Genomic DNA, 162,308 nt, shown 5'->3' with positions numbered 1-162,308 from the left:
ACGCCGGCAAACCACCCAAACTCGTCAACGTCGCCGTCATGCGAAAGCTCATCGAGGCTGCAAACCTCGTCCTGAAACGCCAAACACCATGGCAATCAGAAATGCAAACGACATAGTTGCTTCTCCCGCGAGGGGAGAAGGAGGAGGTCAACGCTCAATGGAAACTCCCTCTCCCCTTGCGGGAGAGGGTGGCGCGCATGCGCCGGGTGAGGGGGCGGCCCGAAGGGCCAAACCCAAAACCTACTCCACCACCGCCAGCAAATCCTTGGCATCGACCTGCGTTCCGGCCTTTACCGCCAGCCGCTTCACCGTGCCCGCCTGCGCGGCCGTGATCGAGGTTTCCATCTTCATGGCCTCTAGCGTCATCAGCACATCGCCGGCCTTCACCGTCTGACCCTCACTGGCGACCAGGGTCGCGATCAGGCCGGGCATGGGGGCGGGGACATGGGCCGGGTTGGCGGCGTCGGCCTTTTCATTCGCCTCCACCGTTGATGCCACGGAGCGGTCATCGACGCGGATCACGCGCGGCTGGCCATTGAGTTCAAAGAAGACCTCGCGGCAGCCCTGATCATCGGCCTCGCCGATCGTCATCAGACGGATATTCAGCGTCTTGCCCTTGTCGATATCGACGGAGATCTCGCCGCCTGGCTCCATGCCGTAGAAGAAGACTGGCGTGGGCAGCTTGTCGACGCGGCCATATTGCGCGCGGTGCTTTTCGTAATCGGCGAAGACCTTGGGATACATCACCGCCGAGGCGACATCATTCTCGTTCACGTCGCGTCCGGCATGGCCCTTGATCGTCTCGCGCACGGCGTCGAAATCGGTCGGCGGCAGATGCTTGCCCGGCCGGTCGGTGGAGGCTTTTTCACCTTTCAGCGCCTTGGCCTGGAGGTCTTTCGGCCAGCCGCCCGGCGGTTGACCCAGATCGCCCCGCAACAAGCCGATCACACTGTCCGGGAAGGTGATGTCCGTGTCCGGGTCGAGCACATCCTCCACACTCAGCCCGGAGGAGACCATGTAGAGCGCCATGTCGCCGACGACCTTGGAGGAGGGCGTCACCTTCACGATATCGCCGAACATCTGGTTGACGTCCGCATACATCTTGGCGACCGCGTGCCAGCGTTCCGCCAGCCCGACGGCGCGGGCCTGTTCCTTCAGATTGGTGAACTGGCCGCCCGGCATTTCGTGCAGATAGACCTCCGACGCGCCGGAGCGCAGGTCGGATTCAAACGCGGCATACTGGGTGCGGACGTCTTCCCAATAATCCGAGAAGCGCCGGATCGTGGCCGGCGAGAGCCCGCTGTCGCGCGTCGTGTCGCCCAGTGCTGTGACGATCGAGCCCAGATTGGCCTGGGAGGTCAGTCCGGAGAAACTGTCCATCGCCGCATCCACCGCATCGGCGCCCGCTTCGCAGGCGGCCAATACGGTCGCAGCCGCAATGCCGGACGTGTCGTGCGTGTGATAATGAATCGGCAGGCCGGTCTCGTCCTTGAGCGCCTTGACGAGGGTGCGGATCTGCGCCGGTCGGGCCAGACCGGCCATGTCCTTGATACCCAGAATGTGCGCCCCGGCCCCCTTCAGCTCGCGCGCCAGTTCCAGATAATAGTCCAGCTGGTATTTCGGCCGGTCCGGATTGCCCAGATCGCCGGTGTAGCAGATCGCTGCCTCGCAGAGCCGGTCCGTCTTGAGGACGCTCTCCATGGCGACCTTCATGTTCTCCGCCCAGTTCAGACTGTCGAAGACGCGGAACACATCAATTCCGGTCTCCGCCGCCTGATGGACGAAATGGTCCACGGCATTGTCCGGGTAATTCGTGTAGCCGACCGCATTGGAGGCCCGCAGCAGCATTTGCAGCATCACATTGGGCACGCGCTCGCGCAGATCGGCCAGCCGGTCCCAGCTGTCCTCCTTCAGGAAGCGCAGGGCGACGTCGAAGGTCGCCCCGCCCCAGCACTCGATCGAGAAGAGGTCGTGCAGGTGTTCCGCATAGGCATCCGCCACCGCGACCATGTCGAAGGAGCGCATGCGGGTGGCCAGCAGGGACTGGTGCGCATCGCGCATCGTCGTGTCGGTGATCAGGACGCGGTTCTGGTCCAGCATCCAGTCGCGCAGGCCTTCCGGCCCGTGCTGGTCGAGGATCTGTTTCGTGCCCTCCTGCAGGGCGGCCCCGGACACGGCCGGCGGCACCGGGGTGGGCGCATGGGCGGGCGGTTTCGGCCGGCCCTTCACCTCCGGATTCCCGTTCACCGAGACGTCGGCGATATAGGTCAGGAGCCGGGTCGCCCGGTCGCGCCGTTTGGGGAAATCAAAGAGTTCCGGCGTCGTGTCGATGAAGCGCGTCGTGATGTCGCCGGAGACGAAGTCCGGGTGATTGATGACGTTTTCCAGGAAGGCGATATTGGTCGACACGCCGCGGATTCGGAATTCGCGCAGCGCCCGGTCCATCCGGCGCACGGCCTCTTCCGGCGTTGCCGCCCAGGCCGTCACCTTTTCCAGCAGGCTGTCGAAATAGCGGGTGATCACCGCGCCGGAATAGGCGGTGCCGCCATCCAGGCGGATGCCGAACCCGGTGGCGCCGCGATAGGCGGTGATGCGGCCATAATCCGGGGTGAAACTGTTCTGCGGGTCTTCCGTGGTGACCCGGCATTGCAGGGCATGGCCGTGCAGTTTGATGTCGTCCTGGACGGGCACACCGGTCTCTGTCTCAACGCTGATATGGCCGCCGCGGGCGATCTGGATCTGGGCGCGGACGATATCGATCCCGGTGACTTCCTCGGTCACCGTATGCTCCACCTGGACACGCGGATTGACCTCGATGAAGTAGAATTTCCGCGTCTCCGCATCGAGCAGGAATTCCACCGTGCCCGCGCCGCAATAACCCGCATGCCGGGTCAGGCGCAGGGCCGCCTCGCAGATCGCTTCGCGGGTCTCGGCATCCATGTCCGGGGCCGGCGCGCGTTCGACCACTTTCTGGTTCCGCCGCTGCACCGTGCAGTCGCGCTCATAGAGATGCACCAGATTGCCATGGCTGTCGCCGAGGATCTGGACCTCGATATGCCGCGCCTTGCGGATCAGTTTTTCCAGATAGACCTCGCCATTGCCGAAGGCGCTTTCCGCCTCGCGTCGGCCGGCCTCGACCTGGTTCTTCAGCTCGTCCTCGTTTTCCACCACGCGCATGCCGCGGCCGCCACCGCCCCAGCTCGCCTTCAGCATCAGCGGATAGCCGACCTCACCGGCCAGTTTCGCCCAGTCGGCCGGATCCTCCGAGAGCGGGCCCGTGGCCGGCACGACCGGCACTTCGGCGTCCACGGCCATATTGCGCGCGGCGACCTTGTTGCCGAGGGATTTCATGACATCGGGGGAGGGGCCGACAAAAGTCAGGCCTGCCGCGGCACAAGCCTCGGCGAAATCCGGGTTTTCCGACAGGAAGCCATAACCGGGATGGATCAGGGTCGCGCCGCACTTCTTGGCGATGGCGATGATGCCGTCGATATCCAGATAGGCTTTCACCGGACCCAGTCCGGCACCGACCCGGTAACTCTCATCCGCCTTGAACCGGTGCAGCGCCAGCTTGTCCTCTTCGGCATAGATGGCGACGGTTTTCAGCCCCAGCTCCGTGGCCGCCCGCATGATGCGGATGGCGATTTCGGAGCGGTTGGCGACAAGCAGTTTTTCGGGCGTCTGGCGGTCGGGCAAGGCGAACCTCTTCTCGGCGGCGTCAGGAATGATGGAAATGATACCGATACCATGAAACGCGGTTTGGGGCGTCATGGGAAGCGAATTATTGCGATTGCGAACAGCCGGGACGGGGTGTTGCTAGAGGCCGGCAGGAAACGGGTTCATCCGCTAACGCCTTGTATATCAAGAAATAGACCCGATCCCAAATTCCCGATTGACAAAACGCCGCCGCCAATAGGTAATGTATATGTTACATGTTTGCGGTGAGGCGGCGATGACCCCGGACTCGATGGATGCGGTGTTTCAGGCCCTGGGCAATGCCCAGCGCCGGCGCATGCTCGATTTCGTGATGAACCATCCCGGCTGTTCCGTGGGCGAGGTGGCGGCCGGTTTCGATGTCAGCCGCATTGCCGTGATGCGGCACCTGACCGTGCTGGAAGAGGCGGGTCTGCTGATCTCGCAGAAACGCGGCCGGGTCCGCCATCTCTACATGAATGTCGTGCCGATCCAGATGATCCATGACCGCTGGTCCAGCGAGTATTCCGCCCTGTGGGCCGGCAAGCTGCTGGACATCAAATACAGGGCCGAACAGCGCGCCGCCGAGACCGGTGCCGCCGCGCCGGAACCGGCATCCGTGACACCGATCCAGGCATCCAAAAGGGGGACAAAAACATGAATACGGCGACGCAAGCTGCACCAACCGGCGAGGTGAGGACCTCCATTTACCGGGTCATCATCCAGGCCTCGATCGAAACCGTCTGGTCCGAACTGGTCCGCACGGACCGGCCCTCGCCCTTCTTCTTCGGCGGCCAGTACGATACGCCGGGACTGGAAAGCGGGGCGCCCTTTGCCATGCGCAGTCCGGACGGCAAGTACACGATGGCCATTGGTGAAGTGCTCGAATTCTCGCCGCCGCACCGCTATGCGCACACCTTCCGCTTCACCACGTCCGATGACCCGGCCTCGGTGGTTCGTTACGAGCTGGAAGAGGTTGAGGGCGGCACGCAATTCACCTTGATAAATGAACACGCGGCCAGTGATCCGGTCACGAATTCCGAGAAGCAGATGGCCCAGGGTGCCAAATTCATCTGCGAAAACCTCAAGGCCGTCGTGGAGACCGGAAAGGCGACGTTCGGCGGCCGCATGATGCTTTTCATGTTCTCGCTGATGGCCCCGATGACACCCAAGGCGGCCAAATCGGAAAACTGGCCGCTTGACCGGATCAAGGGGCAATAGGGGAGATCAACATGGCCAAATCACCGGAAGAGATGCGCGACAGCATGGTCGCCAACATGCCGGAAAAGACCGGCAAACCGCTGCAGGACTGGATCACCATCATCCAGGCCAGCGGGCTGGAAAAGCATGGCGAGATGATCAAGCTGCTCAAGACCGAGCACGGCATGACCCATGGTTTTGCCAATCTTGTCGCCCATGAGGCCCGCAATGGCGTGATTTCCGCACCGGCCGCCGAGGGCGACCTGGTCGCGGCCCAGTATGCCGGCGGAAAGGCGGCGCTGAAGCCGATCCATGATGCCCTGATTGACGCCGTCCAGGGCTTTGGCAGCGATGTCGAGCTGGCGCCCAAGAAGGCCTATGTCTCCCTTCGCCGGGCCAAGCAGTTCGGCCTCATCCAGCCGTCCACCAAGACCCGCGTCGATGTCGGCATCAATCTCAAGGGCCATGAACCGCGGGGCCGGCTGGAAGCGTCCGGCTCCTTCAACGCCATGGTCAGCCATCGCGTGAAACTGGCCTCGGTGGACGAGGTGGACGCGGAGCTGATCGCCTGGCTCAAGGCGGCCTATGACGCGGCCGGCTAGGGGGGCGGCCGGGTCCTGGCAGGGTTGTGCGCGTCCGGGATCATTAATCATGCAACTGCGCAAGTTTTGCGCTCTGGCACTGGACTCTTTGAAAAACCGTCGCCATCTTGTCATTTGAAACACAGGAGAACCGGCATGCGCCAGCGCGCCAAAGCCATTGCGATTGCCAAGCGGATTGACGAGGACCGGGCCGAGCGCGCGCGTCTCCTCATGACGGCCGGTCTCATTACCATTTCGATCATTATTGGAGCCGCCCTGCTGGGAGCGCTGCCGACACCCGTTTGACATCCACCAGGATGACCGCACGGAAAACAGGCCTCGCTCCAAAAGGAGCGGGGCTTTTTCGTGTGCGGTCATACCGGAGACCCGCATGCCCCATACTGCGTTGAAAACCGAAACTCCGTTCGCTCCGGATCTCACCGGCGCCTTCGCCTTTGTTGAATCCCTCCACGCACAGGGCATGGGCGGGATTCTCAATTCGCCCTGCTTGCCATCACCGGCCCTGTCCAAGGCGCTGGATTGCGAGGTCGTGGTCAAGCTGGAAAATCTCCAGGCCACCGGCTCCTTCAAGGAGCGCGGCGCCTTTGCCCGCCTGTCCGCCCTGACGGAGGAGGAGCGCAAGCGCGGTGTCGTGGCAGCCTCGGCCGGCAATCACGCCCAGGGCGTGGCACGCCATGCCGTGGCCATGGGCATCAAGGCGACCATCGTGATGCCGGAAGGCACGCCGATGGTGAAAGTGCACCAGACCAGGGCCCTGGGGGCCGAGGTCGACATCGTCGGCGCCGATTTCGATGCGGCCAAAGCGCATGCCGCCTCTCTCAGCGAGGCGACCGGTGCGGTCTTCGTCCATCCCTTCGATGATCCGGTCGTGCTGGCCGGGCAGGGCACGCTGGCGATGGAAATGCTGGCCCAATATCCCGATCTGGACACGCTCGTCCTGCCGATCGGCGGGGGTGGCCTGGCGGCCGGTTGCGGCCTGGCGGCCCGACGCATCAATCCGGAAATCGAACTGGTCGGCGTCCAGTCCGACCTCTTTCCCTCCTTCGCCAATCTCTATCACGGGACAAACCGGCCGATCGGCGGCTTCACCCTGGCCGAGGGCATCGCCGTGCGCGATCCGGGCGAGGCGACCCGCGCCATCCTCATGGATCTGCTGGATGAGGTCCTGCTGGTTGATGAGCGCCAGATCGAGCGCGCGCTCAACCTTTTCATCTCCCATCTTCGCGTCCTGCCCGAGGGCGCCGGTGCAGCGGGGCTCGCCGGTCTTCTGGCGGATCCGGACCGGTTCCGCGGCAAGAAGGTTGGTCTCGTCCTCACCGGCGGCAATGTCGACACCCGCCTCCTGTCCTCGCTCCTCCTGCGCGATCTGGCCCGCTCACGCCGTCTGGCGCGCCTGCGCATCGAATTGGTCGATGTGCCCGGCCAGCTCTCAAAGGTCTCCGAGGTGATCTCCCGCGCCGAGGGTAATGTCACCGATGTGGCCTATCACAAGACCTTCTCGGACCTGCCCGCCAAGGTGACCTATATCGACATCTCCCTGGAGGCGCAGGACGCCGCCCATATGGACCGGATCGAGGCCGCACTGCGCGAGGCGGGTTTCCGGGTCGAGCCGGCAGGATATTGATCATGGCCGTGCTCGAAACGGCGGCTGCTGACGGCCGCGCCGATTATTCCCGGAGACAGCCCGACATGATCGTCCGCCACGCCACACCGCTGGATGTTCCCGCCATCGAGGCCCTGGTCGAACACTCGATTGCCGCGCTTCTGCCCGCCGATCTCGACGACGCCGAAGTCGCGGCCTCGCGCCACATCATGGGCGTGGATCGCGAGCTCGTCGGGGATGGCACCTATCTCACCGTCTGGTCCGGTGACACGCTGGTTGCCTGTGGCGGCTGGTCCCGCCGGGCCACCCTGTTCGGTGGCGATGCCACCGCCGGCCGCAATTCCCGTCCGCTCGATCCGAAGACGGAACCGGCCCGCGTGCGCGCCATGTACACCCATCCCGACTTCACCCGTCAGGGCCTCGGCCGGCTCATCCTCACCCGCTGTGAAGCCGAAGCCGCCGCCGCCGGCTTCACCACCGTCGAACTCGCCGCCACCCGCTCCGGCGCCCACCTCTACAAGGCCGCCGGCTACGAACCGGTGGAGGACTGGTATGAACCGACACCGGATGGTGTGGGCGTGCCCCTGACCCGCATGCGGAAATCGGTGGGGTAGGGGGATATGGCGAAAGCGCGACGCGCTTTCTGGTCTTTGCAAGTCACCCACTCCACCGCTTCGCGGTCCCCCTCGCCCATCAAGGGCGAGGAGGGCGGGTGCGATCTGCATCACGCTGCAACCGGCCCCATTGTGCTTGGATCAGGGCATGAGGAGCCCGCTGACATCCCAAGCCAAAGCATTGCGTCGTCGGCTGACCAAGCACGAAGCCAAGGTCTGGCTTCATCTTCGTGAATGGCGCTCGTCCGGGATCAAGTTCCGGCGGCAAGTCCCGCTGGGTCCCTTTATCGTCGATTTTGCCTGCTTCCATCCCAAACTGATTGTGGAGATCGATGGAGGCCAACACACGCTCGATGGTCATGCACGACGCGATGCACAGCGCGATGCGTGGCTGAAAAGCCAGGGCTTCACCGTCTTTCGTGCCTGGAACCACGAAGTCCACAACGACATCTCCGCCGTGATGGACGGGATCATGACACTGATCGAGGACATGACAGGCCCTCCTTCCCCTTGATGGGGAAGGTGCCCGCGAAGCGGGCGGAAGGGGTGAAACGCGAAGCGTTCCGATGCCAACTCGGTCAGGATTGCGCCCCCTCAAGGCGCCCCACGCACGCCACCCAGCCAGGCCTCCCAGTCCGCCTCCAGCGCGTCGACACTGCCGGGCAACCCATGCGCCGCTCCCGCGTCGGCAAGCCATTCATCCAGCGTTTGGCCCGATTGCAGGGCCTGGGTCAGGGGGATCAGGGGCGCACGGCCGGCGCGGTCGGTCAGATAATCCAGAAATCCGCGAGCCTGGATGTAGTAGCTCGACGGGTCGGTCGCGGCACCATTGAGGAGGCGTTCGGCGTCTTCCCCGCTCAGACGGATCACCCGGGCCTGTCCTTCACCGATCTCGCCTTGATGCTGTTCCGCGGCCGCGGCGGCCAGAACGGCCAGTGGGTGGGGCATGGCGAGAAAGTCCGACAGGGGCGGATAGGGACCGCGTTGCGGATCGCGCAGCGCGGCCCGGCGCTGGTCCAGCAAGTCGCCGGTTTCCATCGCGACCCCGGCGATCTCGTCCAGCCAGTCCGGGGCCGGGCCACCATAGTGCGACTCCGTGCCGGCCTCTGCCGTCCAGAAGGTCCGGATATACCAGAGATGACCCAGTTCATGGGCAATGGCAGCCGTATCGAGAGCGATGTCACGCGGGGTGGGCTCCTCCGGGGCCGGCAGGGCCCGGGCCACCAGCGCATCGATCCGGTCGTCCGGCAGGTCGGGCAGCTGGCCGGCGACCTGGGCTCGGATGCGCTCGGCAAGCTGGGCCCGTTCCTCGGCCGGATCCAGCCAGGGCAGCACCACGGAATACCCCTCATGAATCAGTCTCGGCGCCAGTTCGGCCCGGGCGGTATTGCCCTGGACGATGGCGACTCGCTGCTGCGGTGCGGATCCGTAGTGGACGCTGAACTGGGACCGGGCTGTTTCAATGGCGGTCGCGAACCTGTGTGCGGTTTCCACATCCCGGGCTACGGCAATTCCGGCCTCTGTCTCCACACATTCATACGCCCCGTGGTCCGGAGCACTCAATGCCAGCAGGGCGCTGGCCAGGGCTTCACACGCAAACATTCAATCATCCTGGATTTGTCGGATCAGGCGCGTAGCGCCGATGCTGCGGCATAGGAAACAACCCGCCGGATTTCCAAACCAATGTCGTGACCAGCCAGAATTTGCCACGAACAACCTGCACAGCCCCGCTTGGCATCCCATCGTCACACACGCATGCTAGGCGCACGTGCAATCAGGCTCACCGGAGCCTGGTGCGTGTCCTGACGGGAGATGAGACATGAAATTCTTCGTAGATACCGCCGACATCGTCGATATCCGTGAACTGGACGAAGCGGGCCTCGTGGATGGTGTGACCACCAACCCGTCCCTGATCGCCAAATCGGGCCGCGATTTCATTGAGGTGACGAAGGAAATCTGTGCGCTCGTCTCCGGCCCGGTCAGCGCCGAGGTCACCGCGCTCGACGCCCCCACCATGCTGGAAGAGGGCCGCAAACTGGCCGCCCTGGCCGACAATGTCGTGGTGAAACTGCCCCTGACGTTTGAAGGCCTGAAAGCCTGCCAGGGACTCACCGCTGACGGCATCAAGACCAATGTCACCCTGTGCTTCTCGGCCAATCAGGGCCTGCTCGCCGCCAAGGCCGGGGCCACCTATATCTCGCCCTTCATCGGCCGACTGGACGATCTCGGCGTCGACGGGATGGAGTTGATCGAGAATTTGCGGATCATCTACGACAATTACGGCTTCGAGACGCAGATCCTCGCCGCCTCGATCCGTTCCGCCGACCATGTCCAGCAATGCGCCCTGGCCGGTGCCGATGTCGCCACCGTGCCGCCCTCCGTGCTCAAGGGCCTGGTCAAGCACAAGCTCACCGATGCCGGCCTGGAAGCCTTCATGGCCGATTGGGAAAAGACCGGCCAGAGCATTCTCTGACCGGTCTCGTCATCCTCTAATTCTGCACGTAGAGCGCCGCCTTGGCCGGGACCTCGCCCTTGATCAGGGCGTCATAGGTTTCCTGGCAGCCGTCGGCGCCCGGATAGGCCTGAAAGTCGAACAGGTTTGAAGCCGCGTTGGCGAAATTCGTCCAGGCGCTTTTGTAGACCCGGTCAAACTCGTCCTGGCCCCATTCCTTGATCAGCGTGCGGGCCGCATCCGGCGCAAAGAAGAATTGCGGTTTGGGCGGCGGCAAATCCTTGGGCGGGGCACTGTTTTCCCAGTGCGCTCCGCCGACGCGGATATTCGCCTCCAGCTGGCCGGCCAGTGTTTCGTGCAGGGCCTTGTTGAGTTTCGAGTCGCCCGCGAAATCCACGATCACAGCGCCGTCCATTCCGGTCAGCCCGTCCAGGTCATCATAGGTCGTCACCCCGTCATAGAGGTCCAGGCCTTTGACGAAGTCCGCATTGCGGGGCGAGGTCAGGGCGTGGGCCGGCTTGCCGGCGGCCTTGAGCAGGAAGGCGAGGGCGATCGCCGTCTTGGAGGAGGCACTGGTCAGCAGGACCGGGCCGTCCGCCTTGTCGCGCAGGTGGAAGTCCAGCAGAAAAGCCGTGATGAAGAGCGGCTGCAGCACCATCTGCGCCGGCTCCATCGCCTGCGACCAGGCCGGATCCGCGGCGCAGCGGGTATAGGTGTTGTAGGCGGGCGCCAGTTCGGCCCGGTGTTCGGCCATGTCGAAGAATCGCTGATCCTCGATCCGGCCCGGTTTGACGATGAGTTCGGACCCGGCCGGGAAATAGCCATAGATCCGCTCGCCGACCGACAGGCCCTCGACCGTGTTTTCCACAATTTCCGCGAACCCCCAGACCGGGAGCCGGCCGCGGCCATCCTCACCCGGGAAGAAATCCCAGTACCGCATCGCATGACCGAAGGCCGCATAGGTGATGTTATTGGCCGTCAGGGCAAAGCGATCCACGCGCAGGCGGGTCTCGCCATCCTGCAGCGGGGTTTCATTAAATTGCGCGATCTTGGCGTCATTGATCGACGTCTTGTCGATGGACAGGGACCAACCCATTCTTTCCTCCCATATTTTTATACGTGTGTGCGGGAAGGGGGACGTTTGTTCAAGTGGTGACATGCGACCGGTCGTGTGCTCCACTGCCCGTCAAGGATGTGGCGCAGAACCCTTTCGTCGCACGCGACAAATTGCCATAGAGTTTTTGCGGAATTCTGCGCTACACCGGGGCCAATAACAGCCATCCGGGGGCGCAAATGACGATCGCTCAAGGGCTTCGTCGGGCCGGGAACGATCCCAGCACGGCAGCCGTCTTTCTCATCACAATTCTTGGGGCTTTGTGGTCGCTCTTCGCGGCTGCCTATGCACCCGACGCCGCCATGCGGGGTCAGTCCTGGCTGATCCTGGGCGGTTTCCTGACCGGCATCATCATGCTCGTCGGCACCATGGCCGGCGGTGGCGTGATCAATGACGAGCGGGAATACAATGAAAACCTGATCAAGGCCGGCGTCATCGCCACCATGTTCTGGGGCATTGCCGGCTTGCTGGTCGGGGTGATCATCGCCCTGCAGCTGGCCTTCCCGGTGCTCAATATCGAGGCTTTCGGCTTCACCAATTTCGGCCGTCTGCGCCCGCTGCACACCTCGGCGGTGATCTTCGCCTTTGGCGGTAACGCCTTGCTGGCCACCTCCTTCTACGTGGTCCAGCGCACTTGCCGCACCCGGATTGCCGGCGGGATCTGGCCCTGGTTCGTGTTCTGGGGATACCAGTTCTTCATCGTCATCGCGGCCTCCGGCTATATCATCGGCATCACCCAGTCGAAGGAATATGCCGAGCCGGAATGGTATGCTGATATCTGGCTGACCCTGGTCTGGGTCGTCTATCTCCTCGTCTTCCTGGGCACGCTCTGGAAGCGCAAGGAGCCGCATATCTATGTGGCGAACTGGTTCTACCTGGCCTTCATCGTGACCATTGCCGTCCTGCACGTGGTCAACAATCTGGCCATGCCGGTCGATTTCTTCGGTTCGCGCAGCTACTCGCTGTTCGCCGGGGTGCAGGATGCGCTGACGCAGTGGTGGTACGGCCACAATGCGGTGGGCTTCTTCCTGACGGCCGGCTTCCTGGGGATCATGTACTACTTCATCCCCAAACGCGTGCAACGTCCGGTCTATTCCTACCGCCTGTCGATCATCCACTTCTGGTCGCTGATCTTCATCTATATCTGGGCCGGTCCGCACCACCTGCACTACACGGCCCTGCCGGAATGGGCGCAGACGCTGGGCATGACCTTCTCGATCATGCTGTGGATGCCGTCCTGGGGCGGGATGATCAACGGCCTGATGACCCTGTCGGGGGCGTGGGACAAGCTGCGCACCGACCCGGTCGTGCGGATGCTGGTCCTCTCGGTCGCCTTCTACGGCATGTCGACCTTTGAAGGTCCCGTCATGTCGATCCGCGCCGTGAACGCGCTCTCGCACTATACCGACTGGACCATTGGTCACGTGCACTCCGGTGCCCTGGGCTGGGTCGGCTTCATCTCCTTCGGTGCCATGTACTGCCTGGTTCCCTGGCTGTGGAAGCGCAAGGGCATGCACTCCAAGGCGCTGGTCGACTGGCACTTCTGGATCGCGACCTTCGGCATCCTGCTCTACATCACCTCGATGTGGGTCGCCGGGATCATGCAGGGTCTGATGTGGCGGGCCTATAACGAGCTCGGCTTCCTGGAATTCTCCTTCGTGGAGACCGTGGAAGCGATGCACATCCAGTACATCATCCGGGCCGTCGGTGGTCTGCTCTACCTCGGTGGGGCGCTGATCATGGCCTACAATGTCTACCGCACCATCAAGGGCGACGTGACTGAGGAAGACGAGAATGTCGTGCCTCAAACCGCCGCCATTCCGGCACAGTAAGGGAGCGTCTGATGGCACAGTCTAAAAGCCGCTGGAGCAAGCTCCACAACAAGCTGTTCGAGCAGAACTCCCTGATCCTCACGGTTGGCGTCCTCGTCACCGTGTCGATCGGCGGGATCGTCGAGATCGCACCGCTCTTCTATCTGGACTCCACGATCGAGGAAGTGGAGGGCGTGCGCCCCTACACCCCGCTCGAGCAGATCGGCCGCGACATCTACATCCGTGAGGGCTGCTATAACTGCCACTCGCAGATGGTCCGCCCGCTGCGCGACGAGGTCGAGCGCTACGGCCACTACTCGCTTGCGGCCGAGAGCATGTATGATCACCCCTTCCAGTGGGGCTCCAAACGGACGGGGCCGGACCTCGCCCGCGTCGGGGGCAAGTATTCGGACGAATGGCACCGTGACCACCTGACCAATCCTCAGTCCGTGGTGCCGGAATCCATCATGCCGGACTATCCCTTCCTGGCCGAGAGCGAGCTCGATTTCGAGAATGTCGCCGCCAATCTCCGGGCCCTGCGCCGGGTGGGCGTGCCTTACTCGGACGAGATGATCGAGATGGCCGTGTCCGACGTGACCACCCAGCTCGACCCGTACGCCATGGATTATGACGGCTTCCAGGAACGCTATCCGGACGCCCTCATGCGGGACTTCGACGGCGACCCGTCGCGGGTCACAGAGATGGACGCGCTGGTGGCCTATCTCCAGGTGCTCGGCACCATGGTGGACTTCTCCACCTATGAAGCCGAAGCCGACGAAAATCTGAGGTAGGGCGATGTACGAGACACTCTCCACCTTCGCCCAGACCGGGGGGCTCCTGATCTTCATGATCCTGTTTGCGGGTGTGCTGGCCTATGCGCTCTGGCCCCGCAACCAGGCGAAGTTCGACGCCGCGGCGAATGCGCCCCTCACGGAATCCGATGCACCGGAAACGTCCGGACAGAATGAGGACGAAATCCATGTCCGATAATGAGCACGACGTCGAACACGACGCCCACTCGGGCACCCAGACCACGGGCCACACCTGGGACGGGATCAAGGAACTCGACACGCCCCTGCCGCGCTGGTGGCTGTGGATCTTCTACGCGACCTGCGCTTGGGCGGTGGTCTACTGGGTCCTGATGCCGGCCTGGCCGGCCCTGCCGGGCCTGGCGGGTGAAACCGACCACACCCGCGGTCTGCGTGATCACTCCGAACGCGCCAATGTCGCGGCTGCGGTGGAAGAGCTCCAGGCCCAGCGGGCCAGTGGCTTTGCCGCTCTGGAAGGCGCCTCGATCGATCAGATCGAGAATGATCCCCAACTGCTCGGCTTTGTCCGCGCGGCCGGTGAATCGGCCTTCGGCGATAATTGCGCCACTTGTCACGGGGCCGGGGCCCAAGGCTTCGTGGGCTATCCCAACCTGAATGACGATGTCTGGCTGTGGGGCGGCTCCTATGACGAAATCCGCACCACGATCCGCTTCGGCATTCGCGCCGAGCATCCCGACACGCACTTCTCGCAAATGCCGTCCTTCGGCCGCGATGAATTGTTGAGCCGCAGCGAGATTGCCGATGTCGCCGACTATGTCCTCTCCCTGTCGGGTCATGAGGCTTCGGCCGAGGCGCTGGAGAATGGTGAGACCATTTACCAGGCCCAGTGTGCCAGCTGCCACATGCCGGACGGGACAGGTGACCGCCTGCAGGGGGCTCCGAACCTGACGGACCGTGACTGGCTGTATGGCGGTGAGCGGTCGCAGGTGATCGATGTCATTTATCGCGGCCCCTACGGCGTCATGCCGGCCTGGGAAGGCCGTCTGGACGATGCCACGATCGATGCCCTGGCTGCCTATGTCTATCTGCTGGGCGGCGGTGAAGCGGAGACTGCGACCAACGGTCCCACGGGGCGCTAGGTCGCATCGTCTGCAAGCTGGAGACACGTTAGAGCGTCGTCATGAGCGAACAACAAAAACACGCCATGGCGGCGCCTGGCATCCGGCAATCCAAGGCCGAGGCTGTCAACGCCGCGGATACGCGCGAACTCTACAAGAAGCGCGAGCAAATCTACCCCAAGCTGGCGCACGGCAAGTTCCGGTCCCTGAAATGGCTGGTCATGGCCGTGACCCTGGGCATCTACTATCTCGTGCCCTTCCTGCGCTGGGACCGCGGTCCTGACGCGCCGGACCAGGCGGTCCTGGTCGATTTCGCCGGCCGCCGTTTCTACTTCTTCTTCATCGAGATCTGGCCGCAGGAAGTCTATTACATTACCGGCCTGCTCATTCTGGCGGCCCTGGCCCTGTTTCTCGCCACGGCGCTGTTCGGCCGGGTCTGGTGTGGCTATGCCTGCCCGCAGACCGTCTGGACCGACCTCTTCATCTGGGTCGAGCGCCTGTTCGAGGGCGACCGCAATGCCCGCATGCGCCTGGACAAGGCGAAATGGTCTTTCAACAAGGCCTGGCGGAAGCTCGGCAAGCACACGGTCTGGCTCCTGATCGCCCTGGCCACGGGCGGGGCGTGGATTCTCTATTTCCACGATGCCTATGACACGCTGGCCAATTTCTTCACCGGCCAGGCAGAACCGTCCTCCTATCTGTTCGCCGGTGTCCTGACCTTCACCACCTATACGCTGGCCGGCACCATGCGTGAGCAGGTGTGCACCTATATGTGCCCGTGGCCGCGCATCCAGGCGGCAATGACGGACCGTGAAGCCCTCAATGTCACCTATCGCTTCGACCGGGGCGAGCCGCGCGGCGCGCACAAGAAGTCGGAAAGCTGGGAGGGCCGGGGCGATTGCATCGACTGCAAGCAATGCGTCGCGGTCTGCCCGATGGGCGTGGATATCCGCGAGGGCTCGCAGCTGGAATGCATCCAGTGCGCCCTGTGCATCGATGCCTGCGACGACATCATGAAGAAGGTCGGACGTCCGACAGGGCTCATCACCTACGAGACCGATGACAATGTCGACCGGTTCGAACGGGGCGAGAAGCCGCGCTACCGCTTCTTCCGCGCCCGCACCATGGTCTATGCCGTGGCCTTCGTACTCGTTGCCGCCGTCATGCTCGCCGGCCTGGTCACCCGGACGACGCTCGAGCTCAATTCCCAGCGCGACCGCAATCCCAACTATGTCATCCTGTCCGACGGATCGGTGCGCAATGGCTACACGCTCAAAGTGGTCAACAAGGCCAATGAGCCGCGCATCATGGACCTGGCCGTGGAAGGGGATCCGTCCATCCAGGTGCGGGTGCTCGGTGCGCCGGAAGAGGATCCGATGCGGCTGGACATCGATGCCGACCGGACCCGGGACTTTGTGCTATACTTGACGCTTCCCGCTGATGCGATCGAAGGGCCGCGCGAGGAATTGCGGTTCCGCGTGACGGATCGCACCACCGGCGAATCGGCGACAACACCCACCATGATCATTACGGGAGCAGGAGAATGAAGGGGTTCTTGAATCCGGTCCGGGGCTGGCATGTCCTGGTGATGATCCTGCTCTTCTTCGGCGTCACGATCGGCGTGAATGCGACCTTCATCACCATGGCGGTGCGCACCCATCCGGGTGAGGACGTGCCGCGTTCCTATTATCAGGGGCTCAATTACAATGAGACGCTCAACCGGCGTCATGCCCAGGCCGAGCTGGGCTGGACGGCCCATGTGAATGTGGTCGACACGCGGCTGCTCGTCGAAGTGCTCGATGCCGCCGGGACGCCCGTCTCCGGTCTGGCCCTTGCCGGCTCGCTCCACCATCCCACCAATACCGACCGGGATTGCGAGCTGGCCTTCCGGGAAGCCCGCACCGGCGTCTATGAAGTGCCGCTGGATTGCGCCGGTTCCGGCAACTGGCATCTGCACGCCGTCAATGAAGGGGACGCCCCCTTCGAGATGGAGCATGAGCTGTGGCTGCCCTAGACACCACGCATCTGGACACCGGCAATTCCGTTGATCCCCAGGCCTTTGTCCGCATCGCGGACGGCCAGTCGCGCCTTGACCTTCTGGTGCGTGGCGCGGTCTGCGCCGGCTGTATCGCCCGCATCGAATCCGGTCTGCGCGAGGATCCCCGGGTCGAGAATGCCCGGCTGAACCTGTCGACCGGCCGCTTGGCCCTGTCCTGGCGTGGCGACCCGGCCCTGGCGGCGGAATATGTCGGGAAGTTGCGCTCCATCGGCTATCCCGCCACGCCCTACGAACCGGAGAGCGAAGCCGACCCGCAAAAGGAAGAGGAGCGCAAACTCCTGCGCGCCATGGCGGTGGCCGGTTTCGCGATGGCCAATGTCATGCTGCTCTCCATTTCCGTCTGGGCAGGCGGAATGGAAATGACCGAGACCATGCAGTCTCTGATGCACCGCATCTCGGCGCTCATCGTCCTGCCCGCCGCGGCCTATGCCGGCCAGCCCTTCTTCCGCTCGGCCTGGACGGCGCTGCGCAATGGCCATGTGAACATGGATGTGCCGATTTCCCTGGCGGTCTTCTTGGCCTGCGGCCTGTCGATCTGGGAAACCTTCATCGGTCACGGCCATACCTATTACGACGCAGCCGTCATGCTGCTCTTCTTCCTGCTGATCGGGCGCTTCCTGGACATGCGTCTGCGGGCCCGGGCCGGAGAGGCGGCGCGCGGGCTGGCGGCGATGCAGGCGGCCACCGCCAATCGCCTGCGCCCGGATGGCCGGGTCGAGGCGATCCCGGCCCGCGAGGTGAAGTCCGGCGACCATCTGGTTCTCGCTGCGGGGGACCGCGTGCCGGTCGATGCCGTCATCATCGAAGGGCAGGGCGCACTGGACGGCTCTCTGGTCACCGGCGAGACCCAGCCCGTGGAAGCGCGGCCCGGGACGGAGATATTCTCCGGCATGCTCAATCTGGATGCCAAACTGGTTCTGGAAGCGACCGCCGACCGCGACAATTCCCTGCTCGCCGAGATCACCCGCATGGTCGAGGCTGGCGAGCAATCGCGCTCGCGCTATGTGAAGCTCGCGGACCGGGCGGCCAAGCTCTATGTCCCCGTGGTCCACACCCTGGCGGCCCTGACCCTGGTCGGCTGGTTCATCATCGGCGGCGAGCCGCGTCCGGCCATCATCAATGCGATTGCGGTTCTGATCATCACCTGTCCCTGTGCGCTGGGACTGGCGGTTCCGGCGGTCCAGGTCGTGGCCTCCGGGCGGCTCTACCGCGAAGGCGTGCTGGTGAAATCCGGTGATGCCATGGAACGCCTGGCCGGGATCGACACGGCCGTGTTCGACAAGACCGGGACGTTGACCGAAGGCCGGCCGCGCCTGATCAATCGTGACGAGATTGCCGAGGACGCCTTCCAGACCGCGGCGCGTCTGGCACGGACCAGCCGCCATCCCCTGTCCCGCGCCGTGGCCGATGCCGCCGGCATGGGCGAGGTGGCGTCTCAGGTGAAAGAGGTCTCCGGCGGCGGTATCGAAGCCGTGGAAGATGGGGTCTCCATCCGTTTCGGCTCGGCCCGCTGGATGGGTATCGAGACCCGTGACGCCGCCTATACGGAAGCCTGGCTTCAGGTGGGTGAAGCCGAGCCGGTCTGTTTCCGATTCCAGGACCAGCTGCGGGCGGATGCCCGGGCGACGATCGAAGCGCTGCATGCACGCGGCTGCCAGATCGAACTCCTGTCCGGCGATCGCAGCGGTCCGGTCGCGGCCATTGCCCGCGAACTGGGACTGGATGACTGGCAGGCCGAGCTGAAGCCCCAGGACAAGATTGCCCGGCTCGAGGCGCTCAAGGCCGAGGGGCGGACCGTTGCCATGATCGGGGACGGGATCAATGACGCGCCGGCCCTGGCGGCGGCCGACGTTTCGATCTCGCTGGCCTCGGCGGCGGAGATATCCCAGGCCGCCGCGGATTTTGTCTTGCAGGCGGACAAGCTGGACAGTGCCGTTGTGGCGCTGGATGTCTCGCGCGGGGCCAAGCGCCGCGTGCTGGAGAATTTCGGCCTCGCCGTCATCTACAACATGATCGCCGTACCGCTCGCCGTGTTCGGCTTCGTGACCCCGCTCGTGGCCGCCATCGCCATGTCGGGCTCGTCCATCCTGGTCACCCTCAATGCCTTGAGACTGTCGCGCTGATGTCTGTTCTGATCTGGCTTATTCCCGTTGCCCTCGGCATGGGCGCGCTCGGCCTTCTGGCTTTCATGTGGAGCCTGAAATCCGGGCAGTTCGATGATCTGGACGGGGCGGCCCATCGCATCCTGATGGATGACGACAAGCCGATCCCGCCTTCAGACGATGAGAATGATCAGGCCGGTGCGGACGCTGACGGCGTGGGCGCAAAGTCCCGGTAGGCGTGCCAGGTCGCCAGGGCGATCCAGGGGAAGGTCACGGCCAGGCCGATCAGGAAGACCACCGATCCTGCCACCACCATGAAGGCGATCAGCCAGGCCCAGGTCAGCATGACGAAAGGCTGGGCGAAGACCGCCTTGAAGCTGGCCACCATCGCCGTCACCGCATCCACATCCTGGTCGATCAGCATGGGGAAGGAGAGGGCGGACATGGCGAAGGCCACGGCAGCCAGGAAGCCGCCGATCAGCGTCCCGACCACGATCAGGGTCAGGCCCGTCGTGTCCGAGATTGCGAATTCCGCGAACGCATCGGGGGTGAGCGGACTGTCCGGGGCGATGGCCACGAGCAGGAATTGTGCGGCCCGCACCCACAGCATCAGGAGCAGGGCGAGCAGGATGCTCAGAAAACCGATCTGCGAAATGCGCGACGGGAAGCGCGAGATGATGACCCGGAAACGCGGCTTCTCGCCCCGTTCGAAAGCCCGCGAGACCTGGTAGATGCCGGTCGCCAGGGCCGGTCCGATCAGGGCGAACCCGCTCAGAAAGACCGGAACCACGGCGGACATGTTCAGCAGGTGCAGCGCCAGGGAGATCAGCCCGCCGGCACCGACGAAGATCAGCCCATAGCTCAGCGCGACCCGCGGGGCGCGGATCAGGTCCGCCCATCCGGCTTTCAGCCAGGCCCAGGGTGCGTCGCGGCGTACGCGCTTCAATTCAACCATGATCTCCTCCACCCTCTTGTTATAGTCCCGACAGCTTTGGCTGTTTTGCGTCATTACGCCACAGTTTTCTTGTGGGAATGTCCGGGCAAAGACAGGGCCTGTTCTCGAGGTGGTCATGACGCCAGCCACATTTTCCGATCTGAGCTTTGTTGGCGGTTTTCTGGCCGGTTTTGCGTCCAGCCTGCACTGCATCGGCATGTGCGGTGGCATCGCCACCAGCCTGACCCTCTCCCTGGGGGGCGCGGATGCCGGCCCCGGCCGCCAGGCGCGCATTCTCCTGCTCGCCCAGCTCGGCCGGATCCTCGCCTATATCATGGCGGGTGGTCTGCTCGCGGCGCTGGGATCCACCGTCTATATCGGGTTCGACCAGACCGGCCTGCATCTTATCCTGCGCTGGGCGGCGGCCGTCGTGCTCGTCTATATCGGCCTGTCGGTCGCCGGTTGGGCGCCGTCGCTGGCCGGGTTTGACCGGGTGGGACACCATATCGTCACCTGGACGCAGAAGCCCTTCGCCGGGGCGCTTTCATCGGCCAGTCCGCTGGTCGCCGGCTTCGTCTGGGGCTTCCTGCCCTGCGGCATGGTCTATGCGATGCTCTTCTACGCGATGCTGACCGGGCATGTGGGGACCGGGATGCTGATCATGGCCGGATTCGGGTTGGGAACGGTTCCGGCGGTAATCCTGTCCGTGTTCGGTTTTGTCCGCCTTTTGGGGCGTCTTCGATCCCCTCGCACGCGCATCATGACCGGTTTGCTGATCATTCTTGTCGCTGTTGCGTCGGCGGCCTTGCCCTGGCGCACCATCGCCGCCCTGTGCGGTATTCCGGTGGATTGAGACCGGGAAACTTGATCGGTGGCCAATTTCCCCGGTGCTATTTTGTTAACAATGTCTTATGCTTGCCCTCTTCGGGAAGGGGAGTGTCGGCATGATGAATTGGCGCAGCGGACTGGCAGCGTGCATCCTGGGCTTGGGCTTGGCGGCCTGTTCGCCCTCCCAGCCGGAGGATACAGGGCCTGAACTGAATGCCCGTCCGGCCGATGCGCCGCGTGCCGAAACCGAGGTCGCGACCCAATTTTCCTTCTTGCGTTACGAGGTTAGCGTTGATGGCGACGCGCCGGGACTGTGCCTGGGCTTCACGCAGCCGCTCGATCCGGCCGTGGATTACGCCTCCTATGTCACTGTCACCCCGCAACGCCCCATCGCCCTGTCCGTGAGTGGACAAACCCTGTGCGTGGGTGGTCTGGGTTTCGGGGATGGCCAGGAGATTGTCCTGCGCACAGGCCTGCCCGCCGCTGACGGACAGACCCTGCCGGTAGACGAAACCATCCCGGTCGATTTCGGGGACCGCCCCGCCTATGTCGGGCTTGCCGGCGACGGGGTCATCCTTCCGCGCCGGGATGCGGACGGTCTGGCCATCGAAACCGTCAATGTCGACACGGTCGCCATCGAGCTGTGGCGCGTCACGGACCGGGCCCTGGCCTTCCGCTCCATCACCCAGGGCTTCAACGGCGCTGAAGGCGATTACAACTGGACGCCGCCGGAAGAGCGCGCCTCCGATGTCGGCGAACCAATCTGGTCGGGCGAGATGGATACGGCTGGGGCGCTCAACACGCCGGTCACCACTGTCTTTCCCCTGGCCGAAGCCATCGGCACCCTGACGCCCGGCGCTTATTTCATTGCCCTTCGCGATGCGGCCGAGGCCGATGACGGCTACCGCAATCCCGCCCGCGCCACACGCTGGCTGGTCATCACCGATCTGGCCCTGACCGCCTATCGCAGCCAGGACGGGATCGATTTCACGGTGCGTTCGCTGCAATCCGCGCAGCCGGTGGAGGATGTGCGCGTTCAACTGATCGCCGCGTCCAACGAGATCCTGGCCAGCGAGGCAACGAATGCCGACGGCCATGCCCGTTTTGCCGCGCCACTGGTGCGGGGCGAGGGCGCCATGGCGCCGCGCCTCCTGCTGGCCTACGGACCCGACAATGATTTCGCCGTGCTCGACTTCCGCCGCAATCCGGTCGACCTGTCCGGCCAGGGCATTGGAGGCCGTCAGCGTCCCGACGGTGCGGATGGATATCTCTGGTTGGACCGGGGGATATACCGTCCGGGCGAGACCGTCCGCATCGGGGCCATGGTGCGGGATAGCGAAGCTGTCGCCATTTCCGACCGCCCCGTCACCCTGACCGCCTTCGGCCCCAATGGCATCGAGATTGCCAATGTCCGCTACGAAATGGCCGAACAAGCCGGATCGGTCTTCTGGGACTATGATCTGCCGGTCGCGGCTGCCCGTGGCGAATGGCGGATTGTCGCCGAGATGGACGGCTATGGCCGGGTCGCGAGTACGCGCTTTTCGGTCGAGGATTTTGTCCCGCAACGCGTCGGCCTGGACCTTGAAGCCGATACGCAAACCCCGGTCCTGGCAGGCGAAACTCGTAGTGTGGAGGCGCGTGTCCGCTTCCTTTATGGCGCGCCCGGCGCGGGATTGCCGGTCGAGGGGCGGCTCCGGATCGAAGTGGACCCCAGCCCGTTCGAGGACTGGTCCGGTTATGAATTCGGCCGTCACGACACCCCGTTCCGCGAGCGCTCGCTCGACCTGCCATCCACCTTCGCCGATGGTGCCGGTATTGCGGTGCAAACCCTTGATCCGCAAGGTCTCGGCGAGGATGCCACCCAGCCGCTGCGCATCCGGGGCGTGATTTCCGCCATTGAACCCGGTGGCCGTGCCGTCGCCGATGATGTGCGCATTCCCTATCGTCCGGCCCCGATCTATCTGGGTCTGCAGCCGCAATTCGAGGGACGGGCTGCGCGCAATCGCGAGACCGGTTTCAGTCTTGTGGCCCTCGACAGTCAGGGCGAATTGGCCCGGGTGGAACTGGGCTGGCAACTGGTCCGGATCGACTGGGATTATGACTGGTACCGGACCGATGGCGGCCGTTGGCAGTGGCGCCGTACCCGTCACGTCGTCCCCATCGAAACCGGCGTGATCGGCCTGGATGGCAGCGAGGCCGCCAGCCTGACCCTGCCGGGTCTGGATTGGGGGAATTACCAGCTCATCCTCACCGACAACGCCACCGGTGTGACAGCCAGCACCGGTTTCTGGGTCGGTTGGGGCGGTGACGGCGAGCCGGGCACCCAGGCGCCCGACCAGGTTGCCGTGTCCGGTCCCGATCAGCCTGTCGCCGTGGGGGATCGCGCCAGCCTCACCATCCTGCCGCCCTATGCCGGGGAGGCCGAGGTCGTGATCGCGAGCGACCGCGTGCTGGAGACCCGTACGATCAGCCTGCCGGAAGGTGGCGCCGAGATCGATTTCCGTGTCACGGAGGATTGGGGCGCCGGTGTCTATGCCATGGTCACGGTCTACACGCCGCGCGACCCCGTGGATCGCCCGGCACCGCGCCGCGCCGTCGGGGTCAGCTATCTGCCCGTCGACATGTCGGATCGGACCCTCTCGGTAAGCTTTGACGCGCCGGACCGGATCGAGCCGCGTCAGACTGTCTCGTTGGACCTTCAGATCGAAGGCCCCGTACGGTCGGGGGCCTATGTCTCCGTCGCCGCTGTGGATGAGGGCATTCTCGCCCTGACCCGTTTTGCCTCGCCGGACCCGCAGGCCTGGTATTTCGGCCAGGCGCGGCTGGATGTGGATCTCTATGATGATTACGGGCGCCTGCTCGACCCCAATCAAGGAGCCGCCGCTCCCGTGCGGCAGGGCGGTGACCAGATTGGTGGTGCCGGCCTGACGGTGGTTCCGACGCGGACCGTGGCGCTTTATTCTGGTCCCGTGGAAGTGGGCCGTGATGGCCGTGCGCAGGTCGAATTGGACATCCCCGACTTCAATGGCGAGCTTCGCCTCATGGCGGTGGCCTGGACCGGCCGGGCCGTCGGCCAGGCCGCACGGCCGCTGACGGTGCGTGATGATGTGCCGGCGGAGCTCATCCTGCCGCGCTTCCTGGCACCGGGTGATGTCTCGACCGCCACACTCACCGTGGACAATGTTGATGGCGAGGCCGGGGGCTACACAGCCTCACTCAACGGCTCGGGTCCGGTGGGCCTTGAAGCCTCCGACACGCTTCAGCTGGCCTCCGGCGAACGCGTCGACCGGCGTTATTCGCTCACCGGCATCGGTTCCGGTATCGGCGAAGTGGGGCTCACCCTCGACGGGCCGGGCGATTTCAATGTCTCGCGGGCCTATCCGATCCAGGTGCGGCCGGCCTGGCTGGCCTCCTCCGACGTGTCGCGCGGACGGGTCATGCCGGGGGATCGCTGGTCCGTCCCGGCGGATGTGCTGTCTACCTATCTGGACGGGTCTGCCAGCCTCTCGCTCGGTTTCTCGCCGACACCGCTGGATGAGGCGGGGTTGTTGCGATCACTGAACCGCTACCCCTATGGCTGCGGTGAGCAGATCGCCAGCCGGGCCATGCCGCTCCTGCACGCCCTACCGCTGGCCAGCGCCGCCGGTCTGGACGGGCCGGACGGGGCGCGGGCCGAGGTGCAGGCGGCGATCGGCACCCTCCTGTCGCGTCAGGGAAGTGATGGCGTGTTCGGCCTGTGGCGCGTTGGCGACCGCGCGGCGCGGCCCTGGATCGGCGTCTACATGACCGACTTTCTCGCGCGGGCCAAGGCGGCGGGCTATGCCGTACCGGATGCCGCGATGGAACGCGCCTATGCGGCGCTGGAGCATGTCGCCGCTGGCGAGATGTGGCGCGTGTCCGGCTATGACACCTCCATCTACCGCTGGCAGGGCCAGACCGACACGGCGGAGCGCCTGAGTGACCGGTCGGCCGCTTACGCGCTCTATGTCCTGGCCCGGGCCGGCCGTGTCGACCGGTCCCGCCTGCGCTACATGCATGATGAACGCCTGACCCAGATCGAAAGCCCGCTCGCCCGGGCCCAGCTGGCCGCCGCGCTCTATCTGATCGGCGACCAGGCGCGGACAGTCTCGGCGCTGGATGCCGCCGAAGCCGCGCTCGGTTTCGAAAATCCGGGGAATTACTACCAGTCCGCCCGCCGGGACCTAGCGGGCGTGCTCGCCCTGGCCGCCGAAGTGGGCGATGCGGAGCGTGTCGCCCGGCTGGCCGACCGTGTTCAAGCGGATCTGCCGGAACCGGAACGTCTCAATACTCAGGAAAAGGCCTTCCTCCTGTCTGCTGCCCACGCCCTGTCGGGGGATGAGGGCGTGCAGGTCGCCGCGCCGGATGGCTTCATCGCGACGGGGCCGGGCCAGTTCGAATGGACGGGCGAGGCTCTGGCGGGGCCGGCCGGTTTCGCCGTGGAGAGCGACAACCCGGTCTGGGTGACCCAGATCGCCCATGGCCAGTCGATCACGCCGCCGGATGCGGCCCGTGAAGGGGTGGCGGTACAGAAGCGGGTGCGTCGTCTCGATGGATCACCGGTGGACCTGGCCAGCCTGGTCCAGGGCGACCGGCTGATGATCGACATCACGGTCGCGCCGCAATCGCGCCGTCTGATCCCGGTGATTGTGGAAGACCTTCTGCCGCCCGGGTTCGAGATCGAAGCCGTGGTCGAACCGGAAGATGCCCGGCAGAACGGGCTCTATGCCTGGCTGGGCCGGATCAATGCACCCAGCGTGGCTGAAAGCCGGGATGACCGTTTCGTCGCGGCGCTCGATCTGCGCAATCAGCGGGCCGAGCGGGTGGCCTATATCGTCCGGGCCGTCACGCCGGGTGAGTACACCCTGCCGGGTGTGGTGGTGCAGGACATGTATGCCGCTGACACCTTCGCGCGGTCCGAGACAGGCCGGGTCGTGATCGCGCCACGCGGCTGATCATGCTGGGTCTGCACCGGATATACTGGGCCACCGTTCTCGGTCTGGGATTGCTGGTCGGACTGCTGGCCCTCGACCGGCGGTTCCCGCCGCCGCTGGATGCCGCCCTGCAGGAAGTCTCCACCGTGGTCCGCGACCGCGAGGGGCGGGTCTTGCGCGCCTTTCCGGTGACCGAGGGACGCTGGCGTCTGGCCGCGGATCTGGACAGCATCGATCCGGACTTCATCGAAGCCTTGCTGGCCTATGAGGATTCCCGCTTCTACAGCCATGCCGGTGTGGATCCGCTGGCCCTGGTCCGGGCCAGCCGGGACAGTCTTCTGGCAGGCCGGATCGTGTCCGGTGGCTCCACCATCACCATGCAGCTGGCCCGGTTGCTGGAGCCGCGGGAGCGCACGCTGGCCGCCAAGGCCTTCCAGATGCTGCGCGCCCTGCAGCTGGAGCTTCGCTATTCCAAACAGGAGATCCTGGAAGCCTATCTGACCCTCGCCCCCTATGGCGGCAATCTGGAAGGGGTGCGGTCCGCCAGCTGGGCCTATTTCGGCCGCGAGCCCGATGATCTGGCGATCGAGGAAATCGCGCTCCTGCTGGCCTTGCCGCAATCGCCGGAGGCGCGGCGGCCGGATCTGCGGCCGGAGACAGCGCGGCAGGCCCGCGGCCACGTCCTGGACCGTCTGGCCGAGGTCGGCCTGGCCCGCTCCGGCGCCGCCGCGGATGCGGCGCACGACCCGGTGCCCGGCCGCCAGGCCTTCCCCGCCGATGCCTGGCATGCCGCGGCCGATTTGCGCCAGGCCCGGCCCGACGCGGCCGATATCGTGTCCACGCTGGATATCGCTTTGCAGCGCATGCTGCAGGACGAGCTCTCCCTGGCGGCTTCGGAGACGCCGGAAGCGGTGCAGTTTGCCGCCCTTCTGGTGGAGACCGATACCCGTTCGGTGCGGGCGCTGGCGGGATCGGCCAGCCGCAGCCGGCCGGGGGGATGGATCGACCTGACGGATCGTCCGCGCTCGCCGGGCTCGACGCTGAAACCCTTCATCTACGGCATGGCCTTTGACGATGGTCTGGCCGCAGGCGGGACGCGGATTGCCGATCTTCCGCGCCGGTTTTCAGGTTATCAGCCGGACAATTTCGATCGCCGCTTTCGCGGTGACGTCACCATTGCCGAAGCGCTTCAGCATTCGCTCAACGTGCCGGCCGTGACGGCTTTGGACGGGGTGGGGGGCCGACGGTTCAATGCCGTGCTCGGCTTTGCCGGCGCGCAACCGCAAAGACCGCGTTCGGCAGGCCAGGACAGCGGGCTTGCCGTGGCCCTGGGCGGAGCGGGGCTGACCGTCCGCCAGATCGCCGTGCTCTATGCCGCGCTGGGCGATGGCGGAGCGGCCCGGTCGCTGCGCTGGTTCGAGGACGAGACCCGGCCGGGCGCCGCGCATCCCGTGGTCACCGGGGAATCAGCGGCGGAGATTCTGGAAATCCTGCGCCGGGCTCCCCATCCGGGCGGGCGCATGCCGGCAGCACTGGCGCACAATGCCCCGGATATCGCTTTCAAGACCGGCACGTCCTACGGATTTCGCGATGCCTGGGCGGCCGGGGTGGTGGGAGATTATACCCTGGTGGTCTGGACCGGCCGGGCCGATGGCGCGCCGCGCGAAGGCGTGACGGGACGGGAAGGGGCCCTCCCACTGCTCTTCCGCCTCGCGGACGGGATCGGCCGGATCGATCCGGACGGGTTGGCCGGTGCCGGGGATCGCGACGCCCTGCCGGAGACACCGGACACGCTGGCGAACTTCCAGGCGGACCCGGCGCCGCACATCCTGTTTCCGCCGGACGGGGCCGAAGTCTGGGCCGACCGGGCCGGGCGCGGCTTCATCCTGTCGGCGCAGGCCGATGGCGAATTGTCCTGGTATGCCGACGGGGCGCGCGTGGAGCGCAATGCGGTGGGTGAGCCGGTCTGGTATCCGCCGGGCCCGGGTTTCTACTCCGTCACGGCCATTGACCGTCAGGGCCGGCTGGCCCGGTCGCGGGTCCGCATTCTGTCCGAGGGTTGATCGCCGGCGGGCCGGACAGCGTCCCGGGCTTGCACCCCGTCCGCTGACAGGGAAGTCTTCAGGCGAACCAATTGGGGAGTTGTCATCATGTTGCGCCAGATTCTGCCCGCGGCCTGTGCCGTGCTTTTGTCGACCTCTGCTGCCCTGGCGGATGAGCCGGGTGAGTGGGCTCTGGTGATTCATGGCGGTGCAGGCGTGATTGAACGTGGCGCCATGACACCGGAAACCGACGCTGCCTACCGGGCGGCCATGCAGGCGGCGTTGGACCGCGGTGAAGCCGTGCTGGATGAGGGGGGCTCCTCTCTCGACGCCGTGGTCGCCGTGATCCAGGGCCTGGAAGACGACCCGCTGTTCAATTCCGGACGGGGCGCAGTCTTCACGGCTGCCGGGCGCAATGAGCTGGATGCCTCCATCATGGATGGGGAGACGCTGAATGCCGGCGCGATTGCCGGCGTGACGCAAGTCCGTCACCCGATTTCCCTGGCCCGCCAAGTCATGGAGAATTCCCGCCATGTCATGCTCCAGGGTGAGGGTGCGGAGACTTTTGCGCGCGAGCAGGGTCTGGAAATCGTCGAACCGGCCTGGTTCTTCACCGAGCGCCGCTGGGCCTCCATGGAACGCGCCCTGATCAGCCAGGGGCTGCCGGTGCCGCCGCGCCCGGAAGGCGCGCCGGAGCCGGAACCTGTCGATCATGGGGCGCTGGAACGCGATGCGCGTGAGCACCGCTTCGGAACCGTCGGCGTCGTGGCACTGGACCGGGACGGCAATATCGCAGCCGGAACCTCGACGGGCGGAACGACTGCCAAGCGCTGGGGCCGGGTCGGTGACAGCCCGATCATCGGTGCCGGCACCTATGCCAATAATGAAAGCTGCGGCGTGTCGTCGACGGGGACGGGCGAGTATTTCATCCGCCTGACCGTCGCCAGCCGCATCTGCATGCTGGTCGAACTGCAGGGCCTGTCCCTGCAGGACGCGGCGGACCAGGTCATCCAGGATGAGCTGACTGCCATGGAAGGCGATGGCGGGATCGTGGCCCTGTCCGCTGACGGGGATATCGCCTGGAGCTTTAACACGCCCGGCATGTACCGCGCGCGACAGAGCGAAGGCGGCGAACCGGTCGTGTCGATCTATGGGGATGAGGAATAGGCATGTCCGCGTCCGAGCCGCAGATCACGGTCAACCGGCTGTTCTTCACACCGGTTATCGAAGTCCGCCTGCCGCAGGCCGATGCGCTGGTGCCGGCCTTGCGTGAGGTGATCATGGCGCAGCGCGCCCGCTCTCCCGGCGTGCGCCGCTCGAACATCCATGGCTGGCATTCCGATATCGAAATGCTGAACTGGGGCGGTGAACCGGCCATGACCCTGGCGCGTGAAACCCTGCAATTATGCGGCCGCTTCACCAGCGATCTCAATGGTGTGCAGGGCCAGTCGCGCTATGAAATGGGCATGGAGATGTGGGCCAATGTCTCGCCCGCCGGGGCCTCCAACCAGATGCACGCCCATCCCGGTTCCTTCTGGTCGGCCAGCTTCTATATCGATGATGGCGGCGACCAGACCGAGGGCGCATTCGTGGCCCAGGACCCCCGCTTTCCCATGGTGCGGATGGTCGCACCGGACCTCGTCTTCAAGGACGAAACCGGTGAACAGCAGCTCTCGCAATTCCGGGTCCATCCGGAGCCGGGGAAGCTGGTGCTTTTCCCGTCCTGGATGATGCATGCCGTTCGGCCGCATAACGGGCCGCGCGAGCGCATTTCCATCGCCATGAACATCCTCGCCCTGCCGGCACCGCCGCCGGAACAGGGTTGATCAGGCCTAGAGGATGGAGCTCTCGCCGCGCGTGAAATAGGCGCTATCGGCCTGCATCTGGGCAATGATGTGGTCAAAGGCCGCCCGGACCCGCCCGCTCTTGCGGACGGTTTCGTGTGCCACCACCCAGAGGTCCAGCGAGGTCGTGAATTCCGGCAGGATCCGTTCGACATTCTCGCAATGCCGCGCCAGCCGGTGTGAGGTCACGCCGACCCCGAAGCCGGCTTCGATTCCCTTGAGGTGACTGGCGGGGCTGTTGGCCTTGAAGGAGATGTTCTTGGGAACGACTGCCGAACCCGAGACCGAGGACGGCCAGCCGAAGAAATCGCCGACTGTCCAGCCGACACAGGCATGGTCCGCCAGATCTTCCACCTTCTCCGGGCGTCCGTATTCTTCCAGATAGTCCCGGGAGGCGTAGAGGCCGGCACCGACCGTGGCGCCGCGGCGCCCGATCAGGCTTTGCTGCGTGCCCGGTCCGTTCCAGCGCAAGGCGATGTCCGCTTCCCGGTCGGCCAGGTTGGCCGAGTGATTCTTGATCGCGATCTCGATACCGATCTGCGGATTGGCCCGCTGGAAGGAGGCGAGGGCGCGAGGCAACCAGTCGGCACCCAGTCCTTCGGAGGCTGACACCACGACCAGGCCGGACAGGGACTGGTCCTGAGCGATCACCGCCCGCTCGATGGCGGAGGCCTCTTCGCGCATGCGCTTGGCGTGGGCCACCACTTTCTGGCCCAGGGTCGTCAGGCGCGACTGTCCCTGGTCCCGGTCGAAGACCGGTTCACCGAAGCGTTGCTCCAGGGCCTGAAGGCGCCGGGTCACAGTGGGTTGGCTGACGCCGAGCTGTTGAGCCGCGGCGGTCAGGCTGCCTGCCTCGGCCACAGCCAGGCAGACCAGATAGTCGGACCAATCATCCATGCGTTTTTGTATTCGCGGCATCCTGAATCGTCAATTTCATTCGCAGAACTCAGTTCTAAAACTAAACACTGTTCACATTGGAGGCTTCGAGATGCGCGCTCTCACTGCTGCGGTCGCCCTGGCGGCCGTGTTTTCGTCTGTGGGTTACACCCAGTCCTGCGACACGACTCCGGAATTTGCCGGTCATCGCACCGCCAATGGCGTTGTGCGGGCTCAGTATAATGCTGTGAGCCGGGGGGAATGGTCCGATGTCATTCACTTTGGTGAGGACATTCTGGAATCCAACGGCGCGCCCGGCCACAAAGTGGCCGCTCTGACCAATCTGTGTGCCGCCTATGCCGCCACCGGTGAGTACACGATGGCGATCGAGTCCTGCGACGCCGCGCTGGAAATGCGTGATGGTGCCTGGCGTGCGCTGAACAATCGGGGCGTCGCCCTGTGGCTCAGCGGCGAGCAGGAAGCCGCCATCGCATCCTTCCAGGCCGCTGAAGCCTCGTCCTCGGGCGAAGATGAAGTGACGGCGAACCTGGCTCTGTCTCAGTGCGTTGCGGCCGGCTGATCCTCCCAGACTGCTATAGCCTACTCGCACTTTCCTGAAGGCCGGGGCGTTCGCGCCCCGGCCTTTTTTCATGTCTGGTGCGCCGGGCGGGTGCGCCGCCGGGCTTTCCGTCGGTTTCGAATGCCACTAGAACCGCTGGCATCTGGCCTTTCGCCGCGGCCCGCTTTCACGGCCGTGACAGGAGACTTGCATGCCCGCTCTTCCCCCAGAAACCCTCCATGATGGCTATAAGCGCTTCAAGGGAGGCCGCTTTCGTGTCGAGCAAAAGCACTATGCCGATCTCGCCGAGGGGCAGACGCCACACACGCTGGTCATCGCCTGTTCCGACAGCCGGGTGGACCCGGCCGCGATCTTTGATGCCGCGCCCGGTGAACTTTTCGTGGTGCGCAATGTGGCCAATCTGGTACCGCCGAAGGATCAGGGCGGCGGGCTTCACGGTGTTTCGGCCGCCCTGGAATTCGCGGTCAAAGTGCTCAAGGTCAAAGGCGTCCTGGTTCTGGGACACGGCGATTGCGGCGGTGTGAAAGCCTGCGCCAGCGGCCTGGCAGGCGTGCCCAGCGACTATCTCGGCCCCTGGCTGAAAACCATGGACCCGGCGCGTGATGAGGCTGCGGCCGAGGTTGGCTCCTCCGAGACTGCGACCCTGGCCCCGCATCTGGAACTGGTCTCCATCAAGCACTCGCTGGAACGTCTCAAGCAGTTCGGCTTTGTCCAGTCGGCCATCGAGGAACGCGGGCTGGAACTGCATGGTGCCCGCTTCTCCATTCATGACGGTGTGCTGGAATGGCTGGGCTCTGACGGCCAGTTCGCGCCTGTCTAGACCGGAGGTCCTGGATGAGCGCGCAAAAGATCTGGTTCGCCGACGCGCTGGACGCGCAAAACCAGGTCGTGCGCCTTTGCGAGGTTGACCGGGCCGCCCTGGCCGAAACACCCTTCCTGGACGAGCGCTGGGACCGGACCGGCTGCGCCACGCGCCCGGTGCGCCTGGCCGACATGCCGGAAACGGCCCCGGAGGCCCGTCCGGTCTTCATCTGGCATACCGCCTTTTGCTGCTCGACCCTGTTGGCGCGATGCCTCGACAAGCCGGGCACCAATCTGGGCCTGCGCGAACCGGCTGCCCTGATGGAAATCTCCAACATCAAGCGACGCGAAGGCGCGGGCGCCAGTGATCGGTGGATCCAGCGCGTCATGCCGGCCCTGTGCCAACCCGTGGAAGGCGAGGGCTTCGTCACGCTCAAGCCGACCAATACGGTCAACAATCTCATTGGCGACATGGCGCGCCTCTATCCGCAGGCCCGCCATGTCCTGCTGACCTCGCAATTGCGGGCTTTCCTGATCTCCATCGCCAAAAAGGGCGAAGCCGGACGGTCCTTTGCGCGGCGCCTGTTCACGATCTTCGCCATGGACGGGCATCCGATTGCCCGGACCGATCCGCGCCAGCTCATGCAGATGTCCGACCTGCAGATTGCGGCCCTGGTCTGGCAGATGCAGGTGGCGGCCATGCTGGACGCCTTCAACAAGGGACCGCGCGAGAATTTCGCCTCCCTGGATGGCGACCGTTTCGTGGCGGATCCCGAACCGGCCCTGAGGGCTGTCGACGATTTCTTCGGCCTGGAACTGGGCGCGGACCATGTCGCTACTACGGCCAAGGGGCCGCTGTTCAAGCGCGATGCCAAGGATGCCTCGCAGAGCTTCGGTCCGGACCGCCGCAAGGCCGAGGCCGACCGCATTGCCGAACAACTGGGCCCGGAACTCGACGCGATCATCGCGTGGAGCTACGGCCTGTTTCCCCAATCTCCGCGTGACGGCGTCTTGCCCAACGCTCTGATATAACCCCAAGAGGCCGGTAATGTCCGGTCAGCAATGTCCGCCGACCAAAGGAAGACAGACATGAAACTCGCAACGCTCAAATCCGATACCCGCGATGGCCGCCTGGTCGTTGTTTCCAAGGATCTGGCCTGGTGTGCCGATGCCACGCGCATTGCGCCGACCCTGCAGGCGGCCCTGGATGATTGGGAGCGATGCGAGCCGGAGCTGCAGACCCTGTCCTCCGAGTTGGAGCGCGAGACCATTCCGCGTGAGCGCTTCCATGAGCGTGACGCCCTGTCGCCGCTGCCGCGGGCCTATCAGTGGGCGGATGGTTCGGCCTACGTCAATCACGTCGAACTGGTCCGCAAGGCCCGCAATGCGGAAATGCCGGAGACTTTCTGGACCGATCCGCTGATGTATCAGGGCGGCTCCGATGCCTTCCTGGCCCCGCGGGCCGATATCCCGTTGGGCGATACGGCCTGGGGCTGTGACATGGAAGGCGAGGTCGCCGTGGTGACCGGTGATGCGCCGATGGGCTGCTCCACCGAAGAGGCCGCGAAATCCATCCGCCTGGTCATGCTGGTCAATGATGTCTCCCTGAGGGGTCTGATCCCGGGTGAGCTGGCCAAGGGTTTCGGCTTCTTCCAGGCCAAGCCGCCGAGTGCCTTCTCGCCGGTCGCCGTGACGCCGGACGAGCTGGGCGAGGCCTGGGATGGGGCCAAACTGCATCTGCCGCTGCTGGTGAAATACAATGGCGAAGCCTTCGGCAAGGCCGAGTGCGGCATCGACATGACCTTCGATTTCCCGCAGCTGATCGCCCATCTGGCCAAGACCCGTCCGGTGACCGCCGGCACGATTGTCGGCTCCGGCACGGTCTCCAACAAGCTGGATGACGGTCCGGGCAAGCCGATCAGCGAAGGGGGCGTGGGTTATTCCTGCATTGCCGAAATCCGCATGATCGAGACCATCAATGACGGTGCGCCCAAGACGCCCTTCATGAACTATGGCGACACGGTTCGGATCGAGATGAAGGACAAGGACGGCAAGTCCATCTTCGGCGCCATCGAACAGGAAGTGGTCAAGGTCTAGGACCTGACCCGGCCGCTTCCATACCGGGGGCGGCAGCGCTAATCTCCCGATCAAGAATAACAGGAGGCGAGGGCATACCTCGCCTCCTAAACTTGAAGGGGAGAGGGTTTTGGACCCGATCAAGGCCTATGCCGAACAGCCATTCGGCACATTTCCCGAATTCGTCCGTCTGCAGGCCAAGGCCCGGCCGGACCAGATCGCCATCATCTGCGGTGACCGATCGATCACCTATGCCGGCCTCGACGCCCGGGCAGACCGGATTGCGGCGGCGCTGCAGCGGGATGGGGTCCGCCCCGGCGGTGTGGTGTCGGTCTGTGCGGCCTCCTCGATCGACTATATGGCCATCTTCATCGGGACATTGAGAACCGGTGCAGCCATTGCGCCGCTTTCACCCTCGGCAACGCCGGACCAGCTGGTCGCCATGATCGCCGATTGCGGCGCGTCGCATCTGGCCACGGACGCCGCTGTCTCCGCGCATCTCTCCGAGGCCACCGGTCCGGTTGAGGCGCATCGCCTCGCCCTGGAGGACGGCGCTGACGGGACGGCTTTGGACGATTGGATGGCACCGGAAGGCAGCCGGCCGGAGATGATCGAGATCACGCCGGAGATGGCGTTCAACATCATCTATTCCTCCGGTACGACCGGTGTGCCCAAGGGCATCGTCCAGAGTTTCAAGATGCGCTGGCCCCACAATCATCTGGGCGAGACGGTCGGCTTCGGGCCGGAGGCTGTCGCCCTGGTCTCGACGCCGCTCTATTCCAACACCACGCTGGTGCATGTCCTGCCGACCCTGGCCGGTGGTGGCACGCTCGTCCTGATGCCAAAATTCAACGCTCACGCCTATCTGACCCTCGCGCAGCAGCATCACGCCACGCACACCATGCTTGTGCCAGTGCAGTATCAGCGCATCCTGGCAGAACCGGATTTCGACCAGTTCGACCTGAGCGCCTTCAAACTGAAATTCTGTACTTCCGCGCCCTTCTCGGCCGAGCTGAAGGCCGAGGTTCTGGCGCGCTGGCCCGGCGGGCTGATCGAATATTACGGGATGACGGAAGGCGGCGGCACCTGCGCCCTGCTGGCGCATCAGCACCCGGACAAGCTCCACACGGTCGGCCAGCCCATGCCGGGTCATGATATCCGCGTGATCGGTCCGGACGGAACGCAATTGCCGCCGGGTGAAATCGGCGAAGTCGTGGGCCGGTCCGGCGCGATGATGACCGGCTATCACGGCCGTTCCGACAAGACGCGTGAGGCCGAATGGTTTTCTCCGGAGGGCGATCGTTTCATCCGCACCGGCGATCTGGCCAGTGTCGATGAGGACGGCTTTTTCACGATTGTCGGCCGGGCCAAGGACATGATCATTTCCGGCGGGATGAATATCTATCCGGCCGATCTGGAAGCCATCCTGATGGAGAATCCGGCCGTGGCCGATGCCTCCGTGGTCGGCGTGCCCTCCAAGGAATGGGGCGAGACTCCGGTGGCCTTTGTCTGCCTGACCGAACCGGGCGCGGCGGCGCCCGCCGAGATTCTCGCCACGGCCAATGCCCAGCTAGGCAAGATGCAGCGCCTGTCCGACATTCGCGTCATCGACACCCTGCCGCGCAGTGCGATCGGCAAGGTGCTCAAGCGGGAGCTCCAGGAGGTCTATGCGGCGGGCTAGTGGGCCCCGTCGGGGCCTTCGCGCAGCGTATAGCGCTGGCCGTCGAAATCCTCGAAGGCTTCGGGAATTTGCGGATGACCGACCGGGCCGTTTTCGGCGTCGGGCAGAAGATTGCCCTCGGAGACATAGGCGCCGTAATAGCTGTCCTCATTCTCCGCCAGCAAATGGTAGAAGGGCTGGTCCTTGCGCGGCCGGATATCTTCGGGAATGGCCTCATACCATTCCTCGGTATTGGCGAATTCCGGGTCCACATCCACCACGACACCCCGGAAGGGGAAGAGGCGGTGACGAACCACATCGCCGAGACCGAATTTGGCGTGCCGGATATCCATGTCCATGACTCTAACGCGTTTCTGTTTTGATGTCCTCAACCCCCTATATGGGGTGATTTGAGCAACAAGCTACGAAAACAGGTGCTTTCCGTCACGCATCCTTGCAGAGGGAGGTCAGGCGGGTATTCTGGACAAGACACTGTTTCATGGTCGATTCGAGACGCGCCGTGGCCTTCGGGCCGCTGGAGCGCGCCGGTCGGCAAGAGGGAATATCATGGCGGAGACCAAGCCCGGTTCACCGGGCGGCCCGACCGCCGGACGCAAACGGGGAGGTCGCAAGCGCGCACCCGCCCCGGTGTACGGCGCAATCGATCTGGGCACGAATAATTGCCGGATGCTGCTGGCCCAACGTACGGGCAGCGGATTTCAGGTGGTGGATGCCTTCTCTCGCGTCGTGCGGCTCGGGGAAGGTGTGGCCAGCGAGGGCAATCTCTCCCAGGACGCGATGGATCGTGCGGTCGAGGCGCTGAAAATCTGCGCCAGCAAGATCCGCCGGCACAATGTCGTCAAGCATCGCTCCATCGCCACCCAGGCCTGCCGCATGGCGGGCAATGGCGAAGCCTTCCTGGAACGGGTGCGGACGGAAACCGGCCTGGAATTCGACCTGATCTCCCCGGAGGAAGAGGCCCGCCTGGCCGTGCATGGCTGTGTCGACCTGCTCGACCCGGACAAGGATGCGGCCCTGGTGATCGATATCGGCGGCGGATCGACGGAATTGTCCTGGGTGGACCTGGCCGAATGGCGCCGCCGCGGCGGACCCGAAAGCGGCGGCCGTCCGCCGATGAAGTCCTGGACCTCGGCACCGGTCGGCGTGGTGACCCTGTCGGAACGCTTTCCCGAGCGCGAGGATCGCGAGGCCTGGTATGAGGACATGAAGGCCTATGCCCGGCGTCAGATCAAGACGCCGCGCGGCGCCAAGGCCATGCGCGGCCTGTTCGATGAGGGGCGCGGCCACCTCGTGGGGACGAGCGGCACCGTCACATCCATGGCCGGCGTCCATCTTCGTCTGCCCCGCTATGACCGGTCGAAAGTCGATGGATTGTGGATGAGCGGGGAGGAGGCCCTGGCCGCCTGTGCCCGGCTTCGCAACCTGGATATCGAGGGGCGGGCCCAGGAGCCGACCATCGGGTCGGACCGCGCCGAGCTTGTCTTGGCGGGCTGTGCGATTTACGAGGCGGTGGCAGAAGCCTGGCCGGCCGACCGTTTGCGGGTCGGGGACCGGGGGCTGCGCGAGGGCATGCTGCTCAATCTGATGCGGCGGACCAAGAAGCGACGTCGCCGGCGGAAACGGTCCGGCGCACCGTCCGGAGCCGAGACATGAGTGACGAGAACGACAAGCCGGAAAATGAAGAGGGCGGCGAGAAGCGCCGGCGCCGGCGCTCGGGCCCTGTCACCAAGGGCGGAGATGCCCGTGCGGCCAAGCAGATGTTCGAACGGGTGAAAACCGCCCGGGGCCGCAAATCCTCGTCGACGCGCTGGCTGCAGCGCCAGCTGAACGATCCCTATGTGAAGAAGGCCCAGATGGAGGGCTATCGCTCCCGAGCGGCCTACAAACTCCTGCAGCTGGACGAGCGCTTCAAACTCTTCCGGCCGGGCATGCGGGTGGTCGATCTGGGCTCGGCGCCGGGGGGGTGGGTCCAGGTGGCACTGAAGGCCAAGGCCTCCGAAGTGGTCGGGATCGACCTGCTGGAGATCGACCCGATCCCGGGCGCGACCCTGTTGCAGCATGATTTCAGCGAGGATGATGCGCCGGACCTGGTGAAGGCGGAAATGGGCGGTGCCGCCGATGCCGTCATCTCCGACCTGGCGCCCTGGACGACCGGCCACAAGAAAACCGACCATCTGCGCATTGTGGCACTGGTCGAACTGGCCGCGCACTTCGCACTGGAGACCCTGAAGCCCGGCGGGTTCTTTGTCGCCAAGGTTTTCCAGGGCGGATCCGACGGCGACCTGCTGGACCTGTTGAAGCACAATTTCGAGAAGGTCCGGCACTTCAAACCGGATGCGAGCCGGTCGGAAAGTGCCGAAACCTTCGTGGTGGCCATGGGCTTCAAGGGCAAGTCGGACGACTAGTCCGCGTCGCGGGATCGCTGGATCGAGACGGGCACGCCATTGGCGCCCATTTCATCCCAGATCTGGATGATGACGCCATGTTCGGCCTCGTCATAAACCTCCAGAAGAACAGCGCTTTCCGGCTCCTCGGAGCGGAAGCGATTGACCGCGGCCAGCACCCGGTCGACATCGGTGCGGGTGCCGTTGACGAAGACCTGGTTCTCATTGTCGACCTGGACCACGATCGGCGGCGGGCCCCTGCCGCAAGCCTCACCGGTACAGTCCGGCGGCGGTCGCATATCGACCCCTTCCTCACTCAGGAAGGTGGCCGTAACAATGAAGAAAATCAGCAAGATAAAGACGATATCCAGCATCGGGGTCATATTGACCTCGGCGCTCTCATCCCGTTTGCGGCGGTGTTTGCGCATGCAAGCCTCCCCATCGGCTCAAACCGGGTGCTGTCCCTGTGGCACCCGGCCAGATTGCAGGCGCAGAGAAGGGCAAGAGCGGGCCGGAAACGCGTCAGAAACGCGACGATCCGGGGGTCAATCGGAGGCGTAAATTAATGAAACAAGCGCCGGGTCGGCCTCGATCAGGCGTCTTTGCGCGTCCAGCTCGCGCTCGATCCGCGCGGCCAGGGCGGGCCAGGCCGCCGATTGCGCGACGGGGGCCAGGGCGGGCGAGGTCTCGATCCAGCCGGCATCGCGCCAGCCCAGATCGATCGCCGTTCCGACCAGTTCCAGGGCGCGGCCGGTGCGACCGGCCCGGGCTTCGACACCGGCCAGCCGGATCCGCAAATCGGGCCAGCTGGCCCCCTCGCTCATGGCGTCATTGAGCCAGTCCTGGGTGGACAGCGCGCTGTGTCCGTCACGGGCGTTGAGCGCCGCCAGTTCGGGCTGGGCGGCGTCGCCGGCGCGTTCGAACACGCGGCGGGCCCGGTCGGTCTCGCCCAATTGCCAATAGGCCAGGCCGGCGAGGCTCTGCAGGCGCGGCGTGACCTGAAGACCCGGGGCGCTGGCCTGATAGCGGTCCAGCGCATTGGCCGGTCGTCCGGCCCGCAAATCCGCCATCATCCGTTCCGCCAGAATGACGGACGTGCCGGCGCCTTCGGTCAGGGCCCGTTCCCACCAGATCTCGGCGGCGGGATGGTGGATCAGTTCCAGGCAGACCGCGATCTGGAGCGGGCCGTAGAGCGTCGGCGGTCCGGCCTCCAGCGCCCGGGCTTCCAGGACCAGGGCGGCGTGGATCTGACCGCGGACCCGCAGGAGATAGGCCGCCGAGGACAGGGCCGCGGCATCTCCGGGATTGAGCGTGAAGGCCTGGGTATAGGCGCTCAGCGCCTCGTCGATCTGGCCCCGGGCATCCAGCGCATAGGCCAGGGCATGCCAGGCCGAGCCGTCACGGGCATTGTCGGCCAGCAGGCTGCGGGCCAGGGCCTCGGCGCGGCTGACATCCCCGGCCTGCGCCGTGAATTTCGTGGCCCGCGTGGTCAGGCCGAAGCTGAGCGAAAGACGGGCGCCGGCATGGTCGGGATGATCGTCCAGAATGCCTTCGAGCAGGCTGATCGCCGTGTCCGTATCCTCCGGCCGGTGCAGTTCCAGCAGATTGCGGGCGCGCTGCAGGGGAAGGGTGGTGTCGATGCTGTCGGCCTGGCGTGCGGTTGGTGTCGGGGGATCGACCCGCTCGGTCCAGCGCGGCAGCAGGCTTGCAGCGCCCAGGGCCAGGATGAGGGCAGCCCCGGCCAGGCTGAACGCCTTTACCAGACGGCCCTGCAGCGGAATGGCCGGACCGGCCGCAACCGGCGGGATCCAAGCATAGCCGGAATTGCGGACCGTGCGGACATAGCGCGGCTGGCGCGCTTCATCGCCCAGCGCCTTGCGCAGGAGGGCGACGCGCTGGGCAATCGTCTCCTCGCTCACCGAGGCCTGGTTCCAGACCTGGCGCGCCATGGCGTGCATGTCCATCGCCCGGCCGGGCTGGCGGGCCAGGGCGACCAGAAGGTCGAAGCTGAGATCGCTGATCTCCAGCGGCATGTTTCCGCGCCAGACGATCCGGCGCTCCAGATCGATGCGCAGATCACCGCTTTTGAGACTGCCGGTGAGGGGCGGAACGGGGCCGGTTTCCGCGGTGTCCGGGGAGGCTGTCATGTCACTTCAGACCCATTCAGAATTCTTCAAGTGATCCCGGACACGCGATGCGGCTAGGGCGGAAGCCTTGGCTCCCTTTCGAAGTGACGAGGAAACCCCTGCTCATGTCCATGATCAAGTCTGTTGTTTTGACCCCGGTGCTATTCGCACTCTCCCTGGCGCCGGCCTTAGGCCAGTCGCTGACCCTGTCCGATGACGAGGCCGCTGCCCTGACAGCCCGCATCGAGGATGACACCTATGGCAGTGTCACCAGTGTCCTGATCCTGTCAGACGGTCAGCCCGTCTATGAAAACTACTTTGCCGGCGCCGATGCGGACACGCTGCACGACACGCGGTCGGTCACCAAGACGGTGACCTCCATGGCGGTCGGAGCGGCGATTGCCGACGGAAGGCTGAGTCTCGACACCCCAGTCGCCCGCTATTTCCCGGAACTCATGCCCTTTGACCGTCCGGATGCGCGCAAGCTCGCCATCACGGTGGAAGACCTGCTTACCATGAGCAGTCCCCTGGAATGCAATGACTGGAACGAGTTCTCCCGCGGCAATGAGGAGCGCATGTATCTGGTCGAGGACTGGAGCGAATTCTTCTGGGATCTGCCGGTCCGCGGCTTCCCGTCCTGGCAGACCCCGCCGGCCGACAGCCCCTATGGGCGCGCCTTCTCCTATTGCACGGCCGGCGTCCAATTGCTGGGTGAAGTGGTCGGACGGGCCACCGGCGAAGCCTTCACCGATTATGCGGAGCGCCGCATCCTGACCCCGCTGGGCATCGAGGATCTGGCCTGGGCCATGAACGGGCAGGGCCAGGCGCATATGGGCGGCGGACTGCGTCTGTCCGCCCGGTCACTGGGCGCTCTCGGCGAGCTTTACCGGACCGGAAGCCCCGACCTCCTGCCGGACAGCTGGATCGCGGCCTCGCTGGATCATCATGCCAGCATTCCCGACACGCCGGGCTGGGAATACGGCTATCTGTGGTGGCTGATGCCCTATGAGGTGGCGGGCGAGACCTATTGGTCTGCCGCCATGACCGGCAATGGCGGCAATCGGGTGATGATCCTGCCCGATTTCGGCGTGACCCTGGTCTTCACCAATACCGATTACAATACCCGCCAGATGCACCAGAACGCGCAGGCCTTCTTCGAGACCGAAGTGGTGGCGCGTCTGCAGGAGAGCGCTGACTGACGATCCGGGGCCGGGACGAGATTGCTTGTTCCGGCCCGCACTTCGCGCTGTAATTGCCGGGAGCGGATTACCGGAGGCTCGGGTGAGCGGGATGGATGAGACGGGGCTGGCCCTGATGGACGGGCCGACCGTGACCGGGATGGGCGGATTTGTCTTCCCGACCCGGATGGTGGTCATCCGTCTGGCCGATGGCCATCTCTGGGTCTGGTCGCCGATAGCCCTGACCGAGACGGTGAAGCGGGAGATCGATGCGCTGGGCCTGGTGTCGGACATCATCGCTCCCAATTCGCTGCACGACCTCGCCCTGAGTGACTGGCACGCGGCCTGGCCGGCGGCCCGGCTGCACGCTGCGCCGGGGTTGGCGGAAAAGCGGCCGGATCTCGAGTTCGCGACCACCCTGACCGACACGCCCGACCCGGCCTGGGCTGGCGAGATTGATCAGGTCGTCGTGTCGGGCAATGCCATCACCACGGAAGTGGTCTTTTTCCACCGCGCCAGCGGCACGGTGGTTTTCACCGACCTGCTGCAACACTTCCGGCCGGACTGGTTCACCGGCTGGCGCCGCTGGGTTGCGCGGATGGACGGGATGACCCGCAACACCCTGTCCGTCCCCAACAAATTCCGCCTCGCCTTCACCGACAAGCCTGCCGCCCGCCCGGCCATCGCCCGCATCCGGGACTGGCCGTGCCAACAGCTGGTCGTGGCCCATGGCCCGATCGTGCGCGAGAACGCGCAGGCGGTTATGGACGGGGCTTTTGCGTGGTTGGGGTAGGGGGGTGATGCGCCCCCCAAGCGTGACAATTCCACCCAGCTCCGCGGGAACCCCTTGCGCGTTATTCGAATCCATTCTATTGCCGCGCCGCAAGCAGCAGAGAGGAGTCTCCCATGGAGATTCGTGAAGGTCTCACCTTCGATGATGTGCTCTTGCAACCGGGCCCGTCCGAAGTTCTTCCCGCAGACGCCATTGTGTCCACGCGTGTGGCCCCGGATGTCGGATTGAACATTCCCATCATGGCCGCCGCCATGGATACCGTGTCGGAAGCACCGATGGCGATTGCCATGGCGCAGGCTGGTGGCCTGGCCGTCATCCACCGCAATCTCACCATCGCCGAACAGGCCGAGGAAGTGCGGCGGGTGAAGCGGTTCGAGAGCGGCATGGTGGTCAATCCGGTGACGATCTCGCCGGACGCGACCCTGGCCGAGCTTCGCGCCCTGATCGAACAGCACAGGATTTCCGGCATTCCGGTCGTGGAAGGCGCCACGCCGGCCCGTCCTGGCAAGCTGGTGGGTATCATCACCAATCGCGATGTCCGCTTTGCCGACGACCCGAATGAGAAGGTCGGCAATCTGATGACGCGCGATGTGGTCACGGTGCGCGAGGGCGCGCCGGCCGAGGAAGCCCGTGCCAAACTGCACAAGCACCGGATCGAACGCGTCCTGGTGGTGGATGAGGATGACCGCTGCATCGGCCTCATCACCGTGAAGGACATGGAAAAGGCCCAGGCCCATCCGATGGCCGCCAAGGACAGCCAGGGCCGCCTGCGCTGCGCTGCGGCGTCGACGGTCGGTGATAGCGGGTTCGAGCGCGCCGAAGCGCTGATGGATGCCGGGGCCGACGTGATCGTCATTGACACCGCCCACGGCCAGTCCCAGTCCGTGCTGGACCAGGTCACCCGGGTGAAGAAGTCCTCCAGCGCCGCCCGCGTCGTGGCCGGCAATGTGGCGACCTATGAAGGCGCCAAGGCGCTGATCGATGCCGGGGCGGATTGCGTGAAAGTGGGGATCGGGCCGGGCTCGATCTGCACCACGCGCGTGGTCGCCGGTGTCGGCGTGCCGCAGCTGACCGCCATCATGGATGCCCGCCGCGCCGCGGAAGGCTCGGATGCCTGCATCATCGCCGATGGCGGCATCAAATTCTCCGGTGACATGGCCAAGGCCATCGCGGCGGGAGCTGACTGCATCATGGTCGGCTCGCTGCTGGCCGGTACGGAAGAAGCCCCGGGCGAGGTCTTCCTCTACCAGGGTCGCTCCTACAAATCCTATCGCGGCATGGGCTCGCTGGGTGCCATGGCGGCCGGCTCCGCCGACCGTTATTTCCAGAAGGACACCGAGCGCATGAAGCTGGTGCCGGAAGGGATTGAGGGCCAGGTGCCGTACAAAGGACCGGTCGGACCGATCCTGCACCAGATGGTCGGCGGTCTGCGCGCGGCCATGGGCTATACCGGCTCCAAGACGATCGCCGATTTGCACCAGCGCGCGCGCTTTGTCCGCATCACCAATGCGGGCCTGCGCGAGAGCCATGTGCATGATGTGAAGATCACGCGGGAAGCGCCGAACTACCCGACCACCAGCTAGAAACGCCGCCGGGACAAGCCTCTATCCGCGTATGGAGGCCATGTCCCGGCGTCGTCTTGCACGGCGGGGGGTGATTTCTAGTCTCGCGGGCTTTCCCAACGGAGTGTGTGATGTCTGAAGCTCTTCTCTACCCGGTCCTGGCGCAGATCGCGCTGACCTTCGCCCTTCTCTTCACCACGGCGGGCCTGCGCTTTTCCGCGGTCTCCTCCGGCACGGTGAAGGTCCAGGATATCGTGCTCGGCCAGAAGGCCTGGCCGGAAAAGGTCCAGCAATACTCCAACGCTTTCCAGAACCAGCTGGAAACGCCGATCCTCTTCTATGCCGGCGTGCTGTTCGCCATGGTGCTGAATGCGGCCGGTCCGATCCTGATGATGCTGGCCTGGACCTGGTTCGGCCTGCGCGTCGTGCATGCGGGCATCCACATCACCTCCAACAATCTGCAGGTCCGCTTCATGGCCTTCGGGGCCAGCGTGATTGCACTTCTGGCCTTCTGGGTCGTGCTGGCGGTTGAGGTGGTCAGCCGATGATGAATGAACAGCCCGCCCTCGACACGGACCAGGACATCCTCTTCCTGCTGACCGGCCAGTGGGATGATGCCGATGGCGGTCCCTGGCTGTGCGCCGATTGCTGCACGATGGAGGGCGCACTGGAGGTCAATCCGCACTGGAGCAAGTCCGTGCGTGTGGTGCGGATCGAGGCGGCGCGTCCGCGTCCGGAGATCGTCGCCCTGCTGGACGAGGACCACCAGAACGCCCCGACCCTGATCCTGGCTGCCGACACAGTCGCGCACCAGGATCCGGAGGCCGAAGTGAACGGTCTGCGGATCTATACCGATCCCAAGACCATTTGCCGCCAGCTCGCCGCCTGCTATGGCGGAGCCCAGCCGAAATAGGTGTTTTCCTCCCCACGGGAGTGGGGAGGGGGACCGCGCAGCGGTGGAGGGGCGCGCGAAGCGCGTGTTTCATGCTATCGCCTGCCGAAATCATTCGCCGCTGACGCGGCGCCCCATCGACCCGGCGCTCCGCGCCGGCCCACTTCCCCGCGGAGCGGGGAAGAAAGAGGACCCCGCATCATGAGAGACGGCGCCCGCATTGCTGCAGCCATCGAGATTCTCGACACACTGACCCGCCAGAACCAGCCAGTGAAGGATGCCGTGCGCGATTGGGGCAAGGCGCACCGTTTTGCCGGATCGGGCGACCGGGCCTGGATCGGCGGCCTCGTGCTGGACGCGCTGCGGCATCAATCCTCCACCGCCTTCGCCATGGACGATGACAGCGCCCGCGCCCTGGCGCTGGGGACGGTCGGCCGCGTCTGGGGAATGGACGCCGATGCGATCGACGCCCTGTTCGAGGGTGATGATCACGCCCCGGAAAAGCTCACCGACGCGGAGCGGGCAGGGCTGGCGCGGGACATGTCCGATGCGCCCCTGCATATCCGCGCCGACGTGCCGGAATGGCTGGAAGCGAGCCTGTTGCGCGCTTTCGGCGAGGCGGCGGCAGACGAGGGCCGGGCCCTCTCATCACGGGCTCCGGTAGATCTCAGGGTGAATGAAGCCAAGGTCGATTTCGACAAGGCTTTCAAAGAGGTAAGCTCAAAACTGAAAGCGGCCGAAAAAAGCCGACTTGTCAGCTCGGGTATTCGGATTCCGCAGCGCGATCCGCGCGGCAAGGCGGCTGCCGCCGAGGCCATTCCCGCCTATGGCAAGGGCTGGGTCGAGGTGCAGGACATCGGATCCCAGCTCGCCGCGCTCGCGTCGGGCGTGGTTCCGGGCCAGCAAGTGCTTGATTATTGTGCCGGAGCGGGCGGCAAGACGCTCGCCCTGTCAGCCCTTCTGGTGAATACCGGACAGGTCCATGCCTGGGATATCGACTGGCGTCGCCTGCGCGCCATCTGGCCCCGCCTCAAGCGCGCCGATGCACGCAATGTCCAGGTCAAGGATGGCAATGAAGACAAGGCCTTGTCTGACCTTGTTGAGAAAATGGATGTGGTCTTCTGCGACGCGCCCTGCACCGGAACCGGCACCTGGCGCCGCCGTCCGGACGCCAAATGGCGCCTCAAGCCCGGTGCGCTGGCCAAGCGGATCGAGGAACAGAACACCGTGCTCGAGCGCGCCCAGCACTATGTGAAGCCGGGCGGGCGTCTGGTCTATGTCACCTGTTCGGTCCTGCCGGAGGAGAATGAGGACCGGGTCGGCGACTTCCTGGCGAAGTCCGCCGCGTTCAAATCCGTCCCCGCCCTCGACGTGATCGAGGCCACCGGCCAGCTGCCCGAGGGCGGCCGCGAAATCCTGGAAAACTGCGTCGGCCTCCACGGCGCCCTCCAGCTCTCCCCGGGCCGCACCGATACGGACGGGTTCTACATCTGCGTGATGGAGCGGGTGGGGTAGATGATCACAATCTGGGTCTACGGCGGAGCCCTTCTGCCGTTTTTGATCGTTTGGGGGTTTTGCCAGGTTTGGAATTGGCCCGCCGGAATTGGTTTCCCGTCCGATGATGACTGGCAAGTCGCGAAGCCAATGCTTGGACTTCAAGTGCTTGTGGCGGGGGCTTTTGTCCTGTTGGCAGGGCTCTCCGGCTTAATGGCTTTTCAGAGTCATTCGATTGGCGATTTGATACTCACGGTTTGCCTGACTGCACCGCTCCTGATCCCACTCTGCTGGTTTCTGGTCGGCATTTGGGGGCGGCGTGTACGATGGAATAAGCATGGCATTGAGGATTGCAGACTGTTTGGTCGTTGCCACGTGACAGCCTGGTCGGAAGTGAAAGAAGCTGGGGTTCCTGTAATGGGGGCAAGCATCTATTGGTCCAGCCTGAGTGGGAGCCAAAAGATGAGTTTGGTGTTTCGCCCCAGCCGCGAATTCTATCTCGCTTGCAAACATCACCTGGGCAACAGATTCAGGGATCAAGGCGAAGCGTATCGGTTCCTGGGTCTGCCCAAAAACTAACGCTGGATCACGCTCCGCAGCCGTTTCCGCCGCTCTGACGGCGTCTCCGGCGCGCCATAGCCCAGCATGCCGAGCAATTGCCGCGTTGGCGGGGTCACGGCCCCGTCCAGATCCTGGCCCAGGCCGATGCGGCGCTGGGTCAGCGGTTTGTTGATCAGGGGCAGGCTGTCGCGTTCCAGGCCTTTCAGCTCGATCGGATAGCCGGCGAAGTGGATCAGGGCGCGTTCATAGTCCAGGTCCAGGAATTCGCAGACGGCGGACAGCGTCGCCTTGGGGCGGCGTACCAATTCCTCATAGGGCACGCGCAAGACGCGGCCCGGCAGGGCGCGTTCGGCCTTCAGGCCCAGCGTGACCAGATCGCTCCAGTATTTCAGCGCGGCATCGGGCCGGGTGACATGGGGGAAGGGCGTGCCTGCGGCATCGGCCCAGTCGCGGTCGAGCAGGGAGTGGGCGACATCGCGGCCATCGCGCACGACATGGATGAAGCGGGCCTCCGGCAGCATCCGGCCCAATTGTTCGAACACGGCGACATTGAGGGCGGTCTTCTCGATCAGGACATGATCGGGAAAGCGCGTCAGCGGGGTTTCGAACAGGCCGGTCAGCAGGGAAGCCATGGCCTGGCGCATGTCTTCGGCATGGAGGTCGAAATCGCGCGCGTGCAATTCACCCAATTGCTGGGAGAAGGCCTGCCACTGCATCGCGATGGAGGGGGCGAGCCCGGTATCCGGTCCGCACTCGATCCGGGAATGCGGGCTGAGCATGCGCCGCAACAGGGTCAGGCCCGAGCGCGGACAGCCGCCAGCAAAGACCAGACGGGACCCGGATGTGTCCGTGGCGGGCGGCAGAGGCGCGTCCGGCGCCTCAGGCATAGTCCAGCGCCTTCAGCGTCGGACCGGCAATACGGTCGATTTGGCGGATCTGGTCGGCGCTGAGATCGCGCTGCCAACGGCCAATCGCCTGCGTGTCGATCGGCTGGGCGACGCGTCCGGCACTGCTTTCGGCCTCACCGGCGCCCTGATCGAAATGGCGGACATGGTCGAGCGCGCGGGCGAGGGCGGCCTCATCCTCGCCCAGACGGTCAAAGAGACGGCCGATTTCGGCTTTCGGATCCCGGGCCAGGTCTTCATAGCGCAGCTCGGTGAAGCCGGGATCCTGGGCCAGCTTGCGGCCGGCTTCGACGCTCTGCACCCAAAGCCGGGCCGCGGCCCCGGCATCGCGGGTGATGGCCATGGGCTGGCCCGTGCGCGCATCCGTCCAGTCCATCGAGAGGAGGGAGGCCACGACATCGCGGCCATCGCGAACGACCGCGATCAGCGGACTGTCCGGGAACAGACGGCGCAGGCGCGAGAAGTGGAGGATGTTCGCCGGCGTTTTCTCAGCGACACGGGCGCCGGTCTTCTGGTGCAGCGGGGCGAGCATCCGGTCGATCGTGCGGGCGAAGCGGTCGTGCAGGGCCTGGGCGTCGAGCCCGTAATTGGCCTCGAGCACATCCAGGTGACCATCCTCGATCTGCTGGTTGAGATGACAGAGCGCCGGGATGACCCGCATTTCCGGCCCGCACACGATATTGCGGCTGGCATTGACGAGGGCGCGCAGCAGGGTGGTCCCTGAGCGCGGCGCGCCGCCGATGAAAATGGGCGATTTTCCAACCGCGTAATGCATGTGCGCATCCCCTCGCTGACAAGCAGGATGCGCGCTCTACACTGTCTTGGGCGTGAGCCTGAAGTTAAACAATTTCAATATTTTATGGAATTTTCATGCAGGCGTAACTTGCGATCACAATCTCGCCGCAATGTGACTCAGTCGCGCTGGAAGACCAGTGTGGCCGTGACCGGTACGGCGGGCGTGATCGAGGGCAGGCCGGCCAGCTCCTGCAGCGTGTCGAGCCCGGCCTGCAGGTTGAAATCCTCGGCATGGATCATCACCGGCCCTTGGGTGGAGACGATGACGCGCGATCCGTTGAGGTCGGACACCAGCACATCGGCGGAAATCGGCAACTGCACCCCGTGCAGGTCCAGCACGCCGTCCAGCGTCAGCTCGGTCTGGTCACCGGGGGCCAGGTCGTACAGGGCGGCCAGGTCGATCTCGGCCGTCAGCCGCGCCTGCGGATAGGTGTCCGTCTGGAACAGGTGCTCCCGCATGCGCTCATTGCGGATCACGATCCCGGTTTCCACCGTGGCCAGGTCGATCACCAGTTCTGCCGTACCATCTTCGGAGACAGACCCGCTCAGGCCGGAGAAATGGTGCACTTCGGCGATATCGCCTGACTTGATCGACACGAAATTGAGCTGAGACGCCTCGGCATCCAGTGTCCAGTCACCCTGGGCCGCCGGCTGGGAACAGGCCGTGGCCACAGCCAGGACCGGAAGAAGGGCGAGGGCGGAAAGACGGCGGATCATGGCAGGCTCCTTGGTGTGCGCTGATGGCAAAGGTGAGCCGGTGAGCCGCGCGGTTCAAGAGGCGAAGCCGGAGAGGCTGCGGTTTTCCTTGATAAAATGATGTGGAACTCTTGATGGCCGCTTGCGCGGCCGCCCCTCACCCGGCGCATGCGCGCCACCCTCTCCCGCAAGGGGAGAGGGAGTTTCCACTGAGCTCTGACGACCATCTTTCCTCTCCCCGGGGAGAAGGAGGCCGTCGGGGCTTGGGGCGACAAAAATCCCCCGCCAATGCCGCTCGGCACTAGCCTTGCCGCCCGTTCCGCGCTATCGGGCCGCATGCTGATGAACGACTCGGCCAACCCCTCACAATTTGACCTTCGGGAGACCCGCGCCTGCGGGTCAGTGCGCGCATGACTGATGACCTGATTTCCGAGAACCATGAAAAACTGCTGATCATCGATTTCGGCAGCCAGGTGACGCAGTTGATCGCCCGCCGCGTCCGCGAGAGCGGCGTGTATTGCGAGGTGCATCCCTATAATCGCGCCGACGCCGCCTTCATCGACGATTTTGATCCCAAGGCGATCATCCTGTCCGGTTCGCCGCACTCCACGCATTGGGACAATTCCCCGCGCGCCGATGACAGCGTCTTCACCCGCGGCCTGCCGGTCCTGGGCATCTGCTATGGCGAGCAGACCATGTGCGCCCAGTTGGGCGGGGCGGTGGAAGCCTCGGATGATCGCGAGTTCGGCCGCGCCGACATCACTCTGGTCGAGGACAGCCCGCTGTTCGAGGGCTTCGGTCCGATCGGTCATGAAGAGCGCGTCTGGATGAGCCATGGCGACCGCGTCTCGGCCCTGCCGCCGGGCTTCAAGGTGATTGCCAAGTCCGGCCATGCGCCCTTCGCCGCGATCGCCGACGAGGCGCGCCGCTTCTACGGTGTGCAATTCCACCCGGAAGTCGTGCACACGCCGCGCGGTGCGGCCCTGCTGAAGAATTTCACCCACACGATTGCCGGTCTGGCCGGTGACTGGTCGATGAAGTCCTTCAAGGACGAGGCGATCATGAAGATCCGCGCCCAGGTCGGCGACGGGAAGGTGATCTGCGGCCTGTCCGGCGGTGTCGACAGTTCGGTCGTGGCCGTGCTGCTGCACGAAGCCATTGGCGACCAGCTGACCTGTGTCTTCGTGGATACCGGCCTGATGCGCCTGGGCGAGGCGGACGAGGTCGTGACCCTGTTCCGCGAGCACTACAATATCCCGCTCGTCCATGCCGACGAGGAAAAGCTCTTCCTGGATGCGCTGGAAGGCGTCGATGATCCGGAGAAGAAGCGCAAGACGATCGGCAAGCTCTTCATCGATGTCTTCGAGGCCAAGGCCAAGGAAGCCGGCGGCGCCGATTTCCTCGCCCAGGGCACGCTCTATCCGGATGTGATCGAAAGCGTCAGCTTTGATGGCGGGCCCTCGGTGACGATCAAATCGCACCATAATGTCGGCGGCCTGCCGGAACGCATGAACATGAAACTGGTCGAGCCGCTGCGCGAACTGTTCAAGGACGAGGTCCGCGCCCTGGGCCGCGAACTGGGCCTGCCGGAAGCCTTTGTCGGCCGCCACCCCTTCCCGGGACCGGGCCTGGCCATCCGCATCCCCGGCGCCGTCTCCAAGGAAAAGGCCGACATTTTGCGCAAGGCCGACAGCATCTATATCGACGAGATCCGCAAGGAAGGCCTCTACGACAAGATCTGGCAGGCCTTCTCCGTCCTCCTGCCGGTCCGCACGGTCGGCGTGATGGGCGATGAACGCACCTATGACCACGTCCTGGCCCTGCGCGCCGTCACCTCCGTCGACGGCATGACCGCCGACTACTACCCCTTCGAACACGACTTCCTCGGCCGCGTGGCGACGCGGATCATCAATGAATGCCGCGGCGTGAACCGGGTGGTCTATGACGTGACGTCCAAGCCGCCGGGGACGATTGAGTGGGAGTAGGGTTTTAGGTCCTCGCCCTTGATGGGCGAGGGGGACCGCGCAGATGCGCGGTGGAGTGGGTGACCTTCCAAGATTTGGAACGCCGCGCGTTTCACCCCTTCCGGCCCTTCGGGCCGTCGTCACGTCGGACAGTCCCCCGGACTGTCCTTGGGCTCCTCCGTCCCCATCAAGGGGAAGGAGGGCGTATATTCCCTTCAGTGCATAGCTTGTCATCCCGGCCGAATGGCCTGCGAAAGCAGGCCGCAGAGCCGGGACCCATACGCGCGGAACAAACCCGAAAGCAGTCTCGGTGTCCGTAGCTGGCCAAACTCGAACCGGGATTATGGGGCCCGGACTGGAGTTTATCCCTGCGAAGGCAGGGGACCGGCCTGCGCCGGGCATCCATCCGGGATGACAAGGCGTGGGGTTCCGATAATCTCCCCCCATGACCCAAACCCCCACCATCCGCCCCATGACCCGCGATGAAGCCTTTGCCCATATCAGGCTGGCAGACGCGGAAGGCTGGTTCCCGGGTTATCATGACGACGAGGCCTTTTGGGCCTGTGATCCGGAGGCCTTCATTGCGGCCGAGCTGGAGGGCGAGATCATCGGGGGCGGGGCGATCACGGCCTATGGGGATGCGTACGGTTTCATGGGGCTGTTCATCATGCAGCCGGAGATCCGGCGCCAGGGGCTGGGCACGCAGCTCTGGCAGGCGCGGCGGGACCGGCTGATCGCGCGGCTGAAACCGGGCGCGGTGATCGGCATGGATGGCGTGTTCGAGATGGCGGACTGGTATGCCAGGGGCGGCTTCGTCTTCTCCCATCGCAATCTGCGCTATGAGCGCGCCTGGCCGGCGGATTTCACGGTGGCGCCAACCGCCGAACAGGTCGTGCCTCTGGCGGATGTGCCGTTCGAGGCGCTGACCGAATACGACCGCACCTGTTTCCCCGGCCCGCGCGAGGCCTTCCTGAAGGCCTGGATCTCCCTGCCGGAGCGCAAGGCGGTCGGGCTGGTGCGGGACGGCCGGCTGGCCGGCTATGGCGTGATCCGGCGTTGCGGCAAGGGCTGCAAGATCGGGCCGCTCTTTGCCGATGATGCGGAAGGGGCCGAGGCCGTGTTCCAGTCGCTGGCGGAATTCGCCGCCGGTGACACGCTGATCCTTGATGCCCCGGAGAACCAGTCCGGCGCCCAGGCCCTGGTGAAACGGCATGGCCTGAGCGAGACATTCGGCTGTGCCCGCATGTATCTGGGTGGCGTCCCGGACATGGCTCATGAGCGCGTGTTTGGCGTCACGACTTTCGAACTGGGCTAGTCCGCGAACTGTCCTGCCTTGCTTTCAACACAGTTCCGGCCCATAAAGACGTCACTCGATCTTGAATGCCGAATCTTCCGGCCACGGCCTTGCGCCGTCGCTCTGACGCTCTTCCTTCCAAAATCGACACTCGGGCTCCCTCGGCACTCGGCCGCTTGGGCCCACATTCACGTGACTGATTGAAAGGATCTCGTCATGGCTACTGGTACCGTTAAATTCTTCAATACCACCAAAGGCTTCGGTTTCATCGCTCCGGATGATGGCGGCACGGACGTTTTTGTCCACGCCACCGCAGTCGAGCGCGCCGGCATGCTGCCGCTGACCGAAGGCCAGAAGCTCAGCTTCGAAGTGGTCCAGGACAAGCGCAGCGGCAAGAGCGCTGCTGACCAGCTGGAAGCCGTCTAGGCTGACAGCGCATTTGCGCGCCGGATGCCGGCCGCGCAGATCAGAGACGATGAAGGGGCCGGGCATCAGTCCGGCCCCTTTTCTTTTATCTCCCAGGAGAGGAGGACCGAGCATGGTCCGCAAGATCGAAGACGATGTCTTCAAGCTGAAAACTGGCCCGGTGAAGAACAAGGCGGAAATGACCGATCAGGTCGTCCGGGATATTCGCCAGGCTGAAACCGATGAGCGTACCGCGCTCACCCGCAAACTCCGCGAGGCCCGTCTGGCCCGCGAGGCAGCCGAACCCGCGCCCGAGCCGGCCAAGAAGACCGTTCCGCAGCGCCCCCGCTTTCGCGTTTACTGACCGGTCGGGGCCCGGGCCCCTGGCCCCGGGCCTTGCGCTCAGGCCTCGGCCATCTCCCGTTCCAGCGTCCGCTTTGCTGCCGGCCGGTCGGCACAGCGTGCCACCCAGTCCCGGATGCGCGGATTGTCGGGCAAGAGGTCGCTGAACCATTGGAACGGGCTGGAGCAGAGCAGGTCGGCGGCCGAATAGCGCTCGCCCAGCAGATAGGGGCGCGTTTCCAGCGCGTCTGACAGACGGGCCAGCATGGCCTCCATGTCGCGCAGGCTGGCCGACACCATCGGATGGCTCAGCCCGGCCGCATGCAGGATGAAGACCGGCTCCATCACACCCTGATAATAGAACAGCCAGGACAGGTATTCGCCGCGCTGCGGACTGCCCTCGATCGGGCCCAGACCGGCTTCCGGGTACTGGTCCGTGAGATAGAGGACGATGGCGCCGCGTTCCCGGACCGTATCCGTGCCATCGACCAGGAAGGGGACTTTTCCCTCGGGATGGGGATTGGCCGGGTCGGTCTGGCCACTGCCGTCCTGGCGGGGAATCGAGACCTGGCGGATGTCCACATCGGCACCGAGCTCATCGATCAGGGTGACAATGCCCGAGGAGCGGCTCATCGGGGCGTGGAAGAGGGTGGGCATGGCGTTTCTCCTTTGTGATCCCAGGGCCGTGTCCTAAACCCTGCCTGCTGACAGATTGCGGCAGGAGAAAAGCGTGGCCCGCACAGATCGTCTGATGCGCCTTCTGGATTTGATGCGCCGCCTGCCGGCGCCGGTGACCGCGGCCCGGCTGGCCGAGGAGACCGATGTTTCCCTGCGCCAGCTCTATCGCGACATCGCCACGCTGCGGGCGGGTGGAGCCCTGATCGATGGGGCGGCCGGGGTCGGCTATACGCTGACCGAGGATCCGGCCCTGCCGCCACAGAGCTTCTCCCGTCTGGAAATCGAGGCGCTGAGCCTGGCCATCAGCTCGCTGGAGCGTATCGGGGATGACAGCCTGACCCGGGCCGGCCAGGACGCGCTGGCGCGGATCATTGCGACCCTGCCGGATACACAGTCACAACAGGCCCTGCACTCGGCCATGCGGGCCTGGTACCCGACGGATACGCGGCCGGAGGTTCGCATCGATCTCGATCTCTTGCGCCAGGCCTGCTGGGACGAGACCAGCTTGGTGATGCGCTATCGGGATCTCAAGGACCAGGTGTCCGAACGGGAGATCTGGCCGCTGGGCCTGTCCTATGGTGAGGGCACGCTGATGCTGCTGGCCCATTGCCGTTTGCGGCGGGATTACCGGGTATTCCATGTCGCCCGTATCGAAACGCTGGCTCCGGGGACGGAAAACTTCCGGCCGCGCCGCGTTGGCCTGCTGCGCGACTATGTGGCCCTTCGGCGGAGGCAGGCGAAATCGCGCTGAGCTAGCAGGCCAAAGCCGTCAGGCGTTCGCGCAGGCGGGTTTTGGCGAAATCCAGGAAGACCCGCATCTTGGTGGGCAATGTACCGCGCGCCGCATGCAGGAGATGCACGGGCAGACGAGCCGGTTCATGGTCGTCCAGCAGGATCCGCAATTGGCCGGTCTGCACGGCCTCGGCGCATTGATAGCTCAGCACCCGGGTGACACCGACACCGTCGCAGGCGGCCTGGATGGCCGGAGCCGCTGCGGACACGGTCAGGCGCGGCTGCGGGCTCACGTCCCGGGTCTTGCCGTCAGCCCCGGTGAAGGACCAGCGCCCGCCCGGTGAGAGAATGTCGAAATGCACGCCGGGCAGGGCGGACAGGGCGTCGGGGGTTTTCGGCGTGCCGTGGGCCGCCAGCAGGTCGGGCGCGGCGACCACGACGGTGCGTACCTCCCCGATCTTCGTTGCGATCAGCCCGCTGTCCGGCAGGGGGCCGATCCGCACGGCCATGTCGATATGGTCATCCATCAGGTGGAGATTGCGGTCGGACAGGGTCAGCCGGACATTGATCTGTGGGTAGGCGGCCAGGAATTCCTCCACCACGGGCAGGGTGTGGAGATGGCCGAAACAGACCGGGGCGGTGACGGACAACTCACCGCGCGGCGTGTGGAACTCACCCGAGGCCGCCTGCTCGGCCTCCTCGACCTGGTCCAGGATGCGGCGGGCCGAGGCCAGATAGGCCTGCCCGGCATCGGTCAGGGCGAGGGTGCGCGTCGTCCGGTTGAGCAGGCGGGTGCCCAGATGGGCTTCCAGCTCGGTCACCTGACGGCTGACCGTGGCGAGCGGGATGCCGAGATCGCGGCCGGCTGCCGAGAAACTGCCCGTTTCCACCACCCGCACCAGGATCGACATGGCTTTGAGACGGTCCATGATAATTCCGATAATTGGAAAAGTGATTTCCGATTGTGCGGTATTATAATCAAAAATGAAATCTCTATTTCTCCCCGGCAAGACGCGGTCCAACCGGATCGCCCCGACCTTCAAGGAGAAAACGAATGTCCCGTCTGCCCATCCCCGATCTCGACAATGCCCCGGAAGCCTCCAAGCCGATCCTGGATGCCGTCCACAAACAGCTCGGCGTGGTGCCGAACATGTTCCGTCTCGTCTCGTCCAGCCCGGCTGTTCTGGAAGGCTTTATCGGCAATAACGGCGCCCTGGCCCGGACCCTGGACGTGAAGACCCGTGAGCGGATCGCGCTGGCTGTGGCACAGATCAATGGCTGTGAGTACTGCCTGTCGGCCCATACCTATCTGGGGCTCAACCTGGCCAAGCTGACGCCGGAAGAGATTGCCCGCAACCGGGCCGGCAGTTCCGGCGATGCCAAGGTCGCGCTGGCCGTCGGCTTTGCCGCGAAAGTCGTTCGTGAGCGTGGCCAGGTCAGCGATGCCGATATCGCGGCGGTTCGTGAGGCCGGCTATTCCGACAGCCAGATCATCGAGATCATCGCGCTGGCGGCCGAGAACGTCTTCACCAACCTGATCAACAATGTCGCCCGGACCGATATCGACTTCCCCGTCGTGTCGGTCACGGAAGCGGCCTGATCCCCTGCGGGCGGACCGGTCTCCGGTCCGCCCGTCTTCTTTGCCAGGTGATACGGACAGGAGGCTCGCCATGAGCTACGGATTTCTCGACATCGCCCGGACACCCAGCGTCCGGGCCGTGCAGGCGGAAATGGGCAGCGCCCATGTCTTCGACCATTTCCAGGGTGACCGCGCCTTTGATGCCTTCACCCGCCATGAGATGGATTTCATTGCCGCGCGCGACAGCTTTTACATGGCCAGCGTGTCGGAAACCGGCTGGCCCTATGTCCAGCACCGGGGTGGTCCGGCGGGATTTCTCACCATCCTGGACGAGCGCACCCTGGCCTTCGCCGATTATCGGGGGAACCGCCAATACATCTCGACGGGCAATCTGCGCGCCAATGACCGGGTGGCCCTGATCCTTATGGATTACACCCGGCAGATGCGGCTGAAGATCTATGCGCGGGTGGAGTTCCTGCCCGTTGAGGCGGAGAGCGCCCTGGCGGGTGAGGTCCTGTCTGCGGACTACCGCGCCCGGCCGGAACGCATCGTCCTGCTGCGTCTGGCCGCTTTCGACTGGAACTGTCCGCAGCACATCACCCCGCGTTTCACCGAAGACGAGATCATCGAAAGCCTGCGGGGTGTCCGGGAGCGGCTGACCGGGCTGGAGGACGAGAATGCCCGCTTGCGGGCCGAACTGGCACTGGCCCGTCGGGACAATGCGGAGGACCGGACATGACCCGCGCCATCCGTCCGCCCCTGCCGCCCTTCGAGACACGGGAGGCGGCGGCCCGCAAGGTGCGCCTGGCCGAGGATGCCTGGAATTCCCGCGATCCGGAGGCCGTGGCGCTGGCCTATACGCCGGACAGTGAGTGGCGCAATCGCGACACTTTCCTGACCGGGCGGGCGGCGATCGTCGACTTCCTCACCCGCAAATGGGCCCGCGAACTGGACTATCGCCTGATCAAGGAAATCTGGGCCTGGCGCGACAACCGGATTGCGGTGCGTTTCGCCTATGAATGGCGCGATGCGGCGGGCCGGTGCTTCCGCGCGCACGGCAATGAGAACTGGGAATTCGCCCCGGACGGGCTGATGCGATGGCGCGTGGCCAGCATCAATGACCAGGCCATCGCGGACGCGGACCGGCTCTTCCACTGGCCCCAGGGCCGCCGGCCCGATGACCATCCCGGCCTGACGGAGTTGGGCCTGTGAGGCGGCGCCGGTCCGTGTGGGAATTGCGGATCACGCTGGCCCTGACCGTGCTGATCTGGTTGCCCGTCCTGGCCTGGCCGTCCGGCGAGGATGGCGGTGCGATGAACGCGCCGGCGGACCGGGGTCTTGCGGACGGACCGGTCAGTTCAGGACGGCCGTGACCGGGACCGTCCGGGGGGCCGGAAGGGCATCCGCCTCGGTCCCGACCAGGCTGGAAATGTCGTAGCGCTGGACGATCACGGGGCTGAGCCCGCTCACAACCGAGGAAATCGGATTGAACTGGGCGGGCTCATAGACCGTGATCAGATCCATCATCTGCCAGCGCAAAACCACGAAGTCTTCCGTCGTGTCGTTGGAGACCGTCTCGGATGAATAGGCGGTGCTTTCCTCTTCCACCGTGACCTGCTGGAAGTGGCTGGACTGGGCATTCAGGCTGCCGGACAGGCCCGCCGAGACCGGTCCCCAGCCGATCTGTCCGTTGACGCCGATGGAGGCCGCCACGGATTCTTCGCTGGAAGAGGTCGATTGCCGGCCCGAAGCGGTCGAATAGCTCACGGTCCGCGATTCCCCGACCACCAGGCTGTAACTGTCACCCTGAAGGTTCCAGTACTGCTCACGGGTGATGATATTCCCATTGGGCAGGAGGTTGGTCCCGACCATGACCAGGGGCGAGTTCACGGGCACCAGGATCTCGGTCGTCGGTTGCGGAATCGGGCCGATATCATTGGGCGGTGTCAGCACGGATGGGGCGACGGCGATATTGCTCACGGAGCCCGAAAGGGTGAATGAGCAGATGAAGCTGCCCGACATCAGACAGGTGACGATGATCGCGTCGCCTTCCGTGCCGGTAATCGTGGCGCCATTGTCATGTCCGATGGTCTGCACGAATTGCCGGGACCCGGTGCTGGTGGTGGCGTAGAGATTGATGCTGAAGGCCAGATTGTTGGAGAGCTGGACACTGACAGTGGTGTCGCTTTCCACCGAGGCAAGCGTGCCGGAAACCGCCTGCTTGTAGATCGTTCTCATCGCCATCTTCCCCGATTGTCATTGTGAAACCGGACGCTAGCAGTCGCTGAATTGCGGTGCAATCTGGAATGGAGTGAGAAAATCAGGCACGCTCAAGCCGTATGGTATTTGGGTTTGGCGGTGCAGGTCCGTCACAAGGCGATTCAGGGGAGGGCGCATGCCCGTACGCGGTGTGGACTTTCTTTCAGTGGGCTTCTGGAACGTCGAGAAGCACACCTCTGTGACGCTGGATGAGAATGCTCCGCTGGGCTATCGGGCCCCGGCCTCCACCCAGTACCTGATCGACCAGATCATGGATTGGTACCGGCTGTCCAAGTTTGACATTCTCATCATGGCGGAAGTGCCTGACGCGAAAGGCAAGGGCGATGCCTTCGCCCAGACGATCGCCAACCGCATCAATACGATCGGATATCCCAGGCCCGGCATGCGTGGCGGTTTTCGCTGGTCCGAAACCCGGGAACAGAGAAAGAGTGTCTGCAATTTCGCCTATGTCTGGGATGAAGAGGTCGATGGGCTGACCGGGCTGGGAGACCGGACGGATTTCGTCTGGTTGCCCGACCACGCGCGTCCGATGATCGAAATGGATGCCGGGCGCGCTGTCATCGGCGGGATCCATGCCAAGGCGGCCAATCACGAGGCGGCGATGCGCCAGATCGTGGACTGCTGTGGGGAACTCGAAGGCTGGAAGAAGCCGGCCGCCCTGATCGGTGACATGAATGTCGGGTTCAAGAGCATTCCCGCGCACGACAAAATGATCCTGAATTCAATGGGATGGGAAGCCGTGCCACCGGGGCTGGCAGAGACGCACAGGTCCCGCAATCCGCGATACAAGCCCAAGGTTCTGGACTATATCTGGCGCGGTGACCTGGCGGGCACGGTTGAGGCCACGCCGCCCTTCGACCCGTACATGTGGTGGCAGGAGAATGATCACGCGCCCATTCAATACACCATTGCCTTTGGCGCGCAGGATGACCCGATGGAGCTCTAGCCGCCTGGTCGGGCCCGTGCGCTAGAGCAGCGCCTCGATCTCGCTGCGGATCTTTTCCGGCGTGTCCTGCGGGCCGAAGCGTTTGACGACCTGTCCCTCGCGATCGACCAGGAATTTGGTGAAATTCCACTTGATGGATTTGGAGCCCATCAGGCCCTTCGCTTCCGCTTTCAGGTATTCATAGAGCGGATGGGCGCTGGGGCCGTTGACGTCGATCTTCGCAAACATGGGGAAGGTGACGTCATAGGTCAGCTTGCAGAAATTGGCGATTTCCTCGGCATCGCCCGGTTCCTGCTTGCCGAACTGGTTGCAGGGAAAGCCCAGCACCTTGAACCCCTTGTGCGCCAGATCGGCATGCAGGGTTTCCAGACCTTCATACTGGGGCGTGAACCCGCATTTGGAGGCTGTGTTCACGATCAGGAGCACATCGCCCTTGAACTCAGACAGCGGGACGTCCTCGCCGGACAGTTTGGCGGCATTGAAATCATAGATGGATGCCATCGGGGTTCTCCGCAGGCTTGAGCAAGACTTCCCGGAAATATGGGCAGATTCGCCCGCTTTCGCGCGAGGCGGGAATTCCCGGACAGCACATCCATAGAAATAATTCATGGACGGGTTAGATGTAATTGATTTGACGTATGGAGCGCCCGGGTCCACCGTGGGCACACACGGAGGAAATCCCAACACAAGATCGGAGCGATCATGGACGACAGCAGCAAATGCCCCGTCATGCACGGCGGCCTCACCGAAAGCGGCAAATCGGTTGTGGATTGGTGGCCCAAGACCCTCAATCTCGACATTCTCCACCAGCACGACACCAAGACGAACCCGCTGGGTGAAGACTTCGATTATCACGAGGCGCTCAAATCGCTCGATTTCGACGCGCTCAAGAAGGACATGCACGCCCTGCTGACCGACAGCCAGGACTGGTGGCCGGCCGATTATGGCCATTATGGCGGCCTGATGATCCGTCTGGCCTGGCACTCCGCCGGTTCCTACCGCCTGGCTGATGGCCGCGGGGGTGGCGGCACGGGCAATATCCGCTTCGCACCGCTGAACTCCTGGCCGGACAATGGCAATCTGGACAAGGCGCGGCGCCTGCTCTGGCCGCTCAAGAAGAAGTACGGCAACAAGGTCTCCTGGGCCGACCTCATCCTGCTGGCCGGCACGGTCGCCTATGAAAACATGGGCCTGAAGACCTATGGCTTCTCCTTCGGCCGTGAGGACATCTGGGCTCCGGAGAAGGACACCTATTGGGGCGCCGAGCGCGAATGGTTGCCGCCGTCGGATACGCGTTATGAAGACGTGATGCGTCCGGAAACCATGGAAAACCCGCTCGCTGCCGTGCAGATGGGCCTGATCTATGTGAACCCGGAAGGCGTCAACGGCAAACCCGATCCGCTCAAGACCGCCGCCCAGGTCCGCGAGACCTTTGCCCGCATGGCGATGAATGACGAGGAAACCGCGGCCCTGACCTGTGGTGGCCACACGGTCGGCAAGGCGCACGGCAATGGTGATGCCGACGCGCTGGGGCCGGAGCCGGAAGCCGGTGATGTCCAGGACCAGGGCTTTGGCTGGCTGAACCCGAACATGGACGGCAAGGCGGCCAATGCGGTCACCTCCGGCCTGGAAGGCGCCTGGACGACCAATCCGACGAAGTTCGACATGGGCTATTTCGAGCTCCTGTTCGGCTATGAGTGGGAACTCAAGAAGAGCCCGGCCGGTGCCAATCAGTGGCAGCCCGTCGACATCAAGGAAGAGCACATGCCGGTGGATGCGACGGACCCGTCCGTGCGCCGCATGCCGATCATGACCGATGCCGACATGGCCATGAAGATGGACCCGGACTATCGCGCCATCTGCGAGAAGTTCATGGCGGATCCGGACTACTTCAAGGACACGTTTGCCCGCGCCTGGTTCAAGCTGACCCACCGCGATATGGGTCCGCGGACCCGCTATATCGGCCCGGATGCGCCGAAAGAGGATCTGGTCTGGCAGGACCCGATTCCGGAAGGCAACAAGAAGATCAATGTCGACGCCATCAAGAAGGACATCGCCAATGCCGGCCTGTCCGTGGCCGAACTGGTCTCCACCGCCTGGGACAGCGCCCGGACCTTCCGCGGCTCGGATCTGCGTGGCGGGGCCAATGGGGCCCGTATCCGCCTGGCGCCGCAGAAGGACTGGGACGGCAATGAGCCGGACCGTCTGGCCAAGGTGCTCGGCGTGCTCGAGCCGATCGCCAGCAAGCACAAGGCGTCCATCGCCGATGTCATCGTCCTGGCCGGCAATGTCGGTCTGGAACAGGCCATCAAGGCGGCGGGCTACAAGGTGGCCGTGCCCTTCGAGCCGGGCCGTGGCGATGCCACGGACGAGCAGACCGATGCGGACAGCTTCTCCGTCCTGGAGCCGCTCGCCGACGGGTTCCGCAACTGGCAGAAGGCCGACTATGTCGTCGAAGCCGAGGAAATGCTGCTCGACCGGGCCCAGCTGATGGGGCTGACGGCGCACGAAATGACCTGCCTGATCGGCGGCATGCGTGTGCTGGGCACGAACCATGGCGGCACCAAGCATGGCGTGTTCACGGATCGCGAAGGCGCCCTGACGACCGACTTCTTCGTCAACCTCACGGACATGGCGAACAAGTGGGTGCCGTCCAAGGATGGTCTCTACGAAATCCAGGACCGCAAGACCGGCGCCACCAAGTGGACGGCGTCGCGTGTGGACCTGGTCTTCGGCTCGAACTCCATCCTGCGCGCCTATGCCGAGGTCTATGCCCAGGATGACAGTGGCGAGAAGTTCGTAAAGGACTTCGTGGCCGCCTGGACCAAGGTGATGAATGCCGACCGGTTCGATTTGCACTGACCGGTTCATCAACCCACAACTTTATGACAGGGCGGGGCTTCGGCTCCGCCCTTTTCATGTGTAAGACACCTGCGCAGGCCTCTGGCCTCGCCTCCGGGCCGGCCTTAGAAACCGCGTCCGAATTTGGAGACCCGCATGTCCGACAAGACGCTTGAGCGTATCGAAGCCCTGGAAGCGCACCTGGCGCATACCGAAAAGGAAATCGAGGACATGAATTCCGTCATCCTGGTCCAGCGTGAGGAAATCACACGGATCACGCGTCGTCTGGACAAGCTGATGGGCCGTGTCGAGACGCTGGAAGACCTGGCGCCGGGGCCGGAAGCCCACAAACCGCCGCACTATTGAGGCGATCGTCTCAGCCCTTGGGCTGGGCCAGGCCGAGGGTCGGCATTTCTTCCCAGGGATCGGTCGCATCGGACCCCTGATAGCGGCTGGAATTGACCTTCGGGTCCACCGCCCATTCCTGCAATACATCCTCGTCGGCCGGTGAGAGCAGGGCCTCAGAGCCCGTTTCCACCCAGGCCTGCATGTCGTCGGGCTCCAGGATGACCGGCATGCGGTCATGGAAGTGCGACATGAAGCGATTGGCGGCGCAGGTCAGGATCACCGTACTGGTCGTGATCTCGCCGGTCTCCGCATCCGTGTGGTCTTCATAGAGACCGGCCAGGAAGAGCGGCTTGCCGTCCTGGCGCGTGAAATAATGCGGTTTGCGCTCGCCCTTCTTGCCGGTCCACTCATAGAACCCGCTCACCGGGATGATGCAGCGGCGCTGTTTGAAGGCGCTCCGGAAGAAGGGGCGTTCGGCGGCGCTTTCACTGCGGGCATTGAAGGCGCTGGGCAGGTCCTTGAACGGCTTCTTCCACCAGGCCGGCACCAGGCCCCAACGGGCGCGGGTCAGTTTCAGCCCGTCATTCTCCGGCATCAGGGCCCAGATCTCGCGCGTCGGGGCGATATTGTATTCCGGCTCGAAATTCGAGGCGCCGGGCATGAACATCGAGAAATAGCCTTGGAGTTCTGCCCAGGTCCAAAGCTGTGTAAAGCGTCCGCACATGGTCCGGCTCCTGATCGCCCCGCCAGTCTTGGCCGCAGCGGCGGGACTGGCAAGGGCGGGCAGGCAGGTGGCCTCGCCGCTGTGTCAGGCGAGGGGAAGGTAGATGTCCGAGCGCCATTCCTCTGGCGGGCGGGTCTCCGGATCATCGACATAGTTCACGAAGAGCGGCCGGTCGCCCAGAACCTCCTCGGCCTCGATCATTCGGGCATAGAGACGGTCGATACTGTCGTGCAGGCTGTCATAATCACCGACATGACGCAGGCGCGCATGGCGCCCGCCATCGACGGCCAGGATATCGACCCCGTCCGGTGCGGGCCTGTCGCCGACATCGATGGCGCAGTCGAACGCCAGACGCTCCGGCGCGGCAAAGCGCGGATCCTGGTGCCACACGCCCCAAATGCCGCGCAGCGCATCCATCGGCATGGTTTCGAAGACCCGGCCGAACAGGGCTTCATAGGTTTCGTTGAGTTCCGCATAGGCGCCGATATTGCGGATCGCCAGGAGCCGCAGAGGATCGGTCGAGACGATCTCCACCGGCATGGCAGTCCCGTCCGGCGTTTCCGGCTTGAGCAGGCGCGCCATCAGGGCCGGATCGCGGCGCAACTGGCTGGCCGTGCCGCCGGTCGCCGACCGGACGGCGCGGGCATAGCTCTGCGAGGTGGAATAGCCGGCGGCACCGGCGGCCCGGGTGATGCTGGCCGTTTCGTCGCCCAGCTCCGGCAGGGTGCGCGCCAGACGGACCCGGCGCAGCGTCTCGGTCAGGGTTTCCCCGGTCATCAGGCGGAAAACGCGGTGGAAATGGAAGGAGGAGAGAGCGGCAATACCGGCCAGCTCCTCCAGGTCCAGGCTCTCGGGCGCGCCCGATGTTTCGATGTGCGCCAGAACGCGGTCGATGCGATCGGCATAGCGGGCGCGGTTATCGGGTCTCATGGAAGGATCCTCCTGTGGGTCAGTCTAGATCATTCCACCCGGTCCGCACCCGCCTGGCGTTCCCGTTCTTGCGGTATTGGGAGTCAGAACGGCAATTGTGTGAAGTCCGGCAGGTCGACCGTGATGTCATGCACCATGACCGGCTCTGCGCGCATGAAGGTGTGGATCACATCATGGACCTCCGGTGAGCTCATGAAGAGATTGTGGCCGGCATTGTGGACCAGGACCTGCGTGGCCTGGCTGAGCCCGGCGACCGCCTCGGCCTGGCCTTCCGGATAGGTCCGTCCGTCCAGCGTGCCGGTCAGAAGAAGGACAGGCGTGTCGCCGGTCGGCGGTGTGCGGAACGCATCACCCAGATCGAACCCGTCCCAGGCGCCGCGGATCTGCGGCATGGGGAAGTTGAGATAGGCGCCGAGCAGGCTGTCCCGGGCCTGGGCCTCGACCGTGGCGAGGCGGGCGTCACCGATTCCGGACGCCAGATCCATGGCCGTGGGCATGGCGCGCAGGGTGATCGGTTCGCCCGGCGTGTGGAAGCGTTGCAGCAGGCCGATGGCGAGGCCGGGTTCGCCCGCATCCAGGCTGGCATAGAGGGCCAGCATGATCCGCGCCCAGTTCGGGTCGGAAATCAGGCCGGCGGCATATTCCTGCAAATGGTGACGCTGCAGCAGGAAGGGCGCCATCGATCCGTCCGCTTGCGGGATTTCCAGCGGCATGGGGTTCGCCTCCAGCCGGGCATGGACCCGGCGCATCAGGCCGGCAATGTCCGGATAGGCGGCACGGGCGGCGGGCTGGCTGTCCACCGCAGCCTGGAGGCGCGCGATATAGGCATCCGTGCGGGCGGGGAGTTTCACGGTCTGGTCCAGGCCTTCGGCGCTGGCGATGACCACGCGGCCGATCTCGTCGGGTATCTCGTCGAGCGCGGCGAGGGCGAGGTGACTGCCATAGGAAATCCCCCACAGATCAATCTGCTCGGCACCCAGATGCGCCCGCAGGTCCGACAGGTCGGCGACGCTGTCGCTTGTGGTATAGCCGGTCAGGTCCACACCTTCTCCCTGCCAGAAGGCCCCGCATTCCTCGACCGCTGCACGATAGGCCGATGCGATCTCGTCATCCGTGGCCGGTTGGGTGTCGGCGATCACCACCGAGGACGTGCAGGCCGGCAGTTCGGTACTGTCGCCCGTGCCACGCTGGTCAAAGGCGATGACATCACCGTGCTGGCGCATCTGCATGAAAAGCTCGAACCGGTGGGCGCGGGCCGTGGCACTGCCGGATCCGCCGGGGCCGCCGGCGAGATAGACGATGGGATGACCCGGCGTGTCGGTCGTGGCCGGGAAGCGGACATAGCTCACCCGGATCATGCGGCTGTCCGGATCGGCCCGGTTCTCCGGCACGTCGAGATGACCCTGGAAGGCGGCCACACTGTCGCCGGACTGGGCGGTGAACTGGATCGGGGTCTCTTCGGCCAGGGTGACCGGGGCTGCGAGCGCGGTCCCGGCGAGCGACAGGGCGAGGCAGACGGGTTTGATCAGGGACATGGGTTTCCTCTCAATGGGGCTGGCCCCCAAACTGGAAAATGCCCGCGTGAAATCACGGTCCGATCTGTCAGCGGCTGTGACAAACCGGTCAGCGGCATCGGCGTTCGGTGAACGGCGCGCTATTCTGGGTGGATGAAATCGCTTTTCGTGTCGGCGCTTGGCGCCATGCTCCTGTTTGCCGGTCTGTCCGGCAGTCCGGCTGATGCCCAGCCGCCAGCCGCCCATGGCGGGCTGGTTCTCACTGTCTGCCCGCCCGGTCCCGATGGCGGCCGGCCTGACCGGTTCGACGGTCCGGACTGCGAGCAGACCGGTCTGTATTCACTCGACACCCAGAATCGCGAGCTCTGGGTCGAGACCGTCCTGCCGGTTCGTGACACAGACCTGGCCGGCCGTACCCCGTTGGGCCTGGTCCTGTCCGGCAAGGCGGCATCGGAAGTCTGGCTCAACGGGCACGCCCTGGGGCGCAATGGCCAGCCCGGCGCCAGCGCCCGGGAGGAGATCCCGGGGCGGATGGACGCGATCTTCTATGTCCCGCGGGCCTGGCTCCAGCCGGAGGGCAATCGCGTTGTCCTGCACCTGTCCGGCCATCACAGCCATGTCCGGCTGAATGCGCCCATGCATGCACTCGGACTGATCCCCTATACGCAGCTGACCGATCTGATCGCCATGCATTACTGGCCGGCCCTGGTGACGCTGGGCTTCTTTGTTCTGGGCCTGGTCTTCTTCGGTGTGATGGCGTGGCGGGGCGAGGCGCGGGAAAGCTCGGTCATCCTGGCCCTGGCCTCTTTCTGTGCCGGGGGACAGCTCGTCTGGGAAGTCTCGCGCGGCGTGTTCGCCTATCCCTATCCCGTGCATGACATCCGCCTCATGGCGATTGTCGCCTTCGCCTTTGCCTTCGGGCTGTGCCTCAACGCCTATTTGTTCAAGACCCTGTCCGGCTATTCGGCCCGCATGCGCAGCCTGATCCTCGCCGGTCTGGCCTTGGTCATGCTGGCCATTGTCGCGACGGCAAGCGGGTTTGACGGCAAGACGGGGTTCGCCCTGCTCGCCGCCCTGGTGCACGGGGCGGGCTGGAGCCTGTGGTGGGCCCTGCGCGGCAAGGCCGGCGCCTTCAGTCATTTTGCCGTGTTTGCCGGCCTGGCCGTGCTGATCCCGATCTTCGGCGGCCGCTTCCTGGATCTCTATCTCTATGTCGGCAGCGCCGGCATCCTGCTCTTCCTGTTTTACCGGCAGGCACAGGCCCTGGTGCGGGCGCGCCGGGAGCGGCTGGCGGAACAGACCCGGGCCAGCCGGCTGGAAACCGCCCTGGCCGAAGCGCGCCAGCGGGCCGCACCGGCCCAGCTGCAGCTCGTCAGTTCCGGGCGGGTGGAATATGTCTCCACGGACCGGATCGTGCAGCTCAAGGGCGCGGGCGATTATGTCGAGTTGCACTATGCCGACGGCCGCACGGCCCTGTTCAACGGCACGCTGGCCGGGCTGGAGGCCGAACTGCCGGAAACCTTCCTGCGCGTGCACCGCTCCCATATCGTGAATACCGCTTTTGTCAGTGCGCTGGAGCGGGATGCCGGCGGGGTGGGGCGCCTGACCCTGTCCCAGGGCGAGGAGGTGCCGGTCAGCCGTCGCATCATGCCGAAAGTCCGCACGGCGCTGGCCGCGCCCGCTGCGGGCGGATGATCACTGGCCCGACCCGGCGCACCCCGCTAGTCTGCGCCACGGAGACAGGGGGAGCCCATGCATCGATATGTCATCGCCGCCGTGCTGGGCGGACTGGTCTGGATGAGTGCGGCGCCCGCAGACGCCCAGGCCGCGCCGCCGCTCTACCGGGTGGTGAATGTCGACGCGCATGACACGCTGAACATCCGGGCCACGCCCAGCCCGACATCGGCGATCATCGGGCAATTGGCGCCGACTGCCCGCTCCGTCGAGGTGCTGGAAACCCGGCATGGCTGGGGCCGCATCCTCAGCGGGGAAGGGTCCGGCTGGATCAGCCTGGCCTATCTGGACGGGATGGAACGGCCGAGTGTGGCCGGGTTCGACGCACCGGCCGGCCTGCACTGCGCCGGGACGGAACCCTTCTGGGGTGTCGCAATCAATCCGGATGGATCGGCGGTCTATCATGACATGATGACGCTGGGCGAAGACCGGGCGGTGGCGATCACCGACGCCCGGACGGCGCGCGGCCGGTTTGCGCCCTTCATCTATCATTTCGACGGTGAGCTGACGGGCATGGCCCTGATCCGGCCCGCCCAGTGCTCCGACGGGATGAGTGAGCGCGACTATGGCTGGGAAGCCATGATCGACATGCGCGACGAAACCGGTGCGCGCCTCATGGAAGGCTGTTGCTGGACCCCGGTCGAGACCGGCTGAACCGGCGGCTGCATAAAAACCGGTCTTTGTGCATCCAGACCGGCATCCGGCGGCAACTCAGGGACAAAGGGCGCAATCAGGCGCTTCAAGACTGCGAGGACGACATGGATTTCCTGTTTCATTATTGGTGGCTGCTGTTTCCGCTGGGCTGGTTCGTGGCTGCGGGCTGGGGCAGTTTCATGCGTTACAAGCGCCACCAGTCCAAGATCGACCTGATCAAGACCTACACCGCCGCCGGCAAGGAGCCGCCGTCCGAACTCCTGGCCTCGCTCGACAAGCCCGACGATGGCCGCCACGACTGGCATGAGGAAGACGGGGGCAGCGGCGATGGCAGCTCGTCCAACGCCTTCCTGGTCATCCTGTTTGCCGGTCTGGCCGGCGTGTTCGCCTATGCCGGCTATGCCGGCCTGCTGGGCGATGTCCGGGAGGAATTGTACTTCGTTGCCATGATCCTGGGCGTGCTGTCGCTGGCCTTCCTGGTCGGCGGCCTGTTCAAGGGCAAGCGTCGCCGGCACGACTGATGACCGGGCAGCCCACGGACGCTGCGCTGGTCGCGGCGGCCCGGTCGGGCTCGGACGCAGCCTTCGCGCGGATCGTCGACCGTTACCAGTCGCCGGTCCGCAGCTTCTTGCGGCGGATCTGCGTCTATGAGTCCGATGCCGACGACATCGCCCAGGAGGTCTTTCTGACCGCCTGGACCCGGCTGCGCCTGCTGGATGATGGCCGCAAGCTGAAATCCTGGTTGTTCGGGATTGCCTGGCGGCAGTCGAAGATGACGGCCCGCTCCATGGCGCGCCGCCGCAATCGGGACCAGGCCTGGCATGACGTTCAGGATCAGGCCGAGAGCCCGGATCGTGACATGCATCTGGCCATGCAGCAGGCCCTGACCCGGCTGCCCGAAGACCAGCGCGCCGCCGTGGCCCTGTGTCTGGCGGGCGGCTGGACCCATGCCGACGCGGCCCAAGTCTTGGAAATGCCGCTGGGTACGGTAAAATCCCATGTCAGCCGGGGACGCACCCGGCTGATGGAGATCCTTGGAGTGAGCGGATGACACGCGAACCCGAACAGCAAACCGATCCACTCGCCGCCTTCTTCCAGGCGGGAGAGGTGCCGTCCGTCGACCCGGCTTTCCGGATCGAGGTGATGGAGGCTGTTGCCCGCCGCCGTTTCCGCATCGGCCTGGCCGTCCGCGCCGCTGTTCTGGCGGGTCTCGTTGTGCTGGCCGGCCTGCTCATGCCGGTCATCGACCAGCTGGCCGTTTCGCTGGGGGCGCCCTTGCTGGAGCTGCTGGTGGTGCTGCTGGTCACCGGCTTGGTGGCCTATGCCGGCCAGGCCTGGCTGCGCCGCAATCCTGACAGGCCGCTCCTGCGCTGGCGCCGTTTCCGGATTTTCTGAGCCGGAGCCGCCGGACGTTTTGTCCGTCATGCCGGAATGAATCGTCTATAGTCAGGACAAAATGGAGGGGAGGCGTCCATGCTGGTCCTGATTGCCGGGCTTGTCCTGTTTCTTGGCGTGCATTTTCTGCGTGTGATCCCGGGGGCGCGCAGCGGCCTCCAGGCGCAGCTCGGGGAAACCCCCTACAAGCTGGTCTATACCGCGCTGTCCCTGGTCGGCTTCGGCCTGATCATCTACGGCAAGATCCTGGCCCACCCCAGTGAGGTGGTCTGGGTACCGCCGGCCTGGACCCGGCATCTCGCTTTCACACTCGTGCCCATCGGCCTGATCCTGATCGTGTCCTCCTACGCGCCGGGCCATATCCGCCGCTGGGTGCGTCACCCCATGCTGGCCGGTGTCGTCCTGTGGTCCGGGGCCCATTTCCTGGCCAATGGCGAGCTGGCCGCCCTGATCCTGTTCGGCAGCTTCCTGGCCTGGTCGGCGATCACCTTCGTTGCAGCCTGTCTGCGCGAGACGCCGCCGCCGGTCGTGAAAGGCTGGGGCGGGGATCTGACTGCGATTGTCCTGGGCGTTCTTGTCTCGCTTATCCTCATGAATTTGCACATGTATCTGTTTGGTGTCGCGATTATCGGCTAAATCGCTGCATCCAATTCCTGAACCCCGTGCATCTAGGGGACAAAGGCCGCATGGTGCGGTCGGTAACGGAGGTTGAAATGGGAGTAGAAGTTCTCGTCCCGACGGGCCTGTTCGCGATGGTCGTCCTGATCGTCTTCATCGCCGTCAATGGCGGTATTCAAAAGCGCAAGGCGATCCTGGCCACGGTTCAGGAGGCAATCCGCGCCGGTCAGCAAATGACCCCGGAAACGATCCGCGCGCTGGGCATGCCGCAAAAGAATTCCAACGGCGATCTGAAGTCCGGCGGTATCCTGATTGCGGTCGCCCTGGCCATGATCGTGTTTGGCTGGACCATCGGTACGATGGCGGGCGAAGAAGAGGCCTTCCAGGTCTTCCTGGGCATGTCGGCTTTCCCGGGCTTCATCGGTCTCGTCCTGCTGGGCTTCGGCCTGCTGGGCAACAAGAAGTCCGACTAGGTCGAGCCGGGGAGGGGATCGGTCCATGCAGGCGCCGGACGAAGAATTGGTTGCTCTGGTTGTCGCCACGAAAAATCCGGCGGCCTTCGGAGAGCTTGTCCGGCGCCATCAGGGCATCGTGCGAGGAATGCTGCAGCGCATGTGCCGCAACCATGCCCTCGCGGATGACCTGGCGCAGGACACCTTCATCCGCGCCTATGAGAAGATCGGGAGCTTCAAGGGAACCGGCTCCTTCAAGTCCTGGATGTGTTCCATCGCCTATACCGAGTTCCTGAAGTCGGCGCGCAAGCGCAAATCGACCGAACGGGTGATGGAGAAGTTCCAGACCGGTGTTGAAGACACCGAAGCGCCCCGCGATATGGGGAGTGTGGTTGATCTGGATCGCGGACTGGCCACATTGAAAGAAGAGGAACGCACGCTGGTTGTGATGTGTTACTCTTGTGGAATGTCACACTCCGAAGCGGCCGAAGCCACCGGCATGCCGCTGGGAACGGTGAAGTCGCATGTGAACCGCGGAAGGGCCAAATTGCAGGCCTACTTCCAGGAAGCAGAGGTAATGGCGTCATGACGATGGATGATGCATTCGATCAGAGGCTGAAGGCGGCCTTTGCCGACGCCACAGCCCCGCTGGAGCGCGAGAGCGAGGCGGACCGCTTCACCAAGACGGTGATGGACCGCCTGTCCAATCCGGACCGCAAGCGCGTCCTGATCCTCGGCGGTGCCGGCTCCACGGGCTCCGCCATCGCCGGCACCCAGCTGGAAGGCCTGTTCGGCAATGTGAACCTGCCCACGGAGGGCCTCCTGGCCAATGCGGCTTTCCTCATGTCCCCGGAAGTCATGGCCGCCGCCGCCATGGCCGTCGCCGTCGGCATGGTCGCCGTGGTTCTGCCCCGCCGTCTGACCTAGGGCTTTTCTTTCTATCATCGGCTTTGGCAAACCTTCTCCCCCACCGGGGAGAAGGTGGCGCGCATGCGCCGGATGAGGCGCGCGATGTGGGCTCGACCGACGAGCATCACGTTCCGTCATCCCACGGTGACGGCAAGGCCGGCATCCGGGGGACCTGAGCTCACCCGCCGGCCGGTTGGTCGAGGTCCCCCGGACAAGCCGGGGGATGACGTCTGGAAAGGAATGAATCTTGGTGCCGAGGGACATGTCCCGCAGGACGCACACCCAATAACCAGGCCGGAATTCAGGCTCGCCTGATCCAAACCTAAGCCTTGTGAGTGCCACTCAGTAGACGCAGCACAGATGGTGTGTGGCCTGTTCCCTCCTTCTCCCGCAAGGGGAGAAGAAGGACGTAGGGCTTGATCCTACTCCCTCTCCCCTTGCGGGAGAGGGTGGCGCGCAGCCCCGGGTGAGGGGCGGCCGCGCAAGCGGCCCACCAAAACTTATCCCCACCCTCCAAACCTGTGAGAGACTCCTTCTCGACTTCCGGGAAGAGAGGCGCGAGCTCAGTCCCTTGTGCCCGGAAGTGTGCGGAGCCTGTCCGCGCGAGGGGGTGACATCCCAAGCTCCGGCAGGGCCATCGCCCGGGCCACACGGCACAAGGTCACGACCGTGCTGGCACCCAGGCGGTTTCGGTGCGTCGCCCGCAAGGGAAGACGATCAAACCTCCGCGTGCGGGAGACCTGTCAGGTCACTCACACTCATAGCTAAATCCGACCCGTCAGGTCTCCCGCACACCTCTCATCCCTCCAAGGTGAAAACCTGTGGAGCTGAACCTGCATCCCCAGCCCCGTATTCACGCCATGCAGCAAAGCGCTTTTGCGCTGCAGCATGCTGGGATAGGCTCCCGCCACCCAAATGGAGTGAGTGCCATGTCCGCCCAGACCCAGACCCGCCGTATCACCGCGTCCGACATCCGTGCCCGCAAGGGCGGCGAGCCGCTGGTTTGCCTGACCGCCTATGACGCGCCGATGGCCCGCATTCTCGATCCGCATTGCGACCTGCTTCTGGTCGGCGACAGTGTCGGCATGGTCGTGCACGGGCTGGACTCCACGATCGGCGTGACGCTGGACATGATGATCATGCATGGCCAGGCCGTGATGCGCGGCGCCAAGCGGGCGCTGGTCGCCGTGGACATGCCCTTTGGCAGTTATGAAAGCTCGCCGCAGCAGGCCTTCGAGAATGCCGCGCGCATCATGTCGGAGACGGGCTGCCAGGCGATCAAGATCGAGAGCGGCACCTATGCGGCCGAGACGATCGATTTCATGGCGCAGCGCTCCATTCCGGTGATCGGCCATATCGGTCTGCGTCCGCAGGCGGCGCTCGCCGATGGCGGGTTCAAGGCCAAGGGACGCAATGATATTGAACGCCACCGCGTGATCGAGGAGGCCGTCGCCACCGCCCAGGCCGGCGCCTTTGCCATCGTCATCGAAGGCGTGGCGGAGGATCTGGCCCGCGAGATCACGGCCCAGGTGAAAGTGCCGACCATCGGCATTGGCGCGTCGGCCGCCTGTGACGGCCAGATCCTGGTCACCCAGGACATGCTGGGCGTGTTCGACTGGACGCCGAAATTCGTCAAACGCTACGACAATATGGCCGAGCGGACCGATGCTGCCGTGGCGCAATATGCCGCCGATGTGCGCAGCCGGGTCTTCCCCTCCGATAATGAGGTCTACACGCTGCGGCGCATCGACGGTTGAGCTTGGTTGCCGCTGCGCGCCTTCAAGGCTAGGGTCCCGCCAACACCTTTTGGGCATTAGCGTTTAAGACACGGAGCCGCATCGACGTGGTCGATATTTTCGAAGAAGTCGACGAAGAACTTCGCAAAGACAAGTATCAGGAACTGCTGAGGAAATATGGTCCGTGGGCGCTGGGTGGCGCGATCGGAATCATTGCCGTGGCAGCGGGTTATCAATGGTTCCAGGCCAGCAGTCTGGGCCAGCGCGAAGCCTCTTCGGATGCGATGATCAGCGCGATCCGCGCGACCGAGGAGAATCAGCTCGCCCTTGCAGCGACCGGATTCGAGACGCTCGCCGAGACCGGCGTGGCCGGCTACCCGGCTCTGGCGCTTCTGCAGCGCGGGTCCGTGGCCCTGGAACAGGGTGACATGGCCGCGGCTGCGGATTTCTTCGAACAGGCTGCGGCTGCCACGTCCGAACCGGTTGTTCGTGACATGGCCGAGATCCGGGCCGTCTGGGCCCGCTGGGACAGTCTGAGCGCGGCGGATGTCGAAATCCGCCTGCAGCCGCTGACCGGCGATACCTCGCCCTACCGCTTCCTCGCCCGCGAAACGATCGGGGCCGCGGCCCTGCGTGATGGCGACCTGGTGCGGGCCCGCTCCGCCTACCAGTTCATCAGCTTCGCCTTCGAAGCTCCGGACGGCGTTCGCCGCCGGGCCCAGGAAGCCCTGGCCATCATCGAACGCGATGAAGCGCTCGCTGCGCCGGCCGCGTCCGAGGCAGAGACCGAAGCCGCGCCGGCCGACACGCCGGACGCGACCCATGAGGACACCAGCGCCGGGGATTCAGGCGATGATTGATGTAACGCGTATCCGTTCCTTCCTGCTCGCGGCGGCCCTGGCCCCGCTGGCGGCCTGTTCTTCCATCCCCAACCCGATCGATGCGATCCCGGGTTTCGGGGGCGACGACCAGGACGAGCTGAACGGCACCGCGCCGGATGATGGCCGGATCTCGATCATGAGTTTCGAGCAGGGCCTGCAACTGGACGGCGATGTGGAGTCGGTGCAGCTGCCGACGGCCTATGCCAATCTGGTCTGGTCGCAGCCGGGGGGCTATCCCACCCACGCCCTGCAGCACACCCAGGCCAGCGGGCCGCTGGATGTGGCCTGGCGTCAGAGCTTCGGTCAGGGGTCGGACAATGACCGCCGTCTGATCGGCCGTCCGGTGATCGCCGACGAACGCATTTTCGCGATCGATGCCAACGGCACCGTGACCGCCCATTCCGCCAGCGATGGCAGCCGTCTCTGGTCGCACCGCCTGGAAGGCCCGACCCGTCGTGACCGCATGTCCTTCGGTGGTGCCGTGGCCTATGAAAACGGCCGCATCTTCGCCCATGCCGGCTACAATTATTTCGTCGCCCTGGATGCCGATACCGGGTCTGAAATCTGGCGTACCGAGACGCTTGTGCCGTTCCACGGCGCGCCGACTGTCGCTGAAGGCCGCGTCTTCGTGACCTCGGACGACAATGAACTCATCGCCATCGAGGCCGATACCGGCACGGTGATGTGGACCTATCAGGGCATTGTCGAGACCGCCCGCCTGCTGACCGCGCCGAGCCCGGCCGTGTTGGGGGATCTGGTTGTAGCGCCGTTCGCCTCGGGCGAGCTGATTGCCCTGCGCGTGCAGAACGGCAACCCGATCTGGTCGGACAGCCTCAGCGGCTCCACCGGCCTGACGGCCCTGTCGGACATCAATGATGTGGCCGGCAGCCCGGTCATCATGAATGACACCGTCTATGCCATGAGCCATTCCGGTCTTCTCGCCGCGATCTCGCTGCGCACCGGGGAACGCCTCTGGACGCAGCCGGCCGGCGGGGCGCACGCCCCCTGGGTCGCGGGTGATTATCTCTTCATCACCACGAATGAAGCCGAGATCGCCTGTCTCAACCGTCACACCGGCGACGTGCTCTGGATCACCGAGCTGGACTTGTTCGAGGATCCGAACAAGCGTCGCCGCCGCATCGCCTGGACCGGTCCTCTGCTGGCCGGTGGCCGGGTCTTCGTGGCCGCCAGCAATGGCGAAGCGCGGGTCCTGAATGCCTATGATGGCGAGGTGATCCGGGAGATGGATTTGCGTGATGATGTGTTCATTGGTCCTGTCATTGCCAATGAAACCGTGTATGTGCTCACCGACGAGGCGCGGCTGATCGCTCTTCGCTAGCGACCGCCGGCGCCTTGATGAGAAAATTTTGACCTCCCCGCGTGATTTGGTAATCACGCCGGGAGGGCTCCAAGGCGCAAACATATGACTGCACACCTGCCCCGCATCGCCGTCGTGGGACGGCCCAATGTGGGAAAATCCACCTTGTTCAACCGGCTGGCCGGCAAACCGCTGGCCATTGTCGACGACCGCCCGGGCGTGACGCGCGACCGGCGCGAGGCGCGTGGCCGGCTGGGCGACATGAATCTCCTCCTGATCGACACCGCGGGCTATGATGATGCCGAGAAGGACGGTCTGGACTTCGAGATGCGCACCCAGACGGAGATGGCACTCGAACATGCCGATCTCTGCCTTTTCATGATCGATGCCCGCGCCGGCGTGACGCCGCTCGACCAGAGCTTCGCCGATGTCATCCGCCGCTCTGGCCGTCCGGTCGTACTGGTCGCCAATAAGTGCGAAGGCAAGTTCGGTGATAGCGGCCTGATGGACGCGTTCGAACTCGGCCTGGGCGAACCGGTTCCCGTCTCGGCTGCCCATGGCGGCGGGATTGGCGAGCTGTATGACGCAGTGGAAGAGGGGCTGGGCCCGCTCGCCAAACAGGCCCGCAAGCGCCAGGCCGCCGAAGACAATCCGCCCCTGCGCATCGCCGTGATCGGCCGTCCGAATGCGGGCAAGTCGACCCTGATCAATGCCCTGATCGGTGAGGAACGCCTGATCACCGGTCCGGAGGCGGGCATTACCCGGGATGCGATCGCCGTGGACTGGATGTGGGATGGTCACAGGGTCCGGCTGCACGACACGGCCGGGCTGCGCAAGCGCGGCAAGGTCAGTGACCGGCTGGAACGCATGTCCGCCGCCGACACGCTGCGCGCGGTGAAATTTGCCGAGGTCGTGCTGTTAATGATGGATGCCGGTCACCCGCTGGAGAAGCAGGACCTGACCCTGGCCGACATGGCCTACAAGGAAGGCCGGGCCGTCGCGATCGCCGTGTCCAAGATGGATCTGGTGCAGAACCGCGAGGCTTTCATCAAGGACATCCAGGTCGAGTTCGAACGGCTCCTGCCGCAGATGAGCGGCGCGCCGATCATTCCGATCTCCGCGGTGAAGAACAAGGGTCTGGACAAGATCATGCCGACCCTGGCCAAGCTGCATGCCGACTGGGATGCCAAGGTGAAGACCCGCGATCTCAATGACTGGCTGCACGAAATGATCGAGCGCCACCCGCCGCCCTCGATCAATGGCCGCCGCGTCAAGCCGCGCTACATCACCCAGACCAAGGGCCGCCCACCGACCTTCGTCATGATGTGCTCGCGCGCCTCCGAACTCCCGGAAAGCTACAAGCGCTATCTGGTCAATGGATTGCGCGAGGCGTTCGAACTGCCGGGCGTTCCGATCCGCCTGATCGTGAAAGCGGGCAAGAACCCCTACGCCGAAGGCGATCGGGGTGGTTCCGGTGCGGACGCCAAGAAACCGGGTGCCGGAAAGCGTCCGGTGCCCCGGAAGGCCACACCGAAAAAGGCCACGGCAGGCAAGGCGACCTCCAAGAAGCCGGCCCGGATGAAGCCGACAGGCCGCGGCTAACGGCGTTCTGCACGCGCGCCCGGAAGGCTTGCCAAACCCGCCATGAACAAGGCAAGGCCTGTGCCGACCAGCCAATGGCTGGCCGGGACTACGGCATTTTCGCTGCCGCCCAGCCAGGCGGCGGGCAGGAATACGGCCATCACGGGCAGAAGGGCCATCCGGTAGCGGCTGCGCGTCTGAACGAGGCTGAATACGGCGGCCATGGTCACGATGACAAGGCCGGCTGTCGGATCCAGTATTGGCCATGACACGATCAGGGCGAGGCCGAGGGCCAGGAAATGATAGCGGATGATCAGCCGGGCCAAGCGACTGGATCGGATCCGGCTGTTCGTCCGGTAGCCTGGCGCATTCGCGGCCAGAAGACCTTGCGAGCAAAAGGTTTCGGCTCCGATCAATGTTTGAACTCTTCTGATCAGGCGAAGACCGATGCGCGGCAGAAGCATGTGTGCACCAATCCTGCGATGACCAGTATCTGACAGGCTATTTCGTCCGGCGGCGGCGGCCCCCATCAGTGTTGCAATCGGCGTTTCTGGCGGTGCGCCCAACTCGATTCGGGCCACACGCAGATTGAACGCCAGCGTGGTGTCCGGCGCCCAGACTGACCAGCGCAGACCATTGTGCAGCGTCGTAACCAGCAGGACCGTGACCGGTGGCCCCAACAGACCGGCAAGGCTGGCCATCTCCAGCGAGGGCGAAGCGAGGATCAAGCCGGTGCCCGTCAGCACCAGGGCGGTGAAGTCGATCCGGATCAACACCGCCAGAGCGATCACGCTGCCGGCCAGGGCCCAGTCGCCCGGTGTCTCGGCCTGGCCGAGGATCGCCGCCAGCAAGAGCAAAACCCCACCCATCAGCGTGTCGGGCCAGACATGGCAGGAGAGCAGGGCTCTTTCGAGACTGGAGCAGAGCAGGACGGCTGTGACGGCTGCGGCGAGAGGTCCGGCCAGATGACCGGAATAGATCACGGCCGCACCACAGACCAGCGCGTTCAGCCCGGACATGAAGAGGCGGGGAGAAAGCGGGCTGACCCGGACGGGCCACAGGATGGCTCGAAACAGGGGAACCCGGATCCACAATCCGTCCGCCCGTTGGCCAAGGCTCACGGCCAAGTATTCGGATTCATCGCCGACAAGGCGTGCGGGGGCGAGATCCCGGAGAAGATAGCCCTGAACCGTCCAGGCGAGCAGGGTCGCGACCACTCCTTCAAGCCAGATGATGATCCGCTCCCCCAGCCGGCCGGGGGCTAGCCCCTTTTCCCTGTCCACCTGAGGCTTAGGATGATTTTCCCGGGGCGTCGAGGCAGGCGTGCGGGCTGCCGGTGTCAGTCAGGCAGGTCGAGGCGGAATTTGCGGAAGACATGACCGCCATGCTCGGTGTCGCCAAGGGCGACCGCTCCCAGGCGCGACAGGGCGCCCAGATGTCGTCGCGACGGCGGCAGGAGGAATGTGATCGCGTCCAGCCGGGCGTTGTCGCGGGCGAAGGCGAGGGCCTTGCGCGTGATGGCGAGGCCGAGACCGAAATGGTCCGGATGCAGGACCAGGCCGAAATCCCAGTCCTCTCCCTCTTTCTGGAAACCGCCCCAGCCGACATAGGTCCCGCCGGCCATGAAGGCCCAATGGCCCAGCCCGTCCCGCGCCCAGCAGGCCTCCTTGGCCTCGACCAGGGCCTGGCACTGGTCCAGATCCCAACGGCCGGTGAGCAAGGGCATGTGTTCGGCCAGACGCGGATGACGCATATGGGCCTGGATGTCGGACAGGGGCATGTCACGCAGACGCGCGAACCGGATCGGGGCAGGCTTTCGCATGCCGGAGCGATAGCACTCCGTCGCTCCCGCGTCCGCTCACGCCTGTGTCAGAGGGCAGTGAAGCCTAGCCTTCGTATTTCACAATCTCGCCATGGCGCGTGCAATCCGGGCTGACCAGTTCGGAGATCAGCGGCCACAGCACGGACGGGTGCGGCAGCGTCTTGGGATCTTCGCCCGGGAAGGCCTTGGCGCGCATGATGGTCCGCATGACGCCGGGATAGACCACATTCGCCTTCAGCTTGCCCTGGGTCTCATGCTCCTTGGCCCAGGACTGCACCAGCGCATCCAGACCGGCCTTGGACGCCGCATAGGGCGCCCAGAAGGCCCGGCGCGACTCGGCAGCCCCGGAGGAGATGAAGACGGCCCGGCCGGCATCGGAGGCCAGGAGCGGGCCTTCGAAGGCGCGGATCATGCGGGCCGGGGCAATCAGGTTCACACCGACCACGGTCTGCCATTGCTTGGCCTTGACCTGGGCTGCCGGTGTCAGCTCGCCCAGCGCGCCGGCATTCGCCAGCAGAATGTCCAGCTTGCCCCAACGCTCATTGATGATCTGGCCGAGCTGTTCGATCCCGTCTTCCGACAGGAGGTCCATCGGCACCAGGGTGGCGGTGCCACCGGCGGCCTTGATCTTGTCGTCCAGCTCTTCCAGACCGCCCTGGGTCCGGGCGGTGGCGATCACATGGGCTCCGGCCTTGGCCAGCTCCAGCGCCATGGCATAGCCAATACCCCGCGAGGCCCCGCTGACGAGAGCGAGGCGGCCTTTCAGATCAATGTCGGTCATGCGTCCACCAGAAGCGAGAGCTGGAATTCCTTGGCCGACAGATCCCGATCGTGGTCGACCAGAAGAGTCGGATATTCACCGGTGAAGTAATGGTCGGCCAGCTGCGGGTCGGCGTCATTGCGAGGCTCGCCGATCACGGCCTGGTAAAGACCGTCCACGGTCAGGAAGCCGAGGCTGTCGGCTTCCAGCTTGTCCGTCATCTCCGACAGATCCATACAGGCTGCGATCAACTCTTTCTGGCCGGCCATGTCGATGCCGTAAAAGTCCGGGAAGCGGATCGGCGGGCAGGCGGAGCGGAAATGGACTTCCTTGGCGCCGGCTTCGCGCATCATGCGGACAATCTTCAGAGAGGTCGTGCCGCGCACGATGGAATCATCGATCAGAAGGACGCGCTTGCCGCGAACGGCCGCGGCATTGGCAGAGTGCTTGCGGCGCACCGAGAGGTCGCGCCGGTCCTGGGTCGGCTGGATGAAGGTCCGGCCGACAAAGTGCGAGCGGATGATACCCAGCTCGAAGGGCACGCCGGAGGCTTCCGAATAGCCGATCGCTGCAGGCACACCACTGTCGGGCACCGGAATGACGACATCGACTTCGGCCGGGCTTTCCAGCGCCAGCTGACGGCCCATTTCCTTACGGGCCTCATAGACGCTGCGGCCACCGATCACCGAGTCCGGACGCGCAAAGTAGATATATTCGAAAGCGCAGACCTTAGCCTTGTGTTCTGGCGCAAAGCGTTCCGACCGGATACCGTCCTCATTGACGACGACAGCTTCACCCGGCTCGATCTCGCGTTCAAACGTGGCACCGACCATGTCGAGGGCGCAGGTCTCCGAGGCGAAGATATAGGCATCGCCCAGCTTGCCCATCACCAGCGGACGAATGCCGAACGGGTCACGCGCGGCGATCAGTCGGTCATTGACGAGGGCCACAAAAGCAAACGCGCCCTGGACCTGTTTGAGAGCCTGAAGGACGCGATTGGTCAGTTTGGTCTTTTTCGACTGGGCCGCGAGGTGCAGCACCACTTCACTGTCCGAGGTCGACTGGAAGATGGCGCCCTGATTGACCAATTCCTCGCGCAAGACGCGGGCATTGGTCAGATTGCCGTTATGGGCCAGGGCGATACCGCCGCCGCGCACATCACAATAAAGCGGTTGCACATTGCGCAGCACCGAGGCGCCCTGGGTGGAATAGCGCGCATGGCCGATGGCGACATTGCCCGGCAGGCGTTCCGGCATGTCCGGCGAGGTGAAGTTTTCACCGACCAGGCCGAGATAGCGCTCAATGTGAAAACGCGACCCGTCATGGGTCGCGATTCCGCAGGCTTCCTGTCCGCGATGCTGCAGGGCGTGAAGCCCGAGCGCGGTCAGGATGCCGGCATCCTTGGTGCCGTAAACGGCGAAAACGCCGCATTCTTCCTGGGGGCGATCCGTCGAAGGATCATAGGTGAGCGTGGCAGGAAAGGCGTGCGTGGAGCTCATCCGTCGTCGTCCTGGTCATCCGTGGTCGAACCGATGAGGTCATCTAGTCGGTTTCGATCGCGACGGCCATAGGAGCTGTCATTATTTCTTATTGTTTCTGCAATCGGGTCGTCCGTGCCACCGGGCAGGGGCGGCGTTTCGGCCAGGCGTGAGGTTTCAGGCGCGAGAGTCTGCAATGCCCGGGCTGTGGCATTCACCAGAGGATAGATGCGGGCTTCGGTCACGAAACGGGGCGGGCGACCATCCTCACCCAGCATGGCGGCCATGAAGAGGACGGACAATCCCAGCAGAACCAGGCCGCGGACCAGACCGAAGGCGAAGCCGAGCGTCCGGTCGACCACATTTACATCCTCGCCCTTGGCCAGGCCCTTGGAGAGAGAGGAGGTCACGAAGGTGACCGCCAGATAGATCAACAGGAAGACCGAACCGGCCACCAGAAGCGGGGCCAGCCAGTCCGGGTCGATGATGTCACGGGCCGGACCGATGAAGGCGGGCAGGGACCAGAGCGTGGCCAGGGAGGCGGCGACTGCGGCGGTCATCGACAGGGCTTCACGAACAAAACCCCGTGTCAGGGCCAAGAGTCCGGAGGCCAGCAATACTGCCAGTCCGATCCCGTCAAATACGCTCAGCGTCCCGTCCATGGGTATCGCTCCCTACTCGCCAGCCAAGGCGTTCAAAGTCTGCACCAGTTCGAGGGCAGTGGCCAAGCCCCGGACCTTGATCGGTGCGGTATCATCGGCGCAGGCAGCGGGGGCAATGGCTTCCGTGAAGCCCAGCTTGGCTGCTTCCTTGAGACGCGAATCACTGCGGCCGACCGGACGAATATCACCGGAAAGACTGATTTCTCCGTAAACAACACCCTTGCCCGGTAGTGCCACGTCCAGGGCGGAGGACACAATGGCGGCGGCGACGGCCAGGTCAGCGGCCGGTTCAGCGATTTTCAGTCCGCCGGCCACATTGAGGAAGATGTCCCGGTTGGAGATGTTGAAACCGCAGCGCGCTTCCAGCACGGCCAGCACCATGGCGAGACGTCCGGAATCCCAGCCGACCACGGCCCGGCGCGGTGTGCCGAAGGCAGCCGGCGCGACCAGGGCCTGGATTTCGCTGAGCACCGGGCGGGTGCCCTCCATGCCGGCAAAGACGACGGCACCCGGATTGGCTTCGCCGCGCCCGTCCAGGAAGAGGGAGGACGGGTTAGCCACTTCGCCCAGTCCCTTGTCGCCCATTTCGAACACGCCGATCTCGTCGGTCGGGCCGAAACGGTTCTTCACGGCGCGCAGGATGCGGAACTGGTGCGAGCGCTCGCCCTCGAAATACAGGACCGCATCGACCATGTGTTCGACGACGCGGGGACCGGCGATCTGGCCGTCCTTGGTGACATGACCCACCAGGATCATGGTGCAATTGCGCTTCTTGGCGAAGCGGACCAGTTCCTGGGCGCAGGCGCGCACCTGCGCCACCGTCCCCGGTGCGGCGGCCAGCTGGTCGGACCAGAGGGTCTGGATGGAGTCGATGACGACAATGTCCGGCTTTTCCGCCTTCAGCCCGTCGAGAATGTCGTTGAGCGAGGTCTCCGAGGCCAGCGCGACCGGGCTGTCGGCGAGGCCCAGCCGCTTGGCGCGGCGGCGGACCTGGTCGATGGCTTCCTCGCCGGAGATGTAGATGGCCTTCGTGTCCGCACCGGCCACCTGGGCCATGAGCTGCAGCAGGAGTGTTGATTTGCCGATGCCGGGATCGCCGCCGACCAGAATGGCGGAACCCGGTACCAGACCGCCGCCGGCGACCCGATCAAGCTCGGCAATGCCGGAAATCAGGCGCGGGGTTTCCGGGGTCTCGGCGCCGAGGTCCACCAGTTCCAGACGGGCTGACTTGCTGCGCCGCTTGGCCGCGCTCGCCTGGGTGCCCAGCGGGGCGGACGGGGTCTCCTCGACCAGCGTGTTCCACTCACCGCAATCGCTGCACCGGCCGGCCCATTTGGAATGGGTCGAGCCACAGGATTGGCAGACATAAATGCTATCGGCACGGGCCATGGTGTTCGTCTCCTTCTAGCCCCGTGCGTTCTAATCGGGCAGGGCGACAAAAAGAGTCCTTACCCTGCGTCGCCTCCGGAAAACAGGGGGGATGCAGCCCCGATCCGGCACGGAGACTTGAGCGGGCAGCGTGTCTTCTGGCTCGCGCCTCAGGCGCTGAACATTCCCCGGGCGCCGTGTTTCGCCTAAACAGGACCTATCAGGGTTCTGGGCAAGGACACCATGACGCGAAACGACAAACGGGTGACAGGTAAACCGTCGCCGGACGCATGGAGCATCTGGGCACGGCGGGCGATCTTCGTCTGTCTGGGTCTGGTTTTCCTGCAGGCTTCGGCCTGGCAGATCGCCGGATTGCTGGTCAAGCTCGGCCGGGCCGACTTCGCCATGTTCGGGACGGACGCCAGCATGGTCATTGAATCCATGCCGGCCTTCACCATGGGGTTCGTCGCCGGTGTGTTTAAAGCCCTGATCCTGACTGTTCTGGTGCTGTTGGCGCTGGGTCGCAAGCGGGCCCGGACCGTCCTGCTGGTCGCTGTCGGACTGCATCTGATGATCTGGGTCCGTGTCGCGTTCAATCCGTATGTGCCGGCTTGGCCCGGCCTGGTGATCTTCACCTTGGAAATGATTGCCCTGGTCCTGTTGAGCATGCTGTCGAACCGCCGCCAATTGCGCTGACGCGGCCTAGCGCTTGGTCTTGCCCGGCTTGTAGATGCGGTGAAAGCGCAGTCCCAGACGGACCAGGAATTCATAGGAAATCGTCGCGGCGCTGTCGGCCATGTCCTCGATGTCATGACCGAGGAAGCAGACCGGATCGCCCGGCTTCACATCACCGGCCTCGGTGACGTCCACGCCGATCAGGTCCATCGAGACCCGGCCGGTGATCGGCACGCGGTGGTCATGGATGCGGCCATAGCCGCCATTGCCGAAGGCGCGTAGCAATCCGTCGGCATAGCCGGCAGCCACGGTGGCGATCCGGCGCGGTTCATTCGCCGTGTAGGTCGCGCCATAGCCGATCGTGTCCCCGGGTTTGAGATCGCGGATCTGCAGAATGGGCGCGTCGATCTCCACGGCCGGCTCGAAGGGCGAGGGATGGCCGGGCGCGGGCACGCCGCCGAACAGGGCCAGGCCCGGTCGGATCACGTCAAAATGATAGTCCGGGCCCAGAAGGAGACCGGCGGAATTGGACAGGCTGGCGGGAATGCCCGGGAAGGCCGCGCGGATGCGGGCGAACCGGTCCCGTTGCTGCGCGTTGAGCGGATGCTCCGGATCATCGCCGCAGGCCAGATGGCTCATGATCTGGCGCACATCGATGGCATCCAGACGGGAGGGTTCCCGGATCAGCAATTCGGTCTCGTCGGCGCCCAGTCCCAACCGGTTCATGCCGGTGTCGAAATGGATCGCGCAGGGCAGATCCGGCGCGAGCTCACGCAGGGCTTCCAACTGGGCCAGTTCATTGATGACCGGAAACAGTTCGGACTGGCGCAGGGCCGGAAGTTCGGACGCCCAGAACCCGTTGAAGACGTAGATGTTGGCGGGGCGTCCGGCGAGCGCCTGGCGGGCTTCGCGGCCTTCGGTCGTGTGCGCCACATAGAAATTGCGGCAGCCCGCATCGGCCAGGGCGGGGATGATCTCGGTCGCGCCCAGGCCATAGCCATTGGCTTTGACGACGGCACCGGCCTCGGCATTGGGCGCCAGTTCGCGGACCTTGGCGTAGTTCTGCTGGATGACCGCCAGATCAATGATCAGGCGCGGTGCGGGCTCGGTGGCTGTGTCAGTTGGGCTCGTCGTCATACCGGGTTTCCAGATCGGTGAACTTGGTCAGCATGCCATCAAAGGCGAGCTTTGCCGATCCGATCGGGCCGTGACGCTGTTTGCCGATGATGACTTCAGCGACTTTCTCAATCCGGCGGAACTCTTCTTCCCAGGCGAGATATTCCGGCGTGTCCTCACGCGGCTTTTCGCGTTCCTTGTAATAGGCTTCGCGATACACGAACAGCACGACGTCAGCATCCTGCTCGATCGAGCCGGATTCACGCAGGTCGGACAATTGCGGCTTCTTGTCGTCACGGTTTTCCACCTGACGCGAAAGCTGGGACAGGGCGATGATGGGAACATTGAGTTCCTTGGCCAGCGCCTTGAGGTTCTGCGTCACCTCGGAGACCTCTTCCACACGGCTGGCGCCGGCGCGGGCACGCGAGGAGGTGATCAGCTGCAGGTAGTCGACGATGATGATGTCGAGCCCGTGGGTCCGCTTCAGGCGGCGGGCGCGGGCGGCGAGGGCGGAAATCGGCAGACCACCCGTATCGTCGATGAAGAGCGGCAGGGCCTGGATCTCCAGCACACCGTCCCGGATCTCCTCATACTGGGCCGCGTCGATCGTGCCCTGGCGGATCATGTAGCCCGGAATGGAAGTATGGTCGGCGATCAGACGGGTGGCCAGCTGCTCGGCCGACATTTCCAGCGAGTAGAAGCCGACCACGCCACCGCGCACCGTTTTCTTCGAACCGTCGGGCTGTTCCTCGTACTGGTAGGCCTTGGCGATGTTGAAGGCGATATTGGTCGCCAGCGAGGTCTTACCCATGGACGGGCGACCGGCGAGGATGATCAGGTCCGACGGGTGCAGCCCGCCCAGCTTGCGGTCCAGCTCGTTGAGGCCGGAGGAAATCCCGGCCAGGCCACCATCGCGCTCATAGGCGGCCGAGGCGGATTCCACGGACTCCGCCAACGCCTGCTTGAAGCTGACGAAACCGCGGGAGGCGGAGCCTTCCTCGGCCAGATTGTAGAGCTGTTGCTCGATATCCTGGATCAGGGAGCGGGCCTGGATTTCCGCATCCTGGCTGGCGGCATTGGCCAGGTCATGGCCGATCCGGATCAGCTCGCGGCGCAGGGCCAGTTCATAGATGATCTTGGCATATTCGATGGCGGCATTGCCGCTGACCGCGCCTTCCATCAGGACGGCGAGATAGGTCGTGCCGCCGATCTCGCGCAGGCCGTCATCCTTGTCGAACTGGGTCTTCAGCACGACGGCATCGGCCAGCGAGCCCCGGCCGATCAGGTCGGAGGCCGTGTCGAAGATGCGGCCATGGACCGGATCGTAGAAATGCTCCGGCTTCAGCCAGTCGGCGACGCGGTGGAAGAGCTCGTTATCGTACAGGAGGGCGCCCAGAAAGGCCTGTTCGGCGTCCAGATTGTGCGGCGCCGTTTCGACATCAGCAATTTGGGAGTCGTTCTCGATGAACGGCTGCAAAGCGGTAGTCATGAATCTGGTCCCCTGATCTCCGCACGCACCGGCGCGGAGAAGACAGGTTGAATACCGGCAGGCCGATGGGAAGGCCACACCTGAATCCGGCCAGAATCAGTTGATTCCTGCCATTTGAGAAATCGTGTTGAGACGTGTGGAAAACCGGGCGAGACGGTGCTGCCTCAATTGGTTAACCCGCCTGTCCGGAAATTGTCAGTACCCGGAAAACAAGGCCTTGCCGGACTTGCCTTATCCACAACTGCCCCCTCAGCGGCCGGGCGGGCCAAACCATTTTCCGCCCTGGGTGCGCACCAGGATGACCAGCACGGAAAGCTGGAAAATCGTGGTCACGGCCCCCACAGGAGATCCGTCATAATTGGCCAGGAAGGCGGACATGATCCAGCCGATCTTCGCACCGGTGAAATAGATGATATGGGCCGGAATGGACCAGCGGGAATCCAGGACCTGAAGGATCAAGGAGGCGATCACACTGATGCCGGAAACAATGAGGGCACTCACATGCAAGGGGCTGATCATCGGACGGACGTCGTCAAACCGCGTGGTCCGGTCCAGATCGACAATGTGCTCGATCGGAATGCCGGCCACGCCGAGAGCATAATAGACGGCAACCGGGGTCAGTCCCGCGGTGACCAGAATGCCGGTCCAGCGTTCGATCCGGCGTCGCGTCTGCCGATCTGCGGAAAGCGGGCTCGTAATCATCACGTCTTCTGTTGGCGCGGATCGTCATAATCCGCCAGTCTGCCTCAACACTAGGGAGCAATTACGAACGTAACGTAATGAATTGTCATAGTATTTAACTATGAAAGCCGGAATTCCGCCGAATGTGGGTGCTTGGGCAGGCTAGGCGGCCAGACGCAGCCATTTGTGTCCCTGGGTCCGGAAGACCAGGAACAGGACCAGCAACTGGATCAGGGTCAGCACTGCGCCCGTGGCCCCGCCATCATAATTGGGCAGGAAGGACGACATGACCCAGGACAGTTTCGCGGTGACGAAATAGGCCAGCAGGACCGGCAGGCTCCAGCGCGAATTGATCAGTTGAAGCAGAGTGGCGATGGCACACAGCACGGCGGTTGCGACCAGCACGCTGAACAGGGCCGGGCCGACCACGGGCTGGACGTCCTCGAAAACGATATCGTCCTGCAGGTTCACATACTCCTCGACCGGTGCTGATAGCAGGCCGAGCACGAAATAGCTCGCAGCCAGGGTCAGGAAGAGCGAGATCGCAAAGGCGATCCAGCGTTCGACGTGGCGTTTTTCAGGATCCGTCCTGGACGACATCAGGCGCTCGCTTCCTGCGGGGTTGATCGCAGACTAGACGATATTCCGGTTGGTTATGGCAACCAAAAGAAAAAGGGCAGCCCGAAAGCTGCCCTTTTCCCGATTAGCTTGAAGAGAAACAGACTTACTGTTCGGTCTCTTCCGTTTCGCCGTCTTCGGCCGGAGCCTCTTCGGCAGCCTGCTGGGCGGCCAGTTCCTGGCCTTCTTCGCTGGCTTCGAACAGTTCGGCAGCCTGGGCTTCGGCGATGGCGCGATCTTCGTCCGCCTGGGAGGCGATCACGTCTTCACCGGCAGCCTGGCGTTCGGCTTCGTCTTCGGAACGGGCGATGTTGATCGTCACGGTCACGGAGACATCGGCGTGCAGCTTGATCTTCAGCTCGTGCAGACCCAGCGTCTTGATCGGTGCGTTCAGGGCAACCTGGGAGCGCACGACCTTGGTGCCGCTTTCGGACACGATGTCGGCAATGTCACGCGAGGTGACAGAACCGTAGAGCTGACCGCTTTCACCGGCCTGGCGGATCATGACGAAGCTTTCGCCATCGATCGACTTGCCGGCTTCAGCCGCTTCCGCTGCCCGTTCGGCATTGCGCTTCTCGAGCACTTCGCGCTCGGCTTCGAAACGCGCCATGTTGGCTTCGGTCGCGCGCAGGGCCTTGCCTTGCGGCAGAAGGAAGTTGCGGGCGAAACCCGGACGGACGGAGACGACGTCGCCGATCACACCCAGGTTTTCAATGCGTTCAAGGAGAACCAGTTTCATTGTTCAGTCCTCCCTCAATCGACCACATACGGCAGCAGGGCCAGCTGGCGGGCGCGCTTGATCGCACGGGCCAGTTCACGCTGCTTCTTGGCCGACACCGCGGTGATGCGGGACGGGACGATCTTGCCACGCTCGGACATGTAGCGAAGCAGGAGCTTGGGGTCCTTGTAGTCGATCTTCGGCGCATTTTCGCCGGAGAACGGGCAGACCTTGCGGCGACGCATGAACGGACGGCGTGCCGGGAGATTGGAAATGTTTCCGGAAGACATCTGGGCGTCCTTTCCTAGTTACGGTCGCGACGCGGGCCGCGGCGATCGTCTTTTTTGGACAGGATCGCGGTGGGCTCTTCGGTGTGCTCTTCAACGCGGACCGTCATGTGACGGATCACGTCTTCGGAGAGACGCTGAAGACGATCCAGCTCGGCGACAACATCAGCCGGGGCATCGATGTCGATCAGGCCGTAATGACCCTTGCGCGACTTGTTGATGCGGTAGGCCAAATTGCGCAGACCCCAGTATTCGGTCTTGCCGGTCTTGCCGCCCTTCTCTTCGATCAGGGCTTTCGTCTCTTCCAGGAGAGACTCCATCTGCGCCGGGGAAATGTCCGGACGCGCAATGAAAATATGCTCGTAAAGTGCCATTTCGGCTCCCTTCAGTGCGATTGCGGCGCAGACCATGCCGAAGGGTCGGGCAAGTCCGCGGTGGCTCCCGCTTCCAGCCTCGTGCACCTTGCACGGGACCTGGTGGAAGAAGGACCGCAACCAAGCGAAGCGCGGGCATTAGCGGAAAAGCCTGAGCCGTGCAAGTCGCAAGCGCCCTTGCGCTGCGGGTCTTTGACGGTCTATCGAGCGGTCAGCCGAAATTCACCGGAGAGAATCTCAAATGAAATTCGCTTTTGTCTTTCCCGGTCAGGGAAGCCAGGCCGTCGGTATGGGCCAGGACTTGGCCAAGGACTTTGCGGCCGCCAAGGCCGTCTTCGACGAAGTGGACGCGGCGCTGGGCCAGGACCTGAGCGGGTTGATGGCCAACGGCCCGATCGAAGACCTCACGCTGACCGAGAATGCCCAGCCGGCCCTGATGGCCGCCAGCCTCGCCGTGATGAAAGTTCTCGAGAGCGAGTTTGACGTAAAGGTCAATGCCGCCGAATTCGTTGCCGGTCACAGTCTTGGTGAGTATTCAGCCCTGGCCGCTGCCGGTGCGCTCTCCGTCACCGACGCTGCCAAACTGCTGAAACTGCGCGGCCAGGCCATGCAGAAAGCCGTGCCGGTGGGCGAGGGGACGATGGCAGCCCTGCTGGGCGCCGACGAGGATCTCGCCGCCCAGGCTGTCGCCGCCGGTGCTGAAGCCGGTGTCTGCGCCATCGCGAATGACAATGCCCCGGGCCAGATCGTGATCTCCGGTTCCACCGCCGCCATCGACGCCGCCATCGCCAAGGCGGGCGAGCTGGGCCTGAAGAAGGCGATGAAACTGCCAGTGTCTGCGCCCTTCCACTGTCCGATGATGCAGGCCGCGGCCGATGCCATGGCCGAGGCGCTGGCCTCCGCCACCATCAATGCCCCGGCCGTTCCGGTCGTTGCCAATGTCACCGCCCGTCCGACCGATGATGTCGAGACGATCCGCAAACAGCTGGTTGAACAGGTCACTGGCCGGGTCCGCTGGCGCGAGAGCGTGTTGTGGATGGTCGAAGAGGCGGGCATCACCACGCTGGCCGAAGCCGGTTCGGGCAAGGTGCTCACCACCATGCTCAAGCGCACCACCAAGGAGGCTTCAGGCGTCGCGCTCAACAGCGCGGCCGATCTGGAAGCCTTCGCGGCTAGCCTGAAGGCTTAGGGCTGTTTTGGGGAGATCAGTCTGCGCGAGATGAACTACTCGAGCAACATCGACTACTTGCTGCCAGCAATCGTCTATCTGGGTGCAAACCAGCATTGGTGGGCACGTTCTTCAGACGAACTCGCCAATGAACTCTCATTGGACAGGCAAAAGTTGGAAGCCGTGTTCGAGGGGTTTCCGAGCCTATTCCGTCGGAAAGATAGAGCCGAGGGTGGTCCCGTCTATTCGCTGCAGGCGCGCTATGCCCGCCGATTGGTGCAGGATGTAAAGCCAAAGTCCGGGGAGATACCTCCTCTGTCTGAATCTGAACTGAGCATGTTGCTAACATTCGTATCGACATTGGCCGATAACGAAATTCGACAGCGGCAAAACATGGTTTCGGTTGTGGCGGCGATTGTTGCGGCGTTGGCCGCTATAGTTGCAGCTGTGCTACCGGGATTTCTGAATTAACCTCCGGAGGGAGAGGAAACCGAATGTTTGACCTGACTGGCAAGAATGCCCTCGTGACCGGTGCGACCGGCGGCCTCGGCAATGCGATTGCCCGCAAGCTGCATGCCCAGGGCGCTACTGTTGCCCTGTCCGGTACGCGCGAAGCCGTGCTGCAGGAACTGGCCGACGATCTGGGCGAGCGTGCCCATGTCCTGCCGTGCAACCTGTCCGATGCTGAAGCCGTTGACGCGCTGCCCAAGCAGGCCGCCGAAGCCATGGGCTCGCTGGACATCCTGGTTGCCAATGCCGGCATCACCAAGGACCAGCTCCTCATGCGCATGAAGGATGAGGACTGGGACCAGGTCATCCGCATCAATCTGGAAAGCTATTTCCGCCTGTCCCGCGCGGCCCTGCGCGGCATGATGAAGTCCCGTTGGGGCCGCATCATCGGCATCACCTCCGTGGTGGGGGTGACCGGCAATCCGGGCCAGACCAATTACTGCGCCTCCAAGGCCGGCATGATCGGTTTCTCCAAATCCCTGGCCCAGGAAGTGGCGGCGCGCGGTGTCACCGTGAACTGTGTCGCCCCGGGCTTCATTGCCTCACCGATGACGGATGTCCTCACCGACGACCAGAAATCCGCCATCCTCTCGAAAATTCCGGCCGGCGATCTCGGCTCGGGCGATGACATCGCCGGGGCTGTTGTGTATCTCGCCAGCCAGGAAGCCAACTACATGACCGGCCAGACACTGCATGTGAATGGCGGCATGGCCATGATCTGATGGCATAAATCCGCTTGCGGGCATTGTGCGACATTCTGGCCTGACGGAATGAAACATGTTAACTGCCCGCGCATCTTGGGAATTGGGTTGTATTTGGGCCCTTCCCGTCTTCTCCTGCGCCGCTATAGTTCCGCGGTGAATCATTATGAGGGTCTGAAATGTCTGACGTTCTCGAGCGCGTTACGAAAATTGTTATCGAGCATCTTGATGTGGATGCGGAAAAGGTCACCGAGAAGGCGTCCTTCATTGATGATCTGGGCGCTGACAGCCTGGACAATGTCGAACTCGTCATGGCGTTCGAAGAAGAATTCGACATCGAGATTCCGGATGATGCCGCCGAGCACATCCAGACGGTCGGTGACGCCGTGAAGTTCATCTCCGAGAAGGTGGGCTAACGACCCCTTCATGCGTCGCGTCGTTGTCACGGGAATCGGCCTCGTCACGCCACTGGGTTGCGGGCGGGAAGTCGTTTGGGAACGCCTTCTCGCCGGTCGTTCAGGGCTGGGGAAGATCGAGCATTTCGAAACCGATGATCTTGCCTGCAAGATCGCCGGACTGGTTCCCCGCACCGATGGACGAGGTGGCGGGCGCGAAGGCGATGCCGGGGTGTTCGACCCTGACAGCGTGATGAGCGCCCGGGACCGCCGCCGGGTGGATGATTTCATCCTCTACGGAATTGCGGCGGCCGACGAAGCGCTGGCGGATTCGGGCTGGGAACCCCAGACCGAAGAGGACAAGCACCGTGCCGGCGTCATGATCGGATCAGGCATTGGCGGTCTGGAAACGACCTACAATGCCTCGGTCGATCTGCACGAGAAGGGGCCGCGTCGCCTCTCTCCCTTCATCATTCCCGCCATGCTGATCAATCTGGTCTCCGGCCAGGTCTCGATCCGTCATGGCCTGAAAGGCCCCAACCACGCTGTGGTGACGGCCTGCTCCACCGGGGCCCATGCCATTGGCGATGCGGCGCGTCTCGTGTCGCGCGGGGATGCCGATGTGATGGTGGCCGGCGGCGCCGAAGCCACGGTCTGCCGTCTGGGCATTGCCGGTTTCATCGCCTGCAAGGCCCTCTCCACCGGTTTCAACGACACGCCGGAAGCGGCCTCGCGCCCCTATGACAAGGACCGCGACGGTTTCGTCATGGGCGAGGGCGCCGGCATTGTCGTCCTGGAAGAATACGAGCACGCCAAGGCGCGCGGCGCGAAGATATACGCCGAGGTGAAGGGCTATGGCCTGTCCGGCGACGCCTATCACATCACGGCCCCGGCCGAGGATGGCGATGGCGGTTTCCGCTCCATGTCGGCCGCGCTCAAGGATGCCGGGCTGCAGCCGGGCGATATCGATTATGTCAACGCGCACGGCACTTCCACCCCGCTGGGCGACGAGATCGAGCTGCGCGCCGTGGAGCGCCTGTTCGGCAACCATGCCGACGGGCTGGTCATGTCCTCCACCAAATCTGCCGTGGGCCATCTGCTGGGCGCCGCCGGGGCGATCGAGGGTATCTTCTCGATCCTGGCGATCCGCGACGGCGTCTGCCCGCCGACCCTGAATCTCGACAATCCGTCCGTCGAGACCGACATCAATCTGGCGCCCAAGGCGGCTGTGAAAAAGCCGGTGAAAGCGGCCCTGTCGAACTCGTTTGGATTCGGCGGGACGAATGCCTCCGTGGTATTTGTTGCGGCTGAATAGCTGTTGATCGGGGATTCCCAGCATGAGTGAGGCGGAGATGTCCAAGCCCAAATCCGGCGGGCTGGCGAAATTCCTTCTGATATCGGTGATGGTCCTGGCCGTGCTCGTCCTCGGCGCCCTGGGGGCGCTCTATGGCGGCTATAAATGGCTGGAGGCCCAGTTCGCGGCGCCGGGACCGACGGTCGAGGATACGGTGGTCATGCTGCCGCGTGGCTCCGGTCTGATCCGCATTGCCGCCCAGCTGGAAAATGAAGGCGTCATCACCGATCAGCGCATTTTCCGGGCGGCGGTGACCCTGGACCAGGGCGACCGCTCCCTGCGGGCCGGCGAGTACAGCATCCCGGCGGGCGCCTCCATGGCGCAGGTCTATGAGCTGTTGCGCTCCGGTCAGACGATCCAGCACTCGGTCACGTTCGCCGAAGGCCTGACCAGCGCCATGATCGTGGCCGTGCTGAACGAGTCAGATGTGCTGACCGGCGAGATCACCGAAGTTCCGGCCGAGGGCACGCTCCTGCCGGAGACCTATCACGTCACCCGCGGCACATCCCGCCAGGACCTGCTGGACCGCATGGCGCGCGACCAGCGCGAACTTCTGGACGAGCTCTGGCCGAACCGGGCGCCCAACCTGCCGATCGAGACCCGCGAGGAAGCCATCATCCTGGCCTCGGTCGTGGAGAAGGAGACCGGTGTGGCCTCGGAGCGTCCGGAAGTGGCGGCCGTCTTCATCAACCGTCTGCGCCGCGGCATGCGTCTGGAGAGCGATCCGACCATCATTTACGGCATCAGCCAGGGCGAACCGCTGGGCCGCGGTCTGCGCCGGTCGGAAATCGACAATGAAGACAATGCCTGGAACACCTACCAGATCCCGCGCCTGCCCCCGACGCCGATCGCCAATCCGGGCCGGGAATCGCTGGCTGCGGTGCTGAACCCGGCGGAGACCACGGCGCTCTTCTTCGTCGCGGACGGCACGGGCGGGCATGTTTTTGCCGACACTTACGCCCAGCACCAGCGCAATGTCGCCCAATGGCGTCGCATTGAACGCCAGCGCCGCGCCGGAGGGGGCCAATAATGGCGGTTCTGTCCGGCATGACCGGTTTTGCGCGCCAGGACGGCACGCATGAGGACTGGCGTTGGGCCTGGGAAGTGCGCAGCGTGAACGGCAAGGGGCTGGAAGCGCGATTCCGCCTGCCGACGGGGTTTGACCGGCTCGACATCAAGGCCCGGGAGCTGGCCAAGAACCGGTTCAACCGGGGCAGCCTCCAGGCCTCTCTCTCCCTGAAGCGCGACGGTGCGGCCTCCGCGGTCGTGATCGACCAGGAGCGGCTGGCCGCCCTGTTGAAGGCCAGCCAGCCCTATATCGAGGCCGGCAGCGTGTCGCGGCCCGGTTTTGGCGATCTCCTGCAGATCCCGGGCGTCCTCGGCAGCGAGGATCTGACGGCCCCGGATGACGCGCTCGACCGGGCGCTTCTGGACGGTCTGGATGCGGCCCTGACCGCCCTCGAGGCCGCGCGGCAGGATGAGGGCCGCGCCCTCGCTCCCGTACTCGGGGGTCATATCGACGAGATCGAGCGCCTGACGACCGAAGCGGCGGCCTGTTCTGCGGTCCGCATCGAGAGCATCCGGGACCGGTACAAGGCCAAGTTCGCCGAACTCATCCAGGGCGATCTGCCCGAAGACCGGCTGACCCAGGAAGCCGCCGCCATGGCCGTGAAAATGGATGTCCGTGAGGAGATCGACCGTCTGAACGCGCATATCGCGTCGGCCCGCGAACTGCTGACCGGCGGCTCGCCGGTGGGCCGCAAACTGGACTTCCTGTGCCAGGAGTTTAATCGCGAGGCGAACACTCTATGCTCGAAGTCCTCCGATTCTTCACTCACCCAGATCGGTCTTGCGCTCAAGAACACGATCGACCAGTTCAGGGAGCAGGTACAGAATGTCGAGTGACGGCCATTCCGGACCGATTTTTCGTGGACGCCGCCGCGGTGTCCTGCTGGCCCTGTCCAGCCCGTCCGGTGCCGGCAAGACGACTCTGTCCAAGCGCCTGCTGAGCCAGAATCCCGATGTGATCCTGTCCGTCTCCGCCACCACGCGCCAGCCGCGTCCGGGCGAGGTGGATGGCCAGGACTACCACTTCCTCTCCGTCGAGGACTTCAAGGACAAGATCGAGGCCGGAGAGTTCTTCGAATGGGCCGAGGTGTTCGGCCGCTATTACGGCACGCCGAAATCCCCGGTCATGGAAGCCGTCGAGGAAGGCCGCGACGTGGTCTTTGACATTGACTGGCAGGGCGCCCAGGCGCTCGCCGAACAGGCGCCGGAAGACACGGTCCGTATCTTCATCCTGCCGCCCTCTCTGGAGCTGCTGGAAGACCGGCTGCGCAAGCGCGGTCAGGACACGCCGGACGTCATCAAGGGGCGGATGGAACGCGCCAAGGACGAGATCTCGCACTGGCACGAGTATGATTATGTCATCGTCAATGATGACTTCGCCCGCGCCCTGGAAAAGCTGAACCAGATCCTCCACGCCGAACGCCTCAAACGCATGCGTCATCCCTGGCTGGAAGATTTTGTCGGCGCGATCATGGAGCAGTAGGGCCCAAGCCCTGCGCGATCAGCGCGCCTTGCGCCACTCGGTGGCCAGGCGCTGGAAGCCGTCCACATCAATCACTTCGGCCCGGGCGCCCGGATCGATCCCGGCAGCATTGAGCAGGTCCTCGGCACTGGCTTTCGTCTGTCCGGCCGCCTGGGCAAGGCTGCGGCGCAAGGTCTTGCGGCGCTGTCCGAAAGCCGAAGCTGTCACAATGCCCAGGGCTTGCACATCAGCGAAGCGCTTGGCTTCCGGCAGAAGGTCGAGCACCACGACAGCGCTTTCCACCTTGGGCGGCGGGGTGAAGGCGCGGGCCGGGACTTTCAGCCCCATGCGCACATCACAGCGCGATTGGGAGATCACGGCGAGCCGGCCATAGGCCTTGCTGCCCGGCTGGGCGACGACGCGGTCGGCGACTTCGCGCTGGAACATCAGGACCGCGCGGGTCCACCAGGCCGGGTCCGCTTCCAGCCATTTGATCAGCAAGAGCGTGCCGACATTATAGGGCAGGTTGGACAGGATGATGCGCGGCGCGTCAGACGGCAGGAGCGCGTCTTCGTCCACATCCAGCGCATCGGCCTGGTGAACGGTGAGACGGCCGCCCGAGGCCTGGTTGATATCGTCCAGCGCGCCCAGGAAGCGGGCATCCTTTTCCACCACAGTCAGGCTTTTGGCGCCGGCCTCCAGGATGCCGCGCGTCAGGCCGCCCGGACCGGGGCCGATTTCAATGGCATGGGCCTGGCTGAGATCCCCGGCGAGGCGGGCGATCTTGCCGGTCAGGTTGAGGTCCAGCAGGAAGTGCTGCCCGAACGCCTTCTTGGCGCCGAGATCATGCTGCGCGATGACATCCCGCAGCGGCGGAAGGGAATCGAGGCTCATGTCCGGTGGCTCGCAATGGCCTTGGCCTCGCGGATCGCGGCCAGGAGGCTGTCAGCCCGGGCCTGGCCCGTGCCGGCGATGTCGAAGGCGGTGCCGTGATCCGGCGAGGTGCGGATGATCGGCAGACCGAGTGTCACATTCACCCCGCCATGGAAGTCCAGCGTCTTTACCGGGATCAGGCCCTGATCATGATACATGCAGACAACCGCGTCATAGGTCCGGTGGGCGTCTTCGTGGAACAGCGTGTCTGGCGAGCGCGCATCGCTGATCCCGATCCCCTCGGCGCGGAGCTTCGCCGCCGCCGGATTGAGGATGCGAATCTCTTCATCGCCCAGTGAGCCGTCTTCACCGGCATGCGGATTGAGACCGGCCAGGGCCAGGCGTGGGCGGGCGATGCCATAGTCGCGCTGGAGCGCGTGATGGGTGAGGCGGGCGATATGGCGGATGCGGTCTTTATCGATCAGCGCAATGGCCCGCTGCAGCGGCTCATGGATGGTCACCAGCACGACGCGCAGTCCGCCGCCGGTCAGCATCATGGCCGGCCCTCTGGGGCCGTCCTGCGGCACATGGGCCGTCAGCCCTGCGAGGAATTCGGTATGCCCGGGGAAGGTGAAACCGGCCTCATACATGACCGATTTAGCAATCGGGGCGGTGACCAGCGCGCTGGCCTCACCGTTGAGGCAATAGCGCACCCCGGCCTCAATGGCGGCCTTGGTCGCGGCGGCATGGGCGGGATTGGGCTGGCCTGGCACGACCGGTTCGCTCAGCGCCGCCTCTGTCCCCAGCACCGGCAGGCATTCGGCAAAATGCTCGAGCGCCTGTGCTGGCGTGTCGACCGGGATGGGCGCGGCCAGGCCGAGCGCCTCGGCGCTGCGAGCGAAGAGATCGAACTCACCGATTACCGCGAACGCCATCGGATGATGGCGCAGCTGATGCCAGGCTTTCAGGATGATCTCGGGGCCGACGCCGGCCGGATCACCCATCGACACGACGATGGGTGCCGGAGTCGTCATTACTCGCGAATCTCGATGGTCGACTCGCGGCGCAGATCCCGCAGCCAGCGACGGGCCTGCAAGGAGAGTTGCTGGCCGCGCAGCTGGTTTTCCAGATCATCGCGCGAGGGCACGCCCGGACCGGCAATCTGGCGGTCGCAGACGATCAGGGCCTGCAGGCCGGAGGCATTCTCGATCAGGCCGGTATTCTGGTCGCGTGTCAGCGGCTCCAGGGCCTCGCGGATCTGCGGCAGGACGGCATCGGCGCTGATGCTGCCCAGATCGGTCAGGATGGCCCCTTCGATCTCGCCGATGCGGTTTTCGGCGATGGTGCAGGTCGGCTCCTGGTCGAGCAGGCGCTGGAAGGCTTCGCGGCTGTCCTCGTTGACGGCACTGTTGGGCAGGGAGATCTGCACCAGGTCATATTGCAGCGTGGTCGTGCCATCGCGCACCGAGACCAGGGCAATCACCATGTAGCCGCCCGGTACCTGGACCGGGTTCGACAGGGCGCCACGGCCACCCGACTGTTCATACTGGCGGCGCATCATCGGCATGATGGCGGCGACTTCCGGCTGCAGCTGGGATTCGGTGATCCAGCCGATATCGCCACCGGAGGCCGCGGACGGCGCGTCGGAGAACTGGCGGGCCAGTTCTGGGAAGGCAGCGCCTTGCTGGAGCTGGTTCATCACGGCGACCACGCGTTGCACCGTGGCATCTTCCTGACCCGGGGCCGGCACTTCGAAATACATCTCGAAAATGCGGTATTGGGGCTGGGACGCGCTGGCGGCGAGGCGTTCCAGGGCCAGCTCGATCTGTTGTTCGGAAATCCGCACCCGCGAACCGTAGCGGCCGTTCACCAGGATGCGCCAGGCAATTTCGGCTTCCAGCTGGTGGCGCAGGGTGGAGACGTCGACGCCGGAATTCTGCAGGTCGGCGATGATGGCGTCGATCGTGGTGTTGTTGCGTTGTGCGAGATCGAGCAGGGAGGCGGTGATTTCCTCGTCCTCGACCTGAATCTCGTAGTCACGGGCGGCCTGCAATTGCAGATGCTCGTCGACCAGACCGCGAACCGCCTGGTCCTGGATCCGGGCGAGGGTGGCCTCATCAACCTGGGCCATGCCGGTGGAGGCGATGATCAAGCGCATCCGGTTGCGCACATCCACCGTGGTGATCGGCTCGTCATTGACCAGCGCGGCGATGCCTTCGGTGGACTGGGCATGGGCCGAAACCGGGCCGGACATGGCCAGCGCGGCAAACAGGAAAGAAACAAGAAATCTGGCGCAGGTCATAAGCAATCGCATATCGGTTCGGCGCGAACATTACTCAAACTCGGCAGGGGTGCAATCACCGGACACTGTTAGCTGTCGGGATCGAGGCTGCCGAGCGTGAAGAGGGTAATACGAAACTGGATGGATTCCGACGGGCCCAGATCAGCAATTCCGATATCCTCGCGCTGATAGAGAATTTCGAACTGGGAACATTCATCCTGGTACAGGAAGCCCGTCTCCGAGCGGCGGGTGGTCTCGGCGTCGAGGTCGAGCGTGGCCCGGTTGACCAGGCTCCACTCATCATTCAGCTGCCAGCTCAGATCCGTGCGCAGTTCGCGCTGCGGACCGCGGGTCGAAAGGGCGGCCTCATCACTGGAATCCAGATAGCCGATCGCAACACCGAAACGGTCGGTTCTGTAGGAGGCGTTGAGCTGCAGTGTGTTGATGTCAAAGTCTTCGGTGTCCAGGCGCGTGGTCATTTCGACCGCAAATGCGCCCCAGTCCACTTCACCGGACACGACATAGTCGGACGCGTTCTCGAACAGGCCGCTCGTCGGTGAGAAGACGGCATTACCATCCAGGCGTTCCGACCGGCCGACAAAACCGCGGGCATAGCCGTTATCACCGAAGAAGGCTGTGGCCCGCACCCCGTAATTGGCACGCTGGCCTTCTTCCCAGAGGTCATAGCCGGAGGCCCGGACCGGTTCGAACAACAGGCTCTCATCGAGGTCCAGCGTGAGGCTGTCCTCATTGATCAGCCGGTTGCCCTCCGGATCATCCGTTGCAGCAATGAAGGAGACCACGGGTTCGATGATCACATCGACAGTGTCGCCACCGCGGAAGAAGGGCCAGGAAATCTCGGTCCCGACCAGGCCCAGCTCGCGGCTGAAGCTTTCCGATGTCGTGGCGGTTCCGGTGGTGGGGATGTCCCCCAACTCGTAATAGTCGATCCGGCCCAGGGCGAAAGGTTCCACGACAATGCCGGCCGGTCCGATCCAGCGGGTTCGCCAGTCCACGGCCGTGCTGGCGCGGGTGTAGTCGACGCCTTCACTGCGTGTCAGTACGGTGGCGTCGGCATCCAGATTGACGCGGCCCCAGCCCGGCGGCGCGGTGAAGACCTGGCGCAGGCTGAGCTGCGGCGCGATCACCGGCAGGGTGTCGTCATCCACATTGGCACGAACCGATTGATAGCCGGCGGCAATGATTGAGGCGTAGCGGTCCTCGGTGCGGTTCTCGACATAGAGCTGGCTGACCAGCTGTCGGCTCAGCGCTTCGATCGGCTGGCCATAATCCTTGAGCATTTCCGAGAAATCATAGCGGCGCAGATAGAGATCATCCTCGGAATCATGAATGCGCTGGACACCGAAACCCCACCGCCAGTCCTCGGCGATCCGGAAGCGGCCGCCCCCAAAAACGTGCCAGCGCCACTCTTCGTCGCCGAAGCGGTTGCCGTCACTGTCGATCTCGGCCTCATTCGTGACACTGCCCTCGAAATCCACAAAGCCGGACCAGAAGCGCTTGCGGTATTCGCCGTATAGCAGCGGGTTCACATTGCTCATGTAGCGCGGCGCGATCACCAGATCCTGGGACGGGGAAATCGACCACAAATAGGGTTGCTGGTAGACGAAGCCGAGACGGGACGAGACGCCCACTTTCGGAAACAGGAAGCCCGAGCGCCGTTCCGAGGACGGGTCGGCATGGGAAAAGGCCGGTGTGTAGAGCACCGGGACGCCCATGAACTCGAACCGGGCATCCCGGTAATAGATCATCTGCTCTTCGGCATCCTGGCGCACTTCGCGGGCCCGCAGGCGCCAGGTCGGCTCCCCTTCGCCGTCCTCGCAGAGTTCACAGGCCGTGTAGTAGGCCTGGCGCAGGGTCAGGCTTTCATCGGCGTCGCGGATGGCAGAGGCCGCGGCGATCCGGCCATTGCCTTCCAGCATGGAGGCAAAGCCCAGCGCGACCCCGGAGGCCAGGGCCGAATCAAGCTCGACCTCGTCGGCATATTGCGGATAGGGCGTCTGGCCGGTGATCACGACATGGCCGCGGGCGATAACGCGGTCCAGTTCGGGATGGTATTCCAGCTCGTCGGCCATCAGGGTGCGGCCTTCCTGGCGCACACGCACATTGCCGGTCGCCAGATAGCCGCCGCCGGCCATGTCTTCCAGATGGTCCGCTTCCAGATAGACGGGTGCATCCGAGGATGCAGCTTCCTGGGCGAGGGCGGCACCGGTGAGCGCAAGCGCGCTGGAACTCATCAACGCAGCCGCAAAGCGGCGAAACTGCGACGCCATGCGCGTCACTCCCTCATCTTGTCCGGCCCCCGGCTGAACCGCCTCTTTCTGACTAGCCGATGCCGGTGGCTGCGTCCACGACGTCATCCGTCTTCCGTGGACGCGATATAGGTGAGCGCGATCAGCGCGGTGAGGGCCGGTGCGGCCCAGGCGGCAGTCAGCGGCGGCAGAGCGCCGGTGGCCCCCATCGAGCTGAGCAATTCCTGCAGGAAGAACATCACGAAGCCCGCCAGTCCGCCAGCCAGCGCAAAGGCCGCCGCGCCGCCCAGCCGGTGCAGGCGCAGGGTGGCCGCGGCCGCGATCAGGGTCGCCGCCAGCAGGGTCAGGGGCAGGGCCAGCAGGCTGTGCCAGCGCAGTTCATACCGTTCCGTCGCCAGGCCGGCTTCTCCAGCGGAGCGGATCAGCTGCGGCAAATCCCAGAAGGAGACGCCTTCCGGCGACCGCGAACGCTCGAACAGGGCCTGGCGGTTGATCTGGGTCGGCAGGGTTTCCTCGCTCAGCTCCCGGGTCGAGGCATTGGGCGAGCGTTCCACGGCCTCGGTGATGGTCCAGAACCCATTGCTCAGACGGGCACTTTCCGCATCGATGCGGCGGTCCAGATTGGGCACGCCGTCCGCATTCACAGTGAAGACATAGAAGACCGGATTGAGCAGTTCCTGACGGTTCTCGCGCAGCGCGCTGGCGGCGATCACCGTATAGCCTTCCGGCGACGTCTCCCGCAGCCAGATCGGCTCTTCCACGCCGGTGGCGCGCTGGACATTCATCAGCGTGTCGCGGCGGTTCTGGTATTCCGCATTGCCCATGGCAGCGAGCGGGTTCAGCGCGACCGCCCCGGCAATCCCGGCAAAGACCGCCAGCAGCATGGGGGCGGTCAGGATCCGCCAGGCTGACATGCCCGATGCGCGCATCACGATCAGCTCGCTGCGCCGGTTGAGCCGGAAGAGCGAGGTCAGGATGCCGAACAGGAAAATGAAGGGCAGGGTGGTTTCCAGAAGGGATGGCGTCTTGAGCAGGGTGAGGCTCAGGAGATCGAAGGTAGAGGCCTCCACCCGCGTGCCGATGGCGCGCGACTGTTCCACGAAATCCACCAGGATGATGACGGTGGAAATGGTCAGTGCGGCCAGACCCAGTCCGGACAGGGTCTGGGTCATCATGTAGCGGTTGAGGCGGCCTCCGATCATGCCGGCACCTCCGCCTGCAGGGCTTGTGACTGGCGTTTGGGACGGCGGCGGGCCGGCCAGTAGATGATCAGGAGCGATCCGATGACGCCGGCCAGCGGCACCAGGTATTGCGCGACATTCATGGCGGCATCATCGGCACTGGCCGATTGCACGCCGAAACCGACCAGGCGCATCGTCATGCCAGCGGCCACACCGATCATCACGCGGCGTGAATAGCCCATGCGCGAATGATCCCCGCCCAAGAAGACGGCCGCTGCAATCAGGGCGAAGGCCAGATTGTAGAGTGGGGCGGACAGGCGGTAATGCCCCTCGGCCCAGGCCCGTTCCGGGCCCCCGGTCCGCGCGATCGTGCCGGCATCGGGCCAGATCAGCTCGTGCAGGAAACGGTCGGATTCCTTGAAGAACATGGCGTCGACCGGGCCGACGAAATCGCCCAGGTCGAACTCGGTCCGGTCGAATGTGCCGTAGAAGAGCTCGCCTGCCTCGTCGATCTCCTGCCGGTTGGCATCGATCAGCACCATGATAGAGGACGCGTCCGTTCGGACCACATAGCCCTCGCGTGCCGTGAAGGTCGCCTGGGAAGTGCCGCGCGTATCGTGGATCAGGATGTCATGCATGCGCCCGTCGCGGTCGCGTTCGCGCGCATACATGGTGACGCCCGCGCCCAGCTGGGTGAAGGCGCCCGGCGTGACCAGGCTGGCGGCGACATCCGAGCGCAGCTCGTGCAGGCTGCGCCGCATCTCCCGGTAGGCAAGGGGCTGGACGAAGAGATTGATCACCAGATTGGCGATCATGACATAGACGGCCAGGCGCAGGATCGGCGCGATCAGGCCGAACCGGCTCATCCCGGCGGCCGAGGCAATCACGGTTTCGCTGTCGCCGGTCAGCCGGTTCAGCGTCGACAGGACGGCGACGAACAGGGCCAGCGGAACCAGCAGGGCGGTCAGCTGCGGCAGCGCCAGCACGGTGACTTTCAGGAAGGTGAAGGTCGTTTCCGAATAGCCGGAAATCAGGTCGATATTCGACAGGGACTGCGTCAGCAGGGCCAGACCCGCAAAGGCCGCCACGGCCACAAGCAGGGGCCAGAGCAACTGGTTGAAGAAATACCGCTGTACGAGAATCATGGCCGGGCTTGTGCTGCGTGATCCGCCTTCTATCTCACGTCGTGATCGGATACCACTTTCACGACACATGATTTTTCCTCGAATTGCACGATTCGAGGCCGTACCAGACCGGAGAGAGATGCCATGAAAATCGAATTTGCCGCCGCTGGAACCGTTGCTGGAGCGATCGCCGTCCCGGTTTACGCCGAAGCCAGCCTGTCGGACGTGGCAGCCGAGCTGGACGCCTCGACCTCCGGTGCGGTCAAGCGTGCCATCGCGGCGTCCCGCTTCTCCGGCAAGCCGGGCCAGACGCTTGAAATCGTGGCGCCGGCCGGGATCGACGCCTCGCGCATCGTGCTGTTCGGCCTGGGCGAAAAGAACAAGCGCACCGCCTCCACGCTGGAAAAGGCCGGGGCCGCTGTCGCCAAGCTCCTGCTGACCGGCGGCGAGAGCGCCGTGACCCTCGCCCTCGCCGGTGAAACCGATGCCGAGGGCGTGGCCCGGGCTGGTCTGGGGGCCCGCCTGGCCGCCTACCGCTATGACCAGTTCCGCACCAAGCTGAAGGATGAGCAGAAGCCTTCGCTCGCCACCGTCACGATTACCGCCGGCGATGTCGCCGCCGCCGAAGCCGAATGGGCCGGCTGGGGCGCTGTGGCTGACGGCGTGGATCTGGCCCGCGACGTCACCAATCTGCCGCCGAATGTGCTGTATCCCGCCTCCTATGCCGAGAAGATCGAGGGTCTCGCCGAGCATGGTCTGGAGATCGAGATCATCGGTGAGGACAAGATGCGCGAACTGGGCATGGGCTCGCTGCTGGGCGTCAGCCAGGGCTCCGAGTTCGAAGCCAAGATCGCGATCATGAAATGGTCCGGCGGCCCGGAGGGCGAAGCGCCGCTTCTCTTCGTCGGCAAGGGCCTGACCTTCGACAGTGGCGGTATCTCGCTGAAGCCGGGTGCCGGCATGGACGAGATGCGCGGCGACATGGGCGGTTCCGCTGCCGTGGTCGGCCTGATGCGGGCCCTGTCCGGCCGCAAGGCGAAGGTCAATGCCATCGGTATTGTCGGCCTGGTGGAGAACATGCCGGACGGCAAGGCCCAGCGCCCGGGTGACATCGTCACGGCCATGAACGGCACCACGATCGAGATCCACAACACGGATGCCGAGGGCCGTCTCGTCCTGGCCGACGTGCTCTGGTACGCGCAGGACCGGTTCCAGCCCAAGCTGATCATCGACCTGGCCACGCTGACCGGGGCCATGCTGATTGCGCTGGGCAATAGCCGCGCCGGCATTTTCTCGAACAATGACGAACTGGCCGAGAACCTGTTCGCCGCCGGCAATGACAGTGACGAGCCGGTCTGGCGCATGCCGCTGGGTGCCGACTATGAAAAGCATATCGAGACCAAGAATGCCGACATCAAGAATGTCGGTGAGGGCCGCCTGGCCGGTTCCATCTCGGCCGCGGAATTCCTGAAATGCTTCGTCAATGACCGTCCCTGGTGCCATATCGACATTGCCGGCACGGCGATGGGCGGCATGAAGGACGATCCGCGCCAGCCGAGCTGGGGCACGGGCTGGGGTGTCCGCATCCTGGACCGTCTGGTCCGCAATAATTACGAGGCCTGATCGGCCTGACGGAAAGGGAGAGGGCGGCCGCCGGTCGCCCTTTTTCATGCATGAGCGCTGAACTCTGGTTCTATCATCTCGAGCAGTCCTCGCTGGACGAGGTCCTGCCGGAATTGCTCGAGAAGACGCTGGCGCGGGGCTGGCGGGCGCTGGTGCGGTCGCCGGATGCCCGCCATCGCGAGGCGCTCGACAAGCATCTCTGGACCTGGCGCGAGGAGAGTTTCATCCCCCACGCCCAGGCCGGCGAGGGCGAGGATGCGCGTCAGCCCGTCCTGATCGCCGAGGACGAGGCCAATCCCAACCAGGCCCAGTGCCTCTTCCTTCTGGACGGGGCGGAACCGGTCAATCCGGACGCGTTCGAACGCATGATCGTCATGTTCGACGGGCATGATGAGATGGCCGTGCAGGATGCGCGCAGCCTGTGGAAGACCGCGTCGGGCCAGGGCATCACCGTGTCCTACTGGCGCCAATCGCCCGAGGGGCGCTGGGAGAAGAAAGCATGAGACACGCCTGGATCGCTCTGGCCGCCGGTCTTGCCCTGACCGCGTGCTCCGCTACCGGCAATGGCATGCCGGACAGCGGCAATGCACTGGATACGCCCCGTTTTGATGATGCGCGACCCGTCGGCGATGACAGCTGCGGTGCCGAAGCGCGCAGCTATCTCATCGGTCAGCCGGTGTCCGAAGTGGATCTGGACACGCTGGCCCGCACTGTCCGGGTCATCCGGCCGGGCGATGCCGTCACGATGGACCATCGCCCCGACCGCTTGAATCTTGACCTCGACGACAATGGCGTCATCCTGCGGCCCTGGTGCGGTTGAACCTTCTGTAGCGAGTAGTGTCCATGAACAAGCGTCTGGCCCTTTTGATCGGTTGTTTCGTGGCCGGATGTGCGGTCACCACGCAGACAGGACCGTCCGCCACACCGGACACGCCGCAAATGGCCGACGCGCTGCCGCCTCTGGGCGAGGCCGAGGATGTCGGTGGCGGCGAGGTCACACCGCCCATCACCGGCAATTGCGGCATGGAAAGCCTTCAGCACTATGTCGGCCAACCGCGCACCAGCGTTCCGCGCAGCGCCATGCCGGACCTGTACCGCGTCGTCGGCCCGAACTCGCCCGTCACCATGGATTACCGGCCCAACCGGCTCACTATCCGCGTCAATGACCAGGATGTCGTGGAAAGCATGGCCTGCGGCTAGGGCCATAAAAGTCCCATCTATCCTCCCCCTTGATGGGGGCTGAGGAGCCCAAGGACAGTCCGGGGGACTGTTCGGCGCGACGAAGGCCGGGCGTATGCGGGACGGAGGGGGTGGGGGCGAGCTCTATCCAGGAACTGCCGGGCTTCACCCTATCCGTCTCGCCGTTACGCGCCGATCCACCTTCCCCATCAAGGGGAAGGATGGTTTTCAGTCCGCAAACAGGTGCTGGAGACGATGGCTCTGCGCATTGGCGATGGACAGGCCGTGCGCCGCCAGCCAGTCGGAAATCTCGTGTGCGGCTTCGCGGGCATGCGCCGGGTCCAGTTCCGGCCCCTCGAATTCCGGTGGATCGTCCGGGTCGGGGAAGGCCTCGACGACAACGTCGATGCGCAAATCATCAGAGGTATGGAAGGAATGGTCACGCCGCGTCGCGGCCGCTGCGGGAGCATGCGGGCGTGCGCCTGTACGCGGCGCTGACGTAGCCGGGGCCGGACGGTCAATCTTCATGACCGGCTCCGCCTGCTGGCACGCGCTTCTGCGCTGTTATGTCGGCTGCCGGGACCTGTCTCATCATTGGGAGAACGCCCGGCCGCGCACTCATGGATCGCATGATCCAACCACCTTCATTCTGAACGCGGTAATATCGTATGAGTAGAGTGTGAATCCGTCGTTAACGACGTTGGGTTGGTGGAAGGTCTTGGAAAGGCGGAGGTTTTGAAAGGAGACTAATCTGCCTGCGCCGCTTCCAACCGCTCCTCCGCCTCCAGCCAGTTCATCTCGGCCGTATCCAGCAGGTCCACAGCCTTGGCGCGCTTGATCTGGAGGTCCGTCGCGGTCTTCGGATCCTTCTCATACAGCCCCGGCGCTGACAGACCCTTGTCGATCACCTCGATGACGCCGCGCAGGCGGTCGGCTTCCTTTTCCCAGCGGGCGATCTCGGCCTTGATGGGTTTGAGGGCTTCGCGCTGGACGGCCTTGTCGCGGCGGCGCTGGGTCTTCTCGTCCGGCGGAGCGGCCTTCTTCTTGGCATTGGGTTCGCGTTGAACCCGGCCGAGCAGGCTCTGCCGGTAGGTCTCGATATCGTCGTCATATTGTTTGACGGTGCCGTCGCCCACGACCCAGAGCCGGTCGACACAGGTTTCGATCAGATGCCGGTCGTGGGAGATCAGCACGACGGCACCCTCATAGGTGTTGATCGCGGAGATCAGGGCGGCGCGACTGTCCATGTCGAGGTGGTTGGTCGGTTCGTCGAGGATCAGCAGGTGCGGACCCTCGAAGGTGATCAGGTTGAACAGGAGACGTGCCTTTTCGCCGCCGGAGAGGTGTTTGGCCGGCGTCTCCTGGCGATCGCCGGGCAGGCCGAAACGCGCCAGACGCGCCCGGCGCTGGGCCTCGGTTGCATCCGGCATCAGCTCGATCACATGCTGATAGGCGGACACTTCCGGGGAGAGATGCTCGATCTGGTGCTGGGCGAAGAAGGCGATCTGCAGCTTCTTGTGCTTCCTCAGGAAGCCCTCGCTAGGCTCCAGCTTGTCATTGAGGAGTTTCGCCAGGGTGGACTTGCCCGCCCCATTGCGGCCGAGAATGCCGATCCGGTCATCCGGATCGATATTGAGCGAGACGCCCTTGAGGATCGGCTTGTCCGGCTCATAGCCCACGGCCAGGTCCAGCATGCGCACAATCGGCGGCGCCATGCGGCGTTCCGGATTGGGAAAGTCGAAAGGCGCGATCGGATCATCCACCTGGGTGGCGATGACCTGCATCTTCTCCAGCCGTTTCACGCGCGATTGGGCCTGCTTGGCCTTGGAGGCCTTGGCCTTGAACCGGTCGACGAAGCTCTGCAGATGCCGGCGTTCGGCCTCCTGTTTTTCGACCAGCTTCATCTGCAAGCGCTGTTTCTCCGCCAGCGCCTTCTCAAAATCATCATAGCCGCCGTCGAACACGGTCAGCTTGCCATCCTTGAGATGGGCGATCTTCTGCATCGACCCGTTCAAGAGGTCGCGGTCGTGCGAGATCACCAGGACGGCACCGGGGAAGCTGCGCAGATAGGTCTGCAGCCACATCACGCCTTCCAGGTCGAGATAGTTGGTCGGCTCGTCCAGCAGGAGACAGTCCGGCCGGGCAAACAGGGTGGCGGCCAGCGCCACACGCATGCGCCATCCGCCGGAGAATTCCCGGCAGGGCCGGCGTTGTTCCTCGCCTGTAAAGCCCAGACCCGACAGGATGGAGCCGGCGCGGGCTTCGGCCGTATGGCTTTCGATATCGGCCAGGCGGGTCTGGATCTCGGCAATCCGGTGGGGATCGGTGGCAGTTTCCGCTTCCACCAGAAGGGCGGCCCGCTCGGTATCGGCGGCCAGAACCACATCCATCAGGCTTTCATCACCGCCCGGCGCTTCCTGGGCGACCCAGCCGATGCGGGCGCCTTTCTGCACGCGGGCATCGCCGCTTTCCGGCGTGATCTCGCCCCGGATCAGGCGGAACAGGGTGGACTTGCCCGTGCCATTGCGCCCCACCAGACCCATCCGCGTTTTGGCGGGCAGGAAGAGGGTCGCCTGATCGAACAGCATCCGCCCTTCGATGCGATAGGTGAGGTCATTGATGTGCAACATGGGAGGAGGCGGTTAGCGCGGCTTGTGACAGGGCGCAAGCGCCTGGCTCTCAAAGGTGCGGCCCGAGGGGGACGCCGAGGGGGCACAATCCCGTTCACCCTCAGGCACCCGGCTTGATAGGAGGCTGCCAACGCGCGGGGGCGCAAGATGGTCGGGTTCGGCCCGAGCCGGGAACAAAGATGATGAAACATACACAAATCGCGTGGGCCGCGCTTCTGGCCCTGGGTCTGCCCATTGCAGGACTGGCTGCGGCCTCGCCCGCCCTTAAGACGGGTGAAGCGGTCAGCTATTACCGGATCGGCGTGCAGGCCCGTTTCGAGACCGCGGGTGAGTTCAGCTTCTCGGCCGAACAGCGCACACGCATCCAGTCCGTGCTCGACAATACGCATGCCGCGGTTCGGACGGACTTTCCCGAGCTGGCGGACATTGTCGAAGTCACCGTGGTACCCGTGGAACGGGATTTGTCCTCGGTTGGCGGTGTCTCGGGCCGTGCCGACGCGCCGGGCCGGGTCGTGATCGAGATCAGTACCACAGGAGAGGGCGGCGTCCTGGCTGCCATTACGGATGGGCTGGAGCCCGCCTTCGCCCACGAGCTGCACCATCTGGTGCGCGGCTGGACCATGATGGAGAACCGCTACAGGCCGGGCATCGCCATTGCTGCCGTCAATGAAGGCCTGGCCGTCGCCTATGCCGAACAGCTCACCGGGCGCCACCATGAAGGCAATGCTCCGCCGGGAGACGATGTCGCCACAGCCTGGGCCCTGGAAATCCGCGACCTGCCGGTCAATGCCGACTACGGCCAGTGGATGTTTGCCCATCCCGACGGTCGCGACGGCGTCGGCTATCGTACCGGACGCTTCATCGTGCAGCAGGCGATGGAGTTCAGCGGACGGGATGCGATTGCACTGACGGACGCCACACCGGAGGAAATCTGGGCGTTGGCGGGGCTGGCGGAGTAGGCATTGCGCTAGCTGGCGCGCGCCCGTTCCCGGGACAGGGATTGCTCCAGGGCAGCCAGTCGCTGCAGCACGGCTTCACGGCGGGTCTCCAGCTCGGCCCGCATCCGGTCGATGCTGGCCAGCTTGTCACGCATGAGCGGAATACCGCCTTCACAGGGGGCGTCCCCTGCGTCGGACAGGCAGTCGGACATCTTGCGGAGTTCCCGCGTTGAAAAGCCCGAGGCGATGAGGTCCCGAATCCGACCGGCGCGACGCAAATCGGCCTCGGTGAAGACGCGATAGCCGGTGTCGGACCGTGCAATATCCAGCAGGCCTTCCTGTTCGTAATGGCGCAGCCTTCTCTGGGTCAGTCCCAGACGTTCGGCGGCTTCCTTGATCTGCATCGGGCATCCTTCCGCTTTGCCGTCCCGGAAGAACAGGTGAGGTCGGCAAAGCGGAAGCACAAGATGTCACCCGGTGTGGGCTAGTTCCGGTTTGACCAGCCGCCATCCACGGTGATCACCTGACCCGTCAGCCAAGCATTGTCGGAACTGCCCAATTGCAGGATCCAGGGCAGGAGGTCATCCGTGACGCCTCGTCGGCCCAGCGGAATTTGCTCGGCTTCGTCCGCCTTGACTGCTGCGGCCATTTCGGGTGTCAGCCCCATCATTCCGGTCAGGGCACCGCTCTCGACCGGGCCGGGCGCAATCGCGTTGACGCGAATGCCATCCCCCGCCAGTTCAGCGGCCCAGGATCGGGTCAGATGCTCCAAGGCGATTTTGGTTGCGGCATAATGCGCCAGTCCGGGTGCGGCCCGGCGGGAGACGGCTGTGGCGATATTGATGACGGCGCCGCGGCTGTCCCGCAGACCGGGCAGGGCGGCTTTCAGCATCAAGGAGGGGGCCAGGATATTGATCGCGCACATGCGGGCGATCGTGTCCGCATCATAACGCTCGACCGGGGCCATTCCCCCGGCGCCGGCATTGTTCACCAGCAGGTCGAGCTGTCCCCATTCGCCCAGGGCAACAGCGACGGCTTGGTTGGCCGAGGCGGGGTCAGCACTGTCGGCCCGCAAGGGCAGAAGGTTGGCGTGGCTGTCCGCGACCGCATCCAGTCGGGTGAGGTCCCGTCCGGTAATGACGACCTTGGCGCCGCGTTCGGCCAGGGCCAGGGCGGTGGCACGGCCGATTCCCGAACTGCCGCCGGTGACGATGGCGACCTTGTCGGTCCATGCATTGTCTTGTGTCATGCTCATTCAACTTTCCTGTTTGTCGAAAGCGCAAAACTGCGCCTGAGCATGGCCTAGCGGCTTGCCGCTAGTGGCAGGGTCAAGCCGGTGTTTCAGGTGCACTCAGTTCAAACAACGCTGCGACCTTCCCATTCCCGCCATCCCCCGCTATAAGCCGCGCGAATTCATTGGCCGGTCCCTCCGGGCAACCCCGCTCTACTAGTCACGTATCAAGGAAGTCTCCCATGGCGATCCAGCGCACCTTCTCCATCATTAAGCCCGACGCGACCAAGCGTAACCTCACCGGCAAGATCATCGCCAAGTTCGAGGAAGCCGGTCTGCGTATCGTCGCGTCCAAGCGTATCCACATGACCCGCGAGCAGGCCGAAGGCTTCTACGCGGTCCACAAGGAACGCCCCTTCTTCGGCGAACTGGTCGACTTCATGATCTCCGAGCCGGTCGTGGTCCAGGTCCTGGAAGGTGAAGACGCCATCGCGAAGAACCGCGAAGTCATGGGCGCCACCAATCCGGCCGAAGCCGCTGATGGCACGATCCGCAAGGAATTCGCCCTGTCGATCGGCGAAAACTCCGTGCACGGTTCCGACGCTCCGGAAACCGCCGCTGAAGAGATCAAATTCTTCTTCACGGACGCCGAAATCGTCGGCTAAGGCTTTCGCCTTATCAAGTTTGAAGGGCCCGGCGGAAACGCCGGGCCTTTTTTGTGGCCGGAAGGGCGTTCGTGACATTTGGCGGTGCGTTGATTGAGTTTAATTTGACCCGCGTGGCAGTGCCGGTAGCTTCCGCCCCATGTTGTATCTGACGAGTCTTGCCCTGTTCGTGGCGGCAGCCAGCCCTGCCGTTTCCGATGAAGCCTGCAACGCCCCGGCGGGCGCGGCAGAGTTCCTTGCCAATACGCCGGCGCCCATCCTCCTGCTGGGAGAATTGCACGGCACGAATGAAGCACCGGCCGCGGCCGATGCCTTTGTCTGTTTGGCCCTGGCCCGCGGCGAGACCGTGGTGCTCGCGCTGGAACGGACCGTCGATGAGCAACCGCTCTATGACGCCTATATCGCCTCGGATGGCGGCGAGGCAGCCCGGCGCACGATTGCGTCCAGCGAACGCTGGATGACGTCGTTCCAGGACGGGCGCAGCAGTGCGGCCATGCTCGACTTGATCGAGCGCACGCGTCAGCGGATCGCGGACGGGGCCGCGCTCAGCCTGCGTGCCGTGGACCGCGGTGAGCCGGATGCGGATCTGGATGATCTGCCGCGACCCCGGGACCAGGCCATGTCACGGCGCCTTCAGGCATTGGCGGAAGACGTTGACCGCGTCATCCTGATCGTTGGCAATGGCCATGCCCAACGCAATCAGGCCCGCTTTGGTGACCGTGTGCTGGAAACCATCGGAAGTCTCACCCCGCGCGAGGCCTTCCACGCCATCAATCTGGTCGCGGGGTCCGGGGAGTCCTGGAACTGCCAGCTCGGTGAAGATGGCCAGCCAACCTGCGCCGTTCATCCCATCCGGTCTGAGACGACAGGCGATCCCCGTGTCTTGGAGGCCGACGAGATTGCAGCGAATTCCTATCTGGCCACCCGCGTGGATGACTATGACAGCTTCGTCTATCTGGGCCCGTCCAGCGGCTCTCTGCCGGCCTATCGGGCATTCGAGGACCTTGAATAGGCGCGTGTCCTGACACGCTTGTGTCAGCACGCCGCAAAACACGGATTGTGATCGGTCGCGGCGCTTACTAACTGTCGGCCTCGTACAGGCGAGGAAATGCCGATGGATATGGCGCTCTGGTTCGGTCTGGTGGGGTTCATCCTGGCGATGTCCTACACGCCGGGCCCCAATAATCTCATGGTGATGTCGTCGAGCGCCCTGTTCGGCTTCAAGCGGACCCTGCCGCATTGGTTCGGGGTCAATGTCGGCTTCAACCTCTTGCTGGTCGCCGCCGTTTTCGGCCTGGGTGAACTCGTGGCGCGCTATCCGGTCTCGCTGACCGTGGTGAAGATCGGCGGAGCGGTGTGGCTGGCCTGGATGAGCTGGAAGTTTGCCTCGGCGGCGATCAACCCGCTGCCCGCCGCCCAGCGCGCCGAGGGCAAGACCCGCACGCGCCCCTTCCGGACCTGGGAGGCGGCCCTGTTCCAGATCGTCAATCCCAAAGCCCTGATGATGACCATCTCGGCTGCCGGGGCCTATGTCGCCCTGGCCGACACCGCGCCGGAGCGGGCCCTGATCATGGTGGCCTCCTTCGTGGTCTTCGGCTCGCCGGGCGGCCTGGCCTGGATGCTGGCCGGCGGCACGATGAAACGCTTCATGAGCGATCCGCGCTGGGCCCGCATCCTCAATGCCGGGATCGCCGCGACCATTGCCGCGACGATCCTGATGATCCTGGCGGGCTAGTCGGCGGTCTCGATCCGCTCCACCAGCAAGTCCAGCCTCACATCGCGCTCACCGCGGATGGCCGGGGCGGGCAGCATGACGTCCGGCGTCAGCGGGTGCGGCACGACCTCGCCATTGGGGCGGATGATCCGGGCCTTGGGGAAGCCGACCACCAGTCCGGAATGGGGCAGGGTGAAATGCTCCATGGCACCGAAGGTGGTGGCCATGTCGCGGGTGGTCTCGCCATAGATCGTGCCGAAGCCGTAATCCTGGATCAGGGCGGCGGTCGTGACGGCATTGGAATAGGAATGGCGGTTCACCAGGACATGGACCCCGCCCCCGAAACGCATGTCCGATCGCGGTTGGGTCATCGGGATGTCGTAGGTGACGGTGTCGCCGATCCGGGCGCCCTCATAAAGCGCGGCCAGACGGGCTGAGCCGGACGTGTCGCCGCCGCCGGTCGCGTCCAGACGCGCCTGGTTGGAGGCAATGGCCTGCTCGCTCACCCGGATGCGGAAATCCGAGGCAAAGCGGAAAGGCCGGTCGGCAAACCAGGCAATGACCGGATCGGAGAAGGAATAGTCCCCGCCCGGATTGTCCCGCAGGTCGAGGACAAGATCCGTGGCGCCGGCAGCGATGAAACCGGCATAGGCGTTGTCCAGCCAGGCTTGGAAGGCGGCAATGGCGTCCGGCGCGTATTGCCGGGCCGGGTCGCTGGCTTCGAAATCATAGAAGGGTCCGGGGCGCAGATAGGCGATGCGGTCCGTCAACATGCGCGCCTCGCGGCCGTCCAGCCGGAAGCCGGGCCCGGTGCCGATCCGCTCGCCCATCCGGGAGAGGGGAATGGCCTGCACCGTTACCGCGCGCACATCGCCATCGCGGCTGATTTCCAGATCGAAGCTCTCGCGCACGCCGTACTCGACCAGCACATAGTAGAATTCGCCGTTGGAGAGCTGGGCGTAGGCGAAGTCCGGCGTGTCGGCGGAAATATTCCGGGTCAGACGGGACAGCCAGATCGGGTTGGGTTCGCCCTCCAGGGAAAGGATACGGTCACCGGGGCGCACCGGCGCATCGGCCGGCGCATCGGTCACGATCACCTCGCCATGCTCGACGATGAAAGCGAGGGGAAAGAGCGGGCCATCTGTTGCGGCGTGCTCCGGCCAGACTGGGTTGAGCCCTTCGATCCGGGTATGGGCATGGCGCGCGAGGGCGGCAAAGCGCTGGAATTCGGCATGCAGGCGGGCCTGGCTGACCGGTTCGTCGAGGCGGTCATGCAGTTCGCGATAGCGGGCCTCGAACACGGCCTGCGGTGTGGTTTCGAACAGGCCGGCATCGGCTTCGGCCAGACCGGTGTAAAGGGCATCCAGATCATCCCGGGCATCGTCGGGCGTGATCAGGCCGGTCTGGGCGCAGGCTGCCCCCAGGGAGGTCAGCATGGCCAGGCTGGCCAGGGCAGGGCGGAGAAGGGCGGTCAGGGATTTCATGCTCGGGTCTCTCATCGTCAGGGGATAACAGGCCGCCAGCGCGGCGTGTGCCTTTACGAAAGCGTCATCCCGTGCTGGATAGCCATGACCGGGGCCTCCTCATCATCTGACCTTTTTATTTTCGGCCCTCCCGCGATGGAAGAACATGGCGTCAAAGCGTGTCATCATTGGCGATTGGAGCGTGGATGCCCGCGCCAACCAGATTACCGGCCCCGACGGGACATCGGAGCTGGAGCCGCGGGTGATGGATCTGCTCATGCTGCTGGCCGCCCAGCCGGGTGAGGTGATTTCCAAGGACGAGATTGCCAAGGCCCTGTGGGGCGAGGTCCACGTCAATGACGACGCTCTGACCCGGACCGTGTTCAAGCTGCGCAAGGCGCTGGGGGATGAGGCCCGCAATTCGCGCTATGTCGCGACTGTGCCCAAGCGCGGCTATCGACTTGTCGCCGCCGTGTCGACACCGGCGGAACGCCTGGCCGCCAGGGCGGAAACCTGGCATCGCAAGGCCCTGGCCGGGACCGTTGTCCTCGTCGTGCTTTTCATCGCCGTTTTCCTGTATGGCCTGTTCCAGACTGGCGACACGCCCCAAGCGCCGCCGCAGGACAGTGTGGCGCGTCTGCTGGATCGGGCGGACGGTTTCTATTCCCAGTATCAGCGGGCTGACAATGAAGCGGCCCTGCGCCTCTATTCCGACGCGCTGGACCTCGACCCCGACAATGCGCCGGCCCTGGCCGGGCTGGCGAATGCGCTGACCCAGCGCCAGATCCGCTATGAGGGTCCCGGCTCGCTAGGCCAGGGGCGGACCACGCTGACCCAGGCGCTGGAGTCCGGCTGGCTGGACAGCGAGACCGCCCGGGCGGCGCTGGAACGCGCCGTGGCGCTGGCGCGCCGGGCCACGGATGTCGATCCGTCCCATGTCCGGGCCTGGCGGGCGCTTGGCCTGGCCCTGTCCGCGGCGGGCGAGTTCACCCAGGCCGAACGGGCCTATGAGCGCGCCTTGGTCATTGATCCGGACGATTGGGGGACGATGATCAATCTGTCCGAGCTTTACACGCTGATGGGCGAACCGCAGCAATCCACGCCCTATCTGGAACAGGCTTGGAGCGCTATGGAGCGCCGCTATGCCGTTGATCCGGTGGAGATCCGGCCCTGGCATAGCGAGGTCGGCCTGTCCGTGGCGCGCCACAAGCTGGAGGCCGGGGCCTTGGAAGAGGCCGAGCTCTGGTATCGCCGGGTCCTGACTCTGGATCCGCTCAATGCCGAAGCGGTGCGTGGCCTGTCCGGCATCCTGTCTGCGTCAGGTGATGCAGCCGAGGCCACGGCCCTGTGCGCCGACCTGGAACAGGCGACCGGCGAGGCCTGTTGATCAGTGCCCGGCCTTGCCAGCCCGGCCCAAAGCGCGGAGTCTGGGGGCCAGCCAGAAGGAGAACGCCATGTCCCCCGATCTTGTCCGCCTGATCGAAACCCTGCCCAAGGCCGAGCTCCATCTGCATCTGGAAGGCTCGCTGGAACCGGAACTCATGTTCGCCCTGGCCCAGCGCAATGGTCTCGAAATCCCCTACAAATCCGTCGAGGAGATCCGCGCCGCCTATGACTTCTCCAATCTCCAGGATTTTCTCGACATCTATTATGTCGGCATGAATGTCCTCGTTCAGGAGCAGGATTTCTTCGACCTGACCTGGGCCTATCTGTCCCGGGTGCGTGAGGACAATGTCCGCCATGTCGAGGTCTTCTTTGACCCGCAAGGCCATACGGATCGCGGCATTGCCTTCGACACCGTGATGACCGGCATCACGCGCGCGCTCGATCAGGCCCAGGCGGAATGGGGGATGACCTCCAAACTCATCCTCTGCTTCCTGCGCCATCTCTCCGAGGAGGCCGCTTTCGAGACGCTCGACATGGCCAAGCCCTGGCTGCACCGGATCGACGGGGTCGGGCTGGACAGTTCGGAACTGGGCCATCCGCCCTCAAAATTCCAGCGTGTCTTTGATGCCGCCGGTTCGCTGGGGCTGCTGCGTGTCGCCCATGCCGGTGAGGAAGGCCCGCCCGAATACGTGATCGAGGCGCTGGACCTGCTCCATGTCGACCGGCTCGACCATGGCAATCGGTCCCTGGAGGACGAAGCCCTGACCCGGCGTCTCGCCGAAAGCGGTATCACGCTCACCGTCTGCCCGTTGTCCAATCTGCGCCTGTGCGGCATTCCCCGCCTGGAAGATCATCCGCTCAAGCGCATGCTGGCGGCGGGTCTCCACGCCACGGTCAATTCGGACGATCCGGCCTATTTCGGCGGCTATGTGAATGACAATTTCGTGCGCACCACCGAGGCCATCGGCCTGACGGCGGAGGAGATCATCACCCTGGCGCGAAATTCCTTCGAGGGCAGCTTCCTGTCCGAGGCGGAGAAAGCCGTCCATCTCGCCGAGATCGATGCCGTGCTGGAAGGCGCCGCCTAGTCGTCGCGCGCCGGCTTGCGCCGCAGGGCCTTGGTACGGGACTTCTGTTCCTTGGCGGCCTTGGCGCGTTTCACCGAAGCCAGGGAGGGCCGCGACTTCTTGCGCGGCTTCGGCGCCTCCAGACAACGCTCGATCAGCGCGCGCAGGCGTTCGCGGGCCTCGGCACGATTGCGCTCGCGCATGCGGTGGCTGTCACAGCGGATCAGGATCGTCCCGTCCTGGGTGAGGCGGGAACCGGCCAGGCGTTTCAGGCGTGAGACCTGACCCGGATCCAGGACTGTGCAGGCCTTCAGGTCAAAGCGCAGCTGGACCGCGCTCTCCGTCTTGTTGACATGCTGGCCACCCGGACCGGAGGCCCGCATGAAGCTCTCCTCGATCCAGGCCTCGTCAATCGCCAGCGTGTCGGTGATACGCATCTAGTCGTGCGGGTTCATCAACAGTTCGGCGCCGAATTCACGCGCCTGCAGACGGACCCGTTCCCCGGCGACGCGGGCCTTGCCGGAACAGGCCAGGGCGACGCATTGCGGGTAGAGCTTGTGTTCGGCCTCCAGCACGCGGGCGGACAAGGTGTCCGGCGTGTCGCCCGGCAGAACCGGGACGGCGGCCTGGCCGATGATCGGACCGTCATCCATTTCCGGACGCACATAATGCACCGTACAGCCATGAATGCGCACGCCGGCTTCCAGCGCCCGCTCATGCGTGTGCAGCCCTTTGAAGGCCGGCAGGAGCGACGGGTGGATATTGATCAGCAGATCACGCCAGCGCTCGGTGAACCAGGGTGTCAGAATGCGCATGAAGCCGGCCAGGCAGACGATGCGAGCGCCATAGAGCTTGATCGTCTGGTCCAGTGCTTCCTCGAATTCTTCGCGGTCCTCATAGTCGCGGTGATTGACGACATCGGTCTCGATCCCGGCCGCGCGCGCGATCTCGAGGCCCGGCGCATCGGGATTGTTGGAGGCCACCAGCACGATCTCGGCCGGATAGTCCTCATGCTTGGCGGCTTCGATCAAAGCCTGCATGTTCGAACCGCGCCCTGAAATGAGCACGGCGATTTTGGTCTTCGCCATAATACTTGGTTCCCAGCCGGATCAGGCCTTGTCGACACGACCGACAATCATGGCGGTCTCGCCGGTCAAGGCAAGCGCGTCGGTGACCGCATCGACCTTGTCGGCTGCGACACAGAGCAGCATGCCGATGCCGCAATTGAAGGTCCGGTGCATTTCATGACGGGCAATCCCGCCCGTGGATTCCAGCCACTGGAAGAGCGGCGGAAGCGTGAAACTGTCATAGTCGATGGTCGCGACCAGATGGTCCGGCATCATGCGGGGCGGGTTCTCGACCAGACCGCCGCCGGTGATATGGGCAAGGCCTTTCAACAGGCCGGACTTGATCAGCGGGATGCAGGATTTCACGTAGAGGCGGGTCGGCGTCAGGAAGACATCGCCCAGTGTCTGGCCGTCGGCAAAGGGTGCCGGGTCGGACCAGTCCAGACCGGCCACTTCCATCACCTTGCGCACCAGCGAGAAGCCGTTGGAGTGAACGCCGGAGGAGGCGAGGCCGATCAGCACATCGCCCTCCTGCATGGCGTCATGGTCCGGCAGGAGCCGGCCGCGCTCGGCGGCGCCAACCACGAAACCGGCCAGGTCGAAATCATCGCCCTCATACATGCCGGGCATTTCAGCCGTCTCGCCGCCGATCAGGGCGCAGCCGCTTTCCCGGCAGCCATCGGCAATACCTTTCACGATGGCTTCGCCGCGCGACGGGTCCAGCTTCGAGCAGGCCAGGTAGTCCAGGAAGAAGAGCGGTTCGGCGCCCTGGGCAAGCACGTCATTGACGCACATGGCCACCAGATCGATGCCGACCGTATCCACCTTGCCGGTGGCGATGGCAAGTTTCAGCTTGGTGCCGACCCCGTCCGTACCGGAAATCAGGATCGGATCGTCATAGCCGGCCGCCTTGAGGTCGAAGGCGCCGCCAAATCCGCCCAAATCCGCCGCAGCGCCAGCCCGGCGCGTGGCAGCGGCCAGAGGTTTGATGCGATCGACCAGCGCGTCGCCGGCATCGATATCGACCCCGCTATCGGCGTAGGTCAGTCCGTTTTTCGGCGGGGTCTTGTCGGTTTCGGCCATGCCGATTCCCTCGTCTCTTCAAAAGTGTGGCGGAGTACAGTCGAAACCCGCCTGTGAAGCAAGGCACGGGCTTCACGCGGGACTGCGTCCGGGTATAGTGGCGCCGACAAGAATCCCACAGGAGTCCGTCGTGCGTTCATTCATCGCCGCGTTATGCCTCAGCCTGGCTTCCCTGTCTTCTGCGCATGCAGATGACCCCTTCACCGTGCCCGGCGTGGCGATTGATGCCACCGCATCGAATGCGCTGGAAGCCTACCAGCTCGCCTTGCGGGACGGGCAGCGCGAAGCGGCCCGCCGTCTGGTGCGGCGCCTGACCCTGGCCGAGGACCGGGTCGGAACACCGCTCGACCTGCAGCCGAGCGTCGACGAGTTTGGCGAGACCCAGCCGGGATTTGCCCTGTCCGATGCCATCATCGCCGAGATGATTTCCGGCCTGGAGATCCGCAATGAGCAGCGCTCGGCCACCCGCTATCTGGCGGAGCTGGATGTCAGCTTCCACCGCCGCACCGTGGCCCGTGTCATGGACGCCTATGGCGTGCCCTTCGTGGAAAGCCAGTCCCGCCCCATGCTGGTCCTGCCGGTTTATGAGGCCGAGAACGGTTTCCTGCTCTGGGATTCCAACCCCTGGCGTGCGGCCTGGAGGCAGAATTTCGGCAATTCCCTGACCCCGATGATGGTGCCGGCCCGTGGCGACATCACGCCGCGTCAGGCGCTGGAACTGGACGAGCCGGCCCTGCTGGCGCTGGCCCGGTCGCACGGTGTCAACCGGATTGCCGTTCTGCGCGCCGGTGAGCGCGGCGGCGCCCGTCGCTTTGGCGGCTATCTGCTCGAAGTCCTGCCGGATGGAACGATGGCGGTGGAGACCTGGGGCCCGCAGACGATTTACGGCGACTGGAATACCGGCGCCCGGGATTTCGTGGCGGACCGGGAAGAAGCCTGGAAAGTCCAGTCCATCGTGCGGGATGGCGAGGAAACCGAGCTGCGGGTGACCGTCATGTATTCCGGTCTGCCGGAATGGCGCTCCCTGCAACAGGCGCTGACCCGCGCCTCCCTGGTCCAGAATGCCCAGCTGGATGCCCTGTCGCGTGACGGGGCCCGCATGACGGTGAGCTATCGCGGTGCTTTCGAGCAGCTGGTGTCCGAGCTTGCCGAGCGCGGCGCGACATTGGAAGAACACCCCGGACTGGGCTGGGTGGTACTGACCACGCCTTAACTCGTGACGAAACACGGCGGATCCGGAATGACACCCCAATTGGCGCTCGATCTGCCCGTGCGCGAGGACTTCTCTGCGCAAAGCCTGATCCTGGGACCGTCCAATGCCGAGGCGCTGGCGGCGCTGGGGCGTTGGCATGATTGGCCACGCCATGTGATGGCGCTGATCGGTCCGGAAGGCGCCGGCAAGTCGCATCTGGCCTCGATCTGGGCGGCCAACAGCCAGGCCCGTATTGTGTCCGCGCAGGATCTGCACGCTGTGCTGCCGGATATTCCGGCCGGCCAGACCCTGGTCGTCGAGGATGTCGATCGCGGCGTTGCGGACGATGCGCTGTTCCACACGCTCAACCGGGCGGCGGAACGCGATATTCCCGCGCTCCTGCTGACCGCCCGCAAGCCGCCCGTCCTCTGGTCTGCCCAGCTGCCGGACCTGGTTTCGCGCCTGCGGGCCCTGCCGCACACGGATCTGCACGAAGCGGATGATGAATTGCTGACCCGGCTGATCGAGAAACAGCTCGCCGACCGCGGCGTGGCAATCAATCCCGGCGTGATCGACTATGTCCTGCCGCGCATGGAGCGCTCGGTGGCCGATGTCCGCCGGCTCGTCGAGCGGATGGACAAGCTGGCACTGGCAAAAAAGTCACCGATCAATCGCGCCGTGGCGCGCGAAGTGCTAGAGACATGGCAGGAGAATGGAGAGCCGGGATGAACCTGCCGATGCGTGACATATCGGACATTGATGCACTGATGAACTCGCCCTCCCGCTTCCTCAACCGGGAGCTTTCCTGGGTGCGCTTCAATCTGCGGGTTCTGGAAGAGGCGGAGAACGAGAACCATCCGGCTTTCGAACGCCTGCGCTTCCTGTCGATTTCCGCCAGCAATCTGGATGAATTCTACATGGTGCGCGTGGCCGGTCTGCGCGCCCAGATGCATTCCGGTGTCACGGCGACCAGTATTGACGGTCTCACCCCGGCCGAGCAGCTGGAGAAGATTCACGCCCTGGCCGGCGAACTGATGGTGAAACAGCAGAAACTGTGGAGCCGCCTGAAGACCGAGATCGGCAAGGCCGGGGTCAAGGTGCTGCAGCCCAGCCAGATCAACAAGACCGACGAGGCCTGGCTGCGCGGGGATTTCCTCAAGCACACCCTGCCGGTGATCACGCCGCTGGCGATCGATCCGGCGCACCCCTTTCCCTTCATCCCCAATCTGGGCTTTGCCCTGGCGCTGCAGCTGCGCCGCAAGGGGAGCGGCAAGCTGATGAATGCACTCATTCCGCTGCCCAGCGGTGTGAAGCGCTTTGTGGAACTGCCCAACCGGGCCCGCCGCGATGGCGGTCGGCCGGACCGGCGTTTCATCTCGCTGGAAGATGTCCTGACCCTGTTCGTCGACACGCTCTTCCCGGGCCATGAAGTGGTCGGCAAGGGCGAGTTCCGGGTCATCCGCGACAGCGATATCGAGGTCGAGGAAGAGTCCGAAGACCTGATGCTGGAATTCGAGAACCTGCTGAAACAGCGTCGCCGCGGTGCCGTGGTCCGCCTGACCATGGGCGCCGGCATGCCGCCGGCCTTGCGCGACATGATCGTCCAGCACATGCATGCCGGACCGCAGGACATCGTCCCGATCAATGGCATTCTCGGCCTGGCCCAGGCCGCCCAGCTCATTCCCGACGACCGGCCCGACCACACCTTCACGCCCTATGAGCCGCGCTATCCGGAACGGATCCGCGATCATGGCGGGGATTGCTTCTCGGCGATCAAGGAAAAGGACATCATCGTCCACCATCCCTATGAGAGCTTCGATGTCGTGGTCGGCTTCCTGCGCCAGGCCGCGGCCGACCCGGATGTGATCGCGATCAAGCAAACCCTGTATCGCACCTCCAAGGACAGCCCCATCGTGGCCGCCCTGATCGAGGCGGCCGAGAGCGGCAAGAATGTCACCGCCCTGGTCGAGCTGAAGGCGCGCTTCGACGAAGAGGCCAATCTGAAATGGGCCCGCGACCTGGAGCGGGCCGGCGTGCAGGTCGTCTATGGCTTCATCGAGTACAAGACCCACGCCAAGATATCACTGGTCGTCCGCCGCGAAGGCTCGGACCTGCGCACCTATGCCCATTTCGGAACCGGCAATTACCATCCGATCACGGCGCGCATCTATACGGATTTGTCCCTGTTCACGGCCGACCCGGCCTTCGGGCGCGATGCCGGACGCGTGTTCAACTATGTCACCGGCTATGCTCGCCCGGAAAACCTGGAACGCCTGTCCGTCTCGCCGATCGGGATGAAGGAATTCATTCTCGAACATATCGAGCACGAGATCACCAATGCCCGCGCCGGCAAGCCGGCCGCCGTCTGGGCCAAGCTCAACTCCCTTGTGCATCCGGAGATCATTGACGCGCTCTACCGGGCCAGCCAGGCGGGGGTTCGGGTGGAGCTGGTCGTGCGCGGCATCTGCTGCCTGCGGCCGGGTATCAAGGGCCTGTCGGAGAATATCCGGGTGAAGTCGATTGTCGGCCGTTTCCTGGAGCATTCGCGCATTGTCTGCTTCGCCAATGGCCAGGCCATGCCGTCGCCGGCCGCCAAGGTCTTCATTTCCTCGGCCGACTGGATGCCGCGCAATCTGGACCGCCGGGTGGAGCACCTCTGCCCGATCCAGAACCCGACCGTGCACCGGCAGGTGCTCGACCAGATCATGGTCGCCAATCTCAATGACACCGACCAATCCTGGTATATGGACAGCGAGGGTGATTATCACCGCGTCGACACGGTCAATGTCGACAAGCCCTTCTCGGCGCACGCCTATTTCATGACCAATCCGAGCCTGTCGGGGCGCGGTCATGCCCTGAAGAATGACCAGCCGCCCACGCTGACCGGGCGATCGGGCAACTGACCGCCTTGGCTGAGCTGCCGTCCATCGAACCGCTGATCGCCGAGACCGCGATCCACCGCGATATCGCGGTGATCGATGTCGGCTCCAATTCGGTGCGCCTTGTGCATTTTCGGGTTGAGGGGCGGGCGCTCTGGCCGATCTTCAACGAGAAGGTCATGGCCGGGCTGGGCCGCGGTGTTCACGATACCGGAAAACTGCATCCGGAAGGCCGCGACATCGCCCTTCGCGCGCTCAAACGCTTTCAGCGCCTGCTCGATGCCAAGGGCGTCCACAATCGCCATGTCGTCGCCACGGCAGCCGTGCGCAACGCCAATGACGGCGGCGATTTCGTGCGGGAGGTCGCCGAGGAGACGGGGCTGGACGTGCGTATCCTCTCCGGTGAGGACGAGGCTTGGTATTCCGCGTTGGGGCTCGCCGCCGGCATTCCTGACGCTCACGGCGTCATGGGCGACCTGGGCGGCTCCTCGCTGGAACTCACTCCCATCCTCAATGGTCAGCCCCAGCCGGGCCGAACCTCGGCCCTGGGGCCGCAGGAAGTGCTCAAGGGGGCACCGTTCGACAGTGAGGCGGCCACCGGCATGATCGATGAGCGTCTGGCCGAGACCGGCGTTCTGACGGGGCAGGGCGGCACCTTCTATGCGGTCGGCGGGGCCTGGCGCGCCATGGCGCAGCTGGCCTTCGCGCGCTTTGATTATCCCCTGCACGTCGTCCACCAGTTCGCGCTGGATGCCGATGAAGCCCGCGAGCTGGCCCGTCTGACGACCCGGCTCAGCGCCGCTTCCCTGCGCGGAACGCCCGGCCTGTCCTCACGCCGGGTAGAGACGTTGCCCTATGCGGCGCTCCTGCTGCGCCGGGTGATCCGGCATGGCGCGTTCGACCGCATCGTCTTCTCGGCCTATGGCGTGCGCGAGGGTGTGCTGGCCGAAAGCCTGCCGCCGGACCTGCTGGCTACAGATCCGCTGATTGCCGGCGCCGAAGCGATGGCGCGCCCGTCTTCGCCCGCCCCGGATTTCGGTCGTGCCCTGGCGGCCTGGATCGCCCCGGCCATGCGCGAGGTGGAGACGGCCTTCGATCCGGCCCGCGACCGTGTCCTGCAGGAGGCCGGCGCGCGGCTGACCGATCTCGGCGCGCGTTTCCATCCCGACCACCGCGCCGAACTGGCCCGCGATACCGTCCTCTACGCCCCCTTTGCGGGCGTCACCCATGCCGAGCGCGCCTTCCTCGCAGCGGCGCTGCACTACCGCTATGCCGGCAAACGCTCCCAGCTGGAAAAGCATGACGAGTTCGATTTGCTCGACGAGACCCAGCACAATGTCGCCCAGATGATGGGCTGCGCCCTGCGGCTGGGCGCCAAGCTCTCAGGCCGTGCCACGCGCCTGCTGGATCGCTTCACGCTCTCGGTGACACCGGAAACCGTGCATCTGTCCGTCGATGAAAGCGTGCGCGACCTCTATGTCGAGCGCTCGCTGTCCCTGCTCGACAATCTCGCCGGTGCCATCAACCGCAAGGCCGAGACCGAATACGTCTGAGCCGCATATGAAAAGGGGCCCCGCAGGGCCCCGGTTTCACTTATTTCACCTCGGACACGACCACTTTGCCGTCCTTCAGTGTCAGAGAGAGCTCGCCGCGCTTGAGGCGCATGGCGGGTTCGCCGAAGACTTCCCGGCGCCAGCCCTGCATGGCGGGAACATTCTCGTCATCGCTGGCGGCCAGGCGTTCCAGGTCCGGAACGGTGGCGATGAGGCGGGTGGCGACACCGGCTTCCTCTGCGACCTGCTTCAGGAGGACCTTGAGCAATTCCACCGTCGGGCCAACGCCCTGGGGCGGCGGGGCCGGTTTCTCATAGGCCGGCGCATAAGCCTCTGCATCCGCCAGGGCTTCGCTCATCTTTTCGAACAGGCGTCGGGCCGGGGAGGAGCGTTCGAAGCCCTTCGGCACGGCGCGCAGGCCCTGCAGCTGTTCCGGCGCGGTCGGGGCAACCCCGGCGATCTCGTAGATCGCATCATCCTTCATCACGCGCTGGCGCGGCATGTCGCGGGTCTGGGCTTCGGTTTCGCGCCAGGCGGCAGCAGCGCGCAGGGCGGCGAGCCATTTCGGCGTCGACTTGCGCAGCTTCATCCGGCGCCAGCTTTCTTCCGGATCGAGCCGGTAAGTGTCCGGATTGGTGAGGACTTTCATTTCCTCGACTAGCCATTCACCGCGACCCTTCTTCTCCAGCCGTTCCAGCATGATCGGATAGAGGTCGCGCAAATGGGTGACATCGGCGATGGCGTATTCCAGCTGCGCATTGGACAGCGGGCGGCGCGACCAATCGGTGAAGCGCGGCCCCTTGTCGATCGGGCGTTTGAGCAGCGCCTTCACCAGCGCGTCATAGGCGATGGAGTCGCCCAGTCCCAGCGCCATGGCGGCGACCTGGCTGTCGAACATGGGGTGCGGGATCAGGCTGTCGCCACCCCGGTGGAAGAAGATTTCCAGATCCTGGCGTGCCGCGTGGAAGACCTTGGTGATCCGCTCATCGGCCATCAGCTCCCAGAAGGGCTCAAGGTCCAGGCCCTCGGCCAGCGGATCAATGATGACTTCCGTCGTGCCGCCGGCGGCCTGGATCAGGCAGAGCTGCGGCCAGTAGACCGTCTCCCGCATGAATTCGGTGTCGACAGCGACATAGGGATTTTGAAGCAGTTCGTCACAGGCCCGTTCGAGGGCCTCGGTCGTCGTGATAATGTTCATGGAGCGGCCCTTTAGCGCGGACCGCTCCACTTTTCCATCAGGAAGGCGAGTCAGAGGCGGTTTTCCACCGCTTGCTGAGCCGCCAGCCGATGATCCCGGCGGCGATGATGCTGATCAGTGAGATGGACAGGAAGGCGCTCTGGATGGGCAGGCCGGTGGCGGCAATCGCGGCCAGAACGAACTGGCCCAGCGTGGCCGTGGCGGCATTCAGGATGCCGCCGGCGGCCAGCAGGCGCCCGCGCAGCTCAGGCGCTGCCCGGCGTTGGGCCATGGCCTGCAAGGGCACCACGAACAGACCTGCCGACACCGCGGCGAGGGCCAGATCGATCAGGATGCGCCAATTGGCCCGGTCGGCGAGGAAGGCATCGATGGCCACCAGTTCGGCCCCGTCCGGCGTCAGTGGGCGCGACCAGGTGTAAAGCGCGACATCCCCGGCGAAGATCACCACGCCGATGGCGCCGGCGATGGAGAAGGGCAGGGCATCGCCCTTGCCGCTCAACGTGCCGCACAGGACGGCGCCGAGGGCGGCGCCCAGGGTGAAAAGGGCGGAGAAGGCCAGGACCACGGTTTCATTGGCCCCCAGGACCGAGGCCGTGAAGACCGGCATCAGCGTGACAATTGACGCCGCCAGCATCCAGAACCAGGCGACACCCAGCAGGGGGCGCAGCACATCCGGGGCCCGGAAGGCGAAGCCCAGCACGCGGATGGTCTCGGCGATGAAGTTGAAGGTCAGTTTCAGATCCGGCTGTGAGGCTGGCGCCTGGGGCAATTGCCGAATCGCCAGCCAGCCGATGATGGCCATGCCGACCAGGCCCATGCCGACGGCAATCGGGCCGAACGTCTGGGTGATCAGCCAGGTGCCCAGACCGATCCCGACCAGGACCGAGACATTGAGCAGTCCGGACAGGAGCGCATTGGCCGGCACCAATTCCTCGTCCGCCAGCAGGGTCGGCAGGGCGGAATTCTTGGCCGGCGTGAAAAAGGCCGATTGGGTGCCCATCAGGAAGAGGGTGACCACCAGCAGCAGCGGCTGTTCCAGGATGAAGGCAATGGCGACCAGCAGCATCAGCCAGATCTCGGCGAATTTCGCAAAGCGCATGATCCGGGTCCGGTCAAACCGGTCGGCAAAGCGGCCGGCAATGGCCGAGAACAGGAAGATGGGGAAGGTAAACATGGAGGCGGCAACAGACACTAGGGTCAGACGGTCCATGTCGAACAGGGTCAATCCGCCAAAGGTCACCATGGTCACCACGGCATAGCGGAAGAAATTGTCGTTGAACGCGCCCAAGGACTGGGCCACCAGCAGCGGCACGAAGCGGCGCTGGGTCATCAGATTGGCAGCAATGGCGGCACTCATGAGCTCGCCTCCTGTTCGGCGGACCTTGCGGCGAGGCCTTCAGCCTCCAGATCGCGCGTCCGGGATTCGATGGTCACTTGCAGGCGCGGCAAAAAGGCGTCGCGCGGCAGGCCGGGCGGGATCGGGTCGAGAAACTCGATCACGGCGGGGCCGGGGAATTTGGTCCACTGGTTCTGCGGCCAGCGCAGGCCGAGATTGTGGGCGACAGGCACGACTGGCCGGTTCAGCGTTTCATACATGAGGTGCACGCCTTTCCTGTACCGCTTGGCCTCGCCCACTTCGGCCAGTCCGCCCTCGGGGAAGATCAGCATGGGGCGCGGATCGTCCGCCGCCTTCTCCAGCGCTGCCTGCAGCGCCCCTTCCGCACCGCGCAGGCCCGGGGAGGCGACCATGACCGCGCCGGATTTCGCCACGATGCGGCTGACCAGGGGAAAGGTCTCGATCCCGTTGCCGATGACGAAGTTGAGATCGCCCAGCAGGGACATCTGGATGAAGCCATCCGCCCAAGACTGGTGTTTGGAGGCGATGATGACAGGCTGCTGGCGCGGCGGCGTGCCCCGGATCTCCACCTCGATCCCCATCACTCGGTGCATCAGCCAGCGCACAGTGCGGCAGGCCGCGTGCATGACGCTGATCAGCGGGCTGCGCCAGGGCAGGAAGCTTGCCAGCCAGGCGGCGATGGCGAAGATCGCCAGGCTTGGCCAGAACAGGCCATTGAAGAGGGCCGATCGCATCTGTTCTCCCCGTCATGGGCCGGTCGGTCGCGCCTCTCACGGGCGGGCTCCTTCCGGTTGGGTTTGACACTGCGACGCTTCGAGCGCCGGCGCAAACTCTGCTTCAAGCTGCCGGGAGCGGGCTTCCACGCGCGTTTCCAGCTCGGCCAGCACGCCGTCGCGGTCATCGCTGGGCTGGATCGGGTCCAGGAATTCGATCACGGCCGTGCCGGAAAACTTGCTCCACTGGTTCTGCGGCCAGCACTGGCCCAGATTGGTGGCAACCGGAACAATCGGACGGTTCAGCTGCTGCGACAGGCGCCACACGCCCGAGCGATAGCGCATCCCTTCGCCCACCGGCGTCAGATGGCCTTCCGGATAGATCAGGATCGGACGCGGGCGGCCTTCGCCCTGCGAGCGTTGCACACCGGCCTCCAGGCTGGCCTGTGCTTCGGCGCCGCCCTGGTTCGACAGCACGATGGCGCCACAGCGCTTCAGCACCCAGCCGATCAGCGGATAGTCCAGCATGTGATCACCACAGACGAAGTTCACATCGCCACACTTGGCCATCATGACGATGCCATCGCCCCAGGACTGGTGTTTGGCGCCGATGATCACCGGCTGGTTTTTCGGGGCTGTGCCGCGCACCTCCACTTTGATGCCGCAGATCACGCGCATCAGGATCAGCGTGGCCCGGGAATAGGAGCGCAGACCGTGCATCAGCACGCGACGGCCGGGGAAGAGCGCCAGCACGGCGCAGACAATGGCGTAGACGCCGGACAGGGACCAATAGGCAATATTGAACGCCAAGGAGCGCATGATCGCCTCCCTTTTTGCTGTTGATATTGAGTGGGTTGGTGGAGTCTAGGCGGTTCTCAGAACGGCCATGATCGACCGCACGAAAGTCTCCACATGCTGTGAAAGCGGGAGTTTGATCCGCCCATAGAGCGAGTATTCCGCGGTCTGCATCACCACGCCCAGCGCCATGGCCGAACGAAGTTCCGGATCGCCATCTGGGATCTCGCCGCGCTTCATGGCCTCGGCCACGCAATCGGTCATCAAATCGGACGGGTCCGCTCCGCCATCGCCCGAGGCCGCGATGAAGTAATTGCGGTGGGTCAGGTGGAAGACGAATTGCGCCGGATCACCATCGGCCAGTTCGCAATAGGCCTTGGTCAGGGCGCGGGCGATGTCTTCCATCGTCGCATTCGGCTTGAGATGCGCGGCGACCAGGGCTTCCAGCTTTTTGTGGATCGCCTCGAACATCTGCCGGCCCAGCGCATCCTTGGACTTGAAGTGCCGGTACATGGCGCCATCGGAGATCGTGCAGGCCTCGGCGATCTGCTTGATCGAGACACCATCCATGCCGTGCTGGGCAAACAGCATCAACGCCGCCCGCTCGATGCGGGCCTTCGTTGTTCCGGTCTTCGCCGTCACGCCGACATTCGTGTCGACCCCGTCAAAAATCCCGTCTCTCAGCATCCCGGTCATGGCGTGTCGTCCCTTGTGAAATCCGTCATGTGAATGACTATTTACACATTTTGTAAAACGCCGTTCGCAAATCCGCAAGTGAATAATCGCTTACATGGCGTGTAAAGATTATTTACTCATGTTTTCGGTGGTTTGGCTGTGGGGGCTGCCCCCGCAAAGTGGAGGAAGTGGGCCGAAGCGGAGCTTCGGGTCGAAGGGGGCACCCGCCAAGGGCGGGCGTGGTTCACGTTTTTCACCAGCACCCTCCTGGACCATCCGCCGCACAGTCCTCGCCTTGACCCGGACCGCCCGCTCAGGCGCAGTGCCAGCTTGAACTGAGGGGGAATCGGAATGAGCGATGGCAAGGGGCAGCCCGGGATGCGGCTCTGGGTCGGAATGCGCTTTCTGGTGGTATTTCTTGTCCTCCTGCTGCTTGCAGTCGCTTTTTACCTGATCGGAGGAACGAGCTCCGGTGCCGGGTTCGCCGGCGGCTTTTCCACCCTTTTCATCCTGCCTTTCACCGTCGGTGGCATTTTGCGGCTGGCCCTGGGGTCTGGGGCCGAGGACAGGCCCGAACAGCCCCCAAAGCGCGGCGGCTGGAAGAGTTCGCTGTCCCTGATCGCAACGCTCGCCATCATGGTGCTGGTGGGTGTGGTCTTCCGGGAAGGTGTGATCTGCCTCGTCATGCTGGCCATTCCTTGGGGGATCAGCGGTTTGCTCGGCGTGACCACGGTGGGTAGCCTGCAAGCCGCTTTCAGGCGGCGTGCCCGGCTTCACAGCGCCGGTCTGATGGCCCTGCCTTTCCTTGTCCTGTTCGCGGGGCCTGTCCTTCCGCACGCCACCCACCATTTCGAGGTCCGGCGGTCGATCATCATCGAGGCGCCTGTGGACCGGATCTGGCCGCATTTGCTCGCGCTGGAAAACCTGTCCGATCGGGAGGGCGAGTGGACGATAGCCCAGAACCTGTTGCGCATTCCCCGTCCACGCTCTGCCGTGGTTGTGGGGGAGGGCGAGGGAGCCAGGCGCCTTGCCCAATGGGGGGATCACATCACTTTCGAAGAGCATGTCACGGACTGGCGTCCGGAGCAGCGGCTGACCTGGCGCTTCGTCTTCCCCAACGACTCGGTCGGCCGCTACACCGATGCCCATATCGGGCCGGACAGTGATTATCTTGGTATCGAGACCGGCGGCTATGAACTGATCCCTGTTGGCGATGGCCAAACCCGTCTGACCCTTCACACCCGATACCGTGCCAGCAGCCCGGCCAACCACTACAGCGCCCTGTGGGGTGAGGTCATCCTGGGTGGCATCCAGAACAACATCCTTCACATCATCGCCGACCGAGCCGAGGCCGAAAGCGGCGCGTAATCCGACATCGTTTGCTTCCCATCTCTCCGGGGAGAAGGCGTATTTTTTCTGCCCCCGCGCGGCGGGGGAGGAACACTTATCCCCACCCCCATCATCCCGCTCCATACTCTTCGAGCCTCTTCACCACTCGAGGCCCGGCCCGGTCAGGTCGGGGGTGAGGCGGTAGCGGAGCGTTCCGGATGTCCGGGTTGACCACCGGAGAGACGGAACGGCTATCGAGGGGGTCCGCTGGTTCCAAGGGTTGGAACCTGTACCCACCCGGTCTTGAATACCCGTCGAGAGGCGGGAGGAAATCTCCGTGTGCGGGACGCCTTTCGGTGTCACTCACAAATTCATTAGCGACGATGCCGGATGGCGTCCCGCACTCCTCATACCGCCAGCGTGACAGCGCGTGGCGCTTTCTGGGCTGAAAACAGGTCCGAAAATCCCGTTTGAGGCGATGAAAGAACCGGATACATCCTCCGCTAGCAGCCTGTTTTGTTTCCAAAAATGATGAACTCGCCTGTGTGCACAGGGAATATCGCTATTCGCGTTAGCTCATAATTTATAAATCGGCGGTAGTCTGTGAAAACCGGGTGCTCAGAAAACCAGCAAAAAGCATGGTTCGGGACCCGGTGGTGGTAACAGTGTGGGGGAGCCAAGAAATGGCGACGATCAACACGAATGCCGGGGCCATGATGGCCCTGCAGAATTTGAACCAGACGCAACGCGATCTGGAAAAGGTCCAGAACCGGATCAATACCGGTCTGGCCATCGGTTCGGCCAAGGATAATGGCGGTGTCTTTGCCATTGCACAGGCCATGCGCGGCGATGTGCGCGGATATGCGGCCGTGGCCAACTCTCTCGATCTGTCGGTCTCGACCGTGGATGTGGCGCTCGCGGGGGGCGAGGCCATTTCCGATCTTCTGGTGGAGATGAAGGAAAAGGCGCTGGCCGGATCCGACACTTCTCTCGACACCGCCTCGCGCTCGGCCCTGAACGAGGATTTCAAGGCGCTGCGTGACCAGGTCTCCAAGATCGTCGAGACGGCGTCGTTCAATGGCACCAATCTGATCGACGGCTCGCAAAGTTCGATCTCCTCGCTGGCCAATGCGGCCGGCACATCAACCATTTCCATCGTGGCCGAGGATTTGTCGCTGGGCGGCACGGTCGTCACGCTGGCGGCCGCGGCGTCCTTTGCCTCGGCGGGTGCGGCCAGTACCCTGGTGGCCACGATCGAGACCTCGCTGGACAATCTCAACGCCTCGCTGGCGCGCCTGGGAACCGGGTCGAAATCCCTGGGTGTCCACAAGGCCTTTGTAACCAAGCTGTCCGACGCGCTGGAGCAGGGGATCGGCAATCTGGTCGATGCCGACCTGGCCAAGGAAAGCGCGCGTCTGCAATCCCTGCAGGTCAAGCAACAATTGGGGGTCGAGGCGCTGTCGATCGCGAATGCCGCGCCGGCCAGCATCCTGGGTTATTTCAATTGATCCGGGAGCCCACACAGAACACTTGGTGACGCCGTTTTGAGGTCGGCGTACAACTGGGGGCGCTTCGGCGCCCCCTTTTTCTTGATCTAGGCGGGCGCAAACAACTGCGCCCCGCGCCCCGCTCTCCTTGACATTTCACCCCGCAAACCGGCACATCGCGGCAACTTGTCAAACACCGTTTTTCGGACGCTTACCCATGCACGCATATCGCACCCACACCTGCGCCCAGCTGCGCAAGGCTGACGTCGGCCAGACCGCGCGGATTTCCGGCTGGATTCACCGCAAGCGCGACCATGGTGGTCTGCTCTTCATCGACCTGCGCGACCATTACGGTCTGACCCAGGTCGTCCTGGAGCCGGAAAGCGAGCATTTCGCCACGCTCGAACGCCTGCGGGTTGAAAGCGTCATCACGGTGACCGGTGAGGTCATCGCCCGCTCTGACGAGACCGTGAACCCGAACCTGCCGACCGGCGAGATCGAGGTCCGCCTGGCGGAGATGTCGATCCAGTCGGAAGCGGAAGAGCTGCCGCTCCCGGTCTTCGGTGAGCCGGACTGGTCCGAAGAGGTTCGCCTCAAGCACCGCTATGTCGACCTGCGCCGTGAAAGCCTGCACAAGCGCATCGTGCTGCGCTCCAAGATCATCGACAGCATCCGCCGCCGCATGGTCGAGGAAAACTTCACCGAGTATCAGACACCGATCCTGACGGCCTCCTCGCCGGAAGGCGCGCGGGACTTCCTGGTCCCGTCCCGTCTGCACCCGGGCAAGTTCTACGCCCTGCCGCAGGCACCGCAGCAGTTCAAACAGCTGATCATGGTCTCCGGCTTCGACCGGTATTTCCAGATTGCGCCCTGTTTCCGCGATGAAGATGCCCGTGCCGACCGGGCTCCGGGCGAGTTCTACCAGCTCGACATGGAAATGAGCTTCGCGACCCAGCAGGATGTGTTCGACGTGATCGAACCGGTCATGAAGGGCCTGTTCGAGGAATTCGCTGACGGACGCACCGTGCCGGACGAGCCCTTCGTCCAGATCCCGTATTTCGACGCGATCCGCTGGTATGGCTCCGACAAGCCGGACCTGCGCAACCCGATCAAGATGTCGGACGTGTCCGAGACTTTCCGCGGCTCCGGCTTCAAGGTCTTTGCCGGCATGCTGGAAAAGAACCCGAAGGTCCAGGTCTGGGCGATCCCGGCCAAGACTGGTGGGTCTCGCGCTTTCTGCGACCGGATGAATTCCTGGGCGCAGAAGGAAGGCCAGCCGGGTCTGGGCTATATCTTCTGGCGTGAAGAGGGTGGCGCCATTGAGGGCGCCGGCCCGATCGCCAAGAATATCGGTCCGGAACGCACCGAAGCCCTGCGCACCGAACTCGGCCTGGAGCCGGGCGATGCGGTCTTCTTCGCCGCCGGTGATCCCAAGGACTTCTACAGCTTCGCCGGCAAGGCCCGTGATGTGGTCGGGAGCGAGCTGGAACTGTGCGAGAAGGACACGTTCCGTTTCTGCTGGATCGTCGATTTCCCGATGTATGAATGGGATGAGGACAACAAGAAGGTCGACTTCTCCCACAACCCGTTCTCCATGCCGCAGATCGATCCGGATGAATTCCTCAAGTTCGACGGGTCCGACACGGACGCACTGCTGGCCCTGAAGGCCTTCCAGTACGACATCGTCTGTAATGGTGTGGAACTCTCCTCCGGCGCCGTGCGGAACCACCGTCCGGACGTGATGCTGAAAGCCTTCGCCTTCGCCGGCTATGATGCCGAGACGGTCGAGGAAGAGTTCGGCGGCATGCTGAACGCCTTCCGGTATGGCGCCCCGCCGCACGCCGGTATCGCGCCGGGTGTGGACCGTATCGTCATGCTGCTCGCCGGTGTCGAAAACCTGCGCGAAGTCGTGATGTTCCCGAAGGATCAGCAAGCCCGCGACCTGATGATGAATGCGCCGGCCGAGGTCGAGATGAAACAGCTGCGCGAGCTTCACCTGCGCACCGTGGTTCCGGACGCCAAGAAGGGCTGATCCGGGCTGACAAGCCAAGCAAAAGCCCCGGCGGTTATCCGCCGGGGCTTTTTGTTTGCGTAAACTGGGCCCAGGTCAGCGCTGAGGTGGCGGGGGTGGTGGTTCCGGAAAGTCCGGACTGCCTTCGCCCAGAAGACGGGAGCGGGGCAGGTCATTGTCACGGAACAGGCTGCGATCAGGCTCGAGTGCATGGAGTTCGATGATGCGGCGGCGTTCCTCTTCCCGCTGCTCGCGGATCAGCTCGCGTTCCATTTCCCGTTGTTCACGGATCAGCTCGCGTTCCATCTCCACCTGTTCCCGCAGAAGTTCGCGATGGCGTTCGCGTTCGGCGGCGTCCCGGGCGCTGTCCCGGTGGGCCTCGCGCAGGGCGCGTTCGGCCCGGGCAATCTCGCGCATGGCGTCATTGGCGGCCGACTGGATGGCGTCGCGGTCCAGATCACCGGCATGGGTTTCCAGCGCATCGGCAATCTGGGTGAGCACTTCGATCCGCGTGTTTTCCAGCGATTGCAGCTCGACCACCGTTTCGCCGGCACTCGTATCGCCATAGCGCACGACATAGGAATAGCTCTGGGCCGAGGCGGAAGCGGGCGTGCCATTGGCGACATCGCAGGCCGGCAGGACGAAGTCCCAATTGATCTGGGTTTCATCATTGCCGCAGGCGCCGGTCAGACTGGTCTTGGTCAGCCCGGTGGCATTGGTGATTTGTGCCGAAGAGAAATTGGCTCCGCTCAGCACGGCCCCGGTGAAGTCGGCATCGTCGATATGGGCGCCTTCAAAGCTCGCACCGGACAGGTCGGCTTCGTGGAAGTTCACATCCTCGCCGATGACTTCGGCAAAGTTCGCCCGGCGCAGCTCGGCGCTGCGGAAATTGGTATCATTCATCCGGGCGCGCAGGAAATTGACCTGGCGCAGACGGGCATTGGCAAACAGGGTGCCGTCGAGCTCGGATCCGATAAAGGTCACGAACACCATCTGGGCCCCGGAAAAATCGGTGTCGCTCAGATTGGCGGACGAGAAATTCACCCGTTCGATATGGCTCTGGCTGAGATTCGCATCGTCCAGAACGGAGCGGGAGAAGGTGACGCCGGTCAGGCGGGCGCCGGTCATCTGGGCATCGGAGAAGTCAGTGACGTTGAACCGGCTCTCGACAATGGTCACGCCGGGCAATTCGCTGTCGGCAAAGGTGGAGCCCTGGAAATTGGCACCAATGAAGATCGCGCCGGCCAGGTTTTTCTCGGAAAAGTCGCAGTTTTCACAGTCACCGCCGATCGAGAGACCGCGGCGCGGATGCTCATCATCCCCCGCCCAGGCTGGCATGCTGGCCAGCAGGGACGTGGTCAAAGCCGAAAGAATGACGCGTTTCGTGTAGCGCATAACCCCAAGGGATACGGCAGGCATTGACTGAATTCGACTTAAATCACAGTAACCCCACCGCATATCGTATGAAGCGTAGAGGGTTTCGGCCTGGTGGCAAAGGCGGGGCAGGTCGGGCCCGGCGCTCAGTCGCAGCCGGGAATGGTGAAACCAGCGGGCAGACGGGTGGAGCTGTCACCGCAGGCCGTGTTGAGCTGGCTTTGCGTCAATCCGCGCGCCGTCTGCAGTTCGGCCCCGGACAGGGTGGCCCCCGTCAGCGTCGCACCGGTCAGGTCCGCGCCGCCGAAATAGGCACCGACGAGATTGGCGCGAGTCAGATCGGCCTGCCGGAAACTCGCACCGGTGAACCGGCCGCCGAACAGATTGGCGACCGACAGATTGGCATTGTCGAAACGGGCATGATTCATGGTCGACAGGGCGAGATTGGCCTGGCGCAGGCGGGCACCGGACACATCGATGCCCGGCAGGTCGCGATAGGCCAGTTCTGCTTGGAACAGATTGCAGCCGGGGCAGGACTGTCCTGCCTGGACGCGTGCAATCTGCGACGCATCCTGGGCCAGAGTTGTGGCCGGAGCGGCAATCAGCAAAGCCAAAGCGATCAGAACGCGTGCCATAGTGGAGCACTCCCGGGTCAATCCAGCGTGTTCCCTGCAAGGCGCACGCCGCCGGGCTGTCTAGTCGTGCCAGCCGCAGGCATCACAGGTACGCGGCGTGTCATCATCGCCGCCGGTCACCGTGAAATGCCCGCATTCCGGACAGGGATCACCGGAATAGGCGGTGATGTCCCGGCCACTCGTTGGTCGGCTGACCGTATGGTCTTCCAGCTCGTAATGACCACCCGTATCGGTTCCGTCCTTGCCGCCGGCAGCCGCCTTTTTGGGGGCATTGGCGAACATCAGGATATTGTCCGGCACCTGGCCGCGCGAGAAACCGCGCGAAATGAATTTGGCAGCGGCCTCCTGGGCCAGCTTTTCTTGTTCCACACCCTTGCCGATACCACCCGGATCCGCCTTGTCCGGAGAGACCTCGGCGAGGTCCTCGCGTCCCAGATAGGACACGCCCAGTTCGCGGAAGAGATAGTCCAGGATGGAGGTCGCGTGCTGGATGGAATCATTGCCCTCGACCGGGCCCGCCGGTTCGAAACGCGTATAGACAAAGGCGTCGACGAATTCCTCGAGCGGGACGCCGTATTGCAGGCCGATCGAAATGGCGATCGCGAAATTGTTCATCAGAGACCGGAAGGCGGCACCTTCCTTGTGCATGTCGATGAAGATCTCGCCGAGTTCGCCATCATCGAACTCGCCGGTGTGGAGATAGACCTTGTGTCCGCCCACCGTGGCCTTCTGGATATAGCCTTTGCGGCGGTCCGGCAGTTTGCGGCGGGCAGCCGGCTTCTCCACGACCCGCTCGACCGTGCGTTCCACGATGCGTTCCTGGACAGGCGGCTCATTGGCGTAATCGCCCTTGTCGAAATCGATGGCGGGCAGGAGGTCGAACAGACCCGATGCCGTGCGGCGCAGGTCGAGCCGTCGCAGGCCCAGCTCGCCGCCCAGATCGATCAGGCTGGCGACGTCGTCGATCGTGGCATCACCATCCAGGGCCAGCGGTATCGCACAGGCGCCCTCGATCTGTTGTTCCAGTGCCTGGGCCATCAGCATCTGGGCCTGGGCACTGACCGGTGCGAAAACGGCGCGCTGGTCGGCCGTCAGGCCGGGGGCGTCGTCAAGGCTTCCCGTGCCAAGCGCATGGCGGTCTGCCGCACGGATATCACGATCCGAATAACCGAGGGCCTGGCACAAGGACTGGGCCTGGGATTCCACGACATCGGACGGCAGGCCGAGCTCGCGGCACACCCGGTCCCCGAGCGTCCAGCGATTGAGGGCAAAGCGGACCGAAGCCCCTTCGCCAATGGAATCATCCAGCCGTTCCAAAGCGTCTTCCGGCACACCGCGCTCGCGCAGCATGTCCAGGGAAATCCCCGGGGCGCCGCGCAGCGTGCCATGGCCCGCCGCGTGATCTTCGGCGGCCTCGATCTGGGCGGCGGACAGGCCGGACTGTTCCAGTCCGCGCCGGGCGCAGACCCGCAGCCGGCGGCTGCCGGAATAGGTGTCGTCGGTCGTGGTCGTTCCGTTCACGGGCAGGGCGCCGAGACTGTCCGTCTCCATCAGGCCGGACAGTTCGGCGGGTGGCACCAGACAGGCCAGCTGGATGCCCGGACGGGCGATCGCGGCCTTGGGCATGAAATTGGTGTCAGCGGCGTTGAGGGCGTCGACCAGGAGATCGAAGCCCTCCGGCAGGCCGTCCAGCTCAATATCCGGGCCCAAACCCGGTGCGCTGGCGCCGGTCTCCGAGGCGGCGTCACGCAGGGCCAGTGTTGCCAGCCGGCCAATTGCGGCGGCCGCCCGGCGTCCGTCCTCGCTGTCATGGGCGAGACCTGTGCTCATCAGCACGGCGGAAAGCCCGTTCAGCGACAACGTGCCGGCGGAGGAGGCACCCTTGGAGGCGCTCAGAATGAGAACCGTGGCCCAATAGGTGATGGCATCGGCCAGCAGGCCGGCCTGCAGCTGGGAGGCTTCATCCAGGAAGGCGGGCAGGTTGATGTAGAGCGTCGGGCCGACCACGGGCGGGTTTTCATGGAAGGCCAGGCCCGGCGTACCGAAACTCCAGATGGAACGAGCAATCCCGGAGCGGAAATCGCGGGCGCGGACCGTGCCGCCATCCTCATCGAAGGACCAGGACTCATCATCCTTGACGGCTTGGCTGAGTGCGGCAGGAACATGCATCACGGCGGGCCGCTGCGGCACGGAATCGGGGATCAGGGACGACAGCGCGTCATCATCTGTGCCCTGGCGGGCCAGGGCGAGGGCTCGCTCCACGGCTTCTTCCGGCACGCCGTCCTTGAGCGCCCGGCGCATGGCGCGGGCGAGGGCGGCATTGCGGCGCGGGTCAAAGCATTCGGTCTCGTCTCCGGAACAGCGCCGGCAGGCCTCGCCGATGGCTTCCAGGCGTTCCCGTGTAACCCGGGCACCGACATCCAGAACCGAGGCGCGGAGCGCGCCTTCCGCGACCCGGCGCAGTTGTCCCGGTGCGGTGCGGGACTTGGCGCGGATCTGCAAGGGCAGGTCGGCCGCTTCATCGGATGCCGGCGTGTCGCCATAGGCCCAATCGACTCCGCCTTCGCGGATCAGGTGGGCATCCGGTGTGACGAAGCCGCCCTGGATGCTCGCGGCCAGTTCCCGGGCCAGGGCTTCTGCATCGCTGGCCTCGTCGAATGCACCCTGACGGGCGGCCGACCAAGCCAGGGAGCCGGCGAGCCGCGTGGTGACGGCATCGAGCGAGGATTCCAGCTGCCGGGTTTCGCCATCAGCGACGTGGGGTGTCAGGCCCCCGAACGCCTTCACGCCCGGCTTGGGCTGTGTGCGGACAGGGCGGGGCGTATCCAGCAGGCGCAGCAGGGTTTCGGCGGCAGCCGGGCTCCAATGGGCCGGCACGGCGAGGCGACGCGTCTCGCTGGGCAGGTCGGGATCGCCGCCAGCAACCAGTGTACGCTCTTCCAGGGCGCACGCCTCTCCCTGGTTTGCCAGCCATTCAGCAAAGCCTTGTTTGATCTGCATGGAGCCACCCTCAAACACGCCCGAATCGCCCGGGAGTTGAACGAGTCTAACGCGGTGCAGCCGGGCGGAGAAACCCGAAGACGCGACAAGCCGCGTTCGGCACTGGACCCCACGCGTTCACACAGGCATATAAGCCACGAACGACCTACCCGACTCGGAGCCCAAGACCATGTTCGGATTAATCGCCAAGATTTTCGTCTGGTGGAAAGACGCCACGCCGGGGACTTTCCTGACCCTTGCCATGCGCGGCGCCCAGAAGGTTGGCGAGGACGAATACGGCAACCGCTACTTCACCGAGCGCGGCAATACCGGTCCGGATGGCCGCAATCGTCGCTGGGTGGTCTACAAGGGTTATGCCGATGCCTCGCGGGTCCCGTCGGACTGGCATGGCTGGCTGCACCACACTTTCGACACGCCGCCGAGCGAAGCGCCGCTGCCGCGCCAGGCCTGGGAGAAGGATCACCATCCCAATCTCACCGGTACGGTCTATGCCTATCGCCCGACGGGCAGCCTTCTGGTCAGCGAAAAGCGCCAGGCGGCATCCGGCGATTATCAGGCCTGGTCCCCCGACGAGGCGTGAGCGTCTCGACACGGCCACATTCCCACGGCAGGGTGGGCGTCATGAAAACCCGATTTCTTGTTTCCCTTTGTGTTGCCGGCCTGATGGCGTCTGCCGTCCAGGCGCAGGACATGTCTCAATCCGGTGAGGATGGAGATGCCATCGCCGATATGCTGCGCCGGGACGATCCGGACGCGCAGGATCGTGGTCCTCTGTCCAGCGAGCCGGGCGAGCTTCTCGTCCTTCGCGGACTGGACAAGGTGACGGCCCGGACCCGGGATTTTGAAATCCCGATCGGTGAGACGGCCCAGTTCGGCGCGTTGTCGGTCACGGCCCATTATTGCCGCAAGCGTCCGCCGGAAGAGACACCGGAAACTTATGCCTTCCTCGAAATCAATGACCGCCGCACGGACGGTTTCGGCGTGGATGTCGAAGGTGAGCAGATCTTTTCAGGCTGGATGTTCGCGTCACGTCCGGCGCAGAACCCGCTGGAGCACCCGGTCTATGATGTCTGGGTGCTGGACTGCCGGTCCTGATGCGCGGGCGGCAAGGCGAGATGCAGGGCCTGTGCGCCGCTGATCTCGTCCGGCAAAGCCCTGAAATCAGCCTCCACTGACAGCGCAGCACCCAGCCGCTCCTGATAGGTTGAGCGTGAGATCGTTTCCGCGCCGAAACGCTCCAGGTGCTCAGTCGTGAATTGGGTGTCCAGCAGGACGAAGCCTCCGGCCCGCAAGCGGGCGATCAAATGGACGAGCGCCACCTTGGATGCATCCCGGCGGCGGGAAAACATGCTCTCGCCGAAAAACGCCCCGCCCAGGGACACGCCGTAGAGACCGCCGACCAGGTCACCGCCGGACCAGCACTCAACGGAATGCGCGATGCCCAGCGTGTGGAGTTCGCTGTAGAGCGAGAGAATGCCGGAATTGATCCAGGTCTCTTCGCGACCGGGCGCCGGCGCAGCACAGCCTTCCACGACATCGTGGAAGCACTCGTCGATGGAGATCTGGTAGAGGTCCTGGCGGACGGTTTTTTTCAGGCTGCGCGAAATGTGGAAATGGTCGAGCGGGAGAATGCCCCGCTCGTCCGGGTCGAGCAGATAGATACGCGGATCCTCGCGGCCTTCCGCCATCGGAAAGACGCCGCGGGCATAGCAGTTAATCAGGTCCTGGGCGCCAAATCCGCGCATCAAGCCTCCGCCTTCTCTGGCGTGGGGCGCTAGCCATTGCGCTGGGCGAGCCACTCCTCCAGCCAGCGAATGTGATAGTCGCCATTCACGAAGTCCGCCTCTTCCAGCAGGTCGAGGAAGATCGGGATCGTCGTTTCAACACCGCTGACAACCATTTCTTCCAGGGCGCGGCGCAGGCGGAGGAGGGTTTCCTCGCGGGTCCGGCCATGGACGATCAGCTTGCCGATCAGGCTGTCATAATACGGCGGGATGGAATAGCCCGCATACAGGGCGGAATCGAGGCGAACGCCCAGACCGCCCGGCGCATGGAACTCGGTGACCTTGCCCGGCGAAGGCGCGAAGGTTTTCGGGTTCTCCGCATTGATGCGGCATTCAATGGCCCAGCCTTCCAGCTGGATGTCGTCCTGGGTGATCTCCAGCGGCAGGCCGGCTGCGACACGGATCTGTTCGCGCACCAGGTCGATACCGGTGATCATTTCGGTGACCGGGTGTTCCACCTGCAGGCGGGTATTCATCTCGATGAAGTAGAACTCACCGTTCTCCCAGAGGAATTCGATCGTGCCGACGCCGCGATAGCCGATGGCTGAGATGGCCTTGCGCACCACTTCACCGATCTCCGCACGCTCGGCGTCGCTGAGCGCCGGCGAGGGGGCCTCTTCGAGCAGTTTCTGGTGACGGCGCTGCAGGGAGCAGTCACGCTCGCCCAGATGCACGACATTGCCATGGGTGTCCGCAAGAACCTGGATCTCGATATGGCGCGGCTGGCCGAGATATTTTTCCAGATAGACGGTGCCATCACCGAAAGCGGCCGAGGCTTCAGCCGAAGCGGTCTGCATGGCCTCTTTCAGCTTGTCGGCCGTTTCCGCGACCTTCATGCCGCGGCCACCACCACCCGAGGCCGCCTTGATGAGGACCGGATAGCCGATTTCCTCGGCGATGGGCTTGGCGTCCTCATAGGTCGCCACGCCGCCCTCGGACCCCGGAACCACCGGAATGCCGGCATCCATGACGGCTTTCTTGGCGGTGATCTTGTCGCCCATCATGCGGATATGGTCCGCGGTCGGGCCGATGAAGGCGAGGCCGTGGGCTTCGACAATCTCGGCGAAACGGGCATTTTCCGACAGGAAGCCATAGCCGGGGTGCACGGCCTGGGCGCCGGTCACTTCGGCGGCCGTGATGATGGCCGGAATGTTGAGATAGGATTTGCCGGCGGGCGGCGGGCCGATGCACACGCTCTCATCCGCCAGGCGGACATGCATGGCATTGGCATCGGCCTCCGAGTGCACCGCGACGGTGCGGATGCCCATTTCCCGGCAGGCCCGGTGGACGCGAAGGGCGATCTCGCCGCGATTGGCGATCAGGATCTTGTCGAACATGGCTTGTGCGGTCGCCTCGGCTGTTGGGGTCAGGACAGGACGAAGAGCGGCTCGCCGTATTCCACCGGCTGACCGTCATCAACCAGGAGATCGGTCACCGTACCATCCTTCTCGGCGGTAATCGGGTTGAAGGTTTTCATGGCTTCCACCAGCAGGATGGTGTCGCCCTTCTTCACAGCATCGCCGGGACGCACGAAATTGGCGCTGTCCGGGTTCGGCTTGAGATAGGCGGTGCCGACCATCGGGGACTTCACCGTGCCCGGCTTGTCACCCGCCGGAGCAGCGGCGGCCGGAGCGGCCTCTGCGGCAGGTGCCGGGGCAGCGGCCGCCGGGGCGGCGGCCGGGACGCTGATCGTCTGGGCGACGGGCGCGGCGGTCAGCTGACGGGCAATCCGCAGGCGCAGATCGTCATGCTCGACTTCGATTTCGGACAATTCCGTTTCACGCAGGATATCCGCCAGTTCACGGACGAGGGCGGGATCGATCGGCGTACGGGAACGAGAATCAGAACTCATGATGAAAGGCCTTTGGTTCCGTCGATTGTAATCAGAGACATTTGGCAGCGGCTTCGATGCCCAGCAGATAACTCTGCAGCCCCAGCCCGGTGATACTGCCCCGGGCGACAGGAGCGACATAGGAATGGTGCCGGAAGTCTTCGCGTGCTGCCGTCTGACTCAAGTGAACTTCGATGACCGGAGGTTCTATAGCGCGAACGGCGTCATGCAAAGCGACCGATGTATGCGTAAATGCACCCGGGTTGAACACCACTGCAGACGCGTTGACGTTTGCGTCATGCAGCCAGTCGATCAACTGACCCTCATGATTGGACTGGCGAAACACAAGCGGAACCCCCAAGTCACGGGCGCGGTCGATGCAGGCCGATTCGATGTCGGCCAGCGTCATCGTGCCGTAGACCTCCGGTTCCCGGGTGCCCAGAAGGTTGAGATTCGGACCGTTCAGGATGTGAATGGGTTTGGTCATGGCCTTGCCTTCAAGCCCTAGAGGGAATTACGAGGTGACAAATGTCAGGACTCACAAAGAGGTCAGCGAAGCCGTGCTGCAGCTAACAGTCAATGGGGAAGACCGGTCATTGCCCGCCGGCAGCAGTGTGTCGGACCTGGTGAGTGCACTCGATCTGGATGGTCGCAAGATCGCCGTCGAGCGCAATCTGGAGATCGTACCGCGCTCGCAATATGGCGGCACGGAACTGGAAAATGGCGACCGGATCGAGATCGTCGCCTTTGTCGGAGGTGGATAGGCATGGATGACGCAAATCCGAAAGTGACGGTTGACGATACGCCGCTGGTCGTGGCCGGACGGACCTTCAACTCCCGCCTCATCATTGGCACCGGCAAGTATGCCACCTACGCCCAGAATGCCGAGGCGCTGAAAGCCTCCGGGGCCGACATGATCACAGTGGCGATCCGTCGCGTGAACCTGTCCAATCCGGACGAGCCCCGCTTGGTCGATTTCATTTCGCCGGAGGACTACACCTTCCTGCCGAACACGGCCGGCTGTTTCACCGGCGAGGACGCGGTCCGAACGCTGCGCCTGGCGCGTGAGGCGGGGGGCTGGAATCTGGTGAAGCTGGAAGTCCTGTCCGATCCCAAACACCTCTATCCGGACATGGCCGAGACGCTGCGCGCCGCCGAAATGCTGATCAAGGACGGGTTCGACGTCATGGTCTATTGCTCGGATGATCCGGTTTACGCCAAGAAGCTGGAAGAGATTGGCTGTTGCGCCATCATGCCGCTCGGGGCCCCGATCGGCTCGGGTCTGGGCATCCAGAACCCGGTCAATATCCGCCTGATCATCGAGCAGACGAAGGTCCCGGTCATCGTGGATGCCGGTGTTGGCACGGCTTCTGATGCGGCTGTGGCGATGGAGCTGGGCTGTGACGGTGTCCTGATGAATACGGCCATCGCCGAAGCCAAGGATCCGATCCGCATGGCTTCCGCCATGAAGCACGCGGTCATCGCCGGTCGCGAAGCCTATCTGGCCGGCCGTATGCCCAAGAAACGCTATGCCGACCCGTCCAGCCCGTTGTCGGGGCTGATCTGATCTAGGCGCTGCCCTCGGTGTGAATGTGGATGGTTTCGCCGCAGTGCTTGCAATGCACCGCGTCGGCATCGTGCAGCATCAGTCCGCATTTCTGACATTCCTCGCGCACCTTGCTGGGGCGGAAGAGAACCTGTGCGAGGCGCAGGAAGAGCGTCACGCCGACAATCATCACCGCCACGGAGAGAAGACGGCCGCCCGTGCCCTCCAGCGTGATATCGCCAAACCCGGTCGTGGTGAGCGTGGTCACCGTGAAATAGAAGGCGTCGGCATAATTGCGGATCTGCGGATTGATCCCGTATTGCAGCGCATAGATCAGGCCGGTGGTGACAAAGAGGAAGATCACCAGGTTCAGCCCGGCCAGCAATTCCTCCTCATGATTGCGGCAGAAGCGGATGTCTTTCCTCAGCCGGGTCAGCAATTGGTAGGAATGCAGCAGGCGCAGCGTCCGCAATACGCGCAGGAAGCCCAGCCCCTCTCCGGCAATCGGCGCAAGGAAGGAGCCGATCGCGATGATATCCGCCCAGGTTGTCGGCCGGATGAAGATCATCCGCTTGTCCTTTTCGATAAGCAGGCGTGCCACGAAATCCGTCAGGATCACCACGCCCAGAAGCATGTCACCCAGTTCGATAGCCAGTGAACGCGGGAAGAAGGAGGTCGCGATCACATAGAGCGTCGCCAGAATGTCGAAGGCGAGCAGGCCATAGCGGAATTGGTGGGCCGCCGGCGTATTGGCTTCGTAAAGGGCGCGGATGGTCTTCAGCACGGTGATCCTGTCCTGTCGGTTTGCGGCACCCGAAGCGATTCCGGGACAATGCCAGTTTTGCGCCTGACCTGTCTCAGGGCAATCCGGCCGGCTTTGTCCTGGACATATGTTCTGCTTTTGTTCTAGCGTTGGTCCTGGAAGGAGAACCGCCATGGATCAACGCATTTCCCTGATCACGCTGGGCGTCACGGACCCGGCCCGGTCCCGCGCCTTTTACGAGGCGATGGGCTGGACGGCGAGCTTCGAGAATGACGAGATCGTCTTCTTCCAGCTCAATGGCGTCGTGCTCGGCCTTTTTCGGCGTGAGAGCTTTGATGCCGACATGATGCGCGACAATGACGGATCTGGCCGGGTGGCGCTGGCCTATAATGTTCGCGAGCGCGATGAGGTCGATCCGCTTCTCGACCAGGCGGTGGAAGCCGGGGGCAGCCTGTTGAAGGCTGCCCACCAGGCCCCGTGGGGTGGATATTCCGGCTATTTCGCCGACCCGGACGGTCATGCCTGGGAAATCGCCTGGAACGACCAATGGGTCATCGACGCCGGCGGCAATGTGTCGATGGGCGTGTGACGGCAGCGTCCCCGCAATCAGTTGGGACACTGCGTCCCCAGACGCAGGTCATGGGCGCAATTGACGAAGCTCTGCCCGGCATAGCGGCGATAGGGGATCACATCGGGCTGATAACCCGCCGGTATATCGACATAGCCGCCGCCGCCACTGCGGCGCGATGAGGCGGCCCGCCAGCATTCCACGCTCAGGACATCGTCCGACAGGCCTGTGACCCGGCAGGATTGGCGCCACGGCCCCGGCGGCAGGGCCGGGCATGAATTGCCCCGGTGAAGCGCGCCATAGCAGTTGGAAATGCGCTCGGACATCGAAGTGATGCGGATATCGTCGGCGTTCAGACTGCCATCCGTGCGGCGGCAGGTGGCCATCAGGAAGCCGTTTTCGACGCGGCCATTGCTGCAGCTGCTCGACCAGCTGCCCGGTGGCAGGGCGGGCTGGCTGGGCTGCGGTGTCGGTGTGGGCTGAACCTGCGGTCGCGGTGAAGGGCGTGCCAACCGGGTCCCCGCGTCGGCGCAATCCATGCCGGCGTACAGCAGGCCGTCGCAATTCTGGACCTGCCCGTTCCAGCCGCCGACTTCCACTTCGCTGTAGTAATAACCACCACTGCTGCGGTCATAGCAGCGGGCTGCGATGCTCGTGTAATTCCAGTGTTCCAGGACACAGGAGGTGCGCCATGTCCCCTCCGGCACCATCACGCCGGGATAGGGCTGGGCCATGATATTGCAATCGGTCATGGGCGACAGGACGCCAGCGCAATTGATCAGCGGCCCACTGGCGTCGCGCAGATCTCGGATATTCGGGAAGAACTGGCCGGAACTGTCTATGCAGACTGTCTGCAGAATGACTCCGTTGACCAGCGAGTTGGTACACGACTCTTGCCAATTTCCCGGCGGGAGTTGTCCAGAGCCCGGCTGCTGCGCGAACGCTGATGTTGACAAGACTCCTCCGGCCGCAGCGGCCAGCATGCATGCAAGCAATTTACGAAACACAACCAAAAACCCCCTGTGCTGATAGGTCAGTAGAGAGGGCTGTGCATGACTGCGCAATGAATGATTGTGGCGGATCGCTTTTTAGTTGCTGAGCCCGCGCGCCAAGGCTTCGTCGAGGGCCATTTCATTGGCGCCCGGTACGACGGTGTCCCCGACGATGAAGAAGGGGGTGCCGGACACGCCCAGAACGCTGCCGAGCGAGCGGTTCTGTGCGATGTGATCCATGATCGCCGGATCTTCCATGTCCTCCCGCATGCGCTCGACGTCCACGCCCGAACTGCGGGCCAGCTGGAAGATGCGCTCGTCCGGCAGCGGGCCGGAAGAGGAAACCATGGCGGTGTGGAAGGTCGTGTAGACGTCTTCGCCCTGGCGCAGGGCAGCCAGCGCTGCGCGGGCTGCCTGGACCGAGTCATCGCCCAGGATCGGGTATTCCTTGATGATGAACTGGACGCGGTCGCCATATTCCTCGCGCACGTCCTCGACCCAGTCATTGGCGACGCGGCAATAGGAGCATTTGTAATCCATGAACTCGACGATCACGAGATCCGCATCGGCCGGGCCGACGCGCGGGTCACGCTGATCATTGAAGATGGCGTCGGCCTGGGCCGTCACCGCGTCATAGGTGGATTGCATCTCGCGGGCGCGGGCCCGGCGCTGAAGCTCGATCAGGGCTTCCTCGATGATTTCCGGGTTTTCCAGGATGTAGTCGCGCACGATTTCACGGACTTCATCGCGTTCATTCTCGGACATCTGGGCCTGGGCCTCGGGCTGCTGACAGCCAAGCAGGGCGAAGGCAGCGATCATCAATCCGGCAAAACGCATCATTGGGACAAATCCTCGGAAGAAATTCTGTTGCTGGGGAGTACTTAGCCGGTCTCGGGCGTGGCGGCGAGGGGGCGGCGTGTAAATTCCGCGTGTGCTCGCCGACTGTGCGGCTTGGCTTGCCTCTCTCCGGGCGCCTGCCTAAGGGAAGGCATGCTGTCTCCGATCCTGCTTGTCCTGACCAGTCTCTCCCTGTCCACGGATGCTTTCGCCGCCGCGTTGGCGCGCGGTGCCGGGCATCCGGGCGCGCGGACGCCGGAAGCTTTGCGGACGGGGGCCGTTTTCGGCCTGTCGGAGGGGCTTATGTGCCTGGCCGGCTGGTCACTGGCGCAAATCGCCGAAAACTGGATCACGGCGCTGGATCATTGGATCGCGCTTATCCTGCTGGGCGTGATCGGCGGGCTGATGATCCGCAACGGGATTGGCGGAGAGGCGGAAGACGAGGCGGCAGCGCCCGTCCGGGCGACGCTCGGTGGCACGGTCATCACGGCCCTGGGCACGAGTATCGATGCCGCTGCTGTCGGCGTGGCGCTGGCCGTGTCCGGCGGGCCCGTCTGGACGGCCCTGATGGTGGGGACGTCCTCCTTCCTGATCGCGTCCATCGGCTACCGGATCGGGCCGAAAGTCGGGGAAAGACTGGGCGGCTGGGCGGAGATCGCCGGCGGCACCACGCTGATCCTGATCGGTGTATCGATCTTTGTCAGCCACATGACCGCCGGCTGACCGTCACGCAATCTCGAAAATCCCGTCGACTTCCACGGCAGCGCCCAGCGGCAGGGCCGGGCAGGAGACGGCTGAGCGGGCGTGTCGGCCGGCATCCCCGAACACCTCGACCATCAGGTCGGAACAGCCATTGATCACCAAGGGAATGTCCGTGAAGCCCGGTGCCGCGGTGACGAAGCCACCCAGTTTCACAACGCGTTTCAGGCGCGACAGGTCGCCGCCACAGGCCGCCTTGAGCTGGGCAATCAGATTGATCCCGCACAGGCGGGCGGCAGCCTGACCGGCCGCGACATCCATGTCACCGCCCAGCGTGCCCTTCACCAGCCCGTCAGGCCCGAGGGAGACCTGGCCGGAAATGAAAACCTGGCTGCCGGTTTGCACAAAGGGCACATAATTGGCCACAGGGGCGACCGGTTCGGGCAGGTCAATGCCGAGCTCGGCCAGGCGGGTATCGATCGCGGACATGGGATTCTCCTCGGATTGTCTGTCGGGAATTTAGTCGTGTCTCGACGCCATGCAATCAACCTTCTTGACTTGACGCGCACGTCATCCGGCACACTGCCGGCATGACCCAGTTGATCGAGGAAAGCGAGATCCGGTTTGATGCGCGGGACGGGTATTCCCTGTCCGGTCGCATCATTGCGCCAGCCGATCCGAAGGCGGCGGTACTGATTTCCTCGGGGACGGGGTTTCCCAAAGGCGTGTATCGCCGCATCGCGCTGGCCGGGGCCGAACAGGGTTATGCGTGTCTGATCTATGATTATCGCGGGATTGGCGGGTCGGCGCCCGCGCAGCTCAAGGGGTTTCAGGCAGATATCCTGGATTGGGGCAGGCTCGACTTTCCTGCCGCATTGGACCGAGCCGCTGCACTGGCCCCGGACAAGCCGCTCTTCACCCTGGGGCATTCCGTGGGCGGTCATCTGGTCGGATTTGCCGACAATGAAGACCGGGCCCGGGCGCATGCCTTTGTGTGCGTCGGCTCGGGCTATTGGGGCGCGCATGATCCGGCTTACCGCCCCAAGGCGCTTTTCTTCTGGCTGGCCTATGGCCCGGCTTGCCTTGCGCTGAAGGGCTATATCCCGGAAGGCGGAATCTGGGGCGGCACGGCCTTGCCGGCCCCGGTCTTCCGCCAATGGCGGGACTGGGCCTTCCAGCCGCGCTATTTCGGTGATGTGCTGGACCAAATCGAGGGGGCCCGGTTCGACCGGGTCACGACGCCGATCCGCAATTACACCTTCACCGATGACGCACTGGCCTCGGAACGCTCCGTGCGCGAATTGATGAGCCTTTACACGGCCTCCCGACCCGAAATTCTGCGCCTGGCACCGCAGGATGTGGGGGCAAGCCGAATTGATCATGCGGGGGCGTTCCGGCGCGGCGCGGAAGGCTTCTGGCCGATGCCCTTCAACGGGTTCGACACCTATCTCTGATCGTCAGGCTTCCGCTTCGGCTTCGACCGGAAACCGATCCCCTTGACCACCGCATCGCCCCCGAATTTCTCACGGGCCTTGTCCATGGCGCGTTCGGCCGTCGCGCGGCGGATCGCATTGGGATCCAGCAGGTCGGCGGCATCGCCCACAGCATCCCGAAGGTCGGAAAAGCCGGTGCCGATCAGACGATAGCGTGTCCCGTTGATTTCCTTGGCCAGCAGGTCCCGGCCGACCCGGAACAGCGTGTCCGCCAGCTGGCTGGGCTCTGAGAGGGTGCGGCGGCGGGTACGGGACTTGAAGTCCGAGGTTTTGAGTTTCAGCGTCACGACTGATCCGGCGATCCCCTTGGCCTTCATCTGGTCGGAGACTTTCACACACAGGCGCCAGAGCTGTTTTTCCAGCACGTCGCGGTCGTCGTGATCCGCGTTGAACGTGGTTTCGCTCGACACGCTCTTGCGTTCGCGGACCGGCGAGACCTTGCGCGTGTCCTCGCCCCGGGAGAGCCGGGACAGATGGTAGCCCATATCGCCATAGCGCTGGGCCATGGCCTTGTCGCCCTGACGGCGGATATCGGCGAGGGTGCGGATACCGTCGCGCTCCAGCTTGGCCGCAAAGGCGGGACCGACACCATAGATCGCCCGCACCGGACGCTGGGCGAGGAAGTCCTGGGCCTCCGCTTCTCCGATCACGGCGAAGCCGTGCGGCTTGTCGAGGTCGGAGGCCGTCTTGGCGAGGAATTTGTTGAAGGACAGGCCCACAGACACCGTGATGCCAACCTCTTCGCGTATGGCCCGCTGCAGGCGCAGCAGGGTCAGGGCGGGCGGCGCATGATGGAGGCGGGATGTGCCCGTCAGGTCCAGGAAGGCTTCGTCGATGGAGAGCGGCTCCACCAGCGGGGTGATGTCACACATCATGTCCCGGATACGGTATCCCTCGCGCGTGTACTTCCCGTGCTCCGGCTTGATCACCACGGCATCGGGACAGGCCTTCAGCGCCTTGAACATGGGCATGGCGGAATGCACGCCGTCCATGCGGGCGATGTAGCAACAGGTCGACACCACGCCGCGCTGGCCGCCGCCGATGATCACCGGCTTGTCTTCCAGGGAGGGATCATCCCGTTTCTCGATCGCGGCAAAAAAGGCGTCGCAATCAATATGGGCGATCGACAATGTATTGATCTCGGCATGCCGCAGGAGTTTGTGCGACCCGCAGGTCGGACACGCAGGTTCGCCACCGGACAAGGGCGTCAGGCAGGCCCGGCAATAGCCCGGATCGCTCGGCTGCCCGCTCATTCCGCTTGATCCGGCCAGAGCCAGGCGGCGCCGCGCACCCCGGAACTGTCGCCGTGGGCATGGCGCCGGACCGGTGTCCGGATACCATCAGCGAAGACCAGGGTGGGCAGGGCCGCTTCCACCCGTTCCGCGAGTCCGGGAGCGTTGGAAACGCCACCGCCCAGAACGATCACGTCCGGATCAATCAGATTGATCACATGGGCCAGGCCGCGGGCCAGGCGGGACGCGTGGCGGTCCTGTGTCTGGCGGGCCGCAGCATCGTCCGCGGCCAAAAGCTCGGCCGCGTCCCGGGTTTCGCCGGTCCGGATCCGGTGGTCCTCTGCCAGGCCCGGTCCGGACAGCCAGGCTTCCAGACAGCCTTGCTTCTCGCACCAGCAATCAGGGCCGGGATATTCTTCGGCGACAGGCCAGGGCAGCGGGTTATGGCCCCATTCCCCGGCCTTGTTGCCGGCACCAGCATGAAGCTGCCCGGCCATCACCAGCCCGCCGCCCACGCCCGTACCCAGGATGACACCAAATACGGTTTTGTAACCGGCCCCGGCGCCGTCGCGTGCCTCGGAAAGCGCGAAGCAGTCGGCATCATTGGCGGTCCGGACCGGGCGGTCGAGACGGGTCTCCAGATCACGCTGGAGCGGTTGGCCGTTCAGCCAGGTGGAATTGGCATTGCGCATCAGGCCGGTCGCCGGGTTCAGCGAGCCGGGATGGCCCAGGCCGATCCGGCAGGGACCGGAATCGGCCTCCAGGCGAGCGACCAGTGCGGTGATGGCCTCGAGACTTTCGGCATAGGCGGGGGGTGTGGCGATCCGTTCCCGGGCGGCCAGACTGCCATCCGGGCGCATCACCACCGCTTCCGTCTTGGTGCCGCCCAGGTCGATCCCGATCCGGTTGGGTCCCGCCTCTGTCATACGCTCCCGGCCTTTTCTTGAACAAATTTGTTCTTATCTTGTTCCTTTGGACCGGAAAAGTGCCCTTTGACTCATGGTTTGGTAAGGAAGATCGGGTTTGATGCAGGCGGGGTTAAACACGCACGTAAAAAGCGTGCACTACACGGGAAGCGCGTCACCGACATGCTGCAGGTCATGCCGAAAAAGGTCCTGATCGTCGAGGATAACGAGCTGAACATGAAGCTCTTCAACGATCTGCTTGAGGCTCATGGCTATGAGACCTTGCAGACGAAGGATGGCTTCAAGGCGCTCGAACTCGCCCGTGAGCATACGCCCGACCTGATTCTCATGGATATCCAGTTGCCGGAAGTCTCCGGCCTCGAAGTCACCAAATGGCTCAAGGATGACGAATCGCTGTCGGCAATTCCCGTGGTCGCTGTCACGGCGTTCGCGATGAAAGGGGACGAAGAGCGTATTCGGGAGGGCGGCTGCGAAGCCTACCTCTCCAAGCCGATCACCGTCACAACCTTCATCGAGACCGTCCGCCAGTTCCTGGATTAGGGGGCTGGCCTGTGAGTGCGCGTATTCTCGTAGTTGATGATCAGGCCGCCAATGTGCGCCTTCTCGAAGCGCGCCTTCAGGCTGAGTATTTCGATGTCTGCACGGCGAGCGACGGATTCGAGGCCATCGAGGTTGCCCGCAACCAGCAGCCGGACCTGATTCTTCTGGATGTGATGATGCCGCGCATGGACGGGTATGAGACCTGTGCCAAGCTGAAGGCAGATCCGTCCACACGCCACATTCCCGTCGTCATGGTCACCGCGCTGGACCAGCGCGAGGATCGTATCCGCGGCCTGGAATCCGGTGCCGATGATTTCCTGACCAAGCCCATCGATGATGTCGCCCTTTTCGCCCGGGTGCGCAGCCTGCTGCGTCTGAAAACCCTGCTGGATGAATTGCGCTATCGCGAGTCCAACGCGGCCTTCGCTGAGTTGCACGCCGACATCAATGAAGAGCAGGCCGAGGGCTATCAGGCGGTCATCGTCTCCGCAGACCCGCGGGCCGCAAAACGTTACGCAACGGCGCTGCCGAACAGCGTGACGCCGAGCTGTTATACGGATCCGGCCAAAGCCGTTGCGGCTGCGCGTGCCGGGACCGATCTGCTGATCGTGGATTTGACGGCGGCCGATTATGACGGTTTGCGTCTGTGTGCCCGGGTCCGGTCGGATGCCGAGACCCGCCAATTGCCGATTCTCGCTGTCGTGAGCCCGGATGATGTGGCCAAGGCCGTGCGCGCCCTCGATCTGGGTGTGAATGACATCATCCATCGTCCGGTCGATGCTGGCGAACTGAATGCCCGCGCGCGGACACAGTTGCGCCGCAAGCGTTACGCCGACCGCCTGAGGGCCTCTCTGGATCAAAGCCTGGAAATGGCCGTCACGGACCCACTGACGGGCCTTCACAATCGCCGTTACATCTCATCGCGCCTGCGCCAGGCCTTGGCCGGGGCGAATAATGGTGGCGCGCCGGTTTCGGTGCTGATCGCGGATATCGATCACTTCAAGTCGATCAATGACCTTTACGGCCATGAAGCGGGAGACCATGTGCTGCAGGGCTTTGCCAAGCGCATGCATGCCGCACTGCGGGCCCTGGATCTGGCCGCCCGCTATGGCGGCGAGGAATTCCTGGTGGTGATGCCGGGAGCCGGCATGGCGGAAGCCCAGATCGCGGCCGAACGCCTGCGGGCCGAGGTCGCGGATACGCCTTTCCTGCTGGAAGACGGCACGGATATCGCGGTGACGGTCAGTATCGGCCTGGCTCAGGCCCAGGTCGGCGAGACCTTTGAAAGCCTGCTCCGCCGTGCCGACGTGGCGCTTTACGCCGCCAAGCATGATGGCCGGAATCAAGTTCAGGCCGCGGAAGCATCCGCGGCCTGACTGAAAGGCTTATTGCCTGAAATCGTTCAGTGAGGTGCGATAAATCGCACCCTCAACCTACTTGATCTTGGCTTCCTTGAAATCGACGTGCTTGCGTGCGATCGGGTCGTACTTTTTCAGCACGAGCTTCTCGGTCATCGTACGCGCATTTTTCTTGGTCACGTAGAAGTAACCCGTATCAGCCGTGGAGTTCAGGCGGATCTTGATAGTTGTCGGCTTCGCCATGGCTCTGGTCCATAAAACTTGGTACGCGTCACGGCCCAATGCCGTCGCGGGAGCGCGCGAACATACGCATGCAGGGGGGTAAGTCAACACCTGTCAGCGGTCAGTCGGCCTGCCGGGTCAGGCTCCGCAGTCCCACAATCAGGACATAGCTGCCGGAGATGGCGGCCAGGGTCACCAACAGCCCCCAGGGGCCCATCACATCCATGGCGCCACCGGCCATGGGCGGGCCGGCAAAACTGCCCAACCCATAGGCGAAAATGAAGCTGGCATTGGCCGCAGCAATGGCACCGCCGGAGAAACGCTCGCCCAGCAGGGACAGACCGACCGAATACATGCCGCTGGCCATGCCGGCCTGCAGGAAGACCAGGATCAGCAGTCCGGCGAGGTGGCCGCCGCTCAGTCCGATGGCCAGAGGCGACAGCGTCGTGAAAGCGGCAATCCAGAACAGGGTGGCGCGCCGGTCCGTCTTGTCGGCAATCCAGCCAAGCGGGATCTGGAAGGACAATCCGCCCAGTGCGACCGCCACCATCATGGCGCCGATCAAGGCATGCTCCAGCCCGATCCGCTCGCCATAGACGGGCAGAAGAGAGAAGGCGAGGGTCTCCAGCGCCCCGAAGGCCAGGCCCGCGAGAATCGCCGCCGGCGCCGTGCCGGCCGCTTTCAGCATGGCCCGGACTGAGGACCCTTCCTCATCGGGCGGGACCGCTTGGGGGCCTTGTAGCAGGGTCACCGGAGTGATGCCGGCTACAAAGATCAGCGCGCCCAGCCAGAACGCCGTGTCGGCCATGGGGTCGAGCACGGCAAACAACAATCCGCCCACACCGAATCCGCCAGCCAGCGCTGTACCGTATATGCCCAGCATCAGGGCGCGGCGGTGAGGGGAGACGACCTGGTTGATCCAGCTCTCCGAAATCACGAAGACCAGCGTCATCAGACAGCCCACGGCAAAGCGCAGGATGAACCAGGCGTCGACGCTGACGAAGACGGGAAAAAGCAGGAAAAGAGCACCGGCCAGTACCAGGCCCAGACAGAGCAGGAAACGCGGGCTGGCCAGCGTCATGATCCGGGGCACGATCGGCGCCATCAGCAAGGTCGAAATGGCCGCCGCCGCACCGTTGAGCCCGACGACAAGCCCTGACCCGGTCATGTATTCTAGGCGCAGTGAGATCAGCGGCATGGACAGGCCGAATACGATTCCGCACACGGCGGCACAGCAGATCGCCGCAATCAGGGCGCGGGTCTGGCCATAGCGGATATCGGTCAGCAGGGCGAGCATGGCAGGAGCTATAGCGCTGCCTGCGTCTCCCGTCTCGCTCAGGCGGCAGGCGGGGGCGTATCGTCAGGCTTGTCGCGGGCTTCGGCCTGGCGCTTCATCTGCCGCAGGGATAGCCATTTCATGGCAAACCCGAAGGCCAGACCACCCAGCCCGTAGATCGGTACATGCAGGACCAGGGTCGGCCAGAAGGCCTGGCCCTGGAACACACTGAACGCCGTCATGACGACGATCATGATCATCCCCCAGGGCAGGCCCAGGGCGAGGGCGGGGTGCGACCGGATCATGCGGGCCAGAGGGGAGGCAGTGTCGGCCAATTCAGAGCGCCTCCAGCACCATTTTTCCGTGGCGCGCCCGCATGCAGCGCGGGTTTTCCGGCGCGGGCGGCAGGACACGGCCCAGCTCGTCCAGCACGAAATGCGTCACGAAGGGCAGGTCCAGGTCCCGTGTCTGGGCCAACGGCACCCATTGCACGTCTTCCAGCTCGGGGCTGGGCGAGGGCGGACGGTCATCGAACAGGACGCCGGCATCGGCCGTGAAGAACCAGGTGTCGAACCGGCGTGTCCGGCCCGGTGGGGTGATGGCCCGCGTGATCAGTTTCAGCCCACCCAGATCCGGCGCGGCCTTGTGCTGACGGAAGGGCGACCAGTTGGCGTGGCGCGAGCGAACCTCTCCGTCCCGGGCAATCAGCAATCCGGTTTCTTCCGCCGTTTCGCGAACGGCGGCGGCCGCGGCGGCCCGGGCGCGATGGGCGGGCAGGGTACGGGACATGATGTCCATCACGCGCGGATCCAGATCGCGGGCATAGGGCGCTGTCAGGTCCGCCCGGTCCACACGCCCGCCAGGGAAGACGTATTTGTTCGGCATGAAGACATGCTTCGACGAGCGACGGCCCATCAGGACTTCCACTGTATCGGCGACAGGGCGGGTCAGGATCAGCGAGGCGGCCAGTTTCGGCCGCATCGGCTTGATATCAGGGCGCGGGGTCTCGTCACTCATCGGCGTCGGCCCTTCTTGCCCTTCCAGGGTTTGCCGGAGCGACGACCGCCGGGCGGTCCGCCATGGCGGAAACGGGATTTCGGCTTGGGTCCCTTTTCGCCGGGCGTGAGAATGTCCAGCAGCAGGCCGCCGGTTACCGGTTGGGCTTCCTCAATGCGGACCGTCACGGACATGCCGAGTCGGAAACGCGTTCCGGTTTCCAGCCCGACCAAAGCGTGTTCGGCCTCGACATGCTCGAAGCGTTCCTGGCCCAGCGTGCTGATCGGGACCAGCCCGTCCGCACCGGTCTCGTGCAGGCGGACAAACAGGCCGAAGCGGGTGACCCCTGTGATGCGGCCCGCGAATTCGGAGCCGATCTTGTCGGACAGGTAGAGCGCGATGAACCGGTCCACGGCATCCCGCTCGGCGGCCATGGCCCGGCGTTCAGCATGGGTGATCTCCTCGGCGATCACGTCGAGCTTGGAGCGCTCTTCGTCCGACTGGCCGTCGGAGCCCAGTTTCAGGGCCCGGATCAGGGAGCGGTGGACGGTCAGGTCCGCATAGCGGCGGATCGGCGAGGTAAAGTGCGCATACCGGTCCAGATTGAGGCCGAAATGGCCCTGATTGTCCGTGTCATAGACGGCCTGGGACTGACTGCGCAGGACGACCTCGTTGATCGTCTCATAGTGTTCGGAAGCCTTGGCCTGTTTCAGGAGCTGGTTGAAGCGGCCGGTCTGGACCCGTTCGCCCCGCGTCCATTTCAGGCCCACCGTCGGCAGGAAGGCGGCGAGGCCCTCGATCTTCTCCTTCGACGGCTGTTCGTGGACGCGATAGATGAGCGGTGTCTTGTGCTTTTCCAGCGTTTCCGCCGCACAGACGTTCGCCTGTATCATGAATTCTTCGATCAGCTTGTGGGCATCGAAGCGTTCGCGAACCTCAACCCCGGCCACCTTGCCATCCGGTCCGACGCGGACCCGGCGTTCCGGTGCGTCAATCTCCAGCGGCTCGCGGCGGGCGCGCGCTTCACGGGCGGCAAAATAAGCCCCCCAGAGCGGTTTGAGAACCTCGTCCAGAAGCGCATTGGCCGGTCCGCCATCGCCGCCATCAATCGCGGCCTGGGCCTGCGTATAGGAGAGCTTGGCGGCAGACTTCATCCAGCCGCGCAGGAAGCGGTGACCGGTCTTATTGCCCTGCTTGTCAAACACCATCCGCACGGCCATGCAGGGGCGTTCCTCATGCTCGCGCAGGGAGCACAGATCATTGGACAGGCGCTCCGGCAGCATCGGAACCACCCGGTCGGGCAGGTAAACGGAATTGCCCCGCTTGAAGGCGCCCCGGTCCAGCGCACTGCCCGGCGTCACATAGGCGGCGACATCGGCAATGGCGACGATGACCTGCCAGCCGCCTTCATTCTTGGGATCGTCGTCGGGCGCGGCCCAGACGGCATCGTCATGGTCCTTGGCATCATCCGGATCGATGGTGATGAGGGGCAAGTCCCGCAGGTCTTCGCGATCCTTCATCTTCGCCGGTTTGACCGTGTCGGCTTCGCGCTGTTCGGTCTCGGAGAAGCCCTGCGGCACGCCGTGCGAATACAGGGCGATGATGCTGCCGGCACCGGGGCCGGTCGCATCACCGATGACTTCGACGATCTCGGCGGTCTTCAGACCGTGGCGGCGTTCCCGGGCGATCTGGCAGAGAACCAGATCGCCATCCTCGGCCTTGTCGGCTTCGCCCTTGGCCGGAATGAGTTCATGGCGCGAGCGCCGGTCCACCGGCTGCAGGCGCATCGGGCCGGATGACGGTTTGCGCAGGACGCAAAGAATCTTGTGCGCGCTTTGGCCCAGACGCTTGATGAGGCGGGCCTCATAGCCGCCCTCATCATCCGGTGAGAGACGGACCAGCGCCCGGTCTCCGATGCCCAGGGCGGTCTGTCCCTTGCCGCCAGCACCTTCGCCCGGGGCCAGACGGATACGCGGTGCGGCCCGGTCGGCGCGGACCGGCGTGGCCAGCAATTCGCCATCCGTGTCCCGGTCGGTGATTTCCACCACCGTCACGGCGGGCAGGGCGCCGGCCAGCGTGTAGGTCTTGTCGCTGTTGCGCGTGATCTGGCCGTCGGCTTCCAGGTCCGCCAGGGCATCCTTGAGCGCCCATTTGGCCTCGGTGCCCTTCAGCTTGAGAGCACGCGCAATCTCGCGCTTGCCGAACTGGCCTTCGCCCAGCTTGATCGCCTCGACGACCGCCTCGCGCAGGGAGCCGGCGTCAGATGTCGGTTCGCCGGCCATCCTGGCTACTCCGTCTCCGCCTTCTTGCTCGCGGCGGGCTTCTTGGCCGTGGTCTTCTTGGCGGTGGTTTTCTTCGTCGTGGTCTTCTTTTTCGCCGGAGCCTTTTTCTTGGCCGGGGCTTTTTTCTTGCCGCCCTTGGCGGCCTTGGCCTCGACCCATTCCATGGCCTGTTCCAGCGTCACGCTGTCCGGCTCAGTCCCCTTGGGCAGGGTGGCATTGATCTTCTCGTACTTCACATAAGGTCCATAGCGGCCCGACATGATCCGTACCGGCTTGCCGTCATGCTCGCCGAGCTCTTTGAGCGCTGTCGCCGTTGCGCCGCGGCGGCCACCATTGGCGCGCTTGTCGGCGATCACCGACACGGCCCGGTTCAGCCCGATCTCGAAGACTTCCTCGACCGTGGGCAGGTTCGCATAGGTCTTCTCGTGGTGAACATAGGGGCCGTACCGGCCGATATTGGCCGTGATCGGCTGGCCGTCATCGGGGTGTTCCCCCACCAGGCGCGGCAGGTCGATCAACTGGATCGCCTGGGCCTCGGTCAGCGCCTTGGCATCCCAGCCCTTAGGTATGGAGGAGCGCTTCGGCTTGTCCTCGCCCTCGACTTCCATCTCCAGATAGATGCCGAACCGGCCATCCTTGAGCACGATCGGCTTGCCGGTTTCCGGGTGGATGGCAACCTGGCCGTCACCCTCGATCTTGGGCTCGGCATCCTGTTCGCCCATCTGGCGGGTGAATTTGCAGTCCGGATAGTTCGAACAGCCCAGGAAGGCGCCGAATTTGCCCAGACGCAGGGAGAGGGTGCCTTCGCCACAGGACGGGCAGAGGCGCGGATCGGTCCCGTCTTCTTTTTCCGGGAAGATGTGGGGCGCCAGCGCCTCGTTCAGCGCGTCCAGTACCTCGCCGATCCGCAGATCGCCGATCTCGTCCACGGCACCGCGGAATTCGGTCCAGAAGTCCCGCAGCAATTGTTTCCAGTCCAGCTCGCCGGCCGACACCTTGTCGAGCTGGGTCTCCAGACCGGCGGTGAAATCATATTCCACGTAGCGGGCGAAGAAATTCTCCAGGAAAGCCGTCACCACGCGCCCCTTGTCGAGCGGGTGGAAGCGGTTCTTCTCCATCTGGACATAGTCGCGGTCGCGCAGGACCTGCAGGGTGGAGGCGTAGGTCGACGGGCGGCCAATGCCCAGTTCTTCCATCCGCTTGACCAGAGAGGCTTCCGTGAAGCGCGGCGGCGGCTGGGTGAAGTGCTGGTCCGCATAGGTCTTGCCCGCTTCGGCCGACACGCCCTGTGTCACCTTGGGCAGACGGGTTTCGCCCTCATCCTCTTCATCATCCCGACCTTCCTGGTACAGCGCCAGGAAGCCGTCGAACTGGAGCACGGACCCGGTCGCGCGCAGACCGGTCTTCTGGTCGGCGGAGGCAATCTCGATCGTGGTGCGCTCGAAGCGGGCGCTTTCCATCTGGCTGGCCACGGCACGGCGCCAGATCAGCTGGTAGAGGCGCGCCATGTCCTCGTCTAGGTTCAGCGTCTGCGGCAGGCGCGAGAAGGAGGTCGGGCGGATCGCCTCGTGGGCCTCCTGCGCATTCTTCGCCTTGGTGGAGTACATGCGCGGGCTGGACGGTACGTAAAGCGAGCCGTGTTCCTTGCCGATCACATCCCGGGCCTGGCTGATCGCTTCCGGCACCATGGAGACGCCATCGGTCCGCATATAGGTGATCAGACCGGTCGTTTCGCCGCCGATATTGACGCCTTCATACAGCTTCTGGGCAGTCTGCATGGTGCGGGTCGCCGAGAAACCCAGCTTGCGGGCGGCTTCCTGCTGCAGGGTCGAGGTGGTGAAAGGCGGCGGCGGATTGCGCTTGGCCGGTTTGGCCTCCACGGAGGCAATCGACAGATCGGCCGACTTGATCGCCTCGACGGCGGCATTGGCGCTGGCGCGGTCCTGGATGGAGAGCTTCTGCAGCTTCTTGCCGTTCAGCGTGACCAGTTTGGCGCGGAAGGGATCGGACCCGGCCGTGATGTCGGCATCGACCGTCCAGTATTCCTCGGCCCGGAATTTTTCGATTTCCAGTTCGCGGTCGCAGATCAGGCGCAGGGCGACGGACTGGACGCGTCCGGCCGATCGCGAACCCGGCAGCTTGCGCCACAGGACCGGCGAGAGGGTGAAGCCGACGAGATAGTCCAGCGCCCGGCGGGCCAGATAGGCATTCACCAATTCCATGTCGACGGCACGCGGGTGCCGCATGGCTTCCTGCACGGCCTGTTTGGTGATGGCGTTGAAGGCGACCCGCTCGATCACGACATCCTTGAGGACGCGGCGCTTGGCGAGCGCTTCGAGCAAGTGCCAGGAAATGGCTTCGCCTTCGCGATCCGGGTCAGTGGCGAGGATGAGCCGGTCGCTCTCCTTGACCGCATCGGCTATCGCTTTCACCCGCTTGGTCGAGGCGCTGTCGACCTCCCAGGCCATGGCGAAATCCTCGTCCGGCTTCACCGAACCATCCTTGGGGGGCAGGTCACGGACATGCCCGAAACTCGCCAGAACCGTGTAGTCCGACCCGAGATATTTGTTGATGGTCTTGGCTTTGGCCGGGGATTCTACGACGACGACATTCATCGGCAATTGCGTCCAGACATGGTTTGTGGGCCGCCCGTGGCAGCCAGGGCGCGCGAAAGTGTTCGAGGGGCAAGGTTGTGTCAACCGACCACAAGTTTCCAGCCCGCCGCGCAGGACAAGCGTGGAAATCGGTCGGTATCAGCGTCCGGGAGCGACGGCGAAACAGGCTTCGCGGCGGGCTTCGAGGTCTTCGCAGGCTTGCCGGGCTTCGTCTTCCGTGAGGGATTCAAAGCGGGCCCGCCACAGGCGGCTGCCATTGATATCGACCGAACGGGCGGCCGGCTGGGCCTCGTTCAGGGTCAGGGAATAGGCCGTGACCCGGTCCAGCTGGTCCCGCGCCTGATCGGCCGAGTTGTAGGCGCCCACCTGAACGGACCAGGCGCCGCGTAGCAGGGAAGGCGCACGGGTCGGCGGTTCCGTGTCGGAAATGCGCGGCTGTGCCATCTCGTCTTCATCGGCCAGGACAATCCGGACCGGCGGGGCCGGCTGGCTGGAGCCCATTTCGGTCGGTTCGGCCAGGTGCAGGGCCGCGACATCCATCGCGATCAGTTCCTGCTGGCGCATCGGGCTGACCCGCGGTGAGGCGAGGGCGGCAAACAGGCGGGTGTCCTCGCGCTGTTCCAGCGTTCCGAAGGCGGCTTCCAGCAATTCCTCGGCATGGGCATCGCGGGCGGCA

At 64.4% G+C, this 162,308-nt stretch carries 165 protein-coding genes (1 of these 165 only partly in view); 95 read left to right on the top strand and 70 right to left on the bottom strand.

The features are described 5' to 3' along the window. Positions 1 to 240 precede the first annotated feature (240 nt). Positions 241 to 3,771, bottom strand: a complete 3,531-nt coding sequence (locus FCS99_RS03320) for a pyruvate carboxylase (RefSeq protein ID WP_138510512.1) — start codon at positions 3,769 to 3,771, stop codon at positions 241 to 243. Between the two features lie 181 nt (positions 3,772 to 3,952). On the opposite strand from FCS99_RS03320, the gene FCS99_RS03315 reads away from it, so the two are divergent. From FCS99_RS03315 to FCS99_RS03290, 7 genes are all read left to right on the top strand, one after another. Then, positions 3,953 to 4,354, top strand: a complete 402-nt coding sequence (locus FCS99_RS03315; protein ID WP_138510510.1) for an ArsR/SmtB family transcription factor — start codon at positions 3,953 to 3,955, stop codon at positions 4,352 to 4,354. Further along, on the top strand, positions 4,351 to 4,914 hold the full coding sequence (locus tag FCS99_RS03310) for an SRPBCC domain-containing protein (protein ID WP_138510508.1): 564 nt from the start codon (positions 4,351 to 4,353) through the stop codon (positions 4,912 to 4,914). The genes FCS99_RS03315 and FCS99_RS03310 overlap by 4 nt, the downstream gene beginning before the upstream one ends. An 11-nt stretch (positions 4,915 to 4,925) precedes the next feature. Beyond that, on the top strand, positions 4,926 to 5,495 hold the full coding sequence (locus tag FCS99_RS03305; RefSeq protein ID WP_138510506.1) for a DUF4287 domain-containing protein: 570 nt from the start codon (positions 4,926 to 4,928) through the stop codon (positions 5,493 to 5,495). Between the two features lie 135 nt (positions 5,496 to 5,630). Further along, positions 5,631 to 5,780: a hypothetical protein gene (locus FCS99_RS16080; RefSeq protein WP_171036219.1), complete on the top strand. Its 150-nt coding sequence runs from the start codon at positions 5,631 to 5,633 to the stop codon at positions 5,778 to 5,780. A gap of 85 nt (positions 5,781 to 5,865) precedes the next feature. After that, positions 5,866 to 7,119, top strand: coding sequence for a threonine ammonia-lyase (locus FCS99_RS03300; protein WP_138510504.1), 1,254 nt, complete (start codon positions 5,866 to 5,868; stop codon positions 7,117 to 7,119). A 2-nt stretch (positions 7,120 to 7,121) separates the two neighbouring features. Then, positions 7,122 to 7,712 carry a GNAT family N-acetyltransferase gene (locus FCS99_RS03295; RefSeq protein WP_138510502.1) on the top strand — a complete coding sequence of 197 codons (591 nt, stop codon included), beginning with the start codon at positions 7,122 to 7,124 and terminating at the stop codon, positions 7,710 to 7,712. A 148-nt stretch (positions 7,713 to 7,860) separates the two neighbouring features. Further along, a complete protein-coding gene (locus FCS99_RS03290; protein ID WP_138510500.1) occupies positions 7,861 to 8,226 on the top strand; it encodes an endonuclease domain-containing protein in 366 nt (121 codons plus the stop codon). Between the two features lie 80 nt (positions 8,227 to 8,306). Here the strand turns inward: FCS99_RS03290 and FCS99_RS03285 are convergent, their stop codons facing one another. After that, the gene (locus FCS99_RS03285; RefSeq protein ID WP_138510498.1) at positions 8,307 to 9,314 is read right to left on the bottom strand and encodes a hypothetical protein; all 1,008 of its coding nucleotides are present in this window, start codon (positions 9,312 to 9,314) and stop codon (positions 8,307 to 8,309) included. A gap of 217 nt (positions 9,315 to 9,531) precedes the next feature. Between FCS99_RS03285 and fsa the strand changes: the two genes are divergently transcribed. After that, positions 9,532 to 10,185: a fructose-6-phosphate aldolase gene (fsa, locus tag FCS99_RS03280; RefSeq protein ID WP_138510496.1), complete on the top strand. Its 654-nt coding sequence runs from the start codon at positions 9,532 to 9,534 to the stop codon at positions 10,183 to 10,185. 16 nt (positions 10,186 to 10,201) lie between these two features. Here fsa and FCS99_RS03275 read toward each other — a convergent pair whose 3' ends face one another. Further along, a complete protein-coding gene (locus FCS99_RS03275; RefSeq protein WP_138510494.1) occupies positions 10,202 to 11,260 on the bottom strand; it encodes a DUF2855 family protein in 1,059 nt (352 codons plus the stop codon). A 197-nt stretch (positions 11,261 to 11,457) separates the two neighbouring features. Here FCS99_RS03275 and ccoN point away from each other — a divergent pair, with 197 nt between their 5' ends. The 8 genes from ccoN to ccoS are packed head-to-tail and all read left to right on the top strand — an operon-like array spanning position 11,458 to position 19,374. Continuing rightward, on the top strand, positions 11,458 to 13,110 hold the full coding sequence (gene ccoN / locus FCS99_RS03270; RefSeq protein ID WP_138510492.1) for a cytochrome-c oxidase, cbb3-type subunit I: 1,653 nt from the start codon (positions 11,458 to 11,460) through the stop codon (positions 13,108 to 13,110). A gap of 11 nt (positions 13,111 to 13,121) precedes the next feature. Then, a complete protein-coding gene (ccoO, locus tag FCS99_RS03265; protein WP_138510490.1) occupies positions 13,122 to 13,880 on the top strand; it encodes a cytochrome-c oxidase, cbb3-type subunit II in 759 nt (252 codons plus the stop codon). A 4-nt stretch (positions 13,881 to 13,884) separates the two neighbouring features. Then, entirely contained in the window at positions 13,885 to 14,079 is a 195-nt protein-coding gene (locus FCS99_RS03260) for a cbb3-type cytochrome c oxidase subunit 3 (protein ID WP_138510488.1), read from the top strand. Continuing rightward, on the top strand, positions 14,069 to 14,998 hold the full coding sequence (gene ccoP / locus FCS99_RS03255; protein WP_138510486.1) for a cytochrome-c oxidase, cbb3-type subunit III: 930 nt from the start codon (positions 14,069 to 14,071) through the stop codon (positions 14,996 to 14,998). Before FCS99_RS03260 ends, ccoP begins: the two co-directional genes overlap by 11 nt. A gap of 41 nt (positions 14,999 to 15,039) precedes the next feature. Next, positions 15,040 to 16,524: a cytochrome c oxidase accessory protein CcoG gene (ccoG, locus tag FCS99_RS03250; RefSeq protein ID WP_138510484.1), complete on the top strand. Its 1,485-nt coding sequence runs from the start codon at positions 15,040 to 15,042 to the stop codon at positions 16,522 to 16,524. Beyond that, the gene (locus FCS99_RS03245; RefSeq protein WP_138510482.1) at positions 16,521 to 16,991 is read left to right on the top strand and encodes a FixH family protein; all 471 of its coding nucleotides are present in this window, start codon (positions 16,521 to 16,523) and stop codon (positions 16,989 to 16,991) included. Before ccoG ends, FCS99_RS03245 begins: the two co-directional genes overlap by 4 nt. After that, entirely contained in the window at positions 16,979 to 19,159 is a 2,181-nt protein-coding gene (locus tag FCS99_RS03240) for a heavy metal translocating P-type ATPase (RefSeq protein ID WP_233352635.1), read from the top strand. The genes FCS99_RS03245 and FCS99_RS03240 overlap by 13 nt, the downstream gene beginning before the upstream one ends. Further along, positions 19,159 to 19,374: a cbb3-type cytochrome oxidase assembly protein CcoS gene (gene ccoS / locus FCS99_RS03235; protein WP_138510480.1), complete on the top strand. Its 216-nt coding sequence runs from the start codon at positions 19,159 to 19,161 to the stop codon at positions 19,372 to 19,374. The genes FCS99_RS03240 and ccoS overlap by 1 nt, the downstream gene beginning before the upstream one ends. Here the strand turns inward: ccoS and FCS99_RS03230 are convergent. Then, a complete protein-coding gene (locus FCS99_RS03230; RefSeq protein ID WP_138510478.1) occupies positions 19,329 to 20,093 on the bottom strand; it encodes a DUF2189 domain-containing protein in 765 nt (254 codons plus the stop codon). The genes ccoS and FCS99_RS03230 overlap by 46 nt on opposite strands. A gap of 115 nt (positions 20,094 to 20,208) precedes the next feature. On the opposite strand from FCS99_RS03230, the gene FCS99_RS03225 reads away from it, so the two are divergent. The 5 genes from FCS99_RS03225 (at position 20,209) to FCS99_RS03205 (ending at position 29,720) form a co-directional block, all read left to right on the top strand. Further along, complete coding sequence (locus FCS99_RS03225; protein ID WP_138510476.1) at positions 20,209 to 20,925, top strand: sulfite exporter TauE/SafE family protein; 717 nt, start codon at positions 20,209 to 20,211, stop codon at positions 20,923 to 20,925. Between the two features lie 91 nt (positions 20,926 to 21,016). Beyond that, positions 21,017 to 25,873: an alpha-2-macroglobulin family protein gene (locus FCS99_RS03220; protein WP_138510474.1), complete on the top strand. Its 4,857-nt coding sequence runs from the start codon at positions 21,017 to 21,019 to the stop codon at positions 25,871 to 25,873. A 2-nt stretch (positions 25,874 to 25,875) separates the two neighbouring features. Next, complete coding sequence (gene pbpC, locus FCS99_RS03215; protein ID WP_138510472.1) at positions 25,876 to 27,915, top strand: penicillin-binding protein 1C; 2,040 nt, start codon at positions 25,876 to 25,878, stop codon at positions 27,913 to 27,915. A gap of 87 nt (positions 27,916 to 28,002) precedes the next feature. After that, complete coding sequence (locus FCS99_RS03210) at positions 28,003 to 29,061, top strand: isoaspartyl peptidase/L-asparaginase family protein (RefSeq protein ID WP_138510470.1); 1,059 nt, start codon at positions 28,003 to 28,005, stop codon at positions 29,059 to 29,061. A gap of 2 nt (positions 29,062 to 29,063) precedes the next feature. After that, entirely contained in the window at positions 29,064 to 29,720 is a 657-nt protein-coding gene (locus FCS99_RS03205; RefSeq protein WP_138510468.1) for a TIGR02466 family protein, read from the top strand. Positions 29,721 to 29,726: 6 nt separating this feature from the next. Here FCS99_RS03205 and FCS99_RS03200 read toward each other — a convergent pair whose 3' ends face one another. Then, positions 29,727 to 30,656 carry a LysR family transcriptional regulator gene (locus FCS99_RS03200; protein ID WP_138510466.1) on the bottom strand — a complete coding sequence of 310 codons (930 nt, stop codon included), beginning with the start codon at positions 30,654 to 30,656 and terminating at the stop codon, positions 29,727 to 29,729. Between the two features lie 70 nt (positions 30,657 to 30,726). On the opposite strand from FCS99_RS03200, the gene FCS99_RS03195 reads away from it, so the two are divergent. The 5 genes from FCS99_RS03195 (at position 30,727) to FCS99_RS03175 (ending at position 35,752) form a co-directional block, all read left to right on the top strand. After that, a complete protein-coding gene (locus FCS99_RS03195; protein ID WP_138510464.1) occupies positions 30,727 to 31,194 on the top strand; it encodes a tetratricopeptide repeat protein in 468 nt (155 codons plus the stop codon). A 190-nt stretch (positions 31,195 to 31,384) separates the two neighbouring features. Further along, complete coding sequence (locus FCS99_RS03190; RefSeq protein WP_138510462.1) at positions 31,385 to 32,014, top strand: carbonic anhydrase; 630 nt, start codon at positions 31,385 to 31,387, stop codon at positions 32,012 to 32,014. A 14-nt stretch (positions 32,015 to 32,028) separates the two neighbouring features. After that, positions 32,029 to 33,027 (top strand): sulfotransferase, encoded by a 999-nt coding sequence (locus tag FCS99_RS03185; RefSeq protein WP_138510460.1) that lies wholly within the window; start codon positions 32,029 to 32,031, stop codon positions 33,025 to 33,027. A 57-nt stretch (positions 33,028 to 33,084) separates the two neighbouring features. Continuing rightward, positions 33,085 to 34,092 carry a fumarylacetoacetate hydrolase family protein gene (locus tag FCS99_RS03180; RefSeq protein ID WP_138510458.1) on the top strand — a complete coding sequence of 336 codons (1,008 nt, stop codon included), beginning with the start codon at positions 33,085 to 33,087 and terminating at the stop codon, positions 34,090 to 34,092. A gap of 109 nt (positions 34,093 to 34,201) precedes the next feature. Continuing rightward, the gene (locus FCS99_RS03175; protein WP_233352634.1) at positions 34,202 to 35,752 is read left to right on the top strand and encodes a class I adenylate-forming enzyme family protein; all 1,551 of its coding nucleotides are present in this window, start codon (positions 34,202 to 34,204) and stop codon (positions 35,750 to 35,752) included. On the opposite strand, the gene hspQ is transcribed toward FCS99_RS03175, so the two are convergent. After that, a complete protein-coding gene (gene hspQ, locus FCS99_RS03170; protein WP_138510456.1) occupies positions 35,749 to 36,084 on the bottom strand; it encodes a heat shock protein HspQ in 336 nt (111 codons plus the stop codon). The genes FCS99_RS03175 and hspQ overlap by 4 nt on opposite strands. Before the next feature lie 214 nt (positions 36,085 to 36,298). Here hspQ and FCS99_RS03165 point away from each other — a divergent pair, with 214 nt between their 5' ends. Both FCS99_RS03165 and FCS99_RS03160 read left to right on the top strand, forming a co-directional pair. Then, complete coding sequence (locus tag FCS99_RS03165) at positions 36,299 to 37,405, top strand: Ppx/GppA phosphatase family protein (RefSeq protein ID WP_138510454.1); 1,107 nt, start codon at positions 36,299 to 36,301, stop codon at positions 37,403 to 37,405. Continuing rightward, positions 37,402 to 38,157: an RlmE family RNA methyltransferase gene (locus FCS99_RS03160; RefSeq protein WP_138510452.1), complete on the top strand. Its 756-nt coding sequence runs from the start codon at positions 37,402 to 37,404 to the stop codon at positions 38,155 to 38,157. Before FCS99_RS03165 ends, FCS99_RS03160 begins: the two co-directional genes overlap by 4 nt. On the opposite strand, the gene FCS99_RS03155 is transcribed toward FCS99_RS03160, so the two are convergent. Together FCS99_RS03155 and FCS99_RS03150 are read right to left on the bottom strand one after the other, a co-directional pair. Continuing rightward, positions 38,154 to 38,564, bottom strand: coding sequence for an ExbD/TolR family protein (locus FCS99_RS03155; RefSeq protein ID WP_138510450.1), 411 nt, complete (start codon positions 38,562 to 38,564; stop codon positions 38,154 to 38,156). The two genes, FCS99_RS03160 and FCS99_RS03155, sit on opposite strands and share 4 nt — an antisense overlap. 117 nt (positions 38,565 to 38,681) lie before the next feature. Next, on the bottom strand, positions 38,682 to 40,283 hold the full coding sequence (locus FCS99_RS03150) for a winged helix-turn-helix domain-containing protein (RefSeq protein ID WP_138510447.1): 1,602 nt from the start codon (positions 40,281 to 40,283) through the stop codon (positions 38,682 to 38,684). A 110-nt stretch (positions 40,284 to 40,393) separates the two neighbouring features. Here FCS99_RS03150 and FCS99_RS03145 point away from each other — a divergent pair, with 110 nt between their 5' ends. The 7 genes from FCS99_RS03145 (at position 40,394) to FCS99_RS03115 (ending at position 46,760) form a co-directional block, all read left to right on the top strand. After that, positions 40,394 to 41,461, top strand: a complete 1,068-nt coding sequence (locus FCS99_RS03145) for a serine hydrolase domain-containing protein (RefSeq protein WP_171036218.1) — start codon at positions 40,394 to 40,396, stop codon at positions 41,459 to 41,461. A gap of 91 nt (positions 41,462 to 41,552) precedes the next feature. Continuing rightward, complete coding sequence (locus tag FCS99_RS03140; protein WP_138510567.1) at positions 41,553 to 42,233, top strand: DUF4336 domain-containing protein; 681 nt, start codon at positions 41,553 to 41,555, stop codon at positions 42,231 to 42,233. 113 nt (positions 42,234 to 42,346) lie between these two features. After that, entirely contained in the window at positions 42,347 to 43,816 is a 1,470-nt protein-coding gene (guaB, locus tag FCS99_RS03135; RefSeq protein ID WP_138510443.1) for an IMP dehydrogenase, read from the top strand. Positions 43,817 to 43,926: 110 nt separating this feature from the next. After that, positions 43,927 to 44,343, top strand: a complete 417-nt coding sequence (locus FCS99_RS03130; RefSeq protein ID WP_138510441.1) for an MAPEG family protein — start codon at positions 43,927 to 43,929, stop codon at positions 44,341 to 44,343. Next, entirely contained in the window at positions 44,340 to 44,708 is a 369-nt protein-coding gene (locus FCS99_RS03125; protein ID WP_138510439.1) for a DUF3088 family protein, read from the top strand. The genes FCS99_RS03130 and FCS99_RS03125 overlap by 4 nt, the downstream gene beginning before the upstream one ends. A 180-nt stretch (positions 44,709 to 44,888) precedes the next feature. Then, on the top strand, positions 44,889 to 46,202 hold the full coding sequence (locus FCS99_RS03120; RefSeq protein WP_138510437.1) for an RsmB/NOP family class I SAM-dependent RNA methyltransferase: 1,314 nt from the start codon (positions 44,889 to 44,891) through the stop codon (positions 46,200 to 46,202). Continuing rightward, a complete protein-coding gene (locus FCS99_RS03115; RefSeq protein WP_138510435.1) occupies positions 46,203 to 46,760 on the top strand; it encodes a hypothetical protein in 558 nt (185 codons plus the stop codon). On the opposite strand, the gene FCS99_RS03110 is transcribed toward FCS99_RS03115, so the two are convergent. From FCS99_RS03110 to FCS99_RS03100, 3 genes are all read right to left on the bottom strand, one after another. Further along, positions 46,757 to 47,629: a sulfotransferase family protein gene (locus FCS99_RS03110; RefSeq protein WP_138510433.1), complete on the bottom strand. Its 873-nt coding sequence runs from the start codon at positions 47,627 to 47,629 to the stop codon at positions 46,757 to 46,759. The two genes, FCS99_RS03115 and FCS99_RS03110, sit on opposite strands and share 4 nt — an antisense overlap. Beyond that, the gene (locus tag FCS99_RS03105; RefSeq protein WP_138510431.1) at positions 47,622 to 48,422 is read right to left on the bottom strand and encodes a sulfotransferase family protein; all 801 of its coding nucleotides are present in this window, start codon (positions 48,420 to 48,422) and stop codon (positions 47,622 to 47,624) included. The genes FCS99_RS03110 and FCS99_RS03105 overlap by 8 nt, the downstream gene beginning before the upstream one ends. 137 nt (positions 48,423 to 48,559) lie before the next feature. Beyond that, positions 48,560 to 49,159, bottom strand: coding sequence for a YceI family protein (locus FCS99_RS03100; RefSeq protein WP_138510429.1), 600 nt, complete (start codon positions 49,157 to 49,159; stop codon positions 48,560 to 48,562). Between the two features lie 389 nt (positions 49,160 to 49,548). On the opposite strand from FCS99_RS03100, the gene guaA reads away from it, so the two are divergent. The 4 genes from guaA (at position 49,549) to FCS99_RS03080 (ending at position 53,165) form a co-directional block, all read left to right on the top strand. Then, complete coding sequence (guaA, locus tag FCS99_RS03095) at positions 49,549 to 51,123, top strand: glutamine-hydrolyzing GMP synthase (protein WP_138510427.1); 1,575 nt, start codon at positions 49,549 to 49,551, stop codon at positions 51,121 to 51,123. A 424-nt stretch (positions 51,124 to 51,547) separates the two neighbouring features. After that, complete coding sequence (locus FCS99_RS03090) at positions 51,548 to 52,417, top strand: GNAT family N-acetyltransferase (protein WP_138510425.1); 870 nt, start codon at positions 51,548 to 51,550, stop codon at positions 52,415 to 52,417. A gap of 195 nt (positions 52,418 to 52,612) precedes the next feature. Beyond that, on the top strand, positions 52,613 to 52,822 hold the full coding sequence (locus FCS99_RS03085; RefSeq protein ID WP_138510423.1) for a cold-shock protein: 210 nt from the start codon (positions 52,613 to 52,615) through the stop codon (positions 52,820 to 52,822). 112 nt (positions 52,823 to 52,934) lie between these two features. Beyond that, positions 52,935 to 53,165 (top strand): hypothetical protein, encoded by a 231-nt coding sequence (locus tag FCS99_RS03080; protein ID WP_138510421.1) that lies wholly within the window; start codon positions 52,935 to 52,937, stop codon positions 53,163 to 53,165. A 38-nt stretch (positions 53,166 to 53,203) separates the two neighbouring features. Here the strand turns inward: FCS99_RS03080 and FCS99_RS03075 are convergent, their stop codons facing one another. Beyond that, the gene (locus tag FCS99_RS03075) at positions 53,204 to 53,800 is read right to left on the bottom strand and encodes a glutathione S-transferase family protein (RefSeq protein WP_138510419.1); all 597 of its coding nucleotides are present in this window, start codon (positions 53,798 to 53,800) and stop codon (positions 53,204 to 53,206) included. Positions 53,801 to 53,873: 73 nt separating this feature from the next. On the opposite strand from FCS99_RS03075, the gene FCS99_RS03070 reads away from it, so the two are divergent. Next, positions 53,874 to 54,572 carry a helix-turn-helix transcriptional regulator gene (locus tag FCS99_RS03070; protein ID WP_138510417.1) on the top strand — a complete coding sequence of 233 codons (699 nt, stop codon included), beginning with the start codon at positions 53,874 to 53,876 and terminating at the stop codon, positions 54,570 to 54,572. Position 54,573: 1 nt separating this feature from the next. Here the strand turns inward: FCS99_RS03070 and FCS99_RS03065 are convergent, their stop codons facing one another. Further along, positions 54,574 to 55,482 (bottom strand): LysR family transcriptional regulator, encoded by a 909-nt coding sequence (locus FCS99_RS03065; RefSeq protein WP_138510415.1) that lies wholly within the window; start codon positions 55,480 to 55,482, stop codon positions 54,574 to 54,576. Positions 55,483 to 55,607: 125 nt separating this feature from the next. On the opposite strand from FCS99_RS03065, the gene FCS99_RS03060 reads away from it, so the two are divergent. The 4 genes from FCS99_RS03060 to FCS99_RS16075 all read left to right on the top strand — a co-directional run bounded on the left by FCS99_RS03060 (position 55,608) and on the right by FCS99_RS16075 (position 57,505). After that, a complete protein-coding gene (locus FCS99_RS03060; protein ID WP_138510413.1) occupies positions 55,608 to 56,153 on the top strand; it encodes a carboxymuconolactone decarboxylase family protein in 546 nt (181 codons plus the stop codon). Between the two features lie 70 nt (positions 56,154 to 56,223). Continuing rightward, positions 56,224 to 56,871 carry a pyridoxamine 5'-phosphate oxidase family protein gene (locus FCS99_RS03055; RefSeq protein ID WP_138510411.1) on the top strand — a complete coding sequence of 216 codons (648 nt, stop codon included), beginning with the start codon at positions 56,224 to 56,226 and terminating at the stop codon, positions 56,869 to 56,871. Then, complete coding sequence (locus tag FCS99_RS03050; protein ID WP_138510408.1) at positions 56,868 to 57,344, top strand: nuclear transport factor 2 family protein; 477 nt, start codon at positions 56,868 to 56,870, stop codon at positions 57,342 to 57,344. Before FCS99_RS03055 ends, FCS99_RS03050 begins: the two co-directional genes overlap by 4 nt. Then, complete coding sequence (locus FCS99_RS16075; protein WP_171036217.1) at positions 57,341 to 57,505, top strand: hypothetical protein; 165 nt, start codon at positions 57,341 to 57,343, stop codon at positions 57,503 to 57,505. Before FCS99_RS03050 ends, FCS99_RS16075 begins: the two co-directional genes overlap by 4 nt. Here FCS99_RS16075 and FCS99_RS03045 read toward each other — a convergent pair. Then, positions 57,486 to 58,370 (bottom strand): hypothetical protein, encoded by an 885-nt coding sequence (locus tag FCS99_RS03045; RefSeq protein ID WP_138510406.1) that lies wholly within the window; start codon positions 58,368 to 58,370, stop codon positions 57,486 to 57,488. The two genes, FCS99_RS16075 and FCS99_RS03045, sit on opposite strands and share 20 nt — an antisense overlap. Positions 58,371 to 58,527: 157 nt before the next feature. On the opposite strand from FCS99_RS03045, the gene FCS99_RS03040 reads away from it, so the two are divergent. Continuing rightward, the gene (locus FCS99_RS03040; protein WP_138510404.1) at positions 58,528 to 59,358 is read left to right on the top strand and encodes a hypothetical protein; all 831 of its coding nucleotides are present in this window, start codon (positions 58,528 to 58,530) and stop codon (positions 59,356 to 59,358) included. A 21-nt stretch (positions 59,359 to 59,379) separates the two neighbouring features. Here the strand turns inward: FCS99_RS03040 and FCS99_RS03035 are convergent, their stop codons facing one another. Continuing rightward, the gene (locus tag FCS99_RS03035; RefSeq protein WP_138510402.1) at positions 59,380 to 59,859 is read right to left on the bottom strand and encodes a glutathione peroxidase; all 480 of its coding nucleotides are present in this window, start codon (positions 59,857 to 59,859) and stop codon (positions 59,380 to 59,382) included. A gap of 201 nt (positions 59,860 to 60,060) precedes the next feature. On the opposite strand from FCS99_RS03035, the gene katG reads away from it, so the two are divergent. Both katG and FCS99_RS03025 read left to right on the top strand, forming a co-directional pair. Beyond that, positions 60,061 to 62,220, top strand: coding sequence for a catalase/peroxidase HPI (gene katG, locus FCS99_RS03030; RefSeq protein WP_138510400.1), 2,160 nt, complete (start codon positions 60,061 to 60,063; stop codon positions 62,218 to 62,220). A 135-nt stretch (positions 62,221 to 62,355) separates the two neighbouring features. Continuing rightward, positions 62,356 to 62,565 (top strand): SlyX family protein, encoded by a 210-nt coding sequence (locus tag FCS99_RS03025; RefSeq protein WP_138510399.1) that lies wholly within the window; start codon positions 62,356 to 62,358, stop codon positions 62,563 to 62,565. Positions 62,566 to 62,575: 10 nt separating this feature from the next. On the opposite strand, the gene FCS99_RS03020 is transcribed toward FCS99_RS03025, so the two are convergent. The 3 genes from FCS99_RS03020 to FCS99_RS03010 form a co-directional block, all read right to left on the bottom strand. After that, entirely contained in the window at positions 62,576 to 63,271 is a 696-nt protein-coding gene (locus FCS99_RS03020) for an SOS response-associated peptidase (protein ID WP_138510397.1), read from the bottom strand. Between the two features lie 84 nt (positions 63,272 to 63,355). Then, positions 63,356 to 64,201, bottom strand: a complete 846-nt coding sequence (locus FCS99_RS03015; protein ID WP_138510395.1) for an AraC family transcriptional regulator — start codon at positions 64,199 to 64,201, stop codon at positions 63,356 to 63,358. Between the two features lie 83 nt (positions 64,202 to 64,284). Then, positions 64,285 to 65,736: an alpha/beta fold hydrolase gene (locus tag FCS99_RS03010; RefSeq protein ID WP_138510393.1), complete on the bottom strand. Its 1,452-nt coding sequence runs from the start codon at positions 65,734 to 65,736 to the stop codon at positions 64,285 to 64,287. 132 nt (positions 65,737 to 65,868) lie between these two features. Between FCS99_RS03010 and FCS99_RS03005 the strand changes: the two genes are divergently transcribed. From FCS99_RS03005 to der, 13 genes are all read left to right on the top strand, one after another. Further along, positions 65,869 to 67,410: a LytTR family DNA-binding domain-containing protein gene (locus FCS99_RS03005; RefSeq protein WP_138510391.1), complete on the top strand. Its 1,542-nt coding sequence runs from the start codon at positions 65,869 to 65,871 to the stop codon at positions 67,408 to 67,410. 57 nt (positions 67,411 to 67,467) lie between these two features. Then, positions 67,468 to 68,103, top strand: a complete 636-nt coding sequence (locus FCS99_RS03000; RefSeq protein ID WP_138510389.1) for a COG3650 family protein — start codon at positions 67,468 to 67,470, stop codon at positions 68,101 to 68,103. Positions 68,104 to 68,207: 104 nt separating this feature from the next. After that, on the top strand, positions 68,208 to 68,624 hold the full coding sequence (locus FCS99_RS02995; protein ID WP_138510386.1) for a hypothetical protein: 417 nt from the start codon (positions 68,208 to 68,210) through the stop codon (positions 68,622 to 68,624). Further along, complete coding sequence (locus tag FCS99_RS02990) at positions 68,624 to 69,154, top strand: RNA polymerase sigma factor (protein ID WP_138510384.1); 531 nt, start codon at positions 68,624 to 68,626, stop codon at positions 69,152 to 69,154. The genes FCS99_RS02995 and FCS99_RS02990 overlap by 1 nt, the downstream gene beginning before the upstream one ends. Continuing rightward, positions 69,151 to 69,498 (top strand): hypothetical protein, encoded by a 348-nt coding sequence (locus FCS99_RS02985; RefSeq protein ID WP_138510382.1) that lies wholly within the window; start codon positions 69,151 to 69,153, stop codon positions 69,496 to 69,498. The genes FCS99_RS02990 and FCS99_RS02985 overlap by 4 nt, the downstream gene beginning before the upstream one ends. A gap of 78 nt (positions 69,499 to 69,576) precedes the next feature. Further along, complete coding sequence (locus FCS99_RS02980) at positions 69,577 to 70,134, top strand: NnrU family protein (RefSeq protein ID WP_138510380.1); 558 nt, start codon at positions 69,577 to 69,579, stop codon at positions 70,132 to 70,134. Positions 70,135 to 70,211: 77 nt separating this feature from the next. Next, positions 70,212 to 70,589 (top strand): DUF6249 domain-containing protein, encoded by a 378-nt coding sequence (locus tag FCS99_RS02975; RefSeq protein ID WP_138510378.1) that lies wholly within the window; start codon positions 70,212 to 70,214, stop codon positions 70,587 to 70,589. Positions 70,590 to 70,614: 25 nt separating this feature from the next. After that, positions 70,615 to 71,157, top strand: a complete 543-nt coding sequence (locus FCS99_RS02970) for an RNA polymerase sigma factor (RefSeq protein ID WP_138510376.1) — start codon at positions 70,615 to 70,617, stop codon at positions 71,155 to 71,157. Continuing rightward, positions 71,154 to 71,495: a hypothetical protein gene (locus FCS99_RS02965; RefSeq protein ID WP_138510374.1), complete on the top strand. Its 342-nt coding sequence runs from the start codon at positions 71,154 to 71,156 to the stop codon at positions 71,493 to 71,495. Before FCS99_RS02970 ends, FCS99_RS02965 begins: the two co-directional genes overlap by 4 nt. A gap of 911 nt (positions 71,496 to 72,406) precedes the next feature. After that, positions 72,407 to 73,234 (top strand): 3-methyl-2-oxobutanoate hydroxymethyltransferase, encoded by an 828-nt coding sequence (panB, locus tag FCS99_RS02960; protein WP_138510372.1) that lies wholly within the window; start codon positions 72,407 to 72,409, stop codon positions 73,232 to 73,234. Positions 73,235 to 73,320: 86 nt separating this feature from the next. Then, positions 73,321 to 74,073, top strand: coding sequence for a tetratricopeptide repeat protein (locus tag FCS99_RS02955; protein ID WP_171036216.1), 753 nt, complete (start codon positions 73,321 to 73,323; stop codon positions 74,071 to 74,073). Next, positions 74,066 to 75,433, top strand: coding sequence for a PQQ-like beta-propeller repeat protein (locus FCS99_RS02950; protein WP_138510368.1), 1,368 nt, complete (start codon positions 74,066 to 74,068; stop codon positions 75,431 to 75,433). Before FCS99_RS02955 ends, FCS99_RS02950 begins: the two co-directional genes overlap by 8 nt. 84 nt (positions 75,434 to 75,517) lie before the next feature. Next, a complete protein-coding gene (gene der, locus FCS99_RS02945; RefSeq protein WP_138510366.1) occupies positions 75,518 to 77,014 on the top strand; it encodes a ribosome biogenesis GTPase Der in 1,497 nt (498 codons plus the stop codon). On the opposite strand, the gene FCS99_RS02940 is transcribed toward der, so the two are convergent. The 6 genes from FCS99_RS02940 to radA all read right to left on the bottom strand — a co-directional run bounded on the left by FCS99_RS02940 (position 77,011) and on the right by radA (position 83,104). After that, positions 77,011 to 78,276, bottom strand: coding sequence for a hypothetical protein (locus FCS99_RS02940; protein ID WP_138510364.1), 1,266 nt, complete (start codon positions 78,274 to 78,276; stop codon positions 77,011 to 77,013). The two genes, der and FCS99_RS02940, sit on opposite strands and share 4 nt — an antisense overlap. 56 nt (positions 78,277 to 78,332) lie before the next feature. Next, the gene (locus FCS99_RS02935; protein WP_138510362.1) at positions 78,333 to 78,815 is read right to left on the bottom strand and encodes a GNAT family N-acetyltransferase; all 483 of its coding nucleotides are present in this window, start codon (positions 78,813 to 78,815) and stop codon (positions 78,333 to 78,335) included. Between the two features lie 64 nt (positions 78,816 to 78,879). Continuing rightward, positions 78,880 to 79,596, bottom strand: a complete 717-nt coding sequence (locus FCS99_RS02930) for an SDR family NAD(P)-dependent oxidoreductase (protein WP_138510360.1) — start codon at positions 79,594 to 79,596, stop codon at positions 78,880 to 78,882. Continuing rightward, a complete protein-coding gene (gene purF / locus FCS99_RS02925) occupies positions 79,593 to 81,074 on the bottom strand; it encodes an amidophosphoribosyltransferase (RefSeq protein WP_138510358.1) in 1,482 nt (493 codons plus the stop codon). Before purF ends, FCS99_RS02930 begins: the two co-directional genes overlap by 4 nt. Next, positions 81,071 to 81,715 carry a CvpA family protein gene (locus tag FCS99_RS02920; RefSeq protein WP_138510356.1) on the bottom strand — a complete coding sequence of 215 codons (645 nt, stop codon included), beginning with the start codon at positions 81,713 to 81,715 and terminating at the stop codon, positions 81,071 to 81,073. Before FCS99_RS02920 ends, purF begins: the two co-directional genes overlap by 4 nt. 12 nt (positions 81,716 to 81,727) lie before the next feature. After that, a complete protein-coding gene (radA, locus tag FCS99_RS02915; protein ID WP_138510354.1) occupies positions 81,728 to 83,104 on the bottom strand; it encodes a DNA repair protein RadA in 1,377 nt (458 codons plus the stop codon). A gap of 222 nt (positions 83,105 to 83,326) precedes the next feature. Between radA and FCS99_RS02910 the strand changes: the two genes are divergently transcribed. Next, positions 83,327 to 83,779 (top strand): hypothetical protein, encoded by a 453-nt coding sequence (locus FCS99_RS02910; RefSeq protein WP_138510352.1) that lies wholly within the window; start codon positions 83,327 to 83,329, stop codon positions 83,777 to 83,779. A gap of 6 nt (positions 83,780 to 83,785) precedes the next feature. Here the strand turns inward: FCS99_RS02910 and alr are convergent, their stop codons facing one another. The 7 genes from alr to rpsF all read right to left on the bottom strand — a co-directional run bounded on the left by alr (position 83,786) and on the right by rpsF (position 89,041). Next, positions 83,786 to 84,895, bottom strand: coding sequence for an alanine racemase (gene alr / locus FCS99_RS02905; protein WP_138510350.1), 1,110 nt, complete (start codon positions 84,893 to 84,895; stop codon positions 83,786 to 83,788). Then, the gene (locus FCS99_RS02900; RefSeq protein ID WP_138510348.1) at positions 84,876 to 86,363 is read right to left on the bottom strand and encodes a replicative DNA helicase; all 1,488 of its coding nucleotides are present in this window, start codon (positions 86,361 to 86,363) and stop codon (positions 84,876 to 84,878) included. The genes alr and FCS99_RS02900 overlap by 20 nt, the downstream gene beginning before the upstream one ends. A gap of 249 nt (positions 86,364 to 86,612) precedes the next feature. Continuing rightward, a complete protein-coding gene (locus FCS99_RS02895; RefSeq protein WP_138510346.1) occupies positions 86,613 to 87,065 on the bottom strand; it encodes a hypothetical protein in 453 nt (150 codons plus the stop codon). A gap of 141 nt (positions 87,066 to 87,206) precedes the next feature. Next, positions 87,207 to 87,644, bottom strand: a complete 438-nt coding sequence (locus FCS99_RS02890) for a hypothetical protein (protein WP_138510345.1) — start codon at positions 87,642 to 87,644, stop codon at positions 87,207 to 87,209. 124 nt (positions 87,645 to 87,768) lie between these two features. Next, positions 87,769 to 88,401 carry a 50S ribosomal protein L9 gene (gene rplI, locus FCS99_RS02885; protein ID WP_138510342.1) on the bottom strand — a complete coding sequence of 211 codons (633 nt, stop codon included), beginning with the start codon at positions 88,399 to 88,401 and terminating at the stop codon, positions 87,769 to 87,771. Positions 88,402 to 88,415: 14 nt separating this feature from the next. Next, positions 88,416 to 88,670 (bottom strand): 30S ribosomal protein S18, encoded by a 255-nt coding sequence (rpsR, locus tag FCS99_RS02880; protein ID WP_138510340.1) that lies wholly within the window; start codon positions 88,668 to 88,670, stop codon positions 88,416 to 88,418. 14 nt (positions 88,671 to 88,684) lie between these two features. Then, complete coding sequence (rpsF, locus tag FCS99_RS02875; protein WP_138510338.1) at positions 88,685 to 89,041, bottom strand: 30S ribosomal protein S6; 357 nt, start codon at positions 89,039 to 89,041, stop codon at positions 88,685 to 88,687. A gap of 241 nt (positions 89,042 to 89,282) precedes the next feature. On the opposite strand from rpsF, the gene fabD reads away from it, so the two are divergent. The 8 genes from fabD to gmk all read left to right on the top strand — a co-directional run bounded on the left by fabD (position 89,283) and on the right by gmk (position 95,720). Continuing rightward, entirely contained in the window at positions 89,283 to 90,230 is a 948-nt protein-coding gene (gene fabD, locus FCS99_RS02870; protein ID WP_138510336.1) for an ACP S-malonyltransferase, read from the top strand. 30 nt (positions 90,231 to 90,260) lie between these two features. Next, positions 90,261 to 90,680 (top strand): hypothetical protein, encoded by a 420-nt coding sequence (locus FCS99_RS02865; RefSeq protein ID WP_138510334.1) that lies wholly within the window; start codon positions 90,261 to 90,263, stop codon positions 90,678 to 90,680. 23 nt (positions 90,681 to 90,703) lie between these two features. Then, positions 90,704 to 91,441, top strand: coding sequence for a 3-oxoacyl-[acyl-carrier-protein] reductase (gene fabG / locus FCS99_RS02860; protein ID WP_138510332.1), 738 nt, complete (start codon positions 90,704 to 90,706; stop codon positions 91,439 to 91,441). A 158-nt stretch (positions 91,442 to 91,599) separates the two neighbouring features. Then, positions 91,600 to 91,836 carry an acyl carrier protein gene (locus FCS99_RS02855; RefSeq protein ID WP_138510330.1) on the top strand — a complete coding sequence of 79 codons (237 nt, stop codon included), beginning with the start codon at positions 91,600 to 91,602 and terminating at the stop codon, positions 91,834 to 91,836. 10 nt (positions 91,837 to 91,846) lie between these two features. Beyond that, positions 91,847 to 93,130 (top strand): beta-ketoacyl-ACP synthase II, encoded by a 1,284-nt coding sequence (gene fabF, locus FCS99_RS02850; RefSeq protein ID WP_138510328.1) that lies wholly within the window; start codon positions 91,847 to 91,849, stop codon positions 93,128 to 93,130. 22 nt (positions 93,131 to 93,152) lie between these two features. Beyond that, positions 93,153 to 94,199 (top strand): endolytic transglycosylase MltG, encoded by a 1,047-nt coding sequence (mltG, locus tag FCS99_RS02845; protein ID WP_138510325.1) that lies wholly within the window; start codon positions 93,153 to 93,155, stop codon positions 94,197 to 94,199. Beyond that, a complete protein-coding gene (locus FCS99_RS02840) occupies positions 94,199 to 95,074 on the top strand; it encodes a YicC/YloC family endoribonuclease (protein ID WP_138510323.1) in 876 nt (291 codons plus the stop codon). Before mltG ends, FCS99_RS02840 begins: the two co-directional genes overlap by 1 nt. Next, positions 95,064 to 95,720 carry a guanylate kinase gene (gmk, locus tag FCS99_RS02835; protein WP_138510321.1) on the top strand — a complete coding sequence of 219 codons (657 nt, stop codon included), beginning with the start codon at positions 95,064 to 95,066 and terminating at the stop codon, positions 95,718 to 95,720. Before FCS99_RS02840 ends, gmk begins: the two co-directional genes overlap by 11 nt. Positions 95,721 to 95,738: 18 nt before the next feature. Here the strand turns inward: gmk and rsmA are convergent, their stop codons facing one another. From rsmA to FCS99_RS02805, 6 genes are all read right to left on the bottom strand, one after another. Continuing rightward, entirely contained in the window at positions 95,739 to 96,593 is an 855-nt protein-coding gene (gene rsmA, locus FCS99_RS02830; RefSeq protein ID WP_138510318.1) for a 16S rRNA (adenine(1518)-N(6)/adenine(1519)-N(6))-dimethyltransferase RsmA, read from the bottom strand. Next, a complete protein-coding gene (gene pdxA / locus FCS99_RS02825; RefSeq protein WP_138510316.1) occupies positions 96,590 to 97,606 on the bottom strand; it encodes a 4-hydroxythreonine-4-phosphate dehydrogenase PdxA in 1,017 nt (338 codons plus the stop codon). Before pdxA ends, rsmA begins: the two co-directional genes overlap by 4 nt. Then, complete coding sequence (locus tag FCS99_RS02820; RefSeq protein WP_233352633.1) at positions 97,606 to 98,874, bottom strand: peptidylprolyl isomerase; 1,269 nt, start codon at positions 98,872 to 98,874, stop codon at positions 97,606 to 97,608. The genes pdxA and FCS99_RS02820 overlap by 1 nt, the downstream gene beginning before the upstream one ends. A gap of 68 nt (positions 98,875 to 98,942) precedes the next feature. Next, entirely contained in the window at positions 98,943 to 101,144 is a 2,202-nt protein-coding gene (locus tag FCS99_RS02815; protein WP_171036215.1) for an LPS-assembly protein LptD, read from the bottom strand. Positions 101,145 to 101,227: 83 nt separating this feature from the next. Next, complete coding sequence (lptG, locus tag FCS99_RS02810; protein WP_138510310.1) at positions 101,228 to 102,325, bottom strand: LPS export ABC transporter permease LptG; 1,098 nt, start codon at positions 102,323 to 102,325, stop codon at positions 101,228 to 101,230. Further along, a complete protein-coding gene (locus FCS99_RS02805) occupies positions 102,322 to 103,449 on the bottom strand; it encodes an LptF/LptG family permease (protein WP_138510308.1) in 1,128 nt (375 codons plus the stop codon). Before FCS99_RS02805 ends, lptG begins: the two co-directional genes overlap by 4 nt. Before the next feature lie 123 nt (positions 103,450 to 103,572). On the opposite strand from FCS99_RS02805, the gene FCS99_RS02800 reads away from it, so the two are divergent. The 4 genes from FCS99_RS02800 to FCS99_RS02785 are packed head-to-tail and all read left to right on the top strand — an operon-like array spanning position 103,573 to position 106,251. Then, a complete protein-coding gene (locus tag FCS99_RS02800; RefSeq protein WP_138510306.1) occupies positions 103,573 to 105,051 on the top strand; it encodes a leucyl aminopeptidase in 1,479 nt (492 codons plus the stop codon). Positions 105,052 to 105,101: 50 nt separating this feature from the next. Further along, positions 105,102 to 105,554, top strand: a complete 453-nt coding sequence (locus FCS99_RS02795) for a DNA polymerase III subunit chi (RefSeq protein ID WP_138510304.1) — start codon at positions 105,102 to 105,104, stop codon at positions 105,552 to 105,554. Next, a complete protein-coding gene (locus tag FCS99_RS02790) occupies positions 105,551 to 105,871 on the top strand; it encodes an I78 family peptidase inhibitor (RefSeq protein ID WP_233352632.1) in 321 nt (106 codons plus the stop codon). Before FCS99_RS02795 ends, FCS99_RS02790 begins: the two co-directional genes overlap by 4 nt. Before the next feature lie 23 nt (positions 105,872 to 105,894). Beyond that, positions 105,895 to 106,251: an I78 family peptidase inhibitor gene (locus tag FCS99_RS02785; protein WP_138510302.1), complete on the top strand. Its 357-nt coding sequence runs from the start codon at positions 105,895 to 105,897 to the stop codon at positions 106,249 to 106,251. Positions 106,252 to 106,458: 207 nt separating this feature from the next. On the opposite strand, the gene FCS99_RS02780 is transcribed toward FCS99_RS02785, so the two are convergent. Beyond that, positions 106,459 to 106,758 carry a hypothetical protein gene (locus tag FCS99_RS02780; protein ID WP_138510300.1) on the bottom strand — a complete coding sequence of 100 codons (300 nt, stop codon included), beginning with the start codon at positions 106,756 to 106,758 and terminating at the stop codon, positions 106,459 to 106,461. Positions 106,759 to 106,976: 218 nt separating this feature from the next. Beyond that, positions 106,977 to 108,860 (bottom strand): ABC-F family ATP-binding cassette domain-containing protein, encoded by a 1,884-nt coding sequence (locus FCS99_RS02775; protein WP_138510297.1) that lies wholly within the window; start codon positions 108,858 to 108,860, stop codon positions 106,977 to 106,979. Positions 108,861 to 109,042: 182 nt separating this feature from the next. Here FCS99_RS02775 and FCS99_RS02770 point away from each other — a divergent pair, with 182 nt between their 5' ends. Next, complete coding sequence (locus FCS99_RS02770; protein WP_171036214.1) at positions 109,043 to 109,819, top strand: DUF2268 domain-containing putative Zn-dependent protease; 777 nt, start codon at positions 109,043 to 109,045, stop codon at positions 109,817 to 109,819. Between the two features lie 8 nt (positions 109,820 to 109,827). Here the strand turns inward: FCS99_RS02770 and FCS99_RS02765 are convergent, their stop codons facing one another. After that, positions 109,828 to 110,202, bottom strand: coding sequence for a MerR family transcriptional regulator (locus tag FCS99_RS02765; RefSeq protein ID WP_138510293.1), 375 nt, complete (start codon positions 110,200 to 110,202; stop codon positions 109,828 to 109,830). Positions 110,203 to 110,282: 80 nt separating this feature from the next. Continuing rightward, positions 110,283 to 111,053, bottom strand: coding sequence for an SDR family NAD(P)-dependent oxidoreductase (locus tag FCS99_RS02760; protein WP_233352631.1), 771 nt, complete (start codon positions 111,051 to 111,053; stop codon positions 110,283 to 110,285). A gap of 218 nt (positions 111,054 to 111,271) precedes the next feature. Between FCS99_RS02760 and ndk the strand changes: the two genes are divergently transcribed. From ndk to FCS99_RS02745, 3 genes are all read left to right on the top strand, one after another. Further along, positions 111,272 to 111,694 carry a nucleoside-diphosphate kinase gene (gene ndk, locus FCS99_RS02755; protein WP_138510291.1) on the top strand — a complete coding sequence of 141 codons (423 nt, stop codon included), beginning with the start codon at positions 111,272 to 111,274 and terminating at the stop codon, positions 111,692 to 111,694. 139 nt (positions 111,695 to 111,833) lie between these two features. Continuing rightward, positions 111,834 to 112,706, top strand: a complete 873-nt coding sequence (locus tag FCS99_RS02750; protein ID WP_138510289.1) for a hypothetical protein — start codon at positions 111,834 to 111,836, stop codon at positions 112,704 to 112,706. Positions 112,707 to 112,808: 102 nt separating this feature from the next. Further along, positions 112,809 to 113,429 carry a LysE family translocator gene (locus FCS99_RS02745; RefSeq protein WP_171036213.1) on the top strand — a complete coding sequence of 207 codons (621 nt, stop codon included), beginning with the start codon at positions 112,809 to 112,811 and terminating at the stop codon, positions 113,427 to 113,429. On the opposite strand, the gene FCS99_RS02740 is transcribed toward FCS99_RS02745, so the two are convergent. Further along, a complete protein-coding gene (locus FCS99_RS02740) occupies positions 113,426 to 114,892 on the bottom strand; it encodes a S41 family peptidase (RefSeq protein ID WP_171036212.1) in 1,467 nt (488 codons plus the stop codon). The genes FCS99_RS02745 and FCS99_RS02740 overlap by 4 nt on opposite strands. Positions 114,893 to 115,037: 145 nt before the next feature. Between FCS99_RS02740 and FCS99_RS02735 the strand changes: the two genes are divergently transcribed. Both FCS99_RS02735 and FCS99_RS02730 read left to right on the top strand, forming a co-directional pair. Further along, complete coding sequence (locus tag FCS99_RS02735) at positions 115,038 to 116,258, top strand: winged helix-turn-helix domain-containing protein (protein ID WP_138510283.1); 1,221 nt, start codon at positions 115,038 to 115,040, stop codon at positions 116,256 to 116,258. Positions 116,259 to 116,325: 67 nt separating this feature from the next. Next, entirely contained in the window at positions 116,326 to 117,345 is a 1,020-nt protein-coding gene (locus FCS99_RS02730; RefSeq protein ID WP_138510281.1) for an adenosine deaminase, read from the top strand. On the opposite strand, the gene arfB is transcribed toward FCS99_RS02730, so the two are convergent. From arfB to purM, 3 genes are read right to left on the bottom strand one after another with little or no spacing between them, the layout of a single operon-like run. Next, positions 117,342 to 117,761: an alternative ribosome rescue aminoacyl-tRNA hydrolase ArfB gene (gene arfB / locus FCS99_RS02725; RefSeq protein ID WP_138510279.1), complete on the bottom strand. Its 420-nt coding sequence runs from the start codon at positions 117,759 to 117,761 to the stop codon at positions 117,342 to 117,344. The genes FCS99_RS02730 and arfB overlap by 4 nt on opposite strands. Continuing rightward, positions 117,762 to 118,412 carry a phosphoribosylglycinamide formyltransferase gene (gene purN, locus FCS99_RS02720; protein WP_138510277.1) on the bottom strand — a complete coding sequence of 217 codons (651 nt, stop codon included), beginning with the start codon at positions 118,410 to 118,412 and terminating at the stop codon, positions 117,762 to 117,764. 21 nt (positions 118,413 to 118,433) lie between these two features. Further along, on the bottom strand, positions 118,434 to 119,474 hold the full coding sequence (purM, locus tag FCS99_RS02715; protein ID WP_138510275.1) for a phosphoribosylformylglycinamidine cyclo-ligase: 1,041 nt from the start codon (positions 119,472 to 119,474) through the stop codon (positions 118,434 to 118,436). 130 nt (positions 119,475 to 119,604) lie between these two features. Between purM and FCS99_RS02710 the strand changes: the two genes are divergently transcribed. From FCS99_RS02710 to FCS99_RS02695, 4 genes are read left to right on the top strand one after another with little or no spacing between them, the layout of a single operon-like run. Continuing rightward, a complete protein-coding gene (locus tag FCS99_RS02710; protein ID WP_171036211.1) occupies positions 119,605 to 120,687 on the top strand; it encodes a DUF2066 domain-containing protein in 1,083 nt (360 codons plus the stop codon). Positions 120,688 to 120,714: 27 nt separating this feature from the next. Then, the gene (locus FCS99_RS02705; RefSeq protein WP_138510271.1) at positions 120,715 to 121,395 is read left to right on the top strand and encodes a P-loop NTPase family protein; all 681 of its coding nucleotides are present in this window, start codon (positions 120,715 to 120,717) and stop codon (positions 121,393 to 121,395) included. Further along, positions 121,392 to 123,569, top strand: coding sequence for an RNA degradosome polyphosphate kinase (locus FCS99_RS02700; RefSeq protein WP_138510269.1), 2,178 nt, complete (start codon positions 121,392 to 121,394; stop codon positions 123,567 to 123,569). Before FCS99_RS02705 ends, FCS99_RS02700 begins: the two co-directional genes overlap by 4 nt. A 5-nt stretch (positions 123,570 to 123,574) precedes the next feature. Beyond that, a complete protein-coding gene (locus tag FCS99_RS02695) occupies positions 123,575 to 125,098 on the top strand; it encodes a Ppx/GppA family phosphatase (RefSeq protein WP_138510267.1) in 1,524 nt (507 codons plus the stop codon). 40 nt (positions 125,099 to 125,138) lie between these two features. Here the strand turns inward: FCS99_RS02695 and rnd are convergent, their stop codons facing one another. From rnd to FCS99_RS02670, 5 genes are read right to left on the bottom strand one after another with little or no spacing between them, the layout of a single operon-like run. After that, complete coding sequence (gene rnd / locus FCS99_RS02690; protein WP_138510265.1) at positions 125,139 to 126,296, bottom strand: ribonuclease D; 1,158 nt, start codon at positions 126,294 to 126,296, stop codon at positions 125,139 to 125,141. Positions 126,297 to 126,333: 37 nt separating this feature from the next. After that, positions 126,334 to 127,653 (bottom strand): MFS transporter, encoded by a 1,320-nt coding sequence (locus FCS99_RS02685; RefSeq protein ID WP_138510263.1) that lies wholly within the window; start codon positions 127,651 to 127,653, stop codon positions 126,334 to 126,336. Beyond that, entirely contained in the window at positions 127,650 to 128,387 is a 738-nt protein-coding gene (locus tag FCS99_RS02680; RefSeq protein WP_138510261.1) for a lysophospholipid acyltransferase family protein, read from the bottom strand. The genes FCS99_RS02685 and FCS99_RS02680 overlap by 4 nt, the downstream gene beginning before the upstream one ends. A 36-nt stretch (positions 128,388 to 128,423) precedes the next feature. Further along, a complete protein-coding gene (locus FCS99_RS02675) occupies positions 128,424 to 129,185 on the bottom strand; it encodes a lysophospholipid acyltransferase family protein (RefSeq protein WP_138510258.1) in 762 nt (253 codons plus the stop codon). Positions 129,186 to 129,230: 45 nt separating this feature from the next. Beyond that, positions 129,231 to 129,857: a TetR/AcrR family transcriptional regulator gene (locus tag FCS99_RS02670; RefSeq protein WP_138510256.1), complete on the bottom strand. Its 627-nt coding sequence runs from the start codon at positions 129,855 to 129,857 to the stop codon at positions 129,231 to 129,233. A gap of 330 nt (positions 129,858 to 130,187) precedes the next feature. Between FCS99_RS02670 and FCS99_RS02665 the strand changes: the two genes are divergently transcribed. The 3 genes from FCS99_RS02665 (at position 130,188) to aspS (ending at position 134,684) form a co-directional block, all read left to right on the top strand. Beyond that, positions 130,188 to 131,204, top strand: a complete 1,017-nt coding sequence (locus FCS99_RS02665) for an SRPBCC family protein (protein ID WP_138510254.1) — start codon at positions 130,188 to 130,190, stop codon at positions 131,202 to 131,204. 644 nt (positions 131,205 to 131,848) lie between these two features. Then, positions 131,849 to 132,673, top strand: a complete 825-nt coding sequence (locus FCS99_RS02660) for a flagellin (protein WP_138510252.1) — start codon at positions 131,849 to 131,851, stop codon at positions 132,671 to 132,673. A gap of 196 nt (positions 132,674 to 132,869) precedes the next feature. Beyond that, a complete protein-coding gene (gene aspS, locus FCS99_RS02655) occupies positions 132,870 to 134,684 on the top strand; it encodes an aspartate--tRNA ligase (RefSeq protein ID WP_138510250.1) in 1,815 nt (604 codons plus the stop codon). 75 nt (positions 134,685 to 134,759) lie between these two features. Here the strand turns inward: aspS and FCS99_RS02650 are convergent, their stop codons facing one another. From FCS99_RS02650 to FCS99_RS16185, 3 genes are all read right to left on the bottom strand, one after another. Further along, positions 134,760 to 136,058 carry a pentapeptide repeat-containing protein gene (locus tag FCS99_RS02650; RefSeq protein ID WP_171036210.1) on the bottom strand — a complete coding sequence of 433 codons (1,299 nt, stop codon included), beginning with the start codon at positions 136,056 to 136,058 and terminating at the stop codon, positions 134,760 to 134,762. A 125-nt stretch (positions 136,059 to 136,183) separates the two neighbouring features. After that, a complete protein-coding gene (locus FCS99_RS02645) occupies positions 136,184 to 136,672 on the bottom strand; it encodes a pentapeptide repeat-containing protein (protein WP_138510246.1) in 489 nt (162 codons plus the stop codon). A 60-nt stretch (positions 136,673 to 136,732) separates the two neighbouring features. Then, positions 136,733 to 139,672 carry a TSCPD domain-containing protein gene (locus FCS99_RS16185; protein ID WP_199288118.1) on the bottom strand — a complete coding sequence of 980 codons (2,940 nt, stop codon included), beginning with the start codon at positions 139,670 to 139,672 and terminating at the stop codon, positions 136,733 to 136,735. Positions 139,673 to 139,841: 169 nt separating this feature from the next. On the opposite strand from FCS99_RS16185, the gene FCS99_RS02635 reads away from it, so the two are divergent. Both FCS99_RS02635 and FCS99_RS02630 read left to right on the top strand, forming a co-directional pair. Next, positions 139,842 to 140,252 (top strand): NADH:ubiquinone oxidoreductase subunit NDUFA12, encoded by a 411-nt coding sequence (locus tag FCS99_RS02635; protein ID WP_138510244.1) that lies wholly within the window; start codon positions 139,842 to 139,844, stop codon positions 140,250 to 140,252. Positions 140,253 to 140,293: 41 nt separating this feature from the next. Further along, the gene (locus FCS99_RS02630) at positions 140,294 to 140,767 is read left to right on the top strand and encodes a DUF2155 domain-containing protein (RefSeq protein ID WP_138510241.1); all 474 of its coding nucleotides are present in this window, start codon (positions 140,294 to 140,296) and stop codon (positions 140,765 to 140,767) included. Here FCS99_RS02630 and aat read toward each other — a convergent pair. From aat to aroQ, 4 genes are read right to left on the bottom strand one after another with little or no spacing between them, the layout of a single operon-like run. Then, positions 140,734 to 141,417 (bottom strand): leucyl/phenylalanyl-tRNA--protein transferase, encoded by a 684-nt coding sequence (gene aat / locus FCS99_RS02625; protein ID WP_138510239.1) that lies wholly within the window; start codon positions 141,415 to 141,417, stop codon positions 140,734 to 140,736. The two genes, FCS99_RS02630 and aat, sit on opposite strands and share 34 nt — an antisense overlap. A gap of 29 nt (positions 141,418 to 141,446) precedes the next feature. Beyond that, on the bottom strand, positions 141,447 to 142,793 hold the full coding sequence (gene accC / locus FCS99_RS02620) for an acetyl-CoA carboxylase biotin carboxylase subunit (protein ID WP_138510237.1): 1,347 nt from the start codon (positions 142,791 to 142,793) through the stop codon (positions 141,447 to 141,449). Positions 142,794 to 142,822: 29 nt separating this feature from the next. Beyond that, entirely contained in the window at positions 142,823 to 143,308 is a 486-nt protein-coding gene (gene accB, locus FCS99_RS02615) for an acetyl-CoA carboxylase biotin carboxyl carrier protein (protein ID WP_138510235.1), read from the bottom strand. Positions 143,309 to 143,339: 31 nt separating this feature from the next. Next, on the bottom strand, positions 143,340 to 143,774 hold the full coding sequence (gene aroQ / locus FCS99_RS02610; protein ID WP_138510233.1) for a type II 3-dehydroquinate dehydratase: 435 nt from the start codon (positions 143,772 to 143,774) through the stop codon (positions 143,340 to 143,342). Between the two features lie 76 nt (positions 143,775 to 143,850). Between aroQ and thiS the strand changes: the two genes are divergently transcribed. Continuing rightward, complete coding sequence (thiS, locus tag FCS99_RS02605) at positions 143,851 to 144,051, top strand: sulfur carrier protein ThiS (protein ID WP_171036220.1); 201 nt, start codon at positions 143,851 to 143,853, stop codon at positions 144,049 to 144,051. A gap of 2 nt (positions 144,052 to 144,053) precedes the next feature. Then, complete coding sequence (locus FCS99_RS02600; RefSeq protein WP_138510229.1) at positions 144,054 to 144,854, top strand: thiazole synthase; 801 nt, start codon at positions 144,054 to 144,056, stop codon at positions 144,852 to 144,854. A 1-nt stretch (position 144,855) separates the two neighbouring features. On the opposite strand, the gene FCS99_RS02595 is transcribed toward FCS99_RS02600, so the two are convergent. Next, positions 144,856 to 145,617 (bottom strand): ion channel, encoded by a 762-nt coding sequence (locus FCS99_RS02595; RefSeq protein WP_233352629.1) that lies wholly within the window; start codon positions 145,615 to 145,617, stop codon positions 144,856 to 144,858. Between the two features lie 151 nt (positions 145,618 to 145,768). Here FCS99_RS02595 and FCS99_RS02590 point away from each other — a divergent pair, with 151 nt between their 5' ends. After that, a complete protein-coding gene (locus FCS99_RS02590) occupies positions 145,769 to 146,185 on the top strand; it encodes a VOC family protein (RefSeq protein ID WP_138510227.1) in 417 nt (138 codons plus the stop codon). A 17-nt stretch (positions 146,186 to 146,202) separates the two neighbouring features. On the opposite strand, the gene FCS99_RS02585 is transcribed toward FCS99_RS02590, so the two are convergent. Together FCS99_RS02585 and FCS99_RS02580 are read right to left on the bottom strand one after the other, a co-directional pair. Then, positions 146,203 to 146,916: a hypothetical protein gene (locus FCS99_RS02585; protein ID WP_138510225.1), complete on the bottom strand. Its 714-nt coding sequence runs from the start codon at positions 146,914 to 146,916 to the stop codon at positions 146,203 to 146,205. A 336-nt stretch (positions 146,917 to 147,252) separates the two neighbouring features. Next, complete coding sequence (locus FCS99_RS02580) at positions 147,253 to 147,996, bottom strand: DsbA family protein (RefSeq protein ID WP_138510223.1); 744 nt, start codon at positions 147,994 to 147,996, stop codon at positions 147,253 to 147,255. A gap of 150 nt (positions 147,997 to 148,146) precedes the next feature. On the opposite strand from FCS99_RS02580, the gene FCS99_RS02575 reads away from it, so the two are divergent. Next, positions 148,147 to 148,716 (top strand): manganese efflux pump MntP, encoded by a 570-nt coding sequence (locus FCS99_RS02575; protein WP_138510221.1) that lies wholly within the window; start codon positions 148,147 to 148,149, stop codon positions 148,714 to 148,716. Between the two features lie 3 nt (positions 148,717 to 148,719). On the opposite strand, the gene FCS99_RS02570 is transcribed toward FCS99_RS02575, so the two are convergent. After that, entirely contained in the window at positions 148,720 to 149,181 is a 462-nt protein-coding gene (locus FCS99_RS02570; RefSeq protein WP_138510219.1) for a RidA family protein, read from the bottom strand. A gap of 101 nt (positions 149,182 to 149,282) precedes the next feature. On the opposite strand from FCS99_RS02570, the gene FCS99_RS02565 reads away from it, so the two are divergent. Next, the gene (locus FCS99_RS02565; RefSeq protein WP_138510217.1) at positions 149,283 to 150,146 is read left to right on the top strand and encodes an alpha/beta hydrolase family protein; all 864 of its coding nucleotides are present in this window, start codon (positions 149,283 to 149,285) and stop codon (positions 150,144 to 150,146) included. Here the strand turns inward: FCS99_RS02565 and FCS99_RS02560 are convergent. Both FCS99_RS02560 and FCS99_RS02555 read right to left on the bottom strand, forming a co-directional pair. After that, a complete protein-coding gene (locus tag FCS99_RS02560) occupies positions 150,137 to 151,438 on the bottom strand; it encodes a DNA polymerase IV (RefSeq protein ID WP_138510215.1) in 1,302 nt (433 codons plus the stop codon). The two genes, FCS99_RS02565 and FCS99_RS02560, sit on opposite strands and share 10 nt — an antisense overlap. Next, positions 151,435 to 152,343, bottom strand: a complete 909-nt coding sequence (locus tag FCS99_RS02555) for an ROK family protein (protein WP_138510213.1) — start codon at positions 152,341 to 152,343, stop codon at positions 151,435 to 151,437. The genes FCS99_RS02560 and FCS99_RS02555 overlap by 4 nt, the downstream gene beginning before the upstream one ends. Before the next feature lie 162 nt (positions 152,344 to 152,505). Here FCS99_RS02555 and FCS99_RS02550 point away from each other — a divergent pair, with 162 nt between their 5' ends. Continuing rightward, the gene (locus FCS99_RS02550) at positions 152,506 to 152,883 is read left to right on the top strand and encodes a response regulator (RefSeq protein WP_407658261.1); all 378 of its coding nucleotides are present in this window, start codon (positions 152,506 to 152,508) and stop codon (positions 152,881 to 152,883) included. An 11-nt stretch (positions 152,884 to 152,894) separates the two neighbouring features. Further along, a complete protein-coding gene (locus FCS99_RS02545; protein ID WP_138510211.1) occupies positions 152,895 to 154,259 on the top strand; it encodes a PleD family two-component system response regulator in 1,365 nt (454 codons plus the stop codon). A 57-nt stretch (positions 154,260 to 154,316) separates the two neighbouring features. On the opposite strand, the gene rpmG is transcribed toward FCS99_RS02545, so the two are convergent. The 7 genes from rpmG to FCS99_RS02510 form a co-directional block, all read right to left on the bottom strand. Then, positions 154,317 to 154,484 carry a 50S ribosomal protein L33 gene (gene rpmG, locus FCS99_RS02540; protein ID WP_138510209.1) on the bottom strand — a complete coding sequence of 56 codons (168 nt, stop codon included), beginning with the start codon at positions 154,482 to 154,484 and terminating at the stop codon, positions 154,317 to 154,319. 100 nt (positions 154,485 to 154,584) lie between these two features. Continuing rightward, the gene (locus FCS99_RS02535) at positions 154,585 to 155,760 is read right to left on the bottom strand and encodes an MFS transporter (protein ID WP_138510206.1); all 1,176 of its coding nucleotides are present in this window, start codon (positions 155,758 to 155,760) and stop codon (positions 154,585 to 154,587) included. A 38-nt stretch (positions 155,761 to 155,798) separates the two neighbouring features. Beyond that, positions 155,799 to 156,074, bottom strand: a complete 276-nt coding sequence (locus tag FCS99_RS02530; RefSeq protein WP_138510204.1) for a hypothetical protein — start codon at positions 156,072 to 156,074, stop codon at positions 155,799 to 155,801. A gap of 1 nt (position 156,075) precedes the next feature. Further along, the gene (locus FCS99_RS02525; RefSeq protein ID WP_138510202.1) at positions 156,076 to 156,756 is read right to left on the bottom strand and encodes an NUDIX hydrolase; all 681 of its coding nucleotides are present in this window, start codon (positions 156,754 to 156,756) and stop codon (positions 156,076 to 156,078) included. Next, on the bottom strand, positions 156,753 to 159,017 hold the full coding sequence (gene rnr / locus FCS99_RS02520; RefSeq protein ID WP_138510200.1) for a ribonuclease R: 2,265 nt from the start codon (positions 159,015 to 159,017) through the stop codon (positions 156,753 to 156,755). The genes FCS99_RS02525 and rnr overlap by 4 nt, the downstream gene beginning before the upstream one ends. A 5-nt stretch (positions 159,018 to 159,022) precedes the next feature. Beyond that, positions 159,023 to 161,632: a type I DNA topoisomerase gene (topA, locus tag FCS99_RS02515; RefSeq protein WP_138510198.1), complete on the bottom strand. Its 2,610-nt coding sequence runs from the start codon at positions 161,630 to 161,632 to the stop codon at positions 159,023 to 159,025. Positions 161,633 to 161,770: 138 nt separating this feature from the next. Beyond that, positions 161,771 to 162,308 carry the end of a D-alanyl-D-alanine carboxypeptidase gene (locus FCS99_RS02510; protein ID WP_138510196.1) on the bottom strand. The gene runs 755 nt beyond the window's last position, so the window shows 538 of its 1,293 coding nt (coding positions 756–1,293); its start codon lies off the right edge, out of view; it ends in the stop codon at positions 161,771 to 161,773.

The organism is Maricaulis alexandrii, from assembly GCF_005871165.1.
In the GTDB taxonomy this organism is placed as follows: domain Bacteria; phylum Pseudomonadota; class Alphaproteobacteria; order Caulobacterales; family Maricaulaceae; genus Maricaulis; species Maricaulis alexandrii.
Note: the sequence above shows the minus strand (reverse complement) of the source record. Positions and strands in the feature narration are given on the sequence as shown.

Coding starts and splice junctions, on each gene's coding strand:
- guaA (WP_138510427.1), top strand. CDS start 49,549: ATGACTGATGACCTGATTTCCGAGAACCATGAAAAACTGCTGATCATC.
- FCS99_RS03040 (WP_138510404.1), top strand. CDS start 58,528: ATGCCCGTACGCGGTGTGGACTTTCTTTCAGTGGGCTTCTGGAACGTC.
- FCS99_RS02970 (WP_138510376.1), top strand. CDS start 70,615: ATGCAGGCGCCGGACGAAGAATTGGTTGCTCTGGTTGTCGCCACGAAA.
- guaB (WP_138510443.1), top strand. CDS start 42,347: ATGGAGATTCGTGAAGGTCTCACCTTCGATGATGTGCTCTTGCAACCG.
- FCS99_RS02855 (WP_138510330.1), top strand. CDS start 91,600: ATGTCTGACGTTCTCGAGCGCGTTACGAAAATTGTTATCGAGCATCTT.
- FCS99_RS02780 (WP_138510300.1), bottom strand. CDS start 106,758: ATGAAGATTGACCGTCCGGCCCCGGCTACGTCAGCGCCGCGTACAGGC.
- FCS99_RS02740 (WP_171036212.1), bottom strand. CDS start 114,892: ATGAAATCCCTGACCGCCCTTCTCCGCCCTGCCCTGGCCAGCCTGGCC.
- FCS99_RS03260 (WP_138510488.1), top strand. CDS start 13,885: ATGTACGAGACACTCTCCACCTTCGCCCAGACCGGGGGGCTCCTGATC.
- FCS99_RS02795 (WP_138510304.1), top strand. CDS start 105,102: ATGAGCGCTGAACTCTGGTTCTATCATCTCGAGCAGTCCTCGCTGGAC.
- FCS99_RS02580 (WP_138510223.1), bottom strand. CDS start 147,996: ATGATGCGTTTTGCCGGATTGATGATCGCTGCCTTCGCCCTGCTTGGC.
- FCS99_RS03045 (WP_138510406.1), bottom strand. CDS start 58,370: ATGAGAACGATCTACAAGCAGGCGGTTTCCGGCACGCTTGCCTCGGTG.
- radA (WP_138510354.1), bottom strand. CDS start 83,104: ATGGCCCGTGCCGATAGCATTTATGTCTGCCAATCCTGTGGCTCGACC.
- purM (WP_138510275.1), bottom strand. CDS start 119,474: ATGGCCGAAACCGACAAGACCCCGCCGAAAAACGGACTGACCTACGCC.
- FCS99_RS02790 (WP_233352632.1), top strand. CDS start 105,551: ATGAGACACGCCTGGATCGCTCTGGCCGCCGGTCTTGCCCTGACCGCG.
- FCS99_RS02705 (WP_138510271.1), top strand. CDS start 120,715: ATGACACCCCAATTGGCGCTCGATCTGCCCGTGCGCGAGGACTTCTCT.
- FCS99_RS03055 (WP_138510411.1), top strand. CDS start 56,224: ATGAGCTACGGATTTCTCGACATCGCCCGGACACCCAGCGTCCGGGCC.
- FCS99_RS02760 (WP_233352631.1), bottom strand. CDS start 111,053: ATGAGCATGACACAAGACAATGCATGGACCGACAAGGTCGCCATCGTC.
- FCS99_RS03245 (WP_138510482.1), top strand. CDS start 16,521: ATGAAGGGGTTCTTGAATCCGGTCCGGGGCTGGCATGTCCTGGTGATG.
- purF (WP_138510358.1), bottom strand. CDS start 81,074: ATGAGCTCCACGCACGCCTTTCCTGCCACGCTCACCTATGATCCTTCG.
- FCS99_RS02895 (WP_138510346.1), bottom strand. CDS start 87,065: ATGATTACGAGCCCGCTTTCCGCAGATCGGCAGACGCGACGCCGGATC.
- FCS99_RS02975 (WP_138510378.1), top strand. CDS start 70,212: ATGGGAGTAGAAGTTCTCGTCCCGACGGGCCTGTTCGCGATGGTCGTC.
- fabF (WP_138510328.1), top strand. CDS start 91,847: ATGCGTCGCGTCGTTGTCACGGGAATCGGCCTCGTCACGCCACTGGGT.
- FCS99_RS02820 (WP_233352633.1), bottom strand. CDS start 98,874: ATGACCTGCGCCAGATTTCTTGTTTCTTTCCTGTTTGCCGCGCTGGCC.
- FCS99_RS03010 (WP_138510393.1), bottom strand. CDS start 65,736: ATGTCCCTGATCAAACCCGTCTGCCTCGCCCTGTCGCTCGCCGGGACC.
- FCS99_RS03065 (WP_138510415.1), bottom strand. CDS start 55,482: ATGGACCGTCTCAAAGCCATGTCGATCCTGGTGCGGGTGGTGGAAACG.
- FCS99_RS03085 (WP_138510423.1), top strand. CDS start 52,613: ATGGCTACTGGTACCGTTAAATTCTTCAATACCACCAAAGGCTTCGGT.
- purN (WP_138510277.1), bottom strand. CDS start 118,412: ATGGCGAAGACCAAAATCGCCGTGCTCATTTCAGGGCGCGGTTCGAAC.
- mltG (WP_138510325.1), top strand. CDS start 93,153: ATGAGTGAGGCGGAGATGTCCAAGCCCAAATCCGGCGGGCTGGCGAAA.
- rpsF (WP_138510338.1), bottom strand. CDS start 89,041: ATGGCACTTTACGAGCATATTTTCATTGCGCGTCCGGACATTTCCCCG.
- FCS99_RS02840 (WP_138510323.1), top strand. CDS start 94,199: ATGGCGGTTCTGTCCGGCATGACCGGTTTTGCGCGCCAGGACGGCACG.
- FCS99_RS03310 (WP_138510508.1), top strand. CDS start 4,351: ATGAATACGGCGACGCAAGCTGCACCAACCGGCGAGGTGAGGACCTCC.
- FCS99_RS02990 (WP_138510384.1), top strand. CDS start 68,624: ATGACCGGGCAGCCCACGGACGCTGCGCTGGTCGCGGCGGCCCGGTCG.
- FCS99_RS03090 (WP_138510425.1), top strand. CDS start 51,548: ATGACCCAAACCCCCACCATCCGCCCCATGACCCGCGATGAAGCCTTT.
- FCS99_RS02765 (WP_138510293.1), bottom strand. CDS start 110,202: ATGCAGATCAAGGAAGCCGCCGAACGTCTGGGACTGACCCAGAGAAGG.
- FCS99_RS03015 (WP_138510395.1), bottom strand. CDS start 64,201: ATGAGACCCGATAACCGCGCCCGCTATGCCGATCGCATCGACCGCGTT.
- aroQ (WP_138510233.1), bottom strand. CDS start 143,774: ATGACCAAACCCATTCACATCCTGAACGGTCCGAATCTCAACCTTCTG.
- FCS99_RS03285 (WP_138510498.1), bottom strand. CDS start 9,314: ATGTTTGCGTGTGAAGCCCTGGCCAGCGCCCTGCTGGCATTGAGTGCT.
- FCS99_RS02650 (WP_171036210.1), bottom strand. CDS start 136,058: ATGCGCTACACGAAACGCGTCATTCTTTCGGCTTTGACCACGTCCCTG.
- FCS99_RS02730 (WP_138510281.1), top strand. CDS start 116,326: ATGTCCCCCGATCTTGTCCGCCTGATCGAAACCCTGCCCAAGGCCGAG.
- FCS99_RS02985 (WP_138510382.1), top strand. CDS start 69,151: ATGACACGCGAACCCGAACAGCAAACCGATCCACTCGCCGCCTTCTTC.
- der (WP_138510366.1), top strand. CDS start 75,518: ATGACTGCACACCTGCCCCGCATCGCCGTCGTGGGACGGCCCAATGTG.
- FCS99_RS03005 (WP_138510391.1), top strand. CDS start 65,869: ATGAAATCGCTTTTCGTGTCGGCGCTTGGCGCCATGCTCCTGTTTGCC.
- topA (WP_138510198.1), bottom strand. CDS start 161,632: ATGAATGTCGTCGTCGTAGAATCCCCGGCCAAAGCCAAGACCATCAAC.
- arfB (WP_138510279.1), bottom strand. CDS start 117,761: ATGCGTATCACCGACACGCTGGCGATTGACGAGGCCTGGATCGAGGAG.
- FCS99_RS03300 (WP_138510504.1), top strand. CDS start 5,866: ATGCCCCATACTGCGTTGAAAACCGAAACTCCGTTCGCTCCGGATCTC.
- FCS99_RS02745 (WP_171036213.1), top strand. CDS start 112,809: ATGGATATGGCGCTCTGGTTCGGTCTGGTGGGGTTCATCCTGGCGATG.
- rpsR (WP_138510340.1), bottom strand. CDS start 88,670: ATGTCTTCCGGAAACATTTCCAATCTCCCGGCACGCCGTCCGTTCATG.
- FCS99_RS02550 (WP_407658261.1), top strand. CDS start 152,506: ATGCTGCAGGTCATGCCGAAAAAGGTCCTGATCGTCGAGGATAACGAG.
- rsmA (WP_138510318.1), bottom strand. CDS start 96,593: ATGAGCCTCGATTCCCTTCCGCCGCTGCGGGATGTCATCGCGCAGCAT.
- FCS99_RS02660 (WP_138510252.1), top strand. CDS start 131,849: ATGGCGACGATCAACACGAATGCCGGGGCCATGATGGCCCTGCAGAAT.
- FCS99_RS02670 (WP_138510256.1), bottom strand. CDS start 129,857: ATGACCGGGATGCTGAGAGACGGGATTTTTGACGGGGTCGACACGAAT.
- FCS99_RS03080 (WP_138510421.1), top strand. CDS start 52,935: ATGGTCCGCAAGATCGAAGACGATGTCTTCAAGCTGAAAACTGGCCCG.
- ndk (WP_138510291.1), top strand. CDS start 111,272: ATGGCGATCCAGCGCACCTTCTCCATCATTAAGCCCGACGCGACCAAG.
- FCS99_RS02950 (WP_138510368.1), top strand. CDS start 74,066: ATGATTGATGTAACGCGTATCCGTTCCTTCCTGCTCGCGGCGGCCCTG.
- ccoP (WP_138510486.1), top strand. CDS start 14,069: ATGTCCGATAATGAGCACGACGTCGAACACGACGCCCACTCGGGCACC.
- ccoG (WP_138510484.1), top strand. CDS start 15,040: ATGAGCGAACAACAAAAACACGCCATGGCGGCGCCTGGCATCCGGCAA.
- FCS99_RS02965 (WP_138510374.1), top strand. CDS start 71,154: ATGACGATGGATGATGCATTCGATCAGAGGCTGAAGGCGGCCTTTGCC.
- FCS99_RS02735 (WP_138510283.1), top strand. CDS start 115,038: ATGGCGTCAAAGCGTGTCATCATTGGCGATTGGAGCGTGGATGCCCGC.
- FCS99_RS02575 (WP_138510221.1), top strand. CDS start 148,147: ATGCTGTCTCCGATCCTGCTTGTCCTGACCAGTCTCTCCCTGTCCACG.
- fsa (WP_138510496.1), top strand. CDS start 9,532: ATGAAATTCTTCGTAGATACCGCCGACATCGTCGATATCCGTGAACTG.
- FCS99_RS03155 (WP_138510450.1), bottom strand. CDS start 38,564: ATGCGCAAACACCGCCGCAAACGGGATGAGAGCGCCGAGGTCAATATG.
- FCS99_RS16185 (WP_199288118.1), bottom strand. CDS start 139,672: ATGCAGATCAAACAAGGCTTTGCTGAATGGCTGGCAAACCAGGGAGAG.
- FCS99_RS03020 (WP_138510397.1), bottom strand. CDS start 63,271: ATGTGCGGACGCTTTACACAGCTTTGGACCTGGGCAGAACTCCAAGGC.
- FCS99_RS02565 (WP_138510217.1), top strand. CDS start 149,283: ATGACCCAGTTGATCGAGGAAAGCGAGATCCGGTTTGATGCGCGGGAC.
- ccoO (WP_138510490.1), top strand. CDS start 13,122: ATGGCACAGTCTAAAAGCCGCTGGAGCAAGCTCCACAACAAGCTGTTC.
- FCS99_RS16080 (WP_171036219.1), top strand. CDS start 5,631: ATGCGCCAGCGCGCCAAAGCCATTGCGATTGCCAAGCGGATTGACGAG.
- FCS99_RS03160 (WP_138510452.1), top strand. CDS start 37,402: ATGAGTGACGAGAACGACAAGCCGGAAAATGAAGAGGGCGGCGAGAAG.
- aspS (WP_138510250.1), top strand. CDS start 132,870: ATGCACGCATATCGCACCCACACCTGCGCCCAGCTGCGCAAGGCTGAC.
- FCS99_RS03225 (WP_138510476.1), top strand. CDS start 20,209: ATGACGCCAGCCACATTTTCCGATCTGAGCTTTGTTGGCGGTTTTCTG.
- fabG (WP_138510332.1), top strand. CDS start 90,704: ATGTTTGACCTGACTGGCAAGAATGCCCTCGTGACCGGTGCGACCGGC.
- lptG (WP_138510310.1), bottom strand. CDS start 102,325: ATGATCGGAGGCCGCCTCAACCGCTACATGATGACCCAGACCCTGTCC.
- FCS99_RS03205 (WP_138510468.1), top strand. CDS start 29,064: ATGTCCGCGTCCGAGCCGCAGATCACGGTCAACCGGCTGTTCTTCACA.
- FCS99_RS02775 (WP_138510297.1), bottom strand. CDS start 108,860: ATGTTGCACATCAATGACCTCACCTATCGCATCGAAGGGCGGATGCTG.
- FCS99_RS03290 (WP_138510500.1), top strand. CDS start 7,861: ATGAGGAGCCCGCTGACATCCCAAGCCAAAGCATTGCGTCGTCGGCTG.
- FCS99_RS03230 (WP_138510478.1), bottom strand. CDS start 20,093: ATGGTTGAATTGAAGCGCGTACGCCGCGACGCACCCTGGGCCTGGCTG.
- FCS99_RS03050 (WP_138510408.1), top strand. CDS start 56,868: ATGACCCGCGCCATCCGTCCGCCCCTGCCGCCCTTCGAGACACGGGAG.
- FCS99_RS03025 (WP_138510399.1), top strand. CDS start 62,356: ATGTCCGACAAGACGCTTGAGCGTATCGAAGCCCTGGAAGCGCACCTG.
- FCS99_RS03305 (WP_138510506.1), top strand. CDS start 4,926: ATGGCCAAATCACCGGAAGAGATGCGCGACAGCATGGTCGCCAACATG.
- FCS99_RS03000 (WP_138510389.1), top strand. CDS start 67,468: ATGCATCGATATGTCATCGCCGCCGTGCTGGGCGGACTGGTCTGGATG.
- FCS99_RS03035 (WP_138510402.1), bottom strand. CDS start 59,859: ATGGCATCCATCTATGATTTCAATGCCGCCAAACTGTCCGGCGAGGAC.
- FCS99_RS03275 (WP_138510494.1), bottom strand. CDS start 11,260: ATGGGTTGGTCCCTGTCCATCGACAAGACGTCGATCAATGACGCCAAG.
- pdxA (WP_138510316.1), bottom strand. CDS start 97,606: ATGACGACTCCGGCACCCATCGTCGTGTCGATGGGTGATCCGGCCGGC.
- FCS99_RS03150 (WP_138510447.1), bottom strand. CDS start 40,283: ATGACAGCCTCCCCGGACACCGCGGAAACCGGCCCCGTTCCGCCCCTC.
- FCS99_RS02900 (WP_138510348.1), bottom strand. CDS start 86,363: ATGACTACCGCTTTGCAGCCGTTCATCGAGAACGACTCCCAAATTGCT.
- FCS99_RS03100 (WP_138510429.1), bottom strand. CDS start 49,159: ATGATCCGCCGTCTTTCCGCCCTCGCCCTTCTTCCGGTCCTGGCTGTG.
- FCS99_RS03115 (WP_138510435.1), top strand. CDS start 46,203: ATGATCACAATCTGGGTCTACGGCGGAGCCCTTCTGCCGTTTTTGATC.
- pbpC (WP_138510472.1), top strand. CDS start 25,876: ATGCTGGGTCTGCACCGGATATACTGGGCCACCGTTCTCGGTCTGGGA.
- FCS99_RS02700 (WP_138510269.1), top strand. CDS start 121,392: ATGAACCTGCCGATGCGTGACATATCGGACATTGATGCACTGATGAAC.
- FCS99_RS03120 (WP_138510437.1), top strand. CDS start 44,889: ATGAGAGACGGCGCCCGCATTGCTGCAGCCATCGAGATTCTCGACACA.
- FCS99_RS02800 (WP_138510306.1), top strand. CDS start 103,573: ATGAAAATCGAATTTGCCGCCGCTGGAACCGTTGCTGGAGCGATCGCC.
- FCS99_RS02890 (WP_138510345.1), bottom strand. CDS start 87,644: ATGTCGTCCAGGACGGATCCTGAAAAACGCCACGTCGAACGCTGGATC.
- FCS99_RS03105 (WP_138510431.1), bottom strand. CDS start 48,422: ATGCATTACGCGGTTGGAAAATCGCCCATTTTCATCGGCGGCGCGCCG.
- FCS99_RS02785 (WP_138510302.1), top strand. CDS start 105,895: ATGAACAAGCGTCTGGCCCTTTTGATCGGTTGTTTCGTGGCCGGATGT.
- FCS99_RS03145 (WP_171036218.1), top strand. CDS start 40,394: ATGATCAAGTCTGTTGTTTTGACCCCGGTGCTATTCGCACTCTCCCTG.
- FCS99_RS02910 (WP_138510352.1), top strand. CDS start 83,327: ATGACGCGAAACGACAAACGGGTGACAGGTAAACCGTCGCCGGACGCA.
- FCS99_RS02865 (WP_138510334.1), top strand. CDS start 90,261: ATGAACTACTCGAGCAACATCGACTACTTGCTGCCAGCAATCGTCTAT.
- gmk (WP_138510321.1), top strand. CDS start 95,064: ATGTCGAGTGACGGCCATTCCGGACCGATTTTTCGTGGACGCCGCCGC.
- FCS99_RS02815 (WP_171036215.1), bottom strand. CDS start 101,144: ATGGCGTCGCAGTTTCGCCGCTTTGCGGCTGCGTTGATGAGTTCCAGC.
- ccoN (WP_138510492.1), top strand. CDS start 11,458: ATGACGATCGCTCAAGGGCTTCGTCGGGCCGGGAACGATCCCAGCACG.
- FCS99_RS03140 (WP_138510567.1), top strand. CDS start 41,553: ATGGATGAGACGGGGCTGGCCCTGATGGACGGGCCGACCGTGACCGGG.
- rnd (WP_138510265.1), bottom strand. CDS start 126,296: ATGAACATTATCACGACGACCGAGGCCCTCGAACGGGCCTGTGACGAA.
- hspQ (WP_138510456.1), bottom strand. CDS start 36,084: ATGGATATCCGGCACGCCAAATTCGGTCTCGGCGATGTGGTTCGTCAC.
- FCS99_RS03195 (WP_138510464.1), top strand. CDS start 30,727: ATGCGCGCTCTCACTGCTGCGGTCGCCCTGGCGGCCGTGTTTTCGTCT.
- rnr (WP_138510200.1), bottom strand. CDS start 159,017: ATGGCCGGCGAACCGACATCTGACGCCGGCTCCCTGCGCGAGGCGGTC.
- FCS99_RS03200 (WP_138510466.1), bottom strand. CDS start 30,656: ATGCCGCGAATACAAAAACGCATGGATGATTGGTCCGACTATCTGGTC.
- FCS99_RS02635 (WP_138510244.1), top strand. CDS start 139,842: ATGTTCGGATTAATCGCCAAGATTTTCGTCTGGTGGAAAGACGCCACG.
- FCS99_RS02645 (WP_138510246.1), bottom strand. CDS start 136,672: ATGGCACGCGTTCTGATCGCTTTGGCTTTGCTGATTGCCGCTCCGGCC.
- rpmG (WP_138510209.1), bottom strand. CDS start 154,484: ATGGCGAAGCCGACAACTATCAAGATCCGCCTGAACTCCACGGCTGAT.
- FCS99_RS02590 (WP_138510227.1), top strand. CDS start 145,769: ATGGATCAACGCATTTCCCTGATCACGCTGGGCGTCACGGACCCGGCC.
- aat (WP_138510239.1), bottom strand. CDS start 141,417: ATGCGCGGATTTGGCGCCCAGGACCTGATTAACTGCTATGCCCGCGGC.
- FCS99_RS03130 (WP_138510441.1), top strand. CDS start 43,927: ATGTCTGAAGCTCTTCTCTACCCGGTCCTGGCGCAGATCGCGCTGACC.
- FCS99_RS02935 (WP_138510362.1), bottom strand. CDS start 78,815: ATGCGAAAGCCTGCCCCGATCCGGTTCGCGCGTCTGCGTGACATGCCC.
- FCS99_RS02685 (WP_138510263.1), bottom strand. CDS start 127,653: ATGAGTGCCGCCATTGCTGCCAATCTGATGACCCAGCGCCGCTTCGTG.
- FCS99_RS02525 (WP_138510202.1), bottom strand. CDS start 156,756: ATGAGTGACGAGACCCCGCGCCCTGATATCAAGCCGATGCGGCCGAAA.
- FCS99_RS03210 (WP_138510470.1), top strand. CDS start 28,003: ATGTTGCGCCAGATTCTGCCCGCGGCCTGTGCCGTGCTTTTGTCGACC.
- FCS99_RS02560 (WP_138510215.1), bottom strand. CDS start 151,438: ATGAGCGGGCAGCCGAGCGATCCGGGCTATTGCCGGGCCTGCCTGACG.
- FCS99_RS03060 (WP_138510413.1), top strand. CDS start 55,608: ATGTCCCGTCTGCCCATCCCCGATCTCGACAATGCCCCGGAAGCCTCC.
- accB (WP_138510235.1), bottom strand. CDS start 143,308: ATGAGTTCTGATTCTCGTTCCCGTACGCCGATCGATCCCGCCCTCGTC.
- FCS99_RS03320 (WP_138510512.1), bottom strand. CDS start 3,771: ATGACGCCCCAAACCGCGTTTCATGGTATCGGTATCATTTCCATCATT.
- FCS99_RS03125 (WP_138510439.1), top strand. CDS start 44,340: ATGATGAATGAACAGCCCGCCCTCGACACGGACCAGGACATCCTCTTC.
- accC (WP_138510237.1), bottom strand. CDS start 142,793: ATGTTCGACAAGATCCTGATCGCCAATCGCGGCGAGATCGCCCTTCGC.
- FCS99_RS02930 (WP_138510360.1), bottom strand. CDS start 79,596: ATGACCGACATTGATCTGAAAGGCCGCCTCGCTCTCGTCAGCGGGGCC.
- FCS99_RS02665 (WP_138510254.1), top strand. CDS start 130,188: ATGAGCGATGGCAAGGGGCAGCCCGGGATGCGGCTCTGGGTCGGAATG.
- panB (WP_138510372.1), top strand. CDS start 72,407: ATGTCCGCCCAGACCCAGACCCGCCGTATCACCGCGTCCGACATCCGT.
- FCS99_RS02750 (WP_138510289.1), top strand. CDS start 111,834: ATGTTGTATCTGACGAGTCTTGCCCTGTTCGTGGCGGCAGCCAGCCCT.
- alr (WP_138510350.1), bottom strand. CDS start 84,895: ATGACGACGAGCCCAACTGACACAGCCACCGAGCCCGCACCGCGCCTG.
- FCS99_RS03295 (WP_138510502.1), top strand. CDS start 7,122: ATGGCCGTGCTCGAAACGGCGGCTGCTGACGGCCGCGCCGATTATTCC.
- FCS99_RS02630 (WP_138510241.1), top strand. CDS start 140,294: ATGAAAACCCGATTTCTTGTTTCCCTTTGTGTTGCCGGCCTGATGGCG.
- FCS99_RS02675 (WP_138510258.1), bottom strand. CDS start 129,185: ATGCGCTCCTTGGCGTTCAATATTGCCTATTGGTCCCTGTCCGGCGTC.
- rplI (WP_138510342.1), bottom strand. CDS start 88,401: ATGAAACTGGTTCTCCTTGAACGCATTGAAAACCTGGGTGTGATCGGC.
- FCS99_RS02980 (WP_138510380.1), top strand. CDS start 69,577: ATGCTGGTCCTGATTGCCGGGCTTGTCCTGTTTCTTGGCGTGCATTTT.
- FCS99_RS03075 (WP_138510419.1), bottom strand. CDS start 53,800: ATGCCCACCCTCTTCCACGCCCCGATGAGCCGCTCCTCGGGCATTGTC.
- FCS99_RS03180 (WP_138510458.1), top strand. CDS start 33,085: ATGAAACTCGCAACGCTCAAATCCGATACCCGCGATGGCCGCCTGGTC.
- FCS99_RS02805 (WP_138510308.1), bottom strand. CDS start 103,449: ATGATTCTCGTACAGCGGTATTTCTTCAACCAGTTGCTCTGGCCCCTG.
- FCS99_RS02680 (WP_138510261.1), bottom strand. CDS start 128,387: ATGCGATCGGCCCTCTTCAATGGCCTGTTCTGGCCAAGCCTGGCGATC.
- FCS99_RS03185 (WP_138510460.1), top strand. CDS start 32,029: ATGAGCGCGCAAAAGATCTGGTTCGCCGACGCGCTGGACGCGCAAAAC.
- FCS99_RS03165 (WP_138510454.1), top strand. CDS start 36,299: ATGGCGGAGACCAAGCCCGGTTCACCGGGCGGCCCGACCGCCGGACGC.
- FCS99_RS02555 (WP_138510213.1), bottom strand. CDS start 152,343: ATGACAGAGGCGGGACCCAACCGGATCGGGATCGACCTGGGCGGCACC.
- FCS99_RS03315 (WP_138510510.1), top strand. CDS start 3,953: ATGACCCCGGACTCGATGGATGCGGTGTTTCAGGCCCTGGGCAATGCC.
- FCS99_RS03190 (WP_138510462.1), top strand. CDS start 31,385: ATGCCCGCTCTTCCCCCAGAAACCCTCCATGATGGCTATAAGCGCTTC.
- FCS99_RS02600 (WP_138510229.1), top strand. CDS start 144,054: ATGGATGACGCAAATCCGAAAGTGACGGTTGACGATACGCCGCTGGTC.
- FCS99_RS03220 (WP_138510474.1), top strand. CDS start 21,017: ATGATGAATTGGCGCAGCGGACTGGCAGCGTGCATCCTGGGCTTGGGC.
- FCS99_RS03110 (WP_138510433.1), bottom strand. CDS start 47,629: ATGCCTGAGGCGCCGGACGCGCCTCTGCCGCCCGCCACGGACACATCC.
- FCS99_RS02570 (WP_138510219.1), bottom strand. CDS start 149,181: ATGTCCGCGATCGATACCCGCCTGGCCGAGCTCGGCATTGACCTGCCC.
- FCS99_RS02920 (WP_138510356.1), bottom strand. CDS start 81,715: ATGGACGGGACGCTGAGCGTATTTGACGGGATCGGACTGGCAGTATTG.
- FCS99_RS02770 (WP_171036214.1), top strand. CDS start 109,043: ATGAAACATACACAAATCGCGTGGGCCGCGCTTCTGGCCCTGGGTCTG.
- ccoS (WP_138510480.1), top strand. CDS start 19,159: ATGTCTGTTCTGATCTGGCTTATTCCCGTTGCCCTCGGCATGGGCGCG.
- FCS99_RS02585 (WP_138510225.1), bottom strand. CDS start 146,916: ATGACCGATTGCAATATCATGGCCCAGCCCTATCCCGGCGTGATGGTG.
- katG (WP_138510400.1), top strand. CDS start 60,061: ATGGACGACAGCAGCAAATGCCCCGTCATGCACGGCGGCCTCACCGAA.
- FCS99_RS02995 (WP_138510386.1), top strand. CDS start 68,208: ATGGATTTCCTGTTTCATTATTGGTGGCTGCTGTTTCCGCTGGGCTGG.
- fabD (WP_138510336.1), top strand. CDS start 89,283: ATGAAATTCGCTTTTGTCTTTCCCGGTCAGGGAAGCCAGGCCGTCGGT.
- FCS99_RS02535 (WP_138510206.1), bottom strand. CDS start 155,760: ATGCTCGCCCTGCTGACCGATATCCGCTATGGCCAGACCCGCGCCCTG.